This is a genomic window from Paraburkholderia sp. BR14374 (genome assembly GCF_040948685.1).
GTDB classification, from domain to species: domain Bacteria; phylum Pseudomonadota; class Gammaproteobacteria; order Burkholderiales; family Burkholderiaceae; genus Paraburkholderia; species Paraburkholderia youngii.
Window position 1 is genome coordinate 114,249 of the sequence record NZ_JBFPKF010000003.1, and the last position, 230,686, is coordinate 344,934.

The 230,686-nt window shown below is 64.0% G+C and carries 191 protein-coding genes, 1 tRNA gene and 7 pseudogenes (2 of these 199 only partly in view); 79 read left to right on the forward strand and 120 right to left on the reverse strand.

What is annotated here, in order from left to right; genetic code table 11:
- Both AB3X86_RS07675 and AB3X86_RS07680 read right to left on the reverse strand, forming a co-directional pair.
- A protein-coding gene (locus AB3X86_RS07675; RefSeq protein WP_368595505.1) for a pyruvate carboxylase crosses the window boundary here: on the reverse strand, positions 1-1,665 show its 5' portion. It extends 1,848 nt beyond the left edge of the window; 1,665 of the gene's 3,513 nt are visible here — the first part of the coding sequence; it begins with the start codon at positions 1,663-1,665; its stop codon lies beyond the left edge, outside the window.
- A gap of 748 nt (positions 1,666-2,413) precedes the next feature.
- Positions 2,414-4,042 (reverse strand): electron transfer flavoprotein-ubiquinone oxidoreductase, encoded by a 1,629-nt coding sequence (locus AB3X86_RS07680; RefSeq protein ID WP_368595851.1) that lies wholly within the window; start codon positions 4,040-4,042, stop codon positions 2,414-2,416.
- 1,238 nt (positions 4,043-5,280) lie between these two features.
- On the opposite strand from AB3X86_RS07680, the gene AB3X86_RS07685 reads away from it, so the two are divergent.
- Positions 5,281-5,514 (forward strand): DUF445 family protein, encoded by a 234-nt coding sequence (locus AB3X86_RS07685; RefSeq protein ID WP_368595852.1) that lies wholly within the window; start codon positions 5,281-5,283, stop codon positions 5,512-5,514.
- 11 nt (positions 5,515-5,525) lie between these two features.
- On the opposite strand, the pseudogene AB3X86_RS07690 reads toward AB3X86_RS07685, so the two are convergent.
- The 7 genes and pseudogenes from AB3X86_RS07690 to AB3X86_RS07720 form a co-directional block, all read right to left on the reverse strand.
- Positions 5,526-5,832 (reverse strand): annotated as a pseudogene (locus AB3X86_RS07690) (transposase); the annotation flags it as partial.
- A gap of 58 nt (positions 5,833-5,890) precedes the next feature.
- Positions 5,891-6,061 carry a hypothetical protein gene (locus tag AB3X86_RS07695; protein WP_368595506.1) on the reverse strand — a complete coding sequence of 57 codons (171 nt, stop codon included), beginning with the start codon at positions 6,059-6,061 and terminating at the stop codon, positions 5,891-5,893.
- A gap of 242 nt (positions 6,062-6,303) precedes the next feature.
- Positions 6,304-6,381 (reverse strand): annotated as a pseudogene (locus tag AB3X86_RS07700) (transposase); the annotation flags it as partial.
- Between the two features lie 269 nt (positions 6,382-6,650).
- The gene (locus AB3X86_RS07705; RefSeq protein WP_368595507.1) at positions 6,651-7,265 is read right to left on the reverse strand and encodes a hypothetical protein; all 615 of its coding nucleotides are present in this window, start codon (positions 7,263-7,265) and stop codon (positions 6,651-6,653) included.
- Positions 7,266-7,481: 216 nt separating this feature from the next.
- Positions 7,482-8,141, reverse strand: a complete 660-nt coding sequence (locus AB3X86_RS07710) for a hypothetical protein (protein WP_368595508.1) — start codon at positions 8,139-8,141, stop codon at positions 7,482-7,484.
- 300 nt (positions 8,142-8,441) lie between these two features.
- Positions 8,442-8,921, reverse strand: a complete 480-nt coding sequence (locus AB3X86_RS07715; protein ID WP_368595509.1) for a hypothetical protein — start codon at positions 8,919-8,921, stop codon at positions 8,442-8,444.
- Positions 8,922-9,527: 606 nt separating this feature from the next.
- Complete coding sequence (locus AB3X86_RS07720; protein ID WP_368595510.1) at positions 9,528-10,322, reverse strand: hypothetical protein; 795 nt, start codon at positions 10,320-10,322, stop codon at positions 9,528-9,530.
- Between the two features lie 1,008 nt (positions 10,323-11,330).
- Here AB3X86_RS07720 and AB3X86_RS07725 point away from each other — a divergent pair.
- A complete protein-coding gene (locus tag AB3X86_RS07725) occupies positions 11,331-12,752 on the forward strand; it encodes a hypothetical protein (RefSeq protein ID WP_368595511.1) in 1,422 nt (473 codons plus the stop codon).
- Positions 12,753-12,879: 127 nt separating this feature from the next.
- Here AB3X86_RS07725 and AB3X86_RS07730 read toward each other — a convergent pair whose 3' ends face one another.
- From AB3X86_RS07730 to AB3X86_RS07760, 7 genes are all read right to left on the reverse strand, one after another.
- Positions 12,880-13,566 (reverse strand): hypothetical protein, encoded by a 687-nt coding sequence (locus AB3X86_RS07730; RefSeq protein ID WP_368595512.1) that lies wholly within the window; start codon positions 13,564-13,566, stop codon positions 12,880-12,882.
- Positions 13,567-14,831: 1,265 nt separating this feature from the next.
- A tRNA-Ile gene (locus tag AB3X86_RS07735) sits at positions 14,832-14,919 on the reverse strand.
- 153 nt (positions 14,920-15,072) lie between these two features.
- A complete protein-coding gene (rpoD, locus tag AB3X86_RS07740; RefSeq protein ID WP_368595513.1) occupies positions 15,073-17,463 on the reverse strand; it encodes an RNA polymerase sigma factor RpoD in 2,391 nt (796 codons plus the stop codon).
- A gap of 91 nt (positions 17,464-17,554) precedes the next feature.
- A complete protein-coding gene (dnaG, locus tag AB3X86_RS07745; RefSeq protein ID WP_368595514.1) occupies positions 17,555-19,429 on the reverse strand; it encodes a DNA primase in 1,875 nt (624 codons plus the stop codon).
- 117 nt (positions 19,430-19,546) lie between these two features.
- A complete protein-coding gene (locus AB3X86_RS07750) occupies positions 19,547-19,993 on the reverse strand; it encodes a GatB/YqeY domain-containing protein (RefSeq protein ID WP_176107232.1) in 447 nt (148 codons plus the stop codon).
- Positions 19,994-20,226: 233 nt separating this feature from the next.
- The gene (gene rpsU, locus AB3X86_RS07755) at positions 20,227-20,439 is read right to left on the reverse strand and encodes a 30S ribosomal protein S21 (protein ID WP_008919901.1); all 213 of its coding nucleotides are present in this window, start codon (positions 20,437-20,439) and stop codon (positions 20,227-20,229) included.
- A 68-nt stretch (positions 20,440-20,507) separates the two neighbouring features.
- A complete protein-coding gene (locus tag AB3X86_RS07760; protein WP_368595515.1) occupies positions 20,508-21,725 on the reverse strand; it encodes an NAD(P)/FAD-dependent oxidoreductase in 1,218 nt (405 codons plus the stop codon).
- 145 nt (positions 21,726-21,870) lie between these two features.
- Here AB3X86_RS07760 and tsaD point away from each other — a divergent pair, with 145 nt between their 5' ends.
- Complete coding sequence (tsaD, locus tag AB3X86_RS07765) at positions 21,871-22,899, forward strand: tRNA (adenosine(37)-N6)-threonylcarbamoyltransferase complex transferase subunit TsaD (protein ID WP_176107230.1); 1,029 nt, start codon at positions 21,871-21,873, stop codon at positions 22,897-22,899.
- 97 nt (positions 22,900-22,996) lie between these two features.
- On the opposite strand, the gene folE2 is transcribed toward tsaD, so the two are convergent.
- The 4 genes from folE2 to AB3X86_RS07785 form a co-directional block, all read right to left on the reverse strand.
- Positions 22,997-23,803 carry a GTP cyclohydrolase FolE2 gene (folE2, locus tag AB3X86_RS07770; protein ID WP_368595516.1) on the reverse strand — a complete coding sequence of 269 codons (807 nt, stop codon included), beginning with the start codon at positions 23,801-23,803 and terminating at the stop codon, positions 22,997-22,999.
- Between the two features lie 245 nt (positions 23,804-24,048).
- Positions 24,049-25,956, reverse strand: a complete 1,908-nt coding sequence (gene dxs / locus AB3X86_RS07775) for a 1-deoxy-D-xylulose-5-phosphate synthase (RefSeq protein ID WP_176123306.1) — start codon at positions 25,954-25,956, stop codon at positions 24,049-24,051.
- An 87-nt stretch (positions 25,957-26,043) separates the two neighbouring features.
- Positions 26,044-26,925 (reverse strand): polyprenyl synthetase family protein, encoded by an 882-nt coding sequence (locus tag AB3X86_RS07780; RefSeq protein WP_176378916.1) that lies wholly within the window; start codon positions 26,923-26,925, stop codon positions 26,044-26,046.
- The gene (locus tag AB3X86_RS07785; RefSeq protein WP_368595517.1) at positions 26,922-27,230 is read right to left on the reverse strand and encodes an exodeoxyribonuclease VII small subunit; all 309 of its coding nucleotides are present in this window, start codon (positions 27,228-27,230) and stop codon (positions 26,922-26,924) included. The genes AB3X86_RS07780 and AB3X86_RS07785 overlap by 4 nt, the downstream gene beginning before the upstream one ends.
- Before the next feature lie 320 nt (positions 27,231-27,550).
- On the opposite strand from AB3X86_RS07785, the gene AB3X86_RS07790 reads away from it, so the two are divergent.
- Entirely contained in the window at positions 27,551-28,657 is a 1,107-nt protein-coding gene (locus AB3X86_RS07790; RefSeq protein WP_368595518.1) for an aromatic ring-hydroxylating dioxygenase subunit alpha, read from the forward strand.
- 150 nt (positions 28,658-28,807) lie between these two features.
- Positions 28,808-29,677 (forward strand): sulfurtransferase, encoded by an 870-nt coding sequence (locus AB3X86_RS07795; protein ID WP_368595519.1) that lies wholly within the window; start codon positions 28,808-28,810, stop codon positions 29,675-29,677.
- A 108-nt stretch (positions 29,678-29,785) separates the two neighbouring features.
- Here the strand turns inward: AB3X86_RS07795 and AB3X86_RS07800 are convergent, their stop codons facing one another.
- The 3 genes from AB3X86_RS07800 to polA form a co-directional block, all read right to left on the reverse strand.
- On the reverse strand, positions 29,786-30,658 hold the full coding sequence (locus AB3X86_RS07800) for a dienelactone hydrolase family protein (protein WP_368595520.1): 873 nt from the start codon (positions 30,656-30,658) through the stop codon (positions 29,786-29,788).
- 99 nt (positions 30,659-30,757) lie between these two features.
- A complete protein-coding gene (locus AB3X86_RS07805; protein ID WP_368595521.1) occupies positions 30,758-32,113 on the reverse strand; it encodes an NAD(P)/FAD-dependent oxidoreductase in 1,356 nt (451 codons plus the stop codon).
- A 157-nt stretch (positions 32,114-32,270) separates the two neighbouring features.
- The gene (gene polA / locus AB3X86_RS07810) at positions 32,271-35,012 is read right to left on the reverse strand and encodes a DNA polymerase I (protein WP_368595522.1); all 2,742 of its coding nucleotides are present in this window, start codon (positions 35,010-35,012) and stop codon (positions 32,271-32,273) included.
- A gap of 1 nt (position 35,013) precedes the next feature.
- Between polA and AB3X86_RS07815 the strand changes: the two genes are divergently transcribed.
- A complete protein-coding gene (locus AB3X86_RS07815) occupies positions 35,014-35,757 on the forward strand; it encodes a TIGR00730 family Rossman fold protein (RefSeq protein ID WP_176123313.1) in 744 nt (247 codons plus the stop codon).
- 183 nt (positions 35,758-35,940) lie between these two features.
- Here the strand turns inward: AB3X86_RS07815 and AB3X86_RS07820 are convergent, their stop codons facing one another.
- A complete protein-coding gene (locus AB3X86_RS07820) occupies positions 35,941-37,467 on the reverse strand; it encodes an AMP nucleosidase (RefSeq protein ID WP_368595853.1) in 1,527 nt (508 codons plus the stop codon).
- A gap of 248 nt (positions 37,468-37,715) precedes the next feature.
- Here AB3X86_RS07820 and AB3X86_RS07825 point away from each other — a divergent pair, with 248 nt between their 5' ends.
- The 7 genes from AB3X86_RS07825 (at position 37,716) to AB3X86_RS07855 (ending at position 43,470) form a co-directional block, all read left to right on the forward strand.
- Positions 37,716-38,057, forward strand: coding sequence for a hypothetical protein (locus tag AB3X86_RS07825; protein WP_246392159.1), 342 nt, complete (start codon positions 37,716-37,718; stop codon positions 38,055-38,057).
- A gap of 214 nt (positions 38,058-38,271) precedes the next feature.
- Positions 38,272-39,267 (forward strand): homoserine kinase, encoded by a 996-nt coding sequence (locus tag AB3X86_RS07830; protein ID WP_368595523.1) that lies wholly within the window; start codon positions 38,272-38,274, stop codon positions 39,265-39,267.
- Positions 39,258-40,064: a BPSS1780 family membrane protein gene (locus AB3X86_RS07835; RefSeq protein WP_176107218.1), complete on the forward strand. Its 807-nt coding sequence runs from the start codon at positions 39,258-39,260 to the stop codon at positions 40,062-40,064. Before AB3X86_RS07830 ends, AB3X86_RS07835 begins: the two co-directional genes overlap by 10 nt.
- Before the next feature lie 173 nt (positions 40,065-40,237).
- A complete protein-coding gene (locus tag AB3X86_RS07840) occupies positions 40,238-40,690 on the forward strand; it encodes a MarR family winged helix-turn-helix transcriptional regulator (protein WP_368595524.1) in 453 nt (150 codons plus the stop codon).
- 171 nt (positions 40,691-40,861) lie between these two features.
- Entirely contained in the window at positions 40,862-41,281 is a 420-nt protein-coding gene (locus tag AB3X86_RS07845; RefSeq protein ID WP_176123315.1) for an organic hydroperoxide resistance protein, read from the forward strand.
- A 186-nt stretch (positions 41,282-41,467) separates the two neighbouring features.
- Positions 41,468-42,967, forward strand: a complete 1,500-nt coding sequence (locus AB3X86_RS07850) for a deoxyribodipyrimidine photo-lyase (RefSeq protein WP_368595525.1) — start codon at positions 41,468-41,470, stop codon at positions 42,965-42,967.
- Positions 42,968-43,005: 38 nt separating this feature from the next.
- The gene (locus tag AB3X86_RS07855) at positions 43,006-43,470 is read left to right on the forward strand and encodes a TspO/MBR family protein (RefSeq protein ID WP_368595526.1); all 465 of its coding nucleotides are present in this window, start codon (positions 43,006-43,008) and stop codon (positions 43,468-43,470) included.
- Here the strand turns inward: AB3X86_RS07855 and AB3X86_RS07860 are convergent.
- Entirely contained in the window at positions 43,467-43,649 is a 183-nt protein-coding gene (locus AB3X86_RS07860) for a DUF3563 family protein (RefSeq protein ID WP_176107213.1), read from the reverse strand. The two genes, AB3X86_RS07855 and AB3X86_RS07860, sit on opposite strands and share 4 nt — an antisense overlap.
- A gap of 109 nt (positions 43,650-43,758) precedes the next feature.
- A complete protein-coding gene (locus AB3X86_RS07865; RefSeq protein ID WP_368595527.1) occupies positions 43,759-44,937 on the reverse strand; it encodes a PHB depolymerase family esterase in 1,179 nt (392 codons plus the stop codon).
- 360 nt (positions 44,938-45,297) lie between these two features.
- Between AB3X86_RS07865 and AB3X86_RS07870 the strand changes: the two genes are divergently transcribed.
- The 4 genes from AB3X86_RS07870 to AB3X86_RS07885 all read left to right on the forward strand — a co-directional run bounded on the left by AB3X86_RS07870 (position 45,298) and on the right by AB3X86_RS07885 (position 48,370).
- A complete protein-coding gene (locus AB3X86_RS07870; protein WP_368595528.1) occupies positions 45,298-45,999 on the forward strand; it encodes a phosphatase PAP2 family protein in 702 nt (233 codons plus the stop codon).
- Positions 46,000-46,188: 189 nt separating this feature from the next.
- Entirely contained in the window at positions 46,189-46,962 is a 774-nt protein-coding gene (modA, locus tag AB3X86_RS07875; protein WP_368595529.1) for a molybdate ABC transporter substrate-binding protein, read from the forward strand.
- A gap of 21 nt (positions 46,963-46,983) precedes the next feature.
- A complete protein-coding gene (gene modB, locus AB3X86_RS07880) occupies positions 46,984-47,658 on the forward strand; it encodes a molybdate ABC transporter permease subunit (RefSeq protein WP_176123321.1) in 675 nt (224 codons plus the stop codon).
- A 1-nt stretch (position 47,659) separates the two neighbouring features.
- On the forward strand, positions 47,660-48,370 hold the full coding sequence (locus AB3X86_RS07885; protein ID WP_368595530.1) for a sulfate/molybdate ABC transporter ATP-binding protein: 711 nt from the start codon (positions 47,660-47,662) through the stop codon (positions 48,368-48,370).
- Positions 48,371-48,433: 63 nt separating this feature from the next.
- Here the strand turns inward: AB3X86_RS07885 and AB3X86_RS07890 are convergent, their stop codons facing one another.
- On the reverse strand, positions 48,434-49,279 hold the full coding sequence (locus AB3X86_RS07890) for a TOBE domain-containing protein (RefSeq protein WP_368595531.1): 846 nt from the start codon (positions 49,277-49,279) through the stop codon (positions 48,434-48,436).
- An 85-nt stretch (positions 49,280-49,364) separates the two neighbouring features.
- Positions 49,365-49,739: pseudogene (locus AB3X86_RS07895) on the reverse strand (SDR family oxidoreductase); the annotation flags it as partial.
- A gap of 114 nt (positions 49,740-49,853) precedes the next feature.
- Here AB3X86_RS07895 and AB3X86_RS07900 point away from each other — a divergent pair.
- Positions 49,854-50,102 (forward strand): hypothetical protein, encoded by a 249-nt coding sequence (locus tag AB3X86_RS07900; protein ID WP_368595532.1) that lies wholly within the window; start codon positions 49,854-49,856, stop codon positions 50,100-50,102.
- On the opposite strand, the gene AB3X86_RS07905 is transcribed toward AB3X86_RS07900, so the two are convergent.
- The 8 genes and pseudogenes from AB3X86_RS07905 to AB3X86_RS07940 all read right to left on the reverse strand — a co-directional run bounded on the left by AB3X86_RS07905 (position 50,099) and on the right by AB3X86_RS07940 (position 56,164).
- Positions 50,099-51,349 carry an MFS transporter gene (locus AB3X86_RS07905; RefSeq protein ID WP_368595533.1) on the reverse strand — a complete coding sequence of 417 codons (1,251 nt, stop codon included), beginning with the start codon at positions 51,347-51,349 and terminating at the stop codon, positions 50,099-50,101. The two genes, AB3X86_RS07900 and AB3X86_RS07905, sit on opposite strands and share 4 nt — an antisense overlap.
- Positions 51,350-51,398: 49 nt before the next feature.
- The gene (locus AB3X86_RS07910) at positions 51,399-52,742 is read right to left on the reverse strand and encodes an FAD-dependent oxidoreductase (RefSeq protein ID WP_368595534.1); all 1,344 of its coding nucleotides are present in this window, start codon (positions 52,740-52,742) and stop codon (positions 51,399-51,401) included.
- 104 nt (positions 52,743-52,846) lie between these two features.
- Positions 52,847-53,569 (reverse strand): arsenical resistance protein ArsH, encoded by a 723-nt coding sequence (gene arsH, locus AB3X86_RS07915; protein ID WP_368595535.1) that lies wholly within the window; start codon positions 53,567-53,569, stop codon positions 52,847-52,849.
- Positions 53,562-53,648, reverse strand: a pseudogene (locus tag AB3X86_RS07920) (arsenate reductase (glutaredoxin)); the annotation flags it as partial. The pseudogene AB3X86_RS07920 and the gene arsH, both read right to left, overlap by 8 nt.
- 28 nt (positions 53,649-53,676) lie before the next feature.
- Entirely contained in the window at positions 53,677-54,744 is a 1,068-nt protein-coding gene (gene arsB / locus AB3X86_RS07925) for an ACR3 family arsenite efflux transporter (RefSeq protein WP_368595536.1), read from the reverse strand.
- Between the two features lie 18 nt (positions 54,745-54,762).
- Positions 54,763-55,254: an arsenate reductase ArsC gene (locus AB3X86_RS07930; RefSeq protein WP_368595537.1), complete on the reverse strand. Its 492-nt coding sequence runs from the start codon at positions 55,252-55,254 to the stop codon at positions 54,763-54,765.
- 13 nt (positions 55,255-55,267) lie between these two features.
- Complete coding sequence (locus AB3X86_RS07935) at positions 55,268-55,600, reverse strand: helix-turn-helix transcriptional regulator (protein ID WP_176107201.1); 333 nt, start codon at positions 55,598-55,600, stop codon at positions 55,268-55,270.
- A 174-nt stretch (positions 55,601-55,774) separates the two neighbouring features.
- Positions 55,775-56,164: a tautomerase family protein gene (locus tag AB3X86_RS07940; RefSeq protein ID WP_368595538.1), complete on the reverse strand. Its 390-nt coding sequence runs from the start codon at positions 56,162-56,164 to the stop codon at positions 55,775-55,777.
- Positions 56,165-56,262: 98 nt separating this feature from the next.
- Between AB3X86_RS07940 and AB3X86_RS07945 the strand changes: the two genes are divergently transcribed.
- Positions 56,263-57,114: a LysR family transcriptional regulator gene (locus AB3X86_RS07945; RefSeq protein WP_368595539.1), complete on the forward strand. Its 852-nt coding sequence runs from the start codon at positions 56,263-56,265 to the stop codon at positions 57,112-57,114.
- 44 nt (positions 57,115-57,158) lie between these two features.
- On the opposite strand, the gene AB3X86_RS07950 is transcribed toward AB3X86_RS07945, so the two are convergent.
- Complete coding sequence (locus AB3X86_RS07950; protein ID WP_368595540.1) at positions 57,159-57,785, reverse strand: hypothetical protein; 627 nt, start codon at positions 57,783-57,785, stop codon at positions 57,159-57,161.
- 186 nt (positions 57,786-57,971) lie between these two features.
- Here AB3X86_RS07950 and AB3X86_RS07955 point away from each other — a divergent pair, with 186 nt between their 5' ends.
- Complete coding sequence (locus tag AB3X86_RS07955; protein WP_018424156.1) at positions 57,972-58,334, forward strand: MbcA/ParS/Xre antitoxin family protein; 363 nt, start codon at positions 57,972-57,974, stop codon at positions 58,332-58,334.
- Positions 58,331-59,032 (forward strand): RES family NAD+ phosphorylase, encoded by a 702-nt coding sequence (locus tag AB3X86_RS07960; protein WP_176107197.1) that lies wholly within the window; start codon positions 58,331-58,333, stop codon positions 59,030-59,032. The genes AB3X86_RS07955 and AB3X86_RS07960 overlap by 4 nt, the downstream gene beginning before the upstream one ends.
- Positions 59,033-59,069: 37 nt before the next feature.
- Here the strand turns inward: AB3X86_RS07960 and AB3X86_RS07965 are convergent, their stop codons facing one another.
- The 4 genes from AB3X86_RS07965 to AB3X86_RS07980 all read right to left on the reverse strand — a co-directional run bounded on the left by AB3X86_RS07965 (position 59,070) and on the right by AB3X86_RS07980 (position 63,756).
- Entirely contained in the window at positions 59,070-59,807 is a 738-nt protein-coding gene (locus tag AB3X86_RS07965; RefSeq protein WP_254905951.1) for a metallophosphoesterase, read from the reverse strand.
- A 189-nt stretch (positions 59,808-59,996) separates the two neighbouring features.
- Positions 59,997-61,427 (reverse strand): cytochrome c, encoded by a 1,431-nt coding sequence (locus AB3X86_RS07970; RefSeq protein ID WP_368595541.1) that lies wholly within the window; start codon positions 61,425-61,427, stop codon positions 59,997-59,999.
- Positions 61,428-61,447: 20 nt separating this feature from the next.
- The gene (locus AB3X86_RS07975; protein ID WP_368595542.1) at positions 61,448-63,049 is read right to left on the reverse strand and encodes a GMC family oxidoreductase; all 1,602 of its coding nucleotides are present in this window, start codon (positions 63,047-63,049) and stop codon (positions 61,448-61,450) included.
- Between the two features lie 80 nt (positions 63,050-63,129).
- Positions 63,130-63,756: a sugar dehydrogenase complex small subunit gene (locus tag AB3X86_RS07980; protein ID WP_368595543.1), complete on the reverse strand. Its 627-nt coding sequence runs from the start codon at positions 63,754-63,756 to the stop codon at positions 63,130-63,132.
- A gap of 337 nt (positions 63,757-64,093) precedes the next feature.
- On the opposite strand from AB3X86_RS07980, the gene AB3X86_RS07985 reads away from it, so the two are divergent.
- The 8 genes from AB3X86_RS07985 (at position 64,094) to treY (ending at position 83,793) form a co-directional block, all read left to right on the forward strand.
- Positions 64,094-64,756: a DUF1345 domain-containing protein gene (locus AB3X86_RS07985; RefSeq protein ID WP_368595544.1), complete on the forward strand. Its 663-nt coding sequence runs from the start codon at positions 64,094-64,096 to the stop codon at positions 64,754-64,756.
- Between the two features lie 489 nt (positions 64,757-65,245).
- Entirely contained in the window at positions 65,246-68,698 is a 3,453-nt protein-coding gene (locus tag AB3X86_RS07990) for a maltotransferase domain-containing protein (protein WP_368595545.1), read from the forward strand.
- Positions 68,695-72,162, forward strand: coding sequence for a maltose alpha-D-glucosyltransferase (treS, locus tag AB3X86_RS07995; protein ID WP_368595546.1), 3,468 nt, complete (start codon positions 68,695-68,697; stop codon positions 72,160-72,162). Before AB3X86_RS07990 ends, treS begins: the two co-directional genes overlap by 4 nt.
- Positions 72,155-74,365: a 1,4-alpha-glucan branching protein GlgB gene (gene glgB, locus AB3X86_RS08000; protein ID WP_368595547.1), complete on the forward strand. Its 2,211-nt coding sequence runs from the start codon at positions 72,155-72,157 to the stop codon at positions 74,363-74,365. The genes treS and glgB overlap by 8 nt, the downstream gene beginning before the upstream one ends.
- Before the next feature lie 115 nt (positions 74,366-74,480).
- Positions 74,481-76,694 carry a glycogen debranching protein GlgX gene (glgX, locus tag AB3X86_RS08005; protein ID WP_368595548.1) on the forward strand — a complete coding sequence of 738 codons (2,214 nt, stop codon included), beginning with the start codon at positions 74,481-74,483 and terminating at the stop codon, positions 76,692-76,694.
- Positions 76,695-76,829: 135 nt separating this feature from the next.
- Complete coding sequence (treZ, locus tag AB3X86_RS08010; protein ID WP_368595549.1) at positions 76,830-78,734, forward strand: malto-oligosyltrehalose trehalohydrolase; 1,905 nt, start codon at positions 76,830-76,832, stop codon at positions 78,732-78,734.
- Positions 78,731-80,929, forward strand: coding sequence for a 4-alpha-glucanotransferase (gene malQ, locus AB3X86_RS08015; protein ID WP_368595550.1), 2,199 nt, complete (start codon positions 78,731-78,733; stop codon positions 80,927-80,929). Before treZ ends, malQ begins: the two co-directional genes overlap by 4 nt.
- Positions 80,926-83,793 carry a malto-oligosyltrehalose synthase gene (gene treY / locus AB3X86_RS08020; protein ID WP_368595551.1) on the forward strand — a complete coding sequence of 956 codons (2,868 nt, stop codon included), beginning with the start codon at positions 80,926-80,928 and terminating at the stop codon, positions 83,791-83,793. Before malQ ends, treY begins: the two co-directional genes overlap by 4 nt.
- A 40-nt stretch (positions 83,794-83,833) precedes the next feature.
- On the opposite strand, the gene AB3X86_RS08025 is transcribed toward treY, so the two are convergent.
- Positions 83,834-85,177 carry a hemolysin family protein gene (locus AB3X86_RS08025; RefSeq protein WP_368595552.1) on the reverse strand — a complete coding sequence of 448 codons (1,344 nt, stop codon included), beginning with the start codon at positions 85,175-85,177 and terminating at the stop codon, positions 83,834-83,836.
- A gap of 89 nt (positions 85,178-85,266) precedes the next feature.
- A complete protein-coding gene (locus AB3X86_RS08030) occupies positions 85,267-86,088 on the reverse strand; it encodes a sensor histidine kinase (protein WP_368595553.1) in 822 nt (273 codons plus the stop codon).
- A 197-nt stretch (positions 86,089-86,285) separates the two neighbouring features.
- On the opposite strand from AB3X86_RS08030, the gene AB3X86_RS08035 reads away from it, so the two are divergent.
- Positions 86,286-86,627: an FKBP-type peptidyl-prolyl cis-trans isomerase gene (locus AB3X86_RS08035; RefSeq protein ID WP_176378877.1), complete on the forward strand. Its 342-nt coding sequence runs from the start codon at positions 86,286-86,288 to the stop codon at positions 86,625-86,627.
- Positions 86,628-86,646: 19 nt separating this feature from the next.
- Positions 86,647-87,435, forward strand: a complete 789-nt coding sequence (locus AB3X86_RS08040) for an AraC family transcriptional regulator (protein WP_368595554.1) — start codon at positions 86,647-86,649, stop codon at positions 87,433-87,435.
- Between the two features lie 18 nt (positions 87,436-87,453).
- Here the strand turns inward: AB3X86_RS08040 and AB3X86_RS08045 are convergent, their stop codons facing one another.
- The 13 genes from AB3X86_RS08045 to asd all read right to left on the reverse strand — a co-directional run bounded on the left by AB3X86_RS08045 (position 87,454) and on the right by asd (position 102,799).
- A complete protein-coding gene (locus tag AB3X86_RS08045; protein WP_368595555.1) occupies positions 87,454-88,650 on the reverse strand; it encodes an O-succinylhomoserine sulfhydrylase in 1,197 nt (398 codons plus the stop codon).
- A gap of 120 nt (positions 88,651-88,770) precedes the next feature.
- Complete coding sequence (purF, locus tag AB3X86_RS08050) at positions 88,771-90,321, reverse strand: amidophosphoribosyltransferase (RefSeq protein WP_368595556.1); 1,551 nt, start codon at positions 90,319-90,321, stop codon at positions 88,771-88,773.
- 89 nt (positions 90,322-90,410) lie between these two features.
- Positions 90,411-90,962: a CvpA family protein gene (locus AB3X86_RS08055; protein WP_368595557.1), complete on the reverse strand. Its 552-nt coding sequence runs from the start codon at positions 90,960-90,962 to the stop codon at positions 90,411-90,413.
- 7 nt (positions 90,963-90,969) lie between these two features.
- On the reverse strand, positions 90,970-91,932 hold the full coding sequence (locus AB3X86_RS08060; protein ID WP_368595558.1) for an SPOR domain-containing protein: 963 nt from the start codon (positions 91,930-91,932) through the stop codon (positions 90,970-90,972).
- Positions 91,933-91,961: 29 nt separating this feature from the next.
- Positions 91,962-93,272: a bifunctional tetrahydrofolate synthase/dihydrofolate synthase gene (gene folC, locus AB3X86_RS08065; RefSeq protein ID WP_176378873.1), complete on the reverse strand. Its 1,311-nt coding sequence runs from the start codon at positions 93,270-93,272 to the stop codon at positions 91,962-91,964.
- A 230-nt stretch (positions 93,273-93,502) separates the two neighbouring features.
- Positions 93,503-94,375: an acetyl-CoA carboxylase, carboxyltransferase subunit beta gene (accD, locus tag AB3X86_RS08070; protein WP_176378872.1), complete on the reverse strand. Its 873-nt coding sequence runs from the start codon at positions 94,373-94,375 to the stop codon at positions 93,503-93,505.
- A gap of 78 nt (positions 94,376-94,453) precedes the next feature.
- On the reverse strand, positions 94,454-95,266 hold the full coding sequence (gene trpA, locus AB3X86_RS08075; protein ID WP_368595559.1) for a tryptophan synthase subunit alpha: 813 nt from the start codon (positions 95,264-95,266) through the stop codon (positions 94,454-94,456).
- An 80-nt stretch (positions 95,267-95,346) separates the two neighbouring features.
- Positions 95,347-96,261 (reverse strand): site-specific DNA-methyltransferase, encoded by a 915-nt coding sequence (locus AB3X86_RS08080; protein WP_368595560.1) that lies wholly within the window; start codon positions 96,259-96,261, stop codon positions 95,347-95,349.
- Positions 96,262-96,270: 9 nt separating this feature from the next.
- Positions 96,271-97,464 carry a tryptophan synthase subunit beta gene (gene trpB / locus AB3X86_RS08085; protein WP_013092943.1) on the reverse strand — a complete coding sequence of 398 codons (1,194 nt, stop codon included), beginning with the start codon at positions 97,462-97,464 and terminating at the stop codon, positions 96,271-96,273.
- A 60-nt stretch (positions 97,465-97,524) separates the two neighbouring features.
- The gene (locus AB3X86_RS08090) at positions 97,525-98,235 is read right to left on the reverse strand and encodes a phosphoribosylanthranilate isomerase (RefSeq protein ID WP_368595561.1); all 711 of its coding nucleotides are present in this window, start codon (positions 98,233-98,235) and stop codon (positions 97,525-97,527) included.
- Positions 98,232-99,044: a tRNA pseudouridine(38-40) synthase TruA gene (truA, locus tag AB3X86_RS08095; protein WP_368595562.1), complete on the reverse strand. Its 813-nt coding sequence runs from the start codon at positions 99,042-99,044 to the stop codon at positions 98,232-98,234. Before truA ends, AB3X86_RS08090 begins: the two co-directional genes overlap by 4 nt.
- Positions 99,041-101,539: a FimV/HubP family polar landmark protein gene (locus AB3X86_RS08100; protein ID WP_368595563.1), complete on the reverse strand. Its 2,499-nt coding sequence runs from the start codon at positions 101,537-101,539 to the stop codon at positions 99,041-99,043. Before AB3X86_RS08100 ends, truA begins: the two co-directional genes overlap by 4 nt.
- A gap of 138 nt (positions 101,540-101,677) precedes the next feature.
- Complete coding sequence (gene asd, locus AB3X86_RS08105; RefSeq protein WP_176107169.1) at positions 101,678-102,799, reverse strand: aspartate-semialdehyde dehydrogenase; 1,122 nt, start codon at positions 102,797-102,799, stop codon at positions 101,678-101,680.
- Between asd and AB3X86_RS08110 the strand changes: the two genes are divergently transcribed.
- Positions 102,798-102,995: a hypothetical protein gene (locus AB3X86_RS08110; protein ID WP_368595564.1), complete on the forward strand. Its 198-nt coding sequence runs from the start codon at positions 102,798-102,800 to the stop codon at positions 102,993-102,995. The two genes, asd and AB3X86_RS08110, sit on opposite strands and share 2 nt — an antisense overlap.
- A 131-nt stretch (positions 102,996-103,126) precedes the next feature.
- Here AB3X86_RS08110 and leuB read toward each other — a convergent pair whose 3' ends face one another.
- The 11 genes from leuB to AB3X86_RS08165 all read right to left on the reverse strand — a co-directional run bounded on the left by leuB (position 103,127) and on the right by AB3X86_RS08165 (position 112,900).
- Positions 103,127-104,194 carry a 3-isopropylmalate dehydrogenase gene (gene leuB / locus AB3X86_RS08115; protein ID WP_018433950.1) on the reverse strand — a complete coding sequence of 356 codons (1,068 nt, stop codon included), beginning with the start codon at positions 104,192-104,194 and terminating at the stop codon, positions 103,127-103,129.
- Between the two features lie 87 nt (positions 104,195-104,281).
- Positions 104,282-104,935: a 3-isopropylmalate dehydratase small subunit gene (leuD, locus tag AB3X86_RS08120; protein WP_018424120.1), complete on the reverse strand. Its 654-nt coding sequence runs from the start codon at positions 104,933-104,935 to the stop codon at positions 104,282-104,284.
- Positions 104,936-105,018: 83 nt separating this feature from the next.
- Complete coding sequence (locus AB3X86_RS08125; protein ID WP_013092936.1) at positions 105,019-105,177, reverse strand: entericidin A/B family lipoprotein; 159 nt, start codon at positions 105,175-105,177, stop codon at positions 105,019-105,021.
- 5 nt (positions 105,178-105,182) lie between these two features.
- A complete protein-coding gene (leuC, locus tag AB3X86_RS08130) occupies positions 105,183-106,592 on the reverse strand; it encodes a 3-isopropylmalate dehydratase large subunit (RefSeq protein ID WP_176378862.1) in 1,410 nt (469 codons plus the stop codon).
- A 319-nt stretch (positions 106,593-106,911) separates the two neighbouring features.
- On the reverse strand, positions 106,912-108,213 hold the full coding sequence (gene gltA, locus AB3X86_RS08135) for a citrate synthase (RefSeq protein ID WP_176107167.1): 1,302 nt from the start codon (positions 108,211-108,213) through the stop codon (positions 106,912-106,914).
- A 72-nt stretch (positions 108,214-108,285) separates the two neighbouring features.
- Entirely contained in the window at positions 108,286-108,558 is a 273-nt protein-coding gene (locus AB3X86_RS08140) for a succinate dehydrogenase assembly factor 2 (RefSeq protein WP_008924386.1), read from the reverse strand.
- Positions 108,559-108,642: 84 nt separating this feature from the next.
- Positions 108,643-109,347, reverse strand: a complete 705-nt coding sequence (locus tag AB3X86_RS08145) for a succinate dehydrogenase iron-sulfur subunit (RefSeq protein WP_368589573.1) — start codon at positions 109,345-109,347, stop codon at positions 108,643-108,645.
- Between the two features lie 26 nt (positions 109,348-109,373).
- Positions 109,374-111,149: a succinate dehydrogenase flavoprotein subunit gene (sdhA, locus tag AB3X86_RS08150; RefSeq protein ID WP_176107166.1), complete on the reverse strand. Its 1,776-nt coding sequence runs from the start codon at positions 111,147-111,149 to the stop codon at positions 109,374-109,376.
- A 4-nt stretch (positions 111,150-111,153) separates the two neighbouring features.
- On the reverse strand, positions 111,154-111,522 hold the full coding sequence (gene sdhD / locus AB3X86_RS08155; protein WP_013092932.1) for a succinate dehydrogenase, hydrophobic membrane anchor protein: 369 nt from the start codon (positions 111,520-111,522) through the stop codon (positions 111,154-111,156).
- Positions 111,523-111,525: 3 nt separating this feature from the next.
- On the reverse strand, positions 111,526-111,942 hold the full coding sequence (sdhC, locus tag AB3X86_RS08160) for a succinate dehydrogenase, cytochrome b556 subunit (protein WP_013092931.1): 417 nt from the start codon (positions 111,940-111,942) through the stop codon (positions 111,526-111,528).
- Positions 111,943-112,099: 157 nt separating this feature from the next.
- Positions 112,100-112,900, reverse strand: coding sequence for a GntR family transcriptional regulator (locus AB3X86_RS08165; protein ID WP_176107165.1), 801 nt, complete (start codon positions 112,898-112,900; stop codon positions 112,100-112,102).
- A 538-nt stretch (positions 112,901-113,438) separates the two neighbouring features.
- On the opposite strand from AB3X86_RS08165, the gene AB3X86_RS08170 reads away from it, so the two are divergent.
- The 6 genes from AB3X86_RS08170 to acnA all read left to right on the forward strand — a co-directional run bounded on the left by AB3X86_RS08170 (position 113,439) and on the right by acnA (position 121,720).
- Positions 113,439-114,422 carry a malate dehydrogenase gene (locus AB3X86_RS08170; protein WP_013092929.1) on the forward strand — a complete coding sequence of 328 codons (984 nt, stop codon included), beginning with the start codon at positions 113,439-113,441 and terminating at the stop codon, positions 114,420-114,422.
- Positions 114,423-114,621: 199 nt separating this feature from the next.
- Positions 114,622-115,638 carry a CoA ester lyase gene (locus tag AB3X86_RS08175; protein ID WP_368595565.1) on the forward strand — a complete coding sequence of 339 codons (1,017 nt, stop codon included), beginning with the start codon at positions 114,622-114,624 and terminating at the stop codon, positions 115,636-115,638.
- 57 nt (positions 115,639-115,695) lie between these two features.
- Positions 115,696-116,883 (forward strand): 2-methylcitrate synthase, encoded by a 1,188-nt coding sequence (prpC, locus tag AB3X86_RS08180; RefSeq protein WP_368595566.1) that lies wholly within the window; start codon positions 115,696-115,698, stop codon positions 116,881-116,883.
- 100 nt (positions 116,884-116,983) lie between these two features.
- On the forward strand, positions 116,984-117,487 hold the full coding sequence (locus AB3X86_RS08185; RefSeq protein ID WP_013092926.1) for a hypothetical protein: 504 nt from the start codon (positions 116,984-116,986) through the stop codon (positions 117,485-117,487).
- Between the two features lie 24 nt (positions 117,488-117,511).
- A complete protein-coding gene (locus AB3X86_RS08190) occupies positions 117,512-118,963 on the forward strand; it encodes a bifunctional 2-methylcitrate dehydratase/aconitate hydratase (protein ID WP_368595567.1) in 1,452 nt (483 codons plus the stop codon).
- 42 nt (positions 118,964-119,005) lie between these two features.
- Positions 119,006-121,720: an aconitate hydratase AcnA gene (gene acnA, locus AB3X86_RS08195; RefSeq protein WP_368595568.1), complete on the forward strand. Its 2,715-nt coding sequence runs from the start codon at positions 119,006-119,008 to the stop codon at positions 121,718-121,720.
- Positions 121,721-122,747: 1,027 nt separating this feature from the next.
- Here acnA and AB3X86_RS08200 read toward each other — a convergent pair.
- Entirely contained in the window at positions 122,748-126,530 is a 3,783-nt protein-coding gene (locus AB3X86_RS08200; protein WP_368595569.1) for a DUF748 domain-containing protein, read from the reverse strand.
- 213 nt (positions 126,531-126,743) lie between these two features.
- Positions 126,744-128,171 carry a DUF1254 domain-containing protein gene (locus tag AB3X86_RS08205; protein WP_368595570.1) on the reverse strand — a complete coding sequence of 476 codons (1,428 nt, stop codon included), beginning with the start codon at positions 128,169-128,171 and terminating at the stop codon, positions 126,744-126,746.
- A gap of 295 nt (positions 128,172-128,466) precedes the next feature.
- Here AB3X86_RS08205 and AB3X86_RS08210 point away from each other — a divergent pair, with 295 nt between their 5' ends.
- The 3 genes from AB3X86_RS08210 (at position 128,467) to AB3X86_RS08220 (ending at position 134,021) form a co-directional block, all read left to right on the forward strand.
- A complete protein-coding gene (locus AB3X86_RS08210) occupies positions 128,467-129,114 on the forward strand; it encodes an FMN-binding negative transcriptional regulator (protein WP_368595571.1) in 648 nt (215 codons plus the stop codon).
- A gap of 95 nt (positions 129,115-129,209) precedes the next feature.
- The gene (locus AB3X86_RS08215; RefSeq protein ID WP_368595572.1) at positions 129,210-131,879 is read left to right on the forward strand and encodes a heavy metal translocating P-type ATPase; all 2,670 of its coding nucleotides are present in this window, start codon (positions 129,210-129,212) and stop codon (positions 131,877-131,879) included.
- 183 nt (positions 131,880-132,062) lie between these two features.
- Positions 132,063-134,021, forward strand: a complete 1,959-nt coding sequence (locus tag AB3X86_RS08220) for a Cache 3/Cache 2 fusion domain-containing protein (RefSeq protein ID WP_368595573.1) — start codon at positions 132,063-132,065, stop codon at positions 134,019-134,021.
- 44 nt (positions 134,022-134,065) lie between these two features.
- Here AB3X86_RS08220 and AB3X86_RS08225 read toward each other — a convergent pair whose 3' ends face one another.
- The gene (locus AB3X86_RS08225) at positions 134,066-134,719 is read right to left on the reverse strand and encodes a glutathione S-transferase family protein (RefSeq protein ID WP_176107154.1); all 654 of its coding nucleotides are present in this window, start codon (positions 134,717-134,719) and stop codon (positions 134,066-134,068) included.
- Positions 134,720-134,959: 240 nt separating this feature from the next.
- On the opposite strand from AB3X86_RS08225, the gene AB3X86_RS08230 reads away from it, so the two are divergent.
- Entirely contained in the window at positions 134,960-136,399 is a 1,440-nt protein-coding gene (locus AB3X86_RS08230) for a polyhydroxyalkanoate depolymerase (protein ID WP_368595574.1), read from the forward strand.
- 4 nt (positions 136,400-136,403) lie between these two features.
- Here AB3X86_RS08230 and AB3X86_RS08235 read toward each other — a convergent pair whose 3' ends face one another.
- The 3 genes from AB3X86_RS08235 to AB3X86_RS08245 form a co-directional block, all read right to left on the reverse strand.
- Entirely contained in the window at positions 136,404-137,015 is a 612-nt protein-coding gene (locus tag AB3X86_RS08235; protein WP_368595575.1) for a flavin reductase family protein, read from the reverse strand.
- Between the two features lie 73 nt (positions 137,016-137,088).
- On the reverse strand, positions 137,089-138,015 hold the full coding sequence (locus tag AB3X86_RS08240) for a 3-hydroxyacyl-CoA dehydrogenase family protein (RefSeq protein ID WP_368595576.1): 927 nt from the start codon (positions 138,013-138,015) through the stop codon (positions 137,089-137,091).
- A 164-nt stretch (positions 138,016-138,179) separates the two neighbouring features.
- The gene (locus AB3X86_RS08245; RefSeq protein ID WP_368595577.1) at positions 138,180-138,494 is read right to left on the reverse strand and encodes a hypothetical protein; all 315 of its coding nucleotides are present in this window, start codon (positions 138,492-138,494) and stop codon (positions 138,180-138,182) included.
- 163 nt (positions 138,495-138,657) lie between these two features.
- On the opposite strand from AB3X86_RS08245, the gene AB3X86_RS08250 reads away from it, so the two are divergent.
- Complete coding sequence (locus AB3X86_RS08250; protein ID WP_368595578.1) at positions 138,658-138,906, forward strand: hypothetical protein; 249 nt, start codon at positions 138,658-138,660, stop codon at positions 138,904-138,906.
- A gap of 17 nt (positions 138,907-138,923) precedes the next feature.
- Here the strand turns inward: AB3X86_RS08250 and AB3X86_RS08255 are convergent, their stop codons facing one another.
- A complete protein-coding gene (locus AB3X86_RS08255) occupies positions 138,924-139,082 on the reverse strand; it encodes a hypothetical protein (protein ID WP_368595579.1) in 159 nt (52 codons plus the stop codon).
- A gap of 159 nt (positions 139,083-139,241) precedes the next feature.
- Positions 139,242-140,612 carry a hypothetical protein gene (locus AB3X86_RS08260; RefSeq protein WP_368595580.1) on the reverse strand — a complete coding sequence of 457 codons (1,371 nt, stop codon included), beginning with the start codon at positions 140,610-140,612 and terminating at the stop codon, positions 139,242-139,244.
- Positions 140,613-140,939: 327 nt separating this feature from the next.
- Between AB3X86_RS08260 and AB3X86_RS08265 the strand changes: the two genes are divergently transcribed.
- Both AB3X86_RS08265 and AB3X86_RS08270 read left to right on the forward strand, forming a co-directional pair.
- Positions 140,940-142,070: an AGE family epimerase/isomerase gene (locus AB3X86_RS08265; RefSeq protein WP_368595581.1), complete on the forward strand. Its 1,131-nt coding sequence runs from the start codon at positions 140,940-140,942 to the stop codon at positions 142,068-142,070.
- Between the two features lie 298 nt (positions 142,071-142,368).
- Positions 142,369-142,572, forward strand: coding sequence for a cold-shock protein (locus tag AB3X86_RS08270; protein ID WP_013092907.1), 204 nt, complete (start codon positions 142,369-142,371; stop codon positions 142,570-142,572).
- Between the two features lie 130 nt (positions 142,573-142,702).
- Here AB3X86_RS08270 and AB3X86_RS08275 read toward each other — a convergent pair whose 3' ends face one another.
- On the reverse strand, positions 142,703-144,325 hold the full coding sequence (locus tag AB3X86_RS08275; RefSeq protein ID WP_368595582.1) for a methyl-accepting chemotaxis protein: 1,623 nt from the start codon (positions 144,323-144,325) through the stop codon (positions 142,703-142,705).
- A gap of 283 nt (positions 144,326-144,608) precedes the next feature.
- Between AB3X86_RS08275 and AB3X86_RS08280 the strand changes: the two genes are divergently transcribed.
- Positions 144,609-145,043, forward strand: coding sequence for a PaaI family thioesterase (locus AB3X86_RS08280; RefSeq protein ID WP_176120798.1), 435 nt, complete (start codon positions 144,609-144,611; stop codon positions 145,041-145,043).
- An 86-nt stretch (positions 145,044-145,129) separates the two neighbouring features.
- Here AB3X86_RS08280 and AB3X86_RS08285 read toward each other — a convergent pair whose 3' ends face one another.
- Genes AB3X86_RS08285 through AB3X86_RS08300 form a run of 4 tightly spaced genes read right to left on the reverse strand, consistent with a single transcriptional unit; the run spans position 145,130 to position 148,686 of the window.
- Positions 145,130-145,978 carry an ureidoglycolate lyase gene (locus AB3X86_RS08285; RefSeq protein ID WP_368595583.1) on the reverse strand — a complete coding sequence of 283 codons (849 nt, stop codon included), beginning with the start codon at positions 145,976-145,978 and terminating at the stop codon, positions 145,130-145,132.
- Positions 145,979-146,030: 52 nt separating this feature from the next.
- Positions 146,031-146,774 carry an SDR family oxidoreductase gene (locus AB3X86_RS08290; protein WP_368595584.1) on the reverse strand — a complete coding sequence of 248 codons (744 nt, stop codon included), beginning with the start codon at positions 146,772-146,774 and terminating at the stop codon, positions 146,031-146,033.
- A 33-nt stretch (positions 146,775-146,807) separates the two neighbouring features.
- On the reverse strand, positions 146,808-147,638 hold the full coding sequence (locus tag AB3X86_RS08295) for an amidohydrolase (RefSeq protein ID WP_368595585.1): 831 nt from the start codon (positions 147,636-147,638) through the stop codon (positions 146,808-146,810).
- Positions 147,639-147,645: 7 nt separating this feature from the next.
- Positions 147,646-148,686, reverse strand: coding sequence for an aldo/keto reductase (locus AB3X86_RS08300; RefSeq protein WP_368595586.1), 1,041 nt, complete (start codon positions 148,684-148,686; stop codon positions 147,646-147,648).
- A 251-nt stretch (positions 148,687-148,937) separates the two neighbouring features.
- Here AB3X86_RS08300 and AB3X86_RS08305 point away from each other — a divergent pair, with 251 nt between their 5' ends.
- Complete coding sequence (locus AB3X86_RS08305) at positions 148,938-149,723, forward strand: IclR family transcriptional regulator (RefSeq protein ID WP_176366385.1); 786 nt, start codon at positions 148,938-148,940, stop codon at positions 149,721-149,723.
- Positions 149,724-149,839: 116 nt separating this feature from the next.
- Positions 149,840-150,385: a hypothetical protein gene (locus tag AB3X86_RS08310; protein WP_013092899.1), complete on the forward strand. Its 546-nt coding sequence runs from the start codon at positions 149,840-149,842 to the stop codon at positions 150,383-150,385.
- Between the two features lie 42 nt (positions 150,386-150,427).
- On the opposite strand, the gene AB3X86_RS08315 is transcribed toward AB3X86_RS08310, so the two are convergent.
- From AB3X86_RS08315 to AB3X86_RS08345, 7 genes are all read right to left on the reverse strand, one after another.
- On the reverse strand, positions 150,428-152,878 hold the full coding sequence (locus AB3X86_RS08315) for a GNAT family N-acetyltransferase (protein WP_368595587.1): 2,451 nt from the start codon (positions 152,876-152,878) through the stop codon (positions 150,428-150,430).
- A gap of 172 nt (positions 152,879-153,050) precedes the next feature.
- The gene (locus AB3X86_RS08320; RefSeq protein WP_176107139.1) at positions 153,051-154,652 is read right to left on the reverse strand and encodes a peptide chain release factor 3; all 1,602 of its coding nucleotides are present in this window, start codon (positions 154,650-154,652) and stop codon (positions 153,051-153,053) included.
- Positions 154,653-155,362: 710 nt separating this feature from the next.
- Positions 155,363-155,662 carry an H-NS family nucleoid-associated regulatory protein gene (locus AB3X86_RS08325; RefSeq protein ID WP_176120804.1) on the reverse strand — a complete coding sequence of 100 codons (300 nt, stop codon included), beginning with the start codon at positions 155,660-155,662 and terminating at the stop codon, positions 155,363-155,365.
- Positions 155,663-155,786: 124 nt separating this feature from the next.
- Complete coding sequence (locus tag AB3X86_RS08330) at positions 155,787-156,986, reverse strand: serine hydrolase domain-containing protein (protein WP_368595588.1); 1,200 nt, start codon at positions 156,984-156,986, stop codon at positions 155,787-155,789.
- Between the two features lie 140 nt (positions 156,987-157,126).
- Complete coding sequence (locus AB3X86_RS08335; RefSeq protein WP_018438439.1) at positions 157,127-157,330, reverse strand: hypothetical protein; 204 nt, start codon at positions 157,328-157,330, stop codon at positions 157,127-157,129.
- 516 nt (positions 157,331-157,846) lie between these two features.
- Positions 157,847-158,110: a hypothetical protein gene (locus tag AB3X86_RS08340; RefSeq protein WP_176378836.1), complete on the reverse strand. Its 264-nt coding sequence runs from the start codon at positions 158,108-158,110 to the stop codon at positions 157,847-157,849.
- Positions 158,111-158,209: 99 nt separating this feature from the next.
- Positions 158,210-159,676 carry a sigma-54 interaction domain-containing protein gene (locus AB3X86_RS08345; protein WP_368595589.1) on the reverse strand — a complete coding sequence of 489 codons (1,467 nt, stop codon included), beginning with the start codon at positions 159,674-159,676 and terminating at the stop codon, positions 158,210-158,212.
- Positions 159,677-160,005: 329 nt separating this feature from the next.
- Between AB3X86_RS08345 and AB3X86_RS08350 the strand changes: the two genes are divergently transcribed.
- From AB3X86_RS08350 to AB3X86_RS08365, 4 genes are all read left to right on the forward strand, one after another.
- Positions 160,006-161,406, forward strand: coding sequence for a GntP family permease (locus tag AB3X86_RS08350; protein WP_368595590.1), 1,401 nt, complete (start codon positions 160,006-160,008; stop codon positions 161,404-161,406).
- 500 nt (positions 161,407-161,906) lie between these two features.
- Complete coding sequence (locus AB3X86_RS08355; RefSeq protein WP_008921056.1) at positions 161,907-162,158, forward strand: hypothetical protein; 252 nt, start codon at positions 161,907-161,909, stop codon at positions 162,156-162,158.
- 407 nt (positions 162,159-162,565) lie between these two features.
- Positions 162,566-163,558, forward strand: coding sequence for a DedA family protein/thiosulfate sulfurtransferase GlpE (locus AB3X86_RS08360; RefSeq protein ID WP_176107133.1), 993 nt, complete (start codon positions 162,566-162,568; stop codon positions 163,556-163,558).
- Positions 163,559-163,676: 118 nt separating this feature from the next.
- Positions 163,677-165,407 (forward strand): FAD-dependent oxidoreductase, encoded by a 1,731-nt coding sequence (locus AB3X86_RS08365; RefSeq protein WP_368595591.1) that lies wholly within the window; start codon positions 163,677-163,679, stop codon positions 165,405-165,407.
- Between the two features lie 44 nt (positions 165,408-165,451).
- Here the strand turns inward: AB3X86_RS08365 and AB3X86_RS08370 are convergent, their stop codons facing one another.
- The 4 genes from AB3X86_RS08370 to AB3X86_RS08385 form a co-directional block, all read right to left on the reverse strand.
- Positions 165,452-166,051: a LysE family translocator gene (locus AB3X86_RS08370; RefSeq protein ID WP_368595592.1), complete on the reverse strand. Its 600-nt coding sequence runs from the start codon at positions 166,049-166,051 to the stop codon at positions 165,452-165,454.
- A 93-nt stretch (positions 166,052-166,144) separates the two neighbouring features.
- Positions 166,145-166,402 carry a hypothetical protein gene (locus tag AB3X86_RS08375; RefSeq protein ID WP_176107130.1) on the reverse strand — a complete coding sequence of 86 codons (258 nt, stop codon included), beginning with the start codon at positions 166,400-166,402 and terminating at the stop codon, positions 166,145-166,147.
- A gap of 94 nt (positions 166,403-166,496) precedes the next feature.
- The gene (locus AB3X86_RS08380; RefSeq protein WP_368595593.1) at positions 166,497-168,680 is read right to left on the reverse strand and encodes a hypothetical protein; all 2,184 of its coding nucleotides are present in this window, start codon (positions 168,678-168,680) and stop codon (positions 166,497-166,499) included.
- A 290-nt stretch (positions 168,681-168,970) separates the two neighbouring features.
- Positions 168,971-169,873 carry a DMT family transporter gene (locus AB3X86_RS08385; RefSeq protein WP_368595594.1) on the reverse strand — a complete coding sequence of 301 codons (903 nt, stop codon included), beginning with the start codon at positions 169,871-169,873 and terminating at the stop codon, positions 168,971-168,973.
- A 234-nt stretch (positions 169,874-170,107) separates the two neighbouring features.
- On the opposite strand from AB3X86_RS08385, the gene AB3X86_RS08390 reads away from it, so the two are divergent.
- Entirely contained in the window at positions 170,108-170,983 is an 876-nt protein-coding gene (locus AB3X86_RS08390) for a helix-turn-helix domain-containing protein (RefSeq protein ID WP_368595595.1), read from the forward strand.
- A 51-nt stretch (positions 170,984-171,034) separates the two neighbouring features.
- Here AB3X86_RS08390 and AB3X86_RS08395 read toward each other — a convergent pair whose 3' ends face one another.
- The 4 genes from AB3X86_RS08395 to AB3X86_RS08410 form a co-directional block, all read right to left on the reverse strand.
- A complete protein-coding gene (locus AB3X86_RS08395; protein WP_368595596.1) occupies positions 171,035-174,067 on the reverse strand; it encodes an FAD-binding and (Fe-S)-binding domain-containing protein in 3,033 nt (1,010 codons plus the stop codon).
- Positions 174,068-174,114: 47 nt separating this feature from the next.
- Entirely contained in the window at positions 174,115-174,864 is a 750-nt protein-coding gene (locus AB3X86_RS08400; RefSeq protein WP_368595597.1) for a 2-keto-4-pentenoate hydratase, read from the reverse strand.
- Between the two features lie 2 nt (positions 174,865-174,866).
- Positions 174,867-176,153 (reverse strand): MFS transporter, encoded by a 1,287-nt coding sequence (locus AB3X86_RS08405; RefSeq protein WP_176107125.1) that lies wholly within the window; start codon positions 176,151-176,153, stop codon positions 174,867-174,869.
- A 176-nt stretch (positions 176,154-176,329) separates the two neighbouring features.
- Positions 176,330-177,550, reverse strand: a complete 1,221-nt coding sequence (locus AB3X86_RS08410) for an alanine--glyoxylate aminotransferase family protein (RefSeq protein ID WP_368595598.1) — start codon at positions 177,548-177,550, stop codon at positions 176,330-176,332.
- 169 nt (positions 177,551-177,719) lie between these two features.
- Between AB3X86_RS08410 and AB3X86_RS08415 the strand changes: the two genes are divergently transcribed.
- Positions 177,720-178,451, forward strand: a complete 732-nt coding sequence (locus tag AB3X86_RS08415; RefSeq protein ID WP_368595599.1) for a GntR family transcriptional regulator — start codon at positions 177,720-177,722, stop codon at positions 178,449-178,451.
- 393 nt (positions 178,452-178,844) lie between these two features.
- Here the strand turns inward: AB3X86_RS08415 and AB3X86_RS08420 are convergent, their stop codons facing one another.
- The 5 genes and pseudogenes from AB3X86_RS08420 to AB3X86_RS08440 form a co-directional block, all read right to left on the reverse strand.
- Positions 178,845-180,176, reverse strand: a complete 1,332-nt coding sequence (locus tag AB3X86_RS08420; RefSeq protein WP_368595600.1) for an MFS transporter — start codon at positions 180,174-180,176, stop codon at positions 178,845-178,847.
- Positions 180,177-180,252: 76 nt separating this feature from the next.
- Complete coding sequence (locus AB3X86_RS08425; protein WP_368595601.1) at positions 180,253-181,218, reverse strand: hydroxymethylglutaryl-CoA lyase; 966 nt, start codon at positions 181,216-181,218, stop codon at positions 180,253-180,255.
- Positions 181,215-182,408: a CaiB/BaiF CoA transferase family protein gene (locus tag AB3X86_RS08430; protein ID WP_368595602.1), complete on the reverse strand. Its 1,194-nt coding sequence runs from the start codon at positions 182,406-182,408 to the stop codon at positions 181,215-181,217. The genes AB3X86_RS08425 and AB3X86_RS08430 overlap by 4 nt, the downstream gene beginning before the upstream one ends.
- A 104-nt stretch (positions 182,409-182,512) precedes the next feature.
- On the reverse strand, positions 182,513-183,502 hold the full coding sequence (locus AB3X86_RS08435; protein ID WP_368595603.1) for a LysR family transcriptional regulator: 990 nt from the start codon (positions 183,500-183,502) through the stop codon (positions 182,513-182,515).
- Positions 183,503-183,592: 90 nt separating this feature from the next.
- Positions 183,593-183,754: pseudogene (locus AB3X86_RS08440) on the reverse strand (phosphohydrolase); the annotation flags it as partial.
- Position 183,755: 1 nt separating this feature from the next.
- On the opposite strand from AB3X86_RS08440, the pseudogene AB3X86_RS08445 reads away from it, so the two are divergent.
- From AB3X86_RS08445 to AB3X86_RS08465, 5 genes and pseudogenes are all read left to right on the forward strand, one after another.
- Positions 183,756-184,221 (forward strand): annotated as a pseudogene (locus AB3X86_RS08445) (DJ-1/PfpI family protein); the annotation flags it as partial.
- A gap of 53 nt (positions 184,222-184,274) precedes the next feature.
- Positions 184,275-185,033 carry an SDR family oxidoreductase gene (locus tag AB3X86_RS08450; RefSeq protein WP_368595604.1) on the forward strand — a complete coding sequence of 253 codons (759 nt, stop codon included), beginning with the start codon at positions 184,275-184,277 and terminating at the stop codon, positions 185,031-185,033.
- An 868-nt stretch (positions 185,034-185,901) separates the two neighbouring features.
- Complete coding sequence (locus tag AB3X86_RS08455; protein WP_368595605.1) at positions 185,902-186,282, forward strand: BON domain-containing protein; 381 nt, start codon at positions 185,902-185,904, stop codon at positions 186,280-186,282.
- A gap of 711 nt (positions 186,283-186,993) precedes the next feature.
- Positions 186,994-187,134: a hypothetical protein gene (locus AB3X86_RS08460; protein ID WP_368595606.1), complete on the forward strand. Its 141-nt coding sequence runs from the start codon at positions 186,994-186,996 to the stop codon at positions 187,132-187,134.
- A gap of 46 nt (positions 187,135-187,180) precedes the next feature.
- Positions 187,181-188,830, forward strand: a complete 1,650-nt coding sequence (locus AB3X86_RS08465) for an NRAMP family divalent metal transporter (RefSeq protein ID WP_368595607.1) — start codon at positions 187,181-187,183, stop codon at positions 188,828-188,830.
- A gap of 128 nt (positions 188,831-188,958) precedes the next feature.
- Here the strand turns inward: AB3X86_RS08465 and AB3X86_RS08470 are convergent.
- The 4 genes and pseudogenes from AB3X86_RS08470 to AB3X86_RS08485 all read right to left on the reverse strand — a co-directional run.
- Positions 188,959-189,215, reverse strand: a pseudogene (locus AB3X86_RS08470) (flavin reductase); the annotation flags it as partial.
- Between the two features lie 928 nt (positions 189,216-190,143).
- Positions 190,144-190,659: a hypothetical protein gene (locus AB3X86_RS08475; protein ID WP_176107101.1), complete on the reverse strand. Its 516-nt coding sequence runs from the start codon at positions 190,657-190,659 to the stop codon at positions 190,144-190,146.
- 249 nt (positions 190,660-190,908) lie between these two features.
- A complete protein-coding gene (locus AB3X86_RS08480; RefSeq protein WP_368595608.1) occupies positions 190,909-191,388 on the reverse strand; it encodes a DUF1348 family protein in 480 nt (159 codons plus the stop codon).
- A 9-nt stretch (positions 191,389-191,397) separates the two neighbouring features.
- Positions 191,398-192,069 (reverse strand): TetR/AcrR family transcriptional regulator, encoded by a 672-nt coding sequence (locus AB3X86_RS08485; RefSeq protein WP_368595854.1) that lies wholly within the window; start codon positions 192,067-192,069, stop codon positions 191,398-191,400.
- 123 nt (positions 192,070-192,192) lie between these two features.
- On the opposite strand from AB3X86_RS08485, the gene AB3X86_RS08490 reads away from it, so the two are divergent.
- Positions 192,193-192,843: a YceI family protein gene (locus AB3X86_RS08490; RefSeq protein ID WP_368595609.1), complete on the forward strand. Its 651-nt coding sequence runs from the start codon at positions 192,193-192,195 to the stop codon at positions 192,841-192,843.
- 41 nt (positions 192,844-192,884) lie between these two features.
- On the opposite strand, the gene tdh is transcribed toward AB3X86_RS08490, so the two are convergent.
- Together tdh and AB3X86_RS08500 are read right to left on the reverse strand one after the other, a co-directional pair.
- A complete protein-coding gene (tdh, locus tag AB3X86_RS08495; RefSeq protein ID WP_368589635.1) occupies positions 192,885-193,916 on the reverse strand; it encodes an L-threonine 3-dehydrogenase in 1,032 nt (343 codons plus the stop codon).
- 28 nt (positions 193,917-193,944) lie between these two features.
- Positions 193,945-195,150 (reverse strand): glycine C-acetyltransferase, encoded by a 1,206-nt coding sequence (locus AB3X86_RS08500; RefSeq protein WP_176366407.1) that lies wholly within the window; start codon positions 195,148-195,150, stop codon positions 193,945-193,947.
- Positions 195,151-195,287: 137 nt separating this feature from the next.
- On the opposite strand from AB3X86_RS08500, the gene AB3X86_RS08505 reads away from it, so the two are divergent.
- The 3 genes from AB3X86_RS08505 to AB3X86_RS08515 all read left to right on the forward strand — a co-directional run bounded on the left by AB3X86_RS08505 (position 195,288) and on the right by AB3X86_RS08515 (position 197,598).
- A complete protein-coding gene (locus tag AB3X86_RS08505) occupies positions 195,288-195,935 on the forward strand; it encodes a helix-turn-helix domain-containing protein (protein ID WP_368595610.1) in 648 nt (215 codons plus the stop codon).
- A 67-nt stretch (positions 195,936-196,002) separates the two neighbouring features.
- Positions 196,003-196,401 carry a DUF2471 family protein gene (locus AB3X86_RS08510; RefSeq protein ID WP_184225425.1) on the forward strand — a complete coding sequence of 133 codons (399 nt, stop codon included), beginning with the start codon at positions 196,003-196,005 and terminating at the stop codon, positions 196,399-196,401.
- Positions 196,402-196,515: 114 nt separating this feature from the next.
- Positions 196,516-197,598: a tyrosine-type recombinase/integrase gene (locus AB3X86_RS08515; RefSeq protein ID WP_368595611.1), complete on the forward strand. Its 1,083-nt coding sequence runs from the start codon at positions 196,516-196,518 to the stop codon at positions 197,596-197,598.
- 70 nt (positions 197,599-197,668) lie between these two features.
- On the opposite strand, the gene AB3X86_RS08520 is transcribed toward AB3X86_RS08515, so the two are convergent.
- Complete coding sequence (locus AB3X86_RS08520) at positions 197,669-198,898, reverse strand: DNA-binding protein (RefSeq protein ID WP_368595612.1); 1,230 nt, start codon at positions 198,896-198,898, stop codon at positions 197,669-197,671.
- Positions 198,899-200,864: 1,966 nt separating this feature from the next.
- Between AB3X86_RS08520 and AB3X86_RS08525 the strand changes: the two genes are divergently transcribed.
- Entirely contained in the window at positions 200,865-202,214 is a 1,350-nt protein-coding gene (locus AB3X86_RS08525; RefSeq protein ID WP_176107091.1) for a replication initiation protein, read from the forward strand.
- A gap of 59 nt (positions 202,215-202,273) precedes the next feature.
- Here the strand turns inward: AB3X86_RS08525 and AB3X86_RS08530 are convergent, their stop codons facing one another.
- Positions 202,274-203,329, reverse strand: coding sequence for a ParB/RepB/Spo0J family partition protein (locus AB3X86_RS08530; protein WP_176107090.1), 1,056 nt, complete (start codon positions 203,327-203,329; stop codon positions 202,274-202,276).
- Positions 203,330-203,353: 24 nt separating this feature from the next.
- Positions 203,354-204,016 (reverse strand): ParA family partition ATPase, encoded by a 663-nt coding sequence (gene parA / locus AB3X86_RS08535; protein WP_013092840.1) that lies wholly within the window; start codon positions 204,014-204,016, stop codon positions 203,354-203,356.
- A gap of 718 nt (positions 204,017-204,734) precedes the next feature.
- On the opposite strand from parA, the gene arsC reads away from it, so the two are divergent.
- Positions 204,735-205,094 carry an arsenate reductase (glutaredoxin) gene (gene arsC, locus AB3X86_RS08540; RefSeq protein ID WP_176120860.1) on the forward strand — a complete coding sequence of 120 codons (360 nt, stop codon included), beginning with the start codon at positions 204,735-204,737 and terminating at the stop codon, positions 205,092-205,094.
- A gap of 54 nt (positions 205,095-205,148) precedes the next feature.
- On the opposite strand, the gene AB3X86_RS08545 is transcribed toward arsC, so the two are convergent.
- Positions 205,149-206,132: a sulfonate ABC transporter substrate-binding protein gene (locus AB3X86_RS08545; protein ID WP_368595613.1), complete on the reverse strand. Its 984-nt coding sequence runs from the start codon at positions 206,130-206,132 to the stop codon at positions 205,149-205,151.
- A 180-nt stretch (positions 206,133-206,312) separates the two neighbouring features.
- On the opposite strand from AB3X86_RS08545, the gene AB3X86_RS08550 reads away from it, so the two are divergent.
- Complete coding sequence (locus AB3X86_RS08550; protein WP_368595855.1) at positions 206,313-206,600, forward strand: DUF1272 domain-containing protein; 288 nt, start codon at positions 206,313-206,315, stop codon at positions 206,598-206,600.
- A 24-nt stretch (positions 206,601-206,624) separates the two neighbouring features.
- Here the strand turns inward: AB3X86_RS08550 and AB3X86_RS08555 are convergent, their stop codons facing one another.
- Both AB3X86_RS08555 and AB3X86_RS08560 read right to left on the reverse strand, forming a co-directional pair.
- A complete protein-coding gene (locus AB3X86_RS08555; protein WP_368595614.1) occupies positions 206,625-206,831 on the reverse strand; it encodes a zf-HC2 domain-containing protein in 207 nt (68 codons plus the stop codon).
- Positions 206,818-207,426, reverse strand: coding sequence for an RNA polymerase factor sigma-70 (locus tag AB3X86_RS08560; RefSeq protein WP_176107085.1), 609 nt, complete (start codon positions 207,424-207,426; stop codon positions 206,818-206,820). Before AB3X86_RS08560 ends, AB3X86_RS08555 begins: the two co-directional genes overlap by 14 nt.
- A 453-nt stretch (positions 207,427-207,879) precedes the next feature.
- On the opposite strand from AB3X86_RS08560, the gene AB3X86_RS08565 reads away from it, so the two are divergent.
- A complete protein-coding gene (locus tag AB3X86_RS08565) occupies positions 207,880-208,014 on the forward strand; it encodes a hypothetical protein (RefSeq protein WP_260331982.1) in 135 nt (44 codons plus the stop codon).
- An 80-nt stretch (positions 208,015-208,094) separates the two neighbouring features.
- Here the strand turns inward: AB3X86_RS08565 and AB3X86_RS08570 are convergent, their stop codons facing one another.
- The gene (locus AB3X86_RS08570) at positions 208,095-208,310 is read right to left on the reverse strand and encodes a hypothetical protein (RefSeq protein WP_176107084.1); all 216 of its coding nucleotides are present in this window, start codon (positions 208,308-208,310) and stop codon (positions 208,095-208,097) included.
- Between the two features lie 289 nt (positions 208,311-208,599).
- Between AB3X86_RS08570 and AB3X86_RS08575 the strand changes: the two genes are divergently transcribed.
- Entirely contained in the window at positions 208,600-209,157 is a 558-nt protein-coding gene (locus tag AB3X86_RS08575) for an NADPH-dependent FMN reductase (protein WP_368595615.1), read from the forward strand.
- A gap of 104 nt (positions 209,158-209,261) precedes the next feature.
- Here the strand turns inward: AB3X86_RS08575 and AB3X86_RS08580 are convergent, their stop codons facing one another.
- Together AB3X86_RS08580 and AB3X86_RS08585 are read right to left on the reverse strand one after the other, a co-directional pair.
- Positions 209,262-210,434 carry a hypothetical protein gene (locus tag AB3X86_RS08580; RefSeq protein ID WP_368595616.1) on the reverse strand — a complete coding sequence of 391 codons (1,173 nt, stop codon included), beginning with the start codon at positions 210,432-210,434 and terminating at the stop codon, positions 209,262-209,264.
- 233 nt (positions 210,435-210,667) lie between these two features.
- Entirely contained in the window at positions 210,668-212,962 is a 2,295-nt protein-coding gene (locus AB3X86_RS08585; protein WP_368595617.1) for an ATP-binding protein, read from the reverse strand.
- A 603-nt stretch (positions 212,963-213,565) separates the two neighbouring features.
- On the opposite strand from AB3X86_RS08585, the gene AB3X86_RS08590 reads away from it, so the two are divergent.
- The 7 genes from AB3X86_RS08590 to AB3X86_RS08620 all read left to right on the forward strand — a co-directional run bounded on the left by AB3X86_RS08590 (position 213,566) and on the right by AB3X86_RS08620 (position 220,692).
- Complete coding sequence (locus tag AB3X86_RS08590; protein WP_176120865.1) at positions 213,566-213,931, forward strand: response regulator; 366 nt, start codon at positions 213,566-213,568, stop codon at positions 213,929-213,931.
- Positions 213,924-214,547 carry a chemotaxis protein CheC gene (locus tag AB3X86_RS08595; protein ID WP_176107078.1) on the forward strand — a complete coding sequence of 208 codons (624 nt, stop codon included), beginning with the start codon at positions 213,924-213,926 and terminating at the stop codon, positions 214,545-214,547. Before AB3X86_RS08590 ends, AB3X86_RS08595 begins: the two co-directional genes overlap by 8 nt.
- On the forward strand, positions 214,544-215,494 hold the full coding sequence (locus AB3X86_RS08600; protein WP_368595618.1) for a diguanylate cyclase: 951 nt from the start codon (positions 214,544-214,546) through the stop codon (positions 215,492-215,494). The genes AB3X86_RS08595 and AB3X86_RS08600 overlap by 4 nt, the downstream gene beginning before the upstream one ends.
- Positions 215,495-215,727: 233 nt before the next feature.
- Positions 215,728-216,576 (forward strand): presqualene diphosphate synthase HpnD, encoded by an 849-nt coding sequence (hpnD, locus tag AB3X86_RS08605; RefSeq protein ID WP_176366417.1) that lies wholly within the window; start codon positions 215,728-215,730, stop codon positions 216,574-216,576.
- A 4-nt stretch (positions 216,577-216,580) separates the two neighbouring features.
- Positions 216,581-217,849 (forward strand): hydroxysqualene dehydroxylase HpnE, encoded by a 1,269-nt coding sequence (gene hpnE, locus AB3X86_RS08610; RefSeq protein WP_368595619.1) that lies wholly within the window; start codon positions 216,581-216,583, stop codon positions 217,847-217,849.
- Positions 217,846-219,930: a squalene--hopene cyclase gene (gene shc / locus AB3X86_RS08615; RefSeq protein ID WP_368595620.1), complete on the forward strand. Its 2,085-nt coding sequence runs from the start codon at positions 217,846-217,848 to the stop codon at positions 219,928-219,930. The genes hpnE and shc overlap by 4 nt, the downstream gene beginning before the upstream one ends.
- 3 nt (positions 219,931-219,933) lie before the next feature.
- Positions 219,934-220,692, forward strand: coding sequence for a phosphorylase (locus tag AB3X86_RS08620; protein WP_368595621.1), 759 nt, complete (start codon positions 219,934-219,936; stop codon positions 220,690-220,692).
- A gap of 55 nt (positions 220,693-220,747) precedes the next feature.
- Here the strand turns inward: AB3X86_RS08620 and AB3X86_RS08625 are convergent, their stop codons facing one another.
- Positions 220,748-220,969, reverse strand: a complete 222-nt coding sequence (locus AB3X86_RS08625; RefSeq protein WP_368595622.1) for a hypothetical protein — start codon at positions 220,967-220,969, stop codon at positions 220,748-220,750.
- A 676-nt stretch (positions 220,970-221,645) separates the two neighbouring features.
- On the opposite strand from AB3X86_RS08625, the gene AB3X86_RS08630 reads away from it, so the two are divergent.
- Together AB3X86_RS08630 and AB3X86_RS08635 are read left to right on the forward strand one after the other, a co-directional pair.
- Positions 221,646-222,020, forward strand: coding sequence for a DUF3828 domain-containing protein (locus AB3X86_RS08630; RefSeq protein WP_368595623.1), 375 nt, complete (start codon positions 221,646-221,648; stop codon positions 222,018-222,020).
- Positions 222,021-222,285: 265 nt separating this feature from the next.
- On the forward strand, positions 222,286-222,771 hold the full coding sequence (locus AB3X86_RS08635) for an acyl-CoA thioesterase (RefSeq protein ID WP_368595624.1): 486 nt from the start codon (positions 222,286-222,288) through the stop codon (positions 222,769-222,771).
- A 97-nt stretch (positions 222,772-222,868) separates the two neighbouring features.
- Here the strand turns inward: AB3X86_RS08635 and AB3X86_RS08640 are convergent, their stop codons facing one another.
- Both AB3X86_RS08640 and AB3X86_RS08645 read right to left on the reverse strand, forming a co-directional pair.
- Entirely contained in the window at positions 222,869-223,888 is a 1,020-nt protein-coding gene (locus AB3X86_RS08640; RefSeq protein WP_368595625.1) for a VacJ family lipoprotein, read from the reverse strand.
- A 2-nt stretch (positions 223,889-223,890) separates the two neighbouring features.
- Positions 223,891-226,506 (reverse strand): MMPL family transporter, encoded by a 2,616-nt coding sequence (locus tag AB3X86_RS08645; protein WP_368595626.1) that lies wholly within the window; start codon positions 226,504-226,506, stop codon positions 223,891-223,893.
- A 211-nt stretch (positions 226,507-226,717) separates the two neighbouring features.
- Between AB3X86_RS08645 and AB3X86_RS08650 the strand changes: the two genes are divergently transcribed.
- Complete coding sequence (locus AB3X86_RS08650; RefSeq protein ID WP_368595627.1) at positions 226,718-227,320, forward strand: phospholipid-binding protein MlaC; 603 nt, start codon at positions 226,718-226,720, stop codon at positions 227,318-227,320.
- 115 nt (positions 227,321-227,435) lie between these two features.
- Here AB3X86_RS08650 and hpnH read toward each other — a convergent pair whose 3' ends face one another.
- Together hpnH and ispH are read right to left on the reverse strand one after the other, a co-directional pair.
- Positions 227,436-228,590: an adenosyl-hopene transferase HpnH gene (gene hpnH / locus AB3X86_RS08655; protein ID WP_176107065.1), complete on the reverse strand. Its 1,155-nt coding sequence runs from the start codon at positions 228,588-228,590 to the stop codon at positions 227,436-227,438.
- A gap of 10 nt (positions 228,591-228,600) precedes the next feature.
- Positions 228,601-229,545: a 4-hydroxy-3-methylbut-2-enyl diphosphate reductase gene (gene ispH, locus AB3X86_RS08660; RefSeq protein ID WP_368595628.1), complete on the reverse strand. Its 945-nt coding sequence runs from the start codon at positions 229,543-229,545 to the stop codon at positions 228,601-228,603.
- Positions 229,546-229,921: 376 nt separating this feature from the next.
- Here ispH and hpnC point away from each other — a divergent pair, with 376 nt between their 5' ends.
- Positions 229,922-230,686: the 5' portion of a squalene synthase HpnC gene (gene hpnC, locus AB3X86_RS08665; RefSeq protein WP_368595629.1), read on the forward strand. It continues 102 nt past the right edge of the window; only the first 765 of its 867 coding nucleotides appear in the window; it begins with the start codon at positions 229,922-229,924; its stop codon lies beyond the right edge, outside the window.

Below are 230,686 nucleotides of genomic sequence, written 5' to 3' on the forward strand. Positions count from 1 at the left end.
GTCGGTCAGCAGCACCTGCTTCTGCTCGAGCATCCACTGTGCGAATCGCTCCGCACCGAGTTCGCGCAGACGGTCGCGCGTGCCCAGCGGGAGAGCTTCGCTTGTCTCCACGCGAGGCAGCACAGGTTTCGACAACGGCAGCACAGGCACCGAACGGCCCGCCATCTCCGGATGGCCGTTCACACTGGTCTCGCCGAGATAGCGCAGCAGTTTGGTTGCCCGGTCTCGCCGTTTTGTGAACGCCAGCAACTCCGGTGTGCGGTCGATGAAGCGCGTCGTCACCTCTCCACGCCCGAAGGCCGGGTGGTTGATGACGTTTTCGAGGAACTGCAGGTTCGACGCGACGCCGCGAATGCGGAACTCGCGCAGCGCTCGATCCATGCGTCGAATCGATTCGACGGCCGTCGGCGCCCACGTGGTCACCTTGACCAGCAATGAATCGTAGTAAGGCGTGATTTCGGCACCACCGTATGCCGTGCCCGCGTCGAGCCGCACGCCGAAACCCGAGGCGCTGCGGTACGCTGACAGCCGCCCATAGTCGGGCAGGAAGCCATTATCGGGATCCTCGGTCGTGATCCGGCATTGCAGCGCATGGCCAGTCAACGGAATATCGGCCTGTGCGGGCACGCCTGCAGCGCGTTCGGCGACGGCACCGTCTTCAAGCACGCGATCTTCGATGAGGCCGATGCGGCCGCCTTCCGTGATGCGAATCTGTGCCTTCACGATATCGACGCCGGTGATCATTTCCGTCACCGTATGCTCGACCTGAATGCGCGGATTCACCTCGATGAAGTAGAACCGGCCGGTGTCGGCGTCCATCAGAAATTCCACCGTGCCCGCATGCGTGTAGCCGACCGCACGCATCAGGCGCAGCGCTGCTTCGCAAAGCTCGGCGCGGCCTGCGGCATCGAGGTACGGCGCAGGCGCGCGCTCGACGACTTTCTGGTTGCGCCGCTGCACCGTGCAGTCACGTTCGTGCAGGTGCACGAGATTGCCGTGCGTGTCGCCGAGCACCTGCACCTCGACGTGGCGCGCGTTGCGCACGAGCTTCTCGACATAGACTTCGTCGTTGCCGAATGCCGCGAGCGCTTCGCGGCGCGCGGCCGCAATCGACGTGTCGAGATCCTGCTCGCTTTCCAGCACGCGCATGCCGCGACCGCCGCCGCCCCAGCTCGCCTTGAGCATCAACGGGTAGCCGATTTGCGCTGCGAGGCGCTTGCATTGTTCGGGGTCGTGCGGCAAGGGATCGGAAGCGGGCATCACCGGCACGCCCGCAGCAATCGCCGCATTGCGCGCCGCGACCTTGTTGCCGAGCATGCGCATCACCTCGGGCGTCGGACCGATCCAGCGCATGCCAGCATCGATGACCGCCTGGGCGAAATCCGGATTCTCGGAGAGGAAGCCATAGCCGGGATGGATCGCGTCGACGTTCGCCTGTCTTGCGATGCGCAATACGTCGTCAATGTCGAGGTACGCCGCGAGCGGCTTCCTGCCCTCGCCAACCAGATAGCTCTCGTCGGCCTTGAAGCGATGCAGTGCGAGACGGTCTTCCTTCGAGTAGATGGCGACCGTGCGAATGTCCATCTCCGCTGCGGCGCGCATCACACGGATCGCGATCTCGGAGCGGTTCGCAATGAGCAGGGATTTGATAGGTGCGTAGGTCATCGTGTGCGGCTCGCGCCGGGCCGGCCGAGCGAGGTTATGGCGATACGTAGCGGGTCGGGCTACATATCAAAGGATGTCGATGGAAATCGAATGGGGTCGCGAACGCGCTGAACAACTGCGATTGTTGTGCGTTGCGCGATGCGCTCAGAGCTGGTCTAACTCGCCAAAGAGCGTGTGCGAATCCATCCAGTCATACTGGTCATGCGAGGTTGACCATGCCCAGTTCGAGGATCGGCGCGTGCCGGCGTGGCGGCTTTCACTGCCTAGGCTGTTCTCGTGGGTTGGCAGGTCTGTAGCACGGGTCGCGTGCGCTATTCGCCTTAATTCTTTATTGTCGTTCACCTTGGTCTCCTCACTGAAGGTTCTGCGCTGGCCTCGCCCCATTGGAGGACAGACGACGAGCTTTCACGGCTGTTCACATCGTGTGTGGGTGTCGCTTTGATTCCAGGCGTTCAAGCGCTCAGCCACAGTTACACGTTTCCCGCCGGCAGTTGAAAAACGCGTTCGTGGAGCGCCCCCATGAATCACCGGAAACGCTCAACCACTTGCAACGACCGGTAACGCATATGCCGAGCGTTGACGGGCATACGCTGCACCGCAATCTCGGACGCGGCGAAGATGCCGTCGTCCAAGTGCAACGACGGGAAGCTCAAGACTTTGCGAATACCCAGCGCGTACAAATGCCGTACGTTTAGCCGAGAGACGCGCAGTTCTAACGAGCACAGCCAGTCAATAAGAAAGCTAACCCTTACATGTTCGGATAGTTCGGGCCGCCGCCGCCTTCGGGTGTGACCCACACGATGTTCTGCGTCGGGTCCTTGATGTCGCAGGTCTTGCAGTGCACGCAGTTCTGCGCGTTGATCTGCAGACGATCGCTGCCGTCTTCGTTCTTCATGAACTCGTAGACAGCCGCCGGGCAGAAGCGCGCTTCCGGACCCGCGTAGGTGCGCAGGTTCACGTTCACGGGCACGCTTGCGTCCTTGAGCGTCAAGTGCGCCGGCTGGTTCTCCTCGTGATTCGTGTTCGAAATGAACACCGAGGAAAGACGATCGAACGTGAGCTTGCCATCGGGCTTCGGATACTCGATCGGCTTGCACTGCGAAGCCGGTTTCAGCATCTCGTGATCGCTGTGCTGGTGATGCAGCGTCCACGGCACGTTGCCACCCAAGAGCTTCTGCTCGATGCCGACCATCAGCGTGCCTAGATACAGGCCCTTGCTCATCCACTGCTTGAAGTTGCGCGCCTTGTACAGCTCCGTGTAGAGCCACGACTGCTTGAATGCTTCCGGATAGGCTGCAAGTTCATCGCCTTGGCGGCCTGCCTGCACTGCTTCGAATGCCGCGTCCGCAGCCAGCATGCCGGTCTTGATCGCTGCGTGGCTGCCCTTAATACGCGAGGCGTTTAGGAAGCCCGCTTCGTCGCCCACCAATGCGCCGCCCGGAAACGTGAGCGTCGGCAGCGACATCAGACCGCCCGCGGTGATCGCGCGCGCGCCATAAGAAACGCGCTTGCCGCCTTCGAGGTACTTGCGGATTTCCGGATGCGTTTTGTAGCGCTGGAATTCCTCGAACGGCGAGAGATAGGTGTTCTGGTACGCGAGACCGACCACAAAACCCACCATCACCTGGTTGTTGTCAATGTGGTACAGGAACGAGCCGCCGTAGGTATCCGATTCGAGCGGCCAGCCAGCGGTGTGGATCACGAGGCCCGGCTGATGCTTCGCGGGATCGATCTCCCACAGTTCCTTGATGCCGATGCCGTATACCTGCGGATCCGAATCCTTGCCGAGCTTGAATCTCTCGTTTAGTTGACGGCCCAGATGTCCGCGGCACCCTTCGCAAAACAGCGTGTACTTCGCGTGCAGTTCCATGCCGAGCTGGAAGTTCTCGGTGGGCTCACCGTCCTTGCCCACGCCCATGTTGCCGGTGGCAACGCCCTTCACCGACCCATCGTCGTTGTAGAGCACCTCGGCGGCGGCGAAGCCCGGGAAGATTTCCACGCCCAGCGCCTCGGCCTGCTGGCCCAGCCAGCGCGTGACGTTGGCGAGGCTGATGACATAGTTGCCGCGGTTCTTGAAGTTGTCCGGCAGCGCCCAGTTCGGCACCGCCTTAGCCCCGGTTTTGGAAAGAAAAAGGAATTTATCCTCGGTGACGGGCACATTCAACGGCGCGCCCTGTTCCTTCCAGTCAGGAATCAGTTCATTGAGGGCGCGCGGATCCATGACCGCGCCCGAGAGGATATGCGCCCCGATTTCCGAGCCTTTTTCCAGCACGCACACGCCGATTGCCGCGCTTTTTTCTGCTGCGAGCTGCTTCAGGCGAATCGCGGCGGAGAGCCCTGCGGGGCCACCACCGACGATCACCACGTCGTATTCCATTGACTCGCGCACGTTGTCGAAATCGCTTTCGAGGTTCGTCGGGATTGACACGGTACTGCTTCTCCAGATTGCTTGATGAGGAATGATCCGGCGTTCAGGCGACGGATGTTGCGGCCAGCACGCGTTGCGCCGCGCACGCGACGCCCATGACCGACCGTCGGTTCTCGGACGGATAGACGAACCACGAGCCGTCGCCGTCGCGGAAAAGCATGGTCAAAAGCGTGCCAGAAGCGCGTGGCACATCGACACCGACGTAACGCCAAGGCCGGCGTGCGCGGCGCCCGAAGCGCGTGACACGGGCATGGCGTGCGTCTTCGAGGCCTACCATTTTTCGACTAGCAGGCTCAACGACCTGCCCCGGCTCTCGCGGTGAAGGTCATGTTTCCAGTAACACGATTCATGCAATTGTCTCCCGTGGCGTAAGGGCTTCGAGGTATCATAATAAAAACATTCCCGTTCGTTTTTAAAAAGCATACTCGCTATTCTCCGCCTTGCCAAGAACTGCTTTCCCCAAAACGCACATTTTCTCGCCAGGTTCAGGCTCTCATCCCTGGCGAGGGCGAGCCGGCAGCTCTGCCGAATTGAACATAACCGGTTCGCCGGTGCATTTCCGGCGAATCCAGCTTTCTGGCATCGGATTCGGAACACCTGTCGGGAATATCTATTCCCGACAGGTGGTGACGTGTTTCTGAGTTGAGCGGAAGAGGCTACTGTGAACGTCCCACCAGCCCTTTCGGTGAGCGTCCATAACCGAACGCGATTCGTGACGCACTTAGAATCGAAACGTACCCGGGTCCAATCCCAAAAGAATGCGGCCAGCTGTCTCCAGATGGCCAGGCGAAAAGGCTAGATTCTGAGCTGCAGTCTGCGCGTCACGCACGTACATTCCGAACGGCGAGCGTTCTTGCGTCGCCGCGGCGCCAGCCGCCGAGTACATCATGTCTGTAACAGATTTCGCCAGGTCGACCCCTCACTGCAGGGCTGCACCGACGAGGACATGCTCGAGTACTGCGGACAGATCAAGTCGGACCTGCTCGACAACGCACTACTCGAAGACTATTTCGAATGGCCGGGCCAAGAGTTCGAACTTAAGGTTCGGACCGAACTGAGCGCGGGCGAGGGAGCGCTTGAGGGCCATCTCGAACGCGCGCTGTTGGCCTTCGGTCGTTGGCCTGCCGAAAACGCAGAGGTACGCGCAATCAGCAACCGGGGTGCAGCAACTTGTGGTCAACGCGGTGGTGCCGAATCGCGGCGAGTTCGGCGCCTTCATCTCCGAAGTCATTTCGCGCTGGAACACCGAGCCCCTGATCGACAAGCTCCAGTTGCAGGTCGGCCGCGATCTGCAATTCATCCGCATCAACGGCACGTTGATCGGCGGTCTCGTGGGGTTGGCCATTTTTTATGATCACGCGATGGATAGGCTGATACGCCGGCAACTCCGTCATTTGGTCGCGCCGGAGCTGCTTGCATAGCACGACTGCGCCGCGCTCGCCTTGCGCAGGATTTCGTTGACCTGCCTGCCGAAGCTCACGCACTTCCCGCTCCAGTTCCTTGATCTGATCCTGCTCCTGCGTGCTCGTACCCGGGCGCAAACCACGATCCCGCCCTCCCTTGCGCGCCCGGCTAAGCAGCGTTTCACCCGAGCAGCCAAACTTCGCTGCGATCGACCCGATCAATTTCCATTGCGAGTCGCGCTCGCCTTGATGTTCCAGCACCATCCGCACAGCCCGCTCACGAACTTCCGGCGAGTACCTTGGGGACTTCTTTCCGGCGTTTTTCCATAGCTCCATTTTCTCAAGAAGTGGAGCCTCCGGGAAACCCGGGCCAGTTCAGTTCCCGCCGCCGCGATCAGAACTTGTGCAAGATGCCGGCGCGCACTGCCAGTTGTCGATTCGTGGTCGAAGGTACAGCTGTTCCAGCAATGAAGATCGTGCCGTTGGTCGCAGCACCACCCATCTGATCGAGTGCGGCCACCGCATACACGCTAGTCGCCTTGGACAGCAAATAGGTAGTCGTCACAGATACCCGTTGGTCGTGCATGCTCTGATTCAGATAATGCACGTTGGCCCATGTGTAAGCATAGGCTGCACCCGCTGACCACGCAGGCGTAAAGGAATACGGCCGTACACTTCGCCCGTCTGGAACGTGACCTGCGAATTGGCGGTCAACTCGTTGTTGATGCCCGAGAACTGAACATTCGAATAGTCTGCACCTACCAGAGCACGACCAAAGTCGTATTTGCCGCCGATACCGATACCGACTTGGATGGACGAACCTGAGCGTCGTGTGACCGGGGCAATGCAGACATAGGCGGCAAGATGAGCGGCTGAAGCAAAGGCTGAAGACCGTGTTTCCAAGATCTTACAGCGTGTGGGCTACAGTCCCGTCAGCTACGCCTCCGCGCCAGCTGTGAAACGCATTGCTATTTCGCCCGCCAGAGGTCTCAGATGCGGCCGAAAATGCGGAACCGCACATTGGGGGCACCTCATCACGCCTCCAGTCGGTGATGAAAAAACGCGCGACTATCACCGCGCGTCGTGAGAGTACCAAGTCCTTCTCCGCAGAGGCTCGCCTGTCGGAAGACCAGCTTCACATGTATTTCGACGTCTCAATACAGCTTGATGGCGCCGACACACGGCCTAAACCGCTCCGTAAAGAGCAAATTGACGAAGACTCGGCGCAGAGAGATTCCCTTAATATCGGTTTCTGCCTCCAGTTGAAGAAGTCCGCTGTCGGCCAAGTCGACCATACCCTTCCAAATGGTCTCGGCCAGTGGCACAGGCGCATTGCGGAATTGCTCGTTGCGATAAGTACCTACCGGCACACCTGTTTTCAGGAACACCGAGCGCCCGTGCTCTCCCGTTGAGCCGCGAACGTCGAACTGAACTGCAGCGTGTTTGGCCTGCCTCCATTTATCGATTGCCGCCCAGACTTCCGGGTCCGTCATATCCGCGAGCCAGAAGATTTGCACGTCGTGGACCTGCAAGCGGATGGACTGGACCAGTCCGGCTTTCGACTGGATGGTGCCGAAACCGAAGTTGACGTCCGCGTTTTTCATGGCGAAGCTATCCGCGTCAGCGGCCGCAATCGGGCACGTCAGCACGGGCATGTCGCCGGGCAGACCAATGGACTGTTTCGGCCTCGAAGAGAAAGAGTTGAGTGGCTCCAAGCGTCCGAGCGCAGTGAGACTCGGATTGGTATCGAAAACTTCAACGCCTTTCATTTTGTACCTACCATATTTGGGGTTTCTTTAGCACGAGCGACGTGCGTCCATCGCATCTCTGCTGCCGCCAGCCCAGTCTTCATGGCCGTACTGCTGCGTCGATGCTTCTCCGTATAGCTCGGTCTTGCGAGGATGTACGGATATAAACGCCAATGGCACACGTCTAATCAATTTTCGCCAGTCGCGCCACGGGAATCTCGGCGCTCAGGTACAGCCCTATTGCGCTGGCACCCAATGCGTCTTAATGGGTACAGGCTTCCTAACAGGCGGCCGCTGATTCACAAACGGCTCCAATCGCTTCGTGAGAATCGCGCTGGACAACACGTGCCGTAACGGAATTCCCGGAATGTCCGTCGTGGCCTGCACCTGCAGCAAACCGCTATCTGCAAGCGATTTCAAATCGTGCCATGTATGGACCGTTGGCGCGCGGTCCGGATTTCGACGGACCTCTTGCGGGAACGCAATTCCCGACACAGGCATGACGCCTACGAGCCTTTCGCGTCGTTGAGGACTTTCAACCTCGAACATGATGGGTACGTGGCGCGCCCGCTTCCACGAGTCGATTGCTGCCCAGATTTCCGGGTCGGTCATGTCACCGACCCAATAGACTTGCAGGCCGCCCATCTGCAGCCGGATGGTCAGGACGAAACGATCGCCAAGTTCGACGTGTCCGAACCCGAATTGACTCTCATCGTTATCCTTGGAAAGCAAATGGACATCCATCGCCGACACTGGAAACGTGAGCACGAACGCGTCGCCCGGCAACCCGATGGTCTCCTTGGGTCGCGGATGAAACCACGTCAACGGAAGCAGCCGCGCGGAGGCGTCGGGAGTCATGTTATTGTCGACATCGGTCGATCGGATTCTATTGGTCATTTCGTTCTTCCTACTGCTTAAGGTCTGGTTGTCTGCGTCTCGGACATCGAGTCACATTTTCAAATCCGTCACCGCACTTCGTGCTTACATCAAGCCCACCGCGTAGTAACGTTGCGCTCTCCGTATAGCTCACAAGTTGGCGCATGAACGTGCACAAGATTGACGATCAAGAGCCGTGCCGAGTGCGTCCGCACCACAGGCACTAGAACTTCGCCCTTGGCTCTCGTCACCGTCAGAGGAGATCAGATGCGGCACATCGAGGCTGTTCCGTATCGTGACTTCGGCAATATGGATGAGCTCTCATGCACATCGAAGCCGAACGCAACGACTCGTCATCGCGTACTCAAACATTGCACGCAACCGGACGAAGAACTTATAGAAGCTCGCGTGTCCCAGTGCCTGCGCGCGTTCGTCCCACTCGACGAAATCAGCGGCAAGCTTTGCTGAAACCGCGGGCCCGATCGTCCCCTCGCCTCCCCATCGGAATAGCTCGCGAAAGGCACCGGGATTGGCTGCTCCGGGCATCAGCCAGTGGTAGCCCACAAGACGGGCCAACTTTCCCAGGTTCTCGTTGAGCACTCGTTCTTTTGCAAAGCCGAACCAGCGCCCATCTTCGAACGGGTAAATATCGACGATGTCGGAATCTTCAGCGATATTCGGAGACTTCGAATTACAGCGTAATTCAACGACCTTTATTTCGCGATCACTTTCCGAGGCATTTTCATCAACAGCACCCTCGAACTTATTTGAACCCGCGAATAGAGCAAAATTAACCGACATTCAATTTCTCAATGTAGAAATAAACAAAAGCGCCAAATTCCCACCGAAGCGAGATAATCGGCGTTCGTACGATCAAAAAAAGGGGCGAAGCCTGCATAGCCCCGCCATATCGCTGCTGGGCACTTTTTGAGGCAGGACTCGTTTTGATTGTATGGGCGTCGGCAAGGAAGTGAAATGCCCTCGGAGTCAGGCGGAGACGGTCTGATTATTTCGAATACAAAAATCGGAAATGAACGCGTGCAGTTTTTCGAATTAGAATTTATCCTCTAAACATGCAATCGATGAGCGACGATGCGCCCATGTGAGGGTGCGCCGGCCGACGCAGGCGCGGCCGCTGAGAAGCCACGAGGCGGGGCAACGCGGGCTGCGGACAGGGCGGCAGCCCGCGGTCCAAGAAGACGCTCGGTAGGAACTAGCGTTGGTTACCCGAGCCAGTTGCGACCAGCCTGACGGGTGACGCGAGGAAGACTGTTTCCAGCACGAAGTGGAGCGATCAGGCGCGCCGTACCTTGGGAGAGCGCGGACGACCGGCGCTGAATCGCTGGCTTCGATCGCGACTCAGTCTTCGACACGACGAGAACGTGCGCGATCTATAGTCTTAGTGGGTCATTCCGTTGCCTTTGCCAGCAGTTTGCGCACGGCTGTGACGATGTCATCTGCTTCTTCCGCAGGAATCGGCACCAAAGCGCGCCATTCCGCGCCGGCCATCCGCGCCTTTGCAAGGTATAGCGCCCCTGATCGCTCCACTTCGAGTTCTAATTCTGGGACAGGTTTCGATGAGCCGCTCGTTCGCTTGGTTACTTTGATCGTCGCTGCATTCAGAGGCGGATACGGCCCGCATGGTCGCATGTTGGCGACGCAGCTGAGCGCGTCGGCGGCTCGGCGCCAGACGCTAATGCGCGGGTCCGCGTCGACCGCCCCGGTGCAAACTGGCGTGGGGAGATGAGTATCGCGATTCGCGAACTGACCAGGGTAGATTACGACGATAGTTCGCCACCACTCGGCAGCCCAAGCCTTGGCGACTGCAAGGAGCCGACGATAGCTGTCGTCATTGCTCAGAGCCTCAAGCGGCGCGATGTCGCCGAGCGAACCACAGCGTGACATCAGAAAGCCCAACCGAGCTTCGGGGGGCGCCGGATAAATGATGTGACTTACGCGGCGTAACCGGCGTTGATCATAGTTGGGCGAAGCGAACAGAGCGGGGTAGAACGGTGTCCCATCCAAGTCGACTGAATAGATGCCGCCGCGGCGCTCCAGGTGGGCCAGTTGACGCGAGCTGACTCCCATGCGTTCCGCGAGGACCGACGCAGAGACGAGTTCTCCTTCGTGGACGCGTCGAAGCAAGTTCCGATGGGCTGCTTCCCGCAGTTCCGCAATATATTTCCGAGTTGCCTTGGTCATCGCTTAGCGTTCCCTTGACCTTCGTCGTCGCCAGCACTGCACCTTTGACTTCAAATCAATCGCGGCGACCAGGTTTGCACAGTCTGCGAAGGGCAGCCAAGACCACGGCGGTCGTGCTGGAAACAGTCTTCCTCGCGTCACCCGTCAGGCTGGTCGCAACTGGCTCGGGTGACCACCGCTAGTCCCACCGGTGACGAACAGGGCGATCTGGCCGCGAAACTCTATTCTTCAGCTTTCTCGCGCGTCGCAAGGCGCGGACATCGCTGCAATTGGCGCCGCAAAATTGTGTTCATGATGGATTCCCACGGAAGTGCATCCTCAGAACAATCCTCCAGAACATCTGCTGGTACGCTGCCCCAAGCCTGGTTGCAATTGTCAGCCCTGCGCAATCGTCGTGATGCCGGTTGGACAACATTCGGGCGCGCTGCCATCTCGCCTGGCCCAGGCCCAGCTGCCCCATCGACCGTGAGCCGCCGCCCTGTCCGGAGCCCGTGCTGTCCAGCCTCTTGAGTTCTCGGCCACCGTCGCCTGCGTCGCACCGCACTCGCCTTGGGCGCATCATCATTCATCGAATGCACTTTTAGAGGAATTACTCTAATTCAAAAACTACTCGTGTTCATTTTCGGTTTTTGTATTTGAAATGTTTAGGCCGTGTCCACATTGCTTCGACGGGTATTCCACTCCCATGGCGGCGGCCATACAATCAAACTTTCTCCTGTCTCGCGATATTGCCGAGCAGCGATAAAGCGGAGCCGCGCAGGCTTTGCTCCTCTTGTGATCGTATGAACGCCAAGTATCTCGCTTCGGTGGGGCCTTTGGTGTTTTTGTGTATTTCTATTTAGGAAAATCGGCTTCGATAGAGACATTTTCGTATCTGGCAACGTTGACCTCTCGAGATCCAAGGGCTAATTGTCAAGATAGGTCGAAGCATCGAGCTCCGCGTACATATACTCATTCTCGAAGGCACAAAACGCCGTTAATCTAGCCGCCGCGCCGCTTGGAGAACCTGTGAATCAGCATGTCGAAAACATGATCGCCGCCTTCTTCGAGGCAATTCAGCCGTGGAAGTCCGCGTACTCGAAAGCGAGACTGAGCTTTATCGCCGTCAAGCGCGACGACACTCTCGTGATCTTGGCTGCGCGCGTGTATCTATCCGCCGGTTTCCGGAATCCGACGAAGGACTGGTTTGAGGCTGGCGATGTTGTGGCGGGTCAGTTGGAACTGTCCGGCGGAGGTGCGCCTTTCCTCCAGGCCATCGAAGCGATTGCCTCTCCCGACGGTTTTGCAATCCCAGAGCGCGGCAGGCTCGTTCTTCGAGCTGACGACAATCAAAACATTTCCGTTGGGCCCCCAGACCTCCTCCACGCTGAGGGACTCAATCAAGGAAATCGCCTTGCGGTTTTGACGTTGTGCGGCGGCAGGCGAGATATGCTCGCCCCTCAGCCGCAATCCGACTGGATGCTGAAGGCGGCCGAGCGCCCTTTCGACTCGCTAACCGAGCTCAGTGTCGAGTTTGGCCTCGGTGCCACGCCAAACACGCACACCACGCTCGAAGTCATCGCGAACACCGCGGCCGAGGTTTGGCTGCATTCAAGCGTCGACGAAGGCAAAGCCGTTTTGGGGCTTTGGCTGGCGCCGGATCTCGACCGTTCAAAGGCGCGCCTCGGCTATCGCGTGCTGGATAGAAACATCGTCGTAACTCGTGGGTCGGTCGACGGAAATAAGCTCGACTGGGGCGAGCGGTTGGGAGATGTGATCGGGGAATTGTCGCTGGAGGTGCCGCGCGGCGCAGTCGTTCAGTGTATTGCGTCATACGCCGGCCATGCTCATCACTTGCGCTGGATTGCCGATCCGCAAACCTATCAAAACGCGCGAGCGGCCGTCCTTTCCAACGTGGACCAAACTGGCAAGCTGCTACGGGGCTATCTGCTCCCTGACCTTCCGCCAAGGGGCAAAGCTGCAGATGACTTCGAGTCAGCCGTCGCCTGGATGCTTTGGGGCTTGGGGTTCGCGCCCGTCAGTTTCGGGATGAGCCCCAAAACGCGCGACGCCTTCGATATCTTGGCCGTCAGCCCGCGCGGCGATTTTGTTGTCGTCGAATGCACACTCGGGCTGCTCCGAGCCGAGAGCAAGCTCTCGAAATTGAGCGCACGTGAAGCGGCGTTGCACAAGATGCTTGCTACGTCTGGCCTTCAGCACGTCCGCGTATTGCCGGTAATCGTGACGGCAATGACTCGAGACGAAATCAAAGCAGACCTTTGCGCGGCGGCCGAGACCGGCGTTCTTGTGCTGTCAAGGGAAGACATTGAGGCGGTTTTGGATGGCGAACGCCTGCGGTTCGCGAACGCCGATCAGCTTTTCGAACAGGCGTTGCGCAATTTAGCGGAGAGCCAGAGCCCCCAAGACGCGCCTCTGCTTTCGGCGGTCTGATGCATTAGAGCTTGGCAGGGACGGAGGTGGCCGCGTTGGATCTAAAAGCAAAAAAGGCGAGCGCAGCAAATGCTGGGCTCGCCTGAGTTTTGTAACAGTTTCGGTCGACTTTGAAGTCGATTCAAACCTAAACCGTGACCTCGGACGGCGGCTCTAGCAACTCGAGCGTTTCAATTCCGAGCTTCGGTTCCCTGAACTCTTCACCGCCTTCAGACCACCTAGACGGATATGTGACCATGCCTATTCCATTCGCAAGGTCAAAGCATTCCCGAACATGCGTGTACATCTGGGAAAATCGTGTGTCTTCCAATGCCGAAGCAGCTTCCTGCCATTTAGCAAAATCAGCTGCTAGTTTCCGGCAGGCAACCGGGCCGAATGTCATGCCGCGTAGCCCGTAGCGAAGCAGTTCCCAGAAAGGCCCACGCCCCTCGGTTTCGGGGCATTCGTTCTTATCCTCAACCAGTTCGGAAAGCGCCACGGACCAATCAACCATACGATACGGTCCGCGCTGTAGTTTCTTGCCTTTTGTGACCAAGCTAACCAGCTGTTCACACCACTCAAAATAATATCGATCTCCTAGATATGAAGAAAGATGGTACATTCCACCAGCAGTTCCATCAGGACCACTCACATAATCGTATAAATCGCCAATTTCCAGTCCTTCAGCCAGTTTCGGATAATCTGGCGGCGCAACCACTAACATTCCTTCATCCGGATATAAGCACCATCCAGCATCGGTTGTCATGCACCACGAGTATGGCCTTTCAATCTTTTTTATAATCGGCGAAGCAAGGAAATATCCCGGATCTTCCATTGAATGCTCCAAATAGTTTGAGGTAACGACAGTCAAGTCGGTAACGAGCCGAGAGACACAAACATCATTTTCGGCGCAATGTGATTAAGTAGATTCAGAGCAAGACGGCGCCAACCCGGTCAAACTAGCTATCGCGTTAAAAGACGCGCGATAATATCCATCGCGGGTTAACAAGTTTGGATTAACCTTGGAAACCACGCCGTTTCCCTCGATAAGTATAAGGATATTCTAAAGTGTGGATGAATATCGCGGAAGTACATCAAACTGAAAAAGAAACGCCGGCCACCCGCAGAAAATAAAAACTGGTCGCCAATATGGACAGATTTTCTAATTAGAGTTAACACTCTAAAGGCGACGGAGGGTGGCGTCTGAGCGCTCCCGAGGGGGCAGGCTGCTTGCGTGGCGGCTCGCGCAGAGCCGAAGACCCGCTAGATCGCGATGGCTGAACGACGTCAAAGCCCGCTCACTCTCGATAGTCGGTTCTTTGCGGCGTTTTCCGCCGCGCACGAGGGGCTGCGGGAAATAGCCCAGAAAGTGTCGCACGACGCCGGCTTCATCCTCTGGCGGCCTTCGTTGTGCGCGGGAAGGTCCGCGGGGCAAAAGGATGTCGCTGGCGGCGTTTCCGTCGCGGTGGGGATCATGTCACAAGCGCCGCAAATCCATCCTCGTTTCACGTCCCACCAGACTTTCGGCCGTGCCGAAACCGCAGCCTAAGCACGTCTGGGTGGAAGACGCCGGAGCAGAGCAAAAACCCAGTTCGGCGGCGAATCGTCCGGACTGACAGCCGGACGGACGCTCTTTTCGGCTCGGTTGCATGGATCGCGACGTGCGATCCGAGCGACGCGCTACGGACTCAGTCGCCATCTTGGCGTAGTCTGTCCGTGCGTTAGAAGTCAATTCGCCCGAAAAACGAAATAAATGTGGCGAAAGCACGACACTGCAAGATCTGCGATGTTTGCTGCGTCACACAGACTTCGAGAAATGCGAAGATGATCGTCATGACGCAAGACTGCTCGGAGACAGTGCCCCTCTGAGCGATCCACCCGGAAGCGGCGAAATAGGCCCAAGGGCCTGCCGCAGGAAATCCGCGATGGGATGGGCGCCGCGCCTACAAGAGGCGCGGCGGCAGTCCAAGGGATCCTTCCGCGTACCACAGATCGCCAATAAGGCAAAAAGTGGCCTATCGGCCAATCAAGCATAACGTGTCAAAGTGGCCACTTTATGCTTAACGGCACACGGAATTCGGAACCCTTTTTTCGATACTTTGGTGGGCCGGGTGGGGTTCGAACCCACGATGTCCTTTCGGAGGTGGATTATGAGTCCACTGCCTGCAACCAACACGGCGTCCAGCCCAAGAAAAAAGACCCGGTCGTGAAGGCCGGGCCCGTTTCGTCGATTGGCCGACATACTACACGAAAAAGGGGCCTGCGCAACCGATTCGCTTCCGCGAAACGACCGGGCGGCCCCTTCTATCGCATCATGTGCGGCCAGCCGCGGCCGCCCCCGTCAATTCCCTTCGAGGAACGACTTCAGCTTGTCGGAACGGCTCGGATGACGCAGCTTGCGCAGCGCCTTCGCCTCGATCTGACGAATCCGCTCACGCGTCACATCGAACTGTTTACCGACTTCTTCGAGCGTGTGATCGGTGCTCATCTCGATACCGAAACGCATGCGCAACACCTTCGCTTCGCGCGGCGTCAGCGAGTCGAGCACATCCTTCACGACGTCGCGCATGCTCGCATGCAGCGCGGCATCCGCCGGGGCGACGGTGTTGGTATCTTCGATGAAGTCACCCAGATGCGAATCGTCGTCGTCGCCGATCGGCGTTTCCATCGAGATCGGCTCCTTCGCGATCTTCATGATCTTGCGGATCTTGTCCTCCGGCATTTCCATCTTCTCGGCCAGCGTTGCCGGATCCGGCTCGAGACCAGTTTCCTGCAGGATCTGACGCGAGATGCGGTTCATCTTGTTGATCGTTTCGATCATGTGAACCGGAATCCGGATCGTGCGCGCCTGGTCGGCGATCGAACGCGTAATGGCCTGGCGAATCCACCACGTCGCATACGTGGAGAACTTGTAGCCGCGACGGTATTCGAACTTGTCCACCGCCTTCATCAGGCCGATGTTGCCTTCCTGAATCAGGTCGAGGAACTGCAGACCGCGGTTCGTGTACTTCTTCGCGATCGAGATCACGAGACGCAGGTTCGCCTCGGTCATCTCACGCTTTGCCTGACGCGCCTTCAGTTCGCCGGCCGCCATCTGACGGTTGGTTTCCTTCAGGTCCTTCAGCGGCAGTACCACGCGTGCCTGCAGATCGAGCAGACGCTGCTGCTGTTCGCGGATCGCTGGAATGTTGCGCGTGAGGATCGCGCTATATGCATGCCCCTCCCCGACGATCTTGTCGGCCCATTCGAGGTCCGTCTCGCTGCCCGGGAAACGCGCGATGAATTCTGCGCGCGGCATGCCGCACTTGTCGACTACCGTATGCAGGATCTGACGCTCAACCTGGCGCACTTCATCGACCTGCGCGCGCAGCGTGTCGCACAGACGCTCGACGGTACGCGCGGTGAAGCGGATCGTCATCAGCTCGTTCTGGATGGTTTCTTGCGCCTTCAGGTACGACTTGGATTTGTAGCCTTCCTTCTCGAACGCGCGACGCATCTTGTCGAACCATTCGCTGATCAACGCGAATTTTTCGAGAGACGCGCGCCGCAGCGCTTCGAGCTGCGCGGCGTTGGCGGTGGCTTGCGCCGAGCCATCGTCCTCTTCCTCGTCCTCTTCGTCCTCTTCCTCCGCTTCCTCGTCTTCGTTCTCGATCGCTTCCGCTTCCTGCGCGGAGAAGCCGTCGGCGTCTTCCGCGTCGGCGTCGATCAGACCGTCGACAAGTTCGTCGATGCGCACTTCGTCGTTGGCGACGCGCTCGGCCATCGCGAGGATGTCGGCGATCGTGGTCGGGCACGCGGAGATGGCCATCACCATGTGCTTCAGGCCGTCTTCGATGCGCTTCGCGATTTCGATTTCGCCTTCGCGCGTAAGCAGCTCCACCGTGCCCATTTCGCGCATGTACATGCGCACGGGGTCGGTGGTGCGGCCGAATTCGGAGTCGACGGTGGACAGCGCGACTTCGGCTTCCTCTTCGACTTCATCGTCCGACGAAGCCGCGGGCGCGTTGTCGTTGAGCAGCAGCGTTTCAGCGTCCGGGGCCTGTTCGTAGACCGCGACGCCCATGTCGTTGAACGTGCTGATGATGCCTTCGATCGCCTCGGTCTCGGTGAAGTTGTCCGGCAGGTGATCGTTGATTTCAGCGTACGTCAGGAAGCCGCGCTCCTTGCCGAGCTTGATCAGCGCGCGCAGCTTGGAACGACGCTCCTCGAGTTCCTCCACCGTGCCAGGCTGCGACGACGCGAACGCATCCTTCAGCAGCGCTTTTTCCTTTGCACGACGGTCGCGAGCCTTGACCTTTTCCACCTTGCCCGGTGCGGCGGCAGCGGTTTCTTCGGCCTGGGTTGCATCGTCATCGACGGGTACTTCATTCAGCTTTTTCGTCATGGAGTTCGCCGTACCGGCTGTAGTCTCGACCCCCGGCTGTTGGACAACAGCCGGATGAACCGTGGATACTGAAGTCACGCGCGCTGCCGCATCGTCCTGAACGGCAGCCGCTTCCCTTGCGCTTCTGACACCCGCCCGCTTGGCAGCCGGCGGTGCTACAGCTTTCGCCGCCCGAACCGGTGCGGCCTGCGCGGCCGCAGTGGTCGACGACTTCTTCCCGGCAGCTGGCGCAACGCTGACAGCAGACGTTTTTCTGGCGGATGCAGTCAGCCTGGCTTCGGTAACTTTTCCGGTGCGCTCTTTAGCGCGTGAGCCAGTTGTCTGATTTCCGCCTGTCGTCTTTGCCATCGCATCGCCTTTCGCCTTTGCTAGGAAAACCCTTGAAAAAACAAACCGCTAGAAACTTTTGATTATAGCACCCGAGGTTTTCGCCTCTCCGCTACAGGCCGAGTTGACGCTTCATGTCGGCCCGCTTCCGGTTGAGCTCCGAAAACTCGGCAAACTCTTCCGGCGTATGTCGTGACTGTCGCGAAAGCTGATCGAGACGATCGCAATAAGCGTCGTATCGCATCTTCAAAATCGCGGCCTTCAACTCCTCGCCGACGATTCGTTCCTGTTCGCGCCGTTCCTCGATGACAGCCGCGTCCTGCGGGTCTTTCAGCAGCAAATCCCGGACGTTTTCATCATAGTCTAGAATTTTGCGAAAGATTTCCTCGAAAGTTGGGGCGTTCGCACCATTTCGCAAGAGATCTGACAACAACTGGAACGCCGCCGAATCGCCGAGGGCGCGCGCGTGCGTCGTCACTTCCGCGAACAGTTCGCCGTGCCGGGTCACGGTGAGCAGCGCCTCTTCGGCCTCTTCGTCGAGCATCGCGACCGTGCGCGGATACATCACCAGGTTGCGCAGCGTCTTTTCCTCGATGCCGGTCACGCTGCGGCGATCCTTGCGGGCCGGCGCCTCGCGCGCGGCGGCCGCGATCCGCGCATCGACTTCGCAAAGCGCCGCGACTTCGCTGAACGGCACATCGAGCCGGTCCGCAAACATATGCATGATCTGCGCGCGCAGCGCATTCGCCGGCAATGCCTGCAGCAGCGGCTTTGCGTCGAACAGCGCGCGGGCTTTGCCCTCGGGCTGATCGAGCTCCTTGCCGGTCAGCACCTCGTTGAGCATGAACTGCGACAACGGCATCGCCCGTTCGACCTGCTCGGCGAAAGCCTCGGTGCCGAACTCGCGCACGTAGCTGTCGGGATCGTGCTCGCTCGGCAGGAACAGGAAACGGATCGTCCGGTTGTCGGCGGCATGCGGCAGGCACGCGTCGAGCGCGCGGCGTGCTGCACGCCGGCCGGCCGCGTCGCCGTCGAAACTGAAAATGACCGTATCGGTCTGGCGCATCAGTTTCTGCACATGAATCGGTGTGCAAGCGGTGCCGAGCGTCGCGACCGCGTTCTGGAAGCCCAATTGGGCCAGCGCGACCACGTCCATATAACCTTCGACGACCAGCACGTAGTGCTGCTCTCGAATCGCCAGACGCGCCTCGAACAGCCCGTACAGCTCGCTGCCCTTGTTAAATAGCGGCGTTTCCGGCGAATTCAAATACTTTGGCTCGCCGCCGTCGAGCACGCGGCCGCCGAAGCCGATCACCTGCCCTTTGACATTGCGGATCGGGAACATGATCCGCTCGCGGAAGCGGTCGTAGCGGCGGTTCTGACCCTGCGCGTCGGACTTTTCGCTGACGATCACGAGACCCGCTTCGACCAGCGCGTCGTCGCGGTAGTTCGGGAACGCCGCCTCGAGGTTTTGCCAGCCTTCGGGCGCGTAGCCGAGACCGAAGCGCGCGGCGATTTCGCCGGTCAGACCGCGCTTTTTCAAATATTGGATCGCGCCCGGCGCACCGCGCAGCTGCTTCCGGTAGTAGTCGCAGGCGGTCTGCATGAGATCGGACAGCGCCGTGGTGACGGCCTTCGATGCCGCCGGCGCGTAGCCGCCGCCAGCCCCGCCACCACCGCCATATCCGGGCGAAGGCTCGTTCGGCACAGTTAGACCCACCGATTGCGCGAGCTCGTTGACCGCTTCGGGAAACGACGCGCCCAAGTGTTCCATCAGGAACCCGATGGCCGTGCCATGCGCACCGCAGCCGAAGCAGTGATAAAACTGCTTAGTCGGACTAACCGTAAACGAGGGGCTCTTCTCGTTGTGAAACGGGCACAGCCCCATGAAGTTCGCGCCGCCCTTTTTCAGCTGCACATACCGGCCGACCACGTCGACGATATCGACGCGGTTGAGCAGGTCCTGCAGGAATGACGGTGGGATCACAGTAATTAACGCTGCGTGGAAAGCTTCAAAATCCAAGCCCGGAGTCCGGGCCCGACACCGCGACCGGGCCCCGCGCCCCGTCTTTACAAGGCGCGCGACCCGGACAAATCGACAGGGTTACTTCGCGAGCGCGGCTTTGACCTGCGCGGAGACGGCGGTCATGTCGGCGCGGCCGGCCAGCTTCGGCTTCAGCACGCCCATCACTTTGCCCATGTCCTGCGGGCCGGCAGCACCGGTTTGCGCGACCGCCGCCTGCACTTCGGCAACGATTTCCGCTTCGGACATCTGCTCAGGCATATAGGCGGAAAGAATGGCCAGCTCAGCCTTTTCTTTGTCAGCAAGATCCGTGCGTCCGGCGGCCTCGAACTGGCTGATCGAATCCTTGCGCTGCTTGATCATCTTGTCGACCACGGCGGTTATGCCGGCATCGTCGAGCGTGACCCGCTCATCGACTTCACGCTGCTTGACCGCGGCGAGCAGCAGGCGGATCGTGCCGAGACGCTCGGTCTCGCGCGCCCGCATGGCAGCTTTCATATCGTCGTTGATCCGGTCCTTGAGACTCATCACTCACCTGAATTGCGTTGAAAAGTTGAAAAACCGGCCGGTCAATGGCGGCGATACCGCCGCATCAGCACGAAAACCCGCTTGGGACTTCTTCCTCAAGCGGGTTGGCGCAATATGCGTAGTGGATGCGACCCTGCCGGCTGGCCCGATGGGCCGGGTTTGCCGTGATGGCACTGTGGTGCCGCCATCGGCTGCGATGCTGCCGCGCTGCGTACAGCGGGGCAACGCCAGAATCAGTAGAGCTTTTTTGGCAGCATCTGGCCACGCAGACGCTTGAAATGACGCTTCACCGCCGCCGCTTTCTTGCGCTTGCGTTCGGCTGTGGGTTTCTCGTAAAACTCGCGAGCGCGAAGTTCCGTCAGTAAGCCGTTTTTCTCCATGGTGCGCTTGAAACGGCGCATGGCGACTTCGAACGGCTCATTGTCTTTTACGCGGATGGTCGTCATTTTTCAATAACGGAACTTTGTAAAGGTTCAGGAGTATAGCAGAGCTTTCTCACAAAGCCATTGCGCCGTCAAGCCCCCCGGGCATATTCGGCGGCCGCCTCCCCCGCCGCGACACCCGACGCCCACGCCCACTGGAAGTTGTAGCCGCCGAGCCAGCCGGTCACGTCGACCGCCTCGCCGATGAAGTAGAGACCCGGCACCCGAGCGCTCATCATCGTCGTCGATGACAAACCGCGCGTATCGACGCCGCCGCGCGTCACTTCGGCCTTGCGATAACCCTCGGTTCCGTTCGGCGTGAGCGTCCAGCGCGACAGCGCCTCACCGATGCGGCGCAGCGACTTGTCCGGCAGATCGGCGACGCGGGCCTCGGCCGCCACCTGATGAGTGTCGAGCCACACGTGCGCGAGCCGTTGCGGCACCCATTCCGATAGCAGATTGGCGATCTGCCGCTTCGAGCCGTTTTTCGCGTCGATGAGCGCGGCCGCGGCGTCGCGCTCCGGCAGCAGATTGATGTGAATCGGCTCGCCGGGCTGCCAGAAGCTCGATATCTGCAGCACCCCCGGGCCCGACAGGCCGCGGTGCGTGAGCAGCAGATCTTCGGTGAACTCGGCGCCGGTCTTCTTGTTGCCAGTCGATAGCTGGACTTCGAGCGACACACCCGACAGCGCCGCAAACGGCTCCCAGTCGGCCGGCGCGAAGGTCAGCGGCACCAGCGCGGGGCGCGTGTCGATCAGCTTATGGCCGAACTGCTTGGCGATGCGGTATGCGAAATCGGTCGCGCCGATCTTCGGGATCGACAGACCGCCCGTCGCGATCACGAGCGCACGGGCGGCGATCGTGCCCGCCGTCGTGCCGAGCACGAACCGCCCTTCGGCGTCCTGGCGAACTTCTTCGACCGATAGCGGCGTGCGCCATGCAACGCCACCGGCGTCGCACTCGTTTTTAAGCACGTCGATGACCGCGTCGCTCGACTGATCGCAAAACAGCTGGCCCTTGTGCTTCTCATGCCACGTCACGCGATGTTGCTTGAGCAGCGCCATGAAGTCGCGCGGCGTATAGCGTGCCAGCGCCGAGCGGCAAAAATGCGGATTCGCCGACAGATAATTGGCCGGCCCCGCATACAGATTCGTGAAGTTGCAGCGGCCACCGCCGGAAATGCGGATTTTTTCCGCAAGACGCTGCGAGTGGTCGATCAGCGCCACCCGCCGCCCGAGTTGACCGGCAACGGCCGCGCACATCATGCCGGCCGCGCCCGCGCCGATCACCGCGATATCGAAGGATTCCATGGGGCCGCATTGTACCTGCCGGGCCCACGCGCCCGTGCCCGTGCGCTGCCGGCCGCCAGCGGCCGCTGGTCCGCGCTGGTATACTTTCAGGCTTACCTTTTACTTTCGGACGCGCATTGTGCGCGCCCGTCTCAAGCGATTCATCATGCTCGTTCTCGGCATCGAAAGCTCCTGCGACGAAACCGGTCTCGCGCTCTACGACACGGAGCGCGGGCTGCTCGCGCACGCGCTGCATTCGCAGATTGCGATGCATCGCGAGTACGGCGGCGTCGTGCCGGAGCTTGCATCGCGCGACCACATCCGCCGTGCGCTGCCGCTGCTCGAAGAGGTGATGGAGCGCGCCAGCGTCGCGCGCGGCGACATCGACGCGATCGCCTACACACAAGGCCCTGGGCTCGCGGGCGCGCTGCTGGTCGGCGCGAGCGTCGCCAATTCGCTGGCGATGGCGTGGAACAAGCCGACCGTCGGCATTCACCATCTCGAAGGGCATTTGCTGTCGCCGCTGCTCGTTGATGAGCCGCCGCCGTTTCCGTTCGTCGCGCTGCTGGTGTCGGGCGGCCATACGCAACTGATGCGCGTGACGGATGTCGGCGTCTACGAGACTCTCGGCGAAACGCTCGACGACGCCGCCGGCGAAGCCTTCGACAAAACCGCCAAGCTGCTGGGCCTCGGCTATCCGGGCGGCCCGGAAGTCTCGCGCATGGCCGAGTTCGGCACCCCCGGCGCAGTCGTGCTGCCGCGCCCGATGCTGCATTCCGGCGACCTTGATTTCAGCTTCAGCGGCCTGAAGACCGCCGTGCTCACGCACGCAAACCGGCTGGGCGGCGCGAACATTTGCGAACAGGCCAAGGCCGATCTCGCGCGCGGTTTCGTCGATGCCGCCGTCGAAGTGCTGGCCGCGAAATCGCTCGCGGCGCTCAAGCGCACGAAGCTGAACCGGCTGGTGGTGGCGGGCGGCGTCGGCGCGAACCGGCAGTTGCGCGAAGCGCTGTCGGCCGCCGCGCAGAAGCGCAATTTTTACGTGCACTATCCCGACCTGTCGCTATGCACGGACAATGGGGCGATGATCGCGCTGGCCGGCGCGCTGCGTCTGCAACGCTGGCCCGAACAGGCCGTCAACGACTATGCGTTCACCGTGAAGCCGCGGTGGGATCTGACGTCGCTCGCGCACTGAACGGGCACCGCAAGACGATAAAAAGCCGCTTTAAAAGCGGCTTTTTTATAGGTTCAATGCTTTTGCAACGAAACGGCGTGGACCGACGCAGAACGTATCAGGCGAGGCGCTTGTCCTGCTCGATCACCGCATAAGCGCTGTGATTGTGAATCGACTCGAAGTTCTCGGCTTCGAGCACATACGCGACGATGCGCTCGTCGGCATTCAGACGCTTGGCAACGTCGCGCACGAGGTCTTCGACGAACTTCGGATTTTCGTACGCGCGCTCGGTAACGAACTTCTCGTCCGGACGCTTGAGCAGACCCCACAGTTCGCACGACGCTTCTTCCTCGGCGATGCGGATCAACTCTTCGATAGCGACGTCGCCGATCAGCTCGGCATCGATCGTCACGTGCGAGCGCTGGTTGTGCGCGCCGTACTGCGAGATTTTCTTCGAGCACGGGCACAGGCTCGTGACCGGCACCAGCACCTTCAGAAACAGCCGCGTCGCGCCATGGCGGGTCTCGCCGGTCAGCGTAACTTCATAGTCGAGCAGGCTCTGCACGCCCGACACCGGCGCGGTCTTGTTCACGAAGTACGGGAATGACACTTCGATGCGGCCCGCCTCGGCCTCGAGCTTATCGAGCATGGCCGCGAGCATCGTGCGGAACGTGGCCGGTTCGAGCGGCGCCTTGTTCTCTTCGAGCAACGCGACGAAGCGCGACATGTGCGTGCCCTTCTGCTCGGCCGGCAGATGCACGTCGAGATTCCACGTGCCGACCGTCGGCTGCACTTCATCGGCTTGTGTGCGAACCGTCAACGGATGACGCACGCCCTTCACGCCGACCCGCTGGATCGGAATCTGGCGCATGTCGGGGGTGCTTTGCACGTCGGGCATCACGAAGGCGGGATTCATCTGATTCATTCTTTTGTCCTTTCTGGAAAGCGCCGGGCTGCGTCCAGGTCTCGCTGCATCGGCGACGATCGCGCAGCGAGCTCGAAGCGCCCAGCGGCCGTGCAGATCAGCGCGCGCAACGGCGAACGCCGGCTGCCGCCGGCGTTGGGTGACGGGCCGCAGGACCCGTCGGTTCAAACTGGAGATTGCCGAAACCGCCGTCGCATGACGGCGGCATGAGTCGTACCCACGGCGGCACGACAGGCGACAGCGCTTTAAGCGACGCGCTTCACCGACGACTGACCGCCGACCGCGCCGCTTGCGAGGAAGCGTTCGCGGATCGACCGGGCAATACCCGCGGCGTCGAGACCGCACGCGGCGAGCAGCTTGGCCGGGTCCCCGTGATCGATGAACCGATCGGGGAGGCCCAATTGTAGTACGGGGCGCATAACCCCACTTGCGAGCAGGGCTTCGACGCAGGCCGAACCCGCGCCACCCATGATGCAGCCTTCCTCGACGGTGACGATCGCGTCGTGCGTCTCGGCCAGCTTGCGCACGAGTTCGGTGTCGAGCGGCTTCACGAAGCGCATGTTCGCCACGGTGGCGTCGAATTGCTCGGCCGCCGCGAGCGACGGCGCGACCATCGTGCCGAACGCGAGAATCGCGATGCGCTTGCCGGCCGGCGCCGACGTCTCGCGACGCACTTCGCCCTTGCCGAGCGGCAACGCGGCCATCTGCTTGACGGTCGCGACACCGGTACCCGCGCCGCGCGGGTAGCGCACAGCGGTCGGATGCGACTGCTGCAACGCGGTGTACAGCATCTGACGGCACTCGTTTTCGTCCGACGGCGCCATCACGGTCATGTTCGGGATACAACGCATGAACGCGAGGTCGTACGCGCCCGCATGCGTCGCGCCGTCCGCACCGACGAGACCCGCGCGATCGATGGCGAACACCACCGGCAGGTTTTGCAGCGCGATGTCGTGAATCAACTGGTCATACGCGCGTTGCAGGAAGGTCGAATAGATCGCGACGACCGGCTTCATGCCGTCCGCGGCGAGGCCGCCCGCGAACGTCACCGCGTGCTGCTCGGCGATGCCGACGTCGAAGTAACGATCCGGGAAGCGCTTTTCGAACTCGACCATGCCCGAGCCTTCACGCATCGCCGGTGTAATGCCGACCACGCGCGAGTCGAGCTCGGCCGCATCGCACAGCCATTCGCCGAACACCTGCGTGTAGGTCTTCTTCGACGGCGTCGCGGCCGGCTTGATGCCCTCGGCCGGATTGAACTTGCCCGGGCCGTGGTAAAGCACCGGATCGGCCTCGGCTAGCTTGTAGCCCTGGCCTTTCTTCGTGACCACGTGCAGGAACTGCGGCCCGCGCAGTTCCTTGATGTTTTGCAGCGTCGGAATCAGCGAATCGAGATCGTGACCGTCGATCGGCCCGATGTAGTTGAAGCCGAACTCCTCGAACAGCGTGGCCGGCACGATCATGCCCTTCGCGTGCTCCTCGAGCTTGCGCGCGAGATCGAGCACCGGCGGCGCGACGCGCAGCACGCGCTCGACGCCCGCGCGCGCGGCCGCATAGAAGCGCCCCGACATCAGACGCGCGAGATGGCGATTGAGCGCGCCGACCGGCGGCGAGATCGACATGTCGTTGTCGTTGAGGATCACGAGCAGCGGCACGTCGTCTTCGACGCCCGCGTTGTTCATGGCCTCGAAGGCCATGCCAGCCGTCATCGCGCCGTCGCCGATCACGGCGATGCCCATGCGGTTGTCGCCCTGCAGCTTGCTCGCGATCGCCATGCCGAGCGCGGCCGAAATCGACGTGCTCGAGTGTGCGGTGCCGAAGGTGTCGTATTCCGATTCGTCGCGTTTCGGGAAACCCGAGATGCCGCCCAACTGACGCAGCGTGTGCATCTGGTCGCGACGACCGGTCAGGATCTTGTGCGGATAGGTCTGATGGCCTACGTCCCAGACGATCCGGTCGTGCGGCGTATCGAACACATAATGCAGCGCGATGGTCAACTCGACCGTGCCGAGGTTGGACGAGAGATGGCCGCCCGTCTGCGATACGCTGTCGAGCACAAAGGCGCGCAACTCGTCGGCAAGCGGCTGCAATTGACGGCGATCGAGGCGGCGCAGGGCTGCCGGGTCGTCGATGGTTTTCAGCAAGTCGTACATCGTCGTTCCATTGTAGGAAAACTTACGCGCCCGCACTTCATACATGCACCCCGGGGATGGAGGGTGCGCGGCGGCGGGCTTTCGCGTTCAGCTGACCCGGTTCACCACCAGGTCGGCCAGTTCGGCAAGACGCTGTGCGCGAGCGCCGAACGGTGCAAGCGCGGCGTGAGCGTCGCTGCGCAGTTGCGCCGCGAGCGCGCGCGACGCGTCGAGCCCGATAATCGACACGTAGGTCGGCTTGCCGTCCTTCGCGTCCTTGCCGGCGGTCTTGCCGAGCGTTGCAGAGTCGGTCGTGACGTCGAGAATGTCGTCGACGACCTGAAACGCGAGACCGACCGCGGCGGCGTAGGCGTCGAGCGAAGCCAGAGCCTGCGCGTCCGGCGTCTCGCCGGCCAGTGCGCCCATGCGCACGGCCGCGCGCAGCAGCGCGCCGGTCTTCATGCGATGCATGGTCTCGAGTTGCGGGCGGGTCAGCGTGTGGCCGACGCTCGCCAGATCGATGGCCTGGCCGCCGCACATGCCGATTGAGCCGCTGGCGAGCGCGAGTTCGCGCACGAGCGAGGCCTGCTGCGGCTGGCCCAATACGTCGGACGTGAGCACGACGAATGCCTGCGATTGCAAAGCGTCGCCGACCAAAAGCGCGGTCGCTTCGTCATACTTGACGTGGACCGTCGGCTTGCCGCGGCGCAGTTCGTCGTCGTCCATGCAGGGCATGTCGTCGTGCACGAGCGAGTAGACGTGGATCATTTCCAGGGCCGCCGCCGCCGCATCGAGGCATTCGGCGCGCGCGCCGGTCAGCTCGCCGGCCGCGTGGCACAGGAGCGGCCGCACCCGCTTGCCGCCACCGAGCACCGCATAGCGCATCGCCTCGTGCAGTTTGGCGGGTTCGGTCGTCTCGGCCGGCAGATAGTGTTCCAGAGCCGTTTCGACGCGTTCGAGCACCGAGCGCGTCCATTGTTCGAATGTCATAGGTCGTCCCCGCTCTCAGTCGCGGCTGTGCCTGCGGTATTCATGGGCAGAGGCTTGAGGGTCTCGCCATCGAGAACCCGCACCTGCTGCTCGACCTTTTCGAGCTGCTGTTGACAGAATGCGACAAGTGCCGCCCCGCGACGGTACGCGGCCAGCGATTCCTCGAGGCTCAGGCTGCCGCCTTCCATCCGTGCGACGAGCTCTTCCAGCTCCGTCTGCGCTGCCTCGTAATTCTCCGGCAGCGGCGCGCTATTGCCGCTTTCGGCTGGCGCGGCGGCGGAATCGTTCGATGCGGTCTTCGCCATGAATAGTCGCAAAATTAAAACAAGTCGGACATTCTACGGCAAAAGCGACATTTTCGATCCGCTCGAAGGCCCGCGCCCCGCCTAGCGACGTTGTTTCGAGCCTGTCCGACGCCCACCTTTGCCCCGCTTTGACCCTGAAGTCTCGCAGAAAAAAAGCTCGAGGTCTGCGGCAAAAATGCCGAACTTTCTTGACATTTTTAACCCAAATCAGGGACTTAAGTGGCCCTCTCACAGGGAAACGGGTATAATCGCGGGCTCCCTAAATCGAATCTTCGATGGTTGGGTTGTTCACTGCTTTCACGTCTTCATCGGGAGTGGGAATGTCCAATCTGAGCAATGCATTGCAGTTGCGGTCTGTTCACAGCCAGCTGCCAGTCACGGCTTACTTTGACGAAGCGCTTCTTACGCGCGAAATCGACACCCTTTTCAAGAAAGGTCCTCGCTACATCGGCCACGATCTCATGGTGCCCGAAGCGGGGGATTATTTTGCCTTGCCCAGCGAACGCGAGGGGCGCGTACTCGTCCGTAACCAGCAGTCGCAAGTCGAGTTGCTGTCGAATGTGTGCCGCCACCGGCAAGCCATCATGCTCAACGGCCGCGGGCAGACGCAGAACATCGTCTGTCCGCTGCATCGCTGGACGTACGACCTGAAGGGCGAGCTGCTCGGCGCGCCCCATTTCGCCGACAACCCGTGCCTGAATCTCGGCGCCACGCCGCTGCAGAACTGGCAGGGTCTGCTGTTCGAGGCGCAAGGTCGCAACGTCGCGAAAGATCTCGCACGCCTCGGCACCAGGCGCCACTTCGACTTCTCGGGCTTTATGTTCGATCACGTGGAAGTCCACGAGTGCAACTACAACTGGAAGACCTTCATCGAGGTCTATCTGGAGGACTATCACGTCGCGCCGTTCCATCCGGGCCTCGGCAGCTTCGTCAACTGCGATGATCTGACGTGGGAGTTCGGCGACTGGTACAGCGTGCAGACGGTCGGCGTGCACAAGGCGCTCGAGCAACCGGGAAGCCCGACGTATCGCAAGTGGCACGACCAAGTGCTGCGCTTTCGCGACGGCAATCCGCCCGAGTTCGGCGCGATCTGGATGGTGTACTACCCGGGCATCATGATCGAGTGGTATCCGCACGTGCTGGTGGTGTCGTGGCTGATTCCGCGCGGTCCGCAGAAGACCACCAACGTGGTGGAGTTTTATTACCCCGAGGAAATCGCGCTGTTCGAGCGCGACTTCGTCGAAGCCGAGCGCGCCGCCTATATGGAGACGGCCCGCGAAGACGACGAGATCGCCGAGCGCATGGACGCCGGCCGTCTCGCGCTGATGGAGCGAGGCGAATCGCAGGTCGGTCCGTATCAGAGCCCGATGGAAGACGGCATGCAGCACTTCCACGAGTTTCTGCGACGCGAACTCGGCACGATCTGATCCGCGCCGCGTGGCGCATCGATCGACTCAAGGAAAGACGGGCTTCGACCCGTCTTTTTTTGTTTAGACTAACAACATAGACCGGCGATTGCGCCAGCCGTGTGAACGACGCGGCCCGCAGCCGCCATCGCCCGTATCGAGGAGACGCTCATGCCCCACACTCATTACACCACCCTGATCTCAGCGACCAATCTTGCCGAGCTGCTCACGGCCGCGCCGGGCAGCGTGTTCGTGATCGACTGCCGGTTCGACCTCGCCGATACCGACGCGGGGGAGAAAGCCTGGCTGGCCGGCCATCTGCCGGGCGCGCACTATCTGCATCTCGATCGCGATCTGTCCGGGCCCAAGAACGGCTCGAATGGCCGGCATCCGCTGCCCGATCGCGCGCGGCTCGTCGAAACGCTCGAGTCGCGAGGACTGAAGCAAGGTCAACAGGTCGTCGCATACGACGCGCAAGGCGGCATGTACGCGGCGCGCGTCTGGTGGCTGTTGCGCTGGCTCGGCCACGACGCGGTCGCGCTGCTCGACGGCGGGCTGCAGGCATGGCAAGCGGCCGGCCAACCGCTGACTCAGGCCGTGCCCGCGCAGAACACCGGCGACTTCAAGGCGGCCGCGCCGCTCGCGGTGACCATCGATAGCCAGGCGGTCGAGCGCAACCTCGTCTCGAAGGAGCGAGTCGTCGTTGATGCGCGCGCGCCTGATCGCTATCGCGGCGAAAACGAGACGCTCGACCGCGTCGGCGGCCATATTCCGGGCGCGCTGAACCGCTTCTTCAAGGACAACCTGACCGCCGACGGCCGCTTCAAGCCGGCGCACACGCTGCGCGAGGAATTCCATGCGCTGCTCGGCGACACGTCGCCGGAGCACGTGGTGCTGCAATGCGGTTCGGGCGTGACCGCGTGCGTGAATTCGCTCGCGATGGAGGTTGCCGGCCTGCATGGCTCAGCCCTGTACCCGGGCTCGTGGAGCGAGTGGAGTTCCGATCCAAAACGGCCGGTGGCGACCGGGGCGAACCCCTGAGCACTTGCCCCGGCGAGTCGTAATCAGACAAAAAGGCCGTTGCCGCCTTGAAGCGGCAACGGCCTTTTTCATCGGATTTATCGCTAGCCAAACAAACACATGAGGATTTCAAGCAACTCCATGTTGCTTGAACCACACGAGCGTGCGACGCCAGCCATCCTCGGCATCGGCCTTCTTGTAGCTTGGACGGTAATCTGCGAAAAACGCGTGACCCGCGTCGTCATAAACGACGAACTGCGAGCCACGTCCCGCCTGCGGCCCTTGCGCGATCGCCTGCTTCATCTGTTCGAGCGTGTCCTGCGGAATGCTTTGATCCTGGCGCCCATACAAGCCGAGTACGGGCGCATGCAAGTCGGCGACGAGATCGAGCGGATTGGCCGGCGTCATCGCATTCTTCGCGCCGGTCACGCGACCATACCAGGCAACGCCCGCCTTCACGCGCGGATTGTGCTCCGCATACAGCCACGAGATGCGCCCGCCCCAGCAGAAGCCGTTGACGGCGAGCCGGTTCAGGTCGCCGCCGTTCTCGCCGGCCCACGCGGCGGCCGCGTCGAGGTCGGCCAGCACCTGCTCGTCGGGCACTTTGCTGACCAACTGCTCGTTGAGTTGCTGCATGCTCGGGTAAGCGGTCGGGTCGCCCTCGCGCTCGTACAGGTTCGGCGCGATCGCCAGATAGCCCTGCTTCGCGAAGCGCCGGCACACGTCGGCGATATGCTCGTGGACGCCGAAGATTTCATGCACGACGAGGATCACCGGCAGATGCGTCTTGCCCTTCGGCTGCGCGCGATAGGCCGGTATCAGCGTACCGCCCGAATGGAACGCCACTTCCCCTGCTTCGAGGCCGTCGCTGTCGGTATGGATGGTCTGCGCCGAGACGGGCAGCACCGCTGCCGCGAAACCAGTGCCGAGCGCCGCCTTCATGAAGGTGCGCCGATCGAAGGGAACGTGCGGAATCAGACAATCAACTTCAGGCTTCAGCATGGGGCGCTCCTCGAAGAATTGTTAGAGGCAACAGGATACGCCTTGCGCGCATCCCGTTGCAGATTCAACTGAGGAGATTGTCCGCACGCGCCGATGCAGTCAGTGCAGCTTGACGCGCGGCAGCGTGGTACGGCGCAACCAATGCGCAAAGGTGTCCAGCACCATGCGCGGATAGCCGTGCAGCGCCGCGATATGCAGCCGGTACAGCGACATGTACATGAAGCGCGCGAACAGCCCTTCGATCAGCATATTGCCGCCGATCACCCCGCCCATCAGATTGCCGACCGCGCTGAAGTGCCCGAGCGAGACCAGCGAGCCGAAGTCGCGATAAGTGAACTCCGGTAGCGGCCTGTTCTCGAGGCGCGCCGCCAGTCCCTTCATCAGAAAGCTCGCCTGCTGATGCGCGGCCTGCGCGCGCGGTGGTACGTTGCGCTCGTTGCCCGGCCACTCGCAGGCCGCGCAGTCGCCGAGCGCGAAGATGTTGTCGTCGATCTCGGTTTGCAGCGTACGGCGCACGATCAGCTGACCGAGCCGGTTGACCGGCAAGCCGTCGAGTTGAGTGAGCACCGCCGGCGCCTTGATGCCCGCCGCCCACACGGTCAGATCGGCTCGCACCGTGTGACCGCTGGCGGTGCGGATGTAGCCCGGCGCAACCTCGGCCACGGTCTCGCCGATCATCAGCTTCACGCCGAGCTTGGTCAGCAGTTCGGCGGTGGCCGTGGAAACGCGTTCCTGCAACGCGGGCAAAATGCGCGGCCCCGCCTCGATCAGCACGATGCCGACGTCATGCCGCGGATCGAGCTTGTGCAAGCCATACGCGGACAACACCTGGGCGGTATTGCGCAATTCCGCCGATAACTCGACCCCCGTCGCGCCGCCGCCGACGATCGCCACCTGAATGCGCGGCTCGCTGGACGTCCACGTGCCGGGTCCCGGTCGCGACTCGACGGGCTCGTGCGCGTGATGTTCGGCGCGCATGCACGCCGCGATCAGGCGTTTGCGGAAACGCTCCGCCTCGCTAACCGTATCCAGTGCAATCGAGAATTCGGCCGCTCCCTTGACGCCGAAGAAGGCCGTGGTACTGCCGATCGCGATGACCAGCGTGTCGTACTCGAGCACGCGTTCGGGCAGCAGTTCAGCGCCGTCGTCGTCGAGCACGGTGCCGAGCGTAATGCGCCGGTTCGCGCGGTCGAGTGCGGTCAGATCGCCTTGCTGGAACTCGAAGCCATGCCAGCGCGCCTGCGCCGCGTACGGGAGCTCCTGGGTGAACGGGTCCATGCTGCCCGCTGCCACCTCGTGCAGCAGCGGCTTCCAGATATGCGTCGGAAAGCGATCGACCAGCGTGACCTGGGCCTGCGCGCTGCGCCCTTTCTTGCCGGCCGCATAGCGATCGCCAAGACGCGTTGCCAGTTCCAGTCCTCCCGCACCTCCGCCAACGACGATAAATCGATGCATTGCACTTCTCCGTGTAGCCGATGAATTATCTGTCGCGACGCGGCGCATGAATGCGCCGTCGTGAATCGATTGTCCTCGACCCGGCTGGGAAGTCACAAGTGGCCAATACTCATGTGTGACATGCGCACGACGTTATCGTGCGGGTGTCACGGGCATGTCAATGCGCCTCCTCCCAGTTCAGCCCCGCGCCGACTTCGGCGACCAGCGGCACCTTCAGCGCGGCGACGCCGCACATTAGTTCTGGCAGACGCTTGCGGACTTCGGACAACTCGGCGTCGGGCACTTCGAGAATCAGTTCGTCGTGCACCTGCATGATCATGCGCGTGCCGATCTTCGAGTCTTCGATCCAGTTCTGCACGGCGATCATCGACATCTTGATCAGGTCGGCAGCGGTGCCCTGCATCGGCGCGTTGATCGCGGCCCGCTCCGCGGCCTGGCGGCGCGGACCGTTGCCGCCGTTGATCTCGGGCAGCCACAGACGGCGGCCGAACACCGTTTCGACGTAGCCCTTCGCCTTCGCGCTCAAGCGCGTCTCGTCCATATAGCGAGCGACACCGGGATAGCGCGCGAAATAGCGGTCGATATACATCTTCGCCGCATCGCGCGTGATGCCGAGATTCGACGCGAGGCCGAACGCGCTCATGCCGTAGATGAGACCAAAGTTGATGACCTTCGCGACGCGCCGCTGATCGCTCGACACTTCGAGCGGCGTCACGTTGAAGATTTCCGATGCCGTGGCGCGGTGAATGTCTTCGCCCTGCGAGAACGCGCGCATCAGCGATTCGTCGCCGGAGATGTGCGCCATGATGCGCAATTCGATTTGCGAGTAATCGGCGGATACGAGCTTGTGACCCGGCGGCGCGATGAACGCTTCGCGGATGCGCCGGCCTTCGCCGGTACGCACCGGAATGTTCTGGAGGTTCGGATCGTTCGACGCGAGCCGCCCCGTCACCGCGACGGCCTGCGCGTAGTTCGTATGCACCCGGCCGGTTTGCGGATTGACCATGCGCGGCAGCTTGTCGGTATAGGTCGACTTCAGCTTCGACAAGCCGCGATGTTCGAGCAGGATCTTCGGCAGCGGGTAGTCTTCGGCGAGCTTCTGCAGCACTTCTTCGTCGGTGGACGGCGAGCCGCTCGGCGTCTTCTTGATGACCGGCAGTTCGAGCTTCTCGAAGAAAATCTGCCCGATCTGCTTCGGCGAGCCGAGGTTGAATTCACCGCCGGCCAGTTCGTATGCCTTGCCTTCGAGCTCGATCAGACGCGTGGCGATCTCGCTGCTCTGCTGACGCAGCTTCTCCGCGTCGATCAGCACGCCGGTGCGCTCCATCTTGCGCAGCACGCGCGAAGTCGGTACTTCGATCTCGCGATACACGTGATCGAGCGACTTCTCCGCGGCGATTTGCGGATACAAGGCCTGATGCAAACGCAGCGTGATGTCTGCGTCTTCGGCCGCATATTCGGCGGCTTTGTCGAGCGCGACTTCGTCGAAGCCGATCTGCTGCGCGCCCTTGCCCGCAACCTCTTCATACTTGATCGTCTTCACGCCGAGATGACGCAGCGCGAGGCTGTCCATGTCGTGCGTGCGATGCGATTCGAGCACGTACGATTCGAGCAGCGTGTCATGCTCGACGCCGCGCATTTCGATGCCGTAATTCGCGAGCACCTGTTCGTCGTACTTCAGATGCTGGCCGACCTTCTTGTGGTCCGCGCTTTCGAGCCACGGCTTGAGCTTCGCGAGCACTTCGTCGAGCGGCAGCTGCACCGGCGCGTCGGGGCCGCGATGCGCGAGCGGCACATACGCGGCGCGGCCCGCTTCGACCGACAGCGACAAGCCGACGATCCGCGCAATCATCGGGTCGAGCGACGTGGTTTCGGAATCGAACGAAGTCATCTCGGCCGCATTGATCTTGTCCAGCCACGCGTCGAGCTGCTCCCATGTTTGCACGGTCTCGTAGTGGCGCTCGTGATCGACGGACAACGCGGGCGGCACGTCGGTTTCCGGACCTTCGACCGCGTCGGCAATCTCGACTTCGCGCAGCCACGTCTTGAAGCCGTGGCGCGTGAACAAATCTCGCAACTCTTCGCGCGACTCGGGAAGGCTCGGCAAGCTTTCTTCGATCGACACGATGTGCCCGGTCAGATCGCAATGACGCTCGACTGTGACGAGCTTGCGCGCCATCGGCAAGAAGTCCAACGCGCGGCGCAGATTATCGCCGACCGCGCCCTTGATCTCGCTCGCATGCTCGACGATGCCATCCAGCGACTCATACTGCGTCAGCCATTTGACCGCGGTTTTCGGACCGCATTTCTCGACGCCCGGCACGTTGTCGACGGTATCGCCGATCAGCGACAGATAGTCGATGATGCGCTCCGGCGGCACACCGAACTTCGCGACCACGCCGTCGCGGTCGAGCGTTTCGTTGGTCATCGTATTGACGAGCGTGACGCGGTTCGACACGAGCTGCGCGAGGTCTTTATCACCGGTCGACACGACCACGTTCATGCCGAGCTTTTCCGCCTCGGTGCACAGCGTGCCGATCACGTCGTCCGCTTCGACGCGATCGATCATCAGGAGCGGCCAGCCGAGCGCGCGCACCGCGACGTGAATCGGCTCGATCTGACGGGCAAGATCTTCCGGCATCGATGGACGGTTCGCCTTGTACTCCGGATACCAGTCGTCGCGAAACGTTTTGCCCTTGGCGTCGAACACGCACGCGCTATACTCTGCTGTGACTTCCTTGCGCATGCGCCGCAGCATGTTGATCATCCCGTAGAGCGCACCCGTCGGGCCACCCTCGGGGCCGCGTAGATCAGGCATCGCATGGTAGGCCCGGTACAGATAACTCGAACCGTCGACCAACAGCAGGGTCTTACCTTCAAGGCTTCGTTCTTCAGGCATTATGACTAAGAGAAAAGTGATTCCGAGTCTGCGATCGCTCGCAGATCAAGAGCGCGCAACGGCCAAAAAAGCCCGCGCATCGTGGCAGATGTTCACGATTATGGCAGAGTTTATCGAGGCGACCGAGTACCTGTCGGAGATTCGCCCGGCGGTCAGCATCTACGGTTCGGCGCGCCTGAAACCGAACTCGCCGTACTACAAACTCGCCACGCAGATCGCACGCAAATTGTCGGATGCCGGCTTCGCGGTGATCTCCGGCGGCGGCCCCGGCATTATGGAAGCGGCCAACAAGGGCGCGCATGCGGGCAAGGCTCCCTCGGTCGGTCTGAACATCGAGTTGCCGCACGAGCAGTCGGGCAACCAGTGGCAGGACATCTCGTTGCGCTTCCGCCATTTCTTCACGCGCAAGGTCACGTTCGTGAAGAACTCTGATGCGGTGATCGTGATGCCCGGCGGCTTCGGCACGCTCGACGAACTGGCCGAAGTGCTCACGCTGATCCAGACCAAGAAGTCGCGCCATGTGCCGATCATCTTGGTCGGCGCCGAGTTCTGGGAAGGTCTGCTCGCGTGGTTCAAAAGCTCGCTGATCCCGATGGGTTTGATCAATCCGACCGATATCGATCTGATGCAGGTGATCGACAATCCGGACCAGGTGCTCGAAGCGGTGCTCAAATTCTACGAAGACCGCGAGGAAGCGGAAGCGCATCCGGTCAAGTCGGACGAAGACCGGATGTTCTACCTGTGATCGCATGACGCTGCGCGCCTCGCATTACGCGTAGCACGATGCACTGCGCACACATCAGGTCGCGCACATGGCGGGCGCGTTGCCGCCGAGCCTTCGGTGGCGGCGAGCACCTCGACACCTGACGAAACCGATTGATAAGGAAGACTACCCTCCTCTCGGCTGTTATCAGCACCTCGGCCCGAGTCACTGAAACGCGACTTCCGCGAAACTCCGCAGCTTGCGGCTATGCAACCGATGCAGCCCGTTCATGCGCAGCAGTTCCATCGCCTTCACGCCGATCTGCAGATGCTGATCGACCTGCGCGCGATAGAACTGATCGGCCATGCCCGGTAACTTCAACTCGCCGTGCAGCGGCTTGTCCGACACGCACAGCAGCGTGCCGTAAGGCACGCGGAAGCGAAAGCCGTTCGCCGCGATCGTCGCGCTTTCCATATCGAGCGCGATCGCGCGGCTCTGCGACAGCCGCTGGACCGGCTCGCGATGATCGCGCAGCTCCCAGTTGCGATTGTCGACGCTTGCCACGGTACCGGTGCGCATCACGCGCTTCAGTTCGGCGCCATCGAGCTGCGTGACTTGCGCGACCGCGCGCTCGAGCGCGACCTGCACTTCGGCGAGCGCCGGGATCGGCACCCACAGCGGCAGATCGGCATCGAGCACATGATCTTCGCGCACATACCCGTGCGCGAGCACGTAGTCGCCGAGACGCTGGGTGTTGCGCAGCCCCGCGCAGTGGCCGAGCATGATCCACGCATGCGGGCGCAGCACCGCGATGTGATCGGTGATGGTCTTCGCATTCGACGGCCCGACCCCGATGTTGACCATCGTGATGCCACTGCCGTCCGCGCGTTTCAGGTGATACGCGGGCATCTGCGGCAAACGCGGCGGCGGTGTGCCCTCCTGCGCCTGCTCGCCGAGATTCTCGTTGTAGGTGATGACGTCGCCGGGCTCGACGAACGACGTGTATTCGCTGCGATAGGCGCGCAACTCCGCGTCGTCGGTACGGGCCATCATGGCGCGGCCGAGCTTTACGAATTCGTCGATATAGAACTGATAGTTCGTGTACAACACGTAGTTCTGCACATGCGTCGGCGAGGTCGCTGTGTAGTGCTTCAGCCGATGCAGCGAAAAATCGACGCGCGCCGCCGTGAACAATGCGAGCGGATGCGGCTCGCCAGGCAGCGGCTCGTACGTGCCGTTGACGATGCGGTCGTCGAGCAGCGCGAGGTCCGGCGTATCGAAGATGTCGCGCATCAGGAACAGGCGCTCGCGGTCCAGATCGCCTTCGAGGTGGATGCCCTCGGCGAATGCGAAATGAATCGGAATCGGCTGGTCCGACACGCCGACCTCGATCTGCACGTGATGGTTCTTCGCCAGCAGCCGCAGTTGCTCGCGATAGTAGTTGCCAAACAGATCGGGCCGCGTGACGGTCGTCTCGAACACGCCCGGCCCCGCGACGAACCCGTACGAGCGGCGCGAATCGATGTGCGTGTTGACCTCGGTACGCACGCGCACGAACGGATAGCAGGCGCGCACGCGATGGTCGAACTGCTCGTTGCGGCGATAGCGCGCGAACGCATCGCGCAGGAATGACGTGTTCGCCTCGTAGATCGCGGCGAGGCGGGTGACGGCTTCGGCCGCGTCGTCGAAGCCCTCGGTCGGGAAGCTGCTGGCGGGAGTCTGCACCGTGCGCTGATTGATATCGTTGTTCATCATCATCGTTCACCCTTTTTGATGAGACGACATTACCACGGAACCCGCTGTTGCCAAATGTCGGCGGCGACGCTTGCAACAGCGCTGGCGAGAACGCGCGCGTGTTGTGCGAAAGCGGCGCAAAATAAGGCTTAGCGCCCGTACGCCAGGCCGGATTTGCTAGAATCCGGGCACCCAATTGGAGAATCACCATGAAGCCGCTCCTTCCCATCGCTGTTGCGCTGGCTCTCGCCTTCGGCAACGCCGCGATGGCTGCCCAGCCCGTCGACGAACCGCCGCCCGCCGGCGTGCCCCAGTCCGCCAACGAACGGGCCGGTCTGCCGGATCTCGCCAAGATCAATCGTCCAGCCGCAGAGGTCAGCTCGAAGGTCGACATCAACAACGTTCCGCGCACGCCGAGCTTTCACGAAGTCAGCCCGAACGGCACCGAAATCACTGAATTCCGCGACAAGGGCAAGCCGGTCGAAATCAACGTGCAATCGAATTTCGGTACCCGCTACCAGATGAGCGCGTCGCCCGACACGTCGCCCACCGTCCACGACAGCGGCAAGCCCAGCACGCGCCTGCCGTCGGTGAATCTCCACTATTGATCGTTACGAAAGCGGCACGCCGGCAACGGCGGCCGCGGCGCGGTCGTGCCCCGGTTCCACCCGATCGCGGCCGCTGCGCGATGAACTTGCGCTGAATGCGGCGACGCGTACACTTCGCCGGTCCGCACTCGTCGCCCGCTGCACCCCATTCGCTTGTCTCACGTCGCACTGGCCGCACCGCGCCAGCCCCAACAACCTGATCCGACGTTTCCGCATGGCCGTCTTCACCGCTGTCAACGAATCCCAACTCGCAGAATGGATGAGTCACTACGATCTCGGCGATGTCGTCGAGTTTCGCGGCATTTCGTCCGGCATTGAAAACAGCAACTTCTTTCTGACGACGACGCGCGGCGAATACGTGCTGACCATTTTCGAGAAGCTGACAGCTGAACAACTGCCGTTCTATCTGGACCTGATGCGTCATCTTGCCGCGCATCGCGTGCCGGTACCGGATCCGGTGCCGCGCCTCGACGGCGCGCTGTTCGGCATGCTGCTCGGCAAACCCGCGACCATCGTGACGAAGCTCGAAGGCGCGCCCGAACTCGCGCCCGGCGTCGAGCACTGCGCCGAGGTTGGCCACATGCTCGCGCGCATGCACCTGGCGGGCCGCGACTATCCGCGTTATCAGCCGAACCTGCGCAGCCTGCCGTGGTGGCGCGAAACCGTGCCGACGATCCTGCCGTATCTCGAAGGCGAGCAGCGCGATCTGCTGGCGTCCGAGCTTGCGCATCAGGAGGCGTTCTTCGCCTCCGCCGATTACGCGGCAATGCCCTCGGGTCCGTGCCACGCCGACCTGTTCCGCGACAACGCGATGTTCGCGCACGCGGCGCCCGAGACCGGCCACGAAGTGCGTCTCGGCGGTTTCTTCGATTTCTATTTCGCCGGCTGCGACAAGTGGCTATTCGACGTCGCGGTCACGGTCAACGACTGGTGCGTCGACCTCGCGACCGGCAAGCTCGACTCCGAACGCACCGAGGCGCTATTGCGCGCGTATCAGACGGTGCGGCCGTTCACCGTCGAGGAAAACCGTCACTGGGGCGACATGCTGCGTGCGGGTGCATTCCGTTTCTGGGTCTCGCGCCTGTATGATTTTCATTTGCCGCGCGCGGCGGAACTGCTGAAGCCGCACGACCCCGGTCATTTCGAACGCATTCTGCGCGAGCGCCTGCTGGGCGTCGCGAATCCAGGCATCCATACCCCATGCAACTGATCGAAGTCCCCGCGAAAACCGGCTACGTGTGGTTCCGCCAGGGCATCTGGCTGTTCCGCAAGAATCCGCTCGCCTTCCTGACGCTGTTCTTCACCTATTTGCTGGTGATGACGCTCGTGTCGCAGATTCCGTTGGTCGGCGGCGTGTTGCCGCTGTTGTTCATTCCGGGTGTCGCGGTCGGCTTCATGGCCGCTTGCCGCAACACGATCGCGGGCAAACCGGTGTTTCCGACCATTCTCGTCGACGGCTTTCATTCGTATGGCTCGGTGGTTGCGCGGCGGTTGCTCGTGCTCGGCGCGCTTTACGTGATCGCGATGGCGCTCGTGTTGGCCGGCTCGGCGCTCGCCGACGGCGGCATGCTGCTGAAGGTGATGCTTGGCAACGCGTCGATGGATGAAAACGCAATCGCCAACAGCAATATCCCGCTCGCGGTGGTCACCGCGCTCGCGTTCTATGTGCCGGTCGCGATGCTGTTCTGGTTCTCGCCGATCCTCGCCGCCTGGCACGACGTGCCGCCCGTCAAGGCGATGTTCTTCAGCGTCGTCAGTTGCTGGCGCAATCGCGGCGCTTTCATCGTGTTCGCGGCGCTGTGGTTCGCAGTCGCAACGGTCGTGTCGATCGGGCTGTCCGCGCTGATGCAGGCGCTCGGCGCGGCGGACTTCGCGTTCGCGATCCTGATGCCCGCGACGATGATCGTCACGACCATGCTGTACTGCTCGTTCTACGCGACCTATCGCGGCTGCTTCGGCGTGCAGACGCCGCAAACGCCGGATCTGCCGACCACGCCGGCGGCCTGATCCTTCGTTCCCGCGCGGGTGCCGTTCTGGCGCCCGCGCGTTGCGTGTTCCGCACGCATCTTCCCGACCTCTCTGTCGAAACATCTGCCCGACGCCCGGCATCCCGAATCGATTTGCGGCACAATAATTTGCGTGCAATCGATTTGCACGCTCCTTTTTTGCCGAGGTGGATCATGAACCAGCGCCCTGCTCTCCCCTTCACGCTCGACGAGCAACTGTGCTTCGCGCTCTACTCGACCTCGCTCGCGATGACGAAAGCATACAAGCCGCTGCTCGAAAGGCTCGGACTCACGTATCCACAGTATCTGGCCATGCTCGTGCTGTGGGAAACCGACGACGTAACCGTCAAGGACATGGCCACGCGTCTGAATCTCGATCCGGCGACGGTCACGCCGCTGCTCAAGCGCCTCGAAGCGCAGGGACTCGTCGAGCGCGCGCGCGGCACTGACGATGAGCGCCTCGTCTACATTCGCTTGACGGGCGCGGGCAAGGCACTCAAGCGTCAGGCGCGCGACGTGCCCGGCGAGATCCTCTGCGCGACGCAGCAGTCGCCGGACTTCCTGCTGCGTCTGCGCGACGACCTCACACGCCTGCGCACGACGCTCAACGACTTCATCGCCCAGTAGGGCGATAACTGAAACGGACTAGTTCCGGCTTCGTCGCAAAATTCATTTGCACGCAAATGATTTGTGTACTATCTTACTCACATGCCGCTTTGCTAGCACTTCGCTAGACCGGCGAACCGGCAGCCAGCGGCAAACATGCCAACCCCGACACCCAAGACCAGGAGCTGCACCATGAATATCCTCTACAAGGCAAGCGCAACGAGCACCGGTGGCCGCGACGGCCGCGCCGTATCGTCGGACAATGCATTGGACGTGAAGCTCGCCGCGCCGCGTGAGCTCGGTGGCAATGGCGCGGCAGGCACGAATCCCGAACAGCTGTTTGCGGCCGGCTACTCGGCCTGTTTCCTGAGCGCCATGAAGTTCGTCGCCGGCCAGCGCAAGCAGGCCCTGCCGGCCGACACACAGGTTTCCGCCGACGTCGGCATCGGCCCGAACGACAAGGGCGGCTTCGCGCTCGACATCGATCTGCGTATCTCGCTGCCGGGCCTCGCTGCGCAAGCAGCGAAGGAACTGGTGGACGCAGCACACCAGGTCTGCCCGTACTCGAACGCCACGCGTAACAACGTGGCGGTTCGTCTGCACGTCGCTTGAGGTCAGGTCGGCCGTCGCGCCGATCAGCAATGCCCAGGCAGAACCGCTGACGGCGCATTGCCCGGCGCCGTCGCGAACAGCGCCCGCACTCTGCACAACAGGGACGGGCGCTGATCATCTTGGCGCGTGCGGCACGCTATGTGCGATGCCGGTCGTCAACTACCTTCATCCCGACTGTCCTTCCCGATGACACACGCCCGCCGCCTGCACGACAGTTTCGACGCCGGCCTCGTCTGGTTCCGCCGCGATCTGCGCAGCACCGATCATGCCGCGCTGTACTACGCGCTCAAGCATTGCGAGCGCGTCTGGTGCGTATTCGTGTTCGACACGACGATCCTGCAGCCGATCGTCGATGCCTGGCAGACGCGCCACCCCGGCGAGCCGGTGCGGGATCGCCGCATCGACTTCATTCTCGCGTCACTGGCTGAACTCGACGGCGCGTTGCGCGCGCTCGGCGGCGGCCTCGTCGTGCTATACGGCGATCCGGCCGGGCTGGTGCCGAAACTCGCGGCGGAGTTGCGCGTCGATGCGGTGTTCGCGAATCACGACTATGAGCCGGTTGCGATCGAACGCGACGCGACAGTCGGCGAGCGTCTTAAGGATGCGGGCCGGCAGTGGCGAACGTTCAAGGACCAGACGATTTTCGAGCGCGACGAGCTGCTGAACGGCCAGGGCAAGCCGTTCACGGTCTTCACGCCGTACAGGAACGCGTGGCTCAAGCAATTGAGCGCGTTCGACCTGAAGCCCTACCCGGTTGAGACGTATGCGAAGCATCTGGCGGCGCTGCCGCGCAAGCTCGACCTTCGGTTGCCCACACCCGATCAACTAGGCTTCGCGCCGAGCAACCTGACGGACTTGCAATTGCCCGCCGGAATGAACGGCGCGCAACAGTTGCTCGATGATTTCCTGACGCGCATCGATAGCTACGCGGAGCGGCGCGATTTCCCCGCCACGAAGGGGCCGAGCTATCTGTCGGTGCATTTGCGCTTCGGCACGGTATCGATCCGCACGCTCGCGCGACTCGCGTATGAGATGTCGCTGCAACCCGACGGCAAAGGCGCGGCAACGTGGTTGTCGGAACTGATCTGGCGGGACTTCTACTTCATGGTCCTCGCGCACCATCCGCGCATCGCGAAAGGCGCGCCGTTCAAACCGGAATACGAGCATTTGCGCTGGGAAAAAGGCCCCTCGGCCGACGCAGCGCTCGCCGCCTGGTGCGAGGGCCGCACCGGCTATCCGCTCGTCGATGCCGCGATGCTGCAGTTGAACCGGACCGGCTATATGCACAACCGCCTGCGCATGGTCACGGCGAGCTTCCTCGCGAAGGATCTCGGCATTGACTGGCGACTCGGTGAGCGCTACTTCGCCGATCTGCTGAACGACTTCGATTTCTCGGCCAACAACGGCGGCTGGCAGTGGGCCGCCTCGACCGGCTGCGACGCGCAGCCTTACTTCCGCATTTTCAATCCAGTCACGCAATCCGAAAAATTCGACCCCGACGGACGCTTTATCAAACGATATCTACCCCAGCTCGCCAGGTTGCCGGCAAAATGGATTCACGCGCCGTGGCTGGCGGGCGCGGAGCGGCTCGCGGAGTTCGGCGTGGTGCTAGGCGGGAATTATCCCGAGCCGATTGTCGATCACGCCCAGGCCCGCGAGCGCACACTGGCCAGGTACGGAAAGTAAGTGCCCGCTCACATCATTGAATAAGAAGGTCGGGAGGGATGGAGATGCGCCGTCTGCCGTCGCTGCTAGTGTTTCTGATTCTGACGCTGGCGGCCGGCTGGGCCGCGAGTCTGTCGCTGCCGGACGCGTGGTACACGAGCCTGCAAAAGCCCGCGTTCAATCTGCCGAACTGGGTTTTCCCGCCGGTGTGGATCGTGCTCTACGTGCTGATGGCGTTTTCCGCGTGGCGCGTGTGGAAGCGCGACGGCCCTAGTGCGGCGATCGTACTCTGGGTTGTGCAGCTTCTATTCAACGCTGCGTGGATGTGGCTGTTTTTCGGCCTGCATCGGCCGGAAATGGCGCTGATCGACATCTTGATCTTGCTGCTGCTGATCGTGATGCTGGCATATGTGTTCTGGCGGCGCGATCGCCTCGCCGGCGTTCTGCTCGCGCCGTACTTCGTGTGGATCGCGTATGCAGCGCTATTGAACTACGCGTTGTGGCAGCTGAATCCGGCTGCTTAGCCGTAGTGCTGACTCATCCACGACGGCGCGCGCACGTTCGATTCCTGATCGAGCTTGCGCATACGGAATTCGAGGTCGTAGAGATCGGTCGCTTCAGCCAGATAAGCGTCAGCGCGCTCTTTTGCGAGCTGGTCAGGCGACTTGGTCAAAAACAGGAACAGGCGGCTGAGCAGATACATGGTTCACCTCGGCAATGATAGCTAGGCGTTTACGCCTAAGGGGTAACCCTTATTATAGGGAAAACCCTGAGTTCATGCCACTATTCATTTTCGAGGTGTTGCTCGGGCGTCACCGGCCGGCCGACGATGCCGCCAATCCTTCCGCGATGCGGCCCGCGTCCGTGCGACGCTGATGCCGGAAAAACTCCCACAGCATGGCGCTCGCGTCCGGACCCTTGGACGAATGAAACGGCAGCGCATCGTCGCCGCCGGCCCATGCGTGGCCGAGCCCTTGCACGCGACATACCCGTACCACACGCCGCCCGCCGCGCAGATAATCGCGTACCACGACGCCATTTTTGCGATCTTCGCGCGTCTCGCCCGCTTTGCGCGCGCCGTTTGCGTCGATGAGGCGGTTCAGTCGCACGAACTGCGTCGCCAACTGATCCGCGTTGACCGGCGTGACCACATGGTCGGCGTCACCGTGGATGATCAGGGCCGGCATGCCCGGGTACTGCGCGACGTTGGTCGTTTCGTCAACGAGCTCGACCGGCTCGCGACGCGCGCCCCGCCGCATCACGTCCATCGCGGTAACGCCGGAGCGGGCCTCGCCGAAAGCGGGGCCGGAGTGCAGCGCGACAGCGGCGAAATGCTGCGGATACTTGACGGCCAACAGCGCCGTCAGCCCCGCGCCTGCCGAAATTCCCGCCACGTACACACGCTCGCGGTCAAAGCCGTGCTGCTCGACCAGCGCATCCACCAGCGATACGACCGCACGCGCTTCCGCGCCGCCCGCGTTGTCGCCGGCGTCGTACCAATGCCAGCAGCGGTGCGAGTGCGCGTGCTTCGATTGCTCGGGGTAGACGACCGCGAAGCCGTAGCGGTCGGCGAGCAGGTTCATGCGCGTGCCTTCGGCAAACTCGTCGATCGACTGCGTGCAGCCGTGCAGCATCACGACGAGCGGCATCGCCTCGTGCGCGTGCCCGGACGGTATATAGAGCCCGTACTGCAGATGATTGACCAGCCGGCCCGGTGCGGCCGGCGCGGAATGGAACGAGCGCGTCCACGCCCCGCTCGCCCATGCGGCCGCGCGTGGACGCACGCGCGACTCGCGCGGCGCTTCGCGTTTCGCGGGCGCGCGCAGCGCGGCAGTCGGCTTCAGTGGATGAGCCTTGCTCGACGGTTTGGCGGTGGCGGCGCGAGCCGGTCGCGCCTGTGCTCGCTTGGCGGTTTTTTGCGCGTGTTCGGTCTGGATCGCGAGCAGGCGCTTGAAACCGCGGAGCCAGATTTTCGACAGGCTTTTTGCCATCGGCGATAACCTCGCAAAAGGGACAAATGCGGACCGCAGATACTGCGGGAGGAATGGAGTTGTGCAATGCACAATAACATCATTCCTCCTGCATTGCTGAACACCGGGGCCGCTTTTCTCGCCGATTTCAGCCGCCGCGAACCTTGCCGGCGGCCTGTCGTCAAACTACGTCGATAGCTGTTCGGCAGCCCACACTTCGGCGTGCAAAAGCGCTCCGCGCCGCGAGACCGTTCACGCGACACCCGACTATACTGGCGGTTGATCTCCCGACGTGTCGATCCGGGCCGCATCGGCGTTTCATGCCGGCTGCGCGCCGATTTCCACCAACCCGATTTCACGCGACCCCGTCGCGCTTCGCCCATGCCCGATTTACCGATCCACCTGTGGTATTCGATCACCAGCCTCGGCGGCGCCGGCTTGACGCTGCCGCTCGCGTTCGCTATAGCGCTGTGGTTGGCGGTCGGCTACTCATGGCGGCTCGCGGCCTGCTGGCTCGCGCTGCTGGGTACGGCGATCGGTGTCGTGACCGTGACCAAGCTCGCCTTCCTGGGCTGGGGCGTCGGCGTGCGCGAGTTCGATTTCACCGGCGTCAGCGGTCACTCCATGCTGTCCACGGCCGTCTATCCGGTCGCGCTATTTTTGATGCTATTGCCCGCGCGCCGCGTCATCCGGCTGCTCGGCGTGCTTGCGGGGCTTGCCGCCGGCCTGGCGGTGGGTTTGTCGCGCGTCGTGCTGAGCGCGCATTCGCCGTCCGAAGCGGTGACTGGCTGCCTCGTCGGCGCGTTTGCCGCGCTCGTGTTCGTGCGGATCGCGTGGAATGCGGAAGCGGACCGGCTATCGGCGCTGCCGGTCGCTGTCAGCATGATGGTGCTCGCACTCTTGATGCACGGCGTGCACGTGCCCACGCAGCGCTGGGTCACGCATATTGCGTTGAAGGTGTCCGGCCACGACCGGCCGTTCATCCGCGCAACATGGCGGTCCACCCGCATCATTCGACCGTCGGCCGCGCCGCTGTCGCAAACGCGCAATACGCTCGAGCCCATGCGCAGGTCGGCCATCTGAACGCTGCGCCGGCCCTTCCAGCGCGTTTTCGAGCTTCCTTTTACAGTTTCGTAACGCTTCGCTTGCGCTCGCGCCATGCGTGAAGCGCAACGCCGAACCGGTCGTTTCGCCCACCGCTATAACCGCGCATATATTACGATAGAGTTTTTAAGCCACTGCTTCCCGTTCTAGTCTGACGTCAGGTCCTCCATGACCCTCTCTCGCCATCTGAAGCAATACGCGCTGTGCGTCGCAGCCGCCGCCTCCGTCATGGTCAGCGTGAATGCGCACGCCGATGAACTGGTGGTTTCGGCCGCCGCCAGCCTGACCAATGCGTTCAAGGCGGTCGGCGACGCGTTCGAGCAGCAGCATCCAGGCACCAAGGTTCTGCTGAACTTCGGCGCGTCCGACGTGCTGATGCAACAGATCGTCAAAGGCGCGCCCGTCGACGTTTTCGCGTCCGCCGATCAAAAGGCAATGGACAAGGCCGCCGCCGAAAAGGTGATCGTGCCGGCGACGCGGCGCGACTTCGCCGCCAACTCGCTGGTGCTGATCGTACCGGCCGACAGTCATCTCGCGCCCGCCAACCTCACCGCGCTGACAACCGCGAACGTCAAGCGCGTCGCATTCGGCGATCCGGCCTCGGTGCCGGTTGGCCGCTACACGCAGCGCGCGCTGCAGGCCGCGGGCGTGTGGGACGCGGTCAGCGCGAAGGCGGTGCTTGCGTCGAACGTGCGTCAGAGCCTCGATTACGTCGCGCGCGGCGAAGTCGACGCCGGTTTCGTGTTCGGCACCGACGCCGCGATCATGCCCGACAAGGTCAAAGTCGCGATGAGCCTGCCGACGCAGACGCCGATCACCTATCCGATTGCGCGGGTCGAAGGCAGCCATCACGCGGCCGACGCCCAGGCATTTATCGACTTCGTGCTGTCGCCGGCCGGCCAGGCGGTGCTCGCGAAATACGGCTTCAGGCCGGCGCATTGATTCACGGGAGAGCACGCGCTCATGGAACAGGCCTGGGTGCCGCTGCTGCTGTCCCTGAAGGTCGCGGGCTGGGCCACCGCGCTCAATCTCGTGCTCGGCGTCGCGGTGGCGCTCGGTCTGTCGCGCTGGCGCTCCGGCGCACGCGACGTGATCGATTCGCTGCTGATGCTGCCGCTGGTGCTGCCGCCCACCGTGCTCGGCTACTACCTGCTCGTGCTGCTCGGCCGACGCGGCGTGATCGGCGCGTGGCTCGACCGCTTCGACATCCAGCTCGTCTTCACGTGGCAGGGCGCGGTGATCGCGTCGACGGTGGTCGCGTTTCCGCTCGTGCTGAAGTCGGCGCGCGCCGCCTTTGAAGGCGTTGATCCGCAGTTGGAGCACGCGGCGCGCACGCTCGGGATCAGCGAGGGCGCGGTGTTTTTCCGCGTGACGCTGCCGCTTGCGGCGCGCGGCATCCTCGCCGGCGGCCTGCTCGCGTTCGCGCGCGCGCTCGGCGAATTCGGCGCGACGCTGATGGTCGCAGGCAATCTGCCGGGCCGCACGCAGACACTGTCGGTCGCGGTCTATTCGGCGGTGCAGGCCGGCGACGACAGCACCGCCAACTTCCTCGTGCTCGTGACCTCGGTCGCGTGCGTGACGATCCTGCTGCTCGCGGGACGCCTCGTGCCGCAGCACACGCTTCTGAGAGCCCGCTGACATGCCGCTCAACGTCGCCATCCGCAAGACTTTCGAGACCGCCGAACGGCGCTTCAAGCTCGACATCGCGTTCAGCGCGAACACGCAGCGGCTCGTGCTGTTCGGACCTTCGGGCGCGGGTAAGAGCCTGACCTTGCAGGCGATCGCCGGCTTGCTGCGTCCCGATGAAGGGACCATCACACTGCACGGCACCACCTTGTTCGATAGCGCGGTCGGCATCGATGAGAAGCCGCGGGCGCGCAAGATCGCGTATCTGTTTCAGGACTACGCGCTGTTTCCGCATCTGAACGTGCGGCAGAACATCGGCTTCGGGCTGCACCGGGGCTGGCTCAATCCGCGTGCGCGCGGCGCGCACACGGAGGTCGATTACTGGCTCGACGCGCTCGAATTGAGGGGCGTGGCGGGCAATCATCCGGCGCAACTGTCGGGCGGTCAGAAGCAGCGGGTCGCGCTCGCGCGCGCGCTGGTTTCGCAGCCGCGCCTGCTGCTGCTCGACGAGCCGTTTTCCGCGCTGGATAGCCAGTTGCGCCAGCGCATGCGGCGCGAGCTATCGGACTTGCAAACGCGGCTCGATATTCCGATGGTGCTGATCACGCACGATCCCGACGACGTTGCCGCATTCGGCGATCAGGTCGTGCAGATCAGCGACGGCCGGGGCCGCGAAGATCATCCTTTTACCGGGTATGCGCGCAGCGAAGCGTCACCTCGTTGAACGGCTGGCTTGGCGCCATCGCTTTGCGGCCTGGCTTGCGCCTCCACTACGCCCCGGCAACCCTCAATCCTTCACGCCGAGTATCACGCTCGACGCCTTGAACACCGCGACCGCGCTCGCGCCTTCCTGCAAACCGAGCGTTTCGACGCTGCCATTGGTGACGATCGCGGTGATCACCGCGCCGCCTTCGAGCCCGAGCGACACTTCCGCGTTGACCGCACCGCGCTTCACGCTCTGCACGGTGCCGCGCAACTGATTGCGCGCCGATAACTTCAACGGCGCATCGCCATCGCCGTCACCCGCTACGAGCAGCACGACCCACGACGCCTTGATCAGCGCAAACGCCGCGACGCCGAGCGCGAGCCCGAGCGCTTCGGTGCTCTCGTGCGTGAGCACGGCGACGATCGTGTGGCCGCCGGGCAGCGCGAGCGACACTTCGTCGTTGACGGTGCCGCGCTCGATTGCCGACACCGTGCCGTAGAACTGATTGCGCGCGCTCGTCTTCACGCCGATGCGGCCGATCAGGTCCCAGTCCGTCGCGAAGCCCTCGCCGATCGCCGCGCCGGCGCGTTCGAGAAAGCGCCGATGCTCGCGCTCGACCGCGCGAAACGTGTCGATCAGTTTCACCGCGCGCGGCGTCAGCGTCGTGCCGCCGCCGCCCTTACCGCCGGTCAGACGCACGACGAGCGGCTCGCCGGCGAGGTTGTTCATCGTATCGACGGCATCCCACGCACCTTTGTAGCTGATGCCGACCGCCTTCGCCGCGCTCGTGATCGAGCCGGTCTCGCCGATTGCCGCCAGCAGCGCGATACGGGCCGCGCCGCCGAGCGTCTGGGTGCCGGCTTGAAACCAGACGGAGCCGCCGAGTTCGAGGGCGTCGCGCGGAGGATCGGGGCGGTCGGTGGTCATGGCGGACAGCGGTCGAAAGTACGTGGTAGGGCGGAAAATCATTATAGCGACGCGCTCTTGCGCCACTGGCCGCTGCGCTTGCCGATCACCACGGCACGACTCTGCCGAGGTAGTCGAGGTAATGCAAACCGGCGCGGCCTTGGTACGCGTCGATCGTGCCGACCAGGTTCGGGATGCTTTCGTCGATGCTCAGACGCGCGTGCGGCCCGCCCAGATCGGTTCGGACCCAGCCGGGCGCCATCAGCAGCAAGGTTTTGGTGTCGCTTCGATGACGCGCGGCAAAACTGCGCATGAACATATTCAGCGCGGCCTTGCTGCCGCGATAGACCTCGTAGTTGCCGGTCTCGTTGTTGGCGACGCTGCCCTGCCCCGACGACATCACGCCGATCGTGCCGCTCGGCCGGACGAGATCCTGCAGCGCCTCGACGACCCGCATCGGACTCAACGCATTGGTCACCATCGGGTTGCATGGAGCGTTTCCTGTCGATGGACTCGGGTTGAAACCGGTCAACGAAATATAGTCACGCGCGAAATCGTCGACAATGAACGAGCGTCCAAATCAGGAGACCGCGCGATGTCACCTTCTCATGAATACTGGTTCCCGGCCAAACGCTATGGCTGGGGTTGGGGCTTTCCCGTGCGCTGGCAAGGATGGGTGACGCTGCTCGCGTATCTCGTGTTGCTCGGGGTGGTCGCCCTCCGGTTTCAACCCGCGGGTCATCCGCTCACGTTCGCGTTGCTGGTCGCGCTATTAACCGCGGCCCTCACGGTCGTGTGCTGGCTGAAGGGCGAGCCGCCGCGCTGGCGGTGGGGTAAGGACTAGCCGGCCCGCTCCGTCACCGGATTCACGGAAATATTGGTTCGACGCGCGCAAGCCATTGCCACGCCAAACGCTGCCAGAGAAACCAGTGACACCAACAGCACAGCCCACTCCACTGGAAGATAGCACTGCCCGATTGTCCAGATCATCGCGGCTGAAATCGGCGCGACGCCCTTTGCAATATTGGACGGCGTAGAAAGCAGCCCGTTGATCGCGCCAAATCCTTCGACCCACATTACGTCCTGCACAATCGTTCCACGCAGGATGGTCATCATGCCGTTCGCTCCGCCGTAGATCAGCGCGAAAACGATCAGCAGCACGGGCGATGCCCCGGCAATCAGCAGGATCACCACCGACACCGGAAAAGCGGTCGTGATGACCAAGCCGACGATCTTCGGAGAGACGTTCCGTCCAAATGCGAACCACAGAACACGCGCGAGAACCTGAGCCGGGCCGATGAGCGCCATCGTCAACAGGATGGTGGACTGTTGGACATGACGCTCGGCCATCAGCGGAACGAGGTGAAACGTCAATGCCGCGAACGTGACGTAGTAGGCGGTAAAGCACACCGCGAGCGCCCAGAACACCGGTGAGCGTAGCGCGCGCCGGGTGGACGCGGCGTTCACCGCCTTGACCGCGCCCTTGTCGACGGCAGCAGCATGGCGCGCGTCGTTTCCGCGGATCGCCAGTGCGTGAATGGGCAGGCAGACGCAGAGATTGATCGCCGCTAGCGCGAGCAGCGCATGACGCCACCCCAGCAGATTGATGAGCAACTGCGTGAGCGGAATGAATGCGGTGCTCGCGAATCCAGCGACAAGGGTTATCAGCGTGATCTTCGTGCGGAAGCTGCCCGGATAATTTCGCGTGATCACTGCGAAAACCGGGTCGTACAGCGTGGCCGCCATCGAGATGCCGAGGCCCACCCATGCGACGAATAGCATCGCCAGGCTGTTTGCCTGCGACCACATCACGAGCATTGCGGATGCGAGCAGCGATCCCACCACCATGACGGCCCGGCCGTGTCCGTGGTCGATCCAGGTGCCGACCGGATACGCAGCCAGCCCGGACACGAGCAACCCGACAGACAGCGCCGCGTTGGTCGATGTCCGGCTCCAACCGAGCGCATGTTCCATCGGTACGACAAAGAGCGAGAACGCGTAGTAGATCGCTCCCCACGAAACGAGTTGCGCGGTGGCTAGTGCCCACGTCGCGATCGAACCTCGATCCTGCTGCTGCGCGAACGCTGTCACTTCTTATGCCCCCGTTGTGCCCCGGTTTGCCCTGAATTAACGCTGCCTGTTAAGGCGCGCAACATGCCTTCTCCGCGACCGGCGCCGATGTAGGCGCACAGCAAGAACTCTTGCTGCCGTCATACCCGCTCGCGTTACGGTCGGTACTGCATACACCCGTTTCCGGCAGTTCGAGTTCGACGCGACGCGCGGCCTCGATGTCGCCCGCGAGCCATGCCGCAATGGAGCGCACCTGTTCGTAGCCCGTCGCCATCAGGAAAGTCGGAGCGCGGCCATAGCTGGCCATTCCGGCGATGTAGAGTCCCGTATCGGGCTGCGCCAGTATCTCGGCGCCATGCGGCCGCACCGTGCCGCATGAATGGAGATTCGGATCGATCAGCGGGGCGAGGGCGCGAGGGCATTCCAGCGCCGCGTCGAGATCGAGACGGACTTCTCGCAGGATCTGCAGTTCCGGTCGAAGCCCCGTCGCTACGATCATTTCGTCGACCTCGACGGCACGCCCGTCAGCGTCCCGAACCTCGAGGGCACTACGGTTCACCCTGATTTCGTCGACGGCAAACCGCGTCAGCAGTTCGATGCGACCCGCGTTGACCAGTTGCTTGAGCCGCTGACCCAGTGCGCCGCGCTCCGGCAACTGGTCAGCGTCGCCCCCGCCGTAGACCTGACCTGGCTGCGAGCGTCGCATCGCCCAGACGAGCGTCGCGCCAGGCTCCTGCGTTGCCAGCTTGGCGAGGTCGATCAGCGTGCCGATAGCTGAGTGTCCAGAGCCGATGACCAGCACCTTTTTGCCCGCGTAACGGCTACGGTCTGAGCCCAGAACGTCGGGCATGCCGTAACGGATACGTGCGTGAGCCGCCTTTTCACCGATAGCCGACAATCCGGACGCGCCAGCCGGAGCCGGATTCCCCCACGTGCCCGTCGCAACGATGACGGCGCCCGCAACAAAGCGCCCTTCTTCGCCATTGCGTTCCTCGAAGCGGATTTCGAACGGCTGCTGCTCGCGCTGCGCGCTCTTGACTTTGCCCGTGCGAATGCGGGCGATACCGGTGACGCGCGTGCCAAGACGCAGGCAACCAGCAATCTCAGGCGTGCGCGCGAGCGGCAGCAGATATTGCTCGGCCAGTTCCCGCCCCGTCGGATAGGCGTCAGCGTCAGGTGCCGACCATCCTTGCCGTTCGAGCAACGCACGCGAAGCGCGGTCGATGTTGTACTGCCACGACGAAAACATATGAACATGGCCCCAGGCCAGCGGCGCAGCGCCTGCCGTTTCTTCCGCTTCGAAGATGACCGGATTCAACCCTTGCTGGATCAGATGAGCGGCCGCAGCGAGACCAACTGGGCCTCCACCGATGATTGCGACGGGCGAAAACGAGTCGAACTGTTGTTTGGACATCTGGGGCGCAGAGGCGCTCTTCGGGCGGCAGCATGAAGACACGGCTAACTCCTGAGTAGGTAGTTTCTATGTAGTCGAGAGCAAAGCGATTGCGTATGGCGGAGTCAGTGGCCAGTCTGATTCACGCGCTTCGACAGTTCCTCGGCGCTTTCCTTGCGCTCGCTGTATCTGTCGACCAGATACGGGCCAATGTCGCGGGTCAGCAAGGTGAACTTGACCAGTTCTTCCATCACATCCACGACACGGTCGAAAAAGGAGGAAGGCTTCATGCGTCCAGCCTCGTCAAACTCAAGGAACGCCTTCGCGACAGACGACTGGTTGGGAATGGTCAACATGCGCATCCAGCGCCCGAGGACACGCATCTGGTTTACCGCGTTGAATGACTGCGATCCGCCGCTCACCTGCATTACCGCGAGCGTCTTTCCCTGCGTCGGACGGACAGCCCCGACCGAAAGAGGAATCCAGTCGATCTGCGACTTCATGATCCCGGTCATCGCACCGTGGCGCTCAGGCGAGCACCAGACCATGCCCTCCGACCATTGCACCAGTTCTCGTAGTTCGGCCACCTTCGGGTGGGTATCCGGTGCATCGTCCGGCAGCGGCAGACCGCTCGGGTTGAACGTGCGCACCTCGGCGCCCATCGCCGTGAGCAGGCGCGCGGCTTCTTCCGTCAGCAGGCGGCTGAACGAACGCTCGCGAAGCGAGCCGTAGAGCAGCAGGATACGCGGCGGATGAGTCGATGCGGTCGCAGGCCGCAACTGGTCGATGTCGGGTACGCGAAACAGCGCCGCGTCGAGTTGGGGTAGATCAACGATGCGCTCAGACACGTTTGCCCTCTGCATCGATGACCACTTCGCCGTCTTCCTTGCGGAACGGTCCGCGCTGCGGGTTCGGCAAGAGGGTAACGTGGTTCATGTACTTTCCCCGGCGCCATTCAGGCACATTCGTACCAGTTCCTGGAACGGTTCACGACGCGCACTACGACCAGCATCACCGGCACTTCGACGAGCACGCCGACCACGGTTGCGAGCGCAGCACCCGATTCGAAGCCGAACAGACCAATCGCGGTCGCGACAGCCAGCTCGAAGAAGTTGGATGCTCCGATCAGCGCGGACGGGCAGGCAATGTTGTGCTTTTCACCAACCGCACGATTGAGCCAGTACGCAAGGGCCGAGTTGAAAAACACCTGGATCAGGATCGGAACAGCCAGCAGCACGATGACCAGCGGCTGCCTGATGATCGCCTCGCCCTGGAACGCGAATAGCAGCACGAGCGTCACCAGCAGTGCCGTAATGGACCAGGGGCCCAGCTTCGCCATGAACGCGTCGAATGTCTGCGGCCCCTTTGCGAGCAGCGCCTTCCGCAAGAACTGCGCGAGGATGACCGGGATGACGATGTAGAGCACGACGGATGTGAGCAGCGTCGCCCACGGCACGGTAATGGCCGACATGCCAAGCAGCAGCCCGACCAGTGGTGCGAAGGCGATGATCATGATGCTGTCGTTCAAGGCGACCTGTGACAGCGTAAACAACGGATCGCCACCAGTCAGCCGGCTCCAAACGAACACCATCGCCGTACACGGCGCGGCGGCCAGCAAGATCAGCCCGGCGACATAACTATTGAGCTGGTCGGCGGGCAGCATGGGCGCAAAGAGGTTCTTGATGAACAGCCAGCCCAGAAATGCCATCGAGAACGGCTTGACGAGCCAGTTCACAAAAAGCGTGACGCCGATCCCCTTAACGAGCTGACGGACCTCATGCAGTGAACCGAAATCGACCTTGATGAGCATCGGGATGATCATCACCCAGATCAGCAGTCCGACCGGGAGGTTGACGTGGGCGTATTCCATCCGCCCGATGTGCTGAAAGACGCCGGGAAAGCCCTGGCCCAGCGCGATGCCCACGACGATGCACAGCGCGACCCATACAGTCAGATATCGCTCGAAGAAACTGATGGCGGGCCTCGACGCTTGGGTCGGCGACGCGATGTTTGAGGTATTCATTCGACGGTTCGACGGAAATCAGCTTTGCTGGATGCGGTTCAGGGCTTGCTGAAGGTCGGCATTGTTCAAGGTATCCAGCGGCAATGCCAGAAGTTGCAGCATGCGATAGCCAATCGCCTGGCGCGTCAGCTCGAACGCCTGCCGTTTGCCTTCGTCGCCCCCCGGTGCATTGGACGGGTCGGCGTATCCCCAATGCACCTTGACGGGGCTACCGGGCCAGTACGGACATTCCTCCGCTGCAGCGCTGTCGCACACGGTGATCACCACGCGCATTTGAGCGCCTTGGGCCACGAACTCGTCCCAGCTTTTGCTGCGATAGCCCGCGGTATCGATACCCGCGTTCGTGAGCGCTTCCAGAGCGAACGGGTTAAGGCGGCCGCTCGGTGCGCTGCCTGCGCTGTAGGCGCGGACATCCTTGCCAAGCTTTTGGGCCCAATGATTGAGCACGCCTTCGCCCAGCACGCTGCGCGCCGAGTTGTGGGTGCAGAGGATGAGAACGTTGGTGGTCATGACGGAGTTCCGGTCATTGTTTGCTGCTGCAGACGTTGGGAACATCGCCCGCGGCGCAGGATGCGCCGGCACAGCAGTTCTCCGTGAGAAAACCGATCAGGTCAGTCATCGCGTCGAAATTTGCCGTGTAAATGACGAAGCGTCCGTCCTGACGAGACTTCACCAGGTCGGCGTGAGACAGGTCCTTCAGGTGGAACGACAGGCTCGACGGCGCAAGACCCAACTGTTGGCCGATTTCGCCGGCGGGCATGCCTTCGCGGCCCGCGACAACCAGAAGACGGAAGATCGCGAGTCGCGAGTCATGGGCAAGCGCGCCGAGCGCACGGACAGCAAGGTTCGGGTTCATGAGCGGAGCATACGTCAATGGCTTCGACATTTCAAGATTTGTGGAAATATCGATCGCGATGCTCGACGGATCGGGAGAACAAGGGTGGGTGGCGACTTCGCTGTAAATAGCGCCCAGTCAGCGCTAAAGCGGCGGGCGTCCCATGTGAGCCATCTGCGCCCGCCCGATGCGTGGCTACAACGGGGAGGCGTACTGCGCAATTCCATTCCCAAACGACCAGTTCTCCTTCTCGACCTCGACGAGATTGATGAACACATCCTCGGGCCGCACGCCGGGCGACTTGCCGAGTTCATCGACGATGCGCCAGTACAGCGCCTTCTTCTGCTCGACCGAGCGTGTGTTGCTGACGGTCAGCTGGATCACGACGAGATCGTCGCCGCGCTCGATATTCTGGTATTGCCGGTCGTAGATCATGTTGTCGGCGGTGTGCTCGGTGATCAGCATGAACAGGTCGTCCTTCGGCACGTTGAACGTGTCCACCAGCGAGCGCTGAATACTGGCGGTCAGCGCTTGGCGGTAGTCGGCCGGCTTGCCGGCGCGCAGTGAGATTCGGGTGAGCGGCATGATGGGCTCCTTGTTGCGGTGTTGGGTTGAACACAGCTTAGGCGTGCTAGCTCATAATAAACAGATATCCATGCCTATTTCATCCATTTCCATCTGAAATGAAAGTGCTCGATCTCGATGCGGTGCGGGCCTTCGTGCTGGTCGCCGATCTACGCAGCTTCACGCGCGCCGCGGACGCGCTCGACACCACGCAATCGGCCGTCAGCCTGAAGCTCAAGCGACTGGAGGCGCACCTTGGCAAGCAGTTGCTGGAGCGCACTCCGCGCGTCGTGCGTCTGTCCGCCGACGGCCACGCGTTTCTCGGCGCCGCGCGCGAGTTGCTGAACGCGCACGAGCGCGCGCTCGGCGCGCTGTCGGTGGAGCGGCGCCGGCTCGTGCTCGGGCTCAGCGAGCACGTCGCGGGGCCCGATCTGCCGCACCTGCTGGGCCGGCTCAACGCGCACGATCCGGGTCTGGTGGTCGAGTTGCACATGGGCACGTCGGCGGCGCTGCTCGCGCAGTTCGACGAACGCCGGCTCGATGCTGCGATCGTCCGCTACGGCGCCGACGAACCACCGCGCGACGACGCGCAGACGCTGTTCAGCGAACCGCTCGGCTGGCTCGCGACGCCGACGTGGCTGCCGCGACTCGATGAGCCGCTGGCGCTCGCGCTATTGAGCCCGCCGTGTAATGTGCGCGACGTCGCGCTGCGCACACTCACAGCGGCGGGGGTCGAATGGCAGGAGGTGTTTGTGGGTGGTGGTGTCGCGGCGGTGGGCGCGGCCGTGGCCGCCGGGCTCGCCGTGTCCCCGCTCGCGCGCCGGGTTGCGCCGCGCGGTCTGCTCGACGTCGGCGCGCGGCTCGGCCTGCCGACACTGCCGGAATCGCGTGTGACGCTGCATTCGCGCGTGCGCGAGGCTCGCTCGGCGGAAACGCTGCGGCTGCTCGCAAACGGCCTCGCCGCGGCGTGACACGGCGACCGATGCCGGACCACGCCACGCCGCTCGAAGCAGCCTCAGTGGATGATCGGCGGCAGCGAACCGCTGCTGGCAGTCGCCGGATTGGGCGCGGAACCCATCGGCGCGATGTCGCTAACGTTTGCGGACGTATCCGGCGAAGTCTGCACCGCGGGCCTGACCAGATTCGCCCGGGAAACCGCCGGCTTGGCCGCGACTTTGTCCACGTGCGGACGCGCGGTGTGAGCTGCCGCGAAATCGGCATGCACGACCTTGCCCGGAGCCGGTTTCGCGTGCGCCAGTTGTACATGCGGCTGCGCGTGATTCGCGGCCCGCGCGGTGACGGTGGCGTGCGACCGGTTCTGGCTCGAGGCCGCGACTTTCACGCCGCCGCCAAGCGCCGCGAGCTTGCCGCCGTGGCCCGCGCCGGCCGAGGCGACATGAGGCACCGCGTGCCGGACCCTGGTAGCCTGCTGCGCATGCGCACCGGCCTTGGACTTGACGCCGCTCTGCGTGGCGGCCTTCACCTTCACCTTCGCCGCTCCGGGCTGGTTCCGCGCGTGCGCCTGCCTGGTAACGTGTCCGCTCGCCTCCGGCGGATTCCATACTTCCGCATAACCGGCGGCCAACGCCGCCTCCGACACACACCATACGGCCAGCGCCGCTGCCACTGCTCGAACCCGCATCTGCTGCTCTCCTGATCGACGACTGCCAAAACGAGCCGGGATTATATTCTCTTGCAAAAATCCATTTATGGACTAAGATCATTAAAAAGTACACATAGGGACTTACCCGAAATGGCTCACGCTGCCCGAATTTCCTCGCCCGAGGCATCGCCGCGACGATCGCTTTCCGAACCCACGCTGACGCAGATGTCCGCGGCGGGTCTGCGTGCGTTCTTCAACATCGCGCGCGACTGGGACCTGAGCGCCGACGAGCAGATCGTGCTGCTCGGCAAGCCGGGCCGCTCGACGTTCTTCAAGTGGAGGGCGACGCCCGAGACCGCGCGCCTCAGCCACGACACGCTGGAACGACTGTCGCTGCTGCTTGGCATCTACAAGGCGCTGCAGATTCTGCTGCCGCAGCCGAGCGCCGCCGACACCTGGGTCAAACGCCCCAACAGCGCGCCGCCGTTCGGCGGCAAACGCGCGCTGGACCGCATGCTGGCGGGCAACATCAGCGATCTCGTGGCCGTGCGCCAGTATCTCGACGCAATGCGAGGCGGCTGGGCGTGACAAAACCGCAATGGCAGGACCGCTGGACCAGCGCCGCGCTCGACTGGACGCCCGCGTATCGTGTGATTCCGACGCGCTTTCCGGCCATCAACCTGTTCGACCGCGTCGCGTCGCCGGAAGATTTCGAAGCGCTGTACGCGCTCGAAGCGATGACCAACGACCGACTGCGCACCGAAATCGGCGAACTCGATCTGGTGCCGCGCGAGGAGCGCCGCTTCGGGCCGGGCTACGGGCCGATCATGGCCGCGCTTACGCATCTGAATCCGCTTGGCAGCCGTTTTTCCGACGGCACGTATGGGGTGTTCTACTGTGCGCGTTCACGCGAGACGGCGATCGCCGAAACGCGCTATCACACCGGTCAGTTCCTCAAAGCGACCGCCGAGCCGCCGATGCGTCAGCAGATGCGTCTTTACACGGTAGTCGCGCAAGGCGGCGTGGTCGACTTGCGTCGCGACCCCGAGCTCGATGAAGCCGTGCTATCGCCCGACGACTATGTTGCCGGCCAGGCGCTCGGGCGCGCGGTGCGCGAGGCGGGCGCGCCGGGCATCGTCTATCCGTCGGTGCGCGACAGCGCCGGCGAATGCCTCGCGGCGTTCCGCACGACGCTGCTGCGCGACTGCCATCACGCGGCATACCTCGAATACAACTGGAACGGCACGAGCGTGGATATGGTGTTCGAGTTGAACCAGGTCGGGTGACAGAGGAGCGGCGCAGCCGCGTGGCGACTTCAGCCGCTCAAGGCAAGGCCAGTTCCGCCGCGCCTTCCGCGCGAGCGGCCTCGACCGAGATCGACCAGCGACGCAGCGCCTGCGGCTGCACGATCGTCAGCGTGCCGTCCGGCCCGAACGCGCCGGTATCGATGAACACCTGCGAGCCGATCTGCGTGATGTCGCGTACCGGCGTATGGCCGCAATAGGTCAGCGACAGCCCGCGCTGCCGCAGCGGATCGCCGTGACCGAGCGCGAGCTCGCGACCCCACAGCAATTGCTGGCGCGTTTCGGCCGAATAATTGCCCGCGTCGAGATCGGCATCCGAGCCGAAAAATTCGGCGTGCAGAACGTTGAAGCGCGTCTTGCCGCTGCCGATCACGCGCACGAGCGGCAGCGTGCGCAGATGCTCGGCGTAGTAACGCAGACGTTCGTCGGGCACGTCGGCCGCCCACGCGCCGCCGATGCCGTACCACCACTGCCGCCGCAAGCGGCCGTCGGCGACCGCGCACAGCGCGTCCTCGTGATTGCCGAGCACCGCATAGAACCACGGCTTCGCGAGCAGCGCGAGCGCCTGCTCCGAGTGCTCGCCCCGATCGACCAGGTCGCCGACCGAAAACAACCGGTCGCACGTCGGATCGAACGCGATCTGACGCAGCAGGTAGCGCAACGCATCGACGCAACCGTGCAGATCGCCGACCACGAAATCGCGGCCGGCCACGTTGGCGTCGTGATGTTGAACGAAGTTGGCGGGAGTGGCATTCATCTCACCATGATAATGCCGCCGACGCGCCCGCGTATGCGAGGTGCCTATCGTATCCGCACGCCTCATCGAGCAAGAAAGACATCGAACGACGCAAAAACGACGCTGAAACGACACATTTGCGGTATGCGTTACCGGAATTGCATATTTTCGCGAGTCACTCCTGCCGCGGCGCTCGAGTCGCCTCGCCTGCTATTGCAGCGTGCGCAGCTTCGCCACCTGGCCGGTCGTGATCGTCGCCTGCGGATTGCCGAACTGTTTCGTCACGTAGTTGGTGATCGCCGCGATCTGCTCGTCGTCGAGATGGCCGCCGAACCCCGGCATCAGCACGTCCGCGTGCGTGGTGGTGCGGTTCACGCCGTGCAGAATCACCAACGCGAGATTGTTCGAGTCGTTCGCGCCGACCGTCGAGTTGTGGATCAGCGACGGATACGCGCCCGGCGCGCTCGCGCCCACGCCCTGCCCGGTCCAGTTATGGCAGGTCGCGCAATTGGCGACGAACAGCTGCGCGCCGTTCACGCCGGTGATCGCGGTGCCGCGCAGCGCAGCGACATCGTTGGCGGGATTGCCCCATTGATGACGAGGACGCGCGTCACCGCCGCTCACGGCCGGCACCGAGCGCAAGAATGCGACGATCGAGCGCAGATCCACCGGCGTCAGATACTGCGTGCTGTTCGCGACCACTTCGCCCATCGGTCCGGCCGCGTTCGCGCGGCCCGGCGCCGCGCCGGTCGACAGATACGACGTGAGTTCGTCGTCGCGCCAGCTGCCGACGCCGCTCAGCTTGTCCGGCGTGATATTGAACGCATGCCAGCCGGCCTGCACCGCACCGGAGAAACGCGCGCTGGACTGCAGCCCCTGCATGAAATTGCGCGGCGTATGGCATTCCTCGCAATGCGCGAGCCCTTCGACCAGATACGCGCCTCGGTTCCATTCGGCGCTCTGCTTCGGGTCCGGCACGAAGCGCCCTTCGGTGAAGTTGAACATGTTCCAGAACACCATCAGCCAGCGCTGATTGAACGGGAACTTGAGGCTGTTCGCGGGCGGCGTGTAGTGAATCGGCGTGAGCGTGTTCAGATAAGCGCGGATCGCGAGCACGTCCTCATTGGTCACGCGCGTGTAGGCGGTGTACGGAAACGCCGGATAGAGCCGCTCGCCGCCCTTGCCGATGCCTTCGTGCATCGCGCGCATGAAATCCGCGTCGCTCCATCGGCCGATGCCGGTGTCGGGATCGGGCGTGATGTTGGGCGTCACGATCGTGCCGAACGGTGTGCCGATCGGCAGGCCGCCCGCGAATGGGCGCGACTTGTCGGCCGTATGACAGGCCGCGCAATCGGCGGCACGGGTCAGGTATTGGCCGCGCTTCACGAGTTCGCCATTCGCGGCGCTGCCGACGAGCGTGGCCGGGCCGCCGTCCGACGCCTGCGCCGCATCGTCGGCGCGCGCCTGGGTGATCGGCATTTCGTCGGTCGAAACCGCGTCCGGGCCGTGCGACTCGTGCCACGCAATCGACAGCGCGAACAGCGAAAACGCGGCCGCGAGCGCCGCGCCGCCGAAGCGGCGGCGCTGGGCCACGTGCATCCGCGCAGAATCCAGCTGCGCGCGAGAGGTGTTCTTCAGCATTGTGGCTCTCCGGTCAGCGCTCAAATTTCGCGCTTCAGCTTGTCGGCCAGCTTCAGCGACAAGGCCGCGATCGTCAGCGTGCAGTTCACCGACGCGGCGGTAGGCATCACGCCGCTGCTTGCGATGAACAGGTTCGCATGATCGTGCGTGCGGCAGTCCGCGTCGACGACCGAACTCGCCGCATCGCTGCCCATGATCGTCGTGCCCATGATGTGATTGTTCGGCGCGAAGCTGTCGTCGAACGAGACTTCGGTGCCGCCGAATAGCGCCGCGATCTTCGCATACTGTTCGTGCGTATCGGCGGCGCTCTTCTTTACGTAGTCGTTGATCGAGTAGTAGATCTCGGGCTGCGCAATGCCGAGCGCGTCCTTGTGATCCGCCGACGGCACGATGCGGTTCTGCGGCTCCGGCAGATGTTCGTGAAAGCTGTTGATGCTCAGCGTGCGTGCCGCGCGGTCGCGAATCTGCCGGTCGAGCTCGGCGCCGGTCAGGCCTTTTTTCAGCAGATCGGCGGTAACGCCCATGGTCGGCACGCCGTTCGACAGATGCAGCTTCTTCGACGCGTAGTCGGAGCGGAACGCGCCGTCGCGGAAGTTGACGATCGAGGTCATCTCCATCGGGCCGCGGCCGGGCCACAGCGGTTCGTTGGCGAGAAACGTGACGCCGGTGCCCGGATGATCCATCAGGTTGCGGCCGACCTGATCGGAGCTGTTGCCGACGCCGTGCGGGAATTTTTCCGAGGTCGACATCAGCATCAGCTTCGGCGTTTCGATGCCGTTCGCCGCGAGCACGAACAGCTTGCCGGTGACGCGTGTGCTATTGCCGTTCGGGTCCTTGTAGTGGACCGCGCTGATGTGCCCTTTGTCGTCCGCTTCGATGCGATACACGACCGCTTCGGGAATCAGCTTCGCACCGGCCTGCTCGGCTTTCTCCGCATGGATCACGCCGTTGTACATCGCGGCGATCGGGCAGATCGGCATGCAGTTGTTGTTGCCGCAGCAGGTCGGCCGCGCATCGTACGGCCGGCTGTTGCGCGCAACCGGTTCGGGCACGACCTTGAAGCCCTCCGCGTTGAGCACGTCGCTGAAACGCTGATCCATGTACGACAGCGGCAACTGCTGCATCGGATAGGGCTTCGAGCGCGGCGAGCCGAGATCGATCGAACTATCCGGACCGGACACGCCGAGCTGCACTTCGGCGGCCACGTACCACGGCTCGAGCGCTTCGTACGGATACGGCCAGTCGCGCCCGACGCCATACAGCTTGTGCAACTGGAAGTCCGACGGCAGCAGCCGCCACGCGGCGGCCGCCCAGTGCCACGTCGTGCCGCCGACGAGCCGCACGTATTGTGAGTTGTACGGATAATCGCCCTTCTGGATCAGGTAGTTGTTCGCGGGCGCGTATTCGGGATGCGGCGCGTAAGGCGTCGACGGATACGGAGTCGCGAAGTCGGACTTGGCCGGCGAATTGCGGAAGTTCTCGACGATCTGCCAGCGCGCAATGCGCGGCCCGGCTTCGAGCAGGATCACCGACGCGCCCGCCAGTGCCAGCTGATGCGCAACGAGACTGCCGGCGACGCCCGAGCCGACCACGACGATATCGGCGGATTGTGTGTTTGCCATCGTTTCTCTCTCCGGTGCTCTGCCTGTTGCGGGCTTGGTTCGTGCGCTGCTGGCGTGGCCCGCTGGCGAGCCCGCGCGGCTTACGCCTGCAGCGGCTTCTGCGTCCAGTAGAACGGCACGTCGCGGCAATAGGAGGGAATCGTGAGCACGTCTTGCACAGGCGCGAACATCAGCGCCTTTTCATACGCGATCACCTGGACGTGCGGCATGTCGCCGACGAGTCCGAGATACCACGCGCGCATGATCGCGCCGACCGCTTTTGCGAGCGCGGGCTGGTCGGTCCGCAGCGCCTGCGTGACGGTATCGGACGGCACGCCGCCGTGGCCTTGCAGCCAGGTGTTCAGCGCGGCGACGTTCTGCACGAACTGCTTATCGGCACGCGACAGCGCATCGTAGACACGCTGGCCGAGCACGGTGTCGAAACTGCTACGGCCGGTGAGGTGTTGCGAAAGCGCGAGGAAGGCATCGAGTCCGCCGCCGGCTGGCGGCGTAGCGGCGAACACGGGCGCGATCCACGACAGCGAACGGCTCGCGCCGGCGAACGCGAGCGCCGCGGCCGCCGCGCACGAACCGAGCACCCACGCCCTGCGCGAAGCGGAAAACGACGGGGACAAACCGGTGAAACGCGTGGCACTGCGATAGGACTTCGCTCCTTGCCGATGCGTCATGTGGGGATGCGCATCGTTATCCTCAGGAACATCTGTCATGGGAGCTCCAGATGATGAGTCGTTCTCGACGAGCCGCACGGGGAAGGCATGATGCCGTTCGCGTGCCGCTTCGTTTGCTCTTCCCCAAACCTGGTCTGACGCCGCTTCAGCGGTCTCGAATCCGTGCGCGCGATTCACGCGCGCCGCCTGTGTGGTGTTGCATGCATGAGCGCAACGATTGCTGCCGTTTTCTGCCAATCGCCTTTCAACTGAAAGCGGCGCGCAAGGCCGCTGCGAAAGACTATAGCCTGTGACCCACCATTCGACAATCGGTCCTCGTTGCACGCGTAGAATCCGCAACACCGACTGCCCTACACTTCGTCGTACATCTCGACTCATGTCCATCAACTACTTTCCGCAAGTTCTTCGCAATCGGCCTCGCACGGTGATCGGCCTCGTGATCGGGATCGTCGTCGCGTTCCTCGTGCCCGATCATACGAGCCCGATGGCGCGCACACTGATCGGCTGGGACGCCGCCATCTGGAGCTACCTGCTGATGATCTGGGTGCACATGGCTCTCGCCGACGAGCACCGCGTGCGCGAACGCGCGATACGCGACGACGAAAACGCGGGCGTCGTGCTGGTCGTGATCTGCGTCGCGACGATCGCAAGCATCGCCGCGATCGTGCTCGAACTCGCGACGGCCAAAGGCTCGGGCGGCGCAACGACCTTCTGGCACTACCTGCTGACCGGTCTGACGCTGATCGGCGCATGGTTTCTGATTCCGACGATCTTCACGCTGCACTACGCGCGCCTCTACTACGGCACCGACGCAAAAGAGACCGCGTTGAAATTTCCCGATCATCATTTACTGCCGAACTACTGGGACTTCCTGTACTACTCGTTCACGATCGCGGTCGCGTCGCAGACCTCCGACGTGGTGCTGCGTTCGCGCGAAATTCGTCGCGCGACACTCGCGCAATCGGTCCTATCGTTCTACTTCAACGTCGCGGTGCTCGGCTTGTGCGTGAACATCGCGGCGGGGCTGCTGGGTTCGTGACTCGGCCATTGCGCGGCGCTCGGATGAATTTCATGCGAATGCCACGCGCGTGCCACATGGCTGCCACGTGAGCGTCACCTTGGCTGCGCGCGTCCGTCCGTGTAAATCCGACCCTCGTCGTCCCGTTTTACATGCCGCGCCAGCCGCGGCGTGCGTAACAATGCCCGCTTAATCGCACGCGCTCCGTGCGGGCGCGCACCTTCGGCATGCGCCATCTCAACGTAACCTCCCCCTTTTCCCGCTAGCGGGCCGCCGCGTTGGCACATGGTTTGCTCCCTTTCCGCGACGAGTGACGACCAGTCCCACCGGACCGCGTCTGGCGCGAAAGCACCCGCGACTGGCCAGCGGGGTGACGATCTTTGCACTACATTGACCAGTACGTGCCCCCGCTGACGCATCGCGCGGTATCCGGCTCGGGAAGCCCAATGAGCGCTGTGATCGCATGCCAACTGCATCCACACCGCAGCAGGACAACTCTGGAAACGACCGATGGAACCTCCAAACGGGTACGCGCCGCGGATTTACTTTTTTCACTCTCTTCTCGTCGGGCCCCTCGATGCCTGGCCCGCGCAGTTCGCTCACGCGGCCGGGCTCGGCTTCGATCACGCGTTGATCGCCGGGCTGTTCGAGCCGGGCCAGGCGGGCCACGGTCAGGTGGTTGGCAATCACGCGCGGCTGCATCCGGTGTTCGAGGCACAGCATTCGGTGCCCGACGCCGTGCGCATGCTCGCCGAAGCCGCGCGCCGCAATAATCTGACGCTGCTGATCGATCTGGTGATCGACCGCGTGGCAGCCGACGGCGTGCTGTACAGCGAACATTCGGACTGGTTTCACGCGCGCGAGTCCGAGCTCGCGCGGCTCGATCCGCGCCACGTGCATCGCGAAGACAACGTCGCCTACGCGAATTTCGACGACCCCGCGACGAGTGCCTCGCTGTGCGTCTGGTGGACCCAGCAACTGCTCGCGCTCGCCGAGGCGGGGGTCGGCGGCTTTCGTTTCGATTCACCACATCGCGTGCCGGCTACCGTATGGCGTCAGCTCGGCGATGAAGTGCGTGCGAAGCATCCGCACGTGCGCTTTCTCGCGGCCACGCCGGGCCTCGCGCGCGGCGACCTGCCCGGGCTCGAGGCAGCCGGCTTCGACAGCGCGTTTTCGTCGGTGCGCTGGTGGGACTTCCGTTCGAGCTGGATGGCCGAGGAGCATGCGGCGCTCGCGCGCGTCGGCGCCCCGATCGCCTTTCCCGAGGCGCCGTACGGCACGCGCCTCGCCGCCGAGTTGAGCGACGTGCACGATGCGGCGATCGTCGAGCGGGCATACCGACGCGCGCTGTTCACGTCGGTTGCAGTGGGCAGCGGCTGGATGATGCCGATGGGCTTCGAATACGGCATCGCCGAACCGATGTCGCAAACGCGCGGCGACGCCGCGCAGTTCGCGCGCGCCGTGCAGTCACGCCGCTTCGATCTGAGCGCCGCCGTCACCCAGGCGAACGACTTCGCGCGCAATACGCCGACGCTGCACGCCAACGGTGAATTGCGCCAATTGAGCGGACCCGGGGCATCGGCCGCGGTTCTGCTGCGCGCCGACGCGGCCGATCTGCGCGACGCCAGCGAAGCACTCCTGATCGCCGTGAATCCCGAACTCGGCGCGCCAGTGCGGGTCGATCCCGCGCGCTTCCTCGCGGGCGTGCCGGGCAGCTTTACGCGCTTCGTGCCTCTCGATGCACGCGGCCGAAACGAACCCGCGGCCCTCGCGCCGTTCGCGCTTGCGCCCGGCGCGGTGCGGCTGCTGCGCGCGTTCGCGGAACAGCCGATCTACCTCGCGCCGCCCATCGACAAGTCGAACAGCAAGCGCAGCGGCCACAAGACCGTGCTCGACGCGATCGAGGCGCCGCGCGTCGCGATCGAGAGCGTGTCGCCGTCGGTCGAAAACGGCCGCTTCGCGGCCAAGCGCAGCGTCGGCGAGCGCGCGGAGATTCGCGCGGCGATCTTCGCCGAAGGTCACGACAAGATCGCGGCCGCCGTGCTGTGGCGCGCGGCCGACGAAACCGCGTGGCACGAAGAGCTGATGTCGCCCGCACCGCCGGCCGGTCTCGACTTGTGGAGCGCGCGCATTCCGCTCGAGCGGATCGGCCGCTACGAATTCACCGTGATCGCTTGGCGCGACGACTTCGCGTCGCTCGTCGAGCACATCCAGAAGAAGCTGAAGGCGAACCAGACCGTCGAGATCGAACTCGACGAAGCCGCGCATCTGTTCGCGCTCGTGCTCGCCGAAGTCGAGACTGGCGAGGGCGCGGACAAGGAGCAGCTCGAACACATCGTGCGCGACTTCCAGAAGGCCGACGCCGAACAGAAGCTCGCGCTGATTCTCGCGCCCGCCACCGCGGCAGCGATGACCGCCGCGCGCCACCGGCCGTTTCTGAGCCGCGATCAGGTGACCTACAAGATCGACGCGGAACGCACCGCCGCCTATTTCGCGAGCTGGTACGAAATCTTCCCGCGCTCGATGAGCGACGACGAATCGCGCCACGGCACGTTCGCGGACGTCACCGCGAAGCTGCCGCGCATCCGCGACATGGGCTTCGACGTGCTGTACTTCCCGCCGATTCATCCGATCGGCCTCGCGAACCGCAAGGGCCGCAACAACACGTTGACCGCGCAGCCGGGCGATGTGGGCAGTCCGTATGCGATCGGCGCGGCCGAAGGCGGCCACACCGCCGTGCATCCGCAGCTCGGCACGCTCGACGATTTCAAGGCGATGCTCGCCGCCGCGCATGCGCACGGCCTCGAAATCGCGCTCGACTTCGCGATCCAGTGCTCGCCCGATCACCCGTGGCTGAAGGAGCATCCGACGTGGTTCGCGTGGCGCCCCGACGGCACGCTGCGCTACGCCGAGAATCCGCCGAAGAAGTATCAGGACATCGTCAACCCGGACTTCTACGCGCGCGATGCGAAGCCCGACCTGTGGCTCGCGTTGCGCGACGTGATCCTGTTCTGGGTCGACGCGGGTGTGCGCATTTTCCGCGTCGACAATCCGCACACCAAACCGCTGCCGTTCTGGGAATGGATGATCGCCGACGTGCGTGCGCGCCACCCTGATGTCATTTTCCTCGCGGAAGCGTTCACGCGGCCGCGCATGATGAACCGGCTCGGCAAGATCGGCTTCTCGCAGTCGTACACGTACTTCACGTGGCGCGAGTCGAAGCGCGACTTCACCGAGTACATGGTTGAGCTCACGCAGACCGGCGCGCGCGATTTCTACCGGCCGAACTTCTTCGTCAATACGCCGGACATCAACCCGCGCCATCTGCAATCGCAGGGACGCACGGGCTTTCTGATCCGCGCGGCGCTGGCCGCAACACTCGCCGGTCTGTGGGGCGTGTATAGCGGCTTCGAACTGTGCGAGGCCACCGCGCTGCCGAACAGCGAAGAGTACCTCGACTCCGAAAAGTATCAGTTGCGCGCGTGGGACTGGCACCGGCCCGGCAATATCGTCGGCGAGATCACCGCACTGAATCGCATCCGGCGCGCAAATCCGGCGCTGCAAACGCATCTCGGTCTCACGTTCCTCACCGCGCACAACGATCACATCCTGTTCTTCGAGAAGGCGACCGAGTCGCGCGACAACGTGATCGTCGTCGCGATCAATCTCGATCCATTCAACGAGCAGGGCGCGGACATCGAGTTGTCGTGGGACACGTTCCAGCGCTGGCATCTGGACGACCACGCCGCGCTCGAAGTGATCGACCAGATGACCGGCGCACGCTTCGAATGGCACGGACGCTGGCAGCACGTGCGGCTCGGCTCGGGCCAGCCGTTCTCGATCTGGCGCATCGCGCCGCTAGGCGGCCTGCCCGCCGATCGCCCGGAGGACGGCGACCACGAACACGACAGCGCTCTTCACGCAGACGCTGTCACCCCAACCTGGATGGAAGGTGGAACATGAAGCGCGACGATCCAGCCCAATCCACGCACGAGGCGCAAACGGCCACGGCCGTCGGCACCGCGGCGAAGGTACGCACGCGCCGGCGCGGCAAGCCCGCGGCGCTCAGCGACGATCCGCTGTGGTACAAGGACGCGATCATCTACCAGGTGCACATCAAGTCGTTTTTCGATGCGAACAACGACGGCGTCGGCGATTTCCCCGGCCTGATCGCCAAGCTCGACTATATCGCCGAGCTCGGCGTCAACGCGATCTGGCTGCTGCCGTTCTATCCGTCGCCACGCCGTGACGACGGCTACGACATCGCCGACTACCGCAACGTGCATCCTGACTACGGTCAGCTCGCGGACGTGCGGCGCTTCATCCAGGAAGCGCACGCGCGCGGCATCCGCGTGATCACCGAGCTCGTCATCAATCACACGTCGGATCAGCATCCGTGGTTCCAGCGCGCACGGCGCGCGAAGGCCGGCTCGAACTATCGCAACTACTACGTGTGGTCCGATACCGATCAGAAGTACGCGGAGACGCGCATCATCTTCATCGACTCGGAGCCGTCGAACTGGACGCACGATCCGGTTGCGGGCGCGTACTACTGGCACCGCTTCTACTCGCACCAGCCCGATCTGAACTTCGACAATCCGGCGGTGATGAGAGAGGTGCTGCAGGTGATGCGCTTCTGGCTCGACATGGGCATCGACGGGCTAAGGCTCGATGCGGTGCCGTACCTGGTCGAGCGTGAAGGCACCAACAACGAGAACCTGCCGGAAACGCACGAGATCCTGAAACGGATTCGCGCGACCATCGACGCCGAATATCCGAACCGGATGCTGCTCGCCGAGGCGAACCAGTGGCCCGAAGACGTGAAGGAGTACTTCGGCAACGAAGACGAATGCCATATGGCGTTCCACTTCCCGCTGATGCCGCGCATCTATATGTCGATCGCGAGCGAGGACCGCTTCCCGATCACCGACATCATGAAGCAGACGCCGGACCTCCCCGATTCGAACCAGTGGGCGATCTTCCTGCGCAATCACGACGAGCTGACGCTCGAAATGGTCACCGACTCCGAGCGCGATTATCTGTGGAACACCTATGCGAGCGATCGCCGCGCACGTTTGAATCTCGGCATTCGCCGCCGTCTCGCGCCGCTGATGGAGCGCGACCGCCGCCGCATCGAGCTGATCAACTCGCTGCTGCTGTCGATGCCCGGTACGCCCGTCATCTACTACGGCGACGAACTCGGCATGGGCGACAACATCCACCTCGGCGACCGCGACGGCGTGCGCACGCCGATGCAGTGGTCGTCGGATCGCAACGGCGGTTTCTCGCGCGCCGACCCCGAGCAACTGGTCCTGCCGCCGGTGATGGGTACGCTGTACGGCTTCGACGCGGTCAACGTCGAAGCGCAGAGCCGCGACCCGCATTCGCTGTTGAACTGGACGCGCCGCATGCTGGCGACGCGGCGCGCGAAGCAGACCTTCGGACGCGGCACGATCCGCTTTCTGAAACCGGAAAACCGCAAGATCCTCGCGTATCTGCGCGAGATGCCCGGCGAGGCGCCGATCCTGTGCGTCGCGAATCTGTCGCGCGCGCCGCAGGCGGTCGAGCTCGACCTGTCCGAATTCAACGGCTTCGTGCCGATCGAGATGACCGCCGATTCGGTGTTCCCCGCGATCGGCCAGCTGACCTATCTGCTGACGTTCCCGCCGTACGGCTTCCTGTGGTTCATGCTGTGCGAAGGCGGTGGACGTCCGACGTGGGCGCAGGCGCATTCCGAGCCGCTGCCCGAGTTCGTCACGATCGTGATCCGCGAGGGGCAGACCGGGCCGACACCCGAAAACGTGCGGCTGCTCGAATCCGAAGTGCTGCCGTCGTGGCTGAGCCGGCGCCGCTGGTTCGCGTCGAAGGATCAGAAGATGCATGCGGTGCGGCTCGCCGCTCTGACCACGATTCCGAACGGCGGCTTCGCATTCACTGAAATCGAAGCGGACGTCGGCGATCACACCGAGCGCTACGTGGTGCCGATCGCGATCACATGGGGCGGTGAAACCACCACGCCGCTGTTCCTGCAGTTGGCATTGGCGCGCGTGCGGCGCGGCCGCAACGTCGGCCATCTGACCGACGCGTTCTCGCTGCCGATCTTCGCGCACAACGTGCTGCGCAAGATGCGCGAACACGCGGTCGTGCCGACCGTGCAGAAGAGCGAAATCAAGTTCCTGCCGACCGAGCGCTTCGCCGAACTCGACAATCTCGGCGAGCGGCCCGAGATTCGCTGGCTTGCGGCCGAGCAGAGCAACAGCTCGCTCATCATCGCCGATGCCGCGGTGCTGAAGCTGGTGCGGCGGCTCGTCAGCGGCATCCATCCGGAAGCGGAAATCAGCCGCTATCTGACGCAGCTCGGCTATGCGAACACCGCGCCGCTGTATGGCGAAGTGGTGCGCGTCGATCCCGAGGGCGTGCCGCATACGCTCGCAATCCTGCAGGGCTTTATCGACAATCAGGGCGATGCGTGGAACTGGTCGCTCGATTATCTGCGCCGCTCGGTCGACGAACTCGCGATCGCGGTCGACACCGAAACGCAGACCGCCCCCGACCGCACGAACGAGTCGATCTTGCTGGACGGCTACGGCGAGCTTGCGGGCATCATCGGCCGACGGCTCGGCGAGCTGCACGTCGCGCTCGCCACGCCGAGCGACGACCCCGCGTTCGCGCCGGAACATGCCAGCGCCGAGCACGTGAAAGCGTGGGTCGACGCGACGCAGACGATGCTCGCGAGCGCGCTCGATCTGCTCGCGCCGCGCATCGCGGAGATGAGCGACGCGGACACGAAGGGGCTCGCGCAAAGCCTGATCGATCGGCGCGCCGCGCTGGTCAAGGCGGTCGACAATCTCGTGCCGGGCGACGCGGGCGCGTTGCGCATCCGCATCCACGGCGACTTCCATCTCGGTCAGGTATTGGTCGCGCACGGCGACGCGTATCTGATCGACTTCGAGGGCGAGCCCGCGCGTTCGCTCGAGGAGCGTCGCCAGAAATCGAGCCCGTTGCGTGACGTAGCCGGTCTGATGCGCTCGCTGTCGTATGCGAGCGCGGCCGCGCAATCGACCACCGAAAGTGCGCCGCAACAGACCGCCGATCGCAAGCGTGCTCTGTTCGAGCGCTTCCGCTCCCACGCGACCACGGCGTTCCTCGCTGAATACCGCGCGGCCGCCGCTCAGTCGTCCGAACCGCTCGTCGCGCCCGAATCCGAAGAGGCGCTGCTCGATCTGTTCCTGATCGAGAAGGCCGCTTACGAGATTCGCTACGAGGCGGCCAACCGGCCGACGTGGCTCGGCTTACCAGTGCGCGGCCTCGCGGCGCTCACGAGCCGTCTGCTCGGCGACACCGGCGCACCGCCGCATTACGATCCATCAACCCGGGTGTCCGGCTCCGCCGCGCCGCCCAACCCGGCCGAGGGCGACTATGAGTGAGCATGATCCGGCCGCAGGCCTTCAACCCGTCGATATCGACGCGCTCGTCGAAGCGCGCCACCCCGATCCGTTTTCGCAGTTGGGGCTGCATCAGACGGACGCGGGTCCGATCGTGCGCGCGCTGCTGCCGAATGCCGCGCACGTCACCGTGATTTCGCGCGCCGATGGCGCGACGCTCGGCGAGCTCGAGCAATTGCGGCCTGGCCTGTTCGCGGGCCGCATCACGTCGGCGATGCCGTATCGCTTGCGCATCGACTGGCATGGCGTCGTGCAGGAAGTGGAGGATACCTATTCGTTCGGTCCGGTGCTCGGCGACGAGCCGCTGCAACGTCTCGCACACGGCGATCCGTACGCGGTGCTCGAATGTCTGGGCGCGCGGCCAGTCGACATCGACGGCGTGCCGGGCGTGCGTTTTGCCGTGTGGGCGCCGAATGCGCGGCGCGTGTCGGTGGTCGGCGACTTCAACGCGTGGGACGGCCGCCGTCATCCGATGCGGCTGCGTCACGAGGCGGGTGTGTGGGAGCTGTTCGTGCCGCGCGTCGGCGCCGGCACGCGCTACAAGTACGAGCTGCTGTCGCGCGACGGCCATCCGCTGCCTTTGAAAGCGGATCCGTGCGCGATGCAGACGGAAAAGCCGCCGGGCACCGCGTCGATCGTCGCGCACGTCGACGAGATCGAGCAGTTTCCGTGGACCGATCACGAGTGGATCCAGTCGCGCGCCGGCAGGCAGACCGCGCGCACGCCGATCACGATTTACGAAGTGCACGCGGAGTCGTGGCTGCGCATCGCCGAGGAAGGCCAGCGCGGTCTCGTCTGGGAAGAGCTCGCCGAGCGGCTGATTCCCTACGCGAAGAGCATGGGCTTCACGCACATCGAATTTCTGCCGATCGCCGAGCATCCGTTCGGCGGCTCGTGGGGCTACCAGCCGCTCGGGCAGTTCGCGCCGTCCGCGCGCTTCGGCAAGCCCGAGCAGTTCGCGCGTTTCGTCGATCGCGCGCACGAAGCGGGGCTCGGCGTGATTCTCGACTGGGTGCCCGCGCATTTCCCAAACGACGCGCATGGCCTGATCGATTTCGACGGCACGCCGCTCTACGAACATGCCGACCCGCGCGAGGGCTATCACCAGGACTGGAACACGATGATCTACAACCTCGGCCGCAACGAGGTCAGCGCGTTCCTGATCGCGTCGGGGCTCGCGTGGCTGCAGCGCTATCACGTCGACGGCCTGCGCGTGGATGCGGTCGCGTCGATGCTGTATCGCGACTACTCGCGCGCGGCCGGCGAGTGGGTGCCGAACATTTATGGCGGCCGCGAGAATCTCGAATCGATCGCGTTCCTGAAGCGCTTGAATCATGAAGTCCGCTATGTGCCGGGCGCACCCGGCGCGATCACGGTCGCCGAGGAATCGACCGCATGGCCGGGCGTCACCGCGCGCGTCGCGGACGGCGGTCTCGGTTTCGACTTCAAGTGGAACATGGGCTGGATGCACGACACGCTGCACTACATGCACGAAGACCCGGTGTATCGCCAGTATCACCACCACAACATGACGTTCGGCATGGTGTACGCGTATTCCGAGCGCTTCGTGCTGCCGCTTTCGCACGACGAGGTGGTGCACGGCAAGGGCTCGCTGCTCGGCAAGATGCCCGGCGACCGCTGGCAGCGTTTCGCGAATCTGCGCGCGTACTTCGGTTTCATGTGGACGCACCCGGGCAAGAAGCTGATGTTCATGGGCGGCGAATTCGGCCAGATGGCGGAGTTCGACCATGACGGCTCGCCGCATTGGCATCTTCTCGATGATCCGGCCCATCACGGCGTGCAGTTGCTGGTGCGCGACCTGAACCATCTGTATCGCAACGAGCCGGCGCTGCATCTGCTCGACAGCGAACCGGGCGGCTTCGAATGGTTGATCGGCGACGACAGCGCCAATAGCGTGTTCGCCTATCGGCGCACCGACGGCGCGGGCCAGGAGTTCGTCGTGGTGTGCAACATGACGCCGGTGCCGCGACTCAGCTATCGGCTCGGCATGCCGCGCGGCGGGCGCTGGGTGGAAGTGCTCAATACCGATGCGGCCGTATACGGCGGCTCGAATATGGGCAACGGCGGACTGATCCATTCCGACCAGGTAACGAGCCACGGCAGGCCGCATTCGGCCGCGCTGACTTTGCCGCCACTCGCAACGATCGTCTTGCGCGCGGACTAAGGAAACGTGCCGCAGCACAGGCGCGCGGCGCGAAGGCAAGCGCCGCGCCCCCGTTGCATGAAGACTCGGACAGACCCGGGCTCTAGCTCGACAATCAGAACAGGAAAGGGAAAACATGTCGCATGCGTTGCCCGATCGGTTGCTGCCCGGCTCACCGTATCCGCTCGGCGCGAGCTGGGACGGGCTGGGCGTCAACTTCGCGGTATTCTCGGCCAATGCGCAAAAAATCGAGCTGTGCCTGTTCGATTCCACCGGACGCAAGGAGATCCGCCGCTTCGCCATGCCCGAATGCACCGACGAGATCTGGCACGGCTATCTGCCGAACGCGCATCCTGGCACCGCGTACGGCTTTCGCGCGCACGGGCCGTATCAGCCGCATTTCGGGCATCGCTTCAATCCGCACAAGCTGCTGCTCGACCCGTATGCGCGCAAGCTCGTCGGGCAATTTCGCTGGTCCGACGCGCTGTTCGGCTATCGCGTGCATTCGAATCGCGCGGATCTTTCGATCGACCGGCGCGATTCCGCGCCCGCGATGCCCAAGTGCGTCGTCGTCGACGAGGCGTTCGACTCGTCGCACGACCGGCGTCCCGACGTGCCGTGGGGCGAAACCGTGATCTACGAAACGCACTTGCGCGGCGCGTCGATGCTGCGCTCCGACCTGCGCCAGCATGAACGCGGCACGTTCGCGGCGCTCGCGGCGCCCGAGTTCATCGAGCATCTGCTGAAGCTCGGCGTGACCGCGGTCGAGCTGCTGCCCGTGCACGCGTTTCTGAACGACCGCTTCCTCGTGGAGCGCGGCCTGCGCAACTACTGGGGCTACAACACGGCCGCGTTCTTCGCGCCGGAGCCGACCTACCTGAGCACGCACCGGCTCGACGAAATGCGCATCGCCGTGCGGCAACTTCACGCGGCCGGCATCGAGGTGATTCTTGACGTGGTCTACAACCACACCTGCGAAAGCAACGAGATGGGCCCGACCATCTCGTGGCGCGGCCTCGACAACGCCAGCTACTACCGGCTGATTCCCGGCGACGAGCGTCACCATATCAACGACACCGGCTGCGGCAATACGGTCAATCTGCCGCATCCGCGCGTGATGCAGATGGTGATGGATTCGCTGCGCTACTGGTCGACCGCGTTCAACATCGACGGCTTCCGTTTCGATCTCGGCGTGACGCTCGGGCGCGAAAGCCACGGCTTCGATCCGGGTTCGGGCCTGTTCGACGCGTTGCGCCAGGACCCGGTGCTGTCGCAACGCAAGCTGATTTCCGAGCCCTGGGATCTCGGCCCTGGCGGCTATCAGCTAGGCAATCATCCGCCCGGCTTCAGCGAATGGAACGACCGTTTCCGTGACACGGTGCGACGGTTCTGGCGCGGCGACGCCGGCCTGCGGCCCGACCTCGCCGCGCGCCTGACCGGTTCGGCCGATTTGTTCAACCGGCGGCATCGCAAGCCGTGGGCGTCGCTCAACTTCGTCACGTCGCACGACGGCTTCACGTTGGCCGATGTCACCGCGTACGAGCAGAAGCACAACGAAGCCAACCAGGAAGACAACAACGACGGCCACAACGAGAATTGCAGCCGCAACTGGGGTGTCGAAGGCGCGACCGACGACCCCGCGATTCTCGCCACGCGCCGCCGCGTGTCACGCTCGCTGATCGCGACACTGATGATCGCGCTCGGCACCCCGATGGTGCTCGCCGGCGACGAAGCGCTGCGCACCCAGCGCGGCAACAACAATGCTTACTGTCAGGATAACGACCTATCCTGGATCGACTGGGACCTTGTGGATTCGCCGGAAGGCCGGCGCATGACCGAGTTCGTCGCGCGCGTGATCGGCTTGCGCAAGCGCCACCCGCTGTTGCGTGAAACGCGCTTTCTGTTCGGCGACCGTGAGGTGCTGCCCGGCCTGTTCGACGTCGGCTGGTTCGACGAACACGGCGATCCGCTGACGATCGAAGCGTGGCAGGACCCGGAGGGCCGCGCGTTCACATTGCGTCGCGCGGGACCGGGCCTGAATGGCGAAACCGAAGTATTGTTATTGATGCTCAACGCTCACGACGAACCGCTGCAGTTCTCGCCTCCCGCGCCGCACCTGGAATGGCACGTGCTGCTGGACACCGCCGATCCGGACCGCGCGCCGCAGCGGCTCGCCACGGCCGAACTCGAGGTCGGCGCACACGGCCTCGTGATACTCGCCGCGCAGCCGACCGGCGAAGCGGATTGGCAAGCCGGCTGGGTGGCCGGCGCGCAGCACGGGCCGCGGTTGTTGACCGCGCTGCCGCCCGACCCTGGCGCGCAGACACCAAACGACGATGGCTCGCAATGAACAATGCACTGCGGAGACATAGCTTGAGCGTGGACAAATCGCAACGCAGCCGGGGTGGCAAGAATGTTGCAACGCAATGCTTGCGTCGCGTCACCTTGCTATCCAGGCGCGTTTGCAGAGTCGAATGGTGAAGACATGTCCGATAGTCCGATTGATCCTCACACGCATCATCACGCGCACTGCCTGCCGTTCAGCGCGCAGTTGATCGGCGCGAGCGGCACGCGACCGCGCACGCGGTTCCGTTTTTGGGCACCGTCGTGCAACAGCGTGCAGGTGGTCATCGAAAGCGGCCACGCGCAAGGCACGCACGACATGGCGCCGACCGGCAACGGCTGGTTCGAGGCCACCGTGGAGAGCGGTGCGGGCACGCTGTATCGGTTCCAGCTCGACGGCAAGCAGACAGTGCCCGATCCGGCCTCGCGATTCCAGCCGCGGGACGTGCATGGCCCGAGCGAGGTCATCGATCCGCGCGCGTACCACTGGGAACACACCGAGTGGCACGGCCGGCCCTGGGAAGAAACGGTACTGTACGAATTGCACGTCGGTGCAATGGGCGGCTATGCGGGCGTGCAAAAACGCTTGCCGGAGTTCGCCGCGCTCGGCGTCACCGCGATCGAACTGATGCCGTTGAACGACTTTCCCGGCGCTCACAACTGGGGTTACGACGGCGTGCTGCCGTACGCGCCCGACTCCGCCTACGGTCGTCCCGAAGAACTGAAGGCACTGATCGACGCCGCACATGGTGTCGGCCTGATGGTGTTTCTCGATGTCGTCTACAACCACTTCGGTCCGGACGGCAACTATCTGCATACGTACGCAGAGCCGTTTTTCCGCGCGGGAGTGAGCACGCCATGGGGCCCCGCGATCGACTTCGAGCGCAGCGAAGTCAGCGACTTCTTCACCGACAACGCGGTCTACTGGATCAACGAGTACCGCTTCGACGGACTGCGCTTCGACGCGGTGCATGCGATCGACAACCCCGCGTGGCTGCGCGAGCTGTCGGACCATATCCGCGCGCGCGTGCAGCATGGCCGCCACGTGCATCTGGTGCTCGAAAACGAGCACAACAACGCGAGCCTGCTCGACGCGCATTTCGACGCGCAATGGAACGACGACGCGCACAACACGCTGCACGTGCTGCTGACCGGCGAAACCGAAGGCTATTACCACGCGTATGCGAGCGAACCGATTCGCCGGCTCGCGCGCGTGCTGTCCGAAGGCTTCGCGTATCAGGGCGAGCCGTCGCCGCTGCACGATGGTGCGCCCCGTGGCGAAGCGAGCGCGCATCTGCCGCCCACGTCGTTCGTGATGTTTTTGCAGAACCACGATCAGATCGGCAACCGTGCGTTCGGCGAACGTCTGCGCAAGCTGACCTCGGACGACGCGCTGCGTGCCGCGACTGCGTTGCTGTTGCTGTCGCCGCAGATTCCGCTGCTGTTCATGGACGAAGAATACGGCTCGACGCAACCGTTCCTGTTTTTTACCGATTACACCGGCGATCTCGCCGACGCCGTGTGCGAAGGGCGACGCCGTGAATTCGCGCGTTTCGCCGCGTTCAGCGACGAGAAAAGCCGCGCGCAGATTCCCGATCCTAACGATGCCCAGACCTTCGCCGCGTCGTCGCCACCCGCGCCCGATGCGAAGCCGACACCGGATCGGCTCGACTGGATGCACTACTACAAGTCCGCGCTCGCGGTGCGCGCGAAGCTGATCACGCCGCGCCTGAAACATACGAAGGCGTGCGGCGCGACCGTGCTGCGCGACGCGGGTGGCGGAGACGCGAACGCGCTGGTCGCGCGTTGGAAACTCGGTGATGGCGAGACGCTGTCGATCGCGCTGAATCTGTCGCAACAGAACGTCGCATTCGACGACATCCCCGCCGGCAAGATCGTTTTCGAAACGCCGCCACGCGCGCGCGAGCAGGCCGACGCGCGGGTATTGCCCGCTGATGCGTGCATCGCATGGCTGACCGGCGACATCAACGAATTCGCGAGCCGCCATGATGCGCGCATCGCGTCGCACGAGGAGCAGCGCGCGTGACGACCCGACGCCCCAACGACCGGCTCGCCGCGCTCGCCACCCGCGCAGGCTTCGAGGTGGAGTGGCAGGACGCGCACCACCACACGCAGCACGTGCCCGAAAAAACACTCGGCACGCTGCTCGAACGCATGGGTCTGCCGTGCGGCAATGCCACCGATATCCGCCACAGCGCCGCTGCTCTGGAGGCCGAACTATCGGGCCGCAGGCTGCCGCCGCTGATGACCGCGGTGATCGGGCGTGGCATCGCGCTGCCGGCGGCTGCGGTCAAGTCGGGCAGCCATTACCGGATCGAGCTGGAGAGCGGCGCGATCATCGACGGCCGCTTCACCGCGCCGAAAGGCGAGGAAGCGCTGCTCGCGCCGATCGACGAAGCCGGCTATCACACGCTCGTGATCAACGACCAGCGCATGACGCTCGCGGTCGCACCGCCGCGCTGCTACACCGTCGCCGACGCATGGCGCACGCTGCACGGCGGCGATGGCGACGGCCACGTCTCGCCGCCCATGCCGCCACTATGGGGCATCGCTGCGCAACTGTATGGCTTGCGTCGCGTCGGCGATGGCGGCATCGGCGATTACACGGCGCTCGCGCAGCTTGCACGGCACGGCGCGCAGCGCGGCGCGCACGCGCTCGCCGTCAGTCCGACCCACGCGATGTTCAGCGCACAGCCCGAGCGCTTCAGCCCGTACGCACCGTCGTCGCGTTTGTGGCTCAACGTCACACATATCGATCCGGCGGCGGTGTTCGGCGCCAACGCGTGCGCATCGGCATCGGCGCAGGCCGGCAACGCATCGTCGAAATTAGAAGACCTACCGCTGATCGACTGGCCGCAAGCGACAGCGTTGAAACTCACGATATTGCGCGCGCTGTACGAGCAGTTCAACGCGAACGAGCGCCCGCAGCACTCGCCGCGCGCACTCGAATTTCACGGCTTCTGCGAACGTGCGGGCCGCGCGCTCGAAGATCACGCGCGCTTCGAAGCGCTGCAAGCCGCGCAACTCGCGCAAGGCGGCGACGGCCATTGGCGCAACTGGCCCGACGCGTTGCGCGAGCCGCGCAGCCCCGAAGTCGACGCGTTCGCGGCCGCGCATCGCAACGAGGTCGATTTTCATCTGTTCCTGCAGTGGCTGGCCTCGCGCGGCCTATTGCACGCGCAGCACACCGCGCGCGAAGCCGGCATGGCGGTCGGCCTGATCGCCGATCTCGCGGTGGGTTGCGACAGCGCAGGCAGTCATGCATGGTCCTACCCCGACGACATGCTGCAGGGCGTGTCGGTCGGCGCGCCACCCGATCTGTTCAACCAGGCCGGCCAGTCGTGGGGACTCACCACCTTTTCGCCGCGCGCGATGCGCACGCAGGGCTTCGCCGCGTTCATCGACATGCTGCGCGCGGCGTTCGCGCATGCCGGCGGCATCCGCATCGATCACATTCTCGGCTTGCGGCGTCTGTGGCTCGTGCCCGAAGGCGAAAGCGCGCGCAACGGCGCGTATCTGCGCTATCCGCTCGAAGACCTGCTGCGGCTGATCGCGCTCGAATCGTGGCGGCATCGCGCGATCGTGATCGGCGAGGATCTCGGCACCGTGCCGTCCGGTTTTCGCGAGCGGCTCGACGAGCACGGCATCGAAGGGATTCGCGTGCTGTGGTTCGAAGGCGCGCCCGACGGCCACGGCTTCAAGGCGCCGGCCGATTGGGACAGCTACGCGGTCGCCACGACGACCACGCACGATCTGCCGACTGTCGCCGGCTGGTGGCGCGGCAGCGACATCATGTGGCGCAACCGCATCGGCCAGACGATGGCGCGCGCCGACGGCCGCGACCCCGAAGAAGCGGCGCTCGAAGAACGCGCTCAGGAGCGCGCCGATTTATGGCGCGCGTTACAGCGAGCGGGCGTGGCCGCGCCCGACGTCGCGCCGCCGGACGCCGACAACCCGCCGGTCGACGAAGCGCTCGCATTCGTCGCCGCGACGCCCGGGCCGCTCGTCACGTTCCCGCTCGAAGACCTGCTCGCGCTCGCCGAGCAGCCGAACCTGCCGGGCTCGATCGACGAACATCCGAACTGGCGCCGCCGCATGGCGCTGCCCATCGACGCGATGTTCGACGACCCCGTCTTCACCGACCGACTGCTGGCCGTCGACGGCGCTCGCCGCGCCGCCGCGCCTTCACCGAACACTTCCGCGGAGCCCGACACGCCATGACCGTCCCACGCTCCACACTGCGCCTCCAGTTCCATCGGGGCTTCACGTTCGACGACGCCGCGCGCCACGTCGAATACTTCGCCGCGCTCGGCATCAGCCATCTGTACGCGTCGCCGATCACGACGGCCGAGCCCGGCTCGATGCACGGCTACGACACCGTCGACTACACCCAGGTCAGCGCCGAATATGGCGGCGAGGCGGGCTTGAGGCGCCTCGTCGACAAGCTGCGCGCGCACGACATGGGGCTCATCGCCGACATCGTGCCGAATCATATGGGCGTCGGCGGTTCGAGCAACGCGTGGTGGCTCGACATCCTCGAATGGGGACGCCACAGCGCGTATGCGCGTCATTTCGACGTCGACTGGCACTCACCCGATCCCGCGCTGCGCGGCAAGGTGCTGCTGCCGACGCTCGGCGCGTCGTACGGCGATGAACTGATGGCGGGCCGCATCGCGCTGCATTTCGCGGCCGACAGCGGTCGCTTTTATATCGGCTACGGCCCGCACGTGTTCCCGGTCTGCCCGGTCGATTACGCGGCGATCCTGCAAGGCGCCGACCGCGCCGATCTGAGCGCGCTCGCCAATCGCTTTCACGGACTCACGACGCAGCCCGCCGATCAGCCGCGCGCCGCCGAAGCGCGCGACGCGCTGCGCGAGTTCGTCGCGCGCGAAGGTGCGTCGGCGATCGAGTTCGTGCTGGAGACTTACGCGCCGCAAGATCCGGTCACGCGCGACCGGCTGCATCGGCTGATCGAGCGGCAGCATTTCCGGCTCGCGTGGTGGCGCACCGCCTCCGACGAAGTGAACTGGCGGCGCTTCTTCGACATCTCGACGCTCGCCGCCGTGCGCGTCGAGCGGCCCGAGGTGTTCGAGGCGGTGCATGCGCTGATCTTTCGCCTCTACCGCGAAGGGCTCATCGACGGCTTGCGGATCGATCATATCGACGGGCTCGCCGAGCCGCGCGAATACTGCCAGCGTTTGCGCCAGCGGCTCAGCGAGTTGCGCGACGCCGCTCCGTACGTGGTGGTCGAAAAGATTCTCGGCCGCGGCGAGCCGTTGCGCGACGACTGGCCCGTCGACGGTACGACCGGCTACGACTTCATGAGCGACGTCGGCGCGCTGCTGCACGATCCGGCCGGCGCCGAGCCGCTCGCCAACACGTGGGCCGAACTGACCGGCCGCAGCGCGCGCTTCGCCGATGAAGCGCACGCGGCACGGCGCAAGATTCTCGCGGAAAACTTCTCGGCGGAACTGGACCGCGCGGCGCGCGCGCTGCATCGGATCGCACGCGATTCGCTGAACACGCGCGACTTCACGTACCCGGCGCTGCGCCGCGTGCTGACCGAACTGGTCGTGCATTTCCCCGTGTACCGCATGTATCCGCTGGGCGGACTGCGCAGCGCCGCCGACAACGTCTATTTCGAGCAGGCGCTCGCGGGCGCGCGCGCTTCGCTGCCGCGCTCGGACGACGCGGCGCTCGAGCGCGTAAATGCATGGCTCGGCGGCAGCGCAGAAGAGGCGCCGCCCGCGCGGCCCGGCGCGCAGTCGCAGCAGCAGGCGCAGGGCGGTGGAGCGCCGCCGCATGCGGGATCGTCGCGGCGCAGCGCGCAAACGCTGTTTTCGCAGCTGACCGCGCCGCTCGCCGCGAAGGCGATCGAAGACACCGCCTGCTATCGCTATGGCCGTCTGCTGTCGCGCAACGAAGTGGGCTCGGACCCGGGCGAGTTCGCGCTGTCGGTCGAGCAGTTTCATGCGGGCAATCTCGAGCGCGCGCAACGTTTTCCGCATGCGATGCTGGCGACCGCCACGCACGATCACAAGCGCGGTGAAGACGTGCGCGCGCGGCTCGCGGTGTTGAGTGAGATCGCCGACGAATGGGGCGCGACGCTGCGTGCCTGGTCGACGTTGAACGCGCCGCAGCGTCGCGCGCTCGACGGCACGCCGATCAGCAGCGTGAGCCAGGACAAGAGCGACGCATGGGCTCCCGGACCCGCCGCCGAGGATATGCTGTACCAGACGCTGGTGGGTTGTTGGCCGCCCGATCTGCGTGCCGACGACGAAGCCGGCGTCAAGGAGCTGGCCGAACGCGTCGCGCAATGGCAGTTGAAGGAGCTGCGCGAGGCGAAGCTGCAAACCAGCTGGCTCGCCCCCGACGAAGCCTACGAAGCCGGCTGCCGCGAGTTCCTGTTCGGCATCCTCGCGCCGCAGCGGCGCGACGCCTTTCTGAAGGAGCTGTCGGCGTTCGTCGAGCGGATTGGCCGCGCGGGCGCGCTCAACAGTCTGCAGCAGACGGTGCTGCGTCTTGCGTCACCCGGAATCCCCGATCTTTACCAAGGCACCGAGCTGTGGGACTTCAGCCTCGTCGATCCGGACAATCGGCGGCCCGTCGATTTCGCGCAACGCGAGGCGTGGCTGCCCCAAGCGCAAACGCCGCCGTCGGAATTCCTCGCGGACTGGCGCGACGGACGCGTGAAGCTCGCGGTGATCCAACGCGTGCTGGCGCTGCGCACGCATCTGCCGGAGTTGCTGAGTCAGGGCACGTATCTGCCGCTCACGGTGCGCGGCGCGCATGCGTCGAATGTGATCGCGTTTGCGCGGCGCCACGGCAATGCGTGGGCCGTAGTGATCGCCAGCCGGTTGGCGGCGGGCTTGCTTGGCGACGATGCCGATCTGCCGCTCGTCGAGCCGGCGCAATGGGCGGATACGGCCGTCGAAATGCCGCCCGATCTGTCGGCGCGCGCGCTGTTCGACTGGCTGAGCCCCGCCGCGCCGAAAGTCGACGATCACGGGCTGCTGCATCTGCGCGATGCGCTCGCCGCGATGCCGGTCGCGGTGCTGGTGGAGGATGGGGTGCCTCGAAGCTGAGGCGGATGAACAGGGTTGAGGCTTCGGATCGGCTCGGGCCTCAACCGCCCTCGTCGTCGAACACCTTCGGATACACGCGCACCAGTACGATGCGCGGTCCCTTCATCTTCTTGACCACCACGTCGAAGTCTTCGAATTCGACGCGCTGCCCTTCGCCGGGCAGATCGTTTAGTGCCTGGATCACGAGGCCGCCCACGGACTCGGCCTTGCCCTCATCGATGTCGATACCCAGCGCCCGTTCGAGCGACACCACCGGCAAGCTGCCCTTGCCCATCAGCGTGCCGTCGTCCATGCGGGTCCAGTCGGCGTCGCCCTGGCGGAACTCGTCGTGGATCTGTCCGACCAGCGCGCCGAGCAGGTTGTCGAGCGTCAGGAAGCCGATCGGTTTTTCGTTCTTGTGGCCGACCAGCGCGAAGTGCGGCGCGCCTTTGCGAAAGCGCCGGAACAGTTCGAGCGCCGGCATGTCCGGTTTCACGTACTGCACGGGGCGCACGTAGCGCGACAGGTCTTCGAGCGTGCTGCCCGCCTGACGCGCGAGCAGCAGGTCCTTCAGATGGATCATGCCGGCCACGCGTTGGCCCGCGGCATCCTCGAACAGCGGATAGCGGCTGAAGCGGTGCCGCGCGACCACCTGCATGTTCTCGCGCAGCGGCAGATCGCGCCGCAGGCAGACCATTTCATGCGACGGCCGCATCAGGTCCGATACGGTCATACGCGAGAAGTCGAGCGAATGCGCGATCGTGTTCCATTCGTCCTGGCTGTACGCGCCGCTCGACGAACCGAGTTCGCTCGCGACGTTCGCGCGGCGGCCGCGCAGGATCAGCTTGAGTTCCTCGGTCGAGTAATGCGAGTCGTGGCCGTGGTCGGTATCGAGGCCCGCGGCCTTCAGCACCGTGTTCGCGCTCGTGTTGAGCAACCAGATGGCCGGGTACATCGCCCAGTAGAAACCGTACAGCGGTGTTGCGGCCCACAACGAAATTTTCTCCGCCTCGCGGATCGCCAGAGACTTCGGCGCGAGCTCGCCGACCACGATATGCAGGAACGAAATGCACGAGAACGCGAAGAACAGCGAAATGCCGTGGGTCAGCCTCTCGGACTCGACGCCGATCAAGGAGAAAAGCGGCCTCAGCAGTTGCGCGAAAGCCGGCTCGCCGATCCAGCCGAGCCCGAGCGACGCGAGCGTGATGCCGAGCTGACACGCCGACAGATATGCGTCGAGCTGTCCGTGCACCTTCGCGAGCAGACGGCCGCGCATGCCATGCTGGGTGGCGAGGCTTTGTACGCGGGTCTGCCGGAGTTTGACCAGACCGAATTCGGCAGCGACGAAAAAGCCATTGAGTGCAACCAGAAACATTGCACCGACGAGGGCGACAACCTGTATCAAAGCGACGGGCTCCGGCAACAAAAGTTGTCAGTATAGAGTTGAAAGCTCTATGAAATATTTATTGTGCGCGACGCATTCGCGCGCGACGCTCATTTCGGCACCGTCGCGCTGAACGGCACGCGCAGCACGAGCGTGGCGGGCGTCGCGGTGACGCTGCCCGCTTCCGTCGAATCGCTTTGCTCGAAGCTCCCGCCATGCGCCTCCGCGACGCGCTTGCACAACGCGAACACCCACGCGATGCGCTTCGCCTCGCGCGGCTCGCCCGCCTGCTTGCGCGCGAACGCTTCGAGCACGTGCGGCAGCGCCGCGTCGTTCAACGCGGCCTCGTTCGGCTCGTACGCGACGCTCGCATGCCATGTGCCGTTGTCCGCCCGCGCGGCCAGTGCGACCTCGGCGCCCCGCGCGCTCGCTTCGACGGCGAACGTCAGCATCAGCCACAGCGCGGCGGCGAGACGAGCGCGGTCGCCGTTCAGTTGCTCGGTGGCGATCTGCGAGTCGAGCCGCACTTCGACGCCGCGCGCGCGGGCGAGGCCGGCGCGGACTTCCTCGATGGTTTCGGCGAGCAGCGGATGCAGCGGAAAAGGTTCATACGTGAGCGCGAGCGATTTCGTTTCGGCGCGCGTCGCGTCGACGATCGTCTCGAGCAGCTTCACCTGCTGATCGACGCCGCTGCGAATGCCGGTGATCGCGCGCTGCGAGTTGGGATCGTTCGCGTCGAGCTTGCGCTCGAGCACGTACGCCCAGCTATGAATCGCATTCAACGGACCGCGCAGGTCGTGCGACACCAGCGACAGCACATGATCGCGCATGAACAACGCGGTTTCCGCGCGCAGCAGCGCGCTGCGTTCGGAGATGACGAAGCCGGCCGACGCGGGCTGGGCGCCAGCCGTCCCGGTGGGTGACGTAGTCACGATCGAGTCCTCTCAGGCAGTGCTGGATGATGGGGGGAAGCCTCATTATAGGCATCCCGTTCCGACCGACCAGTCCGGGCCGAACCGCGAGGCGCGCCGCAATCCGCATGCCATGCGCGAAACCGGACAAGATTCGGCGATCGGCTTCAACGCGCCTACAATGTCGCTTTTAAGTTTTTTGATCTGAGGAGCAACGCATGTCGACTGTGACGACCGAATCCGGCCTGAAGTACGAAGACCTCGTGGAAGGCACCGGCGCCGAAGCCGTCGCCGGCAAGACCGTGACCGTGCACTACACGGGCTGGCTGACCGACGGCCAGAAGTTCGACTCGAGCAAGGACCGCAATGACCCGTTCGCGTTCGTGCTGGGCGGCGGCATGGTCATCAAGGGCTGGGACGAAGGCGTGCAAGGCATGAAGATCGGCGGCAAGCGCAAGCTGACCATTCCGCCGCAACTCGGCTACGGCGTGCGCGGCGCGGGCGGCGTAATTCCGCCGAACGCGACGCTCGTGTTCGAAGTCGAACTGCTCGCAGTCTGAGCTGCACCTAAGTGTTGTTATGAGCCACGCCGCCGTCACCGCCCCTAACGTTTCGCTGCGCTGCTATGGCGCGATCGAAGCGTCGGACGTGCACGACTTCCACCAGGTCGTGCTGGGGCTCGACGGCGCGATGGTGATGGCGGTGAACGGCGTCGCGGAGCAGATCGACGCCGGCTCCGCATGGCTGATCCCGGCCGGCGCGCGGCACGAATATTCGGGCGTCGGCACCAACCGGCAGCTCGTACTCGATTTGCCCGCGACGTCGCTGGCGGTGCCCGAGCGGCTGTTCGAGCGCGCGCGAGCCGTGGCCGTCGATCCAGCGCTCGCGCAACTCGTCCACACGATTGCCGTGCATGCGGCGGGCGGCGCGGGCGAAGCGCAAGACGATGCCTTCGGTCATCGTCGCTTCCATTGGGATGCCGCCGCACGTCTGGGCGCCGCGCTGGTCGTCGATTCCGGGGCGCTCGCCGGTGCGCAGAGCGAAGGCGTTCGGCTCGATTTCGCGCGTATCGACCGCTGGCTGCGCGCGCATCTGTCCGAGCCGCTGAAGATCGCCGACCTCGCCGCGCACTGCGGCTTCGGCATGCGGCGTTTTCACCAACTGTTTACCGATGCGTTCGGCGAGACACCGCATCGCTATTTGCAGCGGCTACGGCTCGACACGTCGATCACGCTGCTCGCGGACCCACGTCTTTCGTTGACCGATATCGCGCTCGACATCGGCTTCGGCGATCAGAGCGCTTACACGCACGCATTTACGCGGCGTTTTGGGCTGGCGCCCGGGCAGTGGCGCGCGCTGCGGCACTGAGGGCGGCGAAGGTCCCTGTCAGCCGTCTAATCCACGCTGCAGATCCGCACGGATATCGGCCGCGTTTTCGAGCCCCACCGCAAGCCGGATCAGACCTTCGCTGATGCCCGCCGCCGCGCGCGCTTCGGGCGTGATGCGGCCGTGCGTGGTCGTCGCCGGATGCGTGATCGTCGTACGAGTGTCGCCCAGGTTGCCGGTGATCGAACAAACCTTCGTGCCGTCGATCACGCGCCATGCGTTCGCACGCATCTGTTCGGGCGTGTCGCCCTTCAGTTCGAACGACACGATCGCGCCGCCCGACTTCTGCTGACGCATCGCGAGCGCATGCTGCGGATGCGATTCGAGTCCCGGATAGAACACGCGATTGATGGCCGGATGCGAGTCGAGCCAGCGCGCGATTTCGAGCGCATTCGCCGACTGCTTTTCGACACGCAGCGACAGCGTTTCCATGCCTTTCAACAGTACCCACGCGTTGAACGCGGACAGCGTCGGCCCGGCACTGCGCACGAACGGAAACACCTTTTCCATGATGAATTGCTTCGAACCGACCAGCGCGCCGCCGAGCACACGGCCTTGGCCGTCGAGGAACTTGGTCGCCGAATGCATGACGACGTCCGCGCCCAGTTTCAGCGGCTGCTGCAACGCCGGGCTGCAGAAGCAGTTATCGACGACGAACAGCGCATTCGCGGCCTTCGCGATCCTGCCGATCGCTTCGATATCCGAAACCTCGGTCAGCGGGTTGGAAGGCGTTTCGAGGAAGAACATCTTCGTTTCGGGACGCACCGCTTCGTTCCACGCGTTCAAATCGGTCGGATCGACGAACGTGGTCGTGATGCCGAACTTGCTGAAGATCTGCGAAAACATGGCGAGCGTCGAGCCGAACAGCGCCCGCGAGCTCACGAGGTGGTCGCCCGCCTGCAACGTCGACATCACGACCGACATGATCGCGGCCATCCCCGACGCCGTCGCGATACAGGCCTCGCCGCCTTCGAGCGCGGCCAGCCGGTCCTGAAACATCGAGACGGTCGGATTCGAGAAGCGCGAGTACGTGAAATAGTCTTCGGAGTTCTTAAAGCGCTCGGCGGCTTCCGCGGCGCTCGCGAACAGGAAGCTCGAGGTCAGGAAGATCGCTTCCGAGTGCTCGTTGAAGTCGCTGCGCGCGGTGCCCGAGCGGACGGCCAGCGTGTCGAAGTCGAGGTTCAGGGAGTCGTCCATGTTGGGTCTGGTCTCGAGGAGTCGGTCGCTGCCTCGGCGGCTAAATGAGGCAGCAACAAAAAAGCCCGCTTTGCGTCGGCATAAGCGGGCTTCGTGTGCGGAAAGGTGCGGTGTGTGCGCTCAACCCACCGACAGTTGCAGATGCAGCTGCGAACGCGCCGGGCCGCCACCGTCGATCGCTTCGCTCGCGGCATCGCGATCCGATTGCGACGACGGCGCGAGACGCGCGCTTTCGATGCGGTCGAGGTACTCGGTCGTGATGTCGCCGGTCACGTAGTTGCCGTCGAAGCACGAAGCCTCGAACGCCTTCAGCGCCGGGTTGATATCGCGCACCGCCTGCTTCAGCGCGTCGACGTCCTGGTACACGAGGTGATCCGCGCCGATCATGCGCGCGACTTCCTCGTCCGAGCGGCCGTGCGCGACCAGTTCGCCGCGCGTCGGCATGTCGATGCCGTAGACGTTCGGGAATTTCACCGGCGGCGCCGCCGACGCGAAAATCACCTTGTTCGCGCCCGCATCGCGCGCCATCTGCACGATTTCGTGCGACGTCGTGCCGCGCACGATCGAGTCGTCGACGATCAGCACGTTCTTGCCCTTGAACTCGATGTTCATCGCGTTCAGCTTCTGGCGCACCGATTTCTTGCGCACCGCCTGGCCCGGCATGATGAAGGTACGGCCTACATAGCGGTTCTTGAAGAAGCCCTCGCGATACTCGACGCCGAGCTTCTTCGCGACCTGCATCGCGGCCGGGCGCGACGAGTCGGGAATCGGCATCACGACGTCGATCGCGACGTCGGGCAGCTCGCGCTTGATTTTCTCGGCGAGGTAGTCACCCATGCGCAGACGCACGTTGTAGACCGGCACGCCGTCGAGCACCGAATCCGGACGCGCCAGATACACGAGTTCGAAGATGCAGGGGTTCAGGCTCGGAGCCGTCGCGCACTGCTGCGAATGCAGTTGGCCTTCCGCGTCGATGAAAACCGCCTCGCCCGGCTGCACGTCGCGCACGAATTCGAAACCAATGCCTTCGATCGCCACCGATTCCGACGCCAGCATCCACTCGACGCCTTCAGCCGTTTCCTGCTTGCCGAGGCACAGAGGGCGAATACCGAACGGGTCGCGGACGCCGAGCAGACCGTAGCCGGCGATCAGCGCGACGATCGCGTAAGAACCGCGCACCCGCCGATGCACGCCCGATACCGCCTTGAACAGCGCGGCCGGATCGAGTTGCAGACCCGAACTCGACAGTTGCAATTCGTGCGCGAACACGTTGAGCAGCACTTCGGTATCGGAATTGGTGTTCACGTGGCGGCGATCGATGCGGAACATCTCATCTTTCAGCTGCTGCCAGTTGGTCAGGTTGCCGTTGTGCGCGAGGATGATGCCGAACGGCGCGTTCACGTAGAACGGCTGCGCCTCTTCTTCGCTCGACGCCGAACCGGCGGTCGGGTAACGGACCTGGCCGATGCCGGTCGTGCCCGGCAGGCTACGCATGTTGCGCGTGCGGAACACGTCGCGCACCATGCCGTTGGCCTTGTGCATGTGGAAATTGCTGCCGTTCGCCGTCGCGATGCCGGCGGCGTCCTGACCGCGATGCTGCAGCAGCAGCAGGCTGTCATAGATCAGCTGGTTGACCGGGGAGTGGGAAACTACGCCTACGATGCCGCACATGGCATGTCCTTCAAAGGTACAAAATTCGTGATGGCGACCGGTGCCTATGCTCGCGCCCGCGCTTCGATGCGACGGGACGCGCTACGCCGTCATGGCAGCCGGTATGCGCCGGAGTCCTGTTGCGCGTTGCTCGGGGCGGCCAGATCGTCCACATGGACGTAAGCGGCGAGCGCCTCGGGGAGCAGCGGTTTCATTGCGCGTACGCCCGCAACCGCATATGGACGAAGCAGCGCGTTGCGCCAGAATTCCTCTTTGGGCAGTTCAGTCAAGCCTGCGAGGGCGACCAGAATCAGCACCAGAACGACCCCGCGGACGAGGCCGAACATCAAACCGAGCGAGCGGTCCGCACCGCCCAGGCCCGTGACCTGCACGAGACGGCTGAGCAGCGCGCTCACCACGCTCGCGACCAGCACTACGCCGATCACCACGAGCGAAAAAGCCAGCAGCCACTGCGTCAACGCGCCGCCCGGCCAGGTGGACGGGATGTACGGGACCACGTAGCCGACGAACTCGCAGGCGACGAAAAACGCCGCGACCCAGCCGATCAAACCAAACACTTCCGACAGCAAACCGCGCCAGGCGCCTCGCAGCGCCGACAAACCGATCACCGCCATTACAGCGTAGTCGAAGGCAGTGAACATCGCTCGCTTACTGTGCGCTGCCGCCGTTCGAGCCCGACACGAGGCCCGCCTCGCGGACCTTCGCGACAGCGGCGGTGGCCGCGGCGCGGTCGGCGAACGGGCCCGCACGCAGCAATGTCAGCGTCGAACCGTCGGCTTGCTTCCGGTGCTCGGTATATGTGGGCACGCCCGCCGCTTTCAACTTCGCGGCCCAATTGCGCGCATTCGCTTCATTCGAGAACGCGCCGAGTTGCACCGCGAAACGGTTGCCCGGCGGCGAGGCCGGCGTGCCGGAGTTCGCGTCGGCGCTGGGGGTGGCCGGATTCGCGTCGTCGTCAGTCGATGCCGACGGTGCGGCGGCGGGGGGTTTCGTCTGTTTGGCGGGCGCGGCGGGAGTGGTGTTGGCAGCGAGTGCCTGCGCTTGCGGCTTCGCGGCGGGCTTCGGCGTCGCGGCGGTAACGGTGCCGGTGGCGACGGACGGCGCCGTGCCCTGCTTCGCTGCGGTCGATTGAGTCGATTGTGTTGGTTTCGCGGCAGGGGCCGGGGCCGCCGCCGTTGTCGCCGCGGATGCCGCGGTCGCTGCCGGCGCGAGGCTGGACGCCGCGATGCCGCTGTCGGCGGCCGGCGGATTGTCCGGCGCGACGCCAGCTTGCACGTCTTCGTTGGCGGTGGATCTGGAGAGCCTCGGCGCAGGCCGGCTAGGAATGTCGATCGAGATGTCGTCGGTGACGGGCTTTGGGTGCGAATCCAGCACCATCGGCAGAATAATTACCGCCGCGACGACCAGTGCGATTGCGCCGACGAGCCGGCGGCGCGCGCGCTGCTTTTCGGGCAGCGTGGGGTCGAGCAGCATTGCATCTGCATCGACGGTGCGCTCGGTGCGGCGGGTACGCCGCTCGACGCGCTCACCGCGGGCGGACCGATTGGAACTGGTGTTTGCGCCGCGCCGGCTGGGCGCGTCGTCTTTCTTGCCGAACGAGAAAATTCCCATGAATCGCTTGGTTCGAGCCTGGCGCCCGCTCAGTGTTGCTGCGATTTCCGGTAGGCCATCACACCCGCTACCGTATAGAAACTGCCGAAAACCACGATTCTATCATTCTCTGACGCACGTTTTAGCGCGTCCTGGAAAGCCTCTGCCGGCGTCGCGTAACGCGTGACGCTGCTGTCGGCGCTGTCGTCCACGCCCAGCTCGCGCAACGCGGTTTCCAGCTCTTGCGCGGACGCGGCGCGCGGGGTCGGCAGATCGGTCACGCACCAGTGATCGATCTCGCCTTTCAGATGACTGAGCACGCCGGCGATGTCCTTGTCGCGCATCGCACCGAACACGGCGTACGTGTACGGGAAAAAGCCCATGTTGCCGAGATTCTGCCCAAGCACCGCGGCGGCATGCGGGTTGTGGCCGACATCGAGCACGATGGACGGCTTGCCCGGCAGCACCTGGAAACGGCCCGGCAAATCCACGTTGGCGATGCCGAGCCGGATGTCCTGCGCCGACACCGGCAGACGGTCGCGCAATGCTTCGAGCCCGGCCAGCGCCGCCGACGTGTTGATCAGCTGATTCGCGCCGCGCAGCGACGGATAGGCGAGCGCCGAGCGCCGCAGCGTCGGTCCGACGTAGCTCCACTGCTGACGCTCGCTGCCGGCTTGGCCTTCGTAACGGAAGTCGCGGCCGAACAGCCACAATTGCGCGCCGATCTTTTCCGCATGATCGATCAGCGATTGCGGCGGCACCGGGTCCGCGCAGATTGCCGGCTTGCCGGGGCGGAAGATACCGGCCTTTTCGAAGGCGATTTTCTCGCGCGTGTCGCCGAGATAGTCGGTGTGATCGATGTCGATGCTGGTGATGATCGCGCAGTCGGTATCGAGGATATTGACCGCGTCGAGACGCCCGCCGAGGCCGACCTCGAAAATCACCGCGTCGAGGCCGCGCGATGCGAACAGGCTCATGATCGCCAGCGTCGTAAATTCGAAGTAGGTCAGCGAAACCGGTTTGGCCAGGCTCTGGCGCGCGGCTTCGACCGCTTCGAAGTGCGGCAGCAGATCTGCGTCGCTCGCCATTGCGCCGTTGATGCGCGCGCGCTCGTTGAACGACAGCAGATGCGGCGACGTGTGGCAGCCCACGGTGTAGCCCGCGCGCAGCAGAATCGCTTCGAGAATCGCGCAGGTCGAGCCTTTGCCGTTCGTGCCGCCGACCGTGATGATCGGGCACGCGAACGACAGCTGCATCGCATCGCGTACCTGGGAGATGCGGCTCAAACCCATGTCGATGCCGACCGGATGCGCGGATTCAAGGTGCGTGAGCCACGCGTCGAGGGTGGGGAATGTCGTCATCGGGTGAATCTTGAGTGAGTCGCGGTAGTTCGGTTCTGCAGTGCTGCGAAGGGTGCTGGTCAGGCGGTCGCGGTCCGGATCGCGGTCGCCGGTCATGGGTAGAGACCGGGTTTGTGCGCATAAACCGCGAAACGGCATCGCAGACGACCGTAATTATCCCGGAAATGACAGCGCGCCGCTTGATTGCTCACGCGGCGCGCTATTTTCTTGATTGCTTCGGTGCCCGGTTCTTACGCGACCGCGTCCGCCGGCTGATGGCTCAACAGCGCCAGCAGTTGCGCGATCTCTTCGCGCAGCTTGCGACGATCGACGATCATGTCGATCGCGCCCTTTTGCAAAAGGAACTCGGCGCGTTGGAAGCCTTCCGGCAGTTTCTCGCGCACAGTCTGTTCGATCACGCGCGGGCCGGCAAAGCCGATCAGCGCCTTGGGCTCGGCAATGACGACGTCGCCAAGGAACGCGAAACTCGCGGACACGCCGCCCATCGTCGGGTCGGTCAGCACCGAGATGAACGGCAGCTTGGCTTCCGCCAGCTTCGTGAGCATCGCGGTGGTCTTCGCCATCTGCATGAGCGACAGCAGGCTTTCCTGCATCCGCGCACCGCCCGAAGCGGTGACGCAGATGAACGGCACTTTCTGTTCGAGCGCGTTCTGTGCGCCGCGCGCGAAACGCTCGCCGACCACCGACCCCATCGAGCCGCCCATGAACGAGAACTCGAAGTTCGCCACGACGACCGGCAGCGTGTGAATCGCGCCGCCCATCACGACCATTGCATCGGTCTCGTCCGTTTCGTCCATCGCCTCTTTGATGCGCTCGGGATACTTGCGGCTATCTTTGAACTTCAGCGCGTCGACCGGAACGATTTCCTGGCCGATTTCGTAGCGGCCTTCAGGGTCGAGCAGGCTGTCCAGCCGCTCACGCGCGCCGATGCGCATGTGATGGTCGCATTTCGGACACACATGCAGATTGGCCTCCACGTCGTTGCGATACAGCACGGCTTCGCACGACGGGCACTTGATCCACAGGCCTTCCGGAATTCCCTTGCGGTTCTTCGGGTCGGTTTGTTTGATTTTTGGCGGCAGCAGCTTATCGAGCCAGCTCATGGGGAATCCTTCTGGGTCAGCAGTCGCGCGAACGGCGGGACGAGCCCGCCGCTCACGTTACCGCGACAAAAATAACTGTTATCGGGCAGTCGCGACGCTATCGAGCGCCTCGCGCACTTCAGCAACGAAACGCCTGAGCGTCTCGGCAGCGGCGTCAGGCGCTGCCTGTTCGAGCAATTGAACGATACGGCTGCCGATCACGACGGCATCGGCCACCTCGCCCACCGCACGCGCCGTTTGCGCGTCGCGAATGCCGAAACCGACGCCCACTGGCAGGGGGACGCGCGACTTGATGGCCGGGATTTTACTCGCGATGCTGGAAACGTCCAGATTCGCGGCGCCGGTGACCCCTTTTAGCGACACATAGTAGACGTAGCCGCTGGCGATCCGGCCGACTTCGGCGATCCGTTCGTCCGTCGAAGTCGGCGCGAGCAAAAAGATCGGATCGATACCGGCAGACTGCATCTGTTCAGCGAAGTTAGCGCATTCTTCAGGCGGATAATCGACCACCAGCACGCCGTCGACACCGGCTTCCTTCGCGGCTTTCGCAAAGGCCTCGGCGCCCATTCGCTCGATAGGGTTCGCATAGCCCATCAGCACAACGGGGGTTTTGTCGTCGGTTTCGCGGAAGCGCTGGACGTCGGCCAGCACGTGACGCAGCGACACGCCCTTTGCGAGCGCGCGTTCGGACGACTGCTGGATCACCGGACCGTCGGCCATTGGGTCGGAAAACGGCACGCCGAGTTCAATCACATCGGCGCCGCCGGCGGCGAGCGCGTGCATGAATTCGACCGTGCGAGCCGGGTCCGGATCGCCAGCGGTCATGAACGGAATCAAGCCTTTCTTACCTTGGTCGGACAGCGCGGCAAACGTGTTCTTGATACGGGACATGGAAGTATTCTCGAATTAGGGCTACTGCGCGCTCATCGCCGCACATGTTTAGGCGGAATAAGCGGCATATTTCGCGCTTTTCACTGCACTTGGGTCGACGGCTGCATTTTCGGCTTCGCTCGGGTCCGACGCGGCGCAGCAGGCGTAGCGGCGGCGCTGACGCGCTCGCGCGCTATCGCGCAATAGCTCTCGTTGATCTCATAGCCGACGAATTCGCGCTGATGACGGACGCAAGCGACTGCGGTGGTGCCGCTGCCCATGAACGGGTCGAGCACGCGGCCGCCCTTCGGGCAACTGGACAGCACCATCCGCTCGACGATTTCCAGAGGTTTCTGGGTCGGATGCGCGACGCGCTCGGCATGTTGCCGATGCAGACGCGAGACCGACCAGACATCCTTCGGATTATAGCCAAGCTCCAACCACTTGCTTCCTTCGAACAACTTTCGCGAACGCGCCTTCTTCGTGACTGCGTCGTACGGGATGCGCACGGGATCGAGATCGAAGAAATAGTCCTTCGACACCGCGAAAAAGCCGATGTTGTCGTGCACCGACGTGAAGCGGCGCGTGGTGCCGCCCATACTCGGCACGCGCCGGTCCCAGATGATCTCGTTAATCATCACGAGTTTCGTCTTCAGAAAACTGAAGATTTCCGGCGCGTATTGCCAGGTGCAGAAAATGTACAGCGAACCCGACGGCTTGAGCTTCGGGACAGCCACATCGAGCCAGCCACGCGTCCAGACGAGAAATTCCTCGCCCGTGCGCATGTCCGAGTCGTTGCCATAGTCCTTCCCCAGTCCGTAAGGCGGATCGCAGACGATCAGGTCGATCGACCCGTCGGGAATGTTCGCTACATCGGTCAGAAAATCGCGGTTCAACAGCTGAATGCCGGCCGGCACTTGCGCAAGCAGCGGTGCAGATGCCGCGGCCGCCGATATTTTGGCGGCCGGATTCGTGGTTTCAATGGCCGGCTGCGGCTCGTCGAACTCGTCGCGCATCGCCGCGGCTCAGAACTGGATACCCGATCGCTCGGCGACCGTGTGCATGTCCTTGTCGCCGCGGCCCGACAGGTTGACCAGCAGGATCTTGTCTTTCGACAAGGTCGGCGCGAGCTTCGTGGCGTACGCGAGCGCGTGGCTCGACTCCAGCGCAGGAATAATGCCCTCGATGCGGCAGCAGTCGTGGAACGCCTTCAACGCTTCTTCATCGGTGATGCCGACATATTGCGCGCGGTTGCTCTCTTTTAGCCACGCGTGCTCGGGGCCGACGCCCGGATAGTCGAGACCTGCCGATACCGAATGCGTCTCGATGATCTGGCCGTCTTCATCCTGCAGCAGATACGTACGATTGCCGTGCAACACCCCGGGGCTGCCGCCGATCAGCGAAGCCGCGTGGCGACCCGTTTCGATCCCGTCGCCGGCTGCTTCGACCCCAATCAACTGCACGGATTTGTCATCGATGTACGGATAAAAGATACCCATTGCATTCGAACCACCGCCAACACATGCGATGACCGCATCCGGCTGGCGACCAGCGAGTTCGGGCATTTGCACGCGGCATTCGTCGCCGATCACACGCTGGAAGTCGCGCACCATCATCGGATACGGATGCGGACCCGCAACCGTGCCGATGATGTAGAACGTATTTTCGACGTTGGTGACCCAGTCGCGCATCGCTTCGTTCAGCGCATCCTTCAGCGTGCGCGAACCCGATTCGACCGGCACGACGGTCGCGCCGAGCAGTTTCATGCGGTACACGTTGGCGGCCTGGCGGCGTACGTCCTCGGCGCCCATGTAGACCACGCACTCCATGCCGAAGCGCGCGCAGATCGTCGCCGTGGCCACGCCGTGCTGGCCGGCACCGGTTTCCGCGATCACGCGCGGCTTGCCCATGCGCTTGGCGAGCAGCGCCTGGCCGATCACGTTGTTGATCTTGTGCGCGCCGGTGTGATTCAGGTCTTCACGCTTCAGATAAACCTGCGCGCCGCCGAGCAATTCGCTCCAGCGCTGTGCGTGATAAATCGGGGAGGGCCGACCCACGAAATACTTCAGTTCGCGCTCGTATTCGGCGACGAATTCCGGGTCTTTCTGATATTTCTCGTACGCTTCGCGCAACTCGTCGAGTGCGGAAAACAGCGTTTCGGCTACGAATACGCCGCCAAACTGGCCGAAGTGGCCCCTTTCGTCAGGCAAGTTGTACATGGTGATCACTCTTCTCAGGATGGCTCGCGGCTTTCCTCGGAAAGCGCCCGCGAGCCTGAATCATTCAGCGTCCGCGGCGCGCACCGCGCGTACGAACGCCGCCATCCGGGCGTGATCTTTCACGCCCCGGGCGCCCGGCACTTCGATGCCGCTCGAGACATCGACCGCGTACGGGCGCACGCGATGGATCGCATCACTGACGTTTTGCGTGTTCAATCCACCACTCAAAACGGCCCGATGCGCGAGCTCTGCTGGAATAAGTGACCAATCGAAAACCTTCCCGCCGCCGCCGTAGCCTTCGACATGGGTGTCGAACAGAAGACCACTGGCTGCTGAATAGTTGAACGCCGATTTTACCAAATCGGCCGATCGAGTATCCGCCGCGACCCGCAGCGCACGCAACCAAGGCAAACCCGCAACGCCGGCGAGCGTCTCGCACTGTTCCGGCGTCTCGTCGCCGTGGAACTGCAACATCGTCAGGTTCACATTGCTCGCGACTTCCTGGACCCAGTCCGGCGTCGCGTTGACCAACAGGCCGACGACGGACACGAACGGCGGCACGTCGTGCACGAGCTCGACCGCTTGCGCGACGCTCACCGAGCGCGCGCTCGGCGGATAGAACACGAGGCCGATCGCGTCGGCGCCGAGGTCGATCGCGTGTGCGATGTCGGAGGGCTTCGATAGTCCGCACAGCTTGATGCGCGTGCGATGCGGCACGCTTTGCAACGCGGTGGCGTCGACCTGGTTGGCGGGGGTCTCTGCTGCTTTCATGTTTCCGGTTGTTCTGTCCATACGCTGCTCCACGGCACGCTGCCCGTCACCGGGTCGGGCACGCCGAATTGCTCAGGATAGCCCACTTGCGCGAGATACAGGCCGTCGGGCATGAAGGTCGGCGCCGCGCAGTCGCGGCTGCGGCTGGCGAGCACGTCGGCCATCCACGCGGCCGGGCGGCGGCCGCTGCCGATTTCGATCAGACAGCCCATCACGTTGCGCACCATGTGATGCAGGAAGGCGTTCGCGCGAAAGCGGAAATGCACGAAGTTACCCTGTCGTTTGACGTCGATCTGGTACAGATGCTTGAACGGCGTCTTCGACTGGCATTGCGACGAACGAAAGGCCGAAAAGTCGTGCTTGCCAATCAGGTGCTCCGCGGCCGAGCGCATCGCGTCGACGTCGAGTGGCGTGTGCACCCAGCCGGCGCGGGTCGTGAGCATCGGTGAGCGAACCGGACTGACGTACAGCACGTAGTAATAGGTCCGCTCGAATGCCGAAAACCGCGCGTGAAACTCGTCGGGCATCGGCTTGGCCCATTGCACCCCGATCGTCTTCGGCAGAAACGCGTTCGGGCCGCGCACCCAGGAGATCTCGACGCGGTCGAGTTCGGTGTCGAAATGTACGACCTGGCCCAAGCCATGCACGCCGCGGTCAGTGCGGCCGGCGACCACCGTGTGCACGGGCGTGCGCGTGAATTCGCGCAGCGCCCGTTCGAGTTGGTCCTGAACCGTGTTGCCGTGCGGCTGCGACTGCCATCCAGCGAACGCGGCGCCGTCGTACTGGACGCCTAATGCGATGCGCTTCACGACAGCGGCGCGAGGGTCGAAAGCAACGCGCGGGCTTCGGTGCGCGTGGCTGGATCGTTCGCTTCGATCACTTCGTTGATGAGCGCGCGGGCGCCCCCCAGATCGCCGAGCTCGATGTACTCGGAGGCCAACTCCAGCTTGTTGCGCGCGATGCGGGCGAGATCGGCCGGCGTGAAGGCCGGCAGCGGCTGGGCCGGGCTCGGCGGCAACTCGAGGTCGAAGTCGAGCTTCAGCGCGCCGAAGCCAGCCGCGCCGAGACCCGCGACGGCGCCGTGACCCGCTGTGCCGGCGGCGATCTGGTCGGCGATGTGCGGCGCGTCGTCGTCCGCGCCGTGGACGCCGAAGGCCTGCTGCGCGGTCGTGTCGGGCGATGCGACCGGTTGCGTCGACAGCGACGTGGACGGCACCGCTTCGCCGACGGTGGGCACTTCGATGCGCGGCGGCAGCGGCATGTTCAGGCTGCCGAATGCGTCGACGGCGTCGCGCGGGAATTCGGTCGGCGCGGACGGCGCGGGTTGCGTCGGCACGGGGATGTCGCCTAACGGCTGACCGAGCGACGTGGTGGCGCGCGGTTCGATCTGGTGTTGCGTGAAATCGATCACTGCGGGTGGAACGTTCAGGGGGGACTGCGGTTCGGCCGTCGCGGTGTGCGGTGCGGTCGGGCTTTCTGTGGATTCCTCGTCCCATTGCACGCGATGCGCGTTCTCGTCCTGCGTCGCACCGATGGCCGGTTCGAGCGGCCCCAGCGGCAACGCGTCGGCGCCGAGTTCTGCCGCGGCGGCGAGATTGGCGGCCGTGGCCGCGGAGCGCAGCGTCTCGTCGGCGGCCGGTGCGACCGATGGAGGCTCAGTGGACGGCTCGCTTTCGCTGGACGGCGGGATGCCGGCGAGTGGCGCCGTCGGTGCGGTAGGTTCGGGCGTGCCTGCATGCTGTGTCGCCTGTTCCTCTGCGGCGCGCTCGGCTGCGATGCGCGCTGCTGCTGTGCGTTCCGCTTCCGCATGTTCGGCGGCGACGCGTGCTGCTGCCTGTTCGGCTGCTGCCTGTTCGGCTGCTGCTTGTGCGGCTGCTGCGCGCTCTGTTGCTGCTCGCTCTGCTGCTGCTCGCTCCTCTGCGGCCTGTTCGGTTGCGGCTCTTTCCGCAGCGGCCTGCTCGGCCTCTGCACGTTCTGCCGCCGCGCGTTCTGCCGCTGCCCGCTCTGCTGCCTCACGCTCCGCAGCCGCATGCTCCGCCGCTGCCGCCGCAGCAGCCTGCCGCGCACGCTCCTGATCTTGCGCGTCCGATGCTTCCGTGACCGCTGCCTGCCCTGCCACCGCGCTGCCATCGCGCGAATCGGCGTCAAGCGCCGATCCGGCCACTTCGGTATCAGTTGCCTCGGCAGCCCGCGCCGCAGCCTCCTTTTCGCGCTTGCGGCGACCCATGCGCAGAGCAGCGAGCAGAACGACCAATGCCGCGCCCACCGCCGCCGCGATGCTCAAATTGCGCTGGGACAGGCCGCCCTCATTCGACGGCGACGTCGCCGCATTCGCGTGCTGCGGCGCCACGGGCACTGTCGCCGCTGAACCTGCCGCTGCGGGCTGCGCAGCGCTCGTCGGCTTCGGCCCCGAAGCGACCGGCACCCCGCCGATACCGTGTTTCTGCAATTCCATCAGCACACGGTTTTTCAGCGCCAGCAGTTGCTGCAGACTCGACACCTGCTGACGCGGCTGCGAAGCCGCCTGCGGCGCTGTGGCCGCCGGTGCAGTAGCGGTTGCCGCCGACGGCGCTTGCCCGGCAGGCGCGCTCGCCGCCGGTTGAATCGATCCGGTCCATTCCTGTGTACCACTCGCCGCCACGGACGCCGAACCGGCCACTGGCGCGGACGAAGCCAAGCTGCCCGCCGCCGCGCCAGTCGATACGGCCGCGCTGGCCGCGCCAGAGACCTCGGATGCGGCTGGCGTCGTCGCTTGAGCCGCGGCGCTGGCCGCACTCGCCGTGCTGGCCGCAGCCTCGGCAGGTGTCGCCGTCGGCGCGGAAGCGGGCACAGCCGCCGTGGACTCGGACGCCCCCGCCGCTGCCCCAGTCGACGAAGCCGCCAAGGCCCCCGACGCATCGAGAGCCGGCACAATCAACACCGCGCCCACACGCACGCGGCTCGGATCGTGATTCATGAACGCAGCCGGATTCGTGTCGAACAATGCGCGCGTCGCGCGCGCGAGAACCGCGCGGTCATGCGACTGCGTAATAGCGATCGCGACATCGTTCAGCGACTGCCCTGCGTGTACGGTGTACTGCGCGCCCGCGGCGACGACAACGACAGCGGTAGTGGAACTGCCAGCGGAAGCGGTATCCGGCGTGCCCGTGGCACGAGCCGGCGCGGCAAGCGCATTGCCCGGGCCACCGCCGAGCAAAGCAATGGCGAAAGCGGCACCAGCGGCCATCGCCGCCGGACGGCTGCTGGATCGCACCTTCTCGTGACGAATGAATTTGGCCCGAAGAGCGGAGCGTCGAAAGTTCATCGGGACTCCTGGCGCGTCAGCGCGCAGCCTTTTTTGCGAGTGGAAAGAGACAAGATGATCGGAGCACAGAATGAAAAAAGCGCCGCGCAAGCGCGACGCTTCTTGAGTTGTCTACGCGTCGTGAGCGCGTAGTTTACTTTACTTGTCGAGCACAATGCGAAGCATACGACGCAGCGGTTCAGCCGCGCCCCACAGCAGCTGATCGCCGACCGTGAAGGCCGACAGATATTCGCCACCCATCGCGAGCTTGCGCACGCGGCCGACCGGCACCGTCAGCGTACCGGTGACCACCGCCGGGGACAGATCGCGCATCGACGCTTCGCGCTCGTTCGGCACGACCTTGACCCAGTCGTTGCCTGACGCGAGGATGCTGTTCACTTCGTCGAGCGGCACGTCCTTGTTCAGCTTGATCGTCAGCGCTTGCGAGTGACAGCGCATTGCGCCGATTCGCACGCACAGACCGTCGACCGGAATCGAACCTGGCGTGCCCATGGCCGGCTTGCCGAGAATCTTGTTGGTTTCCGCGCCGCCCTTCCACTCTTCCTTCGACATGCCGTTGCCGAGATCCTTGTCGATCCACGGAATCAGCGAGCCCGCGAGCGGCACGCCGAAGTGGTCGGTCGGCATGCTGTCGCTGTTCATCGCTTCGAGCACGCGGCGGTCGATGTCGAGAATCGCCGAAGCCGGGTCAGCCAGTTCGTTCTTCACCGCGCCGTTCAGCGTGCCCATTTGTGACAGCAATTCGCGCATGTTCTGCGCACCCGCACCCGATGCGGCCTGGTAAGTCATGGCCGTCATCCAGTCGACGAGGTTTTCGCGGAACAGGCCGCCCAGCGCCATCAGCATGAGGCTGACCGTGCAGTTGCCGCCGATGAAGTTCTTCTGACCTTTGACGAGCGCGTTCTTGATCACGTCGAGGTTGACCGGATCGAGAATGATGACCGCATCGTCCTTCATGCGCAGCGACGAAGCCGCGTCGATCCAGTAACCGTTCCAGCCCGCCGCGCGCAGCTTCGGGAACACTTCGTTCGTGTAGTCACCGCCCTGGCAGGAGATGATCGCGTCGCACTTCTTCAGGTCTTCGATGCTTGTCGCATCTTTGAGCTTGGTCTCGTTTTTGGCGAACGACGGCGCGTTGCCACCCGCGTTGCTGGTGCTGAAAAACACCGGTTCGATCAAGTCGAAATCGCCTTCCTGCTGCATGCGTTGCATCAGGACGCTGCCGACCATGCCGCGCCAACCTACGAGACCTACGTTCATGACTTCATACCCTTCGAATGGAAACTTCCCCGCATCTTTGCCCGCAGTGACCGCGCGGGGAAGATGGGCGGGCACGACGGACGATCAGGGCTTCGTGATCGTTTTCGGGGTAATGGTTTTGATGGTAATGGCGAACTCGATTGCACGGGCCGTTGTGCCGCGCAATTTGGAAATCGAGGAGATTTGGGAGATCTGAGCCATCGCAACAATATACACGAAAACAGAAAACTGGCGGCGTTCTTCGCCGTATGACGCGCGAATCGGCCTGTTTCAAGGCGGATTCGCGCTTTAACGATCAGTATTGGTGACCTGACTACTGCACGCGTTTTACAGCGCGGCCACGACGGCATCGCCCATCGCGGCGGTGCCGACCTGCTTGCAACCCGGCGTGAGAATGTCGCCGGTGCGATAGCCTTGTTCGAGCACCTTCTTCACCGCGGTTTCGATGCGATCAGCCTGCTCGGCCTTATTCAGCGAATAGCGCAACATCATCGCGGCGGAGAGAATCGTAGCGAGCGGATTCGCAACGCCCTTGCCGGCGATATCCGGTGCGGAACCGTGCGACGGCTCGTACAAGCCCTTGTTGTTCTTGTCGAGCGACGCCGACGGCAGCATGCCGATCGAGCCGGTCAGCATGGCCGCTTCGTCGGAAAGGATGTCGCCGAACATGTTGCCCGTCACGATCACGTCGAACGACTTCGGCGCCTTCACGAGCTGCATCGCGGCGTTGTCGACGTACATGTGCGACAGCTCGACGTCCGCATATTCCTTCGACACGTCGATCATCACGTCCTTCCAGAACTGCGACGTTTCGAGCACGTTGGCTTTATCGACCGAGGTCAGCTTCTTGCCGCGCTTTTGCGCCGCCTGGAACGCGACGTGCGCGATGCGGCGCACTTCCGGTTCCGAATAGCGCATCGTGTCGAAGCCTTCCTTCGCGCCGGCGAACAGGCCGTCCGGCGACGTACGCACGCCGCGCGGCGCGCCGAAGTAGATGTCCCCGTTCAGTTCGCGCACGATCAGGATGTCGAGACCCGAAACGATCTCTTCCTTCAGCGACGACGCACCCGTCAGTTGCGGGTAGCAGATCGCCGGACGGAAGTTCGCGAACAGTTCCAGGTGCTTGCGCAGACCGAGGATCGCCTGCTCCGGGCGCAGAGCGCGTTCGAGCTTGTCGTATTTCCAGTCGCCGACCGCGCCGAACAGGATCGCGTCGGCTTCCTTCGCTAGTGCGAGCGTCGAATCGGGCAGCGGATGGCCCTTCGCTTCGTAGCCCGCGCCGCCGACCGGCGCTTCTTCGAGTTCGAACTTCTCGCCGAGCACGTTCAGGACCTTGACGGCCTCCTTGACGATTTCGGGACCGATGCCGTCGCCCGGCAATACTGCGATCTTCATGCGAATTCCTTGATGATTTTTTCGGGTGTTTCTCGCGCAAACCGACGCGGGCGCGGACTAGACGCGCCTACGCTCTCAGGGGTTCGCTTAACGGACGAGGCGATTGTTCAGCCACGGTTGCTTGGCGAGACGCTCCGCTTCGAACTGGCGGATCTTGTCCGCGTGACGCAGCGTGAGGCCGATGTCGTCGAAACCGTTCAGCAGGCAGTACTTGCGGAACGCCGCGACTTCGAACGGATATTCGGTGCCGCCGTCGGCTGTGCGCACGACTTGCGCTTCAAGGTCGATCGTCAGCTCGAAGCCGTTGAACGCATACGTCTCGTTGAACAGATGATCGACCTGCTGTTCGGTCAGCACGATCGGCAGCACGCCGTTCTTGAAGCAGTTGTTGTAGAAGATGTCGGCGAAGCTCGGCGCGATCAGCGCGCGAAAGCCGTACTGCTGCAACGCCCAGGGCGCGTGTTCGCGCGAGCTGCCGCAACCGAAATTCTTGCGCGCGAGCAGCACCGAGGCGCCCTGATAGCGCGGCTGGTTCAGCACGAAGTCCGGGTTCAGCGGACGCTTCGAGTTGTCCTGACCCGGTTCGCCGTGGTCGAGGTAGCGCCATTCGTCGAACGCGTTCGGACCGAAGCCCGTGCGCTTGATCGACTTCAGGAACTGCTTCGGAATGATCGCGTCCGTGTCGACGTTCTCGCGATCGAGCGGCGCCACGACGCCGGTGTGTACGATGAATTTATCCATGACGCTTGCGCCTGTTCAGGACCGGGCGATGCGACCGGCGGTTGGACCCCCGCGCCGCATCGCCGGCAAAAATCAAAAACCGCTTATTTCTCAGCGTGATTGCTGATCGAATTGCCGAGGTGCGACATGTCCTGGCCGAATCCGTGCACCGTGTTGCATCCGGCCAGGCCGAGCAGAAGCCCGGCGAGCGTGCCGAGTGCGAAGCGGCGCAATAGAGTGATGCGATTCATGTTCTTCATCATGCGATTCATCCAAGCTTGCGAATGTCGACGAAATGCCCTTCGATGGCTGCAGCCGCGGCCATTGCTGGGCTCACCAGGTGCGTGCGCCCACCGGCGCCCTGACGACCTTCGAAGTTCCGGTTCGACGTGGACGCGCAGCGCTCGCCCGGCTCGAGCCGGTCGGCGTTCATTGCCAGACACATCGAGCAACCCGGTTCACGCCATTCGAACCCGGCCTCGGTAAAGACCTTGTCGAGGCCTTCACGTTCCGCCTGCGCCTTCACGAGACCCGAACCCGGCACGACCATCGCCAGACGGATGTTCGGCGCGACGCGGCGGCCGAGCTTCTTCACGACGTAAGCCGCGGCGCGAATGTCTTCGATGCGCGCGTTGGTGCACGACCCGATGAAGATTTTATCCGGCTTGATCGACTCGATCGGCGCGTTCGGCTCGAGCGCCATGTACTTGAGCGCACGCTCCATCGCGTCGCGCTTGACCGGGTCCTTCTCGCGCTCCGGATCCGGCACGCGGCCGTCGACCGGCGTGACCATTTCCGGCGACGTGCCCCAGGTGACCTGCGGCACGATTTCGGCCGCGTTCAGCTCGACCACGCGATCGAAATGCGCGCCCTCGTCCGACTTGAACTGCTTCCAGTACTCGACCGCGTGATCCCACTCGACGCCCTGCGGCGAGAACGGACGGCCTTTCAGGTATTCGATCGTGGTGTCGTCGACGGCGACCATGCCGGCGCGCGCGCCCGCTTCGATCGCCATGTTGCAGACCGTCATGCGGCCTTCCATCGTCAGCGAACGGATCGTCGAGCCGCCGAATTCCATCGCATAGCCGGTACCGCCGGCGGTGCCGATCTTGCCGATGATCGCGAGCACGATGTCCTTCGCGGTACAGCCGCGCGGCAGTTGGCCCTCGACCTTCACGAGCATGTTCTTGCTCTTCTTCTGCAGCAGCGTTTGCGTGGCCAGCACGTGCTCGACTTCCGACGTGCCGATGCCATGCGCGAGCGCGCCGAACGCGCCGTGCGTGGAAGTGTGCGAGTCGCCGCAGACGATCGTCATACCCGGCAGCGTAGCGCCCTGTTCCGGCCCGATGATGTGGACGATGCCCTGACGCTGGTCGTTCATCTTGAACTGCGTGATGCCGAAGGCGTCGCAGTTCGCGTCGAGCGTGTCGACCTGCAGCTTCGAGACCGGATCGGCGATGCCGTGGCTGCGGTCCGTGGTTGGCACGTTGTGATCGGACACGGCCAGGTTCGCGCTGATGCGCCACACCGGACGGTGAGCCATTTTCAGGCCTTCGAACGCCTGCGGGCTGGTCACTTCATGCAGCAGGTGACGGTCGATGTAGAGAATCGCGGTGCCGTCGTCTTCCGTGTGGACCACGTGCGTGTTCCACAATTTGTCGTAGAGAGTCTGTGCCATGGTATGCGGGGTAGTAATGACTGCGGGCTGACTGTGTCGGTCGATTATGCCACGCGACGCACCGCGATGGGCTGCTTAAACAGCGAAAAAACCGATAAAAAACATGGAGTTGGCTGGTAGTGCCAATACCTGTATCGGTGTTACCCGGCAAGCATCGGCGAGCGGCGGCGCCAATGCGCCGCATGCACGATCCGCGGCGGCCGCAGAAACGGAAACGCCCCAACGGTAGACCCGTTGAGGCGTTTTATTTGCTCCGATTTCGCGCTTCTGCGCGGCACGAATGCCGCGGCCAGGCGCGCGTATCGCGGTCGATCAGCGCTTAGCGCTGTGCGATCGGCTTCGCTTGACGCAGCGTCTCGCCGACGAACAGCTGACGCGGACGACCAATCTTCTGCTCGGGATCGGCGATCATTTCGTTCCACTGCGCGATCCAGCCGACCGTACGCGCCATCGCGAAGATACACGTGAACATCGACGTCGGAATGCCCAGCGCGCGCTGCACGATACCCGAGTAGAAGTCGACGTTCGGGTACAGCTTGCGCGACACGAAGTATTCGTCTTCGAGCGCGATCTTTTCGAGTTCCATTGCGAGCTTGAACAGCGGGTCGTCGTGCAGGCCCAGCTCTTCGAGCACTTCGTGGCAGGTTTCGCGCATCAGCTTCGCGCGCGGGTCGTAGTTCTTGTACACGCGGTGGCCGAAGCCCATCAGCTTCACGCCCGAGTTCTTGTCCTTCACCTGCTTGATGAACTCGGGAATGTTGTCGACCGAGCCGATTTCTTCCAGCATGTTCAGCGCCGCTTCGTTCGCGCCGCCGTGCGCCGGGCCCCACAGACACGCGATACCCGCCGCGATACACGCGAACGGATTCGCACCCGACGAACCGGCGAGACGCACGGTCGACGTCGACGCGTTCTGCTCGTGGTCCGCGTGCAGGATCAGGATACGGTCGAGCGCGCGCACCAGCACGTCGTTGACCACGTACTCTTCGCACGGATTCGAGAACATCATCCGCATGAAGTTTGCGCTGTACGACAGGTCGTTCTTCGGATACACGAACGGCTGGCCGATGCTGTACTTGTACGCCATTGCGACCAGCGTGGGCAGCTTGGCGATCATGCGGATCGCCGACACTTCGCGGTGACGCGGGTTATTGATGTCGAGCGAGTCGTGATAGAACGCCGACAGCGCGCCGACAGCGGCAACCAGAATCGCCATCGGGTGCGCATCGCGACGGAAGCCGCGGAAGAAGAACTGCATCTGCTCGTGCACCATCGTGTGCTTCGTGACGGTGCCGACGAATTCGGTCTTCTGCTTTTCGTTCGGCAGTTCGCCGTTCAGCAGCAGATAGCAGGTTTCGAGGAAGTCGGCATTCTGCGCGAGGTTGTCGATCGCGTAGCCGCGGTAGAGCAGTTCGCCCTTGTCGCCGTCGATGTAGGTGATCGCCGAATTGCACGCCGCCGTCGACATGAAGCCCGGGTCGTACGTGAATTTGCCGGTCTGGCCGTACAGTTTGCGAATGTCGATTACATCCGGGCCAATCGTGCCCTTGTAAATCGGCATTTCAACGCTCGGCGAATTGTCGCTGAACGATAGCGTGGCTTTAACATCTGACGGGGTCATAGCACATCCTCAATCGAAGTATGGATACAGGGTTTCGATAATTGCACGCCTGGAACAACGGACTGGCGGCGCTCAAGCATTGCGCAGCAACTCCAGAACCCGGACCACGTCCGGGTCGGCTAGATCGCCTTCTGGTTCCTTGCGTGCGAGCAGCAAGTCCATCAGGTCGTTATCGCTCAGCTCGAGCAGGCGCGTGAGTGCGCCAACGTCGGCATCGCTGAGGTCATGCTCATATCGGCTGAAAAAACGCTCGAAAATCAGGTCGTTTTCCAGCAGGCCCCGCCGTGCGCGCCAGCGAAGACGCGCGCGGCGGAGAGGGTCGGACTGATGCGATGTATCGGTCATGTCGGTACACCCCGCGCCGCGCCCAGGCGCGCTGACTGCCCTCTCGGGGACAGCCTGCGCCAGGGAGCGCGGGGCTCATTGATACTAGACAGCGCGGCGAACCATCAATTCCTTGATCTTGCCGATTGCCTTGGTCGGGTTCAGGCCCTTCGGGCAAACGTCGACGCAGTTCATGATCGTGTGGCAACGGAACAGACGATACGGGTCTTCCAGGTTATCGAGGCGCTCGCCGGTTGCCTGGTCGCGGCTGTCCGCGATGAAGCGGTAGGCTTGCAGCAGACCGGCCGGGCCGACGAACTTGTCCGGATTCCACCAGAAGCTCGGGCACGACGTCGAGCAGCTCGCGCACAGGATACATTCGTACAGGCCGTCGAGCTCGTCGCGTTCTTCCGGCGACTGCAGACGTTCCTTTTCCGGCGGCGGCGTATCGTTGATCAGGTACGGCTTGATCGAGTGATACTGGTTGAAGAACTGCGTGAAGTCGCAGATCAGGTCACGCACGACGGGCAGGCCCGGCAGCGGACGCAGCACGATCTTCTGCGGCAGTTCGTTCAGGTTCGTCAGGCACGCGAGGCCGTTCTTGCCGTTGATGTTCATTGCGTCCGAACCGCACACGCCTTCGCGGCACGAGCGACGGAACGACAGGGTTTCGTCGAGCGCCTTCAGCTTGACGAGCGCGTCGAGCAGCATGCGTTCGTGCGAGTCGATTTCGATCTCGTACGTTTGCATGCGCGGAGCGGCGTCCTTGTCCGGATCGTAGCGGTAAATTTCAAATGTACGCTTGGCCATTTCTCTGAATTCCTTTGACTTGTGCCTTAGAAGGTACGCGCTTTCGGCGGAACCGATTCGACGGTCAGCGGCTTCATGTGCACCGGCTTGTAGTCGAGGCGATCGCCTTCGCTGAACCACAACGTATGGCGCAGCCAGTTTTCGTCGTCGCGATGTTCGAAGTCGTTTTGCGCGTGCGCGCCACGGCTTTCCTTGCGCGCTTCGGCGGAGACCATCGTGGCGCGTGCCACTTCGATCAGGTTCGCCACTTCCAGTGCTTCGACGCGAGCCGTGTTGAAGACCTTCGACTTATCCTTCAGATGGATGTTGTCGACGCGTGCCGCCACTTCGCGGATAGCTTCGACGCCTTGGGCCAGCAGCGCCGAGGTGCGGAACACGCCAGCGTGCTTCTGCATCGTGCCGCGGATGTCGTTCGCGACCGACTGGGCGTACTCGCCCGACGACGAGCTATCGAGCTTCGCCAGACGCGACAGCGCGAAGTCGGCTGCATCTGCCGGCAGCGGCTTGTGTTCCTTCAGTTCCTTCACGTGCTTGACGATGTGATTGCCGGCAGCGCGGCCGAATACCACGAGGTCGAGCAGCGAGTTCGTGCCGAGACGGTTCGCACCGTGCACCGACACGCACGAGCATTCGCCCACTGCGTAGAAACCGTTGACGACTTCTTCGTGCCCCTTCGGCGTACCGACGACCTGGCCGTTGATGTTCGTCGGGATACCGCCCATCTGGTAGTGGATGGTCGGCACGACCGGGATCGGTTCCTTGATGCAGTCGACGTTCGCGAACTTCAGTGCGATTTCGCGGATCGACGGCAGACGCTTCATGATCGTCTCGGCGCCGATGTGCGACAGGTCGAGCAGCACGTGGTCCTTGTTCGGACCCACGCCGCGGCCTTCCTTGATTTCCTGGTCCATCGAACGCGAAACGAAGTCGCGCGGCGCCAGGTCCTTCAGCGTCGGCGCGTAGCGTTCCATGAAACGCTCGCCGTTCGAGTTACGCAGAATACCGCCTTCGCCGCGCACGCCTTCGGTGATCAGCACGCCCGCGCCGGCCACGCCGGTCGGGTGGAATTGCCAGAATTCCATGTCCTGCAGCGCGATGCCCGAACGGGCCGCCATGCCGAGACCGTCACCGGTGTTGATGAACGCGTTGGTCGATGCCGCAAAGATCCGGCCTGCGCCGCCCGTGGCGAACAGCGTGGTCTTGCCTTCGAGGATGTAGACGTCGCCGGTTTCCATTTCCAGCGCGGTCACGCCGAGCACGTCGCCGTCGGCGTCGCGGATCAGGTCCAGCGCCATCCATTCGACGAAGAATTGCGTCTTGGCAGCAACGTTCTGCTGGTACAGCGTGTGCAGCAGCGCGTGACCGGTACGGTCAGCCGCTGCGCAAGCGCGTTGCACCGGCTTTTCGCCGTAGTTCGCGGTGTGGCCGCCGAACGGGCGCTGATAGATCGTGCCGTCGGCGTTACGGTCGAACGGCATGCCGAAGTGTTCGAGTTCGTAGACGGCGTTCGGTGCTTCACGGCACATGAACTCGATCGCGTCCTGGTCGCCGAGCCAGTCGGAGCCCTTGATCGTGTCGTAGAAGTGATAGTGCCAGTTGTCTTCGCTCATGTTGCCGAGCGAAGCGCCGATGCCGCCCTGGGCCGCGACCGTATGCGAACGCGTCGGAAACACTTTGGACAGCACGCAGACCGACAGACCGGCGCGCGCCAGTTGCAGCGACGCGCGCATCCCCGAGCCGCCCGCGCCGACGATGACCACGTCAAACTTGCGACGCGGCAGAGAATTCTTGATTGCAACCATGCTTTTATACTCTCCAGAGAATCTGCGCAGCGTAGCCCGCACATGCGAGCAGCCAGAGGATCGTCAGCGCCTGCAGGACGAGACGCGTGCCAACGGGCTTCACGTAATCCATCCAGATGTCGCGCACACCCACCCACGCGTGGTAGAAGAGCGAGAGAAGCGTGACGAACGTGGCGAGCTTCATCCACTGCGTCGCGAAGATCGACGCCCAGCCGTCGTACGAGAAGTCGCGCGCGAGGAAGAACCACGCGAGCAGAATCACCGTGTACACCGCCATCACGACGGCGGTGACGCGTTGCGCGAGCCAGTCGCGCAGACCGTAATGCGCGCCGACGACGAGACGCTTCGAACCGATTCGGTTATTGGCTGCCATTTTTTAGAATGCTCCGAACAGTTTTGCCGCGAATGCGATGGTGAGCAGCGACGACACGACAAACACGACGATAGAGGTCGACTTGCCCTTTTCCTTCGACACGGCATCGTGATTCGTATCCATCAAGAGGTGACGGATGCCGGCGCAGAAATGGAACAGGAAAGCCCACGCGAGAACCAGCGTGATCAGCTTGACGATGATGTTGGAGAGGAAGCCCTTGAAGACTTCGAAGCTCAGTTCGGAAGTCAGGCTCTGATCGAAGAGGAACAGCAGAAACGGAAGGAAGAGAAACAACAAGGCACCGCTCACGCGATGCAGAATCGACACGCGCCCCGCCAGCGGGAGACGGTATGCCGTCAATATTTGCCCAATACCGATGTTCCGGAATTCCGGCCTCGGTTTCTTTACCGCTTCTGCCATGCTAGACCCCTACTATGTAGTCACACTAATCCGCAATTTTAGCGCCTTTTTATATCGCGCTGCAGCGAAAACCACGCCAGATCCTTTGCTGCGCGCGCTATGAAAGCGCCTTCCGATCGGCACGCGTGTGGGACGCCGCGCCTCGTTTCAGCCCGATTCAGCTCAGATCGTTCTGATAGTAATACCCGGTTGTGACATACCAACCTCGCCGGACTTCAACCGGCCGATCCCCATAGGTATAGGACACGCGCTCGACCGAGAGCAACGGAAAACCCGCCGGCACATGCAGCAGGTCTGCCACGGAAGGCTCCGCCGCGACCGCGCGGATTTTTTCCGTCGCGCGAATCATGCGGGTGCCGAATTCGGTCTCGAACATCGCGTAGAGGGGACCCTTGTACTCCGAAAGCCGCTCGAGCGTGAGCCCGCGGAACACGGCGCCTGGCAGCCAGATTTCGTCGAGCACGGTCACTTCGCCGTCGAACTGCAGCAAACGCTTGATCAGCACGACCGGATCGGCCGGCTTCAGATCGAGTTGCCGGGCAATTTCCGCCGATGCGCGCAGCCGCCGGCATTCGAGCAGACGGCTTACGTGCGGATGCTCCGCGCCGTCGTCGGCGAGCAATCTGAGGAAACGGAACTGCGCGCGTTCTTCGTTGTGCGTCGCAACGAACGTGCCCTTGCCCTGACGGCGCACCAGCAGGTTGTCGGCGGCCAGCTCGTCGATCGCCTTGCGCACCGTACCCTGACTCACCTTGAAACGCGCGGCCAGTTCGACTTCACTAGGAATGATCTCGCCCGGCTTCCATTCGCCGCTTTCGAGGCTCTGCGTAATCAAGCCCTTGATCTGCTGATACAAGGGGCTGAAGGTCGGCGACGCAGCAGCGGAAACAGCGGATACAGCTTCGCCCGCGGCCCCTTGGCCATTCGGGTTTACAGGATTCGCCGGGTTCGAATTCATGCGCGCATTTCATCATAAAGCGCCGGGGCACGTCTAGGGTTTTCCCTTCGATAGATGTGTCTTATATAAGACATAAGATACTGTTGACTTTGTCGGTTTCGACTCCTACACTCCTTGTCGAGCAAGGGTTTGCGGGATTTTGCGGCAGCTGTTTGATGCAGCGCCGCGACGCTCCGGCCGCCACTCTGCACCATGCCGTCCCCTACGCAGTCCAGGTTTCGATTCGCCGCCATCCGTTGCATTCGCGTGCTGTTCCGTGTTGCAGCCGCTGGCCCGACACTCGCCGAAACGCGCTGTTCGCAGGAGCCCGCACCGTGCTGTTGCGGCCCGGCCCGGCGTAAGCCCTGGGCCATCCCATCCCGCTCGATAGTACGGATTTCCGGCACGGCGGTCTTGCCGCAACGCGCCACCCGGTCTCGGCACATTCCGAGCCCGCACGCGAACAGTGAATTCCGCCGTGTTTCATAACGCTTCGCTGAACGCGCATATAGAATGGCGTTTTCCCTAGCGTCTAACGCATCGTCCTGGAGATTTCTCAATGGCTAAGCCCGCAAAGCGCGTTGCCGTCACCGGCGCCGCAGGTCAAATCGCTTACTCCCTGCTGTTCCGCATCGCCAATGGCGACCTGCTCGGCAAGGACCAGCCGGTGATCCTGCAACTGCTCGATCTGCCGCAAGCGCAAGCCGCCGTCAAAGGCGTCGTGATGGAACTGGATGATTGCGCATTCCCGCTGCTGTCGGGCGTCGTGATCACGGACGACCCGAAGGTCGCGTTCAAGGACGCCGACATCGCCCTGCTCGTCGGCGCGCGTCCGCGTTCGAAGGGCATGGAGCGCAAGGATCTGCTGTCGGCCAACGCCGAAATCTTCACGGTTCAGGGCAAGGCGCTTAACGAAGTCGCCAGCCGCGACGTGAAGGTTCTGGTGGTCGGCAACCCGGCCAACACGAACGCGTACATCGCAATGAAGTCGGCGCCGGATCTGCCGAAGAAGAACTTCACCGCGATGCTGCGTCTGGACCACAACCGCGCGCTGTCGCAACTGGCGGCCAAGTCGGGCAAGCCGGTCGCGTCGATCGAAAAGCTCGCGGTGTGGGGCAACCACTCGCCGACCATGTACCCGGACTTCCGCGTCGCAACGGCTGAAGGTCAGGACCTGACCAAGCTGATCAACGACGAAGAATGGAACCGCAACACGTTCATCCCGACCGTCGGCAAGCGCGGCGCGGCGATCATCGAAGCGCGCGGCCTGTCGTCGGCGGCATCGGCGGCCAACGCTGCGATCGACCACGTGCGTGACTGGGTGCTCGGCACGAACGGCAAGTGGGTCACGATGGGCATCCCCTCGGACGGCTCGTACGGCATCCCTGAAGACATCATCTACGGCGTGCCAGTGACCTGCGAAAACGGCGAGTACAAGCGTGTCGAAGGTCTGGCAATCGACGCGTTCTCGCGCGAAAAGATGGACGCCACGCTGCAGGAACTGCTGGAAGAGCGCGACGGCGTTCAGCACCTGCTCGGCTAAGTATCTGATCATCTGATGCCGATGAACCGGAACTACGAAGCGTCAGCGCGGCGGGTTCCGGTTTTTTTCGTGCGAATGGCGCTGCGATCGTCGCCATTCGCCTCTGATTCGAACGTGCTTTGCCGTCTCCCGACTACGCTCGCGCAGAGCGCGCCCGAATCCGACCTCCCTAATCTTCACCACGCCCCACACGCCGAAGATGCGCGTTCTCACACCCGCCGAAGTGCTGTTTGAGGGCGAAGCGCCGCCCGCTGTGCTGCCTGCCTGCGACCACTACGCGGGAAGCGAAAAGCTGATGCTGAAGTCGCTCGCGTTACAGCAGCAACTCGGCCCGGTGTTCGATATCACGCTCGATTGCGAAGACGGCGCGCAGGTCGGCCGCGAGGCCGAGCACGCGGAACTGGTCGCATCGCTGCTGGGCAGCGAGCACGACTGCTTCGGCCGCGTCGGCGTACGCATCCACGACTTCGCTCACGCGCACTGGCGCGACGACGTGCGGCTGATTCTGCGCGCCGCAAAGCGGGCACCCGCCTACATCACGCTGCCCAAAATCCGCAACGTCCACGATGCCGCCGAAATGATCGCGTTCATCGAGGCGACGCGGCGCGAACTCGGCATCGCGGAACCTGTGCCGGTGCAGTTGCTGGTCGAAACTCACGGCGCGCTCACGCGCGTGTTCGAACTGGCCGCGCTGCCTGGCGTCGAGGCGCTGAGCTTCGGCCTGATGGACTTCGTCTCCGCGCACGACGGCGCGATCCCCGATACCGCGATGCGCTCGCCGGGCCAATTCGATCATCCGCTCGTGCGGCGCGCGAAGCTCGAAATTTCGGCGGCCTGCCATGCGTACGGCAAGGTGCCGTCGCACAACGTCAGCACCGAAGTGCGCGACATGAGCGTGGTCGCGAACGACGCGCAGCGCGCCCGCAATGAATTCGGCTACACGCGCATGTGGAGCATTCATCCGGCGCAGATCGAGGCGATCGTCGCCGCGTTCGCGCCGCGCGACGAAGAAATCGCGACGGCCACCGAAATCCTTTTGGCCGCGCAGTCCGCGCATTGGGGCCCGACGCGTCACGGTGATACGCTGCACGACCGTGCGAGCTACCGCTATTACTGGTCGGTGCTGCGCCGCGCGCAGAGCACCGGCCGCGCTGTTCCGCAAGAAGCGGCGCCGCTCTTTGCGCAAGTTGGCGCTAACGGACAGTCAGTGGCATAAGCGACGCGTTTTTCAAACGGCGGCAGCGATGAGCCGGCACACAGGAGAAGGCGGAACATGAGCGAGACGACGCAAGCCGCTGACGCAACAGGCGGCAACGAAACGCAAAGCGGCTTCAAACAGAAAAAATCCGTCGCGCTGTCGGGCGTGACCGCGGGCAACACCGCGCTGTGCACGGTCGGCAAGACCGGCAACGATCTGCACTATCGCGGCTACGACATTCTCGACATCGCCGAGGCGTGCGAATTCGAAGAGATCGCTTACCTGCTGGTCCACGGCAAGCTGCCGACCCAGTCCGAATTGACCGCCTACAAGACGAAGCTGAAGTCGATGCGCGGCCTGCCCGCCAACGTGAAGGCCGCGCTCGAATGGATTCCGGCCGCCGCGCATCCGATGGACGTGATGCGCACCGGCGTGTCGGTGCTCGGCACGGTGCTGCCCGAGAAGGACGATCACAACCTGCCCGGCGCGCGCGATATCGCCGACAAGCTGATGGCCTCGCTCGGCTCGATGCTGCTGTACTGGTATCACTACTCGCACAACGGCAAGCGCATCGAGGTCGAAACCGACGACGATTCGATCGGCGGCCATTTCCTGCATCTGCTGCATGGCGTCGAGCCGTCGAAGGCGTGGGTCGATGCGATGCACGTGTCGCTGAACCTGTACGCGGAGCACGAGTTCAATGCGTCGACGTTCACGGGCCGCGTGATCGCGGGCACGGGCTCGGACATCTATTCGGCAATCACCGGCGCGATCGGCGCGCTGCGCGGCCCGAAGCACGGCGGCGCCAACGAAGCCGCGTTCGACATCCAGTCGCGCTACCAGACACCCGACGAAGCCGAAGCCGACATCCGCCGCCGCGTCGAGAACAAGGAAGTCGTGATCGGCTTCGGCCATCCGGTGTACACGATCTCGGACCCGCGCAACAAGGTCATCAAGGAAGTCGCGAAGAAGCTGTCGAAGGAAGCGGGCAACATGAAGCTGTTCTCGATCGCCGAGCGCCTCGAATCGGTGATGTGGGAAGCGAAGAAGATGTTCGCGAACCTCGACTGGTTCAGCGCGGTGTCGTATCACATGATGGGCGTGCCAACCGCGATGTTCACGCCACTGTTCGTGATCTCGCGTACGGCAGGATGGAGCGCGCACATCATCGAACAGCGCGTCGACAACAAGATCATCCGGCCGAGCGCGAATTACACCGGACCCGAGAATTTAAAGTACGTGCCGCTAAATAGGAGAAAATAGCGGTCGCTGTGCGCTCCACAGCGCGTGCAGTTCAACCCGCGCGGCCGCCGGACCGGTCGTCCGCGCACTGTTTAACTGATTTGATAGAAAGGTTTTCTCCATGAAAAAGCTGATGATCGCCGCCATGATTGGCGCCCTGTCTACGACGATGCTGACCGTCGCGACTGACGCCGCTGCTGCGGACACGGCCACCACCACCACGAAGAAGGCCGTCGCAAAGCGCCCGGAGCCGCGCCGCCTCGTCAAGCGCAAGGCCAATCCGGTGAAGGAAGCGAAGGTCGATCCGATCCCGGAAGGGTCGGAAAAGTGGTCGTGCAAGGACGGTCTGGCTTTCGAAATGAAAGGCGACATGAAGCGTGACCAGATCGTCACGGTTCACTGGGCGAACAAAAACTACAACCTGCCGCGCGAAGCGACCACCACGGGCGCCGATCGCTTCCACGACGCGGCAACCGGTATGGACCTCGTCGTGATCCCGACGAAGGCCATGCTGTTCCAGGACAAGGACAGCTCGCGTCTCGCCGACGAGTGCAAGACGGTCGCGATGGAACAGGGCGCGCCGGCAGCAACGCAATCGAACGCGATCAACAAGACCGGCAACTGATTTTCGCCGCCAGGGAAGCCCCCGATGTCCGCCCCGATCTCCAACGTACGACCCGCCCCGGACGCCGTCCTGGTCGATATCGTCGACTACGTGCTGGATTACCGGATCGACAGCGCGCTCGCGCTGGAAACCGCGCGTCATTGCCTGATCGACACGCTCGGTTGCGGACTCGAGGCGCTTACCTACCCGGCCTGCACCAAGCTGATGGGACCAATCGTGGCAGGCACGATCGTCCCCAACGGCGCGAAGGTGCCGGGCACGTCGTTCCAGCTGGATCCCGTTCAGGCCGCCTTCAACATCGGCGCGATGATCCGCTGGCTCGACTTCAACGACACCTGGCTCGCCGCCGAATGGGGCCATCCGTCCGATAACCTCGGCGGCATTCTCGCGACGGCCGACTGGCTCTCGCGTACCGCCATCGCAGCCGGCAAAGCGCCGCTGACGATGAAAGACGTCCTGATCGCAATGATCAAGGCGCACGAAATTCAAGGCTGCATCGCGCTCGAGAACTCGTTCAACAAGGTCGGGCTCGATCATGTGCTGCTCGTCAAGCTCGCGTCGACCGCAGTGGTCGGCCAGTTGATCGGCCTCACGCGCGAAGAGCTGATCAACGCGGTATCGCAGGCGCTCGTCGATGGGCAGGCGCTGCGCACCTACCGCCATGCGCCGAACACCGGTTCGCGCAAATCGTGGGCCGCCGGCGACGCCACCTCGCGCGCCGTGCGCCTCGCGCTGATCTCGAAGACCGGCGAGATGGGCTATCCGTCGGTGCTCAGCGCGAAAACGTGGGGCTTCTACGACGTGCTGTTCAACGGCAACGCGTTCCGGTTCCAGCGTCCGTACGGCTCGTACGTGATGGAAAACGTGCTGTTCAAGATCTCGTTTCCGGCCGAGTTCCACGCGCAAACCGCCGCGGAAGCCGCGCTCGCGCTGCATGCGCAGTTCTCGCGCCAAGGCCGGCGCGTCGAAGACATTCGCCGCGTGACGATCCGCACGCACGAAGCCGCGATTCGCATCATCGATAAAAAAGGCCCGCTGAACAATCCGGCCGACCGTGATCATTGCATCCAGTACATGATCGCGGTGCCGCTGATTTTCGGCCGTCTGACGGCCGCCGATTACGAAGATTCAGTGGCGCAGGACTCGCGTATCGATGCGTTGCGCGCGAAAATGGAATGCGTAGAAGATCCACAGTTCACGAAGGATTATCACGACCCGGAGAAGCGTTCGATCGCCAATGCACTGACGATCGAATTCAACGACGGGTCGAAGTTCGGGGAAGTCGTAGTCGAATACCCGATCGGTCATAAGCGCCGCCGAGAGGACGGTATTCCGTTGCTGGTCGAGAAGTTCAAGACCAACCTCGCGCGGCGCTTTCCGGTCAAGCAACAACTGGCGATTCTCGACGTCTCGCTCGACCAAGCCAAGCTCGAAGCGACGCCGGTCAATGAATACGTCGATCTTTACGTCATCTAGGCTGAGTACTGTAGTTCCGCGATCCAAACCAAGGAAAACACCATGGCCCACAACCTCCACAAAACGCTCAAGGAATTCGACAGCGGTTCCGGCAAAGGCAAGTTCTACTCCCTGCCGCAACTCGGCAAGGCTCTGAACCTCAAAATCGACCGTCTGCCGGTCTCGATCCGTATCGTGCTGGAATCGGTGCTGCGCAACTACGACGGCAAGAAAATCGCCGAAGAACACGTCACGCAACTCGCGAACTGGAAGCCGAACGCGGCGCGCGTCGATGAAATTCCGTTCGTCGTGTCGCGCGTCGTGCTGCAGGACTTCACCGGCGTGCCGCTGCTCGCCGACATCGCCGCGATGCGCGGCGTCGCGAAGGCCGTCGGCAAGAATCCGAAGTCGATCGAGCCGCTGGTGCCGGTGGACCTCGTCGTCGACCACTCGGTGCAGATCGACCACTTCCGCGAGAAAAACGCGCTCGACCTGAACATGAAGCTGGAATTCCAGCGCAACAACGAGCGCTACCAGTTCATGAAGTGGGGCATGCAGGCGTTCGACACGTTCAAGGTCGTGCCGCCGGGCGTCGGCATCGTTCACCAGGTGAACCTCGAGTATCTCGCGCGCGGCGTGCACAAGAAGGCCGACGGCGCGGACACCGTGTACTACCCGGACTCGCTGGTCGGCACGGATAGCCACACGACGATGATCAACGGCATCGGCGTGGTGGGCTGGGGCGTGGGCGGTATCGAAGCCGAAGCAGGCATGCTCGGCCAGCCGGTGTACTTCCTGACGCCGGACGTCGTCGGTGTGCACCTGAAGGGCAAGCTGATCGAAGGCGTGACCGCGACCGACCTCGTGCTGACGATCACCGAACTGCTGCGCAAGGAGAAGGTCGTCGGCAAGTTCGTCGAGTTCTTCGGCGAAGGCACGCGCTCGCTGTCGGTGCCGGACCGCGCGACGATCGGCAACATGGCGCCGGAATACGGCGCGACGATGGGCTTCTTCCCGGTCGACGAAAAGACCATCGAGTTCTTCCACGGCACGGGCCGCACGGAAGCGGAAATCTCGGCGTTCGAGAACTACTTCAAGGCGCAGGATCTGTTCGGCATTCCGGCCGATGGCGACATCGATTACACGAAGGTCGTCACGCTGGATCTCGCCACGGTCGCGCCGTCGCTGGCAGGCCCGAAGCGTCCGCAGGACCGCATCGAGATCGGCCACGTGAAGTCGACCTTCATCGACCTGTTCTCGAAGCCGGTCTCTGAAAACGGCTTCGCGAAAAAGGCCGCGGATCTCGACGCGCAATACACGACGAGCAACGGCGTCGACGTGAAGAACGGCGACGTGCTGATCGCCGCGATCACGTCGTGCACGAACACGTCGAACCCGAGCGTGCTGCTCGCCGCCGGTCTGCTCGCGAAGAAAGCTGTCGAGGCCGGCCTGACGGTTGCTCCGCACATCAAGACGTCGCTGGCGCCGGGATCGCGCATCGTCACCGAGTACCTGACGAAGACCGACCTGCTGAAGTACCTCGACAAGCTCGGCTTCACGCTGGCCGCATACGGCTGCACGACGTGTATCGGCAACGCGGGCGACCTGACGCCGGAACTGAACGAAGCGATCACGAAGAACGACATCGTCGCGGCAGCGGTGCTGTCGGGCAACCGTAACTTCGAAGCGCGTATCCACCCGAACATCCGCGCGAACTTCCTCGCGTCGCCGCCGCTCGTCGTCGCGTACGCGATCGCCGGCAACATCACGCGCGACCTGATGACCGAGCCGGTCGGCAAGGGCAAGGGCGGCAAGGACATCTACCTCGGCGACATCTGGCCGACCAGCGACGAAGTCAACGCGCTGCTGAAGTACGCGATGGATGCCGACGCGTTCCGCAAGAACTACTCGCAGCTCACGAAGAAGGGCGACCTGTGGAGCAAGATCGAGGGCGAAGAAGGTCAGGTCTACGACTGGCCGAAGTCGACCTACATCGCCGAGCCGCCGTTCTTCGGCAAGGACTTCTCGATGACGCCGGCCTCCAGCATCGCGCCGGTCAAGGGCGCGCGCGCTCTGGGCATCTTCGGTGACTCGGTCACGACCGACCACATCAGCCCGGCAGGCTCGATCAAGGAAGACTCGCCGGCAGGCCGCTGGCTGAAGGAAAACGGCGTGCAGAAGGCCGACTTCAACAGCTACGGCTCGCGTCGCGGCAACCACGACGTGATGATGCGCGGCACGTTCGCGAACGTCCGTATCAAGAACCTGATGATCCCGGCAAAGGCGGACGGCACGCGCGTCGAAGGCGGCCTGACGATTCACCAGCCGAGCGGCGAACAGCTGTCGATCTACGACGCGGCGATGAAGTACATCGAAGCCGACACGCCGACCATCGTGTTCGCGGGCGAAGAGTACGGCACGGGTTCGTCGCGCGACTGGGCGGCCAAGGGCACGCAGCTGCTGGGCGTGAAGGCCGTGGTCGCACGCAGCTTCGAGCGGATCCACCGTTCGAACCTCGTCGGCATGGGCGTTCTGCCGCTGCAGTTCAAGGGCTCGGATAGCGTGCAGTCGCTCGGTATCACCGGCGAAGAAACGTACGACATCGAAGGTCTCGGTGACGACTTCAAGCCGCAACAGGAAGTCACGCTCGTGATCCACGGCAAAGACGGCGACAAGCGCGTTCCGGTGCTGCTGCGTATCGACACGCCGATCGAAGTCGACTACTACAAGCACGGCGGGATTCTGCCGTTCGTGCTGCGCTCGCTGCTGGCTGCTTGAGCTTCACGGCAACGCATGTAGCCTCGCCGGTTTGCAGGGGCTGCGTCCTGTGGAGGGCGCAGCCGACTTTGGAGCCCGACCTCAGGTCGGGCTTTTTTTTAGTTCTTCTCGGCGTGCCACGCAGCGTGCGAAGGGAACTCGAACCTGATGCGGAGTTCGGCATCACGACAACATGCCGCGCGACAACCTGCCTGGTTTCTTCTTCGTGGGAAATACCTTACATTTTCCTTGAGGCGGCAAACAGTTGAAGTAGTTGGAGTAGCCGCCGAGGGCGTCTTCGATCATGAGAAGACGTGTGTGGGATGCGTCTCACCCCCGGGCGTCAGCGCCGCGCTCGTGCACAGCGCACATATGACGGCCGCACGCCGTCCCTTGGCTGCGGCGCCCCGTGAGACGTGTCCTCCTGATGCAACGCAGGCTGAATGCTCAACTTCACCTTGGAGGGAATGCCTTTGAATACTGACTCTGACCACTGCTATGTAAGCCGCTCGCGTGGCTTCGGTAAGAGCCAGCGAGCATCCCGCAGGACTGAACGGTCCTGATAGATACGTCTGAAGACGTGTCCTGTATGAACCGCGCCGGTACGCAATGTCCGGCGCGTTTGTTTTTCTGGTGCCTAACTCGACGGGACCGCACCTAGCTCGCGAAGGACGTGCAGGGTTCGGTGGGAATGACCGACCGACAGGGATCAGTCGGAATGGCCAATCGACATGGCTCCGTAGGAGCTAGCACGCTGGAGAGCGCTAAACCGCCTCGAATGGCGTGCATGCCGTTTCGATCAAGCAGATCGACACGCGGCAAATCGTGGATGGTAAGAGTCGTCATGGCAATGGTCCTTGTGTCCGGATTGGGAGTGACCGGACCACGCGCAAGGCTTATGCCATTGCGCAGAAAGGTGCTCGGGATACCGCCTCCGCCTTGGACGAAAGCGGTTTTCCACTGCCATGTGCCCGCGCCTGCACGATACGCCGCGGCAAAATCTGTCGGGTGACAAGCAACAGATCTCCGACCGGCTTGCCCGCCACCATCACTTCAAGCCGAAATCGACCCGCGTCGTCGCACCCTTGTCCTTGATATCGTCGGCATTCATCTTCGGCGCGACGATAAACACACGGCTGCTGTCGATCTTGCCCTCCAGGTACTGTTGCACGCTCTGTGCGCGCTGCTGCGCAAGCTGGCGCAGGCTTGCGTCGTCGATCGGCGCGTTGGCCGCAAGCGCGCTCTTCATGTCGTCGTCCGGCAGCGTCTTCGTCATGCCGATGAAGTTGCGCGGTTTCTTGAAGTCGGAGGACTTGTAGGCCTTGGTCAGATACTTTTCGTAGTCTTTCTGTTCGACCGTGACCGTCGACGGATCGACGCTCTCGCCGTTACCCACCGCGTCCTTGATCTTCTGCCGCTTGACCATCTGATCGACGTACCGCGTGCGCAGCGCCGGCTCGTCCACCTTCGGATCGACGCGGCCGATCAGGTCCATGCGGATTGACGGCTTGTCGGTGAGCGCCTTGACGATCGTGTCGAGTTTCTGCTTGTCGGCGTCGGTGAGCGTGGCCGAGCCGGCCTCGAATTCGACGTAGCCGAGGTCTTCGCCATTGCCGCCGAACGCATGCGCGATCAGCGAGAACGGCGCGGTCACCGCCTTCTCGAGCAGATTGAGCACCGCATGCCAGATCAGCCCGCCGATGCTGAACTCGGGGTTCGACAGCGAGCCCGACACCGGCAGGTTCACGTCGATCTCGCCACGCGAGTTCTTCAGCAGCGAGATTGCGAAACGCACCGGCAGCTTGGTCGCGGTGTCGTTGTCGATATGATCGCCGAACGTCAGCTGATCGATGAACAGGTGGTTGTTCGCGTTCAGCTGGTCGTTCGCAAGCTGATAGTGCAGATCGACGTTGAGTTTGCCCTTCGTGATTGGATAGCCCGCGTATTTCGCCGAATACGGCGTCAGGTTGGTCAGCTCGATGTCGTGCGCGGTCGCGGTCAGATCGAGCGCCGGTTTCGCGATCAGCGGGTTGACGGTGCCGCGAATCGTCAGCGGACCGTTGGCCGCGAGTTTCGCGGCGACATCGACCGGTGCGGGCGTGGTCGTTTCGGTACCGAACGCGCCGATGGTGCCCTGAATGTCGACGAGGTTCGCCGTGTAGTTCGGCTTGACGAAGTTGTCGGTGTAGGTCACGCGGCCCTGTTGCAACACCAGTTGCCCGAAGTGCATCTTGAGCGGATTTTGTGGCGGCGTCGCGGCCGTGGCGGTGGCCGCAGGCGTGGTGGTTGCCTTGCCCGGCGCCGCAGCCGATGCTGCCGCGACCGCCGCCGGCGCCGACGCGGCGACCGCTTCGGACACCGCCTCGGGCGTCAGCGGAATCGGGTGCGAGCCGCTCTTGCTGCGCGTCAGCGGCTGCGTCGTACCGCCCTCGTGCGCGACCACATCCTTCAAGTTCAGCTTGCCTTGCGCGTCGAGCAGCACGCGGCCATAGAACTTCGAGAACGTCACACGCCCCGCGTCGACCGCGGTCCCCCCGTGCTCGTCGTAATCGGCCTTCAGGTTCGTCAGCGCAAGCGAGCCCCAGCCCGCGAACGGGTCGGAGGTCGCCTTGTCGATCAGGCGCACGGCGACGAGCGCCATGTCGCCCCGAAAGTTCGCCTTCAGCGACTTCGCCTGGCTGACCGAGAGATCGCCGTTCGCATTCAGCAGCGCGCTAGCGAGCGACGCGTTCAGCTGGCTGCCGAAGTACGGCTCGAACGCGGCCGCGTCGAGCTGATTCGCGTTGATCTTGACGGCCAGCTTGAGCGGCGTCGCCGTGACGTCGCCCTTTACGCCGAGCGTGCCCTTTTTGTTCAACGTCGCTTGCAGATCGACGGGCAGCGGTCGGCTCAGGTCGTCGCTGATCTGCCGCACCTTCAACTGCACCGGCGTGAAGCTCAGTTTGACCGGCTGCGCCGTCATGTTGTCGGTGAACTCGGCGGTCGCGTCTTTGAGCGTCAATTCGCCGATCTTATAGCGCCATGCGGGGCCCTCGGCCTGCGCTTTTTTCGCCGCGTGAATCGCCGTGCGCTCCGTCGCCTGTTGATGCGCCCCCGCGAGCGCGTTCAGATTGATGGTGCCGTCCTTCAGGCGCTGCGCGTCGACCGCGAGGCCGGTTGCGTCGACGCTCGTCACGTCGGCCGTGCGCGCCGCGACGTCGACCTGCTTGACCACCACGTTGCCCTGCGCGAGCGAGATCACCGGCGTCGTGTCGCCGCGCGCCGCGAGCTTCACCTTCTGCATGTCCAGCTTCGTGTCCGCAACCGTCAGCGCCATGGGCGACTTCGACCAGTTCGCGTCGATATTCGTCGTCGCGGACAACGCACCATCGAGCACCTGCGCGGACGTCGCGGTGTCGAGATACGGCTGCAGCGGCGGCAGCTTCAGCGACTTCAGATCGAGCTTCGCGCTCGCCGTCTTCGCTGCGAGGCCGACCGTGCCGTCGGCGGCGAGCGAACCGCCGCCGTCCTTCAGGTCCGTGTTCAGCGTGTAATGGGCGGGCGCCGATGCGAGCGTCGAGAAATCGGTCAGCGTGACCGCGAGATTTTGCAGACCGGCTTCGACCGGACGGGACGCGGCCTCGTCGTGTACGTTGACGGTGCCATCGTTGAGTGTGAAACGTTTGATCGCGACGTCGAACGGCGGGGCCGCTTTTTCGGCGGCGGCGGTTTTGGGCTTGGCATTCGTGTCCGCGGTTTCCTTTGCCGCCGGTTTTCCGGGCGCGGGCGCAAACATATGCTCGACGCTCAATACACCGTCCTTGTCGCGCGCGACACTCGCGCTGGGCGCGTCGATGCGGATATCGTCGAAGTGATAGACGCTCTTCAACGGCTCGAGCGATGCCGCCGCTACATGCACCGCGCGCGCGGCGAAAAACGGTGCCTTGCCCTGATCCTGCACGTCCACGTCGTTCAGGTCGACGGTGCCGGCCACGCGCAGCGACGGCGTGTCGTTCGCCATCACGAAGTTCAGCTTCAGGTCAGTGGACAGCTTGCCCGACTGCACGATCACCGGCAGCTTCGATGGCGCGTAGGACACCAGCTTCGGCACGTCGAGATCGTCGAAGCGCAGCGACACTTCCGACTCGCGCGACGCCGCGAACGGTTTGGTCCTGCCGTCGATCGCGAGCTGACTGTCGCCGTCGATGCGCGCACGCAGCAGCGGCTCGACGAAGATATCGGTCTTCGACGGCAACGTCGCGATGAACGGAATGCCGAGCTTCCATTGATCGATCACGTGGCTCGTGCCGAGCACGCGGTCGTCGAACTTGACCTGGCCGTTTTCGACGCGAATGTTCGAGATGGAGAACTGCGTCGGTTTGCTGTTGGGTTTTGCCGGCTGGTTCGCGAACTTCTCGATCAGGTCGCTGAAATTGAAGTGCTGTGCGTCGAGGCGAACGAGATGAAAGCGCGGCGAATCGACCTGCACTTCGTCGACGATCGGCGCGCCGCGAAACAGCGAACTCCACGACGGCTTCACGATGAGCCGCGAAATATCGACGAAGTCGCCCGCGCCGCCGCGCTCGCCGATATGCACGTTGTCGGCCTCGAAACGCAGGGTGTACGGATTGAGTGCAACGCGGCCGATCGACGCCGGCCGCTCGAGCTGCTTGCTCAGTTGCTGGCTCGCGATATGGCGAATCAGCGGCGGCGCAGCGAAAAAGCCGAGCAGGCCGATCACGACGACGAAGATCAACAGACCGACGAGAATTCGCCGCGTACGGTGCGACTGCGCGACTGCGCGCACAGTCTGAATGGAGGAGGCTAACGATGCTTTATTGAGGCTTGCCATGCTCGACGTGGAGGAATGCGGCGGCAAGCCCGCCGCGAAAAACAGAAATCCCGCATGCGGCAGTATAAGTCTTGAATCAATGGTTAGACAGGAATGTCAGGCCAACCTTGACGATTCGTGCTGCTGACCGACCGGCTTTCTCGCGAAGAAAATTATCGCGAGCGTTAGATAACGACACCGGACGGCGCGCGGTTTGCCCGCGCGCCGTTCACGTCATTGCCGCACGACCGGCGGCGGCTGCCAGCTGCCGTCGGTGGCTTGCGGCTTCGGCGCATACAGGCGCAGCACCAGTTGCATGTCCGCGCGCGGTGCGGGCAGCCAGTTGCCGGTGCGGCTGCGCGTCGACGACACGACCACGTCGAGCGAACCGTCGCGATTGCGGCGCGCGCCATTGCGATCGCCAACCGCGAGCCGCGCCGGCGCGTTCTCGCTCAGCGCGCCATCCTTCGTGTACGCGGTGATGGTCCAGAATCCGCGCACCGGCGGCAACTGGTTCGCCGCGAAGTGGATCACGTAGCGATTCGCGCCGTTCAGCGTATTGCCGTCGCTGTCCTGAGTGACGACCGCGCGTACTTCGTCATCCTTCGTACCGATCCCCAACTCCGCGCTCGCCGCATACGCGCGCAATGCGTAGTCGGGACCATAGTTGCCGACGCCGTCGCCGAGCCAGCTCCAGCCGTTCGCGCTCAGCAGATTCGACGGCGGCGTCGCGACACGCTCGCGACCATCGGCGAGACCGGCCGCGAGCACAGCGGATGACTTCGGCAGCGCCACGGGATCGCCAGGCGTCACGCCGAGGTCGGAGAGGAATTTGAGCGCATGCGGATCGGCCGGTGTTGGCGGATTGTCAGGCAACGCGTCGGCAAGACGGCCGAAGAAGCCGCTTGCATCGAGCGCGGCGACCTGCTGCGCCGGCGTGCCGCTCGGGCCCGCGACGCTGCTTGCATAACCGCGCGGCGGCACCGCCGGCTCGGCGTCGCCGACGAACACGCTCAGCGGCTCCAGACGGATCGCGCGCTGCAGCTTGCGCACCGCGTTCAGATCGCGCGCGCCGCTCGACTGGATGCGCACGCTGATCCAGGCGTTGCGGGTCGGCACTTCGACGCGCGTCGCGCTCTTCGGCAGCTCGCCCTTCCAGCTCGGTGCGACGAACGCGATCGTCTGCGCGCGCAGGCCCTTCGCCGTGCCCGTGCGCGCGGCGAACTGCGGTCCGGTCGACCACGCGACGTTGGTCCACATGTCGAGCACGCGTGCATCGACGTAACGGCCATGCGAATCAGGTAGCGCCAGGATCACCGGCTCGGCTGCAAGGTCGAGCCAGCCGGTCGAGTCGAGCGTGTCGAGGCTCGGCTGCGGCGGGTTGGTCGCGCCGATCGGCGGCAGCGCCTGCGCGTGGCGCAGCGTGTTGAACGGAGCCTGGCCCGGCTCGGCGCCGACCGCCGCATCGCGCGCGGCGCTCATCAGCACGAGCGGATAGCCGAATAAGTACGAGTCGCCGACTTCGTCCTTGACCCAGCCGTTGCTTTGTTGCGTCGCGGTGGGCGTCGACGCGCAGCTGGCCAGCAGTGCGAAACCCGCGAGCGATATGCAGGATATGCAGGTTCGTTGCAGCAAAAACAGTTCTCGGAGATTTTTTATCATTCGTTCAGAGTGCGGAGCGTGCAGTCCTGTAGGAGATGCCGGTGTGCAGCGCCACGTGCATGCGCGGTTCTCCCGAAACACTGCGCAGCGAGTCCGCGGATTGCGATTCCGACAACCTCGCGTTGTATCGTATCCTTCCTAGCCAGGCAAGCACAAAGCAGCGTCGTTGCCACATTATGTTCCCGCCCCAACGGCTCGCGCGAGCGCGCGATGCTTTTTGATTCGCGAATCCGTCGATCCGCCGTCTCGCCGATTCGCCCTCACTCTTTCGTCGTCCTGCATTCGGAGCGTTTCAATGTACATGCCCGCCCATTTCGAAGAGAACCGTCCAGAGGTTCTTCACCGCCTGATCGCCGAGCACTCTTTCGGCGCGCTGATTACGCATGGCCCCAATGGGCTCGACGCGAATCATTTGCCGTTCGAGGCGCAGGAGGACGCGGCGGATTCGTCACGTCTGGTGCTGCGCGCGCACGTCGCGCGGGCGAACCCGGTCTGGCAGGAAGCCGCGACTCATCCAGAAGCGCTCGTGATCTTCCAGGGGCCGACCGCCTATATTTCGCCGAGCTGGTACCCGAGCAAACACGAAACGCACAAACAGGTGCCGACCTACAACTATATGGTCGTACATGCTCATGGCAGGATTGTGGTGCATGACGATGAATCGTTCGTGCGCGGCCTCGTCGCGCGGCTCACCCGCAAGATGGAAGCCGGCGAGCCGGTGCCGTGGAAGATGGGCGACGCGCCGGCCGACTACATCGCGCAGATGCTCGGCGCGATCGTCGGTATCGAGATCGAAGTGACGCGGCTCGTCGGCAAATGGAAGCTCGGCCAGAACAAGGCGGCCGAAGACCGGCGCGGCGCGGCGCAAACGCTGCTCGCGCGCGACGGCGATCAACAGAAAGCGGTGGGACAGGCGATGCTCGATGCGCCGCCGGCGTTTTGACGGCGGGCGCATAATCCGGCCTTGACCTTCCCGTCATGGGAAGGTCGATACTGGCTTCACCATGCGGCCCAATGCCGCCACGAGCCTTGCCTGCCATGACCGGACTTGCCAACCCGCAGCGCCCCGCCGACGCTGCCGCTTCCCCTTCCCCTTCCCCTTCACTCACGCGCGTCGTCGAACTCGACATCGGCGGGATGACTTGCGCGTCGTGCGCGAGCCGCGTCGAAAAAGCGCTGACCAGGCTGCCGGGGGTGGCGCGCGCATCGGTGAATCTCGCGACCGAGCGCGCCCGCGTGGAAAGCGACGCGACGCTCGCGCCTCAGCAACTGGCCGAGGCCGTGCGCAAGGCCGGATACGAAGCGACACCGGTCGCCAACGCCGATGTCGCCGAACAGACAATCGCGACGCTTGCCGCGACACCCGCCGACACGCCGCCGACCACTGAACTGGAGATCGGCGGCATGACCTGCGCCGCCTGCGCGTTGCGCGTCGAAAAGGCGCTCGCGAAGGTGCCTGGCGTCGCGCGCGCGTCGGTCAATCTGGCGACCGAAACCGCCACCGTTCATCCGCAAGGCACCGCATCCGCCGATGCCGCCGCGCTGATCGCCGCCGTCAGAAAGGCCGGCTACGAAGCGACGCTGAGCGCGCCGCGCGCTGCTGTCGCTCCGGCCGAGACAATGGCGGCGACGGCGGCGACGGCCGCCTCGACTGGCGCCGTCAGCGACATCCTCGACACGACGCCTGCCCCGGCCGTCGACCGCAAGCAGGTTCAAATCCGCCGCGACCTCGCGAGCGTCGGCGCGTGCGCGCTGCTGACGCTGCCGCTCGTCGCGCCGATGTTCGGCGAATGGTTCGGCCTGCACGCGATGCTGCCGGCGTGGCCGCAGTTCGTGCTCGCGTCGATCGTGCAGTTTGTGTTCGGCGCGCGCTTCTATCGCGCCGCCTGGCGCGCGGTGCGCGCCGGCGCGGGCAACATGGACCTGCTGGTCGCGCTCGGCACATCGGCCGCGTACGGCATCAGCGTCTACGAACTCGCGGTGCATCCGGGCGACACGATGCATCTGTACTTCGAGGCATCGGCAGTCGTGATCACGCTGGTGCGCTTCGGCAAATGGCTCGAGGCGCGCGCGAAGCGCCAGACCACCGACGCGATCCGCGCGCTCAACGCGCTGCGCCCCGAGCGCGCGCGCATCCGCGACGGCGCCGGCGAACGCGAGGTGCCGCTCGCGCAGGTGCGGGTCGGCAGCATCGTGATCGTGCGGCCGGGCGAGCGCGTGCCGGTCGACGGCGCGGTGCTCGAAGGCCGCACGCATATCGACGAAGCGCTGATCACCGGCGAAAGCCTGCCGGTGCCGAAGCAGACCGGCGACGCCGTCACGGCCGGCTCGATCAACGGCGAAGGCGCGCTCGTGGTGACGACCACCGCGATTGGCGCGGAGACGACGCTCGCGCGCATCATCCGGCTCGTCGAAAGCGCGCAGGCCGAGAAGGCGCCGATTCAGCGGCTGGTTGACCGCGTCAGCGAAATCTTCGTGCCGGCCATTCTCGCGCTCGCCGCTCTGACGCTGATCGGCTGGCTGCTCGCCGGCGCGGGCGCGGAAACCGCGATCCTGAACGCGGTCGCGGTGCTGGTGATCGCCTGCCCATGCGCGCTCGGACTCGCGACACCCGCCGCGATCATGGCCGGCACCGGCGTCGCCGCGCGCCACGGCGTGCTGATCAAGGACGCGGAAGCGCTCGAAATCGCGCATCGCGTGTCGATCGTCGCGTTCGATAAAACCGGCACGCTGACGCTCGGCCAGCCATCGGTGACGGCGTTCGAGCCGGTCGGCGGCGTGAGCCGCGACGAAGCGCTCGCGCTCGCGGCGGCGGTGCAGCGGCATAGCGATCATCCGCTGGCGCGGGCGGTGGTGCGCGCGTCCGAGGCTCAACTCGGGCAACTCGCTGGCGAAGCCGGCGGGCCAAGCGCCACCGCCGCTCGCGCCGTCGCCGGCCGGGGCGTCGAAGCCGACGTCGACGGCCGCACCCTCGCGCTCGGCAGCACGCGCTGGCTGCATGAGCTCGATATCGCGCTGCCGCCCGCGCTCACCGCGCGCGCGCAGGAACTCGAAGCGGCAGGCAACACGGCGTCGTGGCTGATGACGCGCGGGCCCGACTCCCCCGAAGCGCTCGCGCTGATCGCGTTCGGCGACACGGTCAAGCCGACCGCGCGCGCGGCTGTCGCGCGGCTCGCGCAAATGGGCATCCGCAGCGTGCTCGTGACCGGCGATAACCACGGCAGTGCGGCGAGCGTCGCGCGGGCGCTCGGCATCGACGAATTCCACGCCGAGGTGCTGCCCGACGACAAGGCCCGCGTGATCCGCGACCTGAAGATGCGCCACGCCGGCATCGTCGCGATGGCAGGCGACGGCATCAACGACGCGCCCGCACTCGCCGCCGCCGACATCGGCATCGCGATGGCAACCGGCACCGACGTCGCCATGCACGCCGCCGGCATCACGCTGATGCGCGGCGACCCGGCGCTGGTCGCCGATGCGATCGACATCTCGCGCAGAACCTGGCGCAAGATCCAGCAGAACCTGTTCTGGGCATTCGTGTACAACCTGATCGGCATTCCGCTGGCCGCATTCGGCTTGCTCAATCCGATGCTCGCGGGCGCGGCGATGGCGTTTTCGAGCGTCAGCGTCGTCACCAATGCGCTGCTGTTGCGGACTTGGCGCACAGCGCCCGGCCGCACCGTCGCCCAGGCGCGCCAAGCAGCGTAGGAACACCCTTCCGGCCTTCCGTCTCGTCCTTTTGGGGGGCCCATTGCGGCCCCTTTCAGCCTGTTACGGCCGCCTTTCATACAGCCTCAAGCCCGCCGTCTCCCGAGCCGTAAACCAGTCAACCGATGCCCGATCGCGGCCACGCCCGACGAGCATCGCCCAATCCCCATTTCACGCCTGCCCATGAACTCATTCTTCTCGCGCCGCGCCAGCGTCGGCGCACGGCTTGCCGTGCTCTCGTGCGTGCTGGTCGCGGTCATTTTCAGCACCTTCGCGTGGGCGCTCGCACGGGCCGCCGGCGACCAGGTGCGCGACCAGGTGCTCGCGCGCATCGCCGACAAAGACCGCTCGATCGCCGCGATGATCGCGCTGTTCGACAAGGCGCTGTCGGCCGAGGTCGATCGATCGATGGCGCTATTCGCTAGCTTCCTGCCCACCGACTTCTCGCTCGACGACACGCAGAAGGTCGATATCGGCGGCACCGCGACGCCGACTTTCAAAGCCGGCGACAAGGTGCTGAACCTCGACTTCACGATTCCCGACCAGTTCCTCCAACGCAGCGGCGCGATCGCGACCATTTTTGCGCGCAGCGGCGACGACTTCGTGCGCGTGACCACGTCGCTGAAGAAGCAGGACGGCACCCGCGCGATCGGCACGCTGCTCGACCGCAAGGGGCCCGCCTATGCGCCGCTGCTCGCGAACCGCACGTACACCGGCCTCGCCCCGCTGTTCGGCAAGCGCATGATCACGCAGTACAAGCCGATCACCGACGCGAGCGGCCGAGTGATCGGCGCGCTGTTCGTCGGCGTCGACGTGGACAAGGAGATCCAGTCGGTCCAGGACGGCATCCGCGCGCTGAAGATCGGCGCGACCGGCTATTACTTCGTGCTCGACGCGTCGAGCGGCGCGGAGCGCGGCAAGCTGCTCGTGCATCCGGCTGCCGCCGGCCAGAAAGCCGACGACGCGAACGCACCGTATCAGCGCATGCTCGACATGAAGCAGGGCGAGCTCGACTACCGCTCGGCCGACGCGACCCTCGGCGAGAGCGACGCGGGCGACAAGTTCGTGTCGTTCGTCACGGTGCCGGAGTGGCAGTGGCTCGTCGGCGGCGTCGCGCCGCGCGACGAAGTGATGGCCGACGTCGTGCGCACCCGCAACGCGTTCCTGCTGCTCGGCCTCGCGCTGGTCGGCCTGTTCGCGATCGTGTTTCTCATCGCGGTGCGGCGGCTCGTCAGCCGTCCGCTCGAGGAAGCCGCGCGTGCGTCCGAGCGCCTCGCCGCGGGCGATCTGAGCGTGCGAGTGGCGCACGGCCGCACGCGCGCCGACGAGATCGGCCGTCTGATGCAGGCGATCGACGGCATCGGCGAAGGGCTCGCGCGCATCGTCGCGCAGGTGCGCAACGCGTCGGCCGGCATGTCGGCGGGTACCGAGAAAATCGCCCCCGGCAGCGGCCGCATCGCGACCCAGGCAAGCAGCCTCGAGGAAACTGCCGCGAGCATGGAGCAGATCACGTCGACCGTGCAGCAGAACGCCGATCACGCGACCGAAGCGAACACGCTCGTCACGCAAGCCGCCGACGCCGCGCTCGAAGGCGGCCGCGCGGTCGAACGCGTGGTGTCGACGATGGGCGAGATCGGCCGCTCGTCGCAAAAAATCGCCGAGATCACGACGGTGATCGAGGGTATCGCTTTCCAGACCAACATCCTCGCGCTGAACGCGGCCGTCGAAGCGGCGCGCGCGGGCGAGCACGGCAAGGGCTTTGCGGTCGTCGCGTCGGAAGTGCGCGCGCTCGCGCAGCGCAGCGCGGCGGCAGTGAAGGAGATCGAGGGAGTGATCGCGGCGTCGGGCGCGAACGTCGACAGCGGTTTTCGGATTGCCGAAGAAGCGAGCGCGACGATGCAAGGCATCGTCACTCAGGTCGGTCAGGTCCGCGCGATCATGAGCGAGATCAACGTCGCGTCGCGCGAGCAGTCGGGCGGCATCGAGCAGGTCAACCGGGCGGTCACGCAGATCGGCGAGGCGACGCAGCAGAACGCGACGATCGTCGTCGATGCGGAAACCGCCGCGGCCGAATTGCGCGAGCAGGCTGCGCGGCTCGCGCAGCTGGTCAGCGTGTTCAAGCTGGAAGGCGAGCGCGGCTGACGGATCTGCCTACTGCGGGCGGCGGCGCACGGCGCCCGCCGCGCTCAGAACTCGACATCCAGTTCGTCGATCTCCTCGACCTCCTGCCGCGCTAGCGAGATCCACTCGCGCATTTCGGGCAGCGCCATGATGTGCTGCCCGTATTCGACGATATCCGGCTCGAGTTGCACGTCATAGGTCACGAAACGCGTGACCACCGGCGCGTACATCGCGTCCGCCGCGGTCCGCTCGCCGAACAGGAACGGACCGCCGTACTCCTTCAGGCATTCACGCCAGATCGTCACGATCCGCTCGATATCCGACTGCGCGCGCGCCCAGACCTTGAAGCCCGGGAAATGCGCCTTCAGGTTCATCGGCAGCGCCGAGCGCAACGACGCAAACCCCGAATGCATCTCGCCGCAGATCGAGCGGCAATGCGCGCGGGCGCGGATCTCATGCGGCAACAGCGCGGCTTGCGGCTTCAGCTCGTTCAGATATTCGGCAATCGCCAGCGTGTCCCAGACCTTGACGCCGTCGTGCACGAGGCATGGCACCAGAATCGACGGCGAGAGCAGCAGTAGTTCGGCGCGCGTCGCGGGGTCGTCGATCGGCACGACGAGTTCCTCGAACGGCAAGCCGCTGAACTTCGTCAGCAGCCAGCCGCGCAGCGACCACGACGAATAGTTCCTGCTGCTAATCGTGAGCGTAGTATTTCCCATGCGTGTGTCCTCCAGATCGGGTATCGCGCCGCGCGTGCCTGCACTCATGCACGCCGCGGTGCGCGCGCGCACCAAAGCGCGGCAAGGCCGGCCCGTTTCGCCTACGCACGCAAGTGATATGCCGACGCACGCGAGACATGCCGCGACATACCGCGGCACACCGGGCGACGCGCGCCAGCGCCTGGCGCACCGCTTGCTTTTATTCGGGTTCCTGTTTTTCTGGCGCATTCGAGTGAAAGTATGAATCTGTTCGCCTATCCCGCCTATCAGGCCTGCGCCGACATGCTGCTGCCGCTGCGACACGGCGCGGCGCTGGCGAACCACTCGCTCGATGCGTGGCCGACATTCGCGGCTACGCCCCACGGACGCTCGCTGCGCGCGACCTGCGAACTGCTGATGCTCGGCGGACTCACGCCGACGCGGCCACCGTTTGGCATCGACAGCGTCGTCACCGAAGGCGGGCCGGTCGCGGTGGTCGAGGAAGTCGTCGCGTGCACGCCGTTCTGCTCGCTGCTGCATTTTCGCAAGGACGCCGTGCTTTCGACGCCGCAGCCGCGCGTGCTGATGGTTGCGCCGATGTCGGGACACTTCGCGACGCTGCTGCGCGCAACCGTGCGCACGATGCTGCCCGAGCACGACGTCTATATCACCGACTGGCACAATCCGCGCGACGTGCCGCTCGGCGAGGGCCGCTTCGGCTTCGACGAGTTCGTGCGCCACGTGATCGACTTCACCGCGACGATCGGGTCCGGCACGCATCTGCTGGCGGTCTGCCAACCGACCGTCGCGGCGCTCGCCGCCGTCGCGCTGATGGCCGCCGACGACCATCCCGCGCAGCCGGCCAGCATGACGCTGATGGCCGGCCCGATCGACACGCGCATCAATCCGACCCGTGTCAACGAACTGGCGAGGAGCCGGCCGCTCGAGTGGTTCGAGCGCAACCTGATCAGCGCGGTGCCGTTCGGCTTTGCGGGCGCGCAGCGTCGCGTGTATCCGGGCTTCGTTCAGTTGGCCTCGTTCATGGCGATGAATCCGGGCCGCCACGCCGACTCGTTCGAAACGATGTACTACGAGCGCGGCAAGGGTGATCCGCAAAAAGCCGACACCATTCGCACGTTCTACGAAGAGTACTTCGCGACGATGGATCTGACGGCCGACTTCTATCTGGAAACCGTCGACACGGTCTTTCAGCAGCATGCGCTGCCGCTGCGCGCGCTCGAAGTCGAGGGGCGTCTGGTCGAGCCGTCGAAGATTCGCCGCACCGCATTGTTGACCGTGGAAGGCGAAAAGGACGATATCTGCGCAGTCGGTCAGACGCTCGCCGCGCAGGACATCTGCGATCGTCTGCGGCCGTACCTGAAGACCCATTACGTGCAGACGGGCGTCGGCCACTACGGCGTGTTCAGCGGACGCCGCTGGGAGCGGCACGTTTATCCGCGCGTGCGGGCCGTGATTTACGACAACGAACCGCGCGCAGTGCTCGTCAGTTCACGCGCGCGTCCGATCCAGCCGGTGCCCGCGGCGACCGCGGCCGAAGTCACGGCGGCCGCGCCGGTCGCGGCCTCTGTTGTCGGAGTGGAAGTGGATGCGCCCGTAGGCGGGAGCGAGAGCGGCAACTGCGATTCCTCGGCACAATCGTCCGGGCAGCCGTCACGCAAACCGCCGTCCGTGACGTCCTGAGCGTTCAGGCCGTTGGCCGGATCATCTGGAACATCTCGCCGATCTGCGCATAGTCGGCGCGATAGCCCGCGCGCATGATCGGCTGCGCGGCGTGCGTGTCGAACAGGCCGTCCTTCAGATAGGCCTCGTCGATATGCACGCCGACCACCTGGCCGAGCGACAGATAGTTGTCCATCGGCTTGCCCTCGACATCATGCAGACGCACGATCTGCAGCAGCTTGCATTCGAGCGCAGCGGGCGATTCGGCCACGTGCGGCACCGCCACGTTGCGGCCCGGCGCGGGCGTGAGCCCGGCCAGTGCGAACTCGTCGACGTGCGGCGCGACCGGCGCCGACGAGCGGTTCATCTGCTCGGCAAGCGGCCGGGTAGCGAGATTCCACACGAATTCACCGGTCGCCTCGATGTTGGCGAGGCTGTCCTTGCGGCCCTCGCTGCTGAAACCGATGATCGGCGGAAAGGTCGCGAACGCGCCGAAAAAGCTGTATGGCGCAAGGTTGAGCGCGCCTTGCGCATCGCGCGAAGAAATCCAGCCGATCAGCCGTGGCGCGACGATCGCCTTGAAAGGATCGTGCGGCAGGCCGTGGCCGGCGGCGGGATCGTAGAAGTAGTGAGGCATGACTTGAGACTCGTGTGATCTTCAGCGCAAAAAGCGGCGCAGAAGCAGATCCGGAACGGCTACTTATACAGCACTAGCCGCGCCCGATCACGCGCTTGCGCCCCTCCTTGACCCGCGCGATCCGCGCTTCGTCCCAGTCATGAAAACCCGCGCCGCTGCGCACGCCGACCCGCCCGGCGTCGACCTGCGCGCGCAGCAGATCGATCACGTCCTCGTCCTTTGCGAGTTGCGGCATCAGATGCGACGCGATGTCGATGAAGGTGTCGAGCCCGCCCATATCCGCGCTTTCGAACGGTCCGACGATGCCCCAGCGGCGTCCGAGCGAAGCCTTCATCACGCGATCGACGACTTCGGGCGTCGCCGCCCCCGAACGCACGATATGCAAGGCCTCGCGCAGCACCGCGAACTGCAGCCGATTGCCGACGAAGCCAGCAATCGCCTTCGCGAGCACGACCGGCTCCATGCCGATCGCGCTCATCAGCCCGGCGGTTTGCTGCACGACTTCGGGCGCGGTCTCGGTGCCCGGCACGACCTCGACGAGCGGAATCATGTGCGGCGGGTTCCAGAAATGCGCGATCACGAAGCGTTGCTTCGCACGCAGCGGGGTGGCGAGCTGGTCGGGCGGGAAGCCGCTGGTGTTGCTCGCGAGGATCGCATCGTCGGCGAGCAGGCCGGTCAGTGTCGCGTAAAGGCGATGCTTGAGTTCGAGCACCTCGGGAATCGCCTCGATCACGAAGCGCGCTTGCGCGACCGCGGCGAGCTGCACGTGCGTTTCGATGCGCGCGAGCGCCGCCTGTTTGGCGGCATCGTCGATCCGGCCCGCGTCGATCAGCTCGTCGAGCACCGCTTGCGCTTTCGGCGCGACGCTCGCGAGCCGGGCCGGATCGACGTCGTGAACGATCGTCCGGTATCCATGCAGCGCGGCCCGCGTCGCAATGCCGACACCCATCAATCCGGTGCCCACCACCCCTATCGCCACATCCTGCGTCGTCTTGCCCACACGCACTCCCCGCTAGCGTCGATCAAAGTCCCGAAGCATAGCGCAGCACGCTGCATTCCCCCGGTGGGACTTGCAAGCCCAAATGCGACGAAGCCGGTCTTTCCGTGGAGGGAAGACCGGCTTCGTGGACTCGCGCCGCCTGTTGCGGCGCGGTCAGGTGCGCATTAGTAGCGCGGGGGCGGCGGGCGGTGATCGTCGTGATAGCCGTCTCGATGGTGCGGATCGTAGTCGCGCGGATGACGGCGCATCCAGTCGTCGTGCGCCCAGTAGCGGTGGCCGTCCCAGTAACGATCGCCGTGCCAGCCGATGTTGATCGATACGCCCGCCGGCATCATGTGCGGTTGATCGTACACGACCGGCGCCGGGCGGTGCTCGACGATCACGCGGTCTTGCGCGAATGCGCTACCGGCCGCGACGAGCGCGCCGCCCGCGAGTAGCGTTGCGATCAGCGAGCGCGATGCCTTGCCAAAGGTTTTCATAATGACCTCCCGTCAAAGTTTTATTCCAGGCCAGCGTCCGTGTTTGCCCGAATCGTGCGATTCGCTTCCGAATCAGACGCCGTACGCTTGAGACCCACTTTAGCGGCCCGCATCGCGTGAAGACGTTAGCACTTGTAAGCGCGCATTTCATAGTCGGAGGCGGATGACGGAAGCTCGATTTCGCTTTCTCACTGCATTGAACAAGGCTTACACGGCGGCGCTGTCGTTCTACCCGCTGAATCAGCATGAAAGCCGGTTACATTCATTTCGGCGCCGAAATATTCCGCACGCGCAATGGTGCGTCGCGGTAAAACGCCGCCAAAAAACAAAAAGCCACGATTCGCATTTCGCGAATAGTGGCTCAATGAATAACGCACCCGAGGTGCGCGCCCCAGCGCGTCGTATCGCCTGAGGAAGGTACGGCTGGACTTAGTCCGTCAGCTTGACGCCGAACAGCGTGGACTGCGCGCGGCGCAGACGCTCCGCTTCGCGGGCACGCGCCGCATACGAATAGTCCGAATCCAGCGGCAGATGAGGCGACGCAAAGAGGTCGCTGATCTTTTGGAACAGTGCAAAGATGAAGCTCATGGCGACTCCCGGTTAGTGACTGCATTGCTAGGGTTTTCCCTTAGCCATGATTATAGGGGTTTTCCCTAGGAAAAAGCTAGTGCAATGCAGCAAAATTTCGGTGCGATTGTCGCGGTGTCACGGGGCCGGGAGGTGTTGCATCGCGACAACATCCCCGATTCAACGACCAGGTGGGCGGCCGTGCTGAGCGCGAGCATGCCTTGCGTGTGTCGGCGTAGCGCTGGGCTGTAGGGGCGCGTTGGGGAGCGCCGCGTTGGGGCTCGTGACGGCGGCGCTCGCCGGCACCGCGTTCGCCGTCGCGGCCATCGCCGTATGCGCGTCGAGCAGGCTCACCATCGCCGCTTGCTGGTTCTGCATCATCTGTTCGATGCGCTGTTGCTGGGCCGTCGTCTCGTGCGTGAGGCGCATCAGCAGCAGCGTCTGCGCGATGCCGATTGCCACCGTCACCAGCAGTGCACCGACCACGATCGACAGCATCCATTTCACGCGCCGCGAATGATCGGTCGCGGCGCGGCGCTGATCGGCGATCACGCCATAGAGCGCATCGACCGTATCGGCAAACGCGGTGGCACGCGCGCGGTCGAGTTCCGGTTCCGAGCGTAGCGCAGTGGCAGCCGCGTCGGTGCGGCGCGCGTCACGCCAAGACGTGGCGAATCCGGTGTGGTTCTCTGCGGACGCGGGCCGGGGTGTCGTCAACGGCGCGGTGGTCGAGGACTTGTCGTCCTGTTTCGGCGTCACAGCCTCTGGCGAGGCGGACTGAGTACGCGTCACGGACTCGTTGGTGAACTTGCGCGCGCTACTGTCGTCGGTCGCGGCGGACGTTGCGTACGAGGCTGGAATCGCAGCCGCAGTCGCATCGCGCGATGCCGTCGCGGCTTTCGCAAAGGTCGCGGCGAAACGCTGCTGCGGCTTGCCCGCGCCCGCCGTCGCTGCCGACTCCGCTTCAGCCGCCTGACGCAATGCGGTCACGCTGCGCGCGACGGTCGCGGCGGCCATCGCCGAGCTCAGCGGCGCGGATGACTCACGCGAAGGGGGGGTGGGCTTGTCGTCGGTGTTTGCTTCGGCGTTCGGCGTCGCATCGTCGGAGGCGCCGTTCGCGGGCTTGCTTGCGGGCGCATCGGCAGCCGCCATCGCCGGTTCGACGTCAAACCCGCTCAACTGCTCGTTCACCGGCATCAGTACATCCAGTTTCGCCGCACGCGGTGCGCGGCGCGCAGTCTTGTCGAGCGCCATGTGTTCATCGAATGCGCCGACCGCCTGCAGCACCACGTCCGGCAATTCGAACCCGTGCAGCGTGCCTTGGCGGACGTCGATGTTCATCGCTTCGAGCGTCGCGCGGGTGGGATCGTCGGGGAACAGGTCGAGCGTGCTGTCGTCGCGCGCGACGCCGCTCAGTTGCGCGAGGCGTTGCGCCGAGCGCGCCGCGCGCGCCAGCTTGTTTTCGGTTTCAGTGGAGACGGCGCCCTGCCGCTGCTTCTTCGAAGCGACGCGCCGGGGCCTGGACTGCGGGGATGCTGCGGAATCTGCCATAGAGGAAAAAGCGGTCGTCGCCAGGAACGGGCGCCGGAAGCCGCTCGTCATTGCCGTTGGAATATTTAGAGCCCGCATTGTCGCATGGCGCTCCGCCCGCGCCGAAGCCATTCCCCGACGATTTGCGCGCTTTCGAGCCCCTCGCGCGTTTCACGACCTCGTAGCGTCGAACATTCCGAATGCTTGCTTGACTCGAGGTGTCAGCGCGTGGCGTTTGCTTTATGCTAGGCCGCAGACCACAGCGACCCGGCCGGGCGGACCCCTGAGCCGTCACCCTGAGCGCCGCCTCGATACATTGCGCACGTTACGCGCCCGAACCAACCGACCATGCCAAGCACGATCCCTCCCCCTGCTTCGACGACCACCGCCGCGAACGCGCTGCGCGAGCACTTCGCGAACGTGGTGCTGCCGATGTGGCGCGGGCCCGGCTTCAACCACGCGTTGCAGCTGCCCTACGAAGCGCTCGACGCCACCGCCGAGCCTTTGCCCGCGCAACGCTATCGGGCGATGGCGTGCGCGCGGCAGTTGTTCACGTTTGCGCAAGCGGGCGACATGGAACACGCGAGCGTGCTGTTCGATTCGCTGACGCGCACCTTTCGGGACGCCGACCACGGCGGATGGTTTTATAGCGTCGACGCGCTCGGCGTGCCGCTCGACACGACGAAGGACCTCTACACGCACGCGTTCGTCGTGTTCGCTTGCGCGGAATACGCGCGGCGCTCCGCCAACCTCGACGCGCTGAAGCTCGTACACAGCACGACCGCGCTGATCCAGTCGAACTTCGCGGCCGACGGCGATCTGTTCAACGCCGCGCTGAACGTCGACTTTTCGAAAGTCACCGCCACGCCGCTGCAGAATCCGCTGATGCACCTGACCGAAGCGTGGCTCGCCGCCTGCCAGGCGACGCGCGATAACGTCTTCGGCGCCGCGTTGCGCCGCCTCGCTGGCGCGGTCGCGCGACACTTCGTGCATGCGCCGAGCGGCTGCATCGCCGAACTGCCGATCGGTGCGAGCGGCAACCGTCTGGAGCCGGGACATCAGTTCGAGTGGTACTGGCTGGTCAGGCAGGCTGGCGCGCTGTTCGACGGCACGGGGCTAATGGAAGCGCTGGCGCGCGCTTTCGCCTTCGCGCAGCAGCATGGGGTGGACCCGAACAACGGCGGGGTGTGCGCATCGCTCGACGAGGCTGGCAACGTCAGCGACGCGACTCAGCGGATCTGGGCGCAGACGGAATACCTGCGCGCGCTCGCCTGTCACGACGATCCGGCCGTGCGCGCGGCGCTGCCGCAACAGATCGCGCGTTTTCAGCGATGCTTTTTGCATGAACATGGCTGGTTCGAATGCAAGATGTCGAGCGGTGAAGTTGCGCGCGCCGACATGCCGTCAACCACGCCTTATCACCTGGCTACCGCCTACGCGGCGCTACCTGCGGGTGCCGAATCGGCAGCGGGAACTTAGCCGAATTTGGACATCGATAAATGTAATTGAACGCTCGATCGTCTCAATAAGGAGCCGCATGCACGGACGACGATCCGCCGCCGGGTCGCGAGGAAATTAATGCCGCTGGTAAACCCTGGCGCGAAAAAAGTTCTCGCCAAACGTTCTCAAAGCGCGAAAAACATCAAAACCGGGAATACCCGGATGCATGTTGATTGGCGTCTGTCATAAAGACGTGATACAACTCTTCCCTCGCGCTCGCTTTGCATTCACGCAAGAGCGGTCGCGATGCAATACACAACATTTATTTGGATCAAAAATGGCAACAGGTACTGTTAAGTGGTTTAACGATGCAAAGGGCTTTGGCTTCATCACCCCGGACGACGGCGGCGAAGACCTGTTTGCACACTTCTCGGAAATCCAGGCATCGGGCTTCAAGTCCCTGCAGGAAAACCAGAAAGTGTCGTTCGAAGTCAAGCAAGGCCCGAAGGGCAAGCAGGCTGCAAACATCCAGTCGATCTAAGTACCTTCAGGTACTTTGAGACAGACTTGGACGTCAAGATAGGCCTCTAAAGGCCCCTGCGTCTAATGCAAATGGCTCGCTTTACGCGGGCCATTTTCTATTTCTGCGTCGCGTTTTCAAGCGTCGCTGCTTAAAGCGCATGCATTCCGGTTAATGCAAATTCAGCATTGACTGCGGACATTGCACTGCGCTGTTGCGTGCGCAACACACTTTCAGAAATTTCGAATACCGAAACGGCCTGTTTCAATTGCTCGGTCTGCTGATGCAGCGAAGCAGCCGCAGCCGCGGCCTGCTCGACGAGCGCCGCGTTCTGCTGCGTCATCTCGTCCATCTGCACGACCGCCTGGTTTACTTGCTCGATGCCGGTGCTCTGCTCGAGCGACGACGCGCTGATTTCGGCCATCATCTGCGTGACGCGCGAGATCGACGCCGACACATGGCTCATCGCTTCGCCGGCGCGCTCGACCAGCGCCGAGCCGCCCTGAATCTCCGCGACCGATTCGCTGATCAGCGTCTTGATTTCCTTCGCCGATTGCGCGCTGCGTTGGGCGAGGCCGCGCACTTCGCCGGCCACGACCGCGAAGCCGCGGCCCTGCTCTCCGGCACGCGCCGCCTCGACGGCGGCATTGAGCGCGAGGATGTTGGTCTGGAACGCGATACCGTCGATCACCGAAATGATCTCGGCGATTTTGTCTGAGCTCTGCGCGATGCCGCGCATCTTGTCGACCACCTGGTTGACGACTTCGCTGCCGCGCGACGTTGCGTCGAGCGCGGTCTCGGCGAGCGCGTTGGCTTCGCGCGCGTGATCGGCGTTCTGGCGCACGGTCGCCGTCAGTTCTTCCATGCTCGACGCCGTTTCCTCGAGCGATGCCGCCTGGTTTTCGGTGCGTGCGGACAGATCGGCGTTGCCGGTCGCGATTTCGTTGGCGCCGAGATGGATCGAGTCGGCCGATTCGCGCACGCTCCTGACGGTGCGTGCGACGCTCGCCTGCATCGTCGCGAGACCCGAGAACAGGCGGCCGATTTCGTTGCTGCCGCGCGCGGCGATCGGTTGATCGAGACGGCCTTGCGCGATGCGCTCGAAGTGGCGGCCCGCCTCCTCGAGCGGTGCCACGACGCCGCGGCGCAGCGCTGTATACACGGCTAGCGTGCCGGCGACCAGCACGAGCAGAATCACCACGCTGACGATGCGAAACGCCGCCACGCGCGCATCGATCGAAGCTAGCGACGCGCGGCTCGCGGCGTCGCCGAATTGCTCGAAGTTGTGCACTTCCGACAGATAGGCGTCCTGGAACGATTGCGTGGGTTGATCGAGGAAGGCCTGGATATTGTTCGAGTCGAGATACTGCACGAGCTCCGCGAGCGCGCCGTGCAGCGTCTTGTAGCGTTCGGCGAGCGCGGTGGCGCGCGCGCTGTCTTCGTCGCTGGTCTTCTGGGCGCTCATGAAGCCCGCGAAAGACTGATCGGCGGCGGCGAGCTGTTCGCGAGCGTGCTGCACGATGTCCGTCGGCTCGGCGCCGCCGCGCACCATGCGCGTGCCGGCGCGCGACAGGTTGATGCGCGCGTCCATCAGGCGCTGCGTAGTCTGGTTGACCGCGTCGACCTGCTTCAACGCGATGCTCGCCAGATCGCCGACGTCGTCGTGCGTGCGCGTCAGCGACCAGAAGCCCAACGCTACCGTGACGAGCTGGAAGACGCAGAACGCGGCCAGAACACATAGCAGGCCGGATGCGACCTTGATCTTGCTGAACATCGGGGACACCTAGGAACAAAGGATGACGGAGGCTACACCAGGGTTAACGGCAGCCCGATTAATGGCTTGAGGCCAAATCCCGCAAAAAGCGCCCTACGTGCAGGTTTCATCGGCGATCGTCGCGATTGTGGTCGTTTTGCGCAACAATGCTCCGTTCATCGCGAGGAATCACCTTGCGCAGTGCAGCGGCACTTCCTAGAGTGGGTAGGGACCGCGTGGCGCTCGCCGTGCGGATGTACTGCTGCACCGATGCACCACCCCGACCCTGCACGAAGGAACCACGATGACCGACCTACTCGACCGGGCGCGCGGCGCACTGCACGCCCAGCCGTTCAGCATGCTGCTAGGCGCGGAGTTGATGCACGCCAGCAGCGAAGAGCTCACCCTGTGTCTGCCGATTCGCGATGAACTGCGGCAGCAGCATGGTTTCGTGCATGGCGGCGTCATCAGTTATCTCGCCGACAATGCGTTGACGTTCGCGGGCGCGCTGTCGCTGGGTCCGAGAGTCGTGACCGGTGAATACAAGATCAACTATCTGCGCCCGGCAGTGAAGGGCACGCTGATCGCGCGCGCCAGCGTCGTCTATGCGGGCCGGCATCAGGCGACCTGCCAGTGCAGCGTGTTCGTGATGGAGGGGAATCGCGAGAAGCTGGTGGCGGTTGCGCAGGGGACCGTGAATCGGATTGGGGAGAATGGAGAGCAGGAGGCGGGGAGTTAAAGCCGCGCGGCATAAAAAAGGCCGCTCCTGCGCGTAACAGGAACGGCCTCGCATTTCACAGCGACAAGACAGGAAGAGAAAGCGCGTTACTCCGCCGCGTAAGTCTTCTGCGTCTGCTCGCCCAGCCCTTCGATACCCAGACGCACCGTCTGCCCCGGCTTCAGGAATACCGGGTTCGGCTTCACGCCCATGCCGACGCCCGGCGGCGTGCCGGTCGAGATCACGTCGCCCGGCTGCAGGCTCATGCACTGCGACACATACGACACCAGCTTCGCGACACTGAAGATCATCGTCTTCGTGCTGCCGTTCTGGTAGCGATGGCCGTCCACTTCCAGCCACAGGCTCAGGTTCTGCGGATCGGCGACTTCATCGCGCGTGACGACCCACGGGCCGATCGGGCCGAACGTGTCGAAGCCCTTGCCCTTGTCCCACGTGCCGCCGCGCTCGATCTGCCATTCGCGCTCCGACACGTCGTTGACGATGCAGTAGCCGGCCACGTGCTCGAGCGCGTTCGCTTCGTCGACGTACTTCGCCGCCTTGCCGATCACGACGCCGAGTTCCACTTCCCAGTCGGTCTTCTTCGAGCCGCGCGGGATCTCGATGTCGTCGTTCGGGCCGCTGATCGCGCTCGTCCACTTGTTGAAGATGACCGGTTCGGCCGGCACCGGCAGGTTCGATTCCGCCGCGTGATCCGCGTAGTTCAGGCCGATGCAGATGAACTTGCCGATCTTGCCGACGCACGGGCCCACGCGCGGATTGCCTTCGACGAGCGGCAGCGTTGCCGGATCGAGTGCGCGCAGTTTCGCGAGGCTTTCATCGCCGAGCACAGCGCCGTCGATATCGCCCACCACCTTCGACAGATCGCGAATCTTGCCTTGCGCGTCCAGCAGGCCCGGCTTTTCCTGGCCCTTCGGCCCATAACGAAGCAGTTTCATCGTTGCACTTTCCTTTACGTTCAGTAGTGTTCGGTTCGTCAACCAATCAGAATCAGTTCGACCATCCGCCGTCGATCACATGGAGCTGGCCCGTCGTGAACGACGACTCGTCGGACGCGAGATACAGCGCGAGCGCGGCGATTTCCTCCGGCTTGCCGATGCGGCCCATCGGCTGACGCGCGACGAACGCGGCCTGCACCGCATCGACCGACGCGCCCTGCGCCTGAGCCTGCGCGGCGATTCGCTGTTCGAGCGACGGCGAAGACACCGTGCCCGGGCAAATCGCGTTACAGCGTACACCACGCGTAACGAAATCCGCGGCGACGGACTTGGTCAGCCCGACCACCGCGGCTTTCGACGCGCCGTAAGCAAAGCGGTTCGGCACACCCTTCACGCTCGACGCCGCCGACGACATATTGATGATCGAACCGCCGCCCTTCTCCAGCATGCCCGGCAAAAACGCGCGAATCATACGGTACATTGCCTTCGCGTTGAGGTCGAACGCGAAATCCCAGTCCTCCTCGCTGCATTCGAGGATATTGCCCGCATGCACGTAGCCCGCGCAGTTGAACAGCACGTCGATCGTGCCGACTTCAGCGGCGAGCGCCTTGATCGCCGCGCCGTCGAGCACGTCTAGCTTGCGCGCCTCGACCGGCTTGCCGGCGAGTCCGTCGATGCGGATATCGGTGGCGATCACGCGCGCGCCTTCGCGCGCGAACAGTTCGGCGGTGGCGAGACCGATGCCTTGTCCCGCCGCGGTGATCAGGGCCGTTTTGCCGGCCAGTCTTTGCGTCATCTACGACTCCAGTTGAATGGGCTGCCAACGAAATCAAAGCCGGTAAAACGCGGCGGCGTTCTCGCCGAACACGGCGTCGCGCTCCGCGTCGCTCAACGACGCGAGCAGCGTGGTCGCCACCGAATGCCACAGCAGATAGTCGCCGTTCAGTTCGAGCACGGGCCAGTCGCTGCCCCACATCAGCCGCGCGGGGCCAAACGTGTTCAGCAGGTGTTCGACGTAAGGCCGCAGCGTGTCTTCGGTCCAGCCGGGCGACGCCTCGGTCGCGAGTCCCGACAGCTTGCAGTGCACCTGAGGGAATGCGGCGAGCCGGGTAATCGCATCGCGCCACACCTCGTAGCCCGCCTGGCCGAAGCGGATCGGCGGCTTCGCGCCATGATCGACCACCATGCGCAGCGCCGGAAAACGCTGCGCGAAAATCTCGACGTACTGCACGTGACGCGCGTAGATCAGCGCATCGAACGCGAGGTCGTGCGCGATCAGCGCGTCGATCGCCGGCGTGAGGTCGGGGTTCGCGATCCAGCCGTCGTCGGGCAGGTCCTGCAGCATCGGCCGCACGCCCTTGAACTTCGGCTCGCGCGCGAGCGCCTCGATCAGATCGGGCGCGTTCGGCAACAGCAGCGGCACCCACCCGACCACGCCCGCGATCGACGGCTCGTGCCGCGCGATGTCGAGCAGGTAGCGGGTTTCGTCGAGCGTCGGCGCGGCCTGCACGACCACGGTCCGCTCGATGCCGGCCTGTTCGCGCAACGGCTTCAGATCATCAGGCCCGAACGGCCGGTAGAGAATTTTCAGCTCGGGCGTGAGCCACTCGTAGTCGCCCCGCGCGGGGTCCCAGTAGTGCTGGTGAGCGTCGATCGGCATGGTCGGTTCAGTCCTCGGGCGCGGGCGCGCGGGGGTCGAGCAGGCCCGCGGCGCGCAATGCAGACCACAAGGCCGCGGGGATCGGCTGCTCGAACGACGCGACGTTCTCGCGCAATTCATCGGCACTGCGCGCGCCGGTCAGCACGGTGGCGACCGCCGGATGCGCATACGGAAACTGCAATGCGGCGGCGGCGAGCGGCACATCGTGCGCTCGGCATACCGCCTCCAGACGCGCGACGCGCTCGATCACCTCGGGCGGCGCGGCGCCGTAGTTGAACTTCAGATCGCCTTCGACGCCGCGCGCCAGAATGCCCGAATTGAACGCGCCGCCGAGCAGAATGCTGACACCGCGCGCCTCGCAGGCGGGCAGCAGGTCATCGAGGGTGGTCTGCTCGAGCAGCGTATAACGCCCCGCGAGCAACGCGCAATCGATATCGCACTCGGCCATCGCGTCGAGAATCACCGCCCCTTCGTTGACACCGAGGCCGACCGCCTTGATCGCGCCGGTCGAACGCAGGCGCTCCAGCGCGCGGAAACCGCCGCCTTCGGTCAGTTGCCGCCAGTAGTGCGGATGCTGGTCGCCGTGCGTGACGCGGCCGATGTCATGCACGAGCAGGATGTCGATATCGATGATGCCGAGGCGCTGCTGGCTGTCCTCGAACGAACGCAAAATGCCGTCGTGCGTGTAGTCGTAGATCGCTTCGAACGGCAGCGGATTCTGCCAGCCTTCGCGGTCGTCGAATGGCGACGTGCGCGGCACGAAGCGGCGGCCGACCTTGGTCGACAGCACATATTCGCCGCGCGGATAGTGGCGCAACGAGGCGCCGAGCCGATGCTCGGCCTTGGTGTTGCCGTAATGCGGCGCGGTGTCGAAGTAGCGCACGCCCGCGTCCCAGGCGGCGGCGATGGTCGCATGGGCCTCCTCGTCGGACAGGTCGCGGTACAGGCCGCCGAGCGGCGCCGTGCCGAGCCCTAGCCCGCTCACCTGCAACGAGCCGCGGCCGATCCGGCGCCGTTGCCCGATCCTGGATCCGATCGATGCCGACATGAGCGTGTCTCCCTATTTTGTGGTGTTTTTACCATGCGACGTGCCCAATGGGCAGCCAAAAAAGGCGCGCCTCGCTCACGCGTGCACTCATTCACCAATGAACGTATTATTCATATTCGAATTTTTCCAAGTCAAGAAAACTGCGCGACGCGACGCCCGGGGGTTTTCCCTGGACAGCAGACATTCAGTTCGCGAAACGCTGCGCGCGCGCCAGATAATAAGAAATCCCGACGAGATCCCCTATCCTCACGATGGACGCCGAAGACAAAGACGACGACCGCTACCGCGCCCCCGCACTGGATAAAGGCCTCGACATTCTCGAGCTGCTGTCCGAGCAGAAGGAAGGACTCACGCGCGCCGAAATCACGCGGCAGCTGGGCCGCAATGCGAGCGAGATGTACCGGATGCTCGAACGCCTCGTCGCGCGTCAATACGTGGTGCGCTCGGCGGCCGGCGACCGCTACTCGCTGAGCCTGAAGCTGTTCGCGCTCGCGCACCGTCATCCGCCGATGAACCGGCTGATCGCCGAAGCACTGCCGCTGATGCAGCGCTTCGCCGACGCAGCCGAGCAGTCGTGCCACCTCGTCGTCTACGACCGCGGCAACCTGCTGGTGATCGCCCAGGTCGACGGGCCGGGCACGTGGGGCATGTCGGTGCGGCTCGGCTCGCGGGTCGGACTGATCGACACCGGCTCGGGGCGCGTGATGCTCGCGTTCCAGAGCGTCGAGCAGCGTCAGCAGATGCTTGCCGAGCACACCAAGGTGAAGGGCGAAGTGACGCTCGATCGCGACGCGCTGGAGGAGGCCTGCGAACGCATCCGCGCGGCGGGCTTCTGGCAGAAGGACAGCCAGCAGACCTTCGGCGTCACCGACGTGACGTTCCCAATCCTCGCGCCGTCGGGACAAGCGATCGCGGTGCTCACCTGTCCGTATCTGCGGCGGATCGACGAATACGTCGCGCCGACGCTCGAAGCGGCCACCACGCTGCTGCGAGACACGGTGCAGGCGCTGTCGATGTTCCGCGAGCAGGCCGCGTGATCGACAAGGTGCGCGACGACGTTCGTGCGGCTGCACCCACGCGCACTTGGTTTAGAATGGCGGCCCTTCCAAAATACCGCCGCATGACGGGCTCATGCGCGCGCATCGATTGAGCAATGGCCAAACTTCTGACCGATTCCGAATTCCAGCGTTTTTCCGAACTCCAGCAGAAGCAGTCGAGCTTCACGATCACCGCGGCAGAAGCCGACGAACTGCGCGACATCGTCGCTCACGCGCAGAAGCGCCGCGACGACCGCGCCGCCGCGATGCAAAGCATCGAGACTTTCATCCAGCAATTCGACATCACGCCCGACGAGCTGTTTTCGCCCGAGCAGATCGGCGAAGCGGCGCGTACCTACGGCCTGATTCCGGCCGCGCGCAAGGAGCGCGTGCTGCCGCCGTCGCTGACGTTCAACGGCAAGCCGTACCAATGGACCACCCGCCCGCTGCCCGATGAAATTCGCGTGCCGCTGTTCGACGCGTTCAAGGGCGGCGAGTCGGTGAAATCGTTCATTTCGACGCTGAAGGACGCGAACCGCTGCGCCGCGACGATCGCGCGGCTCGAACGCGAAACCGGCGCGGTGTATGCGCAGGCATGGCTCGATGAGCTGTCGGTCACGCGCGCGCAGGTCGATGAGGCGGCGCAGAAGCTGGCGGCGTGAGGTGATGAAGCCGTGCGTTGAGCGGCTCTCGACGTAAGCCGCTCAAACCCCCGGCTGATTCTGCGCGGCGGACTTCGGCTCCGCCCCCGCCGTTTCATCGAGCGCCATCCGGAAGCCGACCACGCCGGGGTCCTCGGTCCGCGTGACCGTGAAGCCGCTGGCCTTTGCCAGCGCGATCATCGCGGTGTTCTCGCGCAGCGCCTCACCGATCAGCCAGTGCGTATCACGCGCCCGCGCGTACGCAATGATCCGCTCCATCAGCAACCGGCCGAGGCGGCGCCCCTTCTGGTCCGAGCGCACGGTCACCGCGAATTCGGCTGTCTCGTTGTCGGGATCGGCCACCGCGCGCACCACGCCGAGCGTCTGCGCGACGCCGTCTTCGTTCTCGACCGTCGCGATCAGCGCCATTTCCCGGTCGTAATCGATCTGCGTCATGCGCGCGAGTTGCGAGTGGTCGAACGCGCCGACCGCACCGAAAAAACGCAGCCGCAAATCTTCCGGCGTCATCGCGTTCACGAACTCGCGATGCGCGTTTTCGTCTTCCGGGCGAATCGGCCGTACCGTTATACGCATACCCTGCCAGTCGATCGTTTCCTCGAAGCGGCGCGGATACGGCACGATCGCGAGACGGCTGCGCTTGCCGCCGACCCGCAACACCGGATCGACCACCCTCACGCGGTCCTGGTAGACCCTCAGCTTCAACGACAGGCCGACGATCTCGCGCACGTCGCAAACCGCTTGCGACAATGCCGTCAACGCGGCGAGCGTCGGCTCCGGCGTGACCAGCCTCGCGTATTGCGAACGGGTGACGATATCGCGCGCGAGCATCGGATTGAGCGGCGGCAGGCCATACACGTGCAACCCGATGGAAACGCCGTCGATCGGCGGCGCGGCGAAGCGGAACACGGGGCCGAAGTTGTCGTCGTCGTGCAGTTCAACGGCGACGTCGACGATGGGTTTTGTCGCGCTGTCGGCATCGGCGCACGGCGCAGCGGGGCCCGGCGCAGTGGCGCCCCCTTCTTCCGCACCCTCCACCTGCAACCCGAATCGCGCCAGAAACCGCGCCGCCGCGTCCCCGGCGAGCTCGCTTTCGCCCCCCGCCAACGCTTCGCGAGCCTGCGCCTGGGCGGCGTCGATCGACTCGGGAATCTGCGCGGGCAGGCCTTCCGGCGTTTGCATCAGCAATTCGCGACCCAGCCGGTAATCGACCAGACGGGCGAACGCGCGCGCGAGCCGCTGCGGCGTCGTGTGCACCGGGATGCCCTGCGCATGCAGCGCGTCGCGCCTCGCCGCATCGACACCGCCGAAGAAGCATGCGAGCAGCCCGCGATACGCAAAGCGCTGATGCTCGATCAGCGCCTGCGCGACGTCGTCGACGGGCGCGCCATGCGTCGATGCGTGCACCACGACGGCGGTGCCGGTCTCGCGATACTCGCCGAGCAGCTTCAGCGCGGTGCCGAAGTGCTCAGGACGTGCGCCGTCGCCGAGCAGCAGCGGATTGCCGCCCACCGCGAGCGGCAGCGCTTCGCGCAGCGCGTCCGACGCCGCGGCCGGCCACGGCGCGAGCAGGCCGCCGGCGGCGCTGAACGCGTCGCGCGCGAGCGTCGCGAGACCCCGGTCGCTGGTAATCAGCGTCGCGGTGGCGCCCGCCGCCACGCGGCCGACGCCGAGCGTTTCGATTTCGTCGAGCAGATCGTCGAGCGCGTCGACGCGCACGAGGCCCGCGCGCCGGAACGCCGCTGTATAGAGACCGTCGGCGGGATCGTCGCGGCCGGAACGCAGCGCGAGCACCGGCTTGTTGCGCGCCGCCGCGCGCGCGGCCGACATGAACTTGCGCGCCGCCCGCACGCTGTCGAGTTCGACCAGGATCGCGCGGGTGCCGGGGTCGCTCGCGAGATAATCGAGCACGTCGCCGGCATCGACGTCGGCCTCCGCTCCGAGCGCCACCGCGTGCGAAAAACCGAGCCCGCGCGCGCGTGCCCAGCCGAGCACCGCGTTGGTCAGCGCATTCGACTGCGACACCCAGGCCACGCCGCCCGCCTTGACCGTGCAAGACGGCGCGCCCAGATGTGCGCCGATTGCCGGCGACACCACGCCGAGACTACCCGGCCCGACGATGCGCAACAGATGCGGCCGCGCCGCCGACAGCGCGTGCCGCAGTTCGAGCCGGTCTTCATCGCTGCGCACTTCGCCGACGATGATCACGGCGCGCGTGCCCATACCCCCGAGCTTGTGGATCAACGAGGGCCATGTCGCGGGCGGCGTGCAGATCACCGCGACGGTGGGCGCCTGCGGCAGATCGCTGACGTCGGAGATCACCGGGTGCACGCCGAGCGTTGCGTGCTTCGGATTGACCGGCCATAGCGGGCCGTCGAAGCCGCCTTCGAGCACGCGCGCCCAGACCATCGCGCCGATGCTGCCCGGCCGTTCGGACGCGCCGATCACGGCGACGGATTTCGGGCGAAACAGGGCGTCGAGATTGCGAACGGTCACGGTCGCTCCATGCGGTTGGACAGGAATTGGAGCCGGCTTCGCGGCGGGGCAGGTGGTTCCGTCAGCATAGGCGAAGTCGCGCGCTGCCGCCGGGACGTCGTGGCGACCGAAAAGAAAAAAGCCGCGTCGATCGACGCGGCTTTTTAGCTTCGAAAACAGCGGACTCGCCGCTTTACATCGCCTTCCTGAACGGCGCCCCCGAGTGCTCGCGCAACTCGTTGAACACGATCTTCGGCCACGCCTTCTGCGCGACCTCGATCTCCGACACGTGCGAGGCCAGATAGGTCGGCGCATCGGACGCATCGAGCGCGATTCGCGCCGAGTACGAGTCGGTGAAGCGGCGCAGCTCGGCCGGATCGTCGCAGGTCACCCAGCGCGACAGCCGGTAGCGCGCCGGCGCCATGCGCACGTCGACCTTGTATTCAGTCGACAGACGGTGCGACACCACTTCGAACTGCAGTTGCCCAACCGCGCCGAGAATCATCAGACCGCCCGCTTCGGGACGGAACACCTGGATCGCGCCTTCCTCGCCGAGCTGCTTCAGCGCTTCGCCGAGCTGCTTCGCGCGCATCGGATCGACCACTTCGACGGTCTGGAAAATTTCCGGCGCGAAGAACGGCAGGCCAACGAACTGCAGCTGCTCGCCTTCGGTCAGCGTATCGCCGAGACTGAGCGTGCCGTGATTCGGAATACCGATGATGTCGCCCGGATACGCCTCGCTCACCGTCTCGCGACGCTGCGACAGGAACGTGACCACGTTGTTCGCACGGAACGTCTTGTTCGAGCGCGTGACCTTCACCGCCATGCCGCGCTCGAAACGCCCCGAGCACACGCGGATGAACGCGACGCGGTCGCGGTGCGCGAGGTCCATGTTCGCCTGCACCTTGAACACGACGCCGGTGAACTTCGACTCTTCCGGCTGCACCGGACGCTGCACGGTCATACGCATCGACGGCGGCGGCGCGAGGTCGACCAGCGCGTCGAGAATTTCCTTCACGCCGAAGTTGTTGATCGCCGAGCCGAACAGCACCGGCGACTGCTGCCCGGCGAGGAACTGCTCACGGTCGAATTCGGGCGTCGCGCCGCTGATCAGATCGATCTCTTCCTTCGCACGCACCCACGCGTGGCCGAAACGGCGCTCGCCTTCCTCGTCGCTCAGTGCCTGCAGCGTTTCGACCGCGCCGCCGGCCGTATCCTGGCCGGCGCGGAACACCCGCACCTGATCGCGCTGGACGTCGTAGACGCCCTGAAAATCCTTGCCCATGCCGATCGGCCACGTGAACGGCACTGCCGCCACGCCGAGGTGCTGCTCGATTTCGTCGAGCAGTTCGAGCGGCTCGCGCACTTCGCGGTCGAGCTTGTTGATGAACGTGACGATCGGCGTCTTGCGGCTGCGGCAGACTTCAAGCAGCTTCAGCGTCTGCGCTTCGACGCCGTTCGCGCCGTCGATCACCATCACGGCGGCGTCGACCGCGGTCAGCACGCGGTAGGTATCTTCGGAAAAGTCCTCGTGTCCCGGCGTGTCGAGCAGGTTGATCACGCAATCGCCGTACTCGAACTGCATCACCGAGCTCGCGACCGAAATGCCGCGTTGCTTTTCGATCTCCATCCAGTCGGACGTCGCGTAGCGGTTGCTCTTGCGGCCCTTCACCGTACCGGCGATCTGGATCGCGCCCGAAAACAGCAGCAGCTTTTCGGTGAGCGTGGTTTTACCCGCGTCCGGGTGGGAAATGACCGCGAACGTGCGGCGGCGTTTGAGTTCGGAGACTGACATCGGGTCTGGCGGTCACGGAAAGGGGTTCGGGCGGTTCCCGGCGGCTTCGGGCGGCCGGTATGCCGCGCGTGGCGGGGCGGCGTCGAGCTGCGGGAGTCGGGCGCGGGCCGGAATCGGCCGGCACTGGTTCGACAATGCGGGAATCGCTGGTGCAAAAAACGGCGCAAGGTGCGAATGATACACGTCTGGCGCGACGGCCGGGGGAAAGGGCCGCGGCTCCGGACGGGGCGACCGCGCAAGCGTCCCGCGCCGCGCATGCCCGCGGGCAAAGGTGAGTGTTTTCGGGACTTGCGGCGGCGGATATGATTCGCGGCCAAAGGTGAGGATCGCGAAGCGCATGCACGCACCTGCCGCGGCGCACGCACCACAACCGCGATGTGCGGGAAAACCGCGGTAACGCGTCGCAACGCTACGAAGAGGCTCCGGCTCGACGCCTGGAAACGCCCGCCGGCAAAGGCTGGCGCGGGTTTGCGGCGAGCTGTGAGGAGCGGCGCGACACGATGGTGATTCGCACCCGCGGCGGTGCGTCGCGCGACAAAGCCTGGCTCACCGAAGCATCCCGCGAGCTTCGAATGCATCGGTGAATCTCGCTGTACACGTCCAGGCGTCACGCAAAGGTGAGCGTTTTCGGGACCTTCGCAACGGTGCGGAGCGAGTCAAACGACGCATCACTTCAGAGAACACGGACGCATCGGCATCCACGGCGAAATTCAACCTTCGATCAGAAACCGCTCGCGATTTTTCCCGACGAGCCAGGCCGGCGAGCGTCCACGGCCGCTCCAGGTTTCGCCGGTCTTCGGATTGCGGTACTTGGCAACTGCCGTCGCCGACGACTTGCGGCGCGGCTTCGGCGCGGCGCTCGTGAAGCCGAGTTCTTCGGCGGTCAGATCGTATTCGGCAATCTTCTGCTTGATATCGGCGATAGCTTGCGCGACTTCCTTGTCGCGCGCGGCTGCGACTTCCTTGTGAAGTTTTTCGAGTTGCGCAGTCAACTGTTTGTAAGAGGCCATGCCGGTGCTCCCCCTCGGTTGGACGCACTGCGATGAATCGCGATGAATGGTTAGCGGACACTATCAGACGAATAAATCACAGGATAGTGAATCACGCGGCCGAGCGCAGGCGCGAAGGCCGCGCTCAATCGTCGATCGCATCGTAGACGCGGCGTTCGAAGTCGATGGCCATCGGGAACGGGTCGATCGAGCGGCGCTGGATCAGCATCAGGCCGATCATGTTCTCGACCGGATCGGCGAACCAGCTCGTGCCGTACGCGCCGGGCCAACCGAACGAGCCGAGCGAGCGATAGCCGAGCGGCAATTGCTGCGCCGGATCGTCGACGATCGATAGTCCAAGGCCGAATCCCTGCCCCGCCCAGATCACGTGACCGAACGCAGGCAGGCGGCGCTGGTCGCGGCTCAGGAAATTGCTGCGCATCAGGTCGACCGAGCGATGCGACAGCAGCCGCGTGCCGCCGACCCGGCCGCGCCCGAGCAGCAGTTGCGCGAATTGCAGATAGTCCTCGGCGGTCGAGACCAGCCCGCCGCCGCCGCTCTGAAAGCGCCGCGGATTGGCCCAGCGGCTCGCCGCCGCATGATCCTCGACCACGCGACGCCGCGTTCCCGGATCGATGTTGTACGCGGTGGCGAGGCGAGCAAGCTGCGCGTCGGGCACCCAGAACGCGGTGTCGCGCATGCCGAGCGGCTCGAAAATGCGCGTGCGGAAAAACTCGCCGAGCGGCATGCCGCTCACGCGTTCGATCAGCACGCCGAGCACGTCGGTCGCCACGCCGTAGTGCCAGCGCGAGCCGGGCTGGAACATCAGCGGCAGTGCGGCGATGCGCGCGAGCCACGCGCTGTTGCCGCCGCTCGCCTCGAAGCCGTTGAAAGCCGCTGAGTAGGCTTCGGCGAGCGGGCCCGTCGCCGTGAAGTGATACGCGAAGCCCGCGCGATGCGTGAGCAGGTCGAGCACCGTAATCGGCGCGCGAATCGGATCGGTCTGGTCGAGCGGGCCGCTCGGATCACGCAGCACGCGCGGCGCCGCAAGCTCGGGCAGCCACCGCGAAACGGGCGCATCGAGCGCGAGGCGGTCTTCCTCGATCAGCATCATGATCGCGGCACTCGTCACCGGCTTCGTCATCGACGCGATGCGAAACAGCGTGTCGCGCTCCATCGGCAGTTGCGCGGCTTCGTCGCGTAGGCCTATTGGTTCGAAGTAGCCGATCTCGCCGCGCCGCCATACGAGCGCCACCACCCCCGCCACTTCGCCGCGCTCCATGTAGCCCTGCATCGTGGTGGTCACCCTCGCGAGCCGGGTCGCGGCAAGCCCTGCTATCTGCATGTTCGTCCTGTGTCGGTAAAAGAAAGCGCGCGCGCCCATGTCACTTTGGCGATCAACCGAAAGATACAACCGGTCCGCTGAAAGCGCACACGACGGCTTTCCTGATTGCCGATTCCGATTGGCGGACTTAGTGACGACACTCAGGCTTTCTGCCGTTTTTCCAATGCGCAGAGCGCGGCATCGAGGCGTTTGACACGGGTTGCCTGCGCCGGCACGATAACCGCGCCGGAAACGTGCTGGAGGCGGTTTCGCCAGTAAGACAACGGAATACGGTCTTCCGCGGAAATATGGGAAATTATCTGTTCGAGATGCTCGATATCTTTTTCGAGTTGCTGATGATTCATTGCTTTCCCCGGATTCTATTGAATTAGTGTTGAAGCAAAAAAATCGAAAGCATAAGTCGCGTTGGCCCGCGCGACCCGAACTAATGCCCGCCAGTAGCGGGAAAATCTTCCCCTTCATTTTCTGCGCCGGAAAAAACCGGCAGTTTCTTCTCGCCGGGTTAAATTCCCAACGGTTTAAAAAGAATACTGCTGTCAAATTTCACGTTCCGTTGCCTGCCGCACTGAACTTCCTTGGACACCCCGAAGGTAAAGATAAATCGTTGTCGGGGCGCAAAGGATAATCGGTGTACGGCGACTCAACGTTGTAAAAAAGCCGCGTGCGGCGTACTTAACCCAGTTCGCATGCTAATCGCGGATCGGACCCACATTAGGCACATGAATTTATGACAGCCATGTGGTAATCGCAAGCGTATCGGGACTTGACAGGGAATCACCCGGAACAGGTGAAAAAACCAATGCCGCCTGCGAATGGAACTGCCGCGCGCGCCGGCGTTGCACCGGCGCGGCTAAAGGTGCTTACTTCGCGGTCGCGCGGCACGCGTAGATCAGGCTCAGCGTGCCGCCCTGGCTCGACTGCCGCACGACGTCGAACGCGCCATTGCAACTGGCGGCCGCCTGTTGCGAGCACGAGTCGGAACCGACCGGGCATTGCACGAGCGTGGTTAAGCGGCCGTCCGGCAGGAACAGCGGCGCGCTGCTGCTACACCCGCCAAGCGCGACGATCGCGCCGACGGCCAGCATGATGCTCGAGCGGCGCGGGAAGAAGGAAAGGCGTTTCATGGAGACCCCGGTCACGTCTTGTTTTTCGATCTCGCGATTGTGCCACGCTGCCCTCGTGCTGCGTCAGTTCGCGCCGCGCGGCCGGGCGGGCGCGGCGCGTCAAACGTCGATGCCGTGCGCGGCGATCTTCTTGTACAGCGTCGCGCGGCCCATGCCGATCTGTTTCGCAGTGTCGATCACGCGGCCGCCGTTCGCGCGCAACGCGTCGCACAGAAAGCGCTTTTCGAAGGCGGCCATCGCGTCGCTCCACGAAGTGGGTTCCGCGGTGGCAGCAACGTCCACGCTGGCCGCCGCGACGGACCGGGTCCGCGTCGACGCCGTCGCGTCACCCTGCCCCGAGCCGATGAACGGCGCAAGCACGCGCGCATCGATGCGTTCGCTGTCGGACAGCATCACGGCGCGCTCCAACGTGTTGCGCAGCTCGCGCACGTTGCCGGGCCAGTCGTACGCGCACAGCAGACGCAACGCGTCGTCGTGTAATTCGAAGTGGCTGCCGCCGCCCGCCTGCGCGGCCAGATCCTCGAGCATCGCGTACGCGAGCGCCTCGATGTCGGAGGGACGCTCACGCAGCGCGGGCGCAAGGATCGTCAGCACGTTGAGCCGGTAGTAAAGGTCCGCGCGAAAACGTCCGGCCGCGACGAGCGCGGGCAGATCGGCCGAGGTCGCCGCGATGATCCGCACATCCGCACGCACGACGCGGTTCGAGCCGAGCGGCTCGAACTCCTTGTCCTGCAGCACGCGCAGCAGCTTGCCCTGCAATGGCAGGGGCATGTCGCCGATCTCGTCGAGAAACAGCGTGCCGCCGTTGGCGAGCTCGAACTTGCCGACCCGCCCCTTGCGATCCGCGCCGGTGTACGCGCCGGGCGCGGCGCCGAAGAATTCGACTTCGAGCAGCGTGTCGGGAATCGCCGCGACGTTGACGCTGACGAGCGGCTTATGCGCGCGCGCCGAGCCGCCGTGAATCGCATGCGCGAGCAGTTCCTTGCCGGTGCCGGTTTCGCCGAGCAGCAGCACCGGCGCTTCGAGTTGCGCCGCGCGCCGCGCCTGGCGTTTCACTTCGAGCGACGCCGCGCTCGTGCCGACGAAGCTGCCGAATGTATAGCGCGCGCGGCGCGCCTGCGCGAGCGACTGGCGCGTCGCGATCAGCTCCTGCTGCAGCCGCGAGTACTGCGAAAACAGCGGCGACAGCGCTTTCAGCTCGTCGAACAGCGCGAAGCCGACCGCGCCGATCGTCGCGCCGGCATCGTCCTTCAGCGGCAGACGCGTGACGACGAGCGGCTCGCGATCGGTCTCCATGATGTCGAGCAGGATCGGCTTGCCGGTGTTGACGACTTCGCGCATCAGACTGTTCGGGATCACCGCTTCGCAATCGCGGCCGATCGCCTGTTGCGGGTCCGAAAAGCCGAAGCGCGCCGCATACCGTTTATTGATCCAGACAACGCGCGCTTGCCCGTCTACGATGAAGGTGCCTTCACTGAAGTTTTCGAACGTGCGAAACAGCGATTCCATCGCCCGACGCAGCACGTCGTCGTAGGTGGCGGGCAGGCCCGTCCAGTCGGTCATCATGCTGTCGTTGTCTCCACTTATCGTTTTGTTTGCAATCAGTCTCAATCGCTAGACAAATTTATCTCCAAACAGAGACAGGCGACAGGCCTTATCCATCGTGACTTACCCTGGTTTCAGGTGATCTTGGCCGGATTGCAGTCCCGTTTCGGAGACACCTGGGTACAATCCGCCAACGATGCCTCGGGCCGCCGCTGTACGCCCGCGCCAGGCGCCGCAGCGCTTCAGCGGACAAACGCCGGGCATGGCATGGAATCTGCATTTCGACCGCGCCGCGCTGTCGCTTGATCAGGACGGCAAAAAAGGTAGAACAACTAGGCTATGGAGACTCAATGACCTTTCTCATCGTTATCGCCGCGCTGGCGTTTCTGATGTTGGCCGCGTATCGCGGCTACAGCGTAATCCTGTTCGCGCCGATCGCGGCGCTCGCCGCCGTCCTGCTCACCGAGCCCGCCGCCGTCGCGCCGGTCTTCACGAGTATTTTCATGGACAAGATGGTCGGCTTCGTGAAGCTGTACTTCCCCGTGTTCCTACTCGGCGCCGTGTTCGGCAAGGTTATCGAGCTGTCGGGCTTCTCCGAGTCGATCGTCGCGGCCGCGATCCGCTATATCGGTCGCTCGCGCGCGAACGCGGTGATCGTCGCGGTGTGCGCGTTGCTCACCTATGGCGGCGTGTCGCTGTTCGTCGTCGTGTTCGCGGTCTATCCGTTCGCGGCCGAGCTGTATCGCCAGAGCAACATTCCGAAGCGGCTGATGCCCGGCGCGATCGCGCTCGGCGCGTTCTCGTTCACGATGGACTCGCTGCCCGGCACGCCGCAGATCCAGAACATCATCCCGACGACGTTCTTCAAGACCACCTCGTGGGCCGCGCCGACGCTGGGCGTGCTCGGCTCGCTGTTCATCATCGTGGTCGGTCTGACGTATCTGGAATGGCGCCGCCGCGGCGCGATGGCGACCGGCGAGGGTTACGGCACCGAACTCGTCAACGAGCCGGAGCGCGTCGAATCGAAAGAACTGCCGCATCCGCTGCTGGCGATCGCGCCACTCATCGTAGTCGGCGTCGCGAACTTCTTGCTGACGCGCTGGATTCCGACCTGGTACGGCCCGTCCTTCACGGTCACGCCGGAGATCCTGCCGGGCCTGCATGCACCGGTCGAAACGAACGTCAAGGCTCTGGTCGGGATTTGGGCCGTGCTGGGCGCGCTGCTGCTCGGCATCATCATCGTCATCGTGACGGCGTTCGGCCGCGTCAGCCACCGCTTTGCGGTCGGCACCAAGGCAGCGGTGGGGGGAGCGCTGCTGGCGTCGCTCAATACCGCGTCGGAATATGGCTTCGGCGGTGTGATCGCGGCGCTGCCGGGCTTTCTCGTCGTCAGCAATGCGCTGAAAAGCATTCCGAATCCGCTCGTCAATGCCGCGGTGTCGGTCAGCACGCTGGCGGGTATCACGGGTTCGGCATCGGGCGGTATGAGCATTGCGCTCGCCGCGATGTCCGATACGTTCATCAAGGGCGCGCAGGCCGCGAATATTCCGCTCGAAGTACTGCATCGGGTGGTCGCGATGGCGAGCGGCGGCATGGATACGCTGCCGCACAACGGCGCGGTGATTACGCTGCTCGCGGTGACGGGTCTCACGCACCGGCAGTCGTATCGCGACATCTTCGCGGTCACGGTGATCAAGACGCTCGCGGTGTTCTTCGTGATCCTGGTGTATTACACGACCGGCCTCGTGTGAACGTCGAACCGGAAAGCAGCACTTTGATCTGATAGATCCGCATTAGTCCCACCTCGACAGACCGCCGACGAAGCACGAGGATGGAGGCGTCAGCGCCCAATGTAGCAAGGGCAGGCTGACCCGAGTAACAACGGCGTTTAACGGCCCGTCCTTATCCGGACGGGCTATTTTTTTCAGCGCGCGATTCCTGCGCGGAAGGTGAGGAAATCCGGGAGCGACGTCAACCACAGCGAGCGTGCCGCCGGACGCCGCCTAGCCCGCGCCCGCGTCACCCGCATGACAAAACCCGAACGCAAGCCGCGCCGCCGAGGGGCATGAAAAATGCAGCCGTCGCAACGAGGAGTCGCGTTAAACTGGTTGCTCGCTCCGCAACCGCGAATGCACTAAACCCGGGCGAGATCGAGACTGAGGCAGACGCAACACGGCACGACGACGCGGCAGACGGCACGCCATCCGCCCCGTACAATGGCTCCATCACCAACGCAACAAGGACAACTTCGATGCGCATTACCGGGTCCTCCGGGTCAATGGCCCTGCTCACCGAATACGACGACGCAACGGCGCGCGAACTTCGCTCGCTGCGCCTCGAATCGACCGAAGACGGCAAAGGCATCCTGCTGATCGAGGTCGATGAGCGCAAGCCGGGCATACATCGTGAAGTGCGCTACGAAATCACGCCCGCGGAGCTGATCGCCGCGATCCGCGCGCATGGCGCCGAGTTGCCGGGCGAGCAGCACAACCATCGTCAGTGAAGCAGGCGCGCGGCGTGTTACCGTCGCGTGACTCGTCAGCCTCCCCGCGCCGGTGGCGTCGCGCTTCGACGCGGCAGCGCGGAATTGTTCGCATTGGGCGCGCCCGCGTGCGTCGCCGTGCTTCCGCTTGTTGCGCTCGAACCGCCAATCCCCGCTTTCCTACGGGTTTTTGCAAGCGCTTTCGCGCCTCTCGTCGAGCCTGCTTACCCGGCCTTCTACCACTTGTCACACGCGGTTGCCACGCTTGTGTAACGGGGCATGTGGCCTCATATGCAGACCTGACTGCAGCCACAAGACGGGCCGATTTCCAGGTCGGTTGCACGTCTTGAAAATACGTCCATAATCCTTGCATTCCCCTTTGCGTTCCTTACCGCGCTGCGCCCGCAAGGGCCGCGGATATTAAACCGATGCTACATGACCTCGTCGCGCAATATGGACCGGCGCTCGTCTTCGCGAACGTGCTAGCCGCCGCGCTCGGGCTGCCGGTGCCAGCCATGCCGTCGCTCGTGCTGTTCGGCGCGATGGCCGCGATGCACCCCGGCTCGGTCGGCACGCAGTTGCTGCCGGTCCTCGTGCTGTCGATCTTCGCGACGCTGATCGGTGACAGCGCGTGGTACGTCGCGGGCCGCATCTACGGCGGCAATACGCTGAAGACGATCTGCCGGCTGTCGCTGTCGCGTGACACCTGTGTGAAAAAGACCGAGCGCTTCTTCGGCCGCTGGGGCGTGCGCGTGCTCGCGGTCGCGAAGTTCGTGCCGGGCCTGTCGATCGTGTCGATCCCGATGGCCGGCGCGATGGGCACGCGCTACCGCACCTTCCTCACCTACGACGGCGTCGGCGCCGCGCTGTGGTCCGGCACCGGGCTGATCATCGGCGCGCTGTTCGCGCGGCAGATCGACATGCTGTTCGCGATCGCCGGGCGGCTCGGGCGCACGGCGGCGCTGGTCGTCGTCGCGTTGCTGGTGCTGTACGCGGCGTACCGGTGGATCCGCCGCCGTCAGTTGATTGCGAAGCTCGCGTCCGCGCGCATCGAGGTCGACGAACTCGCGAAGCTGTACAAGGCTAATCAGGCACCGGTCGTGTTCGACATCCGTTCGCAGGAGAAGCGCAAGCTCGATCCGTTCGTGATTCCAGGCGCGCAATTCGCCGACGAACGGCAACTCGACGGCATCGTCGCCAGCTATCCACGCGATCAGAAGCTCGTGATCTACTGCTCCTGCCCGAACGAGATTTCCGCGGCATGGATGGCCAAGCAACTCACCGAAGCCGGTTTTTCCGACGTACTGCCGCTGCGCGGCGGCATGGAAGCCTGGCGCGACTCCGGCAAGCCGGTCGACTCGCTGCCCGAAATGCCGCCGCCGGAAGTCACCGTCGACGATATCGCGCCCAAAGCCGTCTAGTAGAAATCAGCGGCGGCATCGTCCGCGCGAGGCGCGCGGCACGGCTCGTCCCGGCGTGTGAGCGCGCATTGCGTTGCCTTGCGTTCAATCGTGCTATGAACATCGAAGGAGCGGTTCAATGCTTTCGACTCAGGACGTTTCGACTCAAGAAGTGGAAGGACAGCAGGGAGTCGTCGCCGACGCGCCGTTTTCTTCGCTGTCGACGCGTTTGCATCAGATGTTTCCGGAGCTCACTTGCGCCGAGATCGACCGGCTGCGCCGCTTCGGCGAGATCGGTCGCTGGAAGTCCGGCGAGTTGCTGTTCGAGACCGGCCACACCGGCCCCGGCATGTTCGTGCTGCTCAAAGGGAGCGTGAAGGTCTATCAGCGTGACGGTATCGGCCGCGAGCACGTGATCAGCGAGCGCGGCGCCGGGCATTTCCTGGCCGAGGTCGGGCAACTGTCGGGCAAGCCCTCGCTGGTGAACGGCCTCGCGACCAGCGCCGTCGAAGCGCTGCTGATTCCCCCCGACCGGCTGCGCGCGCTGATCGTCGCCGAAGCGGAACTCGGCGAGCGCATCATGCGCGCGCTGATTCTGCGGCGCGTGTCGCTGATCGAAAAGGGCGCGGGCGGGCCGATCCTCGTCGGCAACAGCAATGACCCGCGGCTCGTGATGCTGCAAGGCTTCCTGTCGCGCAACGGCCATCCGCATTCGGTGATCGACGAACGCGACGAAGACGCGCTGCGGCTGATCGAGCAGTTCGCCGCGCAGCGCGAGGACCTGCCGCTCGTGATCTGCCCGGACGGCACGGTGCTGCGTCATCCGAGCATGCCGGAGCTTGCCACTCGCTTAGGTCTGCTGCCCGATCTCGACGACACGTACGTATACGACGTCGCAATCGTCGGCGCGGGACCGGCCGGACTCGCCGCCGCGGTGTACGCGGCCTCCGAAGGGCTGTCGGTGATCGTGCTCGACAGCCGCGCACCGGGCGGCCAGGCGGGCGCGAGCTCGCGCATCGAAAACTACCTCGGCTTTCCGACCGGCATCTCGGGCCAGGCGCTCGCCGGCCGCGCGTTCGTGCAGGCGCAGAAGTTCGGCGCGCACGTTGCAATTCCGGTCAGCGTGCAGGCGCTGCATTGCGGGCAGTCACCTTATCGGCTCGAAACGAAATGCGGCGGCCACATCAGCGCGCGGACGATCGTGATCGCGAGCGGCGCCGTGTACCGGCGCCCTGCGCTCGACGGGCTCGAGCGCTTCGACGGACGCGGCGTCTACTACTGGGCGTCGCCGGTCGAGGCGAAGCTGTGCAAGCGCCAGGAGGTCGTGCTGGTGGGCGGCGGCAATTCGGCCGGCCAGGCGATCGTCTATCTGGCAACACACGCGGCCAAGGTTCACGTGCTGATCCGCCGCAGCGGTTTCGAGGCAACGATGTCGCGCTATCTGATCGACCGCATCCGCTCGCTGCCGAACGTGTTCGTGCATCCGAATTCGGAAGTGGGCCGGCTAGAGGGTGATGAGGACGGCCTCGTGTCGGTCGCGCTGAAGCGGCCGCTGCCCGACGGCGTCGATCACTTCGACACGCGGCATCTGTTTCTCTTCACCGGCGCGGACCCGAACACCGAATGGCTGCGCACCTGCGGCGTGCAGCTCGACGCGAAAGGGTTCGTGCTGACCGGCATCAGCGCGGACGGCTCGGCCACCGCGTGCGATCTCGGGACTACGGTCGAAGGGGTCTATGCGATCGGCGATGCGCGCGCCGGGTCGACGAAACGCGTAGCCGCGGCGGTCGGCGAAGGCGCGGCCGTAGTCGCGCAGATTCACCAGTTGCTGGCGCAGATGAGCGGGGAAGAGGTGGCGCTCGGTGCGTGAGTCTCGGTGCGGTCTTTAGCGCATCGTCTCTACCGCATCCGTCTTCAGTGCAACGCGGCCCACGCGAGCGACACCGAGAACACGCCGAGCACGATCGACGCGCCGCGCTGCACCCTCGCCGGTTCGAGCCAGCCCAGTCGGCCTCTGCCGAGCGCTGCGCCGAACGCGATCCACGCGAGTGCGATCGGCGCGGCGAGGCACGCGAACATCGCCATCGCGAGCAGATAAGCGGGCAAATGCATGAACGCGGCGCCCGGAAAGATCGTGCCGCCGAACAGCAGCCCTTTCGGATTGAGCAAAGTCGCGACGAACAGCGCGCGCACGCTGCCAGCGCGTTGCGTCGAGCCGGGCAGTGCCACCGCCGCGCGCCACATATCGAGCGCAAGCCACGCGATATACACGCTCGCGGCCACGCGCAGCAGCGACGGCAGCCACGGCCACGCTTGCGCCGCGTGCGCGAAGAAGCGTCCCCACGCGGAGATCGACACCAGATAGCCCGCCAGTTCGGCGGCGATCAGCGGCAGCGCGCGGCGCAAACCGGCGCGCAAACCGGCTGCCGCCAGTAGCGTGTTGGTGGGGCCGGGCGTCACCAGTACCACGATGATGCCGGTGGCCAGCAACGTGATCTCGGTCGCAGAGAGCATAAAAAAAGCGCACGGTGAGTTACACAGTGCGCCTTTGTAGCACAGACAGCTCGATGGCTGCGCCGAAGCGGACCCGCCGGTTCAGCGGTCCGCTCAGCGCTCCAGCTTCGCGCGCAGCTCGCGCGCGGCCTCCAGCAGTCCTTCATACCCCGAACGCGCGTGCTCCGGCAGATCGGGATCACCGACCAGCGCGCCGAGCGTTTCGATCAGACTGTACACAATGCCTTTCGCTGCGCCCGACGCAATGCCACCTGACGACATCTGCTGATCGACGTGACTGAGCGCCGCGTCGAGCTGCTCGATCTCCGGACGATCGTCGGAGGGCGGCTTGGGAGGAACGTCTTGCGTCATGATCGAACACCACTCCTTTAAGAGCATCGGTAAAGTTGTTATATACCGATCGTGCGCCGCCGTCTATTCGTGTTCGGCGCGACGGCGATCCACGTCAAGGCGTCCAGCGATACATCAGCAGCTTCGCGCGCGCGTCGTCTTCGACCAGCACCACGTACTCGCCGTTATCGCGCTGCACCGCGCTGATGCCAAGATACACGTCGACCCAGCCGCTCGTGCCGCCGACGCTCGCGCCCGGCGTCATGTAACCGACCGCCGTGCCGTTGCGCGCGTCGTAGACGTCGATGCGATCGGTGTACAGCTCGGCGACGAAGATATAGTTGCCCGCCACCGCGACGCCGACCGTGGTGGTCTGCGGATCGCTTTGCGTGTTCCACGGCAGCGAGACCGTGTAAGTCAGGGTCGGCGTGCCGCTGCTCCAGTTGTCGTAGCGCGCCAGCATCGGTCCCGCTTCCTTCCAGTGCGTCGGGTCCCACGGAATCGCGCTCGTGAAACCGGACAGATACATCGTGTCGGTCGCTGCGACATAGACGAGCCGCGCGAGCCGTGTGAACGGCGCGGGCATCGCGAACAGCTTCGCACTCGCGTACGTGTAGATCGGATTGCCGGCGGAGTCGAGACCTTGCAGCGGCATCTCGCGCACGCCGCTCAATGGCGTGGCGAGCCACACGTTGCCGGAATCGTCGACCCACCAGAAGCCGTTGCCGACCGTGCTGCCGGTCGACGGATTGCCGCTGATCTCGCTCGCATCGACGGTGCCATTGCCATTGCTATCGCGCCACAACCATTCGCCGTAAGTTGGTTGCGCGGCGGGCCAGCTGCCCGGCAGCGGATTCTGCGCAAGCATCCCCGACGGAATCGCGATCTCGCCATGCGCGGCATCGAAGCGATAGACGTTCAGGTAGTGCGCGCCCGGATCGAGCGTATAGAGAAAACGCTGGCCTTTGAATCTGCGCACCATCGGTTCGCCGCGCACGCCGCGCGGCTGGTGAAACGCGGGGTCGTCGGGGTAAGCGAAGCGATCGAACGTGAACGCCGCGTAGGACCATTCGTGGCCGAACGGCTGCCGGTAATCGAGCGTGAAGCGCTTCGAGCCCGTGTAGATTGAAGCCGGCGTGGCCGGATCGAACGCGGCGCTATCGACGAAAGTCAGGCCGTAGAGCCGCCAGTTGAGCACGCGCGTGCCGTACACGTAGCTCTCCAGCACCGCGCCTTGCCCTACCGATGCCGAGCCCAGCGCGCGCGGTCCTTCGCCGTTTTGCGCGACGTACAGATTGCCGGCCGCATCGACGCCGATGCCGGTGATGCCGTTGAAACGCGTGTCACCGGGCACGCCGCGCACCGGGTGAAAGATGCCGTTGCGCGTGCCGATCGACGTGCCGGCCTGCATCTGGCCGCCCGCGCCTTTGTTGAACACGAGAATCTGCTGCGAAACGCTGTTGTCGGCGACCAGCAGCTGGCCGGATGGCGTGACCGTGAGGTCGGTCGGCACGGTTCTGGCGGGCAGCGCCAATGGACCGGCGAGCGCGGTGCCGTCGGCGCGGTAGTGCAGGATGCTCAGGCTGCCTGTGCCGAAGCCGCTGATGATCCACAGCGTCGAGTCGGTGTCGATCGCGATGCGCGCGGGCGACGCAACGCTCCACGAACGCAGAGGCTCCATGGATTGCGCGTCGTACACGACGATCCGGTTGCCGTAGGTGTCAGCCACATAGAGTTCGCTGTCGGTCGCGGCGAGGCCGCGAATGCCCGCGTCGATGCCGGTCTTCACCGTATGTACCGCGACGAAACTGTTCTTCGTCGCGTTCGCGCTATTGCCGATGCCGCCGGAAAACGGCGCGCCGGCGGCGAGATTCGCGAGCGTGCGTCGCGTGATGCCGTACCAGGTCTGATTCGCCGGCGGATAGTCGGCGCCGACCAGCGCATTGCTCTCGTTGCCGATCGACATCGCCGCGTACAGGTACGTGTGATTCACCGCCACCGCGTCGCCGCCGGCCGCGCCCCAGCCGTGCGTCGAACCGGCGACCGCGAGCTTGTCGCCCGCACGATAGGCGGCGATTTCGCTGCCGCTTTCGTCCCACGGCGCATTTGTATAAACGGTGCCATTGGCATCGACGCTAATGGCCTGAATATCCTGCTGCATCCATTTGCCGTCGCCAAATCCGAAACTATTACCGATCCATGAAGTCGTGTAATTCAATTGGGATTGGGCGGAGACATTCGGGGAAATTAGGTTATGGATTAGAACCACGGCCAGGCCAAGACGGGGCAAAAGCTTCACGGCGGTCGATCCTTGCTAGGCGCGAAGCACGCACGATAAGGCAGACCGGCGTGCTTCGCCTGTACGAGAGTTGGCGTTTTATCCTCTCACATAAAAATAGCAAACTTATTGATAAAAAATGATAATTGAATGCCGCCACATCCAATTCCATTCCATTTGCATCGATTTACGTTTCCAACAAAATCTTTACTTCACGAATCCGGTAAAAACCGGTTCCGTAAAAGCTCACCGGCCGGAGATTCAGGCGCTTTTTCTGCTCCTGTAAATCCTCACCTCGAGCGCGATGCGCATCAGGTTCGCGCCGCCCGGCGACGCACGAAGATCCGTCGCGTCAGACCGAACGCGACCAGATTGCCGGCCAGCACGAGCAGCAGACCGACCACCGCGAGCAGTGACCAGCGGTAACCCTCGAACAGCGTGGACGCCGCGAGCGCGACGATCGGAAACAGCACCGTGCAGTAGGCGGCACGCTCCGGGCCCATGCGGCCGACCAGCATCAGGTACGCCGTAAAGCCGATCACCGAGCCGAACACCGCGAGATACGCGAGCGCGCCAAGATAGCGCGCCGACGGTTCAACCGCGAACGAATAGCCGGCGAACAGACTACCGAGCGTCAGGACAGCCGCGCCGATCAGCATCGCCCAGCTATTCGTCGCGAACGGATGCAGGCCCATCGACTGCATGCGGCTCGACAGCAGGTTGCCGGCCGAGAAGCACAGCGTGCCGAGAAACGCGACGCCGAGTCCGAGCCATGCGGTGTGATCGCCGAGATGCCCGGCCATCTGCTGCATGAACAGACAGACGATGCCGACGAGCCCGAGCAATGCGCCCGCAATCGCGCTCGGCTGCAGCGGCCTGCCCATGAACAGCCGTCCGTTGATCGAGTTCAGCAGCGGCGCGGTCGAGAACACCACCGCGACGAGCCCGCTCGGCACGATCTGTTCGGCGTAGTAGAAGCACAGGAAATTCAGGCAGAACAGCGCGAGTCCCTGCGCGGCGAGGTAGCGCCAGGCTCCGCGCGGCGGCCAGATCGGCCGGCGCATGATGCGCAGCAGCGCGAACAGCAGCAGCGCGGCGATCCAGAAACGCCATGCAATCGATACCGGCGGCGGCACCGCGCCGAGTTGCCATTTGATCGCGATCCACGTGGTGCCCCAGATCAGCACGGTGACGGCATAAAGCAAAAGATTCATGGTCGGGCCTCGGACTGCAATGACAGGCTGCCATAACGCGCAGCATTGACGATAGTTCGACTATGCAACCGCGCCGCCGCCCGCAATTGTCCAAACTTGCGCACTTTTTCGTGGCAATGAGCGGCCAGACTGGCCGCGCCGTATACTGGCCGCTCAACCCTACGCATCACCGGAAAACCTCCGCTCGCCGCCGTGACCGCCAGCCCGTCCGCCCCCGTGATAGCCGCCGCCGGCATGCCTTTTGGCCTGCAGTCGGTCTGTCACACGCTCGCCAGTGCGAATGCGCATCTGGACCGCTTCGCGTGGCTCGGCGACGGACTCGCGATCGCGCTATGGACCCGCGACACGAAGGAAGCCGAGACCATCTACGAGCGGCCCGGCCATCACACGCTGTCGTGCTATCTGGACGGCGGCTATCGCACCGAGCGCCAGAAAATGCCGGGCCACTACGGCGCGCCGTCGCGGCTGTGCGCACTGCCCGGCGATCACGAATCGCGCTGGTGGGTGCGCGGCCATATGCACTTCATGCACCTGTACTTCCTACCCGAGCACTTCACGCGACGCGCGGTACAGGAGCTCGACCGCGAGCCGCGCGAAATGACGCTCGCCGATCGGACCTATTTCGAAGACCCGCGCATTGCGAGTCTGTGCCAGGCGCTCGTCGACGAGGAGTGGGAAAATCCCGACGGCCTGCTGCGCACCAACGAGACCGCGCACGAAGTGCTGAGCCTGCTGTTGCGCGGACAAGGCGTGCGGCGCGCGAACGTGGCGCTGAAGGGCGGGCTGTCGGCCGCGACGCGGCGCCGCCTGCGCGACTATATCGACAGTCGTCTCGCGCAGCCGTTGACGCTCGGTGAGTTGTCGGGTGTCGCGGCGCTGTCGGAGTTTCATCTCGCGCGGATGTTTCGCGAGTCGTTCGGGTTGCCGCCGGCCGCCTGGATCGCGCGGCAACGGCTCGATCGCGCGCGCACGCTGCTGCGCACGACGACGTTGCCGCTTGCGCAGATCGCCGAGCAATGCGGCTATGCGAACGCGAGTCACTTTAGCCACCGGTTTCGCGAGGCTGTCGGGGTGACGCCGAGCGGGTTCCGGCAGGCTATCGGCGTTTGAGTCTCACGTTTGAGTCTCGCGTTCGAGTTTCGCTTTCCGGTTAGCTCCGCGTCATTGCAGCGCCATCGTCAGCACGCGCGCGACGTGGATCGCGTCGACGCCCGCGCCATCGTGAATCTGATGCCGGCAGCTGGTGCCATCGGCGACCATCACCGTGGCGGCGTCGAGCTTGCGCACCGCGGGCAGCAGCGACAACTCCGCCATCGCCTGCGAGGTCGCGTAGTGCTCCGCTTCATAGCCGAAGCTGCCGGCCATACCGCAGCACGACGATTCGACCGTCGATACCTTCAATTCGGGAATCCACTTCAGCACGGTCTGCACCGGCGTGAATGCATCGAACGCCTTCTGATGGCAGTGGCCGTGCACGAGCGCCTGCCGCATCGGCAGCGGTTTCAATTTGAGCTGCAAACGTCCGGCCTTTTCTTCGCGCACGAGGAATTCCTCGAATAGAAACGCGTGCTGCGCGAGGCGCTGCGCTTCGTCGCCGAAACCGTACTGCAGGAATTCGTCGCGCAACGACAGCAGACACGATGGCTCCAGCCCTACCACCGGCACGCCGCGTTCGACGAACGGCCTGAAGAGTTCGAGCATGCGCCGCGCCTCCCGTTTCGCTTCATCGACGAGACCCGCCGCGAGAAACGTGCGGCCGCAACACACGGGACGCTCGCCCGGGCGCGCATTGAAGTGGACCGTGTAGCCCGCCGCTTCGAGCACCTGTCGTGCGGCACGCGCGTTGTCGGGCTCGAGGTGATTGTTGAAGGTATCGACGAACAGCAGAACTTCTTTCAGTGCGGACGGCTGCGCAGCGCTGCGCGCAGCCTTCGCGGACACCGCATCGGCCAGAAACGCCTTCTTGAACCGCGGGAGATTCCGCTCGGCAGCGAACCCGACCGAGCGCTTGAACCACGCCGACAGCACCGGCACGTTGTCCGCGAGCGCCAGCAGTCCCGGCATGCGGCTCGCCGCGCCCGCATAGCGCGGCATGAAAGCGACGAGCCTGTCGCGCAGCCGCACGCCATGCGTCTTCACCCGCGCCGCGCGCGCCTCGATCTTGAACTTCGCCATATCGACGCCGGTCGGGCAATCGCGCTTGCAGCCCTTGCACGATACGCACAGGTCGAGCGTTTCCTTCACGTCATCGCTCGCGAGTCCGCTCTCGCCGAGCTGGCCCGAAATCGCGAGCCGCAACGTGTTGGCCCGCCCGCGCGTCAGGTGCTGCTCGTCCTTCGTCACGCGATAACTCGGGCACATCGTGCCCGCGTCGAACTTGCGACAGTGGCCGTTGTTGTTGCACATCTCGACCGCCTTCGCGAGGCCGCCGCTCAGATCGTCGCCGCTGCCCGGCGCGCTTTCTTCTCCCGTCAGCGGATCGCGCTTCACGTTCCACGTCGACCAGTCGAGTACCGTTTCGATGCGCTGTTCGCGATAGCCCGCCGCAAAACGGAAATTGCGCGCGTCGTCCATCTTCGGCGGACGCACGATCTTGTCTGGATTGAAGCGATTGTCCGGATCGAACAGCGCCTTGATCTCGCTGAACGCCTCGTTGAGCCGTGGCCCGTATTGCCACGCGACCCATTCGCCGCGGCACAGACCGTCGCCATGCTCGCCGGAATACGCGCCCTTGTACTCGCGCACCAGCGCGGCCGCTTCCTCGGCGATCGCGCGCATCTTCGTCGCGCCGTCGCGGCGCATGTCGAGAATCGGCCGCACGTGCAGCGTGCCGACGCTCGCATGCGCGTACCAGGTGCCTTCGGTGCCGTGGCGATGAAACACGTCGGTCAGGCGGCTCGTGTAGTCGGCCAGATATTCGAGCGGCACCGCGCAGTCTTCGATGAAGGACACCGGCTTGCCGTCGCCCTTCATGCTCATCATGATGTTGAGCCCGGCCTTGCGCACTTCCCACAGCGCTTTCTGCGCATTCGCCTCCGGCATCTCGACGACCGAATCGGGCAGGCCCAGCTCGCCCATCAACTCGGTGAGCTGCTTCAGCGACGCTAGCTGCGCGTCGCGATCCTCGCCCGCGAACTCGACGAGCAGAATCGCCTGCGGCTCACCGACCAGCGCCTTCTCGATCACCGGACGAAACGCGGGATTGCTCAACGCGAGATCGATCATCGTGCGATCGACCAGTTCGACCGCGACCGGCTTCAGCTTGACGATGTGCTGCGTGAGCGCCATCGACTGCCGGAAGGTCGGAAAGTTGACCACGCCAAGCGCCTTGTGCGCGGGCAGCGGCGCGAGCTTCAGCGTGATCTGCCGGCTGAACGCGAGCGTGCCCTCCGAGCCGACCAGCAGATGCGCGAGGTTCGCGCTGCCGTCATCGGTATAGGCGCGGGGGTTCTGGCAGTCGAACAGATCGATGTTGTAGCCCGCCACGCGGCGCAGCACCTTCGGCACGCGCGCGACGATTTCATCACGCTCGCGCTGCGCGATCCGCGTGACGCCCGCGACGATCTGCTGCAAGCGCTCGCCTTGCGGCGTCTCGCGCAGCGACGCGAAGCGCGCTTCGCTGCCGTCGGCGAGGATCGCGTCGATCGCATCGACGTTGTGCACCATGTTGCCGTATTCGATCGAGCGCGAGCCGCACGAGTTGTTGCCCGCCATGCCGCCGATCGTGCACTGCGCGGAAGTCGATACATCGACCGGGAACCACAGTCCATGCGGCTTCAGCCACGCGTTCAGATGGTCGAGCACGACGCCGGGCTCGACCGTCACGGTGCGCGCGTCGGCATCGAACGCGACGATGTTGTTGAGCCACTTGCTCGTATCGACCACCAGCGCTTCGCCGACCGTCTGCCCGCACTGGCTCGTGCCCGCGCCGCGCGCGAGCAGCGGTACTTTCTCGCTGCGCGCGATCTCGAGCGCGATGCGCAGGTCGTCCTGATCGCGCGGCACTACGACGCCGACCGGCGTGATCTGATAGATCGACGCATCGGTCGCGTAGCGGCCGCGGCTGGCGAGATCGAACAGCACGTCGCCGCGCAGCGCTTTGCGCAGATGCTGCGCGAGCGGACTCGTGGCGCGCGCGGCGGAAGGGACCAGACGGATCGGCTTGACGAGCAAGCCCGCAGTGGGATTCGTCATTTCATCGGCCTATGAGGAGCGCGCGTGAGCCGCGCGGCTCGAACAACCTAGTACAGCGTCAGATGCACCGGCGCGAGTCCTTCGATATGCCCGCTCACGTTGCCCGCCTCGCGCGGAAAGAACATGCCGGTGTACGAACCGGCGGTGATCACCATCGCCGGGCTCACCGCGATTCCGCGCGCACTCGCGTGATTGACGAGCCACGTCAACAGCCGCCGCGGATCGCCGGCCGGATTCGCGGGCGTCGTTGCGACGACATTGCGTCCGTTGAACTCGAAACGCAGCGACGGCGTCAAGTACGGGAAATCGTCGCGATACCGCGCGAATTCCCCGACGATCAGCGCGCCGTGATTCTGCAGATCCGCGAGCTGCGCGAGTTTGTCGATGGCGGGCCACTCCGCATAGCGGCTCGCGACGATCTCGATGGTCGCGCCGATCGAGCCGATGCCCGCGAGCACTTCGTCTTCGCCGTACGGCGTCGCGGACGGCTCGAAGCGCCGGCCGAAACGGAAGGCGACCTCGAGTTCGAGCCCGAGCGGCGCGAAACCTTCGCGCGACAGACGCGCGCCATCGGCGTGCAGATCGGTGTCGGGCAATGGCGCGCCTTGAATCGGTCCGCTCGCCGATTTCGCGCCGATCTTCCAGCCGCCGATTCGCGCGCCGCACGCGCTCAGGATTTCGTGCTGGATTGCGTAGGCCGCGTCGGCATCGGCTGGAATCTGCTCGGGCGGCAACGCATCGAGCACCGTGCGACTGCGACGCGCATCGGCAAGAAGCTGGCTCAGTGACGAAGTCATGTTTACGCGCCTAGCCGGGTGGAAACCTGCGCCTTCTCCGACGCGCTGAGTTCGAAGCGGCTCTCCGGCTGCATGCGGAACGCGAGCACGACGCCGATGCCCATCAGCAACATGCTGCCGACGAACGGCAGATCCCAGTTGCCGAAATGGTCGATCAGGAAGCCGCCCATCACCGGCGAGATGATCGCGGCCAGCGCCGAGCCCGTGTTCATCATGCCGCTCGCGGTGCCGGAGAATTCCGGCGCGATATCCATCGGGATCGCCCACATCGGGCCGATCGTCATCTCGGCGAAGAAGAAGCCCGACGCGAGACAGGCGATCGAAAGCGTCAGGTCATGCGTGAACATCAACGGAATCAGCGACAGCAGGCAGAACAGCATGCACACCGACACCATCCAGCTGCGCGCGCGTTTGAGGCTGCCGGTACGCTTGAAAATCGCATCGGTGACGAGGCCGCCGAGCGTATCGCCGATCACGCCGGCGAAGAACACGACCGAGGCGAAGATCGCCGACTTCTGCAACTGCAGATGATGGTTATGCAGGAAGTACAGCGGAATCCAGCTCAGGAACAGCCACAGCGTCCAGCCGTAGCAGAAGTAGACGATCGTGACCGGCGTCATGCGGCGAAACAGCTTGCCCCACGGCAGGCCTGCGACTTTCGGCTTCACCGCGGGCAGCACCGCGAGTTCCTCGGGCGTGATGCGCGGATGATCTTTCGGATGCTCGGTGAACGTGATCGCCCACAGGGCGACCCACACCAGGCTCAGCGCGCCGCAGATATAGAACGATTCGCGCCAGCCCCAGGTGGTCATCACGAGCACGATGAGCGCCGGCGCGACCGCATTGCCGACTCGCGACGCCGCGTGCGTGATGCCCTGCGCGAAGCCGCGTTTTTCTTTCGCGACCCAGCGCGACATTGCCGACGTTGCGGCCGGGAACGTCGCGCCTTCGCCGAAACCGAGCACGAGCCGCGCGGCGAGCAACGAAGCGAGGCCGCCCGCGAGGCCCGTGAACACCGTCGCGAGACCCCAGATCGCACCGCAAAACAGCAGCGTGCGTCGTGCGCCGAAACGATCGCTGACCCAGCCGCCGATCACCTGAAACAGCAGATACGGATACGCGAAAGCCGAGAACACGAGGCCGACCTGCGTATGCGTGAGATTGAATTCCTTGCCGAAACCCGCGGCCGCGGTGCTGACGTTCACGCGATCGAGGTACGTGATGAAGTACATGATGCAGAGCATCACTAGAACGATACTGGTCGCACTGGTCAAACGAAACCGTTTCATCGTCTCTCTCTCGGTGGCATGTGTCGACGGCGCGCCTGAAGTGGCGCGCTGCGTCGTCGCCCGTCGGCCGCGACAGCCGTTATGGACGCATTGCATGTTGTGATGGCCGCGTTCTGCGCGCGGCTCGATGAGAAATGCGCTCCCTGGTGCTACGGCTTGTTTCCTGTTGTTGGCGCTTATGCCGCGGCCTTCAAACCCGGCGTCTTCGGTGCGTGGCTCAACCACTCCATAGCGGCAGGCATGCCGCTTTCCTTAAGGGGCACGCCAGCAAGCCGCAGACCCATTTCGCAGCCGGCCAGGGTCGCGAGCAGCGTCAGGTCGTTGCAATCGCCGAGATGACCGATGCGGAACATGCGGCCTATCAACTTGCCGAGGCCCGTGCCGAGCGACATGTCGAAGCGCTCGTAGATCAGCTTGCGCACCGCGTCGGCATCGACGCCGTCGGGCATCATCACGCCCGTGAGCACCGGACTATAGACGGCGGGATCGGCGCACTGGATTTCGAGCCCCCACGCACGCACCGCGCGGCGAGTCGCTTCGGCGAGCCGCTCGTGACGCGCGAACACGTTGTCGAGCCCTTCGCCGAGAATCATCTCGATCGCTTCGTGCAGGCCGTACAGCAGGTTCGTGTTCGGCGTGTACGGCCAGTAGCCGGTCTTGTTCATTTCGACGATTTCCGACCAGTCCCAGAAGCTGCGCGGCAGCTTCGCGTGCTGGTTGGCGGCCATCGCCTTCGGCGAGATCGCGTTGAAGCTGATGCCCGGCGGCAGCATCAAGCCCTTTTGCGAGCCCGACACGGTCACGTCGACGCCCCATTCGTCGTGGCGGTAATCGGCACACGCGAGACCGGAGATCGTATCGACGAGCAGCAGCGCCGGATGACCCGCGGCGTCGATCGCGCGACGCACGGCGGCGATGTTGGACGTGACGCCGGTCGAGGTTTCGTTGTGCACGACGCAGACCGCCTTGATCACATGCTGCGGGTCGGCGCGCAGGCGCTCTTCGATCATCTGCGGCTGCACGCCGCGCCGCCAGCCTTCGATGCCTGGCAGACCCAGGAACTCGGGCTTCAGGCCGAGCTTCTCGGCCATCTTTTTCCATAGCGTCGCGAAGTGGCCGGTCTCGAACATCAGCACGTGATCGCCAGGGCTCAGCGTATTCGACAACGCGGCTTCCCATGCGCCCGTGCCGGACGCGGGATAGATGACGACCGGCTGCTGCGTCTTGAAGATCTTCTTGATGCCGTCGAGCACCTTGAGACCCAGTTCGCCGAACTCGGGGCCGCGGTGGTCGATGGTCGGGTAGCTCATCGCGCGGAGGATACGATCGGGCACCGGACTCGGCCCCGGAATCTGCAGGAAGTGACGGCCAGCGGGATGAAAATCTAGCTTCAGCATCGGGCTCCTCCAATTTGAATTTTGCATTCAAAAACTGTATCAGAAGAACGGTGACGCCCCCAAGACGAAATATGCTCGTTGAGGTCCGCGTTTACCCGCGTCTGAGCTTGATTAACTAATCGATATGGTTCCGATAAAATCCCCATCATGTAACGCTTAGGGTTTTTGTATGCAAAATTCGGATTTTGACGCGGGTGTGACCGCTGCCCCGCTGATGCCGAAGGTCGAGCGTCAGCGCCTGCATGACACGGTGGTGGAGCACATCCGCCGCTTTATCGTCGAGGGGGTGCTGGAGCCCGGCAAGAAACTGAACGAGCGCGAGTTGTGCGAAACGCTCGGCATTTCGCGCACACCGCTGCGCGAGGCGCTGAAGGTGCTGGCCGCCGAGGGTTTGATCGAGATTTCGCCGAATCGGGGCGCGTCGGTGTCGAAAATGTCGGAGGCGGAAGTGCGCGAAACCTTCGAATTGATGAGCGGCCTCGAAGCGTTTTCGGGCGAACTCGCAGCCGAACGCATCACGGCGGCCGAACTCGCCGAAATCAAGGCCCTGCATTACGCGATGCTCGCGTGCCGCGCGCAGAATGATCTGCCGGGCTACTACAGCCGCAACCAGGCGATTCACGACAAGATCAACGAAGCGGCGAGGAATTCAGCGCTGCGGCAGACCTATGTGTCGGTCAACCGGCGGCTGCAGGCGCTGCGCTTTCGCTCGAACTATCAGACGCCGAAGTGGGACCGCGCGATTCACGATCACGATGAAATGCTGAAGGCGCTCGAGGCTCGCGACGGCAAGAAGCTCAGCGCGATTTTGCGTCAGCATCTGCTCGATAAGCGGGATGCGGTTTTGCAGGTGCCGGTGCAGGAGGAAGTGGTCGCTTCGGCCTCCGTGTCGAAGGCGTGATGCGGACAACCGATGCCGAGTCCCACTCCTCGTCACCCCATCGGCAAACAAAACTTGTCCACCTAAATTGTTGGCAAGCCTGTGGACAACCTTCGCACAGCGAGCTTAAGTGCTTGAAGCGTGAGAACTATCCGCGTGCGGTGCACGCGTAGGCAGCGAGCGTCGCTATGGAGTCCGTGATAGCGGAGAGCGGGCTTGGCAAGGATGCCGTATCAGTCGGACCAACCTCGAAGACCAGTTGTCCACATAATTTGGGAACAAGCTTGTGGACAACCTGCGCACAGGCCTGTCAAGTGATTGATGCGGCAGGCCTATCGCTCGCGGATGCGGGAGCGGGCAGCGGCGCGGCACGTCGTGTGATGCAAGCGAACGACCGCGCCGTCCACATCGATTTCACTGCGTCGTTTCACGGCTGCGCAGCGACTCCGGCAGCCCATACAGCACGATCAGCGCGCATACCACGCTCATCGTGCCGATCACATACAGCGCCGGCGTCGTGCTGCCGGTCAGATCCTTCACACGGCCCACCATCACCGGGCTCACGATCCCGCCGAGTTGCCCGAGCGTGTTGATCAACGCGATACCGCCCGCGGCGCCCGCGCCCGTCAGCAGCTTGGGCGGCAGCGCCCAGAATGCCGGAATCGATGCGACCACGCCCGCGCCCATCACCGCAAGCGCGACCACCAGCAAGGCGGTCTGCTTGTCGAAGTAGCCCGCAGCGAAGAAGCCGAGCGCCGACATCAACAGCAGCCCGAACACGAACTTGCGCCGCTCGCCGCTCGCGTCCGACAGGCGCCCGACCACCACCATGCAGATCGCGCCGCACACGTAAGGCACCGCCGTCAGCAGGCCGACTACAGTGGGATTCTTCGTGCCCGCCACGTGAATCAGATGCGGTGCCCAGAAATTCAGACCGTACGACGCGATCTGAATCAGGAAGTACACGAGCCCGAGGGTCAGGAAGCCCGGCGTTTTCAGCGCGCCCAGCAGCGAATGGCCGGTCGGCGCCGGGCGGCTTTGCTGCGCGATCTGCCCGGCGAGCAAGCTCTTCTCCGCCGAGGACAGCCAGTCCGCATCGTCGATGCGATCCTTCAGCAGCTTCAGCACCAGCAAACCGAGCACCACACACGGCAAGCCGCCGAGCAGGAACAGCCAGTGCCAGCCCGGCATGCCGAGCACCCCGTCCATATGACCGATCACGAGCCCAGCGAGCGGCGCACCGACCAGCCCCGAAAACGCCGATGCGAGAAACAGCATCGACGTGATGCGGCCGCGATATGCGGTCGGAAACCACAGCGTCAGGTAGTACAGTACGCCGGGCGCGAAGCCCGCTTCCATCGCGCCGATCACGAAGCGCAGCCCGTAGAACTGCCATTCGTTGTTGACGAACACCATCGCAGCGGTCGCGAGTCCCCACGAAATCATGATCCGCGCGATCCAGCGTCGCGCGCCGACCTTGTACAGGAACAGGTTGCTCGGCACCTCGAACAGCACGTAGCCGATCACGAACAGACTCGCGCCGAGACCGTACGCGGTATCGGACAAGCCCAGATCGCTTTGCAGCTGGAACTTTGCGAAGCTGATATTGATGCGGTCGAAGAACGCGAACAGATAGCAGATCATGATGAGCGGCATCAGCCGCCACGCAACTTTGCGGACGATCGCCGCGAGATCGTCCGCGCCATGTTCGCGGGTCCTGCCCGCCACTACGCCCAGCTCGCTCATGCTTGTCTCCAATGCCGGATTCGGCGGTGCCGTCCGGTCGTTTGATCGGTTGAGGGGTTGTTTGTCGGGGTTCGCTTCAGATCTGTCGAACGTAGTCGGGCACCGGATGCAAATCGCAATTGCGGCCTGCTTTGGCGACTTGCCCCGGCACGTCGTGGCCGAGCAATGCAGGCAAGCCGCGCGACAGCGCGAGCAGCTTCGGCAGGTCGATCCCGGTCGGGATGCCCATTTCGTCGCACAGGTTCACGAGGTCTTCGGTGCAGATGTTGCCCGACGCACCCGGCGCGAACGGGCAGCCGCCGAGGCCGCCGAGCGCCGCATCGAAGCGGCGCGCGCCGGCTTCATACGCGGCGAGCACGTTGGCGATACCGAGGCCGCGCGTGTTATGAAAGTGCAGCGTGAGCGCCGTGGCCGGCAGCGTTTCGAGCACGCGCGCGACGAGCCGCGCGACCTGGCGCGGATTCGCCATGCCGGTCGTATCGGCGAGCGTGATGCCCTCGATGCCCATCTCGCGATATGCGTCGACGATGCCGATCACCCGGTCTTCGTCGATGCGCCCTTCGAACGGACAGCCGAACGCGGTCGCCACGGTCGCATTGAGCCGCACGCCCGCGGCCAGCGCTCGACGCACGATGTCGTCGAACGCCGCGAGCGACGACTCGCAGCTCATGCGCATGTTCGCGCGGTTATGCGTCTGACTCGCGGACATGACGAGGTTCAGTTCGTCGGCGCGCGCGGACAACGCGCGCTCGGCGCCTTTCAGGTTCGGCACCAGCGCGACATAGATCACGCCGGGTTGCCGCTCGATCCGCTGGAACACCGCCTCGCCGTCGCGCAACGCTGGAATCGCATTCGGCGACACGAACGAGCCCGCTTCGATGCGCGTGAATCCGCAGGTGGATAGCCCGTTGATCAGCGCGATCTTGTCGGCGGTTTCAACCCAGGCGGGTTCGATCTGCAGGCCATCGCGCGGGGCGACTTCCTGCACGATCAGCTGGTCGAATGACGCGGCCTCGCGCGTGGAAAAGATCGAAGAATTCATTGCACCGCTCCCTCGCGACGGAGACGCTCGATGTCTTCGCTCGCGAATCCAACTTCGCTGAGCACGCTGCCGGTGTGCTCGCCGAGCGTCGGCCCTTGCCAGCGCACTTCGCCCGGCGTGTCCGACAGCTTCGGCACGATGCCCGGCATCTTCACCGACGCGCCGCCCGGCAATTGCGCCTGCAGCAACATGTCGCGCGCCTGGTAGTGCGGATCGGCGACGATGTCGGCCACCGAATAGATGCGGCCCGCCGGCACTTCGGCGCGTTCGAGCGCGGCCAGCACGTCTTCGGTCGCGTGATGCAAGGTCCACTCGGCGATCGCCTGATCGAGCAGCGCGACCTGCTTCACGCGGCCGTCGTTGTGCGCGAGCGCGGGATCGTCGGCGAGATCGGGGCGGCCGATCAAATGCATCAGGCGCTTGAAGATCGGATCGCTGTTGCCGGCGATCACGACATAGCCGTCGTCCTCGGTGCGATAGGTGTTCGAAGGGGCGATGCCCGGCAGCGCGCCGCCGCTGCGCTCTCGCACATGGCCGAGCAGGTCGTATTCGGGCACGAGGCTTTCCATCAGATTGAAGACGCTCTCGACGAGCGACACATCGACCACCTGCCCTTCGCCCTGGCCGGTCTTCACGCGCAGCAGCGACATCAGCGCGCCGATCACGCCGTGCAGCGACGCGAGCGAATCGCCGAGACTCACGCCGACGCGCGCCGGTGCGCCGTCGACTTCACCGGTCGTGTAACGGATGCCGCCCATCGCCTCGCCGATCGCACCGAAGCCCGGCCGGTCACGATACGGGCCGGACTGACCGTAGCCGGAAATGCGCACCATCGTCAGTTTCGGGTTCAGCGCGTGCAGCACGTCCCAGCCGAGGCCGAGCTTTTCGAGCGCACCGGGACGCAGATTTTCGATGATGACGTCGGCATCGGCGGCGAGGCGCTTGACGACCTCGACGCCATCGGCCGATTTCAGATTCACGCAGACGGACTTCTTGTTGCGCGACTGCAGATACCACCACAGCGACGTGCCTTCATGCAGCTTGCGCCATTTGCGAAGGGGATCGCCAGTTTCGGGCGCTTCGATCTTGATCACGTCGGCGCCGAATTCGGCCATCAGTCGCGCGGCGAACGGCGCGGCAATGAGCGTGCCGATCTCGACGACACGAATACCCTGCAGTGGTCCACCCATGTTGCTGTCTCCGAACTCGTTTCGTATTGGGAGACAGCTTAGAAGCGGCGTGGTGGCGGCGTCCAACCGCAATTCGCCAACGACCGTTCGCGAACGGCGAACGCTCAGCGGCGGCTGCGCGACCGGCGCGGTGGTTCGGTGGTGATGGGTGCGGGTTCGGGTTGAGCGTCCGCTGCCGTTTCGCGCGCTTCGACCGTGCGCAGATGATCGAACAGCAGCCGGCTCACCGGCGACAATGCATCGACGTCGCGCACGACGAGCACGAGGCTGCGCTCGGCCCAGTCGTCGTCGAGCGGCATGCCGACGAGACCGAGCGGGCGGCCCATCAGCTGATACACCTTTTGCGGCAGCACGCCGACGCCCATGCCCGCCTGCACCATCCGGCAAACCGCATCGAAGCCCGGCACGTGGATGCGCAACCGCAGCGGCTTGCCGGCCTGGCGCGCCGCGAGGTGCGTGCGCGCGTTGATCGAACTCGCCGAATGCAGGCCGACGTGATCGCCATCGAGCGTTTCGGTGAACGCGATGCTCGTGCGTGCCGCGAGCGGATGATCGTCGCGCATCACGATCACGAGCGAATCGCGCCGGTAGTGCTCGACGTGCAGTTCGCGCGTGTCGGCGTCGCCGGAACAGATGCCGAGACCGGCGAGGCTTTCGTCGATGGCCTTGACGACGCCGCCACTCGGCCGCTCTTCGAGATCGACCTTCACGCGTTCGTGCAGCGACTGGAACGCGCGCAGATCTTCGGGCAGAAATTCGACGATCGCCGACAGGTTCGCCATCGTCCGCACATAGCCGAGCACGCCGCTAGCATGGCCGGCCAGTTCGATGCCGATGCTCTCGATGTCGCGCAGCACCCGGCGCGCGTGATGCAGAAGTGTTTCGCCCGCCGGCGTCAGCGTCATGCCGCGCGCGTTGCGCTGAAATAGCGACGCGCCGACCGCCTGTTCGAGTTCGACCAGCCGCTTGCTGGCGGCGGACACCGCGATCGCCTCGCGCTCGGCCGCACGCGTGAGCGTGCCCTCTTCGAACACGGCGAGAAAGAGCTGCAGCGTGGTGAGATCGAGCTTGCGCAGAAGGTTTTTGATGGCCATGGGGCGGCGGCGCAGAAGTGCGATGCGCCTATTTTGACGCCAGTTGCGCAAATCGTGGGGCCGCGCCCGCTCAGTTGGCCAATCGGTCGCTCACGACTTCCACCCCGAGCCCAGAATCATCGTGCAGAAGTTCTCGCGATGATAATGCGGGTCTTTCAGCGCGAGCACGTCGGCCTTCACGTTGCCGAACGTCGTGTGCGGCTTGTGGATCGTGCCGTGCGCGAACGCATCGATGATGCCTTCCTTGAAGTGCGCGTCGAACGGCATGACGCTGATGGCGGACTCGACCTTCGAGCAGGCGCGCGAACCGTTCGATCTCGCGCTCGTCGCTGGCGGTCCCGCTCTGCCACACAAGGAAGTGCCCGACGCGCGCCTGCTCGACTGGCTCGCTAACGTCGCGACACGTTGCGGCCGCTACGGATCGATCTGCACCGGCGCATTCGCGCTCGGTCACGCGGGCCTGCTCGATGGGCGGCATGTGACCACGCACTGGCAGCACGCGGCGCAACTCGCCGCGCAGTTTCCGCGCGCGCGGGTCGACTTCGTCGAACGCGCGCGCGTGAGATGCCGCGCGCAAGCTGCTCGAAAGCAGCGCCGCGGCGCTGAAGACGATCGCCTACGATTGCGGCTTCGGCACCGCCGACCGCATGCGCATCGTGTTTGCGAAGCGGCTTGGCGTGACGCCGATGCAGTATCGCGAGCGCTTTCGGTCGGCCTGAATACGGCGTGAGAAAATCGACCATTCTGCAAGACAACGATCACAAGGAACGACATGACCTCATCTTCTCCGATCCGCGCGATCGTCACCGGCCATACGCGCGGCCTGGGCGCGGCGCTCGCCGAACAACTGCTCGCGCGCAACGTCACGGTGCTCGGTCTGTCGCGCTCGCGCAATGCGGCGCTAAAGGCGCGCTTTGCCGCGCAGCTCGAAGAGATCGAGCTGCCCCTCGCCGAGCCCGCACGCGTCGCTCAATGGATCGCCACCGACGCGCTGAGCAACTTCGTGCGCGGCGCGCAGACGGTGCTGCTGATCAACAATGCGGGCACGCTGGAACCGATCGGGCCCATCGAAGGTCAGGACGCAGCGAACGTCGCGGACGCGGTGAGCCTGAACGTCGCGACGCCGCTGATGCTCGCGAGCGCGCTCGCCGCCGCGGCCGTCGACGCAACCGACCGGCGCATCGTGCACATTTCGAGCGGCGCGGCGCGCAACGCGTATCCGGGCTGGAGCATCTACTGCGCGACCAAGGCCGCGCTCGATCATCACGCGCGCGCCGTCGCGCTCGATGCGACTTGCGCGCTGCGCATCTGCAGCCTCGCGCCGGGTGTGATCGATACGGACATGCAGGCGCAAATTCGCGGTAGCGGCGAAGAGCAATTCCCGATGCGCCAGCGCTTCGAAGACCTGAAGCGCAACGGCCAACTGTCGACGCCCGAGCAATCCGCGGAGCGATTGATCGACTACGCGCTTAGCGATGCTTTCGGGCAGACGCCGGTCGCGGACATTCGCGAGATCGCGAAACCGGCCTGAACGGGTGATCGCGGGCGAGTGCTGCCGCTCCCGAAAAGCCTCACCTTTGGCACGGAGTGGCGGTGAATCGGCGTCTGGTAGCGTCGTCAGTGCTCCCGAAAAGCCTCACCTTTGCGGTGAAATGAGGGCTCGAGGGGGCATTTCAGCCCGCGGCGTGGCTCTTACACACTGCTCCTGAAAATCCTCACCATTGATCGAACGCAGTCGGTTCGCGTCGCGGATGCGGGCCGCGTAAGCGGCAGATCGCGTGGACATTCAACGACTTACGTTACACAGCCGCCGAGCGGCCAACGCGATGGATGCAATGATTGGCGACTGCATGAGACGCGTTTTGAGTCCCGAATCTCCTCACCTATGGCTGATAGGCAAAATGCGTGCACTGCCGCCCGCCCCTTGCCGCACGGCTTATTTCGCTTCTGGCACGGCCGGTTAGTTGCAAAAGAGCCGCCGCCGCGCGACTCCCGAAACTTCTCACCTTTCGCGTGCCGCACCCGCCACGATCATTCGATCAGGCACAACCAGTAACCGACGTGAGCCCTCGCCGGCTTCCTGCGAGACGGCCTCACCGCATTGCGCTTCTGACCGGAACCATGCTTCTCAAGAAGCCATTCGCAACTTATCGCACCGTCGAGGCGACTCCCGAATACCCTCACCTTTAGTTTTGAAGTGCGCGTACAGGTGCGCATATTCTCACCTCGGCTGCTCCCGAATCTTCTCACCTATCGATATCGACGCCTACGCCGCAGAATATAATCGGAGCCGACGGTCGATTACTCGTCGCGAGGCGGCAGTGCGTAGCGTCGCCTCTCCCACGCTGGCAACACGCGGCTCGAACGGCAGTTCCTGGCAAACCGGCAAAGGAGGAAGAATGAAAACAAACGGCGCGAGAACAATCCTCGGCGCAATGGTCGCGATGGCCATCGCGACTTGCGCGACCTATGCGAACGCACAGACGCGCGAGATGCCGAACGATGCGTCGATGCAAAGCCAGCCGGCCCCAGCGGCTTCGAACCGGCACGCTAACCGGTCCGACAGCGCGATCGTCCGCGACGTCCGCCGCGCTTTCACGCGCACCACGAACCTCAATTCGGCGAACATCCGTGTCGAATCGCGCCATGCCATCGTCACGCTGAGCGGCACGGTTCCGCGGCAATCGCAAATCGAGCGAGCCGGCAACGCGGCGCGATCGGTTCGCGGCGTCAGAAGCGTGCATAACCGGCTGACGGTGCGACGGCGCGCCAATCAGTAAGCCTGTGTGGCGGCATCGGCCGGATGGATCGATGCCGCCTGTTCGACCTTCCCCCTCTATCGGCATCGATCCGCACGTCGTTCACAGTGCGCGGCGTTGCGCGCCGCACATTTTCTCCGCTCTGCTTGAGAAACAGGTTGACCTCGGCGGAAACCGAACCCTAGAATTCAAGAATCATCACCAATGGGGCTCACGCCTTGGACACCTGCAGTAGCCGACTTTCGAACAATTTCGCTGCCTGACCGGCAGGACGTCCGCGCTCTCTTCATCAGCCGCCGTCTTGCCAGAAGGCAGACGGTGCGCGCCACAGTCTTTTCCCGTGCACCTAACGTAACGTCGTCTCCGCATGACAGGAACGCCGCGTTCAAACGCGTCCCTGCGCTGATACGGCGTCGCATCGCGAGCCTCGTGCTTGCGGTCGCGTTTGCGCGCGCGTTGTCAGTCAAACGCAATGCGCGCGAACGCGTGGATAAACACGTGTGTAGCAACGTGCTTAGCGAACGTGCTTAGCGAACGTATCAATCGCTCATACACGCTAGCCGCCAACAAGGAGCCGCCATGCCTGGCAGTGACAGTTATCCCTTATGCCGCTTCCCTGTTCTATTAACTGAGGAAAGCGAGTAGACCTCCACCGCCGCGCCCGGACATACGCGGCCTCCGTGTCTGCTGGCTTTCCACCAGCGCGTCGAAACCGGCGCACGGAGATACCCAATGCAATTCGGCCTCCTTCTTTCGAAGTTCCCGCGCGTACAGGAATCGCGCGCGTTTTACGACGCTCTGCTCGTGCTGCACCCGCGCGAATTGCGTCCGTTCATCGCCTTCTGCCGTCGCGTAATGTCGCGCGTGGCATAGCGTTTCGCGACCCGACCTCCGACAACTACAACCAGGAGAGAACGACATGTCTACTCCGACGAACTTTTCCTCCGCGCGCAGCGCCGTGCTCGATTCGGCACACGTAGGCGATATCAAGGGCGCGCTCGGCACGATCGCTCACCATGACATCGCACCGCGCACCAGCTGGTGGGCGCGCGTGCGCACGCTGCTCGCGATCCTCGGCCCCGGTCTGATCGTGATGGTCGGCGACAACGACGCGGGCGCATTCGGCACCTACACGCAGGCCGGCCAGAACTACGGCACCACGTTGCTGTGGACCATGCTGTTGCTGGTGCCGGTGCTGTTCGTCAATCAGGAGATGGTGTTGCGGCTCGGCGCGGTCACGGGCGTGGGCCACGCGCGGCTTATTTTCGAGCGCTTCGGCAAGTTCTGGGGCGCGTTCAGCGTCGTCGATCTGTTCCTGCTGAACGCGCTGACCATCGTGACGGAATTCATCGGCATCACGTTCGTGCTCGACTTCTTCGGCGTCTCGAAGATCGCGGGCGTGTGCATCGCCGCGGCGCTGACGATGGCCGCCGTCAGCACCGGCGACTTCCGCCGCTTCGAGCGTTTCGCGGTCGCGCTGTGCGTGTTGAGCCTGCTGCTCGTGCCGGTGCTCGTATCGATTCATCCGCCGGTCGGCCAGATCGCGCGCGACTTCTTCATTCCGAACTGGCCCGCGCATTCGAAGCTGTCCGACGTGATGCTGCTCGTGATCGGCATCGTCGGTACGACGGTCGCTCCTTGGCAGCTGTTCTTCCAGCAGAGCTATGTGGTCGACAAGCGCATCACGCCGCGCTTCATGAACTACGAAAAAGCCGACCTGTGGATCGGCATCGTGTTCGTGCTGATCGGCGCAGTCGCGATGATCTCGTTCAGCGCGGCGCTGTTCGACGGCCGGCCCGGCTTCGGCAACTTCACGGACGCGGGCGGTGTGATCGCCGGTCTGGAGAGATACGCGGGACGGACCTCGGCGGTGCTGTTCGCGATCGCGCTGTTCGACGCGTGCGTGATCGGCGCGGCAGCCGTGTCGCTATCAACCGCCTATGCGATCGGCGACGTGTTCAAGATCCGTCATTCGCTGCACCGTAGCGTGTCGGACGCGAAGGGCTTCTACGTCGTGTACTTCGCGATCGTCGCGGCCGCCGCGGTATTGGTGCTGATTCCGGGCAGCCCGCTCGGTCTGCTGACCGAAGCGGTGCAAACGCTCGCCGGCGTGCTGCTGCCGAGCGCGACCGTGTTCCTGCTGCTGCTGTGCAACGACCGCGCGGTGCTCGGTCCGTGGGCCAACTCGAAGAAGCTCAATCTGTTTACCGGCTCAGTGATCTGGGTGCTCGTGATGCTGTCGATCATCCTGACCGCGTCGGTGATCTATCCGGACATCGCGGCGGAAACGATCATCGAAGTACTGGCGGGTGGCACGTTGCTCGCGGTCGTCGGGTATGCGGCGAGCATTGGGCTTCGCAAACTGCGCGGCGAATCCGCCGCAGCCGAGCCGGCTTCGGTCTATACGAAAGAAGCGCGCAACACATGGCGCATGCCGCCGCTCGACGAACTGCCGCCGCCGCGTCTGACGCTCGCCAAACGCGTATGGATGGGCGTGCTGCGCGGCTATCTGCTGCTCGCGATCGCGCTCGTGATCGTCAAGGTCGTGCAGATGGCGCTGCTGAAGTAGTGCGAAAGGTGAGGAGTTCCAGGAGGTCCGGGCAATGGTGAGGTTTTACGGGAGCCACGTCCGGAACGACAACGCAAGCGCTGCCGGAGCCCGAGCCGGCCGGCAGCGCTTCAAACAATTCATTGAACTCATTGCCCCTTCCACGCGCGCGGCACCCGGTGAAAATTCCGGACGAAGTAAATCAGACTGTCGCCATCGGCGCGCACACGAATCTGCGTGGTCTGCACGAACATGACCGAGTGCGGGCCGACTTCCTTCGCTTCGACGATCTTCCCCTGCAAGCTCGCTAGTGCGCCGCGCAGCACCGGCACATCGTTTCGCCCTGATCCCATACGGGCAGCTTGAAGCGATCCTCCATCGAAAGACCGGTCATGCCCGCAAAATGTGCCCGGCGTGCCCGGAATCAAGTCCGGACGACATGGCTGCACGATATGAGCGGCGATAAACGCTACGGTGAGGATTTACGGGAGCGGCTGGCGGGATATGCGACGGCTCGCGCCGTGTGCGTCGGAATGGCGATGGAGAGGAGACGCGTCGAAGAGCGCAAAACGTGCTTCGCTGGCTTCAGCATTGTGGTGAATAACGGCGTTTCGGAGCAGCCAGCGCGGAGCGTGTCGGTGTTCAGTGCGAGAAAGGTACGCTGGAATGCAGGGCTAAAAGTCGAACCGAGCCTGCTAAGGTGAGATCTTCCAGGGGTGGTGAGGATTTCCAGGAGTCAGGAGGACGACACGGGTTCGCAAAGGTGAGGAATTCCAGGAGATCAACCCCGCATTCGAGGCTTCATGCTCGCGGCAATTGCTCGGTCCGGGTGAAGCGGGAGCCTTTTGCTCCCGAAAAACCTCACCTTAGGGCCATCGCCCTCATTGCTTCCGGCTCCTATCGCAGCACAAAAAAGATGCGACCTGTCCGTGGTGACAGCGGCTGGCCATTCCCAGACCGACCTTTCCGAACTGCGTGAAATCATGCAGGGAAGCTGCGCTCGGCCGCCGGGTGGCTGTACACCGGGAAGTCAGGCGTCATCCAACCATGTGATGATGCCCCGCATTTATTGCTGTCTCATTCGTGAGTTCTTTTTCCGTCTTCCCACGCTCGACCCTGAGGATTGCCGGTAGCAACACGCTGTTCTTCGCCGCCGTCACTTCAGCGAGAATCGATATCGATGTGTGCGATTGGGTGCCAGCGCTCCAACCGCGCAGCGCCCCGTAAGACAGAGCGAGCAGATTTTCGTAGTGTGAGACGGAAGGTCGCAACTTCGTTGTCCGATTTAGGTGATTTCCCAAAAGTCGCAACTTTTTTGACAACGCACAACTCCGTCAGAACTTCACCTTCACCTGAAAACCAATCGTAAAGGGCAGATTATCCGAAGGGATCGGCGGAATTACGATGAAGTTCGCGCCGACGCGCTTGTATTCGAGCATTACGATCGGCGCGACCACCGGGCCGATCGTATGATTGCTGCCGAGACCCCAGTTGCCGTAGTTATAGCCGGAGATGATCCCGCCGATCGCCGCGATCCGCACGATGCCCCAATGCGCGAACTCGGGCGCCCACACGGCGCCGCCATAGTAGGACGGCCGACGCAGCGAGTTGCGAAAGCCGCCGGCCGTTAGCGCCCACTGGTTGTTCAGCCAGCATTCGACGCCCAGCCCGGGGTTGAATTGCTCGAAGTGCGTATCGGGATCGGGATTGATGTGATACGAGCCGAGCATCGCGTCGACCCATACACCGCCGTCACACCAGCTCGCGTGTGCCGTGGAGACCGCCGCGAAGCTTGCGAAAAGCGCCACCGCGGCGCGCCGGATATTCTTGTTCATCTGCCTGAAGTGCATTTCTTCTCCGTCACCGGTCGAGCGCCGGTGTCATCGTGTTCTGGCGATCCGCGTGCCGCCCGACGCGCACTGTACCTGAAGCCGCGCGCTCGATGTTGAGGACTCGCTCGGCCCGGCCGGGCATGCGACGTGCCCCGCAGCCGGAACCGCCAGGATAAAGGAGAACCGATGGCGTCCTGATGAACACGCGGTGAAGAAGTTCGCGGCGCGCAGCGGGCGCGCCGTCGATGATGAACGTGGCAGGAACGTCTACAGACCGAGATCGGACAGGTTCGGGTGATCGTCGGGCCGCCGGCCGAGCGGCCAGCGATACAAGCGGTCGGCTTCGCGGATCGGCAGGTCATTGATGCTTGCGTGGCGACGCGCCATCAGACCGTGCTCGTTGAACTCCCAGTTCTCGTTGCCGTACGAGCGGAACCAGTTGTTCGAATCGTCGTGCCATTCGTACGCGAAGCGCACCGCGATGCGGTTGTCGGTGAACGACCACAGCTCCTTGATCAGCCGATAGTCGAGCTCCTTCGCCCACTTGCGACGCAGAAATCCGACGATCTCCGCGCGGCCATGCACGAATTCGGCGCGGTTGCGCCACATGCTATCCGTCGTGTATGCGAGCGAGACGCGCTCGGGTTCGCGCGTGTTCCACGCGTCTTCCGCGGCGCGCACTTTCTGGATCGCGGTGTCGCGCGTGAACGGCGGCAGCGGCGGGCGGGTTTCGATCGTATCGGCCATGATGGTTCCTCAGTCAGGTCGTGCGGTGCGCCGGGATGGCGGCCGTTTGATGGCAGCGGGTTTCGCTGCCGCGTCGAGCAAGGTCTTGCCGACCGCCTGCGCGTCGAGCGCCGCAGCGGCTTCGCCGCTGACGAGCGCGACCGCGATCGCGCCGTCGAGCAGCACGAGCCATTGCCGCGCGAGCGGCGCCGCGCGACGCGCATCGATTTGCGCTTGCGCCGCGAACGCGTCGCATTCGGCGCGCACGAAATCGAGCAGACGTGCCTTGTGTTTGCGCGCGACGACGCGGATCGGATCGTCGGCCGATTCGATTTCGCCGGCCGCGTTCAGAAACGCGCAGCCATGAAAATCAGCCGATGCGAACCACTCGCGCAGCACGCCGAACATGCCGAGCAGGCGTTTGCGCGGATTCTTACCGTACCGTTGCGTGCTGGCGATAAACCAGTTCATCCAGCGCTCGTCGCGCCGTTCGAGCGCGGCCGCGATCAGCGCGTCTTTCGATTCGAAATGCGTGTAGAAGCTTTTGCGCGCGGTGCCGGACTGCCGCACGATCGCATCGACGCCGGTTGCGTGGATGCCGCCGGCGTAGATGAGCGCCTCCGCGGCATCGAGCAGGCGTTCGCGCGCGGTGCCGGGCTGGGCCGCGTCGTTTTGGGCAGTCGGATTCGTATCGTGTGTCATCGACAAAAAGGTAGAACGATCATTCTCCTTCGTCAAGTTTTTCTTCGAGCTTCCGCGCGATGGGTACGCTTGCTGCTATCTTGATGGAGATCGCTTGACCACCGCTCAACCGGAATCGCTCCGATGAAACCATCCCCCGTTCGCACCGCATGGCTACGCGCGCTGCTCGGCGCAACGCTACTGGGCGCGATGGCCTGCACGCCGATCCAGGTGCTCACGCATTCGGTCAGTCAGAACGAGGCGCGCGTGCCGCCCGGACGCTACGACATCGATCAGGACCATACGAGCATCACGTTCGATATCGATCACTTCAAATACACGCGCTTTACGATGCGTTTCAATCGCAAACAGGGAGAACTCGACTGGAACGACGGCGGCCTCGACCACAGTACGGCGTCGGTCGCGATCGACGCCGCGAGCATCGACACGAACGTGCCGCTGCTCGACAAGATGGTGAAAAGCGACAGCATGCTCGATGTCGCGCGTTATCCGCAGATCCGCTTCGCGAGCACGCGTTTCGAGCGCACCGGCGAAGCGCGCGGCACGCTGAGCGGCGACCTGACGATCCGCGGCGTCACGCAGCCGGTCACGCTCGACGTCACGTTCAACGGCTTCGCGCCCGATCCGCTGACGAAGAAAGACACGCTCGGCTTTTCCGCCGACGGTCATTTCAGCCGCGCGAAGTTCGGTCTGACGACCTGGTATCCGGCCGTCGGCGACGATATTCACGTGCGCATCCAGGCCGAATTCGTGAAAACGCCCGCAGGCGCGTGAGCGCGCTGCGGGCGTTGGCGTTCAGACAGTGAGATGCCGACTCAGGCAGCGGTCCAATCGAGAATCACCTTGCCGCTTTCGCCGGAAAGCATCGTCGCGAAGGCTTCCTGATAGTCGTCGACCTTGAAATGGTGCGTGAGGATCGGCGACAGATCGAGGCCGCTTTGCAGCATCGCGACCATCTTGTACCAGGTCTCGAACATCTCGCGCCCATAAATGCCCTTGATTTCGAGGCCTTTGAAGATCACCTGAGTCCAGTCGATCGCGGTTTGCGCGGGCGGAATGCCGAGCAGCGCAATCTTGCCGCCGTGGTTCATCGCTTGGAGCATGTCCGTAAACGCGCTCGGCACGCCCGACATTTCGAGGCCGACGTCGAAGCCCTCGGCCATGTGCAGATCGTGCATCACGTCGCGCAACGATTCGCGCGACACGTTCACCGCGCGCGTCGCGCCCATCTTGCGCGCGAGGTCGAGGCGATAGTCGTTGACGTCAGTGATCACGACGTTGCGCGCGCCGACGTGCTTCGCGATGGCGACCGCCATGATGCCGATCGGCCCCGCGCCGGTAATCAGCACGTCCTCGCCGACGAGGTTGAACGACAGCGCCGTATGCGTCGCGTTGCCGAACGGATCGAAGATCGCGGCCAGATCGTCGGAGATTTCGGGCGGAATCTTGAACGCGTTGAAGGCCGGAATCACCAGGTATTCGGCGAACGCGCCCTCGCGATTCACGCCGACGCCGATCGTGTTACGGCACAAATGACGGCGGCCCGCCCGACAGTTGCGGCAGAAACCGCAGGTGATGTGTCCTTCGCCCGACACGCGATCGCCGATCGCAAAGCCGCGCACTTCCTGCCCCATCTCGACGATTTCGCCGACGTATTCATGGCCGACGTGCATCGGCACCGGAATCGTCTTTTGCGCCCAGTCGTCCCACTTCCAGATATGAATGTCGGTGCCGCAAATCGCGGTGCGCGTGATGCGGATCATCACGTCGTTGTGCCCGACTTCGGGCTTCTTCACGTCGGTCAGCGTGAGGCCCGGCCCCCGTTCGAGTTTTGCCAATGCTTTCATCTGCTTCTCCGTTCCAATCACGCGGCGACTAGGCCTGGATCACGCCAAGCTCGCGGCCGACGCGCGCGAACGCGTCGACGGCGCGATCGATCTGCTCCGGCGTATGCGCGGCGCTCATCTGCGTGCGGATGCGCGCGCGGCCACGCGGCACCACCGGAAACGAAAAACCGATCACGTAGACGCCTTGCTTGAGCAGCGCATCGGCCATTTTTCCGGCGAGTTGCGCGTCGCCGAGCATCACCGGAATGATCGGATGTTCGCCCGGCACGAGCGTGAAGCCGAGCGCGCTCATCGCGCGGCGGAAATGTGCGCCGTTTTCGCGCACCCGTGCGCGCAATTGCGCGCCTTCATCACTGGCGAGCAATTCGAGTACCTTGAGCGATGCCGCCGCGATGCTCGGCGTCAGCGTGTTCGAAAACAGGTACGGGCGCGAGCGCTGCCGCAGCAGCTCGACGATCTCCTTGCGCGCCGCGACATAGCCGCCCGATGCGCCGCCGAGCGCCTTGCCGAGCGTGCCGGTAATGATGTCGATGCGCGCCAGCACCCCGCAATGCTCGGGCGTGCCGCGGCCGTGTTCGCCGATGAAGCCGACCGCGTGCGAATCGTCGACCATCACCAGCGCGCCGTACCGGTCGGCCAGGTCGCAGATGCCGGCCAGGTTAGCGATGATGCCGTCCATCGAGAACACGCCGTCGGTCGCGATCAGCTTGAAGCGCGCGCCAGCCGCATCGGCCTCCTGCAGACGCGCTTCGAGATCGGCGAGGTCGTTGTTCCTGTAGCGAAAGCGCTTCGCCTTCGACAGCCGCACGCCGTCGATGATGCTCGCGTGATTCAGCTCGTCGCTGATGATCGCGTCGTTTTCGTCGAGCAGCGTTTCGAACAGGCCGCCGTTCGCGTCGAAGCAGCTCGAATAGAGAATGCAGTCGTCGGTTTGCAGGAACGCGGCGAGCGCCGCCTCGAGTTGCTTGTGCACGGTTTGCGTGCCGCAGATGAAGCGCACCGACGCCATGCCGAAGCCGTCGTTATCGAGGCCCTGCTTGGCGGCTTCGATCAGCCGCGGGTCGTCGGCGAGACCAAGATAGTTGTTCGCGCAGAAATTCAGCACATCGCTGCCGTCGGCGAGACGCACGTCGGCCGACTGCGGGCTCGCGATCACGCGCTCGCTCTTGTAGAAGCCGTCGGCGCGGATCTGGTCGAGGGTGCCGCGCAGATGGGCAAGGTATTGGTCACGCATGAACGGGACTCCTGAGGGTGACGGCGCCCGCGTTCGCTTGGGCGCGGGAAGGGCGGCCTGTTATAGTCGGTTGTCAGCTTTATCGGATTTTTTCGTTTTTCCGAACTAAAATCCGATATATCGAACAACTCTAAACGATGGGTCAGGAAATGGCAAGTTCGGGTACACGCCGCGCCGCGGCCAGTGCGGCGCCCACCTCCGCTAGCGCGGCATTGCCGCCGAATGCGGCGATTGCGGCGCCGCCGCGCGTCGGCGAGCAGATTCAGCGGCTGCGCGCCGAGCGGCGCATGACGCTCGACGATCTGTCGCGAGCGGCCGGCGTGTCGAAATCGATGCTGTCGGAAATCGAGCGCGACAAGGCCAATCCGACGATCGCGGTTGCCTGGCGGCTGACCAATGCGCTCGGCGTGAGCCTCGATTCGTTGTTTGCGCCGCCGAAGTCGCCCGAGGCGATCGCCGTTTCGGGACCGCACGATATTCCTACGCTAAGCGGTCATGAGGCGAAATACCAGTTGCGGGTGTGGGGACCCATCGAGCTGGCCGGCAAGTTCGAGTGGTACGAGCTGACGCTGCAGCCTGGCGGGGCGCTGGTGTCGAACGCGCACGAGCCTGGCACGCGCGAGCATTTGACCGTGCTGCACGGTTCGATCGAAATCGAGGCGGCCGGCGCGACGAAGCGGCTCAAGGTCGCGGACACTGCGCGCTACGTCGCGGATGAACCGCACGCGATTCGCAACGTCGGCAAGAGCGAGGCGAAGGCGCTGCTAGTGGTGATTCACGGCTAGGCCGTTCGGCCAGGTTGCGCTTGATACTGTATGTTTGTACAGTATCAGGTGTCGATTGGAGCCGAGAATGAACAACCTGAAAACCGACCCTACCGATCAAACGCTCGCCGCGCTGCGCTACCAGACCGCCGCGCGCGATCTCGAACATATCGTGCGCAGCATCGCCGCGCGCTACATCGTCAAGCAGGTGCCGCTCACGTGGCGTCTGCTCCATGCCATCGAAGCCGAGGCGCTGGCCGATCTCGGTTTCGCCAGCCGGCACGACGCGCTGATGCTCGGGCTGTTCCAGCGCCCGTCCGATCTGCCTTATCCCGAAACCGATGACGGCGTGGATTTCGGCACGTCCAATGCATTGCCCGCCGTTTTTGCGTTTGCCGTCAATGCGTACGAGGAAGCCGCGCGCCGCGCGGCGCTGCCGCGGCCGGTCGATGCGCCTTTGAAGCGCGCCCGGGCGTGGGGCGGCTGATGGCGGCGCCATGTCAGAATGGCTCGGATTGTCATCGGTTCCTCGAAGTCGGCCGTGCTGCGGTGAGCGCCTACAATACGCGGACCGAACGGAGCAACTAACAGAAGGATGCCCATGTCACCTCCCCATCTGTCCGACCCCGTTCCCCGTCCCGCGCCCTCTACCGATCTGTTCGATCAGCAACGCGAAGACTGGCGTCGCGACCCGCAGGTCGCGTTCGATGCGTGGCTCGCGAAGCAGCATTTCCGTCGCTCTTCGGCGTTGGTCTATCAGGCGCAGTGGGGGCAGTTTCTCGATTGGCTCGGCGCGCGGCAACAAAGCCTCGCGACGGTCGACACGCCCGCGATCGCCGAATTCGTCGCCGGCCTCGAGATTCGCAAAACGCAACGGGTCCGCTATTTGCGGCTTATCGAGCGGGTGCTCGATCACGTGCGCGAGATCGAATCGGCGTCGACCAACCCGGCGCGTTTCATTGCTCAGGATGGGCAAGCCGCGTGGCGCAATGCTCGCGACAACGAGCCGACCGGGTTTCTCACGCATGCAGAACGCACTGCGTTGATCGCGCGATTGTTCGCGCCGTTGCCGGCGTTGTCGACCGCACAGCGCTGGAGAGAGCGACGCGATCGCGCGCTGATCGCCGTGTTTCTGGGTGCGGGACTCAAGACAGGCGAAGCGGGAGCGCTTACGGTTAGTTGCGTGAGAGAGGGCTCGCCGTGGGTCACGATCGAGTCGCCAAATCCGATGCTGACACGACGCACACGGCTCGCGCCGTTCGCAACGGCGATTCTCGACGCCTGGCTTGCCGAACGTCGGCTGACGGAATTGGCCGGCAACCTCGTATTTCCCGCGTCGCCTTCCGGCAGGCCGATGCACAAGGCCACGATGCTGCGCGCGGTGGATGCACTCGTCGACGCAGCGGGAATTGCCGCATCGCGCCAATCGCGCGCGAGTCCGCAGACCTTGCGCAACACGTTTGCGGCAGACCTTTTCGAAAGCGGAGTCGAGGCCGAACAGGTCGGTCAATGGCTCGGCTTCGTGCAGGCGGTGTCTGCGAACCGGCTGTATCGCGCGTGGCAAACTTGGATGGATCAGCAGGATTCGCCCGCGACAGAGGAGCCCGATCCGGCGGCGGCGCCGTTGGCCGAGCCCCGGCGTGACGGGCGTTTGACGAGGCAAACGGGAGCCGGCGAGCCCTGAAAAACCTCACCTTTACGCTCCCGAATTTCCTCACCTTTGACGTTTTTTCCGTTGGATTGGCCGTTTCTGGTTAACGGATCGTGTGCACGGAGCGGGACGACGGCGCGGTGGACGCATCGTTCGACAGAAACTGGTTCACCGCCGCGAGCCGCGATTCGCCGAGTCCGGAGGAGTGCTCGCATTCCGGGCACAACAATTCGAAACGGTGATCGACCTGCGACAGCTCCGGTTCACCTTCCTCGCATTTCGGGCATCGCGCGGGCAGCGTCACTTGGCCGTCGGCCGCGGTGCCGATCATGCTCAACTCTTTGCTCGTGAGCCGCCCCTCGGTGACCAGCGAGCAAAGCAGCACGGCGATGGCCGGATCGATGCCCTGCTGGCCACGCAGGGCGGCGACTTCTTTGGTCAGCGCATCGACTTCATCCGACTGCTCGCGCAGCTGCGCGTCGAGCCGGTCGGCGCGCGCCTTGGCGGCGGCAATCTGTTGAATGAACTCGAATTCCTTGCGGCTCGCGTCACGCACGCCGGACTGATACGTCGCGGCCATGCTGCGCAGCGAATCGAGTTCGACCAGCATCGGCTTGACCCGCCGCTCCGCTTCGGCGACCGCATCCTTGATCTGCTGCGCATAGTGCTCGGTGCTTTGCCGCAATTCGACGTGCAACGCATCGATCCGGTCGCGCAACGCCGCATTGGTGGCTTGTTCGTTTTCGAGCCGTTGCCGCAGCGCCTCGTTTTCCTGGTCGAGCCTGCGCGTGGTTGCCTGCATACCTTCGAGGTGAACGCTGCCGTGCGTAGTCGCGCTCGATAACTGAGCTTCGAGCGCGCGAACCCGCTCCCACGCGGCTTCGGCGCGCGCTTCGCTGCGCCTGATAGAGTCGTCGGCCGCATCCCGGCGAATTTCGGCGTCGCGTACGCGAAGTTCGGCGGCGCTGATCTGCGCGCGGATCTCTTCACGTTCGGCATCGAGCGACGCTTTGGCCTGCACGACCGCTTCTTCGAATAGCGCGCCCAGCAGTTCGCCGGCGCGATCTTCAAGTGCCTTCGGTATCGCGCCTGCTCCAACTTTGACCCGCGAAACGTTGCGGATGCGCTCCCAGAAATGATCGATGTCTTTCGGGATGTCACTCGCGCTGCCGGTTTGCGTGAGATCGCGCACGGCCGCCATCGATGGCCGGATGCCGAGATCGAAAAAGAGCCGTTTGCATGCATGCAGTGACAGATCCTGGCGGCGCACGCCCTGCGCACGCATCGATTCAAGCTCATTGCGAATGGCTTGCCGCTCCTGATCCAGATTCATGTTTACCTCGATGTGGCTCGAATTGGATGGATCATAACAATTTACGTAATGTTTGCTACCGATTTATCAGTGGCGAACGGATTGGCGTATCCGGACGGAGTTTTGCAGGCAAATCGCGATAGTAAACACGTCCGTGCCGTTTTCTATCGTGAAACAAAACGAAGAATAGCCAATAAGCCATTGTATTAAAAGCGCTTTGTTAGATTCTCCCGGGATCGCGCACTGTTTCACGACTGATCACCGGTGGCTGGGGGTTGTAAGACCCGTGTTTCACGGGACTCGCGGGGTTCAAGGCTTGAGAGTAATAAAAGTAAACACCTTTGAACCCTTGTTAAAAACGTTAACGCCTAGGCAAACCCTTGTCTGGCGGGGCGCTCAGCCCGGCAAGGTGAAGCTTTGCGGGAGACTTGGTGAGGGTCTGCGGGAAACTCGAGTGATGAGGTTCGGGGAACTCGGTGAGCAGGTCCGGGATGGTAAGTGAGCGGGTTCAGGAAACGCCGTATACATGGGGTTCGGGCAAAGGTGAGGTTTTGCGGGACTTCATGACCGCGAAGCGCCCGACAGCTCTCAAAGGTACCCATTCGGTTTGGGGGGCACCAAGGTGAGGGTTTTCGGGACGCTCGCGAGCGTGGTTTTTCGGGGCTTTTTTAGGGTGGTTAACCACTTTGGTGAGCGCTGGCGGGAGAGAACATGAAACGAAGGTGAGATTTTTCGGGACGCCGTGGCCAATTTTGCTTTCTTTTTGAGCATCCAGACCGCTGAGGTGAGGTTTTACGGGAGCGAAGATGAATTGTCACGCGTCGATGACCCAAAGACCGCCTGGCTGGAATCGCTCGCGATTGGAAAGGTGAGGGGATTCGGGGCGCCGGCTGATGAGGCGGATCCGCGAGCTGGTTTAGCCGGCGATTTCGCCAAAGGGGAGGCTTTTCGGGACACTCTGGCTTTGGTTTCAAGCGTTAAGGTGAGGAAATTCGGGATCGAAATGGAGGCTGCGGGCCGGAGATGCCCGCCTGATGGCAATTGGCGGGAGCAGGTATACCTGGTCTCTGATCGCAAAGGTGAGGCTTTTCGGGAGCTTCGTGGAAGGCGACGAAAAGTGCTGCGGTGCGAAAAAGCCGGCTTAGGGTGAGATTTTACGGGGACACCCCCGGTTCGAACATTCGGCGGAATCGGCTCAAGCTATTGAAATTATGGAGATTTTTCCTTTCCGACAGCAAATGGTGAGGGTTTTCAGGAGTTCTCAGGACGGGACGTTTGGACCTCCAGCAGCCTCAAAGGTGAGGCTTTTCAGGAGATCACATTTAGGAAATGCGGTACTGGCGCGGCACAAACGCGTGTCGTGTTGTCCCGTTCGGCGGTGCTGCGGTGAGAGTTTTCGGGAGCACCGGGAGTGGTGAGGATTTGCCTACGGCTAGTCTCCCCTTCTACGGCAGTTCGGTCGAAGCTCGAAGTCGCAAACGGTGGTTAACGGGAGCAGGTTTCTCGGCGGTGCCGGTCGAGTCGTCAGTAGAGGCGCCGCGCAGTCGAACGTTGCTCGCCCGCGTCGCGCCGAGGGTCCAATACCGCGCGTGAATTCCATTTATTGATGCGGAGTTTGCGTCGCGCGGCAGCACGCGAGAATCGACGAAACCATCGCGACGCCGCACGACGAAGTCCCACCGGCTCCAGACACCGTCCGTTTACACGACGTCCCGAAAAATCCGCGAAAATTTTTGAGGTGAGAAGATTCGGGATGAGGTGCTCCCCGTTCCGGTACGCAGCGAAACGGGCCGGATTCGCAAACGCCGCGACCGGCAAGGAGAGCCCGATCCTCGTGGCTCGCGGCCGAGGTGAGGGTTTTCGGGACTTGCTCGAGGTGAGGTGCGCTTCGTAAACTCGCTTCACCGGCAATGGTGAGATGGGCGCTATAGACGCGTATCACCACAGCCGGTATGCTCTCGCGAAATCCCCTCCCTCACCTCGACGCATGGCCACGAAGCGCGCGAAAAAGACCGATGTTGTCAGCCCGAGCTCGGCTGAGCTGCGCAAAGCCGTCGAGGCAATTGCGATCCAGCCCAAGAGCGGCAAGATCACGTTGCTCACGCGCAAGCTCTTTAACGTTCTGCTCGCCGTGGCCCAGCAAGCGGATGAATCGGGCGACACCTATCGGGCGCTGCTGTCCGACATCGTCGCTAATTCCGCGTTCGATTCCAATGACACCGCGCTCGTCAAGGAGCACCTGCGGCGCATGGTGTCGGTGCAGGTCGAGTGGAGCACCGGCACCTCGAGTCAGAAGCCCGGCCGCAAATGGGGTATTTCGACGCTGATCGCGGACGCGGAAATTCTCGAAGATCCGACCACGCGTCGCGTCTGGGTCGAGTTTTCGTTTGCGCCGAAAATCAAGAAGAAGCTGCTCGATCCGGTTCAGTATGCACGGCTGAGTCTGCAGTTCCAAAGCCAGCTGCGCAGCAGCGCGGGCCTCGCGCTCTACGAGATCTGCGTGCGCTACCTGACCAACCCGAGCCATCTGACGATGCGCGAGACCTGGGAATGGTGGCGGCCGATTCTGTCGGGCACGCCCGATACCGAAGCCGGCGACGAGGCGAAGCGCGAGTACAAGTATTTCAAGCGCGACTACCTGCGCCCGGCCATCGCCGAGGTCAACGCGGTCACGAACATTTTCGTCGAACTGATCGAGCATCGCGAGGGTCGGCGCGTCGCCGAAATCCAGTTCCGCGTGACCGAGCGCAAGCAGCCGATGCTCGCGCTCGACGAACATCCGAACGTGTTCGACAGCACGCTGGTCGACCGGATGGTGAAGATCGGCATTCCGCTGAAGGAAGCGCAGACGCTTTACGCGGACAGCGAAGAGAACCGGATCCGCGCCGCGTTGCAGATGACCGAGCAGCGGATGCGCAGCACGTCGCTGCCGCCGGTGCGTAGCGCGCCGGCGCTGTTCAAGGATGCGTTGAAGAAGGGCTATGCGCCGCCGGTCGAGGCGCTGCCGGCAGGTGGCGGCACCAGCAAGGCCATGGCATCGCCGGCCGACGATCTGAAGGCGCGTCTGCTCGGCGAATACTCGGCTTACCGTCGCAAGCAGGCCTACGAGTTGTACAACGAACAGGGGGAGTCGGAGCGCGATATCGCACGGCAATCGTTCGAGGAAGAAGAATTGCCGGGGCTCGGCACGCACATGCGCGACGACTGGCGGCGTCGCGGGCTCGATTCGAAGATCGTGGAAACGGCGTTCTTCGACTGGCTCGCACGCAGGACCTGGGGCGAACCCACCGACGGCGATCTGCTCGCCTTCACCCTTAACCAGTCGCGCGCGGCCTGATGGGTCGATAACGGCTTTTGAAAGACAAGGGGCGGTGCACGCGCACCGCCCCTGATGTCTTACTTCAGCATCTTTTCAATCTGCCGCAGGATGTCGTCACGCTTTTCACGTGTGAGGCCTTTCAGGCGCAACTCGAGTCGGTCGTCCCCATATGATTTCAGATCGCCGACGGACACACCACCAAGCTTGATTTCCAGACGTTGCGCATAGCGCTGCCGGCCCGCCGGTTTGGTGCTTTCCTGCGCGGTCGCGCGCCCTTTGACGATGTCGGCGACCTGGCGTGTGCTCAGATCGTCGGACAGGATCCGGTTGATCAGTCTCAGCGTCGCGTCCGCGCCGCGAGCCGTGTGATAGCGGCCGACCTGGTATGCCATGTTCGAGCCGAAGCGGTCAGGGCGCGCGACCATCTCCTGCATCACGGTTTCCGGCAGCTTGGCGATGGACAGCGCGACTGCGACCGTCGATTCGTCGAGCCCGAGATGTTCGGCCAGTTCCTTCTGGCTCTGGAAATGCCGCTCGTCGAGAAAGCGTCGCCACACGATCGCGTTGTCGAACACGGTCTGCGAGTCGCGCTGGACGTTGAGGTCGTAGCCGAGCTTGTAGCTTTGGATGCCGATTGGCAGATCGATGACGATCGCTTTCACCGACTCCTTGTTCGCTTCTTTCAGCGCGCGCACGCGTCGGCCGCCGTCACTGACGAAGTAGGTGCCAGGGTTGTCGTAGTCGGGAATGACGTGAATCGCCTGCTGCTGCCCCTGCTTCGCCAGATTGACGGCGAGCTCCGCAATCGACGACTTCACATAGAAGTACCGTGGATTGAACGGGCTTGGCTTGATGGTCTTGAGCGCCAGTTCGATGATCTGGCCGGGACGATAGCCGTGCTCGAGCCGCCACGCGCGGTAGGCCGCCGATTCGTTGTCCGGATCAGGGATCTCGGCGTCCTGCAGACGCGACGGCACGACGGCAGGAATCGGACGCCCGGCGATCGCGGAGTTTTTCGCGTCATTTTTAACCAGCCCGTCGATCGCATTCAGGCGGTCGAGTGCGGTGCGCTTTTCACTGCTAGTCGTGTCAGGGCGTGCTTGAAAGCCTTTGGCGAATTGGGACGGTTTCATTTAGGGTCCTTTATGCGCATAAATTCACGGGAGCAAGGCGGCGATCTCGTTGGCGCACGCCCGTACTTCGAGCGCGGCGAGCTTCGCGCCGCGGTCGTTCATCTGAAGCACCGTTTGCCCCAACGCCATTGCCTGCTTGTAGGCTTCGCGCGTGGGAATCTGGGTCTTGAGGAGAGGGAAGCCGAGTTCTTCGAGCGCGCGCTTCAGCTCGCGCGTCAGCATCCGTTTCTCTTCTGTCTTGTTGAGCAGGAACACGGCACGCAGGTCTTCGTTCATGACCTGCGCCTGCTGAACGAGCTTGACGAGGCCGATACTCGACCAGTAATCGGCGGGGGACGACGAAGTTGGGATCACCGCGACGCTCGCTGCAAGCAGGACGACGCCGGAGACTTTTTCGGTGATGGAGGGCGGGCAGTCGACGACGATGATGTCGTAGTCCGCCACGAACTTCTTGATCTCGCGATGGATCTGGCTGCCTGCTTCGGACAGGTTGACGACGGCGAATGGAATACCAATGTCGCCGTCGGAGGCAGCGCTGGCCCAGTGGATCAGAGTGTTTTGGCCATCCGCGTCGACGACGAGAACGCGTTTGCCTTTCTCGTGAAATGCAGCGCCGAGATGCATCGCGATGGTGCTCTTCCCGACCCCGCCCTTCTGCTGCGTTACCGCGATGATTTCTGCCGCCAAATTTCACCTCCTTTTTTAGACGCAAATGGATTTTACCTGGTTGAATTGCTATTTCAAATCATTTGAGTAAGGGAAATTCGGAAATAGGCCATTCGGCAAAGGGTTTATGCGCATAAAGAGGCATCAGCAGTGTGCCCCTTGTGGGGTGTCAGGGCAGGGATGGACTGAGGCTTAAGCGTTGCTGATCGCTATCTCCCGGAGGGGACGGGACGAGAGGAATGAGTGCTCGCGTGCTGCGAACACAGTCGTCGGCAACTAGTCGCGATTCGCGAGCTGATCTCGCGGAGAAAAGGAGTGCCCACATCTGAGCGACCCAAGGCAGGCCAGACTTTATGCGCATAAAGTTCGCGCGGCAATTGACCCGGTGGAGCATTCGCCATCGAGTCGTCCGAGGCGGCTCCTTCGCCGTCGCGGCAGCAAGCGGCAAACGTGGGGGCGGCGCTTCATCAGCGAGTGAATATAGGTTGTAGAGGGTATTGCGCCCGCGCAAGCGAATCGCAGGCTCGATGAGAACTGACGCTGCGAGCATTAAACGATACCGGCTCACCTCGGAAGGCAGCATCGGTTTATGCGCATAAACCGACCAACCTACCGATCATTCAAACCACGCGCATGCCGGGCAACCATCCCGCGCCACGCCATCAAGTCACCCGCTAAAATTCCCCGAACCTTCTAACCGTCACAGCAACCTTCAACGGCGCAAGCCCTCAACCCAGCCATGATCACCATCTACCACAACCCGCGCTGCTCCAAATCGCGCGCTGCCTGCGAACTCGTCGCGAACACCTACAACCCCGCAAACGAACCGACGGAAATCGTCGAATATCTGAAGAAGCCGCTGACCGTCGCGGAGCTCAAGAATCTCAATGCTCAACTTGGCTGTCCGGTCCGCGAAATGATCCGCGACACCGAGGCCGAATATAAAGAATTCAATCTCGCCGACCCGTCGCTGACGGACGCCCAGCTCTATGAAGCATTGGCGAAGCATCCGATTCTTTTGCAACGACCGATCGTCGTGAGAAACGGGCGTGGCGTCATCGGCCGCCCGCCCGAAAATGTCGCCGCGCTTTTCGACTGATCGCGCGACCGTCGAAGCCAACCGATGTGCGCAATGCGACCTCGAACCGCTGCGCTAGGTTTTGCCCGACAGCGCGGCATCCTTGGTCACGATCTTCGTCGGTATCAGGCGCAGTTCGGTGAACGTGTCCGCAATGCGTTGTTGTTCCGCAAGCACGTTCGCGTCGACGGGCTTATAGATATGCGCGTAATGGCGCAAGCCTGATTCGATCACGCTAGCGTCGAGCCCTTGAATCGGCGCGAGTTGTGCGGCGGCCTCGCTGTAATGGCCGCGCACCCACTCCCCTTCCTTGCCGACTTCATCGATCACGATCGCAAGAACGTCGCCGTTATGTTGCGCGAAGGGTCGCGCGCTCAGAAAGAACTGGTGGTGACTGACGATACCTTCCGCATCGGCAAGCAGTCGCGCGTTCGTCTGCCTTTTGGCGGCCTCGAGAAACGGATCCCAGATAGCCCACGCATCGACCGCACCGCGTTCGAAGGCCGCGCGTGCATCGGCAGGCGGCAAATACACGGGTTGGATCTCGCTGAACTTCACGCCGTTTTTTTGCAACGCGGCGACGAGAAACCAGTGCACATCCGAGCCCTTGTTCAGCGCAATCTTCTTTCCCTTCAGATCGGCCAAGCTTCTGATCGGCGCGTCCGGATGCACGAGGATGCCTTCGGCGTGCGGGGTCGGAATTTCATACGCGGTATAAACGAAATTGGCGCCCGCGGCTTGCGCGAACACGGGCGGCGCTTCGCCCACATAGCCGAAGTCGATCGCGCCGACGTTCAGCCCTTCCAGCAGCTGCGGCCCAGCCGGAAACTCGGTCCATTTGACCGTGATGCCGAGTGGCGCAAGGCGCTTTTCGAGCGTGCCGTTCGCCTTCAGCAATACCAGGGTGCTCGCGGCTTTCTGATATCCGATGCGAAGTTCTTTTGCATGTTCATCGGCGGCAAATGCGGTGGCGGAGAAGACCGGCAACGCGGCGGCGGCCAGCGTTGCGCCTACGCCGGCGAGAAACGTACGGCGCGTCAGCAGCGAATCACGGGACATGAGAATACTCGTCGAAAGAGAATTTAATGGGCACCAAGGCTGGTTCGATTGGCTCCGACGATAATTCGTCCGCCCGCCTGGACGAACCGATAAATTCGCATAAGCAAATCATTCGGCACTAGTGAAGCATTGCTTAACGCTGAAGGCCCGACCCACCCCCTCCCGCTGCAATCGACCGGCATTACAGCGGCGTCGGCCAGCGACTCGCGCGGCAAGTCACGTCCGCCGAACGCCCCCGACGCGATGATTTGCACCTACGAATGCAGGTTCTGTGAGGTCTGCCCGCTGACGAGGCTGCACAACGTGTGTCCGAATTGCGGCGGCAATTTCGCGCATCGCCCGATTCACAGCCGCGCGCAACTCGCGAAACATCCCGCGCGTGCCGATGCGCATACCGTCGGAATCGATGAAGCGTCGCATGCCCGCTTTTTCGAACGCTATTGCGACGCGCCGCCCGGTGAGCGCTGAACCGCGAAGTGGCAAAGCGGCAAGTCACTCCTCGCTGCTCACCGCTCCGTCAGCGCTCGCGACTCCGCTCGCCACATGCGCGGCGACCCGCAGCAGGCGGATCTGTTTGCGATAGTTCCGGCACCCGCTGCAGGTCGGCAGATGCAGGCGGATCGCGAGCCATTCGCCAGTCGACAGCGAGCGGTCGAGCGCGTCGGATAGCAGCCGCGTGATGTCCTTACACTTCCCCATTCGCGTCCTCGCTGGATAGGCCCTTTTCGCTCAGGCACGTGCGCAGCCGCAGCCGCGCGCGATAGATCAGCACGCTGCAATGATTCGCGTTGATCTGCAGTTCGGCACAGATCGCCGCGATGTCGAGGTCGAGAAACTCCCGCATCATGAACACGCGTCCGATGTGCTCGGGCAAATGCTCGAGGCACATTTCGAACAGCGTCCAGAACTGCTGCTGGCGCAGTGCGGTTTCGGGTGTCGGCCATGGACGCGGTTTGGTCTCGCGCGACCAGTGGCCGTTGTCCTTGAAAAGCTCGCGATCGAGTAACGCCTCGCCGTCGAGTTCGGCTTCGAGCGACGACAGATTGACCGTGCGCTGGCGCGCACGCAGCGTGTCGACGAGCTTGTGGCGCAAGATGCCGAATACCCAGGTCTTGTGCTCCGACTGCGCGGAAAAACGCGCTGCCTGAGTCCACGCGGCGGTCAGCGCTTCCTGCACGGCGTCCTCGGCGGCCGCGGCATCGCGCAATTGCAGACGGGCGAAGCGCACGAGGTCGCGCCGCAATTGCGCGAGATAGATGGGATCGTCGAGCGACGGGCCGCCTGGCTGCGTCACGGCGTGCTCCGTCGCTGTACTGTCGGCTGCGCGTGTTGCGCTGAAACGTCGTGATTCATGAGCGGATGGTCGTCCTCGCGCGATTTGCGGATGTGTGCGCCATTCTCCCCCACGTTCCTGCCCTAACGAATCGGTATTGAACATATATCCCTTGGCAATCGATGGCCCGAGGAGCTTGGTCGCGCGGCGCGGCGGCTTATGACACCGGAAATTAATTGTTGCAAGAAATGATATTTCGGCCTGCCCGCGAGAAGGCTTTTGAATCGCCGCATCGCTCTATCAACGCGTCGCGGTCGACCACCAGTTTCCGTGCGCTCAGGCAATAACGATTATTTCAATTTATAAAAAAATGTCTTTTCATCTTCGCTGTTTGTGGACGCGGACCCGCTCGCTATTCTTCACGCCATTGATCGCATGAGATCGCGCAACCATACGCAAAACGAGGACCGGACCATGAAACGCATTTTCTCCGCCCTGATCGCTTCGGCCGCACTGTTCGCAGCTGCTTCGGGCATCGCTCACGCCGACGCTCCGGCTTCGGCCTGCAACGGCCCGAAGTCGTACTGCAACGTATTTTTCGGCAACTGATCGGCACGTCGAGATACGCAGCAAGCAAGCAAAAGAAAGGGCGCCCGCAACGGCGCCCTTTTTGCGTTTAGGGCTCAGCCCTAACGGCTCGGTGCCTTCCCTCCCCCATCAAGTCCGGCGCCCGTTCGCCACACCTGTTTGCCTTGCTCCGACAGCTCACCACAGCTATGCGTGGCATCGGCTTCGACGCCGTCGACGGCCATCTTGCCGCCCGCCGGCTCCTGCGCGCGCTGCCGCGCTTTCTTGCGCGCGGCAACCGCTTCGTCGTGGGATTTTCCTGCGTAGTCGAGACTCATGATCTGGTCCTCCAGAAAATCGATGGTGTCCATTTGCCTCCGATCGCCCTGGCCCGAAGGCATGCTTGATTGACAAGGTAAAAGTTCAACTTATCCACAAGGTTATTCAGCGATTCTGTGGATAACTTTTCGAGTGGCGACGTTATCCACCGAAAGGTGCCGCAAGAACCCTTCCCGATCCGCTATCGCCTAGCCAAATCCGCCAGTGCCCAGGCGTTTCACGCGGCTTTTGCCTATCATGAACAGTCCTACTCTTTGCGCGTCGAGCGCACTAACTGAGGAAGCGAACATGGCCTATCACATTGCAGTGATCGTCGGCAGCCTGCGGCGGGATTCGTTCAATCGCCAATTGGCTCAGGCGGTGATTTCTCTCGCTCCAGCCGATTTCACCTTCGAATACATCGATATCGGCTCCCTGCCGCTGTACTCGCAGGACTACGACGCCGACTATCCGGAAGCCGGCAAGAAGCTCAAGGAGCGCGTGCAAGCCGCGGACGGTCTGCTGTTCGTGACGCCCGAATACAACCGCTCGATGCCGGGCGTGCTGAAAAACGCGCTCGACTGGGGCTCGCGGCCGTGGGGCACGAATTCGTGGGGCAACAAGCCCGGCGCGGTGATCGGCACCTCGGTTGGCGCCACCGGTACGGCGCTCGCGCAACAGCATCTGCGCAACGTGCTCGCCTATCTCGACGTCGCGACGATGGGGCAGCCCGAAGTATTCATCAAGCACGATCCGTCGGTGATCAACGAAAAAGGCGAAATCGTCAACGACGGCACGCGCAAGTTCCTGCAATCGTTCATGGACCGCTACGTCACATGGATCAAGCGGCATGGGGCGGTGGCGTAATCGAGACTTAGCGGCGCCGACCGCGCCGTGACCGTCCGCCGAAGCAACGAGGACACGGCGCGCGCCGCGCGAGGCGGCCGCGCCCGTTTCGCCCGCTGCATCACCTACACGTGGTGATGCCCGGTCACTCGCTCCCACCCATGACGCACCGCGAGCTTGAAGCGCTCCCACGTGCTCTCCGGCGACGTGGTTTCCCAATGGCGGCGAGCTTCGGGCTCGATTTCTTCCCACGGACGATCGCGAAAGCGCGCGTCGCGACCGATCTCCGCGCCGTAGCGATAGGCCGGCACGTAGTCTTCGTAGCGCGCGTTCGCGGCTGCGTACTGCTCGTCATAGTGCGTGCGGAAGTCTTCTTCGTACTCCAGATATTCGTTCGGCATCTGCGCTCCGGGACCGGTGCCCGGCTGTCCGCCTTCCGGGACGATGTCGGACGGCTGGGGCTGCATCACCGCGCCCGAACCCGGCACGGAGCCGGCGGCGATGGCGCTGCGTCCCACATCGCCGGTGAGAGGATCGGCGATGGGTTCGTTGACCGGATCGCTCATCGGCCGATCGCTGATCGGCGGCGGCGCGAACGGCTCGGCGGCCGCGCCGATGTCCGCCGGCGGCATGGCGGTCAGCGGATCGGGGCGCGGAGTCGCAGGAGGAGGCATGGTGTCGGGCGCGGTCGTCCCTGTTGCCGAAGTGGCGCCCGTAGCGCCGGCGATTCCGGTCGATTCGCCGACGCCCGCCGCACCCGTTGCGCCGCTGCTCGAACTCGCACCCGCCCCCGGTGTTGCCGTGGTGTCCCGCATGCGCGGCGTCGCGCCCGCCTCGGTCGTCACGCTCGAGGTACGCGGCGTACCCGGCATCACCGCGCCGATGCCCAGCTCATCGAGCACCGAGTGGTCGCGGTTGGGGGCGACCGGGGTGTCCGCTTCGGGTAGGCGGTCGCCGATATCGGTCGCGCCGAGCCGCACGAGCGTGTTGCGCGCCAGTTCCGCATGCGACTGGCTCGCGGCATGAACGCACACGAGCACCGCCCCACGCCGCATCGCCTCGGCATAACGGGCGGTGTCCGACGGACGCGGCCCGGTCGAGAACAGGCTGGCGAGAAAGCGCTCGATATTCGCGAGCACGCCCGCGTTGGCGACTTCGCTGGTGGCCGAGCCAACCGATGGTTCGGCGTTCGCCTGCAACTCGATCTTTTCGCGCGCAAAACCGGTTTGCACGAGCGTGTCGCGGGCGGTTTCGGCCTGCACGTAAGTGTCGAATAAACCAATCACGAGATGTTGCATGGTTGTCTCCCGACATGTTCTGCTGGAACGGGTGGCGCCCGAGGCGCCGTCCCCTTGCCGTCTTCGGGCATGCAACGATCATGCCCCCGCACCGACGCGCGGCGGCGCTGCGTGCCGTGCGCGCCCGCGATGCCCCCCGCGCTACGCATCACGCGGGCTCGCGACGAAAAAGGCGCGGCGTGCGAGCGCCGCGCTTTTTACAAGGTCTGGTAAATGACGCCGGGACGCGGACGTCAGGTATCGGCCGGATCCGTGGCGGTATCGGCGCTCGTCTGCACGGTGTTGTGCTGGATCGTTTCGAGCAGCTGTTCGAGCAGTCCGATATCGAATGGTTTGGACAGCACGCGCACGTTCACGTGCCGCGCGCGCTCGAGCTCTTCCGCGTAGCCGGTGACGAGAATGACCGGCAGCGGCGGGTCGAATCCGAGCACCGCTTCGGCCAGATCGATGCCGTTCATCTTGCCCGGCATGTGAATGTCCGACAGCACCAGATCGAACAGCGGCGGCTCGCCGGTGTCCGCGCGCTTCGCGCGGGCGTCGTCGAGCACGCGCAGCGCCGTGTCGGCGTTGAACACGCAGCTCACTTGGTGGCCCATCATCTGCAACAGCGCCTCGGTGCCGGCGGCGACTTCTTCGTTGTCCTCGACGAGCAGCACGCGCAGACCGTGCGGCGCGTCGCTTGCGGGCGCGAGCGCTTCGGCGGGTCCAGTCGTCTGCGGCTCGGTCGACGCGCGCGGCAGATAGAGCCGCACCGCGGTCCCCGCGCCGATCGCACTGTCGATTGCCGCGAGCCCGCCCGAGCCCTCGCAGAATGCAAAGACCTGCGGCAACCCGAGCCCTGTGCCCATGCCTTTGGACTTGGTCGTGTAAAGCGGCTCGAACGCGTGCGCAAGCACGTCGGGCGCCATGCCGGCGCCGGTGTCCTCGAGCGACAGCTGCACGAACTCGCCGGTCAGCGGAAAGCCGTCCTCGCGGCGGAACACGACGTTGCTCGCGCGCACGGTGAAGCGCCCGCCGTTGGCCATCGCGTCGCGCGCATTGACGGCGATGTTGATCAGCGCGAGCTCGAGCTCGGCAACATCCACACGCACCGGCCAGGTGTCGACGCCGCTATCGATCACGAGCGACACCTTCGCGCCGAGCGACGCCCGCAGCAGCTCGCGGCACGACGGCAGCCAGCGTTGGAGCGACAGCGTCTCGGTGCGCAGCGGCTGCTTGCGCGCGACGCCGAGCAGCTGCCGCGTCAGCGACTGGCCGCTCTTCAACGCGCGCTCCATCGCCGACAGTTCACGCTCCAGTCCGCCGACGCCGCGCCGTCGCACGATCTGCACGTTGGCCGACAGGATCATCAGCAGGTTGTTGAAGTCGTGCGCGACGCTGCCGACCAGCGTGCCGAGCGCTTCCATCTTGCGCGACTGGCGGTACGCGGATTCGATCGAGCGGCGCATCGATGCCTCGGCGTGCCAGCGCTGCCACGCTTCCTCTTCGGCGCCGAGGCGGCGCAGCGACAGCCAGATCACGCACCACAGCGCGATCGACGGCGTGAACATCGACAGGATCAGCACGCTCAGGTGCCTGTACCAGGCGGCCCAGATCGCCGACGTGCGATAGCCGCACAGCACGTAGACCGGATACGAGCCGACGTGCCGGAATGCGACGATCAGGTTGCCGTCGGCGAAGCTCGAGTGCATCCGCACGACGCCGGAGCGCTGCCCGTGCGAAACCGCTTCGGCGAACGGCGAATCCGGTGCGAGCGCGGTCGGCTCGCGGGGGCCGCGCGGGTAATGCGCGAGGACCGCGCCGTCGGTGCGCACGAGACTCATGATGATCGGCGTGTCGTCGCTGTTGCCGAGCAACTCGCGATAGAACGCATCGAAATAGCTGGGCCGCAGCGCGATCGACACCGTTCCCGCGAACGAACCGTTGAGTTGCTGGCGCGCGACGCCCATGTTGAACACCTGCTCGCCGCTGACGTGCCCTGTCATCACTTTCGACACGCGTTCGATCACGCTGCCGTCGCGAATGCCGATGAAATCGTCCCGCTGGCCGACCGAAATTTCCGGCGCCGGATACAGGCGGCTGCTCGCGAGCAGCGCGCCCTGTTCGCCGTAGATCGACACCGAAGCCACCTGCGGATAGCCGCCGCCCATCATGCGCAATTTGTCGTGAATCGTGTGTTCGCGCGCGCGGATGCCGTCGTCGTCGAGGCCCTCGGTCAGATCGACGATGCGCGAGTTGAGCGTCTCGTTCATGTCGAACACCTTCAATGCGTGTTCTTCGGCGACCCGCACCGTACGCAGCGCGAGCTCGGTCGCATCGGCCTCGCGCGAGCGCAGATCGCTGAATGCCATCGCCGCGACATAGACGAACGGCAGCACGATCGCCGCGACCAGCAGCGCGATCAGTGTGATGCGACGTACCTGGAAGTTCTGTTCCGGTACGGCGGGAAACGACGCGTCGTCCTGCTCGCGGGAAGGACGACCCGAAAGGCGGCCCGCTCGCACGGAGTCGACCTGGTCTGATGTCATTGTCGTTGACGCGAAAAGTCGTTCGAATGTGGCAGCCCCGTATCGGGCCATTGCCGGCACCATGCCGCCTTCAGAACAAGCATAGACGGAGCGCGGAAAAACTTGCCGCAAAGCGTCGGGGACGAGCGTCCACCGTACCGGCCGTTCTTTAAGAGCGGCTTTAAAACAGCGACGAATCGGGAAGCGCAAACGTACACAAAAGGATAAAGTTAAAAGATTGCCGGTCCTGACGATAGAACTATTTCTCAAATTAACCTAGTCTGGAAACAGATCGTTACCGTCGGCGATGTCGGCGAGTTGCTTTTGCGCGGCTTTGCTTCGACAATCCTCGCCACGATAAAAGGCCGTTGCCACCTCTGTGCGCCGGATCGTCGAGGTCCGCCAAAACGCGTCCTGCTGCATTAGCACCCCTCTCGCATAGGCAATTGCAATTCGACAGGCGCCACTGTACCTGGTCGCGCATCGGTCGGCATCACGTGAAGGTGTGCTGTCCTCCGCTGTCGGGACGAACAAAACGCAAACGACCAGGCGCGGAAAGCGCGCAGACGAACGAGCCGATTCCTTTATCCGCCCGCCTAAAAAACCGCCCGACCCGCCGTTGCCATGCTGCCCATTGTGATCGCCGACGATTCGCTGCTCGCCCGCAAGTTGCTCACGAAGGCACTGCCGCCCGACTGGGCTGTCGACGTGTCCTACGCGACGAACGGGCGCGAGGCGCTCGCGCTATATCGCGACGGCAAGGCCTCGGTGATGTTCCTCGATCTGACGATGCCGGACATGACCGGCTACCAGGTCCTCGAGGCGTTGCAGCACGAGGACCTCAATACCTTCGTGATCGTCGTTTCCGCCGACGTGCAGCCGCTCGCCCAGGAGCGCGTGCGCGAGCTCGGCGCGATCGCGTTCATCGCCAAGCCGGTGACGCCGGAGGCGGTCCTGCCCATCCTCAAGGAGTACGGCTTGTATGTCTGAGCCCGCCTTCACCGAAGACCAGCGCGACGCGCTACAGGAAATCGCCAACCTTGCGATGGGCCGGGCCGCGACGCGGCTCGCGGGACTGCTCGATTCGTTTATCGAGCTGTCGGTGCCGCGCGTGAAGATGGTCGCGGTGAGCGATGCGGCGCGCACGCTGCGCGAGATGACCCACATCGACGACACGGTCAGCGCGGTGCGTCAGGGCTTTCGCTCGGACATCAAGGGCGAGGTGCTGGTGATCTGTCGCAGCGACAGCATCGCGCAGCTCTGTTCGCTGGTCAGCGACCCGTACGCGCGTTCGAGCTACGAGGCGATCGGCGAGCGCGAACTGATGCTCGACGTCGCGAACCTGCTGTCGGGCGCGTGCGTGTCGTCGATACTCGACCAGCTCGGCCGCACGCCGGTGTTTTCCGCGCCGGGCGTGCTCGGCGACACGCTGACGCTCGACGAAGTGTTCCAGCCCGGCGTGCTGCAATGGCAGGTGGCGCTGCTCGTCGAAGTGAACTTCGCGCTCGAACATCAGAGTTTTCGCGCGCATCTCGTGATGCTGATGGCCGAAGACTCAATCCGTCACATGAACGAAGCGCTCGATGCGCTGCTGTCCAGTCTATGAATGTCCCAGTGGAATCGTTGAGCGACCTCGTGGTCGAGCGGGTCGGTTTTGGCATCTTCGTGCTCGATCGCGAGCTGAACGTGCTGATGTGGAATCGCTTCATGCAGGACCATAGCGGCCTGTCGGCGGAGCAGGTGGTCGGCCGCTCGATCTACCAGAACTTTCCGGAGCTGCCGCGCGTGTGGCTGTCGCGCAAGATCGAAAGCGTATTCCAGCTCGGCAGCTTCGCGTTCAGCTCGTGGGAGCAGCGCCCCTATCTGTTCAAGTTCGATCACGACCGGCCGATCACCGGCGGGGTCGACTTCATGCAGCAGGACTGCACGTTCATGCCGCTGATGCGCGGCCGCGAAGTGGTGGCCGTGTGCGTGACGATCTCCGACGTGACGCATGTGAGCATCGTGCAGCGCGAGCGCGAGGAGGCGGTTGCGAAGCTGCAGGAGTATGCGAATCGCGACGGGCTGACCGGCATCGCGAACCGGCGCTTTTTCGAAGCGCGGCTGCGCGACGAGTTCACGCGCTGGCAGCGCTACGGCGGTGACATGTCGATGCTGCTGTTCGATCTCGATCACTTCAAGCAGATCAACGACCAGTTCGGTCACGGCGTCGGCGATACGGTGCTGCGCGTGATGGCGCAGCGTGTCGCGGGTGTGTTGCGCGCGCAGGATACGTTCGGGCGCTTCGGCGGCGAGGAGTTCGCGCTGCTGCTGCCGTGCACGCCGCTCGACGACGCGATGCTGGTGGCGGAGAAGATCCGTCGCGTGATCGAGGAAACGCCGGTCGAGCTGATCGGCACCAGTGTGCCGGTCACCGCGAGCCTCGGCGGCGCGTCGGCGCGCGAGGGCGTACCCGCGTACGACGTGCTGATCAACGAGGCCGACGCGGCGCTCTACAGAGCAAAGCGCCAGGGCCGCAACTGCGCGGTCGCGTTCCGGCTCGCGGGGGCCTGATTCGCTGGCGAGGGCGGCGTGGTTCCAGCTCGCCGCGCCCGGCGGCCTTTCTTTGCGTCCCTCATTGGCCGCCAAATCTGCGGTCACCGGCAAAGATTGCTATACTTTTCGCCGTTTCCGGCCGCCCAGCCGGATGTTTCGCGCGTGTCCGCGCGCGCTGGCACATTGCCTTGCGGGTCGGCATAAAAACCTCTTTGAACGCCTTTCAGCGGGCGCCTCCAGCGGAGATCGTCTTGGCTGTTTCCAATCTCGTCGTGGACGATACTGAAATCGACGCGGCTGCCGCCACGTCCGGCAGCTCGTTTTATCTCGCGATGCGCATCTTGCCGGCGGCCCAGCGCGATGCGATGTACCAGGTCTACGCGTTCTGCCGCGCGGTCGACGACATCGCCGACAGCAGCCTGCCGCGAGCCGAGCGTGCGGCCGGGCTCGAGCAATGGCGCGCGGACATCGACGCGTGCTACGCCGGCCAGCCGCGGGCGTCGCTGCGCGCGCTGACGCGGCACATTCACACGTTTCATCTGCAACGCGAGGATTTTCACGCGATGATCGACGGCATGGCGATGGACGCCGCCGCCGACATCTGCGCGCCCGACGACGCCACGCTCGACCTGTATTGCGACCGCGTCGCGAGCGCGGCCGGCCGTCTGTCGGTGAGGATATTCGGGATGCGTGAGGAGCCGGGCCGGCTGCTCGCGCACCATCTGGGCCGCGCGCTGCAGCTCACCAACATCCTGCGCGATATCGACGAAGACGCCGACATCAACCGCTGCTATCTGCCGCGCGAGCTGCTCGCGCGCGAAGGCATCGCGGCCACGAACCCGCGGCAGATCGCCGAAGACCCGACGCTGCCGCGCGTTTGCGCGACGCTCGCCGAGCGCGCGAAGCAGCACTTCGCCGAATCCGATGCGATCATGGATCGCGAGCCGCGCGCTCAAGTGCGTGCGCCGCGCATCATGTCGGGCGTCTATCGCGTGCTGCTCGAGCGTACGCTGGAGCGCGGCTTCGACGTTCCGCGCACGAAGGTCAGCAAGCCGAAGCTGCGCCTGCTGTGGATCGTCGCGCGTTACGCGCTTTTCTGAGCTGATGCCGAAGCTCGTCCACGTGGTCGGCGCGGGCGTGGCCGGACTCGCCGCCGCTGTGCAGTTGCAGCGGCGCGGCGCGCGGGTCGTGCTGCACGAAGCGCAGTATTACGCGGGCGGCCGCTGCCGTTCGTACTACGACGCGAGGCTCGGTGCGACGCTCGACAGCGGCAATCACATCGTGCTGTCGGCCAATGCCGCGACGCTGAACTACGTGCGTGCGATCGGCGCCGCCGACGAACTGGTCGGCTCCGCGCAGCCCGAGTATCCGTTCGTCGATCTGGCCACGCGTTCGCGCTGGAGCGTGCGTCTGTCGCCGGGGCGTTTGCCGTGGTGGATTTTCGATGCGCATGCGCGCGTGCCGAACACGGTACCGACCGATTACCTGTCGCTCGTGCCGCTGCTGTTCGCGAAGCCGGGCCGCAGCGTCGCGCAGACGATGCGCTGTGACGGTCCGCTATGGGACCGGCTCCTGCGGCCGCTGCTGCATGTGCTGCTGAATCTGGAGCCGCGCGACGCGTCGGCCGAGCTGACCGGCGCGCTCGTGCGCGAAACGCTGCTCGCGGGCGGGCTCGCGTGCCGGCCGCTCGTTGCGCGTAATGGTCTTGGCAGTGCGTTCGTCGATCCGGCGCTGCGGCTCCTGCAGCACGGCGGCGCGACGATCCGGCTCGGTTCGCGTCTGCGCGACATCGCGCTCGCGGCCGACCCGGCGCGTGTGCAGGCGCTGCATTTCGCCGATGAGAGCATCACGCTCGGCGCGAACGAGGCGGTGATTCTCGCGCTGCCGCCTGAAGCCGCGGCGGCGCTGGTGCCGGGGCTGCGTGCGCCGACGCGTTTCGCGGCTGCGCTGGGCGTGCATTTCGCGGTCGAGCCGCCGTTCGGTCTGCCGCAGATCAGCGCGCTGCTGAACGGAACGGCCGAATGGCTGTTTGCGTTCGACGACCGCCTGTCGGTGACGCTCAACGGTGACGGACGGCTCTTCGACATGCCGCACGACGCGCTCGCGGCGACCGTCTGGGCCGAGGTCGCAGCGGCGGTGAAACTGCCGCTCGCGCCGCTACCGCGCTGGCAGGTCGTGATCGAACCGCGCGCGATGTTTGCCGCGCTGCCCGAGCAGGAGACGCTGCGACCGGGCACGCGCACTCGCTGGAACAATTTGCTGCTCGCAGGCGACTGGACGTCCACCGGCCTGCCCGCGATGCTCGAAGGTGCCATCCGCTCCGGCCAGAAGGCCGCGGATACGCTGCTGAATCAACAGATGGAACGCCGATGAACGACTTATCTCAAACCCAGCCGCTCGATGCGGTGCCGCCCGAAGCCGCCGATGCGGCGCCGAACCTGGCCGAAGCTGCCGTGGTTGCCAACGCGCCCGTCAGGGCGGACGCATTGGCAACCGCAACGCCGTCGGCCATGCAAACTGCCGGCGCGAGCCCGCTCGACGCGTCGATCACGCGCGCGACCGATGCGATCCTGGCCGCGCAGCAGCCGGACGGCCATTGGATCTACGAACTCGAAGCCGACGCGACGATTCCGGCCGAATACGTGCTGCTGGTGCACTACCTCGGCGAGACGCCGAACCTCGAACTCGAACAGAAGATCGCGCGCTATCTGCGCCGCATCCAGTTGCCGAATGGCGGCTGGCCGCTCTTCACCGATGGCGCGCTCGACATCAGCGCGAGCGTGAAGGCGTACTTCGCGCTGAAGATGATCGGCGACCCGGTCGACGCCGAGCACATGGTGCGCGCGCGCGACGCGATCCTCGCGCACGGCGGCGCGGAACACGCGAACGTGTTCACGCGAATTCTGCTCGCCCTCTTCGGCGTGGTGTCGTGGCGCGCGGTGCCGATGATGCCGGTCGAGATCATGCTGCTGCCGATGTGGTTCCCGTTCCATCTGTCGAAGGTGTCGTACTGGGCGCGCACGGTGATCGTGCCGCTGCTGGTGCTCAATGCGAAGCGGCCGCTCGCGCGCAACCCGCGCAAGGTGCGCATCGACGAGCTGTTCCGCGGCGCGCCCGTGAACACCGGCATGAACGAGCGCGCACCGCATCAGCACGCGGGCTGGTTCGGCTTTTTCCGCTGTGTCGATACGGTGTTGCGCGCGGTCGACGGCCTGTTGCCGAAGGCGAGCCGCGAACGCGCGATCCGCGCGGCTGTCGCGTTCGTCGACGAACGACTGAACGGCGAGGACGGCCTCGGCGCGATCTTCCCGGCGATGGCCAACTCGGTGATGATGTACGACGTGCTCGGCTATCCGGCCGATCATCCGAACCGCGCGATCGCTCGCAAGTCACTCGACAAGCTGCTCGTCATCAAGGACGACGAAGCGTATTGCCAGCCGTGTCTGTCGCCGGTGTGGGATACGTCGCTCGCCGCGCACGCTTTGCTCGAAACCGGCGAAGCGCGCGCCGAACAGGCGGCCGAACGCGGGCTCGCGTGGCTGCGTCCGCTACAGATTCTCGACGTGCGCGGCGACTGGATTTCGCGCCGCCCGAACGTGCGGCCGGGCGGCTGGGCGTTCCAGTACAACAACGCGCATTACCCGGACGTCGACGATACCGCGGTGGTCGTGATGGCGATGCATCGTTCGGCGGCGCTCACGAAGTCCGATGTCGATCGTGAAGCGATTGCCCGCGCGCGCGAATGGGTAGTCGGCATGCAAAGCAGCGAAGGCGGTTGGGGTGCATTCGAGCCGGAAAATACCCAGTACTACCTGAACAACATCCCGTTCTCGGACCACGCCGCGCTGCTCGATCCGCCGACCGCGGACGTGTCGGGCCGCTGTCTGTCGATGTTCGCGCAGATAGGAGAGTTGCCGCAAAACAGCGAGCCGGCGCAGCGCGCGTTCGACTACATGCTGCAGGAGCAGGAGTCGGACGGCAGCTGGTATGGCCGCTGGGGTCTGAACTACATCTACGGCACATGGACCGCGTTGTGCTCGCTGAACGCGGCGGGCATGTCGCACGACGACCCGCGCATGCGGCGCGCGGTGCAATGGCTCGTGTCGATCCAGAACGAGGACGGCGGTTGGGGCGAGGGCGGCGAGAGCTACAAGCTCGACTATCGCGGCTACGAGCGCGCGCCGAGCACCGCGTCGCAGACCGCCTGGGCGCTGCTCGGGCTGATGGCGGCGGGCGAGGTCGATCACGCCGCGGTGGCGCGCGGGATCGACTATCTGCAGCGTGAGCAGCGCGAGCATGGGCTGTGGGACGAAACGCGCTTTACCGCGACGGGCTTTCCGCGCGTGTTTTATCTGCGCTACCACGGCTATCGCAAGTTCTTCCCGCTGTGGGCGCTCGCGCGCTTCCGTCATCTGAAGCGCAATGGGCTCACGCGCGTCACGGTCGGGATGTGACGGATGTCCGTGTCGATGACGCCGTCCGTCGGAACGGGCGATAGCCGTTTGCCGGTGATCGTCGTGACGGGCATGGCGTTCGAGGCGCGCATCGCACGCGGCGACGGCAGCGAGTGCGTCGAGGTCGTGTACGCGGCACGGGCCGATCTGCTCGAGCGCGCGCTAAGCGCGGCGGTCGCTCGCGGCGCGGCGGGGATCGTCAGTTTCGGCACGGCGGGCGGACTCGCGCCGGATCTGGAACCGGGGACGCTGATCGTCGCGGATGCGGTGCATGGACCGTTCGGACGCATCGACACGGATCGGCAGTGGTCGGAGCGGATTGCCGCCGCGGTAACTGACGTCAGGACGGCCGAAGGGCTCGCGGGACGTGTGCGCCGTGGCGCGACGGCGGCGGTCGCCGCGCCGCTGATCACTGCGCAAGACAAACGCGCGCTGCACGAATCGACCGGCGCGCTTGCGGTGGACATGGAATCGCACATCGCGGGGGCGACCGCTGCCGCGCACGGTCTGCCGTTCGCAGTGTGTCGAGCGGTCGTCGATCCGGCCTGGCGCACGCTGCCGCCGGCCGCGACGGCGGGTTTGCGCGAGGACGGCACCACCGCGCTCGGGCCGATTCTGCGCGAATTGCTGCGGCAGCCATCGCAACTGGGTGCGCTGCTGCGACTCGCCGGCGATGCGCGCGCCGCGCGGACTACGCTGGTCCAGACGCGGGAGGCGTTGGGAAAGGGCGGCGCGCTGCGGATCACGGGTGTCGCCGGTTGAGCGACGGGGGAGGGTGGTTAGTCATCCCGATCGCGTCCGGGCAGGCAGCAAGTCGCTAGCGTGTGCGTGAGCCGCCCCTGGAGCGGCGACTCGGGTCTTCGCCTAAGTCTCTTAAGCGGTTGCGCAGCCGCTGGTTGTCCGCGAAAAGCCCCGCAATTGCCAGTATGAACAGCAGCACCGCAAACCATTGGCGGCTGTAGTGAATCAGCGCCCATGCGAGCGCCGCACAGGCGATAGCGGCGAGCAGAAGCGCCGCTTTATTGACGATCCAATTCATAACAGTTCAGTTCGATGGAGCGCGAGGGAGGCGTACTCCCGTTAAAAAGCGAGAAGATTCTAGCCGATGAATGCGCACTTTTATTTTAAGACTGCATCCTCAGCAATAAAAACGGCGAACCTAATTGTAAATTCTGGTCAAATTTTATATTAATAATCGATTTGCCCATCGATTGACGGTAAATATGAGGCTCGCCCATATTCAGGAATCTGATTAAAATGGCATGGAACAAAGCCGACGCCGTACAATACCTGCAAGATAACGATAGGCCATCGAGCCAGAGCCGATGTGCGGAGTACACGAGGCGCGCGATTGAAGCGGGAGGACTGCGGATTGCACATGCGGCGCACGCGAAAGATTACGGCTCGTCGCTCATCAGAGCGGGGTTTCGCGAGGTCCGCAGCGCGCGGACGTGGTAGTTATACAGGCCATTGCGGGTCATCCATACGGCCACATGGCGATGTTTGACGGTCAGATGTGGATATCGGACTTTCGACAACTGCATGGCTTTTATCCGGGTCAAGCCTATCGAACCATCAAACCTGCATACAAAATATTCCGGCACGACTGACGATGATTAAATTTATTTTGCGCGTTTTTGCCTCACTGGCTGTTGCGTTGGCACTCGAGCCGGGTGTAGGCCATCGCAGCGACTCCGGATACACCAGAAATCGCCGTGAAGGCGTTTTACACCTGGTATTTGCAGCATGAGGGCAGTATTTATCAATTGACGGATAGCCACATTTACAACTATGTCGCGAAAACAACCGTCGATAATCTGCGGGACGACTATCACCATAAGCGCTTGCCGGGTGGTGCGGACTATTTCACGCGAGCGCAAGACATCGATCCACAAATATGGCTCAAAACGATGACTTTGCATCCCGCGATCGCGCTCGGCGGAACGGTGGTAATTCCGTTGACCTTCGGGTTAGGGGAAAAACAGAATCTGGTCGTATTCGTCGCAAAGGAAAACGGACACTGGCGGATAACCAAGGTAGAGGACACAACCGGCTACCAAGGATTCCACCAGTATGACCCGATGGATTAGAGGGAATACCCTCTCAACCTACACGCCCGCTGTCGAGCGGGCTTTTCAGTCTGTCCCGCCAGCGCGAGTCCGTTAAGCGGTTGCGCAGCCGCTGGTACCGGAACAGTGGTCGACTGCCGCTCGGACGAATCCAAGACTATCAGCACGATTAATTATGCAGCCCTTGAAGTACTGGGAAAACCCCATCTTTGGTACGATGCTAGGTGTTAACCCTAGGTTCTGGCGCATGACGCGCCCGCCCGGGAGCCTCGAACACGGAGAACCAATGAATTTCCACACAAGAAAATGGGTCAAGCCCGAAGACCTGAATCCCAACGGGACGTTGTTCGGCGGCAGCCTGCTGCGCTGGATCGACGAAGAAGCCGCGATCTACGCGATCTCTCAGCTGGACAACCAGCGGGTCGTGACCAAGTTCATGTCAGAGATCAACTTCGTCAGCTCGGCGCGCCAGGGCGACATCATCGAACTGGGGATGACCGCGACGCATTTCGGCCGCACGTCGATCGCGCTGCGCTGCGAAGTGCGCAACAAGATCACGCGCAAGAGCATTCTGACGGTCGACAAGATGGTGTTCGTCAATCTCGATGAAAACGGTGACCCGGGGCCGCACGGCCGCACGCGTATCCGTTACGCGGACGAGCAGTTCGCTCACTATCGCGCGAACTCGAAGCCGGTGCCGCAACCGGCACCAGTCGCTGCGCCCGAGGAAGATCGGGTCGCGGCGCGCAGCGAGATCGAGAGCCTGCACTGAGCGGGCTGTGGTAAAGCCCGCGGGTTTGGTCGGGCGATGGTTGACTGTACTTCCACGCGGGGCGCCCATCTACGGCGCCCCGTTGTGCTTCGGAGCGCTATTGCGGGGACGACGCCGGCACAGCAGGCGCAGCCGGCATTGCACCCGCGCCACCGTCCCCCGGAACGGCGTAGTTCGGCAGATCCCCGCCAGGCGCTTTGGTCGCGCCGCCAGAAGCCCCATTGGGCGCCGGTGCGGACTCACCCGGATCGTTGTAATTCGGCAGCGCGCCGGGCGCGCCCTTGGCCCCGCCACCCGCTCCCGAAGCCCCATTAGGCGTTTCGCCCACATCGCCCGGATCGGAGTAATTCGGCACACTGCCCGCCGGCGCGCCTGCCGCGGGGGCAGCAGCGGGGCCGGTATCGCCGTGATCGTCGTATTCCGGCAGCGGCGCGGGGTTATTGCTCGTGCCGCGCAGACGCGCAAGGCGCTGCTGCACATAGGCATCACGCACGAACGAGTATTTGTCGAGCGCAGCCTGCTCCAGAAGGCTGGTCGCGCCGAGCAGATCCGACCGCGTGCTGACGAACTGCAGCACGTACAGCGGATTGCGGGTCGCCGGTTCGACATAGTTCAGCGGATTGAACTTCACATCGACGACGAGCCCCATGCTGTCGCGCACCGTGCTTGGCCCGAACAGCGGCAGCACCAGATACGGACCTGACGGAATGCCCCAATGCCCGAGCGTCAGACCGAAGTCCTGATGATGCTTGGGCAGGCCGGCCGGCGTCGCCCAGTCGAGCAGGCCGCCGATGCCAAACACCGAGTTGAACGCGAACCGCATGATGTCTTCGGTCGCGTCGGTGATCTTCAGTTGCAGCAGCGCGTTCGCTGCGTTGGTGAGATCGCCGAGGTTCGAGAAGAAATTGCTGACGGCGGTGCGCAGCGGCTGCGGCGTCACCTTCTGGTAGCCCTTCGCGACCGGCACGGCGATATAGCGATCGACTCCGTCGTTGAAAGTGAAGATCGCCCGGTTCACTGGCTCGAACGGATCGCCCGGCTTGCGGTCCGGGGCAGTCGCGCAGCCCGAAATGAGACCAGCGGCGGTGAGCGCCAGCGCGGTGTTACGCAGCTTCATGCTTATATTCCTTTTTGCTTCCCGCGACGTTGACGCGGCTTGCCCATCAGCACCGGCTGGAAAACCACCGCGCCGATCAGCGTGCAGAACAACGAAAGCGCGAGCAGCCTCCCCATGCTGGACGTGCCCGGATGGTGCGACAGCCACAGGCTACCAAACGCGGTGGCCGTTGTGGCGGCGCTGAACAGCACCGCATGCGTGAGGCTCGACTGCAACAGCCCGGTCTGGCCGTGGCGCCACGCCATCACGAAGTAGATCTTGAACGCGACACCGACGCCGAGCATCAGCGGCAGCGCGATGATGTTCGCGAAGTTCAGCGGCATCCCGAACACCACGCACAGCTCGAGCGTGACCAACGCGGAGACCAGCAGCGGCACCAGCGTGCGCAGCACGTCGCCGATCCGGCGCAGCGCGATCCACAGCAGCACCGCGATCGACAGCAGCGCATAGACGGCCGCCTGCAGGAACGCCTTGATGATCGTGTTGGCCGAATGGATGATCGAGATCGGTCCGCCGATCGCGCCCGGCTCGGCCTGCTTCACCGCGCGCGCGAAGCGGGCGAGCATCTGGTCGTCGTTCGGATCGACGCCGGGCGGCACCTTCGGCGCGATATCGACGAGCGCGTGGCCGCCCTTGCCGATCCACATCGCGGTGATGCCTGGCGGCAGCGTCTCCTGAGTGATTTCGGTCGGCTGCAGAAGGTTCTCCAGCTGCTTCAACGCGATGCGCAGCGTGTCGGACATTGCGACTTCGGCGCGCTCGCGCGTGGCGGCGTCGGCGGCCGCGAGCTTTTGCAAGGTCGCCGATAGATGCTGCGCCTCCGCCGCGCCCGCTCCCGGATGGTCCTCGGCGGCGAGCGACAACTGATTCGCCGCGCGCTTCAAGGCGGCAACGCGCACCGCGTCGGTGGCCTGCGGCGCGGGCTGCTGTTGCAGCGCCGGCAGCAGCTGCTGCGCTGCGCTCGCAATCAGCATCATCTTCTGCTGCTGCTCGGCCGGCACGAAGGTGCTCAGCGTGTTGACGCGGCCCACTTCCGGCAGCTTGCGCAGTCGCTCGGCCATCGCATCGGCGTCGGCAAGCGACGGCGCCAGCGCCTGCACGTTGTTGACCGCGGCTTCGGGCGAATCCTTCAAAGACAGCAACGTCGCCATCGACTCCGTATGCGGGTCCTTCAGATGCAGCGGATTGAAGTCGAAACGCAGGTGCGCGAGCAGCGGCGTCGCGCCGATCACGACGAGCAGCGTGCCGATCAGCACGGGCTTGCGATTGCGATCGAGGAAGTCGTCGACCGGTTCGAGCTGCTTGAAACCCGGCGAGGCGACTTCACCCGGCGGATTGAAGAGCTTCAGCAGCGCCGGCAGCAGCGTCATGTTGGTGAAGTACGCGACGAACATGCCGACGCCCGCAATCTGCCCAAGCTCCGACACGCCGCGATACGCGGTCGGCAGGAACGAGAAGAAGCTCAGCGCGACTGCCACGGCCGCGAGCGTGAGCGGCACGCCGATGCTGTGCGCGGTGTGCATCAGCGCGGCCGATAGCCGGTCGTCGCGGTTGCGCTCCTCGCGATACTTGACGCCGAACTGCACGCCGAAATCGACGCCGAGCCCGACGAACAGCACCATGAACGCGACCGAAATCATGTTCAGCGCGCCGACCATCAACAGGCCGAGCGCGGCCGTGATCGCCAGCCCGACGAACAGCGTGATGAACACAGCCGCGATCATGCGGCCCGAGCGCAGCGCGAGCCACAGAATGATCAGCACGACGATGAAAGTGCCGATGCCGTTCAGCACGGCGCCGTCCTGCACCGACGCGAACTCCTCGTCGGCGAGCGGCTGTTCGCCGGTCAGGCGGATCGTCGCGCCGTAGCGCTCCTGCAGATGCAGCGACACCGCGGTCGCGCGAATTGCTCTCGATGCGCTTGCGCCCGGCTCGAGGGCGTCGTAGTTGACGACCGGCTGCACGACCACGAACGAACGCGCCGGATCGGTGGCGGCGCTCTTATCGACGAGCGCGCGCCATGAGAACGCGGCGTGCTGGCCGGCCAGCACGCGATCGAGCGTGTTCGCGCTTTGCGCAAGCAGCCGGCTCATGTCGGAGAGTTTGACCTGGCCGAGTTGCAGCGGCAGCAGCAAGCTCGTGGTCAGCGTGCCGGCGAGACCGGTCAGGCTCGGATCATGCGCAAGCTGATTGACGAGCGGGCGCGACTGCACGAGTTGCGAGGTGGTGGACATCACCTCGTCGGTGGACGGAAACAGCAGGCCGTTGTGTTCGAAGAACGGGCCCCCGGAAGGCTGCGAGACCGACGTGAACTCTTTAGGATCGGCTCTGAGCGCGGCGGTCAGCGCGTTGGCGGCGGCGTCGGCGAATTCTGGCGCGCGCGCCTCGACCACCACCAGCATGGTGTTGCCGCGGTCGGGGAAGGCTGCGTCGATCGCATTCTGGGCTGCCGCCCATTGCTTGTTGGTCTCGACGAGACGGCTGATGTCCGTGTTGATCCTGAAGTTATGCGCGACGTATATGCCGCTCAGGACAGCGAGCACGATCGACAGCGCGATGATCCTGAGCGGATGACGCACCGAGTACGCGACGAGACGGACGATGTATGGCTTCAGCATGTAGGCGGACGTGGCCTTATCACGGGTGTTGTTTTTGACGAAGGTGCATAAGTATACAGAGCCCGGGCAAGCAAGCCCGACTTCGGTAGCAAGTACGACTCCCGACAGCTTCGCCAGGATGGGAACGTAATCCCCGCTATACTGGTCTACCCTCTTTAGCCGCGGGGGCTGCGGCCCGCCGGCGCTACTTCTTTCGAGTCATGACAAGCGTATGAAACGATATCTGACTGCTTTTGTGGCTGCGGCCGTGGTATCCACGGCGGCGTTTGCGCAGAGCGCACCCGACGCGGTGGTAAAAAGTGCAGTCCAGGGCACGGTGACTGCAATGAAGGCTGACCCGCAGGCGCGCGGCGGCGACATGGGGAAGATCACCCAGGTCGTCCAGACGCACTTCCTGCCCGCCACCGACTTCGAGCGCACCACGCGTATCGCGGTCGGCAAGCCGTGGGCGACCGCGACGCCGGAACAGCAGAAGCAACTGTACGAGCAGTTTACGCTGCTGCTGACGCGTACCTACGCCGCGTCGCTATCGCAATTGCGCGACCAGGAAGTGAAGTTCCAGTTTGCGCCGGTCAGCGCGCCCGCCGGCGCGACCGACATCGTCGTGCAATCACACGTGATCAGCACCGGCGGCGACGATGCAATCGACTACCGGCTCACCAAGGGGCCGTCGGGCTGGAAGATCTACGACATCAACATGATGGGCGCGTGGCTGATCCAGGTGTATCAGACGCAGTTCGCCGATCAGATCGCCAAAGGCGGCATCGACGGGCTGATCAAATTCCTGACCGAGCATAATGCGCGCGGCGCATAAGCGGGTCGGTCGGCAGAAGCGTTAACCGGTAAAAGAAAAGCGCGGTGGCCTTGATTGGCCACCGCGCTTTTTTCATGCTCGATAGGAGGCGCCCGGGCGCCTCCCGTGCAACGCGTCAGTGCGTGGCCGTCGCGGTCTCCACCTTCTTGCCCTTGCCGGCGCGCGTGATTTCTTCGAGCTTGATCTCGACGTGACGCGAGAACACGTACTCGGCGGGACGCTGCTTATCCAGCGGGATGTCCTGCGCGAACGCGCCAGTAGTCTTCGGACCGCGCATGCTGACCTTCAGCGCCTTCAGCGGATGCGCGACCGTGTCCATCACGGCCGTCGCTTCGAAGCCGCAGTGGACCATACAGTCGGCGCACTTCTCATAGTTGCCGGTGCCGTACTTGTCCCAGTCCGTGGTTTCCATCAGTTCCTTGAAGGTCTTCACGTAGCCTTCGCCGACCAGATAGCACGGCTTTTGCCAGCCGAACACGGTACGCGCCGGGTTGCCCCACGGCGTGCATTCGTAGGTCTGGTTGCCCGCGAGGAAGTCCAGGAACATCGCCGACTGGCTGAACGACCAGTTCTTGCCGTTGTTGCCGCGCTTGAAGATCTCGCGGAACAGCTGCTTGGTCTTGTCGCGATTCAGGAAGTGCTGCTGATCGGGCGCGCGCTCATACGCATAACCCGGCGACACCGTGATGCCGTCGACGCCCATCGGGCCCAGCGTGTCGAAGAACTTCGCCACACGCTCCGGCTCTGCGTCGTTGAACAGCGTGCAGTTGATGTTCACGCGGAAGCCGCGGCGTTTCGCTTCGCGGATCGCGGCGACGGCCTTCTCGTACACCCCTTCCTGCGACACCGAGTGATCGTGCGCTTCCTTGTCGCCGTCGAGGTGAACCGACCACACGAAGTACGGATTCGGCTCGTAGTCGTCCATCTTCTTTTCCATCAGCAGCGCGTTCGTGCACAGGTACACGAACTTCTTGCGCGCCATGATGCCCTTGACGATCTGCGGCATTTCCTTGTGCAGCAGCGGCTCGCCACCGGCGATGGAGACGACTGGGGCACCGCATTCGTCGACTGCCTGAAGGCATTCTTCGAGCGACAGACGCTGGTTCAGGATCGGATCTGGATAGTCGATCTTGCCGCAGCCATTGCAGGCGAGATTGCAGCGAAACAGCGGCTCCAGCATCAGGGCGAGCGGATAGCGTTTGTTGCCGGAGAGATGCTGGCGCATGATGTATGCGCCGACGCGGACTTTCTGTAGCAGCGGAATAGACAAGGCGTCCTCCTTAAACTTCGCGTGCAGCGAGAGGTTGCATCAGCTTCGATGGCAACTTGAATTCGACTTTTTCTTCACGGCCCGCCATCGTCGTGACATCGACGGGTCCGAATGCGCGCAGCGCATCGATTACGTTTTCGACCATTTCTTCGGGTGCCGACGCGCCGGCCGTGATGCCGACCGTCCGCACGTTAGCGAACCATTCCGGCTTCACTTCGGAGCCGTCGGCGACGAGGTAGCTCGCCACGCCGCTTTCACTGCCGATTTCGCGCAGCCGGTTCGAGTTCGAGCTGTTGGTTGCGCCGACCACCAGCAGCACATCGACCTCCTTGCTCAGTTCGCGCACCGCCGCCTGGCGGTTCTGCGTTGCATAACAGATGTCGCGCGTGTCGGGACCGACGATGTCGGTAAAGCGGCGCAGCAGCGCGTCGATGATGCCGCGCGTGTCGTCGACCGACAGCGTGGTTTGCGTCACGTAGGCGAGCGGCGTATCGACCGCCAACTCGAGGTTCGCGACTTCTGCCTCGCTCTGCACCAGCAGCACCGTGCCGGGGATCTGGCCGATCGTGCCTTCCACTTCGGGATGGCCGGCGTGGCCGATCAGGATCAGCGTGCGGCCGGCGGCCACGTACTGGCGACCCTGCACATGCACCTTGGTCACGAGCGGGCAGGTGGCGTCGAGCACGTCGAGGCCGCGCGCTTCGGCATCACGTTCGACGGTTTGTGCAACCCCATGCGCGCTGAATATCGCGACGGCACCTTGCGGCACTTCATCGAGCTCCTCGACGAAACGCGCGCCCTTCTGCCGCAGATTGTCGACCACATGACGGTTATGGACAATCTCATGACGGACATACACGGGAGCACCGTGTTGCTGTAACGCACGATCGACGATTTCGATTGCGCGGACAACGCCCGCACAAAAGCCACGCGGCTGGGCAAGGATGACTCGCATAAGTTGGCGAACTCCGACTAACGCGGGTTTCGAAGAAGTCGTGAAGCTGACTTTATCGCCGCGCTCATCATGATTAGTTGACGTCTTGAGCCCCGGCGACCGGCCGGTACAGCAAAACCAAACGCGCATTCTAACGCTATCGGGGCCGCTTTGCTTTCTGGTGCGGCCCGCGTGTTGGGCGCTTGCCGCATCCGCTGGGCCTTGCGCAGGAGCGGGGCTACGGAGCGTTACAACGATGTAAGGAGCCAGCGCCAGATCACCCGTGATGCGCCCGGCCATGACCGCACACTGCACCGTCACGGCGGAACCCTTAAACTACCGATCCTTGCTGCGCGGACATCGCGCTGTATTACAGAATGGTTTCGAGGCTCGCTGGATGGACGTCGATCAACACGAAAACTTTCCGATCGCGAGCGTGTTGCTGCCGAAGGCGCTACGCGCGCCTGTCGGTATTATCTATCAGGTCGTGCGCACCGCGGCCGATATCTCCGCCGAAGGCCAGTGGAACGCCGCCGAGCGGCACGCCCGTCTGGCCGATTTCCGCGCCGGGCTCGACGCGATCGCGCAACGGCGCGCCGCGCCCGTGCATGCGCTGCTGTTCGGCAAGCTCGCTGGCGTGATCGCGCAATACGAGCTGCCGCTCGAACCGTTCTACGATCTGCTCGACGGCTGCGCGCAGGACATCGACACGAATCGCTATGCGGATCGCGCTGCGCTCGTCGACTATTGCCGTCGTTCGGCGCATCCGGTCGGGCATCTGCTGCTGCATCTGGTCGGCGCGGCGACGCCGGACAATCTCGCCGACGCCGACGCGATCTGCACAGCGTCGCAGCTGATCAGCTTCTGGCTCGACGTAGCCGCCGACTGGCAACGACAGCACGTGTACCTGCCGCGAGCCGATCTGCGGCGCTTCGGCGTGACCGAGGCGCAGATTGCCGAGGGGGTCGTCGATGACGCGTGGCGCGCGCTGATGGCCCACGAAATCGCGTTCGTGCGTGCCACGCTGATCAGCGGCGCGCCGCTCGCGCTGCGCATGCCGGGGCGGCTCGGCATCGAGCTGAGCGGCGCGGTGCATGCCGGACTGCGGTATCTCGAGCGCATCGAGCGCGCGGGCTACGATGTGTTCCGCAAGCGCCCGGTG

What these genes read in the sequence shown, in the direction of transcription:
- AB3X86_RS07680 (WP_368595851.1), bottom strand. Translation starts at nt 4,042, where the DNA reads ATGGAATACGACGTGGTGATCGTCGGTGGTGGCCCCGCAGGGCTCTCC.
- AB3X86_RS07705 (WP_368595507.1), bottom strand. Translation starts at nt 7,265, where the DNA reads ATGAAAGGCGTTGAAGTTTTCGATACCAATCCGAGTCTCACTGCGCTC.
- AB3X86_RS07710 (WP_368595508.1), bottom strand. Translation starts at nt 8,141, where the DNA reads ATGACCAATAGAATCCGATCGACCGATGTCGACAATAACATGACTCCC.
- AB3X86_RS07715 (WP_368595509.1), bottom strand. Translation starts at nt 8,921, where the DNA reads ATGTCGGTTAATTTTGCTCTATTCGCGGGTTCAAATAAGTTCGAGGGT.
- AB3X86_RS07720 (WP_368595510.1), bottom strand. Translation starts at nt 10,322, where the DNA reads ATGACCAAGGCAACTCGGAAATATATTGCGGAACTGCGGGAAGCAGCC.
- AB3X86_RS07730 (WP_368595512.1), bottom strand. Translation starts at nt 13,566, where the DNA reads ATGGAAGATCCGGGATATTTCCTTGCTTCGCCGATTATAAAAAAGATT.
- rpoD (WP_368595513.1), bottom strand. Translation starts at nt 17,463, where the DNA reads ATGGCAAAGACGACAGGCGGAAATCAGACAACTGGCTCACGCGCTAAA.
- AB3X86_RS07750 (WP_176107232.1), bottom strand. Translation starts at nt 19,993, where the DNA reads ATGAGTCTCAAGGACCGGATCAACGACGATATGAAAGCTGCCATGCGG.
- rpsU (WP_008919901.1), bottom strand. Translation starts at nt 20,439, where the DNA reads ATGACGACCATCCGCGTAAAAGACAATGAGCCGTTCGAAGTCGCCATG.
- AB3X86_RS07760 (WP_368595515.1), bottom strand. Translation starts at nt 21,725, where the DNA reads ATGGAATCCTTCGATATCGCGGTGATCGGCGCGGGCGCGGCCGGCATG.
- tsaD (WP_176107230.1), top strand. Translation starts at nt 21,871, where the DNA reads ATGCTCGTTCTCGGCATCGAAAGCTCCTGCGACGAAACCGGTCTCGCG.
- folE2 (WP_368595516.1), bottom strand. Translation starts at nt 23,803, where the DNA reads ATGAATCAGATGAATCCCGCCTTCGTGATGCCCGACGTGCAAAGCACC.
- dxs (WP_176123306.1), bottom strand. Translation starts at nt 25,956, where the DNA reads ATGTACGACTTGCTGAAAACCATCGACGACCCGGCAGCCCTGCGCCGC.
- AB3X86_RS07780 (WP_176378916.1), bottom strand. Translation starts at nt 26,925, where the DNA reads ATGACATTCGAACAATGGACGCGCTCGGTGCTCGAACGCGTCGAAACG.
- AB3X86_RS07785 (WP_368595517.1), bottom strand. Translation starts at nt 27,230, where the DNA reads ATGGCGAAGACCGCATCGAACGATTCCGCCGCCGCGCCAGCCGAAAGC.
- AB3X86_RS07790 (WP_368595518.1), top strand. Translation starts at nt 27,551, where the DNA reads ATGTCCAATCTGAGCAATGCATTGCAGTTGCGGTCTGTTCACAGCCAG.
- AB3X86_RS07795 (WP_368595519.1), top strand. Translation starts at nt 28,808, where the DNA reads ATGCCCCACACTCATTACACCACCCTGATCTCAGCGACCAATCTTGCC.
- AB3X86_RS07800 (WP_368595520.1), bottom strand. Translation starts at nt 30,658, where the DNA reads ATGCTGAAGCCTGAAGTTGATTGTCTGATTCCGCACGTTCCCTTCGAT.
- AB3X86_RS07805 (WP_368595521.1), bottom strand. Translation starts at nt 32,113, where the DNA reads ATGCATCGATTTATCGTCGTTGGCGGAGGTGCGGGAGGACTGGAACTG.
- polA (WP_368595522.1), bottom strand. Translation starts at nt 35,012, where the DNA reads ATGCCTGAAGAACGAAGCCTTGAAGGTAAGACCCTGCTGTTGGTCGAC.
- AB3X86_RS07815 (WP_176123313.1), top strand. Translation starts at nt 35,014, where the DNA reads ATGACTAAGAGAAAAGTGATTCCGAGTCTGCGATCGCTCGCAGATCAA.
- AB3X86_RS07820 (WP_368595853.1), bottom strand. Translation starts at nt 37,467, where the DNA reads ATGAACAACGATATCAATCAGCGCACGGTGCAGACTCCCGCCAGCAGC.
- AB3X86_RS07825 (WP_246392159.1), top strand. Translation starts at nt 37,716, where the DNA reads ATGGCTGCCCAGCCCGTCGACGAACCGCCGCCCGCCGGCGTGCCCCAG.
- AB3X86_RS07830 (WP_368595523.1), top strand. Translation starts at nt 38,272, where the DNA reads ATGGCCGTCTTCACCGCTGTCAACGAATCCCAACTCGCAGAATGGATG.
- AB3X86_RS07835 (WP_176107218.1), top strand. Translation starts at nt 39,258, where the DNA reads ATGCAACTGATCGAAGTCCCCGCGAAAACCGGCTACGTGTGGTTCCGC.
- AB3X86_RS07840 (WP_368595524.1), top strand. Translation starts at nt 40,238, where the DNA reads ATGAACCAGCGCCCTGCTCTCCCCTTCACGCTCGACGAGCAACTGTGC.
- AB3X86_RS07845 (WP_176123315.1), top strand. Translation starts at nt 40,862, where the DNA reads ATGAATATCCTCTACAAGGCAAGCGCAACGAGCACCGGTGGCCGCGAC.
- AB3X86_RS07850 (WP_368595525.1), top strand. Translation starts at nt 41,468, where the DNA reads ATGACACACGCCCGCCGCCTGCACGACAGTTTCGACGCCGGCCTCGTC.
- AB3X86_RS07855 (WP_368595526.1), top strand. Translation starts at nt 43,006, where the DNA reads ATGGAGATGCGCCGTCTGCCGTCGCTGCTAGTGTTTCTGATTCTGACG.
- AB3X86_RS07860 (WP_176107213.1), bottom strand. Translation starts at nt 43,649, where the DNA reads ATGTATCTGCTCAGCCGCCTGTTCCTGTTTTTGACCAAGTCGCCTGAC.
- AB3X86_RS07865 (WP_368595527.1), bottom strand. Translation starts at nt 44,937, where the DNA reads ATGGCAAAAAGCCTGTCGAAAATCTGGCTCCGCGGTTTCAAGCGCCTG.
- AB3X86_RS07870 (WP_368595528.1), top strand. Translation starts at nt 45,298, where the DNA reads ATGCCCGATTTACCGATCCACCTGTGGTATTCGATCACCAGCCTCGGC.
- modA (WP_368595529.1), top strand. Translation starts at nt 46,189, where the DNA reads ATGACCCTCTCTCGCCATCTGAAGCAATACGCGCTGTGCGTCGCAGCC.
- modB (WP_176123321.1), top strand. Translation starts at nt 46,984, where the DNA reads ATGGAACAGGCCTGGGTGCCGCTGCTGCTGTCCCTGAAGGTCGCGGGC.
- AB3X86_RS07885 (WP_368595530.1), top strand. Translation starts at nt 47,660, where the DNA reads ATGCCGCTCAACGTCGCCATCCGCAAGACTTTCGAGACCGCCGAACGG.
- AB3X86_RS07890 (WP_368595531.1), bottom strand. Translation starts at nt 49,279, where the DNA reads ATGACCACCGACCGCCCCGATCCTCCGCGCGACGCCCTCGAACTCGGC.
- AB3X86_RS07900 (WP_368595532.1), top strand. Translation starts at nt 49,854, where the DNA reads ATGTCACCTTCTCATGAATACTGGTTCCCGGCCAAACGCTATGGCTGG.
- AB3X86_RS07910 (WP_368595534.1), bottom strand. Translation starts at nt 52,742, where the DNA reads ATGTCCAAACAACAGTTCGACTCGTTTTCGCCCGTCGCAATCATCGGT.
- arsB (WP_368595536.1), bottom strand. Translation starts at nt 54,744, where the DNA reads ATGAATACCTCAAACATCGCGTCGCCGACCCAAGCGTCGAGGCCCGCC.
- AB3X86_RS07930 (WP_368595537.1), bottom strand. Translation starts at nt 55,254, where the DNA reads ATGACCACCAACGTTCTCATCCTCTGCACCCACAACTCGGCGCGCAGC.
- AB3X86_RS07935 (WP_176107201.1), bottom strand. Translation starts at nt 55,600, where the DNA reads ATGAACCCGAACCTTGCTGTCCGTGCGCTCGGCGCGCTTGCCCATGAC.
- AB3X86_RS07940 (WP_368595538.1), bottom strand. Translation starts at nt 56,164, where the DNA reads ATGCCGCTCACCCGAATCTCACTGCGCGCCGGCAAGCCGGCCGACTAC.
- AB3X86_RS07945 (WP_368595539.1), top strand. Translation starts at nt 56,263, where the DNA reads ATGAAAGTGCTCGATCTCGATGCGGTGCGGGCCTTCGTGCTGGTCGCC.
- AB3X86_RS07950 (WP_368595540.1), bottom strand. Translation starts at nt 57,785, where the DNA reads ATGCGGGTTCGAGCAGTGGCAGCGGCGCTGGCCGTATGGTGTGTGTCG.
- AB3X86_RS07955 (WP_018424156.1), top strand. Translation starts at nt 57,972, where the DNA reads ATGTCCGCGGCGGGTCTGCGTGCGTTCTTCAACATCGCGCGCGACTGG.
- AB3X86_RS07965 (WP_254905951.1), bottom strand. Translation starts at nt 59,807, where the DNA reads ATGAATGCCACTCCCGCCAACTTCGTTCAACATCACGACGCCAACGTG.
- AB3X86_RS07970 (WP_368595541.1), bottom strand. Translation starts at nt 61,427, where the DNA reads ATGCTGAAGAACACCTCTCGCGCGCAGCTGGATTCTGCGCGGATGCAC.
- AB3X86_RS07975 (WP_368595542.1), bottom strand. Translation starts at nt 63,049, where the DNA reads ATGGCAAACACACAATCCGCCGATATCGTCGTGGTCGGCTCGGGCGTC.
- AB3X86_RS07980 (WP_368595543.1), bottom strand. Translation starts at nt 63,756, where the DNA reads ATGACAGATGTTCCTGAGGATAACGATGCGCATCCCCACATGACGCAT.
- AB3X86_RS07985 (WP_368595544.1), top strand. Translation starts at nt 64,094, where the DNA reads ATGTCCATCAACTACTTTCCGCAAGTTCTTCGCAATCGGCCTCGCACG.
- AB3X86_RS07990 (WP_368595545.1), top strand. Translation starts at nt 65,246, where the DNA reads ATGGAACCTCCAAACGGGTACGCGCCGCGGATTTACTTTTTTCACTCT.
- treS (WP_368595546.1), top strand. Translation starts at nt 68,695, where the DNA reads ATGAAGCGCGACGATCCAGCCCAATCCACGCACGAGGCGCAAACGGCC.
- glgB (WP_368595547.1), top strand. Translation starts at nt 72,155, where the DNA reads ATGAGTGAGCATGATCCGGCCGCAGGCCTTCAACCCGTCGATATCGAC.
- glgX (WP_368595548.1), top strand. Translation starts at nt 74,481, where the DNA reads ATGTCGCATGCGTTGCCCGATCGGTTGCTGCCCGGCTCACCGTATCCG.
- treZ (WP_368595549.1), top strand. Translation starts at nt 76,830, where the DNA reads ATGTCCGATAGTCCGATTGATCCTCACACGCATCATCACGCGCACTGC.
- treY (WP_368595551.1), top strand. Translation starts at nt 80,926, where the DNA reads ATGACCGTCCCACGCTCCACACTGCGCCTCCAGTTCCATCGGGGCTTC.
- AB3X86_RS08035 (WP_176378877.1), top strand. Translation starts at nt 86,286, where the DNA reads ATGTCGACTGTGACGACCGAATCCGGCCTGAAGTACGAAGACCTCGTG.
- AB3X86_RS08040 (WP_368595554.1), top strand. Translation starts at nt 86,647, where the DNA reads ATGAGCCACGCCGCCGTCACCGCCCCTAACGTTTCGCTGCGCTGCTAT.
- AB3X86_RS08045 (WP_368595555.1), bottom strand. Translation starts at nt 88,650, where the DNA reads ATGGACGACTCCCTGAACCTCGACTTCGACACGCTGGCCGTCCGCTCG.
- purF (WP_368595556.1), bottom strand. Translation starts at nt 90,321, where the DNA reads ATGTGCGGCATCGTAGGCGTAGTTTCCCACTCCCCGGTCAACCAGCTG.
- AB3X86_RS08055 (WP_368595557.1), bottom strand. Translation starts at nt 90,962, where the DNA reads ATGTTCACTGCCTTCGACTACGCTGTAATGGCGGTGATCGGTTTGTCG.
- AB3X86_RS08060 (WP_368595558.1), bottom strand. Translation starts at nt 91,932, where the DNA reads ATGGGAATTTTCTCGTTCGGCAAGAAAGACGACGCGCCCAGCCGGCGC.
- folC (WP_176378873.1), bottom strand. Translation starts at nt 93,272, where the DNA reads ATGACGACATTCCCCACCCTCGACGCGTGGCTCACGCACCTTGAATCC.
- accD (WP_176378872.1), bottom strand. Translation starts at nt 94,375, where the DNA reads ATGAGCTGGCTCGATAAGCTGCTGCCGCCAAAAATCAAACAAACCGAC.
- trpA (WP_368595559.1), bottom strand. Translation starts at nt 95,266, where the DNA reads ATGTCCCGTATCAAGAACACGTTTGCCGCGCTGTCCGACCAAGGTAAG.
- AB3X86_RS08080 (WP_368595560.1), bottom strand. Translation starts at nt 96,261, where the DNA reads ATGCGCGACGAGTTCGACGAGCCGCAGCCGGCCATTGAAACCACGAAT.
- trpB (WP_013092943.1), bottom strand. Translation starts at nt 97,464, where the DNA reads ATGTACAACTTGCCTGACGAAAGGGGCCACTTCGGCCAGTTTGGCGGC.
- AB3X86_RS08090 (WP_368595561.1), bottom strand. Translation starts at nt 98,235, where the DNA reads ATGAAAGCAGCAGAGACCCCCGCCAACCAGGTCGACGCCACCGCGTTG.
- AB3X86_RS08100 (WP_368595563.1), bottom strand. Translation starts at nt 101,539, where the DNA reads ATGAACTTTCGACGCTCCGCTCTTCGGGCCAAATTCATTCGTCACGAG.
- AB3X86_RS08110 (WP_368595564.1), top strand. Translation starts at nt 102,798, where the DNA reads ATGACTTCATACCCTTCGAATGGAAACTTCCCCGCATCTTTGCCCGCA.
- asd (WP_176107169.1), bottom strand. Translation starts at nt 102,799, where the DNA reads ATGAACGTAGGTCTCGTAGGTTGGCGCGGCATGGTCGGCAGCGTCCTG.
- leuB (WP_018433950.1), bottom strand. Translation starts at nt 104,194, where the DNA reads ATGAAGATCGCAGTATTGCCGGGCGACGGCATCGGTCCCGAAATCGTC.
- leuD (WP_018424120.1), bottom strand. Translation starts at nt 104,935, where the DNA reads ATGGATAAATTCATCGTACACACCGGCGTCGTGGCGCCGCTCGATCGC.
- AB3X86_RS08125 (WP_013092936.1), bottom strand. Translation starts at nt 105,177, where the DNA reads ATGATGAAGAACATGAATCGCATCACTCTATTGCGCCGCTTCGCACTC.
- leuC (WP_176378862.1), bottom strand. Translation starts at nt 106,592, where the DNA reads ATGGCACAGACTCTCTACGACAAATTGTGGAACACGCACGTGGTCCAC.
- gltA (WP_176107167.1), bottom strand. Translation starts at nt 108,213, where the DNA reads ATGACCCCGTCAGATGTTAAAGCCACGCTATCGTTCAGCGACAATTCG.
- AB3X86_RS08140 (WP_008924386.1), bottom strand. Translation starts at nt 108,558, where the DNA reads ATGACCGATACATCGCATCAGTCCGACCCTCTCCGCCGCGCGCGTCTT.
- AB3X86_RS08145 (WP_368589573.1), bottom strand. Translation starts at nt 109,347, where the DNA reads ATGGCCAAGCGTACATTTGAAATTTACCGCTACGATCCGGACAAGGAC.
- sdhA (WP_176107166.1), bottom strand. Translation starts at nt 111,149, where the DNA reads ATGGTTGCAATCAAGAATTCTCTGCCGCGTCGCAAGTTTGACGTGGTC.
- sdhD (WP_013092932.1), bottom strand. Translation starts at nt 111,522, where the DNA reads ATGGCAGCCAATAACCGAATCGGTTCGAAGCGTCTCGTCGTCGGCGCG.
- sdhC (WP_013092931.1), bottom strand. Translation starts at nt 111,942, where the DNA reads ATGGCAGAAGCGGTAAAGAAACCGAGGCCGGAATTCCGGAACATCGGT.
- AB3X86_RS08165 (WP_176107165.1), bottom strand. Translation starts at nt 112,900, where the DNA reads ATGAATTCGAACCCGGCGAATCCTGTAAACCCGAATGGCCAAGGGGCC.
- AB3X86_RS08170 (WP_013092929.1), top strand. Translation starts at nt 113,439, where the DNA reads ATGGCTAAGCCCGCAAAGCGCGTTGCCGTCACCGGCGCCGCAGGTCAA.
- AB3X86_RS08175 (WP_368595565.1), top strand. Translation starts at nt 114,622, where the DNA reads ATGCGCGTTCTCACACCCGCCGAAGTGCTGTTTGAGGGCGAAGCGCCG.
- prpC (WP_368595566.1), top strand. Translation starts at nt 115,696, where the DNA reads ATGAGCGAGACGACGCAAGCCGCTGACGCAACAGGCGGCAACGAAACG.
- AB3X86_RS08185 (WP_013092926.1), top strand. Translation starts at nt 116,984, where the DNA reads ATGAAAAAGCTGATGATCGCCGCCATGATTGGCGCCCTGTCTACGACG.
- AB3X86_RS08190 (WP_368595567.1), top strand. Translation starts at nt 117,512, where the DNA reads ATGTCCGCCCCGATCTCCAACGTACGACCCGCCCCGGACGCCGTCCTG.
- acnA (WP_368595568.1), top strand. Translation starts at nt 119,006, where the DNA reads ATGGCCCACAACCTCCACAAAACGCTCAAGGAATTCGACAGCGGTTCC.
- AB3X86_RS08200 (WP_368595569.1), bottom strand. Translation starts at nt 126,530, where the DNA reads ATGGCAAGCCTCAATAAAGCATCGTTAGCCTCCTCCATTCAGACTGTG.
- AB3X86_RS08205 (WP_368595570.1), bottom strand. Translation starts at nt 128,171, where the DNA reads ATGATAAAAAATCTCCGAGAACTGTTTTTGCTGCAACGAACCTGCATA.
- AB3X86_RS08210 (WP_368595571.1), top strand. Translation starts at nt 128,467, where the DNA reads ATGTACATGCCCGCCCATTTCGAAGAGAACCGTCCAGAGGTTCTTCAC.
- AB3X86_RS08215 (WP_368595572.1), top strand. Translation starts at nt 129,210, where the DNA reads ATGACCGGACTTGCCAACCCGCAGCGCCCCGCCGACGCTGCCGCTTCC.
- AB3X86_RS08220 (WP_368595573.1), top strand. Translation starts at nt 132,063, where the DNA reads ATGAACTCATTCTTCTCGCGCCGCGCCAGCGTCGGCGCACGGCTTGCC.
- AB3X86_RS08225 (WP_176107154.1), bottom strand. Translation starts at nt 134,719, where the DNA reads ATGGGAAATACTACGCTCACGATTAGCAGCAGGAACTATTCGTCGTGG.
- AB3X86_RS08230 (WP_368595574.1), top strand. Translation starts at nt 134,960, where the DNA reads ATGAATCTGTTCGCCTATCCCGCCTATCAGGCCTGCGCCGACATGCTG.
- AB3X86_RS08235 (WP_368595575.1), bottom strand. Translation starts at nt 137,015, where the DNA reads ATGCCTCACTACTTCTACGATCCCGCCGCCGGCCACGGCCTGCCGCAC.
- AB3X86_RS08245 (WP_368595577.1), bottom strand. Translation starts at nt 138,494, where the DNA reads ATGAAAACCTTTGGCAAGGCATCGCGCTCGCTGATCGCAACGCTACTC.
- AB3X86_RS08250 (WP_368595578.1), top strand. Translation starts at nt 138,658, where the DNA reads ATGACGGAAGCTCGATTTCGCTTTCTCACTGCATTGAACAAGGCTTAC.
- AB3X86_RS08255 (WP_368595579.1), bottom strand. Translation starts at nt 139,082, where the DNA reads ATGAGCTTCATCTTTGCACTGTTCCAAAAGATCAGCGACCTCTTTGCG.
- AB3X86_RS08260 (WP_368595580.1), bottom strand. Translation starts at nt 140,612, where the DNA reads ATGGCAGATTCCGCAGCATCCCCGCAGTCCAGGCCCCGGCGCGTCGCT.
- AB3X86_RS08265 (WP_368595581.1), top strand. Translation starts at nt 140,940, where the DNA reads ATGCCAAGCACGATCCCTCCCCCTGCTTCGACGACCACCGCCGCGAAC.
- AB3X86_RS08270 (WP_013092907.1), top strand. Translation starts at nt 142,369, where the DNA reads ATGGCAACAGGTACTGTTAAGTGGTTTAACGATGCAAAGGGCTTTGGC.
- AB3X86_RS08275 (WP_368595582.1), bottom strand. Translation starts at nt 144,325, where the DNA reads ATGTTCAGCAAGATCAAGGTCGCATCCGGCCTGCTATGTGTTCTGGCC.
- AB3X86_RS08280 (WP_176120798.1), top strand. Translation starts at nt 144,609, where the DNA reads ATGACCGACCTACTCGACCGGGCGCGCGGCGCACTGCACGCCCAGCCG.
- AB3X86_RS08285 (WP_368595583.1), bottom strand. Translation starts at nt 145,978, where the DNA reads ATGAAACTGCTTCGTTATGGGCCGAAGGGCCAGGAAAAGCCGGGCCTG.
- AB3X86_RS08290 (WP_368595584.1), bottom strand. Translation starts at nt 146,774, where the DNA reads ATGACGCAAAGACTGGCCGGCAAAACGGCCCTGATCACCGCGGCGGGA.
- AB3X86_RS08295 (WP_368595585.1), bottom strand. Translation starts at nt 147,638, where the DNA reads ATGCCGATCGACGCTCACCAGCACTACTGGGACCCCGCGCGGGGCGAC.
- AB3X86_RS08300 (WP_368595586.1), bottom strand. Translation starts at nt 148,686, where the DNA reads ATGTCGGCATCGATCGGATCCAGGATCGGGCAACGGCGCCGGATCGGC.
- AB3X86_RS08305 (WP_176366385.1), top strand. Translation starts at nt 148,938, where the DNA reads ATGGACGCCGAAGACAAAGACGACGACCGCTACCGCGCCCCCGCACTG.
- AB3X86_RS08310 (WP_013092899.1), top strand. Translation starts at nt 149,840, where the DNA reads ATGGCCAAACTTCTGACCGATTCCGAATTCCAGCGTTTTTCCGAACTC.
- AB3X86_RS08320 (WP_176107139.1), bottom strand. Translation starts at nt 154,652, where the DNA reads ATGTCAGTCTCCGAACTCAAACGCCGCCGCACGTTCGCGGTCATTTCC.
- AB3X86_RS08325 (WP_176120804.1), bottom strand. Translation starts at nt 155,662, where the DNA reads ATGGCCTCTTACAAACAGTTGACTGCGCAACTCGAAAAACTTCACAAG.
- AB3X86_RS08330 (WP_368595588.1), bottom strand. Translation starts at nt 156,986, where the DNA reads ATGCAGATAGCAGGGCTTGCCGCGACCCGGCTCGCGAGGGTGACCACC.
- AB3X86_RS08335 (WP_018438439.1), bottom strand. Translation starts at nt 157,330, where the DNA reads ATGAATCATCAGCAACTCGAAAAAGATATCGAGCATCTCGAACAGATA.
- AB3X86_RS08340 (WP_176378836.1), bottom strand. Translation starts at nt 158,110, where the DNA reads ATGAAACGCCTTTCCTTCTTCCCGCGCCGCTCGAGCATCATGCTGGCC.
- AB3X86_RS08345 (WP_368595589.1), bottom strand. Translation starts at nt 159,676, where the DNA reads ATGATGACCGACTGGACGGGCCTGCCCGCCACCTACGACGACGTGCTG.
- AB3X86_RS08350 (WP_368595590.1), top strand. Translation starts at nt 160,006, where the DNA reads ATGACCTTTCTCATCGTTATCGCCGCGCTGGCGTTTCTGATGTTGGCC.
- AB3X86_RS08355 (WP_008921056.1), top strand. Translation starts at nt 161,907, where the DNA reads ATGCGCATTACCGGGTCCTCCGGGTCAATGGCCCTGCTCACCGAATAC.
- AB3X86_RS08360 (WP_176107133.1), top strand. Translation starts at nt 162,566, where the DNA reads ATGCTACATGACCTCGTCGCGCAATATGGACCGGCGCTCGTCTTCGCG.
- AB3X86_RS08365 (WP_368595591.1), top strand. Translation starts at nt 163,677, where the DNA reads ATGCTTTCGACTCAGGACGTTTCGACTCAAGAAGTGGAAGGACAGCAG.
- AB3X86_RS08370 (WP_368595592.1), bottom strand. Translation starts at nt 166,051, where the DNA reads ATGCTCTCTGCGACCGAGATCACGTTGCTGGCCACCGGCATCATCGTG.
- AB3X86_RS08375 (WP_176107130.1), bottom strand. Translation starts at nt 166,402, where the DNA reads ATGACGCAAGACGTTCCTCCCAAGCCGCCCTCCGACGATCGTCCGGAG.
- AB3X86_RS08385 (WP_368595594.1), bottom strand. Translation starts at nt 169,873, where the DNA reads ATGAATCTTTTGCTTTATGCCGTCACCGTGCTGATCTGGGGCACCACG.
- AB3X86_RS08390 (WP_368595595.1), top strand. Translation starts at nt 170,108, where the DNA reads ATGCCTTTTGGCCTGCAGTCGGTCTGTCACACGCTCGCCAGTGCGAAT.
- AB3X86_RS08395 (WP_368595596.1), bottom strand. Translation starts at nt 174,067, where the DNA reads ATGACGAATCCCACTGCGGGCTTGCTCGTCAAGCCGATCCGTCTGGTC.
- AB3X86_RS08400 (WP_368595597.1), bottom strand. Translation starts at nt 174,864, where the DNA reads ATGACTTCGTCACTGAGCCAGCTTCTTGCCGATGCGCGTCGCAGTCGC.
- AB3X86_RS08405 (WP_176107125.1), bottom strand. Translation starts at nt 176,153, where the DNA reads ATGAAACGGTTTCGTTTGACCAGTGCGACCAGTATCGTTCTAGTGATG.
- AB3X86_RS08410 (WP_368595598.1), bottom strand. Translation starts at nt 177,550, where the DNA reads ATGCTGAAGCTAGATTTTCATCCCGCTGGCCGTCACTTCCTGCAGATT.
- AB3X86_RS08415 (WP_368595599.1), top strand. Translation starts at nt 177,720, where the DNA reads ATGCAAAATTCGGATTTTGACGCGGGTGTGACCGCTGCCCCGCTGATG.
- AB3X86_RS08420 (WP_368595600.1), bottom strand. Translation starts at nt 180,176, where the DNA reads ATGAGCGAGCTGGGCGTAGTGGCGGGCAGGACCCGCGAACATGGCGCG.
- AB3X86_RS08425 (WP_368595601.1), bottom strand. Translation starts at nt 181,218, where the DNA reads ATGAATTCTTCGATCTTTTCCACGCGCGAGGCCGCGTCATTCGACCAG.
- AB3X86_RS08430 (WP_368595602.1), bottom strand. Translation starts at nt 182,408, where the DNA reads ATGGGTGGACCACTGCAGGGTATTCGTGTCGTCGAGATCGGCACGCTC.
- AB3X86_RS08435 (WP_368595603.1), bottom strand. Translation starts at nt 183,502, where the DNA reads ATGGCCATCAAAAACCTTCTGCGCAAGCTCGATCTCACCACGCTGCAG.
- AB3X86_RS08450 (WP_368595604.1), top strand. Translation starts at nt 184,275, where the DNA reads ATGACCTCATCTTCTCCGATCCGCGCGATCGTCACCGGCCATACGCGC.
- AB3X86_RS08455 (WP_368595605.1), top strand. Translation starts at nt 185,902, where the DNA reads ATGAAAACAAACGGCGCGAGAACAATCCTCGGCGCAATGGTCGCGATG.
- AB3X86_RS08460 (WP_368595606.1), top strand. Translation starts at nt 186,994, where the DNA reads ATGCAATTCGGCCTCCTTCTTTCGAAGTTCCCGCGCGTACAGGAATCG.
- AB3X86_RS08465 (WP_368595607.1), top strand. Translation starts at nt 187,181, where the DNA reads ATGTCTACTCCGACGAACTTTTCCTCCGCGCGCAGCGCCGTGCTCGAT.
- AB3X86_RS08475 (WP_176107101.1), bottom strand. Translation starts at nt 190,659, where the DNA reads ATGCACTTCAGGCAGATGAACAAGAATATCCGGCGCGCCGCGGTGGCG.
- AB3X86_RS08480 (WP_368595608.1), bottom strand. Translation starts at nt 191,388, where the DNA reads ATGGCCGATACGATCGAAACCCGCCCGCCGCTGCCGCCGTTCACGCGC.
- AB3X86_RS08485 (WP_368595854.1), bottom strand. Translation starts at nt 192,069, where the DNA reads ATGACACACGATACGAATCCGACTGCCCAAAACGACGCGGCCCAGCCC.
- AB3X86_RS08490 (WP_368595609.1), top strand. Translation starts at nt 192,193, where the DNA reads ATGAAACCATCCCCCGTTCGCACCGCATGGCTACGCGCGCTGCTCGGC.
- tdh (WP_368589635.1), bottom strand. Translation starts at nt 193,916, where the DNA reads ATGAAAGCATTGGCAAAACTCGAACGGGGGCCGGGCCTCACGCTGACC.
- AB3X86_RS08500 (WP_176366407.1), bottom strand. Translation starts at nt 195,150, where the DNA reads ATGCGTGACCAATACCTTGCCCATCTGCGCGGCACCCTCGACCAGATC.
- AB3X86_RS08505 (WP_368595610.1), top strand. Translation starts at nt 195,288, where the DNA reads ATGGGTCAGGAAATGGCAAGTTCGGGTACACGCCGCGCCGCGGCCAGT.
- AB3X86_RS08510 (WP_184225425.1), top strand. Translation starts at nt 196,003, where the DNA reads ATGAACAACCTGAAAACCGACCCTACCGATCAAACGCTCGCCGCGCTG.
- AB3X86_RS08515 (WP_368595611.1), top strand. Translation starts at nt 196,516, where the DNA reads ATGTCACCTCCCCATCTGTCCGACCCCGTTCCCCGTCCCGCGCCCTCT.
- AB3X86_RS08520 (WP_368595612.1), bottom strand. Translation starts at nt 198,898, where the DNA reads ATGAATCTGGATCAGGAGCGGCAAGCCATTCGCAATGAGCTTGAATCG.
- AB3X86_RS08525 (WP_176107091.1), top strand. Translation starts at nt 200,865, where the DNA reads ATGGCCACGAAGCGCGCGAAAAAGACCGATGTTGTCAGCCCGAGCTCG.
- AB3X86_RS08530 (WP_176107090.1), bottom strand. Translation starts at nt 203,329, where the DNA reads ATGAAACCGTCCCAATTCGCCAAAGGCTTTCAAGCACGCCCTGACACG.
- arsC (WP_176120860.1), top strand. Translation starts at nt 204,735, where the DNA reads ATGATCACCATCTACCACAACCCGCGCTGCTCCAAATCGCGCGCTGCC.
- AB3X86_RS08545 (WP_368595613.1), bottom strand. Translation starts at nt 206,132, where the DNA reads ATGTCCCGTGATTCGCTGCTGACGCGCCGTACGTTTCTCGCCGGCGTA.
- AB3X86_RS08555 (WP_368595614.1), bottom strand. Translation starts at nt 206,831, where the DNA reads ATGGGGAAGTGTAAGGACATCACGCGGCTGCTATCCGACGCGCTCGAC.
- AB3X86_RS08565 (WP_260331982.1), top strand. Translation starts at nt 207,880, where the DNA reads ATGAAACGCATTTTCTCCGCCCTGATCGCTTCGGCCGCACTGTTCGCA.
- AB3X86_RS08570 (WP_176107084.1), bottom strand. Translation starts at nt 208,310, where the DNA reads ATGAGTCTCGACTACGCAGGAAAATCCCACGACGAAGCGGTTGCCGCG.
- AB3X86_RS08575 (WP_368595615.1), top strand. Translation starts at nt 208,600, where the DNA reads ATGGCCTATCACATTGCAGTGATCGTCGGCAGCCTGCGGCGGGATTCG.
- AB3X86_RS08580 (WP_368595616.1), bottom strand. Translation starts at nt 210,434, where the DNA reads ATGCAACATCTCGTGATTGGTTTATTCGACACTTACGTGCAGGCCGAA.
- AB3X86_RS08585 (WP_368595617.1), bottom strand. Translation starts at nt 212,962, where the DNA reads ATGACATCAGACCAGGTCGACTCCGTGCGAGCGGGCCGCCTTTCGGGT.
- AB3X86_RS08590 (WP_176120865.1), top strand. Translation starts at nt 213,566, where the DNA reads ATGCTGCCCATTGTGATCGCCGACGATTCGCTGCTCGCCCGCAAGTTG.
- AB3X86_RS08595 (WP_176107078.1), top strand. Translation starts at nt 213,924, where the DNA reads ATGTCTGAGCCCGCCTTCACCGAAGACCAGCGCGACGCGCTACAGGAA.
- AB3X86_RS08600 (WP_368595618.1), top strand. Translation starts at nt 214,544, where the DNA reads ATGAATGTCCCAGTGGAATCGTTGAGCGACCTCGTGGTCGAGCGGGTC.
- hpnE (WP_368595619.1), top strand. Translation starts at nt 216,581, where the DNA reads ATGCCGAAGCTCGTCCACGTGGTCGGCGCGGGCGTGGCCGGACTCGCC.
- shc (WP_368595620.1), top strand. Translation starts at nt 217,846, where the DNA reads ATGAACGACTTATCTCAAACCCAGCCGCTCGATGCGGTGCCGCCCGAA.
- AB3X86_RS08620 (WP_368595621.1), top strand. Translation starts at nt 219,934, where the DNA reads ATGTCCGTGTCGATGACGCCGTCCGTCGGAACGGGCGATAGCCGTTTG.
- AB3X86_RS08625 (WP_368595622.1), bottom strand. Translation starts at nt 220,969, where the DNA reads ATGAATTGGATCGTCAATAAAGCGGCGCTTCTGCTCGCCGCTATCGCC.
- AB3X86_RS08635 (WP_368595624.1), top strand. Translation starts at nt 222,286, where the DNA reads ATGAATTTCCACACAAGAAAATGGGTCAAGCCCGAAGACCTGAATCCC.
- AB3X86_RS08640 (WP_368595625.1), bottom strand. Translation starts at nt 223,888, where the DNA reads ATGAAGCTGCGTAACACCGCGCTGGCGCTCACCGCCGCTGGTCTCATT.
- AB3X86_RS08645 (WP_368595626.1), bottom strand. Translation starts at nt 226,506, where the DNA reads ATGCTGAAGCCATACATCGTCCGTCTCGTCGCGTACTCGGTGCGTCAT.
- AB3X86_RS08650 (WP_368595627.1), top strand. Translation starts at nt 226,718, where the DNA reads ATGAAACGATATCTGACTGCTTTTGTGGCTGCGGCCGTGGTATCCACG.
- ispH (WP_368595628.1), bottom strand. Translation starts at nt 229,545, where the DNA reads ATGCGAGTCATCCTTGCCCAGCCGCGTGGCTTTTGTGCGGGCGTTGTC.